Source organism: Paenibacillus suaedae, from assembly GCF_032337355.1.
In the GTDB taxonomy this organism is placed as follows: domain Bacteria; phylum Bacillota; class Bacilli; order Paenibacillales; family Paenibacillaceae; genus Paenibacillus_B; species Paenibacillus_B suaedae.
The window spans coordinates 403,700-586,318 of record NZ_JAVYAA010000004.1; the positions used below are offsets into that span (position 1 = coordinate 403,700).

A 182,619-nucleotide genomic window follows, 5' to 3' on the forward strand; every position below is an offset into this window, starting at 1 on the left:
ATATTTCAGAGGGGAGCGGCAATCGTTCGATTTGACGCTTGATTTCCAAGGAACGCCATTCCAACGTGAGGTGTGGCGCGCTCTAATGGATATTCCGTACGGGGAGACGAGATCCTATAAGCAGATCGCAGAGGCAATTGGACGTCCGCAGGCAGTACGAGCAGTCGGTGGGGCGAACAATCGCAATCCGATTCCGGTTATTGCGCCATGCCATCGTGTCATTGGAGCAGATGGCCGACTGGTCGGGTACGGCGGGGGGATGGACAAGAAAGTTACTCTCCTTAAGCTGGAAGGCATGCAGGCGAATGAAGAACGGATGCTGACTGCTCCTTAATGGAACAGGGGATATTTGTCACGATTGATGGTACGTGCTATCATAGTGGCGGTACGGTATATTCGAAATCGAACGGCACATCGATCTCTTTTCGTTTTCTATGTGAAGTTTTCGGTGGATCATTCACGGAATCTGTACCCTACTTGAATATAGAAGCAATGAGCTAAACTTGACGATGTTGGGGTGACCATGGGAAGATGTGGACAGTAATTACGGCAATCGTAACACTAATTGTAGGCATTATCATCGGCTTCGCTGGCGGCGTGTACTACTTGCGTAACCAAATGACGAAAATGCAATCAGACCCTCAAATGCTGCAGAAGATGGCGAAGCAAATGGGCTACAATCTGAATTCGAAGCAGATGCAGCAAGCACAGCAAATGATGAAGAACAAGAATTTCAAGAAAAACCGCTAAGTTAACGAGATCATGCTCACAAGCGCGGCGGAAGGAGGAACGTTCGTGGCTGGTTTGAAGGATTATGTGAATACACAGGTTGGTACGAATCGCGAGAAGATTGAGCATCATATTAAGGAAATCTTGAAGCTCGTCGGAGAAGATGTTGAGCGCGAAGGATTGCTGGATACGCCAGCACGCGTGACTCGCATGTATGAGGAAATCTTCGCCGGTTATGAGGTAGATCCTCGTGATGCGCTCGGGGTAGCATTTGATGAAAATCACGAAGAGCTTGTCATTGTGAAGGATATTACGTATTATAGCCAATGTGAGCATCATATGGCACCCTTCTTCGGGAAGGTGCATATCGGATACATTCCAAGCGGCAAGATAGCAGGACTTAGCAAGTTCGCCCGCTTGGTGGAAGCAATCTCCCGCCGCTTGCAGGTGCAAGAGCGGATCACTACCGAGATTGCCGACATTATGGATGAGGTGCTCATGCCACACGGCGTGATGGTCGTTGTGGAAGGCGAGCACTTGTGCATGTGCGCCCGTGGTGTGAAGAAGCCGGGAAGCAAGACGGTAACGATGGCAACACGCGGCAGCTTCCGGACGGATGCGGCGCAGCGCGCGGAATTTTTGTCACTGATTAAGTAGTAATGTGATGTATGTGGGTGAACTATGAACTGATGAACCCCGTTCCGGGCATGGGACGGGGTTTTTTTCGGACAGAGCAGGGAATTTGAATAGGAGGAGTTACAAGTCACATGACAGAAGCAAAGAAGAAGTCGGAACAGAAAAGTACGGAACAAGAAGTAGAATTGACAGCGGAACAGAAGCTGTGGGCGAGATTGTATGAAGCAGCTTCTGCGTTCAAGAAGCAGGCGAGCTGGGAGTGGATGCCGGAGAACGTGATCTTTGGCGTGAGCAATCCCGAAGACGGAGAAGTGGGCTATTGCACGATTATGAATGGAACAGACTACTTGTTCGGTCTGGCGTTATTCCGCGGCGGTGAAGGATTAGAGAGCCTGAACAGCATGATGCTGGACAATCATGAGCAGAATGCATGGCTTCATCGCCAAAAATGCATCATGGTAACGTTTGAAGACCGTACAGATCTGGAAAAGCGCGATTTGGCGCAGATCAAGGAGCTCGGGTTACGCTTCCGCGGCCGTAATGCATGGCCAATGTTCCGCGCATACGACCCGGGGTTTGTTCCATGGACGCTTGACGAGAAGCAGGTCAGTTTCTTGGCGATCGCCTTAGAACAAGCGATAGATCTGGCAGCGCGCGTGAAGAAGGACAAAGAGGTAATGACAGCACCGCAATCCGGTCAAGTGTTGGTTCGTACTCCGGACAACAAGAAGTGGGTAGATCGCTGGATGGATCCTGACTTCGTATTGGAGCGTCCTGTGAAGGTTGAAATCGAAAATCGCGATCGTCTGAATGATGTTATGGATCGTTTCCCGAATAAGAAGGGCCAATGGGAGACAGAATTTTTCTATGCGCCTGTTGCTGTGAAGGGTGAAGGCGAGCGTCCGTACTATCCTCGTCTTTGCTTGTGGGTAGACCGTACGACACGTGCAGCTGTAGGCTTCCATGTCGCGTATGATGACGACTTTGAGCAGGAATTCCTGAATCACTTCTTGCAGCTTATTGAAGAGCAGGGGGTACGCCCACAGAAGCTCATCATTCGCACAAATGAATGCGTGGATCTGTTCGAGAAGACAGCACAGCGTCTAAAAATTCGCATCGAGCGCGAGTCGCACCTGGCGTACTTGGAGGAAGCGCGTGGAGACTTGTTCGATTATTTCTCCAAGCAAGAAGGGTAGAAGGAATCTATTTACGTTATAAATGATATATGTCCTTAATAAATAGGGAATGAGGAGAAGGCATGGCTTCGCTGAAAGGCGGGTCGTGTCTTCTTTTTTCTTATACTGCTTACCCGGGAAAGGAGGGTGTCTTAATGAAATCGCTGCATGTATAATGGGAATAAAGATGTTTATGCTATCTATGGAAATAAAGGAGTGCTGCTATGAAGATTTCAATGCATATTACAAAGGAAGACTATTGGAAATTTAATAAATTCGTGATATACAGCATGCCGAAATACCGTAAAGTCATGCTAGCGAACATCATCGGCCTGCCCTTGTTTTTAAGCATCATTCTTAAAGTTATCGGCAAACCATGGGTGTACTCGATTGTCGTTGGGATAGTGCTGGGAGTGCTTTTGAACGTATTCATGTATTTTTCGATTAAGAGAAAGGTTATGCGTTGGTCTGCTTCCACAGAAAATGCAGCCTGGCTCGGAGATCATACGATGGAGATTACGGAGCAGGGAATTGATGAGACGACGCCGGTCGGCAGCGCTCATTACAACTGGGATGCGATACCGGAAATCAGAATGACCAAGGACTACATCTATATCTTCATCAGCTCGATGCAGGCACATATTATCCCACTTGCTTGCTTGTCTAACTCGTCCGAGCAGACACAGCTTATTCAGCTTCTTGAGGAGCATCATAAGAAAAAGATTATCGTACATTCCTAACTGGTGATCACATATTACATCCATGCAAAAAGTCCTCTGTATACAAAAGTTGACAAGGAAAAAGCCTAATCAACATCTTGTAAGCAGAGGACTGTTATGTTAAGATCTAATGTACGATATGAGTATATTTTTAAAATGCATTACTATCCAAATATATAATACCATATCGAATCACAGGCTGTCAACCTTGATTTATAAATTTCTAAAGAAGCGGGTGGTTAGATGAGTACGAAAGAAGAACAATGGCGTCTAGAAGAGGAACGAGCGACTCGGGTGATGGAAGCTATTGAGCAGCATATTGAGCCCCTGCAGCAGGATATTGGCGACATCAAACACGAAGTAGTCGAATTCCGCAAGGCATTCTGGGACGATGTCAAAATCAACATGGACGATATAAATGAGGCGATAGAGACCTTCGCCAGCATGAAGCAGCAGGCAGAGGTGTTAACCGAGCGCGAGCATAGACACCGCCATGCTGCGCGTCAGTTGGATGTATTAACTCGCATGGCGAAGTCTCCCTACTTTGCACGAATCGATTTCAAGGAAGATGGAGAAATGCGCGGTGAGGAGATCTATTTAGGCATTGGCTCTTTCCGCAATGAAGAAGGCGAATTTTTCGTATATGACTGGCGAGCTCCGGTGTCGAGCTTGTATTATGATTTCCCTCCAGGCCCTGCGCGCTACACGACTCCTGTAGGGGAGATAGAAGGTACGATGGAACTGAAGCGTCAGTTTCTTATTTCGGAAGGCCGGTTCCGTGGAATGTTCGATACCGGGGTTACGATTGGAGATGAATTGCTGCGTCAAATGCTTAGTCAGCCGTCAGCCGAGCATATGAAGAGCATTGTAGCGACCATACAACAGGAGCAGAACCGCATCATTCGCAATGAACGGAGCGGCGTGCTGATTGTGACGGGGCCAGCAGGCAGCGGCAAGACGTCGACAGCTTTGCAGCGTATTGCATACCTGCTCTATCGGTATCGGGAAACACTGCAGGCGGAGCAGATCGTATTATTTTCCCCAAATCCTCTGTTCAACCGTTATGTCTCGACAGTGTTGCCGGAGCTGGGAGAACGAAATATGGAGCAGACGACCTTCCAGGATTATTTGGAGCACCGCCTAGGCAGCAGTTTCAAGCTTGAGCATCCGTTCGAGCAAATGGAATATTCACTGACAGCTGCAGAAGAACCGGGCTATAGCGCTCGTATGGAGGCGATCCGCTTCAAGGCAAGCCGTAACTATATTGATATGATCCATGCGTACGTACAGTGGTTAGGGACAGAAGGCCTGCAGCTCCATGATATTTGTTTCCGCGATGAGGTGATCGTAACTGCAGAGCAAATTCACAGCCAGCTCTACCGTTATGATGCATCGCTTCCGCTGCCGAACCGTTTGCGCTTGCTGGCCGAATGGCTGCGTGGGGAACTGCATCGCGCGGCGAAGCAAGAACGCAAGAAGGCGTGGGTGGATGAGGAAGTAGAGATGCTGGATGATGATGCATACCACGAAGCTTATATGAAGCTGCAGCGCAAGAAGCAGTTCTCGGAGGAAACCTTCGATGACTTCCAGCGTGAACGCGACTGGCTTGCTGCATCGATTGTGAATGAGCACTTCAAGTCTCTCTATTCACAGGTGAAGAAGCTTGGGTTTATTGATATGGAGGGGACGTATCGTCAGTTGTTCGCTATGCCGGATGTATCGGAGCGATGTGCGGCAGCCGGAACGCTGCCTGCGGAGTGGAGAACCATATGTGCAGATACGGAAGCACGCCTTCTATCAGGGGAGATGCCGTTTGAGGATGCAACGCCATATCTGTATCTGAATGAATGCATTAAGGGGTTCCGTGTGAATACCTCTATTCGCCAACTGTTCATTGATGAGGCGCAGGATTACTCACCTTTCCAATTCGCATTGTTAAGACGAATGTTCCCGCGCTGCAGCATGACGCTGCTTGGGGACTGGGAGCAGGCAATTTATCCGCATGCTGGGGAACAGGATATTAACAGCAGTTGGCTATCTTCGGATATGCGCGGCAATTCATCTACGGAAACTTTCCACTTGACGCGAAGCTACCGCACAACTCGTCCGATTATGGAGTTCGCCCGCTATCTGGCCATGGACGGCGATCGTATTGAGCCGTTCGATCGGGCTGGGAATCTGCCGACAGTTACCGTTGTGGAGAGCGGAGCGCAGCGAGATCGACTGGTCGCGGATCGCATACGTCAACTGCTGCAGGAAGGGCATCGCAATGTAGCCGTGATTTGTAAGACGGCTCAAGAGAGCAAGGAAGCATATGAGGCGCTGCAAAATGAAATTTCGATTTACCTTGTCGAGCAAGATACGGCCTCATTCCATGAGGGTGCGCTGGTTATTCCTTCGTATTTGGCCAAGGGAGTAGAATTCGATGCAGTTGTCATCTATGATGCATCGGAAGCTGCCTATGGGCGTGCAAATGAACAGAAACTGCTGTATGTATCCTGCACGCGGGCCATGCATGAGCTTCATGTATTCTGTGTCGGCAAGCCGAGTCCATGGCTGGCTGCGGTGCCGGCAGAGACATACCTATCTCTGTTAGATCCCAATAAAGCTGATAGGGAATAGAACAGAAATAGAACAGATCTGTCTTTTTCGATTAGCCGGTTGTAGTAATCTTAGGCAAGGGAGGTATGGACATGAAGGTATACATCGTAGATGCTTTTACAGATGCGCCATTCCGCGGCAATCCGGCTGCGGTCTGTCTCGTTGAACAGGAATGGCATGAGACGATGATGCAGCATATCGCATCCGAAATGAATTTATCCGAGACAGCATTTGTTCATGTAGATGCAGAGTGGGAAGAGGGGGCTCAGCGCCCTCTCGGCCTACGCTGGTTCACGCCTGAGGTTGAGGTTGATCTATGCGGACACGCAACGCTGGCTACGGCTCATGTATTAAGACAATGCGGGATTGTGAGCGGGGACAGAGTCTCCTTCGAGACGAAGAGCGGCATTCTCCATGCTGCATATAAGGAAAGCGGGGGCCAATGCGAGATCACGCTGGATTTCCCAACATCTTCGCTAATGCCCGTAGAGGATGAGTCGCTGCGAGTGCGTCTGGAGGAAGCGCTAGGCTGCTCGGTGCATGAGGTACTTAGAAGCCGAATCGAGTTAATGGCCATCGTGGATTCAGAACAGACTGTACGGTCGCTGGAGCCACACTGGGAACAGCTTAAGGCGTGCGATCAAGAAGCGATTGGTGTGCTCGTTACAGCGAGAGCAGGGGAATCAGCCCATGACGGAATTGACTTCGTGTCTCGCTGTTTCTTCCCCGCGCTCGGTGTGAATGAAGACCCGGTTACGGGATCTGCTCATTGCACGATGGGGCCATATTGGGGAGCCAAGCTCGGCAAGTTGTCTCTAACTGGACGTCAATGTTCTGCAAGAGGAGGCGCTGTGAAGTTGGAGCTGCATCAGGAGCGGGTGTACTTAACCGGCACGGCTGTCACAATTATGGATGGCAAGTTCACTTTTTCGTAGATTAGTGATTTCATTTTAGGAGGGAATAGAATGGGAGTTTGGATGGAGATGACCATTCTCATCTTGCTCGCCTGCAATCTACTGCTCCTTCTGCACATCAACAGTAAGCTTCCGAGGCGGGATCGCGCCCAGGAAGCTTACGATCGTGCGAAGAAGAAGTATGGGATTGACTGATGCCTGCACTGCCTATAGGGTTGTACAACCAATGCCTGAATATCCACGTTTCGTCTTACATGTCAATAATTCATAATAATGACCTCGTTGATCACACCACGGCCATCACCTTTGGAATTAATGCTTCGCCTCGCTTTTACCGTATGGATTCGATATCCCTCATACAATTGATGAATATAGTCTGTCGCATGATTGGACAGCATGACATATACACCACGTTCACTAAGTTCCTTAAATACATTGGCTAGACGCTGTTGTTCCGGTCGGCCGAAGCCCCCCTTGGCATACGAAGTGAAGGCGGCAGTTGGCGTCAAGGTGTCATAGGGAGGATCAAAATAGACGAAGTCGCCGGCGCGTGCCTCCTGCACAGCCTCAGCAAAATCTCCATCCATCATTCGAATATTGGCGCGGTTCAAATAGGAGGACATACTGCGAATAGTTGTTTCTCTTATGATGTTCGGCCGCTTGTATTTCCCGAATGGAACATTGAATTGGCCGCCCGCATTGACTCGGTATAAGCCGTTATAGCATGTCCGATTCAAATAAATAAGTCTGGCGGCGCGGTCGATAGGGGATAAGGCGGCGTAGGCTTCTTGGTTCCGGTCCCATGCCCGGATTTCATAATAGTATCCTTCGTCGTTGCGATGCTGGCGAAGGGTTTCAATAAGTTGGTCTGGCTGCTGCTTTATCATTTGGTACACGTTGATGAGCTCTGGGTTGACGTCGTTAATGGCCCCGTTGTCTGGCGTTAATGCTAACAATAACGCCGCTCCGCCGATGAACGGTTCGAAGTAGGCTGCTCGCGTCCAGTCTGCTGAAGGCAGAAGGGAACGGATGTTGGGAAGTAGTTGGCGTTTGCCGCCAGCCCATTTCACAATAGGTCTGAGCAATTCGCCTCACCCCTTTCGAAGTCGATAACTCATTGTTCTGGTACAAAAGGAAAGCGCGGCACAGAACCGCACGTGATCCAGCTATTTCCATTTATTATTGTATAGAACGAAAAGGGTGCGGCGCAACGGCGAATAAGCTCGAAAAATAGGAAGTAAACACCTCATTCATCGAATGATGTTGTAAGCTTAGAAGGGAGTCCATTTTAATTTGCGAGCTTGCTCGAATCGTTCGGATACAGCGGGCCAATTGATGACATTCCACCAATCGGCAATATATTTCGGCCGTTCATTTTGATGCTTCAAATAATAAGCATGTTCCCATACATCAAGCGGCAGCAGCGGGACGACATCCCATTGGGACAAGTTCTGATGTTTCTCTGCTTGCAAAATCTCCAATCTTCGGCTGCGCGGACTCCAGACGAGTATCGTCCAGCCACCACCCTCAACCTTCTCTGCTGCGTTCGAGAAGTGCTTCCGGAAGGCATCGTAGCTGCCAAAGTCATGCTCAATTTGGCGCAGTAGACTGCCTGTAGGCCTGCCTCCGCCCTGCGGACTCATTACATCCCAGAAGATGGTGTGCAGATAGTGACCAGCCCCATTGAACGCAAGCTCGTTCTCCCAATATTTCACCAGATCGAACTTATTGGTGCGCCGTGCTTCTGCTAGCGCCGACTCGGCTTTGTTCAAGCCGTCCACGTAGCTCTTGTGATGCTTGTCATGATGAATGCGCATCGTCGTCTCATCGATATAAGGCTCAAGCGCATTATAAGGGTATGGAAGCGGAGGAAGCCGGTGTCCGCCAATTGGAACGAAGGATTCCCCATCTGTCTCATCATCCTGTTCCGGCTGCGCGCTGCGCGTATTGCCAATGTGAGCATGAATGCCTTGAATGGATTGTTGTGGATAGGGATACTGATGTTGCTGGGGCTGATACTGATGCTGCGGCCAATGCGAGGAAGGCTCGTTCCCCGCAGCGTGAATGCGAGCTGGTGGGGAGGAGCTGCTGCTAGAACGAGTGTTATGATTGCTTCCCGGGGGCTCTACTGCTGGGTGAAAGACAGGTTTAATGGCTTTCAGAAAGTACTGGGATCGCTCCGTGATATGATCGAATACGACAGGGGCGTGCTCCGTATGCTGCACGGCTTGGCTGTTATGCTTAATGGCATCAAGCTGCTGAACGAACTGCTCGGATTGATATACAGAAGCGCGGAGCAATTCTTGAAGCTGTTGAAGCTGATCTGGCTGAAGGACATCTGGCTGCTGCAGGGCGGTGCGCAGCTGTCCCCTCGCTGCATCTTCCGTCTGTGACAGAACCTGTTCCCATTGGGCAAGCAGCTGCACGTATTCAGGCTCCAGCTGGGGCACAATTGCGCGAATGACCTCTGTATGCTTCTTCTCCTGCTGCTTCCAGTAGGCACTCTCTTCCAGTACACGCACAGGCATAAGTGGCCCGTATATGAGCTGCAATGTTCTCCCTCCTTGTGATTGAAATGGTTCTTTTTATTGTATTAGCTTCATAGGTTGACCTATGTAAAATGGCACAAAAAAACCGCAAGCGGGGGCTTGCGGTTCTACTTCGACTTATTCCATCTCGTATTCTGTGAAACTTCCTTGCCGAATTTATGAACGTCTCAATCGGCGTAGCAGGGGAGTTAGTTCTGTGCAATGAACAAACCGCGATCAGCACGATAGGCTGCATTCAGAAATGCGGATGTCTTCGACAAGTATTCTTTGCGCTGTGTGCGATAGATAAGCTCATGCTGTGTATTAGGGACGATCCATGCCTGCGAGAGCTTGTTGGACTGATGGGCGGCAATGCCTTCTGCAATTCCATATGGCGCCTTGGAGTCCGCTGTTCCATGAACGAAGAGAATCGGCATCTCATAGTTCGTTGATTTCACTTCATTGTATGGAATTTGCTGTAGGCTCGTGCCATTGACAGCAGGGAAGAAGGTACGCAGCAGATCAAGCGATGGATGCTTCGGCAGTGGAGCGTACTGCTGCAAATTATGATATAGCGTATCTGGCTCCAGCAGGAAGGTGCTGTCCAGAATCATGGCATTAATATCATGAGTAAGCAGTGCTGCTTGAAGCGCCGTTCCGGCACCCATGGAGAAGCCCCATACGACGACGTGCTCAGCACCGCGTTCCTTCGCGAGCTTGACTGCGCCTAGCAGCTGTTCCTTCTCCAGACGGCCGCCTGTTGCTTTGGTCGGATGCTGTTCGGAAGCAAATCCATAGTCGAACATGATGACATTGTAGTCGAGTCGATGTGCGAATTTGGCAAGGTCATACATCGGCACCCAATATTCTTCTCGATTGGCCCCGTAGCCATGGCTGAAGATTAAGGTGCGCTTGGAAGGCTTATCAGATGGAATGTACCATCCGTCTACCAGCGTATGCCCATCGCGAGCGGGAAAGGATACCGTCTCGTACTTCATCCCTTTGGCCTCCATTGGATTGGAGAACAGCGGAGGTACTTGCGGATTAGCGAACATCCATGCGATGAATCCGTGCAGGGCAAGGAAGATGACAATTGCAGCGAAGAAGGTCGATAGGGATAGCGCAATGGCTACATGCTTCACTCGTAGTCTCCGCGCTGCCGCAGGGGCTGCTCCAGATGGGCCGAGCCATTCAGGCTGTAGTGCGGGAGATGTAATAACAGGTGTGCTCATGTAGATGACCTCCTTCGATGATGTAATGCAGAATGGTGTCGAGCCCAATAAATTCATATAGAACAAAAGTCCCGATGGGAGCTGATTCGTGTAAACGTTGTCTTCGTATCATTATCGTATGCGGGAATCCGCATAGGGTCAACGGATGTGCGCGATTTGTAAGGTGATTGTAATCGTCCCGTAACATTGCAATCTCCCTGTAAAAACATGTCGAAACAAGGGACGTTCGTAGGATGCGGGAGAATGGTGCTAGTATCTTTACGAAAATAAGGAAGAGAGTTATACTAGTTGTAACGATGTTCCATACTATGGAACCGAAGAGGGAGATATATGGTGGAAGAACGAGGAAAGCTAACCGTACGCGCCGTAGAGCGTGCACTCGATATATTAATGTGTTTTGCCAATGAGCGAGATATCAGCTTGACGGAACTTGCAACCCGCGTTGGGCTGAATAAGAGCACTGTTCATCGTCTGATGACAACATTGGAGGATCGCGGATTCGTACTTAAAAATGGTGATAAGTATCGCCTGGGATATCGGGTATGGGAGTTGGCGGCGAATTTGACGCAGGTCGATGATCCTGCTCAGCTGCTGCAGCCGGAGATGGAGCTCCTGCGCGATCAGTTGGATGAGACGGTGAGTCTATATGTGAAGGATGGCAACGACCGGATACGGATTCAGGCCGTGCAGAGCAATCAGGCGATCCGTAGAGTAGCGCCAGTAGGCGTTCGTTTGCCGTTGTTCGTGGGGGCATCCAGCAAGGTGCTGCTTGCCTTTGCTGAGACGCACGAGCTAGAGGCTGCATTGCGCGATTCACGCTGGCCGTCCTCCATTGACAAGGACAGCTATATGAAGCAGCTTGAGGAAGTGCGTCGACTCGGATATGCTGTGAGCTTGGAAGAACGCGAACTTGGAGCGGCGGCTGTATCTGTGCCGATCATGGATCGGAATCAGCGGCTGGTCGCAGCCTTGTCGGTATCGGGGCCTGTCAGCCGGATGTCGGCAGATACGCTTGTATCCTTTGCCCCGCAGATGATGGAGACTGCCCGCCGAATGGGCACGATGCTGCTGACGATGCAGTAACAGTCAGTCTGCTGTAATCGACGGTTAAGATTGTCTTTTTGCTAGATTCTGTGCATTGTAAATAATAAGTCCTTCGGCCCCTCTACTGCGGTAAGCAGTGGAGGGGCCGAAGTTGTATAGACCTATGAAATGCGCCTGACAGCACCCATCAGAACGGAGATCGGAATGCCAGCCATGATCTGCAGTGATGTATAAGGTTATGCTGAAGTTATTGCTCCAATTGCGGCATCCTGCTATAGGGTTTGTGAGGAATGACGCTGGCGATATTGGCCGGGAGTTATTCCTTCGAGCTTCTTGAACATACGATTGAAGTAGGGGGCCTGGTAACCGGCCGATTCAGCGATTTCATTGATCTTCATATCCGTGGTCAGTAGAAGCTGCTTGCAATAGTTCATTCTTATCGAGGTAATATAATCGACATAGTTCGTTCCTGTCATTTGCTTGAACGCTTTGCTCAGTTGGGAGATGCTGACGCCATTACTTTTCGCATAGGTTTCAAGTGCAATCTCTTGACCGTTGCTTTGTGCAATCTGTTCGAGCAGATTGTCTACAATCTCCTTCATAGATGCATTGAAGCTGCGAGAGAGCGAATGAATGTAAGGGTGGATCACCTTCTCTTGGAACCAGGACAAGGATGCTTGTGGATTGCGCAGCATACGAAGCTCTTCATACAGCTGGGCGCTGTCATAGACGGCATACGGATTATGGCCGGCCTGAAGCATAGCGCGATGGATGCTTCCCATTAGTCGCAACAGCGCTTGATGGACAAGCCATTCTGCCGCGTGGCTTGCTTGCAGTGCCTCTACATACTGCTCCAAGGCTTGCGTCGCTTCCTGGGCCAGACCCATATTGAGAGCGTAAATAAGCTCCTGCTCAAGCACAAGCAGAGGGGCTTCAAGCAGCGTATTCGCTCTATCCAGCACTTGATCGGCCTGAAGCAATTGGCTCGTTGCGTCGAAGGTGCGGCACCGAAGCGCACGCTGAGCCTGCTCCATGGCATGGGGAATATCCATCCACGACGAAGTTGGCCCGTTATAGACGATGGTGGCCTGGATGCGCAGAACCTCATGCAGGACGTTGATATAATGGGAACACAGACTGTGCAGCTCCTGTTGTGCTTCTGCTTGAGCATGATCCTGTGTGGGGAGTATGAGCACAAGTCCGAACGATCCATCTAAGAAATTAATCGTGTGAACATGTTCCGCTGCGGATTGGGATAGCTCTGCCACGATATTGATGGCTGCGTACGTTAATAGAACATCGTCTTTATCGGACAGCGGCTTATATTCTTCATCGGTTGGATGAAGTTGTAGAACGATCGCTGCAAATGACCTGCCTTCAATGGCGACCCCCATCGTATGAAGCTTCTCCATCATCTCCCTCTCTGTCCAGTGCGCTGCCTGCCCTGTAATGAATTGATTCATAATTGCCTCGCGCATGGACGGCACGGCCTGATTCAGCCTCCGTTCCAATGTTTCATTTGTAATTCGATAATGCTGCCACTCCCGTTCAATATAATCAAGCTCATTGTGAACATCCGTATCCGGGGAGCGCCAGCCTGTAAGCAAGTTCATCATCCGGCGTATCGGTCGATACATACGGTGGGAAGCGAACCAGCTTAACGCTAACGCAGCCAGCAGGGCAAATATCCAGCACACAATGAGGATATGTGTATAGGGTCGTGTAGGTGCCGTAATGATGGATTGAGGGGTAGCTGATAAGTAAGTCCATTTGCCGCCCATTTTCTCCAAGGTTACGGTGTTTATGAGCAATGTATCCTGATTCAAGGGAACCTTGCTGCTTCCGCTAGGTTGATTCAATGCCTCTGTATGTTGAGTCTGATGAGATTGAATAGCGGCGAATGCCTCAAGATTCTGTCTGCTTGCTTCGCTTTGCCCAATAATGTGTCCTTCCTCGTCGAGCAGGTAAGCATATCGGTCTGGGTTCGCAAATACGAACAATTTAGACGGATTGATGTAAATCACGATAGCCCCGTAGGATGCGTTTCCATTGAACGGCAGCTTCATTACGACGGCATGGGACGAGCCTCTACTGAAGGGACGCTGCAATTCATGTGTCCAGAAGATGCCCTGCTCGGCCGATATAAGCTCCTTCCAGCGAGATTCTTCTGCCTGCTCCAATGTCCGAAGACCAATCGAGGGCTGAAGTACTTTGTTCTGCTTCGCCACGTACAAATACACCTGATCAATAATCGGATCGGCATTCTCGATAAGCGTGAGCGTATCGAGCAATTGGTTCGTTTCCTCGAACTGCTGTGCGAAATCCATATCGGAAATCGTCGGCTTGAAATGCGGCTTCACGACCATATGTAGAGCGTAATTAATAAGCTGCCCAAGCTGTTTATCGATTTGTTTGGCTGCTTCAATCATCTCGCTGTCGTTCTTCCCTTGAAACTGCTTCACAAGCTGCTGGTTGCCCATATATAAATAAGCCGCACTGATGATCGTGATTGGCAGGCAGGTCAGCAGTACGGCGAGCGCGAGACTTTTCCAATAGAAGATTCCCTTGGAAGAGGGACGTAGTATATCATGCAGCTTTCCCATGAATTCCTCCTGTGTGGCAATGGATGATGAAACGGAATAATGGAGTAATCATTGATATTTGATATTGGAATAGAAATTGTAATTTGCTCGACTGCACGAAGCTGTTCATACAAGAACGGTAGTATGGAATGTTCTGGTATGGTGGCCGATTGTATTTATCATACTGAATGGCACAACGGATGAAAAGGCTTACAGAAAAAAAGTGCAGCCTCAGGAAATCGGAAAAATGCTGCATCGAATCTCGCAGCAGGTGATTCTTTGCGGGGCTTGCTTGTGCGTTCATCGAGCGATGAATAAGCGCGGTTATGCAGGCAGGCAAGATGCTTCAGCAAAAAAGTCAAATTGCATGAAATTTTGATAGCGTTTACATTGATAAAAAATCCTAGCAGAAATTGTGATACTCGCTGTCTCAATTGAACATGCAGAAGAAAGTGAGGTAGTACTGATGAGCATGGAACCATCAACATCTGTATCTGCAGCCCAGTTAGAACGGAGGACATCATCTAAACGAAGAGCGCGCACACGTGTATGGGTAGATGTGAAGAGGGATAGATACTTGTATTTGTTGGCGCTGCCAGGACTTCTCTTCTTCCTTGTCTTCAAGTATGTTCCGATTACGAATCTTGTGATCGCCTTCCAAGACTATTCGCCGTATTTCGGTGTGTTTCAAAGTCCATGGGTAGGATTCGAGCATTTCAGCCGCTTCTTTGCAAATGAAGATTTCTACATTCTGCTGCGCAACACACTCGCTATCAGTTTTCTGAATCTGTTGTTTTTCTTCCCGGCGCCGATCATTCTTTCTATCATGCTGAACGAGGTTCGGCATTCGATTGTGAAGCGAACAGTACAGTCTCTCATTTACATTCCGCACTTCTTATCGTGGGTGCTCATTTCGGGGTTGACGTTCCTCATGTTCTCGCAGTCGGAAGGGTTGTTCAACAAGCTGCTGCTGTCTATGGACAAAGAGGCTTTTGATTTGCTCACGAATCCAAGTTATTTCTGGGGAATGTTGACGGCACAGTCGATCTGGAAGGAGGTCGGTTGGGGGACGATTATCTTCCTCGCTGCTATCGCAGGAATCGATCCTCAGCTGTATGAGGCTGCGGTGATGGATGGAGCAGGGCGGATGCGCCGCATTTGGCATATTACGCTGCCGGGCATGCGCAATGTGATCATCATTCTGTTTATTTTGCGGTTAGGCACTATTATGGATACTGGATTCGAGCAGATTTATCTGATGATGAATGCAGCCGTCTCCAATGTAGCGGAAGTGTTCGATACGTATGTGTACAGGGTTGGGATTAAGCAAGGGGAGTTCAGTTACAGTACAGCCATCGGATTATTCAAATCGGTAGTTGGCGTCATTCTTGTGGTGGCGGCCAATCAAATTGCTAAGCGCTTCGGACAGGACAGTTTGTATTAATTTGGGAGGAAGACAAGTGCTATGAGAGATAACAGTGTGAGAGATCGCTTATTCAATATCGGGAACATAGCCATTCTGCTGCTCATCAGCTTGGCGACCGTCTTTCCCATTTACTATACAATCGTGCTGTCGTTCACGGCTCCAACGGAATATTACACGAAGCCGCTTATTTTGTTCCCGGCCAAATGGTCACTGGATGCCTATGAGTACTTGCTGGCAAACGGCTTGTTTGTCAGCGCACTCGGTGTGAGCACCATTCTGGCTACAGTAGGAACAGCATGCAGCCTCATCGTAACCGGGGGCTTGGCTTATGCGCTCTCTCGGAAGCGACTGCGCTTCCGGAAGGCCATTCTGTTTCTTATTTTGTTAACCTTTCTGTTCCAGCCAGGTCTTGTGCCGCAGTATTTAATTGTGCGCAATGTCGGACTTATCGATAATATCTGGTCGCTTATTATTCCGTCGCTGACCAGTGGGTGGTACGTTCTGCTTATGAAGGGATTCTTCGACAGTATTCCCGATAGTCTGGAGGAAGCGGGACGAATTGATGGGTGTAACGAGATCAGCGTATTTTGGCGCATTATATTGCCCTTGTCACTTCCAGCGCTGGTCGCATTCGGCTTGTTCTTTGCGGTAGGGTATTGGAATACCTATTTCAACGCGCTTATGTACATTAACGATCAGAGCATGTGGCCGCTGCAGGTGCTGCTGCAAAACCTGCTGGTCGATCCGGCGGCAATGGGCGGCGGGGCAGGAGGGAGCGGTGCGGATTTCCGTATGAATCGCCAGATGCCGTCTGAGACGTTGAAAATGGCGGCCGTCGTCATAGCAACTGTGCCGATTATGCTGGTGTATCCATTCTTACAGAAGCATTTCGCCAAAGGTGCGATGGTTGGCTCTGTCAAAGAATGAATGAATATAGGATGCACATGGACAGCCTGTAGCGTGCTCGCATATCAAAAAGGAGGGTTCAGAATGGTTCACAATTCATCACGTAAGTTGTCATCCTTGCTCAAGACAACAATGCTTATCATGCTGGCATGTTCACTGCTGCTGACTGCATGCGGCGGTGGAGGCACAGGCGGTGCCTCTAGGGGAGAAGGTCCGACGAAGATTACACTGCAAACGTTGAATTATGCGCCCGATATGGTGAACAACAGCAATCCAATGTGGAAGGAACTAGAGAAGAACACGAATACACAGCTGGACATCACATGGCTGACACCAACGACGATTGAAGATAAGGTCAATGTGATGCTGGCGTCCGGTGAGATGCCGGATGTTACCTTTGTGGAGTCGCTGAACAACTCGCAGCTCCAGAAGATGATTAAGCAAGGCGTGTTCTGGGATTTGACGCCTTTCATTACGGATTATCCGAATCTAACGGAAGGCGTTAAGGCGGCGATGTGGGAAGAGACGAAGATTGAGGGCAAGAACTATGCCATTCCACGGTACTATCCAAGCTTTGGCGGCGGTGTATTCCCGATGCTGCGTAAGGATTGGCTGGATGAGCTGAATCTGCAAGTGCCAAATTCCATGGATTCGCTCTTCGACGTACTGAAGGCATTTAAGGAGAAGGCGCCCGGCGGGAAGACTGATATCGTTCCGTATGCGGCATCCCCAGACTCGCTCGGTTTTGTATATAACGTCTTCAATGAAACGCAAGGCGCATGGAAGTTGAAGGATGGCAAGCTGGCGCCGAACATCACTGAAGATGCTTCCCGTGATGCGCTGCTGTGGATTAAGAAAGCCTACGATGCAGGACTGTTCCCGAAGGATTTTGCCATCTTAAAGTTCTCGCAAATTATTGATATGGTTCGTGGCGGCAAGGTAGGAGCGGTGGGCTTATCCATGAACCATGTCTGGATCCAAGGGGAAGTGCTTCGCCAGATCGATTCGAAGGCCGACCTCATTCCGACCTCTTACCTGGCGAATCCGCAGGGGGCTAAGTATGTCCCTTCCGGTGAGTCCTATTATGGCGTGTATCTGATTCCCAAGAAGGTGCCAGAGGAGAAGGTGAAGAAGATTCTGGCGCTGTTCGATTATGGAAATAGCCCAGAGGGCAATATTCTGGAGTACTATGGCTTGAAAGATGTGCATTACAAGGAAGAGAACGGCAAGCGGATTGCGACTGAGCAGGCGAAGAAAGATTTGACGGGAGACGGCAACATGTCGAGCTTGTTCCACTTGATTAGCGACGATATGGCTATTGCTGCAGTGGGGATGCCAGATGAATTGTATGAACGCAACGTGAAAATTGTAAATGAGCGCAAGGAGCATGTTGTACCAGATCCAGGACGCGGCATTTATTCGGAAGCCTATAATCGGTTCTACCCGGAAATTAAAAAGAAGGTAGATGATATGCGGACGAAGGTGATCATTGGGAAAGAGACGATTGAAGCCTATGATCAGTTTATTGCGATCTTGAAGCAGGATAAAGAGCTGCAAATGATTACAGATGAAATGAATAAGGCTTACCAAGCAAAATAATGAGAGGCCAAGGAACGCTGCTGCTTGCGGGCGTTCCTTCGCTTCATTAGAGGGGGAGAAGCAACATGAAGCCTATCACTGCGGTTGTGATTGGAGCAGGGGATCGGGGAGCACGTGCATATGCTCCATATGCGCTGGAGAATCCGCATGAATTTCGTATTGTAGGTGTCGCTGAACCGAATACAGAACGACGACGCAAATTTGCCGAGCAATTTGCACTAACCGCTCAGCAGCAATTCGATTCTTGGGAGTCGCTGCTTGGCAACGAGAGGCAGGCAGAAGTTGCAATTATCTGTACATTGGATCGAATGCACCTCCAGCCAACGCTCCGGGCACTTGAGTTAGGGTATCATGTTCTGCTGGAGAAACCGATGTCGCCTGTGCCGGCAGAGTGTGTGGAGATGGAGCTTGCGGCCAAACGGCACAATCGTCTGCTCACGATCTGCCATGTGCTGCGTTATACGGCATTCTGGTCATCTTTGAAGCGGGAAATCGACCGAGGTGCGATTGGTGATATCGCCTCGATACAGTTAAATGAGAACGTGGGCAATATGCATATGTCGCACAGCTTCGTACGCGGCAATTGGCGCAATAGCGACGAGTCGAGCCCGATGATCCTGCAGAAATCATGCCATGATATGGACATTTTGGCGTACTTAATGGGGGAACCGTGCACACGCATTAGTTCGTTTGGCTCGTTAATGCATTTTCATGAAGGGAATCGACCGGAGGGTGCACCGCTGCGCTGTATCGAAGGATGTCCGGCAGAACATGTCTGCCAGTATCATGCGCCTCGTTATTACCTGGGGAAGGGATTGGATGGGCGCGGAAAATTACAGACGATCATACGAAGGAAGGCATCATTAAGGCGCTGTGGGAAGGGCCGTACGGCAAATGTGTCTATCAGACGGATAATAATGTTGTGGATCATCAGGTCGTCAATATGGAATTCGCCAGTGGCGCAACGGCTACCTTCAGCATGTGCGGCTTCACACACGATAATACTCGCATTGTGCAGGTGATGGGCACGAAAGGGGATATTCGCGGCAATATGGAGGATGATGCTTTCACGCTCCATGATTTCGTGACGAAGGAGAAGCGTGTTGTCCATATCCATGCATCTGCTGCGGGGCATGGGGGTGGAGACGCGGATATAGTCCGCTCCTTTATTAAGGAAGTGCGTGATTTCGAGGCGGGAATGGTGACGGAGAGCAAGTCTTCTGCCTCTGTCTCCGTACGCAGCCATCTGATGGCATTCGCAGCAGAGGCATCACGGCTGGATGGGGGCAGATCGATTGATCTGCAGGCCTATTATGATGAACTGGCAGGAGCAGCGGTACAACCGCATGTTCATGAGAAACATTGCTAATCATGTCGTAATGCATGCATACTGATGAACTTAAAAAGCCAGCGATCGCTGGCTTCTACTACGAGAAAAGAAACACTAATTACGAACTAGTGGCTATACGCTGGCATGTATCATAAAAGACGGCTTCCAAGGAACGATGTCCATTTTCTGTACGGCAAAGTCTAGCGACAGAATCGCATGCGACCATGACGCCTTCATTCATGAAGGCGACAGTATCGGCCGTGTCCTCCACGACAGACAAAATATGAGTCGAATAGAGGATTGTTGTTCCTTTCCTGCGTTCAGCATGGATTAGTTCCTTGAACGTATGCACCCAATAGGGATCAAGTCCGTTGGTGGGCTCATCCAGAATGATGATCGGAGCTTCAGGCAGCAACGCTTGTGCGAGCGCGAGCCGCTGCTGCATTCCCTTGGAATAATGGCTTACCTTCTTATGCTTGTCTTGTTCCAACCCAACGAGGCAGAGCAGCTCATCGATGCGACCTCGCGGCACCTGCAGCAGCTTGGAGAAAAAGTGCAGCACCTCGTATCCCGTCAAGGAACGGGGAAATACCATATTGTCAGGCATATAGGCGAATGTGGATTTATAGGCGCTGTCCGTGGACGATACCTTGTGCCCGTTCAAGTAAATGCTGCCTGACGTTGGCTTCACAATGCCGATCATCATCTGAATGATCGTGCTCTTCCCGGCGCCATTGCCTCCACATAAGGCGAAGCATTCACCTTGGCCGATTGAGAAGTGGATATCGCGCACCTGATTCTGCTTGGAATAAATCTTGGATACATTATCGAATCGAATCATCGCATTTGTCGTCATTTGCGGATGCGCCCCCCCTGCTTCACAATGATGATGGATAAGGCAAGCGGAGCAATGATCCATGCCGCAGCCGTCAGACAGAAGGCAATTTGTCCGGTGCTCCCCTCGGCCCATATCGTAAAGTCATAGAGCGTCGGCCCGAATATCATGCCGCTCTTCATTTGAACGATGCTCCACACCCGTATTAGCTCAACTGGGTTGAACAGGATGGATGTGGTTAAGAGTGTAATAATCCAATGAAAAGGGACAACACTGGAGACGCCCATCACGATATATTCGTACAGGAGCACGCTGAGCGCCCATGTCAGAATGCTGATGCCAAGCGCTTGGAATCGTGTGCTGGCATACACGCCGATGACCGAAGCTATCGCCAGGAAGATAGCCGCAAGCAGCAGGGTCAAGGCGATAAAGAGGAAAAACAAGGAGGCGGCGAACATGCCAGTGCGGTTCGTGATCCACAGCACAGTTCCGACAATACCGTAGCCGAGCAGGATAACGGCTGCAATGGCCGCCAGCATGCCTATGTATTTGCCAAGGACAATGGAAGTGGGCGATACCGGGTAGGTGAGCAGCAATTGATAGCCCCCATCCTCTTTATCTCCCGCGAGCATGGTACTGCCCATTAACAGCGTGAGAAGCGGAACGAGGAAGAGGGAGAGATTCAGAAGTCCTGCAGTCATTCTCGTAAACCCTTCGTATCCTGCCTGATAGCCGATGCTGCCGAAGAATACGATGAACAGCGCCAGTAGTGTAAATAATATGGAGAAGCTTGCCAGCCAGCGGCTGCGAATGATCAGCTTCATTTCCTGCTTCGCAATCGAACCTATGTGCTTCATTGATGACCGTCCCATTTATGCTGCTTCAGGTCAGAGAACGACAGAACGTTTCCTTTGCCCTCTTGTGCAACGTATTGCTCTGCTTGTTCCTTGTTCGGAAAGGCCAGCACGCCATTCGCCATTGGTGTCCAGAAGTCTTGGTGGTAGGCGAACCAGGCCTGCTCCAGCTCTACCCAATTGCTTGCGGTGTATACATAGGACTTGGCAATCGGATTGTCTGCATTGTGATACGATTGGATATAATCCATCATGCAGCCGATATCATCGAAGGTCATAATCTTGCCGTCCGTTAATACAACCTCTGTTGCGTAGTCTTCGTTCGCTACGCTCATATTGCATATGATGCATACATCGATATCAGGGTTAATCGGGCGCGGCTCATAGCTTGGCTTGCCGCAGGATGTGGCAAGCAGGAGGCCGACTGCCGCTACGACTGTTCCGAATCTCCATGTCATTTCTGAATCCTCCCTTGTGCAAGAATGAATATGCCGCCAATTAGGAACAAGCATCCTGCGATGCCGACAAGATGGCGATTGTCTGTAGGATGTTCCGCTTCTAGGACTGATTGTGCAGGATCATCTACAAGTGGTTGAAGGGTGGGCTGCTGCGTAAGCGGGAACCGATCTGCTCCGCTCGTTGCGTTAGCGGAAGGCAGCATGCGATTAACTGCATTCCATAGCTGTATGGCAGGGCTCTCGAAGTAGAATTGCAGCTGCGGCTGCTTCGGCAGCAGCTTGTCATAGATGGAGCCTGCGTAGTAAGGTAGTTCCCCGATGCCGTCGCCGGTAATATCGAAGGAAGAGTAGTCGTCCCAATAATTGCCCGATGTGCCGTCATCAATGGCCTGCTTCGCATCCAAGCTACGTGCTTGCACGACATTGCCGATGAACTGGTTCCCCGATATGGTAGTTCCGGTATTGCCCTTCAGCAGACTAAGGCCAAGATGATTGCCCGAGATGACATTGTCTGTAATGATGCTGTCTCTCGCATCCTCCAGTGCGAGACCGTTGCTGTTGTACATCATGCGGTTGCCCCGCATCGTGATGCGATCGGTGTCATAGAGCAACACTCCATAGCCGCGATAATCAAGCTGCTTCTGCATGATGTTCTGCTCAATCCGAAAGGAGGAGGAGCTCATGGCCATCATCCCGTTAATGTTGTACATGAATTGATTGCCCGATACGAGACCTCCTTCACCGAACATGAGATGAATGGCGTAGCGTGAATCGGATATCGTGTTGCTGCTTAGCGTACTGTCGGCTGCGAAGTCGATGTAAATGCCGTCCTGAACATCATAAATGTCATTGCCACGTACAACATTACCACTGCCATAGAAGAGGTGAACGCCGTTGCCTCGCTTAGAGATACGGCTGTTATTGCTCGTTATCGTATTGTTCTCGATCTGATTGCGGCTTCCTTTGTTGACATAGATGCCATTCTGTACGCGGGACAGCGTATTGGACACGATCAAGTTGTCCGAGGAGGCGATATAAATACCAGCGTCCTGCTTTTTGCTGCCGCTCTGGATAATCTGAAATCCGGTTAGGGAAACGCCGGGGGCGGTAATCGTGACGACATGTCCTTGATTATTGCCGTTCAGCGTAACCTTAGCACTGCCTGCAGCTTGGAGCTTCAGTGGCTTATCAATGACAAGCTGTTCATGATAGCTGCCTTCTTGTACGGTAATGGTTGCGCCTACTTCAGCCTCATTAATGGCCTTCTGGATCGAATCTCCGGCACGAACGATGAACGCCTTCCCATTAGCGTTGGCGGCATGCAGCTTGCTTGTACCTGGGAAGCAGGTGAGGAGAGACAATAGCAAAGCTAGAGCGGCCAGCAGCATTTTTCTGTTGACTTGTCTGCAATTGGTCACAATTGGCCACCATCCTGTCCCCATTTTCATTTTCTTTGGCTCCTACATTACGACACAATTGTGTGCAAAGATGAAAGAATGTGTGAACGGAGCATGACAACCCGCAAGTTTTTATGTCTCTCTGTATCGCGGCAGCGCAATCGTCACAGTCGTCCCCTCATTCTCGATGCTGTGAAAGGTCAGCGTTCCGCCATGCATAGCAACAATATTGGACACAATGGCAAGCCCCAACCCTGTTCCACCATCCTTGCGGGTTCGCGCCTTATTGGCTCGATAGAACGGCTCGGTTATATGGGGAAGATGCTCAGGGGCAATGCCGATGCCGGTATCGCTGATGCTCAGCTCACAATGGGTGTCCGAGGTTGCGCGCAATTCGACGCTGATCGTTCCCTGTTCCGGCGTATACCTTATGGCATTGTCCAGCAGGTTATGGAGCACCTGTTCGATTCGATTTTGATCGGCTTCAATAATAAGCTCGGGATCAAGATCGATCGCCAATGCAATTTGCTGCTGGACAAGTATGTGTCTGTATGTCATCAGCACGTCCTCAATAAGCTGAGCATACACCAGATGGGTGATGGCAAGCGGATAGGCATTGTTCTCCAGCTTGGCCAGCTCTAGCAGATCATGAACTAGCCGCTGCATGCGGCCGGCCTCGCGGTGGATCAGGCTGATATAGCTTCGCTGATCTTGTTCAGATTCAACAACCCCATCCAGAATCGCTTCGCTGTATCCCTTCACATAGCTGATAGGGGTCCGCAGCTCATGGGACACGTTCGCGAGAAATTCTTTTTTGCGCTTATCCTCCTCGGCAACGGCACATGCCATCTGATTGAAGGCTTGTCCCACCTTGCCGATTTCATCATGTGTTGTAATCGGAACACGTTCCGCATAATTGCCATGTGCCATCTCATGGGCAGCGGACTCCAAGCGTCGAAGGGGCTGCGTGATGCGGTTGATTAATGTTCTGCCCAGCACAAGGGACAGGAACACGAAGCATAAGGTGATCGGAATGAAAATGCTGGTCAGTTCCTTGTTCATCTCCATAATGGTTGCAAGCGGGATGTACAGAAATAAGATGCCTTGCAAGCGATTGTCGTCCAGCAGCGGGATGCTGACAGATAGAATCGTGCGGCCGAATCGTTCCTCGAACCCGGACTTGGTGACGGGGTTGCCCTGAAGGAGCTGCTGGCGATCCTGCTCGCTGATGAGGGAGTCGTATTCAACTTCGAAGGGAAGGCAGGCGCTTAACTCGCGCGGGTTCGTGACAAGAAACACCTCCGAGTCAGACATCTTGTTGTACCAATCGATCTGATCGCGCAGCTTGGCGGTGACCTCTCCACCGCTATAGTTGCTTGCAAGGCGAAGCCCTTCCAGCCGCAGTCCTTCATCTACCTTTTCGACATAGTATTTTTCATAGAAATAGTGAGTGAGCGCATACGAAAAAGACACAGTTCCGATAATCGCCGCGCACACGATAAGCCGCATTTTCTGTGCTAAGGTTAGCTGCTTCATGCCATTTACACCTCAAGTTTATATCCGATGCCCCACATCGTTTGAATGAATTCACCCACATTGCCGAGCTTAATGCGCAGTGTTTTGATATGTGTATCTACAGTTCTAACACTGCCCTCGTAGTCGATACCCCACACGTGCTCCAGAAGCTGCTCGCGGCTGAGTGCTTGTCCGCGGTGGCGGCATAAGAAGAGGAGAAGCTCGAATTCCTTCAAGGTGAGAGCTAAGGGCTTGCCGCATACCTTGACCGTTCTACCTCGTTCATTGATCTCGATTTGGCCGTATAGCTGAACCGTTTTGTCTGCTGCAGATTCTCGATTAACCCTGCGCAGAACCGCGTCGATGCGGGCGATCAGCTCGCTTGGACTGAACGGCTTCACAATATAATCGTCGGCACCGATTTTCAGGCCATAGACACGATCCCATTCTTCTCCTCTTGCCGTTAAGAAGACGATTGGCACGTTAGAGGACTGGCGTATGTTCAGACAGAGCGTGAAGCCATCCAGAACTGGCATCATGACATCGGCAACAATTAGATCGATGGACATGGCAGACAGAATCTCTAGCGCTTCCTCGCCATTCGCGGCTTGGTACACCTCGAATCCAGAGCTTTTCAAATACATATGCACGAGTGCTCTCATATCTTCTTCATCATCGATAATGAGCAATCGAGACTGGTTCATGCTTGCTCCTCCTTGCGCTTATGAGTTGGACGTAATCTGGAATGGGCCTTGGCCCACAGGGATGATTGAGCTGACGGTGAGTGAGTTGGGATCAATGACATAGATCTCATTGCTATCATAACTAGCGATGTATAGATTTCCGCCAATTTCCTTCATCTCGAATGGGTTGGCGCCAATTTTGATCGTGCCAAGCTCTGCGCCGGTATTCCGCGCGAACTTGCGAAGCGTGCTGGAACCGTGACTCAGTGCGAATATGCCTGTATCCGTCTGTGCAAAGCTTACGGGCATATAAGGAGCTGGGATGCGCCGAATAAGCGAACCGGTATCCATGTTGTACACATGGATGTCCGACTCAACTTCAGCCCCGCTTCCGTGGCCGCCAACCCACAGCTCACGCCGATCATCCAACAGCAGACCGCCAGCCGAAGATTCGTTAATGCCGAATGTTTGTACAACTTTTTGCAATCGAGTATCTATAATGGACATCGTCGTATCGTCGAAATTGATGACGTACAGCTTGCTCCCGTCCTTCGCCTCATACATATGCAACGGCTGCTTGCCTACAGCAACCTCGTACTGAAGCGTGCCGTCCAGCCGGAAAGCGCGAATCGATTTATGATGCTGATCAACAAAATAGACAAATTGCTTCGAATGGGACAGCAGCGCATTGGCCGCTCCTTTGCCTATGTCCCACGTCTCGATCTGCTTTCCTGTAGACAATTGATAAATGAGCGCTTTGTCCGCCTGCTTGCCGTAGACGAGCAATTGGTCCTTCGCAAGGAATAGGGCGCCGCTAAGCGGGAAATCGAGCTGCCATGCCGCCGATACCTTATTGCGGACAGGATCAAGGAAAGAGAGACTATGGTCCTTCACATTGACGCTGACGATAATAGGCTGCTGCTCTATAGGCTGGAAATCATTCTTGCCGCACCCGGTAAGAACAAAAGCAAGAGTGAGCAGAACAAACAAAGGCAAAAGTGTGCGTAAGAAAGGTGCAAGGCGCATAAGGCGCTTCCTCCTGTTATTCAAAAAATGGAATATAGCAACATTATAGCGGCTTTAGACACAAAATCTGATCAAATCTATGAAGTTTTGTACTTCTTTTTGGAAAATTGCAACATAAAGTTCAACAATTCATTTCACTTCCTTCACAATCTCCTCACAATTGCTTGCTAGCATTTGTTCTGTAAATGAATTCCATCGTGGAGGGTGTTATATGAAAAAGGGGTTAGCTATTTTTATTTGTTCGATCATGATGCTGAGTATTCTTGCAGGATGTAGCGGTGCAGATCATGCGGGAGAGAAGGGCGGACAAGCTGTGGCGCCGGTTGAGGAAGCAGCGGCTTCGAATACGGGGAAGGAACAAGTAAGCCAAACGACTCAGAATAAGGCACAATCTAAGCAGGAGCTGGCTGCAGCACATGCGGAGGAGCCAACCCATGAGGACTTATGCGCCTTTTGCCAAATGAAAATCTATTTGAGAGAAGAAGATATGGGGATGTTTACAGCGCAAATGCAGACAGCAGATGGTCAGCATCTCTATTTTGACGATGTCGGCTGCTTATTGAATTATGAGCGAGATATGAAAGAGAAGCCGGCTGCATCCTGGGTGAGAGATTATAGTACATTAGAATGGGTGACAGCAAAGGATTCAACTCCGGTAAAGGCTGATATTAAGACACCGATGAAATATGGCTACGCGTTGTTCGCTACGCAGGATGCAGCGCAGAAGTTCGTGTCGGACAATCAAGCCCTGAAGGGCAAGGAAGCATCGTGGAAGGAAATTGATGAAATCTCCCACCAACGTTATTTGAAGAGAAAAGAGAAAATGAAAAACGGCGGCATGCACAATGGAAGCATGAACAAACCAATGGATCATGGCAATAATGGGGACGACAAGCACAAAAGCGATGATAAGCAAAAAAATGATGGCAAACACTAAAGTGATAACAAATACTAAAATGATGGCTCTGAAGGATAACAAACACTAGTGATGAGGACTAAAAGGAAATCTGTCAGCTGTCAGGCATGTTGATACACGTTGAGAAGGTGTAAGGGTAACAATGATAATGATGGTTTAAACAAAACAAGTCCCACCTGTTGCAAAGAAGCGAGCAGGTGGGACTTGTTGTTACAAAAGAAGCAGCAGCATTGCGACGAGTGTCGTGACGGTTAAGCCGATGATCACCGGAACAAGGTTGCGGCGTGCCAGCTCGAACGGGCTGACGCCACAAATTGCTGCTGCTGGTATGAGCGCCCATGGGATTAGCGTTCCCCCTCCGACCCATATGGCGGCAACTTGACCGAGTGCAGTCAGGGTATCTGTCCCTCCGCCAATGGTGGCCCCGAACAGGGACGCTATGGAGCCGGCAAGCGAGATGCCGGAGAATCCTGACCCATCCAATCCTGTAATAGCTCCTACAATGGTGAGGGTAATTGCACCGATGGCAGGGTGGAGTGGAACGCTGTGTGCAAGCGCCAACCCTAGATCATTCACAATCCCATGCGATGCCGCGGACAGAGTTTTGCCGAAGATTTCGAAGAAGGCAGAATCTCCTAAATAGAAAAATGCGGCGATTGGAATGACAGGGCCGAATACTTTGAACCCAAATAGAAAGCCGTCCACGAGGTAGCTGGTTGTCTGTTCAAGTGCTTGCTTGCGATGGGTGAGCAGAGTAACGACGATGAGTATGATTGCAGCGGTTCCGCCGATAAGCGCCGTTGCTTCTCCACCCTGAAGATTCAACTTGAACAGCATGATGACGTCGATGGCGAAGAGCAGGGGAATGACAATGGCTAGAGTTGTTTTGGCAACGGGAGGTAAGGGAATACGAGTCACATGGAAGCTGCTGCGGTCGTCATTTTTGGCAAGACCGGTACTCATGGTCAGAAGACCACGCCCCATATCGCGGCGCATCATCCAGAACGCTACGACCGTGGTGACGACACCCATGACCAGTACAAGCGGGATGCTGGCTTCCAGCACGCTCTTAACGGGCAATCCGGCTGCATCCGCGGTAAGCTTTGGTGCGCCCTGAATGACGAAGTCGCCTGACAATGCGATACCATGTCCGAATAAATTCATAGCCATCGCAACAGCAAGAGGAGGCAGCCCTACGCGAATTGCTGCTGGCAGCAGCACCGCACCAATAAGAGCGACACCTGGCGACGGCCAGAAGAAGGTGCTGATGACGACCATAACAATCCCAAGTGTCCAATAGGCCATCGTGGGACCGCGCATTAGCTTGGTGAATGGAGATACCATCGTTTCATTAATGCCGGACGCGAGCAGCACACGGCTCATCGCGACAATAATCGAGATGATGAGAATGGTGCCAAGCAACTCCTTAATGGCATAAATAAAGCTGGTAAATATACCGCTGACCGCTGAACTGACCGAGGAAGTTGCCAGCAAGCCGAGCAGGAATATCCCCGCCATACATACAATAGTCGTATCTCTCCGCATGACGAGGAAGCCAATAATTAACCCAATGAACAGCAGATACACCCAGTGTATCCCGACGAGTGTAACGACCAATGGAATCGCCTCCCATAATGTAAGCGTTAACATAGGTTTCGGAAGCGTGGAAGCTCTTCGAATTATGTGCTTCATACTATGCGGATACCTATCATTTGGTCATCATCAGGCGGATGAGAGAGGATGCGAGTCGTTCACATTTGCATGTAACCGGAAGATACAGCCAGCAAACGGCGTGTCCTTGCATAGCCCTGTGCTAATCGCTACATATGGCAGGCACAACTAAATGCCTGCCATATGAAGGACGCGCTTCAGCTTGTCGATGTCGACGATCAGGTTATCAAAGCCAGCAAGTGGCTTTGGCGGCTGCTCGATATTACATAGAACCTCATAGTAATTCATACCTGCATAATTGCTAATTTTCCAAAAGTAACTATCCATAACTGTTAACGGCGTCAGTTCGATCAATGTAGAGCCTGGATTGCAGAACACGGTGTTAATGCTCCCGCTTCCGAACGGCGCAACGATAACTTGCGCTGACGAATAAATTGCAATCTTTTCGGCCGTGGACAGCGGTGTAAGCAAAATGCGGACGAAGCCCTTCTCGGCCAAAACTTGCATGACTTCTTCTTCATTAATGACGTGTCGAACGAACGCATCTTGGCGGCTAACGTAGATTCGCTCATAGCCAGGACGAGGAGCAATGGAAGCATTTTTCAGACGGGTGCGAATGTATTGACTGGCCCAGCTCGGACATCCGCCAATAAGGAATGGTACGGCCGGCACGACCAGCTTGTTGGCGACCAAATGGAAATCGTTACGGTCAACCTGTATTAACTTTTCCATCGGAAAGCCGAGCATTTGCAGCGATTCATATTGGAAAGAATGTGTCAGTTGGCCAACCAAATATTTGTCGATAGCGATTCCGCTCTGCTCCAGCAAATGAATGCGGGTCAAATAATCAAAAAACCAGTGCCCGAAAATAGCTTGGTGATATGCATAGCCGGGAATATTCCAGCCCCACATTAATGTGGCTACAGTTTCTGATGTATATTGCGGCTCAGGAAGCTCATTGAACGGGTAAGGATAAGGGGGGAGTTCTACGTCTTGAAGCCGGCGGTGGTCAGGCGTTACCACATGACCGCTCCCAGTGATGACCCTTCCCCCTGGTATAACGGCCACGAATGCTTCATCAAAGTGACATATAGATCCCCATCGAGGCGTGTCTACTCCTTTGGGAGGAGGAAGAATAATCGTTTCTGCCGGGTAAAGCACACGATACATTTCTTGAAACTGTTGAAGGTTAAGAGCGGCTCCGGCAGCCCAGTCTCGTGTTCGTTGATAAGTAAGATGCGGAAATACGTTCACTCTCGAGCCCTCCTTTTGCAGATTGCTTCAGTTGCAATATGAAACGAATAGTAGACTTTCTGAATAGAGTATGCAACAGAATAAGGGGCAGCAAGGGCAAGTCAGAAGGGGAAGATGCACATTTCACATATACATCCAGCTTGAAAGGAGAAGCACTGGCCGGAAAAGGGGAGTTCCTCGCCGGTACAGCAGCTTTTTTAGCTTTTTTCGATGCTCTATGTTTCTGCTCGGTACGTCTTGCCGAGCTCAGTGCCAAGTCCGAAGTAGTGGCGGAAGTTATAAATAAGCGGACTCCATTTCCGCGGATCAATATGGTTATCCCCGATGAGAATATCCTCATGGGCATGAACGTGAACGGCTTCCGTCTCGACAATCGCCATAAACGAAGTATGCTCGGGGATACGAATATGTCTCACCTGTGCTTCGATTTGAATAGGGCATTCTGCAATGCGGGTAGGCTGTACGGCAACTGACTCAGTCGGTGTCAGATCACCCGCTTCGTACTTGTTCTTATTATAAGAAAAACCTAACGGCAGTTTCCATTCTGGAACCTGCTGCTTTCCTGTGTAAGGCGCCAGCTTTTCGACATTTCCCCACAGCTCAGGGCTTGGCACATTGATGACGCATTCTTGATGACGCTGTAGATTTTCAAACGTTTTGCTTCCTAGTCCGATTCCAAGCACGATGCATTGCCCTAACGCCCAAGAGGAGGATAGGGGACTTATATTGACAGTTCCATCCTCATTTAAGGTGCTCAATAAAATAACGGGCGTTCCATAATAGAGGATTTTCGGTTGAATGTGTTTTGTTGCGATTTTTTGTTTGCTCGTCTCCATAGGTGCTGCCTCCTGTTATGTAGGTATTTATTCCTTCTGCCTCATTGTAATACGTAAATAATTCCATTATCATCGAAGTATGGATTACAAATTGGGGAGGGATATTGGATGTCCAGAAAATCGAATCCAAATGCAGCCGTAATTGCTTCGCTTGTCAGCGATTGTTCTCGTGCCTCTATGCTGACGGCTTTATTGGATGGCCGCTTCCACCCGGCTAGCGAGTTGGCTTCAATGGCGAACATCAAGCCGCAGACAGCTAGCTTTCACCTCTCCAAAATGATCGAGGCGGGCGTCATAATGATGGAGAAGCAGGGGCGCCACCGCTATTATGGCATTCGAGATCAAGAGGTAGCGCGTGTTATGGAAACCTTACTATCTATCGCGCCACCGGTTCCGATTCGCTCGTTGAAGCAGCATGCTGAAGATAAGAAGCTTCGCTTTGCACGCACCTGCTACGATCATTTGGCTGGATACGCTGGAGTTCAGGTGACAGAGTCGCTTATACGGATGGGCATGATGGAGGATGACGGAGAGGCTTTTCGAATTACGGAAAAGGGAGAGGCTTTTTTCGCAGAGTTACAAATTGATCTTACAGGAACGAAGAAAAAGCGTCGTGCCTATATCCTAAAATGTTTGGATTGGAGCGAGCGTCGCCACCATCTGGCAGGAGCACTAGGCAACGCGTTATTGGAAAGAATGCTGGAGCTGGGCTGGATGAAGCGGCTGCCGGATACAAGAGCCATTCATATAACGGAGATGGGTATAGCAGGCTTGAAAGAAACGTTCGAAATCGACCTAATGATCCTTGCGGAGTTGTAATGTGAACTGCTCTCCCTACAGAATGGACTTGATGAGGCAGCCAGTCCTGTGTGAAGAGCGTGTCATTGTCGTGATATGACTTGCTTTTGTTAACGTAGAAGGTAACCTCCATCAGGATACAGCGTGCTTCCTGTTGTATAGCCGTTCGTCATTAAGTAGATAACCGTATGCGCGGCTTCTTCGACGTCTCCTACCCTGCCGAGCAGGTTAAGGCGCGCAGATTGCTCATAGGCCTGCTCTCGTCTGGCCTGTTCTGCACCTTCCCAGTTGAAGGGGGTTCGAACTGTCCCCGGAGAGATGACATTTACGCGAATGGGTGCTAGTTCTACGGCTAAGGCTTTGCCAAGACTTTCGATAGCTCCATTGCAAGCGGCGTATGATGCGCCGTCGGCAAGGGGACGTTGACTGAATGCACCTGACATCAGCACGATGGAGCCGCTGCGGTTCAAGTACGGCAGCGCGTATTTAACCGCATGGTATTGCGGCCAGAACTTGGCGTCGAAGCAGCTGCGAGCTATTTCAAGCGTCGATGTAATCGGGCCGCGAACATACGAAGCCCCAGGCGTGAATAAATGATCAAATGGGCCAACCGTTTCGAAGAAGCGGTCGAGTTGAGCTTCATCGCGATTATCCAACGTATAAATCTCTGTCACATCTGTCCCCAATAGCTGACGGGCTTGCTCCAATTTATCTGCGGAACGGCTGGCAAGCACGATGGAAGCTCCTTGTTCAGTGGCTTGTTTGGCCGTCTCCAAGCCAATTCCTGAGCTCCCTCCAATAATGACAACACGTTGCTTGCGTAATGAAATCGTAGACATAGTTCCTGACTCCTCTCACTGGTGATTCGACGTTATTATGGAACAAGTAGAGAGGGATGCCAAGTAGACACTTTCATCGTACTTAGTACGAAAAATCGTACTTTTTGACAGGCTAAGGAATTGGAAGACAGAACAATTATTTAATAAGATAGGACAACATATCTCTTGCGAGGTGAACGGAGCGATGGATTTGCAGGAGCCGCGATTACTTGGCGTGCTGACGACGCTTGAGCGAATCGGGGGCAAGTGGAAGCCTCTTATTCTGTTTATTCTAGTAATCAAGGGCACCCAGCGATTTGGAGAATTGCGGCGGATCATTCCAGATGTCACCCAAGGCACGCTGGCCAAGCAGCTGCGGGAACTGGAACAAGATCAACTTATTGAGCGGATCGTCTATCCGGAGGTGCCGCCTCGGGTGGAATACCGTCTCTCGGAGCATGGCCAGTCCTTGGTTACGGTTCTCGATAGTATGTGCAGCTGGGGAAGAGAGCATTTGAAGTTCGTCCAAAGTCAACAGCTGGTCGAAGGAAGCGGCGATGGCCTGGGTTAAGATTGAGTGTGGGCAGAGACAGAGGCAGCAACGGTAACACTGACAGAGGAAATAACAGTAGCAGAGTCTGAGGATTCAGCTAGCCTTTTCTCGCCATACATTACGTCTCGTGAATTACAGGTACTTCTTTTTTCATACATGTATAAAAAAGTCCCCCTTATACCTTTATTAGAGGAACACATTAGGTGTCCAGCCAATATCGACGATAAGGGGGCTCTTCATGTTGACCATGTTGGGCCGTGATTAATTATAGTTACGCGTGCGAGCGCTCTTGCGCGATCATTTGGCGAAGAACCGTTTGCAGGATGCCGCCGTTATGGTAGTAGTCGACATCGACCATGCTGTCGAGACGAACTGTTACCGGGAATTCGAATTGCGTACCGTCTTCGCGAGTTGCCACAACTTGCAGAGATTGACCTGGCTCCACGTTGTTGGACAAGCCTACGATGCTGAATGTTTCCGTTCCAGTCAAGGCGAGAGTCTGCCAGCTGTTGCCGTCTTGGAATTGAAGCGGCAGAACGCCCATGCCGACCAGGTTGGAACGGTGGATACGTTCGAAGCTTTCGGCAATAACAGCTTTTGCGCCGAGCAGGTAAGTGCCCTTCGCAGCCCAGTCGCGGGAGCTTCCTGTACCGTATTCTTTACCAGCGATTACGATCAGGTTTGTACCGTCTGCTTGATACTTCATGGAAGCATCATAGATGGACATCACTTCATCCGTAGGCAAGTACTTCGTTACGCCGCCTTCTGTGCCTGGCGCGATTTGGTTGCGGATACGGATGTTTGCGAATGTACCGCGCATCATGACCTCATGGTTGCCGCGGCGGGAACCGTAGGAGTTGAAGTCCTGACGAGTTACGCCATTATCGATCAAGTATTGTCCAGCAGGGCTGTCGACCTTAATATTGCCGGCTGGCGAGATATGGTCAGTCGTTACGGAATCGCCGAGCAGCGCTAATACCTTCGCGTCGCGGATATCTGCAATATCGTTCAAATCAGAACCAAGGTTCGAGAAGAACGGGGGATTCTGAATGTACGTGGACTTCTCATCCCACTCGTACAACTCGCCTTCTGGAACCGGAATGGAGTTCCAGCGCTCGTTTTGAGTAAATACATTTTCGTATTTATCACGGAACATATCCGGTGTAATCGCTTGAGCAACAGCTTCCTTGATTTCTTCGGATGTTGGCCAGATGTCCTTCAAGAATACAGGTTCATTGTTGCTGTCGTAGCCAAGCGGCTCGTTCGCAAGGTCAATGTTGACTGTACCCGCAAGTGCATATGCCACAACCAGTGGAGGAGAAGCAAGATAGTTCGCCTTCACCTGAGCATGGACACGGCCTTCGAAGTTGCGGTTACCGGACAAGACAGCGGCAACGGTCATATCCTCATCTGCGATTGCCTTGCTTACTTCGTCAGGAAGCGGACCGGAGTTGCCGATACATGTTGCGCAGCCGTAGCCGGCAACATGGAAGCCGAGCGCTTCCAGCGGCTCGATCAAGCCGGATTTGTTCAAATATTCGGTAACGACCAGGGAACCAGGCGTCAAGCTGCTCTTCACGTAAGCAGGCTTCTTCAAGCCACGCTCTACCGCTTTCTTTGCAACTAGACCTGCACCGATCATTACGCTAGGATTGGACGTATTCGTACAGCTAGTGATAGCCGCGATTACGACAGCACCTGTCTTCAGCTGTGTTGTCTCACCGTTCGGATGAGTAACCGCAACTTGCTGTTCGATCTTCTCGTCGCTCAGACCATATCCACCCTTATCGATCGGCGTGCGCACGATATCAAGGAAGGATTGCTTCATGTTCGTCAGCTCTACACGGTCTTGCGGACGCTTCGGACCAGCCAAGCTTGGTACGATCGAGCCGAGATCCAATTCAATGACATCTGTGAATGCCGGATCTTCGGTAGCCTCCGTGCGGAATAAGCCTTGGGCTGTATAATAAGCCTTCACGAGCTCGATTTGCTCTTCGGAGCGGCCAGTCAAGCTCATGTAGTTCAATGTCTCTTGGTCAACTGGGAAGAAGCCGATTGTTGCTCCGTATTCTGGAGCCATGTTCGCTACAGTTGCGCGGTCAGCCAAGCTGATGTTCCCAAGGCCTGGACCGAAGAATTCAACGAACTTGCCGACTACGCCCTTCTTGCGCAGCATTTGGGTAACTGTCAGTGCAAGGTCAGTCGCCGTAGCGCCTTCCGCCAAGCTGCCTGTTAGCTTGAAGCCGATAACCTCTGGTGTAACGAAGTAGAGCGGCTGTCCGAGCATGCCTGCCTCTGCTTCAATACCGCCAACGCCCCAGCCTACAACGCCAAGACCATTGATCATCGTCGTATGCGAATCTGTACCAACGAGCGAGTCAGGATATACTTCAGTAACGCCGTCAACCTGCTTCGTAGCCGCTACGGAAGCGAGGTATTCCAAGTTCACTTGGTGAACGATACCTGTTGCAGGTGGTACCGCACGGAAGTTGTCGAACGCCGTTTGCGCCCAGCGAAGGAAGCGGTAGCGCTCTTCGTTGCGCTCAAATTCCACGTTCATGTTATATTCGAGTGCATCCTTAGTGCCGAATGCATCAACCATGACAGAGTGGTCAATAACGAGATCGACCGGAACAAGCGGATTAATTTGCTTCGGATCTCCACCGGCTTTTTTCACCGTATCCCGCATCGCTGCCAGATCGACAACAACGGGTACGCCTGTGAAGTCCTGAAGCACGATACGTGCTGGAATGAATGGAATCTCTTTATTCTCATCACGGCCATTCGCCCAATTGGCGATCTGGTTTACGTGATCCTTCGTAATGGCGCGGCCGTCGAATTGGCGCAGGGCTGCTTCAAGCAGCACCTTGATCGAAAATGGAAGGCGGGAAATATCGTTGCCTTGCGCCTCGAACGCTTCCAAGCTGTAGTAGCGATAGGAATGATTACCGACGGTTAACTCGCGTGCTGTAGAAAAAGCATCTGTTCTTGCCATAGAGAAACCTCCTTCTTGGTTCTGTGTTCATCTCTTGCTTGGTGATGCATCTGATTCACGTGTGCTGGCAGGTATGCAGGTAGTTAATTTTTTTCTATTAGTTCCACTAGATGAAACGTTATTTCATAATTGCTTCACATCTCCAGTATAGCGTGTTCCCGTATGAGCGTAAAGAGGTTTTTCTGCATAAAAATGCCTAAATGTACGTGCTTTTCGCACATATTTGTGATGTCTGGTCGTTTGTTCGATAAAGAGCAGATTCGTAGCCCTAAGCACACAATTGATAACCGTGCTTCCCAAGGCCATTCCACAGGACATGAGCGATGTGGATGACGCATATATATGGTAGCAATATTCCGCGGCTTTCAAGGACGGTTGTCCGCCGGAGGCGCGCCCGTACAAGGAGGCAGTAGCATGCGGCAAGATTGGAAAAATACGCTGTATCTCTATGTAGATCAGCACAATCGCTCAGAAGTGGATGATCGGAATTATGCGGTTCAGGCACCTATCGAGGATATGGAGTATGTTATGAAGGCCAGCGAGCGGGCCAGAAGATTGAAATTGTGGTATCGCGAACGCGGAACAACACCGCTTAAGAGCGAGACAAAGGCTAAAATCGTACGCAAGCATGAAGGCGATGGAGAAGTGGCTGTCGACGTAGAGTTCCACGTCCAGCGCGAGTATGACCAGCAGGGTGTGTCCTTGTTCGATGAGCGAATTGACATCGAGCGATTGACACTGAATCGAGACGGTGACAGCTGGATTATTACACGAGTAGAAACACCAGCCCATGAGCGTCATGGCAGCAAGCTGGATGACGAGAATCATGAGGCGCAGCATTATGCTGAGAGGCAGAACCGCTCGATGCCCCTATTGAATTATGATGTGCTAGGCATGAATATGCGGCCGCAGAAGTCTTCCCCCTATCGGCGGGAGAGAGCGGTACAATATGCAGAACAATGGTGGAACGAGCCTAATCCCCGTTTTCTGTCGTTTGAGGTCGATTGCACCAATTATGTCTCCCAATGTCTCTTTGCAGGGGGGGTGCCTATGAACTATACTGGTAGAAGAGAAACGGGCTGGTGGTATAAAGGAATGGTCAACGGTCAGGAGAGCTGGAGCTACAGCTGGGCGGTCGCGAACAGTCTAGAGCGCTTGCTTGCTAATAGCGCATCTAGCTTGCGAGCAGAGCTGGTTGCACAGCCAACTGATCTGCAGCTTGGCGACGTCATCGCCTATGATTGGGATGGAGATGGCCATTTCCAACACACGACGATCGTAACTGCATTTGATGCAAACGGCATGCCGCTCATTAATGCGCATACGACGAACAGCCGTCACCGTTATTGGGACTATCAGGATTCCTACGCGTGGACTGAGGCTACGCAATATCGCTTCTTCCATATTATTGATGCTCTGTAGAGGAGCAGCATGGACAGCGTAGGAGGGACAACAGGCGCTTGATGCGCTGACGGAGGGAATTATGGGACAACAGGAGAAGATGCGCGTCGGCTTGGTGTACGGCGGCAAATCAGGAGAACACGAAGTATCATTATCGACGGCATTTGCCGTGATGGGAGCAATGGATTACGAGAAGTATGATATTATTCCATTCTATATTACAAAGACAGGGGAATGGCGCGTAGGAGAATTGCGTCATCAACCATTTAGCGATAAATCAGAGCTGACATTAGAAGGCGCTGCCGGTTACACGAAGGACGCAATGGAAATGCTGTTCGCTCGAGTCGACAGCACCGGAAATGCTGGGGACAGCATCGATGTTATGTTCCCACTTATTCATGGAACGAACGGGGAAGACGGAACGATCCAAGGCTTGTTCGAAATGGCGAATGTGCCTTATGTCGGCGCAGGTGTATTGGCATCATCCGTAGGTATGGATAAGGCTGTCATGAAGCAGGTATTTGCGCATGCCGGCTTGCCGCAATGCAAATATGTTCACTTCATTCGCAGCGAATGGGAGCATCATCAAGCCGATGTGATGGCCAATATTGAATCAGAACTTGGCTACCCATGCTTCATTAAGCCAGCTAACTTGGGTTCGTCGGTAGGCATTTCGAAGGCGCGCAATGATGCCGAGTTGAAGCAGGCAATCGAGGTTGCGCTTCGCTATGACCGCAAGGTAATTGTAGAAGAGTTCGTAGACGCTCGCGAAGTAGAAGTCAGCGTGCTTGGCAATGACGAAGCAGAAGCATCCGTGCCAGGCGAAATTGTGTCTTCCGGTGAGTTCTATGATTACAAAGCAAAATATATCGATGGCAAATCGCAGATCGTTATCCCAGCTCCGCTGGACGAAGAGCTTCTGGATCGCCTGCGCGAGATGGCGGTACTTGCATTTCGAGCGATTGACGGCTCAGGCTTGTCTCGCGTCGACTTCTTCGTACGGCGTTCGGATATGCAGGTATTCATCAATGAAGTGAATACGATGCCCGGCTTTACGCCTTTTAGCATGTATCCGCTCATGTGGAAGGAAACAGGGATTGCCTACGGAGCGCTGCTGGATCGTTTGATTCAATTAGCGATGGAACGCTACAAAGTGAAGCAGCAGCTTTATTTTGAAAATGTATAAGCAGAAGGCGCTGCTTGAGTTATTGCAGGTTACGAACACGGAATTAGTGTAACCTAATTAATAAGAAGAAATAGAATGGGCTGTCTTGTGAGTAGAGCAACTACTTGCAGGGCAGGCCTATTTTTTATGTAATAACTAGGATGCATATGGTCTATCCAATTGCAGTCGCTTTTATAAAGAAAGTATGAAATCCAAAGGATGCAGCTTAGGGACAACTATAATTAGACAAGGAGCGAGGGACACCATGAGTACGAACATATTACTTGTCGAAGATGATAGAGAAATCGCGAGAATTATTAGAGATCATTTGCGTCGGGAAGGATACGAGGTCACCTGGTCTTCCACAGGACTGGAGGGGTGGGAGGACTTCCGCATTGGTACCTATGACATGGTTATCGTAGACTTGATGCTGCCGGAGATGGATGGGTTCACCTTGTGTAAAAATATCCGGCTGTCGAGCAACGTTCCGCTTCTTATAGTAAGTGCGCGGCTGGAGGATGAGGTCAAGGTACAGGGCTTGAAGCTCGGGGCGGATGATTACGTGACGAAGCCGTTCAGCTTGTCCGAGCTTACGGCTAGAATCGATTCGCATCTGCGAAGATTCAAGCGTTATACGGATGGGGCAGAAGCCTCAACGGACAGCTTGTCCTTCGAGGGTGGGCTCGCTATTGATGAGAAGCATCAACTTGCAAGCATGGGAGATCAGTCCATCACCCTAACAGCCAAGGAATGGGCACTTCTCGTACTTCTTGCTCATCACCCGCAGCGTGCGTTTACGAAGAAGGAGCTATATGAGCATGTATGGCAGCAGGCCGATGCGGAAGGCAACAACACGGTGTCTGTTCATATTAAGAGTCTGCGCATGAAGCTTGGAGATGACGTACGCAATCCCACTTATATACAGACGGTGTGGGGAACGGGCTATCGGTTCATTGGTGAGCGGCGCAGATGAAGATTACACATTGGCTGATGATCACTTGTCTTGTCGTTATGATCCTGCCGCTCGTGGCATTCGCTGCTTTGTTCGGGCTGCTGCAGTCCTATGATGAACGGGAAGGATTAGCCGAATATATGGATGTGATGGAGCGCCTAAGTGAAGTGGAGCAGGTTATAGCAGCGCCTTTGCTGTATCGCATCCAGCCGCAGGACAAGTTCCAGGCGGTCAGTCGAGTCGCTGACCACTCGCTCAAGATCACACTGTATCGGGCAGATGGCGTTCAAGTATTTACATCGATGGAGAACAAGATGCTTCCATCCATGTATCGTGTCAATCCAGAGCAATTGTACGAGAACCTGTACAAGCTGGAGCAAAGCCATGATACGTATACGTTGAAAAAGCCCGTGTTCGAGAAAGGAACACTTATTGGGTTCTATGAAGTCACGATGGTGCGCGAAAAATGGCTTAACGCCTTCCAATATAGGACGTATATCGTCATTGGTTGTGCCGTGCTGTTTTTTATTGCCCTATATGGCGCGGCGCTCTTTGTTATTCAGCGGAAGTTGAATCTTCCAATGAAGCAGTTGATGCGGCAGATGACTGCATTTGCACGCAATGAGCTTGTTCCTGATATTAGCCGCAGCTCCAAGGACGAGATGGGAACCCTGATTGCCCATTTTTACGACATGAGAGAGCAGGTTGGGCAGGCCAGAGCGCAAATTGCTGCGGAGCAGCAGGAGCGGGATTACATGGTCGCATCGTTGTCCCATGACCTGAAGACGCCGCTTACCTCCATTCGAGCATATGCGGAATCGTTGCAGCAAGATAAGCAAGTAACAGCGGATGAGAAGAAGGAATACTTCGGCATTATGCTTGATAAAATCGGCTACATGCAGCAGATGCTGGACGATCTGGCGACCTACACAGCACTTCGTTCTACGGAGAACGGGGATGGGCAAGAGCAAGTCCTCGTGGACGGGGAAGAACTGTTCGATATGCTGTTCTCGGGATATGATGCGGTTTGTGCGCAGCGAGGCATTCATCTCGACATTCGAAATGAGGTGGCCGGCGTCTATCCATTCCATGCGAAGCAGATGATGAGACTCGTGGATAATTTGATGGGGAATGCAATCCGGTATACGCCGTATGGGAAAACGATTTGGCTGGGGGCTTTTTCAGAGAATCAGCCGCTGCCGGAATGGTTGTTCCCGGCGTTTGTTGACCGTGTTCAGGCTTGGAGAGGGAATGCGCTAGTGCTGCTCGTTCAGAATGAAGGCGAAGAGATAGAGCCACAGCATATCAAGAAGCTGTTCCAACCCTTTTACCAGGCTGACCAGTCGAGGACGAAGTCTCGTACTGGCGGAGCATCAGGACTAGGACTTAGTATCGCAAATATGATCGCGGAGCGGCATGGCGGGAGCATCGGCGTATGGTCGGCTGCGGCGCATGGCACATTATTGGCCTGTCGATTTAGTTACGAACAAGGATCAGACAGAGAGGATGAATGAAGATGATGTTCCGATTTGCAGGCAGTCTATTACTAGCAAGCAGCTTGATCTTTACAGGCTGTACCAGTTCGGTGAAATTGAGCGGGGAACAACTCGTGAGTCAAGCGCTGGAAGCGGGTAAGAAGGAAGTCTCCTACTACGCGGAAGGTGTTACGATTTCTTATGAGGACGGCAAAGAAACTGAGCGTTATATCCTGAAGGAATGGTCGGATGCAGAGACGAAGAAGAAGCGGGAAGAAGTAATAAAGGACAATGAGCGAGCCATATCTGTGAGTGACGGCAAGCTGATTACGGTATGGGATGAGCATAATCGGCAAGCATTCAAAATGGACGTAGGTGACGGGATGCGGCCGATGACGCAGCGGGAGCAGTTGAAAAATATGCTGGAACATTTGAACAAATCGTATCGTATTGAATCGATGGGAGACGAAAAAGTCGGCGAACATCAAACGGTTCATATTAAGGCCTCATCCAAAAAGAAGGATGCCCTGCTGAAGCAAATGGAGTTATGGGTCGATCAATCTACTTGGATGGTGATAAAGAGCAAGATCGATAGCGGTGCGGTCAAATCCACTTTCGAATATACGAGGCTGGATATGGCGCCGAAGTTCACGGCAGATACGTTCCAGTTGGGCATACCGAAGGATATTCCGGTGCGTGACATCAATGAGCTGAACCCGGCGAAGCAGGTATCACTGGAGGAAGCGAAGAAAGCGGCGGGAGCTCCATTTCTACAAATAACGGATAAGGATTTTTCGTTGAAGAAGACAGAGTTGGCGCAGTTAGAGGGAGAGATGAAGCGTACGGAAATCTCTTTGGAGTATGACAAAAACGGTATATCTTATGTAAGTGTCAGTCTGTTCAAGACACCTGCTGACGCACAAAGAGATCTGGGCACGGCAGTAACGGTGCGCGGAAAATCAGGATGGTATTGGGACGAAATACACTCGCTTACTTGGGACGAGGATGGATTCCGTTACACGATGATTCCGTCGAACCCAGATGTTGCGCAAGAAGAACTAATCAAGATTGCAGAGGGCATGAGTAAATAAGTCCCGATGGTTGGAGGGGGATGTAGAATGGAGAGTAAGCTGGGGCAAAAGTTGCATCCTGACTATAGGAAGGCATCTCGCATTGCAGGCGTCATTGCACATGGCATTATGGCTGCAGTCATTATTGCCTATGTTATTATCGCTTCTGTACAAGGCTGGATACAGTACCCCGCTTGGATTGCATCAGGATTATGGGCGGTATCTTTCATTTGGTTCGTATGGATTGAACCGATACTAACTTATCGTTATTTTGCATTCGAAGTGTTTGAGGAAGAGCTGCACATTCAATCAGGAGTTATTTATTTGAAGCATACGATTGTACCTATGAATCGCGTACAGCATGTAGAGACAGAACGCGGGCCGCTGCTGCGCAAGTATGGGCTCTCGCAATTGTCAGTCGTAACTGCGGCGACGACTCATCGGATTCTGGCAGTCCAAGAGGAAGAAGCGGAGCGGCTAAAGGCCAAAATTGCAGAACTGGCGAAGGTGGATGACCATGAAGAATAAGGAGATGCGCCTTCATCCACTGCACATGGGATTTTCGATTCTGCAGGTAGCCAAGGCCATATGGCCTTTCCTTATTCTCTACGCATGGAAGGCTAAGGATCACTCGTGGATGCAGATTCTTTTTGCCGCCATTGTTGTCTATGCAATCGTAGATGCGGTGTTGGATTGGAGAAGGTTCACCTTCCGCTTCGAGGAAGATAAGCTCGTCATCAATAAAGGGATTTGGATTCGGGAAGAAAAAACAATCTTCTATCGGCGCATTCACTCGGTACGCTTGGAGCAGTCCTTCCTGCAGCGTGTAAGCCGGACAGCTCAGTTGAAGATTGAGACGCCTGGCGGAGAGGCGGATGGAGATGGCGTGCTGCCTACATTGTCGCTTGCACATGCGGAGGAATTGCGCACTATTTTAACGCAGCGCAAGCAGAGTACTCCGCAGATCGGCCTAGAGAGCGGCGATATACCTAAGACGGCAGGCGCTAATCATATGCTGCCTAGTAACAACGTCCATGCGACAGCAGGCGCGAATCAGAAGGATCAGGACAAACCGTCAGAGGAGGCGGGCTTGTCCGCACGGGACATAAGGCTGAAGGTAGGAACATTATTCCTATCCTCGGCGACAACGATCCATTTAGGCATGCTGCTTGCCTTCTATTTGGCGATTACGAACTTCGCAGATGACCTGCTGAAGCTGATTCTGCCAGATGGGCTGATGCAAAGACTAATGGATCAGATGATGTCCGCGATTCCAAGCCATCTGACTTATGTCGTGCTCGGAGTCGGCGGTCTCATACTTGCATGGCTCATCTCAACGCTGTTGTTCGTCGCGAAGTACTATCGATTTACAGCGGTGGTGCAGGGGGACGAGATTGTCATTTCCTACGGACTATTCGAGAAGAAGGTGAACGCCTTCAAACCAGGCCGAGTGCAGGAAATCATTGTGAAGGAGGGCATACTTCGTCAGCTGCTCGGGTACGCACAGGTGGAGGTCGGAGTGCTGTCAGCAGATAAGAAAGAATCCTTGCTGCTGCATCCGCTTATTCGGGTTCGGGATCTTCCGCATTTGTTAGCCCATTTTGTACCGCAGGTTGAATTGGCGAACGATGCTGTGCAGCATCGTCCGCCTGGTCGGGCCTGGTGGTACTATGTTCGTATGGAACTGCTGCTCTTCCTTATCGCTTACGGACTGCTCTATTGGTGGCAGGGGAATATGGCCCATTGGCTGTGGCTCCTAATGCCGATATTGCTCGGGATGGGGACACTGCGACTTAAGGACGCGGGAATTGGTATCCAGAATAAGCAGCTAATGATACGAAGCCGCGCGATCGCTAGAAAGTCCTGCTATATGTTGAGACCGCATATTGTCTCGCTTTCAACGAAAGACAGTTACTATCAGCGTCAGCGAAATATTCGCTCCCTACATGTTACGATTATGAGCGGACATTCCTATACTGCGACATGTTTCGACGACCGCGACGTCGCACATGTATGGCAATGGTACAGCCGTCACAAACCTGAATAACCAAACAGGAGGGGGGATCCTCCTGTTTTTTTATGTTCTGTAAAACTATGGTACAAAACGCTCAGGCGAAGGGTGACCATAGTCCGATAAATATACATTTTATTGGTAAAATGGTTACAAAAACGCAACTTTTTCGACGTGTTCGCGTCAAATGATGACAAATGATATCGATTTACAATTTCTCCAACCTAATCGTTCGCGTAATCAGAAAAGGAGTGATCAAATCGCTTTGCAGCAGGCTTTTTCTTTGCTTCAGCGCTGCAATAACCAGCAGAAAATGAGGGTCCTAGTTTTCAAAACGCGACTATCTAACCATGTTATTCCAGAAAAAAACTTGGTTAGATAGTATAAGAGGTTGCGGACAACACTCACAGAAAGGGTGAACAGGTCACATATCTATGAACCGTAGGAAAAAGCGAAATCTCGTTATAGGCATACTGATGCCGGTCATAATTATATTTGCAGGCGGATTGTATTGGATGCCGGAGTTGCTGTCTTCCAAGCCTGTCGCCTACGCTGGTGAGGATGGCATCAAGCTGAAGTTCAAGACGGAGGGCGACCGCATCCTAGAGTACAAAGAAGATGGCTTCGAGCCAATCTTTGTTAAAGGAGTCAATCTGGGCGCTACACTGCCTGGATACTTCCCAGGGGAGTTCCCGATACAAGAAGAAGATTATCTGCGTTGGTTCCAGCAGATACATGATATGGGCGCGAATGTGATCCGGGTGTACACCGTGCACAATCCGGTGTTTTACGAAGCGCTTGTGAAGTTTAACCGCGATAAAGCGGAGCGGCCGCTCTATTTTATTCAAGGCATATGGTCGCCTGAGGAAGAGCTGATCGAGTCGCAAGATGCTTACTTGCCCGAGATCAAAGAGAAGTTCAAGCACGAAATTGAGAAGGTTGTACGAGCGGTATACGGCGATATTACGCTACCAGATCAATCCGGTACAGCGAGAGGGAAGTATAGGACGAACGCCAGTGATTACTTGATGGCTTGGCATATCGGGACGGAATGGGACCCAGTGATGGTTGATAAGACAAACAAGAAGCATAGCAAGGTATCGGCTTACATAGGTTCCTTTTTCAACGCGACTGGGCAAGCAAGCCCATTTGAGAACTGGCTCGCCGAAATGCTTGATCACGCTGCCGCGGTGGAGAACGAATATGGGTGGCATCACCCGATGACGTTCACGAACTGGGTGACCACAGATGTGCTGAAGCACCCGGGAGAGCCACTATTCCAAGAAGATATGGTGAGCGTCGACGCAAGGAATATTCAGCCGAAGGCTTGGAGCGCGGGATATTTCGCTGCTTATCACGTCTATCCGTACTACCCGGACTTCTTCCACTTGGATACTTCGCTGCAGACGATTCGCGACAAGCAAGGGCAGTTCAATACGTACAAGGCGTATCTGCGCAAGCTGAAGGCGGAGTTCAAGGATATGCCGGTCATGATCACGGAATATGGCGTGCCATCTTCGATTGGCATCTCTCATCTGGGTATGGGGGGACGCAATCAAGGCGGTCATAATGAGCGTGAGCAAGGGCGTATCGATGCATCGCTCACACAGGACATTTACGATGAGCATTATGCAGGAGCAATTCTGTTCATGTGGCAGGATGAGTGGTTCAAGAAGACGTGGAATACGATGAAGATTGAAGTTCCTGCTGACCGCAGGCCGTATTGGCTCAATGTGTTAACGAACGAGAAAATGTTCGGGCTACTGGGCATGTACCCGAGCAAGGCGGATGCCATTGTTATCGATGGGGATTCCAAGGATTGGGATGCTATTCCAGACGATGAGAAAATGCTGCTGAAGTCAGATTTGCCGGGGGTTCGTGAGATGTGGATCACCCATGACGAGGGCTATGTCTATACGATGCTTAAGCTGGATAAGCCGTTCGATCCTGACAAGCAGACGCTATACATTGGGGCGAATACGCAAACAGGCGGCAATCGCACCATGAAGGAGCTTCCGGGTATTAAGCTGGACGAAGGGCTGGAGACACTTACGGTCATCGGCAAGGACAGTGAGGTTCGCATCGCTTCGAATTATGACTTCAACAACAGGCTGTATGGCCCATCCGGTTATTGGATGGTTGAACCGAAACCACAGGAGATGAAGGATAATTCGGGACTGTTCAATCCATGGAAGCTGGCAGTTAGTCTGAAGATGGAACCGCCGGATACAAGATCGGCTCATCCATTTCAAGATATTGTTGTAGGCAAGCTGCATCGAGGGACGAGCGACCCGAACAGCAAGTCATACAACTCGCTTGCGGCTTGGGAGGCGAAGGGCGACACCGTCGAAATTCGAATTCCGTGGATGCTGCTCGGTTTCGCAGATCCAAGTACGAAGCAAGTCATTTCATATGGCAGCGTGGAACGAAAGCGAGATCTGCCGACGATTGCAACAGAAGGGATACGATTCTTGCCTTGGGTTGTGGAACGAGGAGGTAATTCATCGACAGGTGCACAAACTCGTGCATATAAGAACTACTCCTTACACAATATCCAAGTATACACATGGAAACAGTGGGATAAAGTTGGCTATACAGAACGCTTGAAGCAAAGCTATTACGACATGAAGGAAGTGTTCCATCGTCTTCCATGACACATGCGGCCACCCATAGGTGGCATGCGACTTCCGAAAGCGGTTCGGCAAGTTCCTTGCTGATTGCAACATTGATAGGTGCTTGAAGAACTGCCACTTCTCATGGAACAAAGGAGGCACACGTTACATGTATACAAAGTTAGACCTTGCTGTGTCTTTCATCTACGTCTGTCTGGGCCTGATTGGCTTCGGCGTATTGATACTGCTCATCATGAAAGCCCGAAATATAAGGCTGATGCAGCAACGGGACGCGATCATGAAGAAATATAAACCTTATTTTATCTATTTGCAGCGTCATATCGGTGACGAGGGTTCCTTTCAGCCGCCGAAGGGGGCAGTTGCACAATTGGAGGCTAGGGTTATCCAAGACAAGCTGATCGAATGGATCGAGAAATTCCGTGGGACTCAGCGTGACAAGCTAACGAAGCTGTGCGAAGATATGGGGCTCGTTCAATTGGATATGAAGAATCTGAACAGCATGTTCTACGCGAAGCAGATGCAAGCGGCTTTCCGCTTGGGAGGAATGAGATCGTCCAGGGCGGTTCCGCAGCTGCTGGAACTGCTTAAGCAGGAGAAGTCGGCAGAGCTGATTCGAGTTATTGCCCGAGCTGTTGCGAAATGCGCGGACGATACGGCATCTCTGGGGGTAATGCTGGATGAGCTGGCGAGCCGTGAGCAGCACAATGAGCTGTTTGCTGCAGAGATATTGGAGGAATCAACGTTAGACGTGACACCACTTCTTGTTGGATGCTTAGCGGATAGCAATAATCGTCTGGTGAAGACAGCTCTGCTGGCGCTGCGCGGGCATGCTGGTGCAGAACTTACGCCTGCGTTGTTCAAGCTTGCTGACAACAAAGACAAGGATATACGCTCCTTAGCAATTAAGTTGCTAGTGCGCACGGGCAATGTGCTGACGAAGGAGACATTGTGCAGTTGGTTCAAGGATCCTGAATGGGAAGTGCGGGCGGCTGTTGCAGAGTCGCTCAGCACGTACAACCATACTGCCAGCATTGTCATCTTGAAGGAAGCATTGACGGATTCTAACTGGTGGGTTCGGTATTACAGCTCGAAGAGCTTGGCTACGATGGGGGATGAGGGCTTCCGCGCGCTGTGTGAAGCAGCACTTGAGAGAGATGATCCTTACAAGTCGGATATGGCCAAAGACCGTATTCAAGAGGAGCTTCTGCGCGAGCATTACAATACGAATCGGCGGAAACACGTGTCCAGCCAAGCAACGAAGCGGCTCTTATATGAGCAGTATTTCGGCAAGGCTGCGACAGCACCGATATTTCGAAGCGTAGGAGGCGATTATTCTGCTTAGAGACCTGCTTCTCATGTACGGCTTATTCGCCATGTACTATGTGATCGTCGTCAATAGTATTTACTTCGGCATCATGCTCTTCTCGTTCAAAAGCATTTTCTCGATTGTTCGCCGAAAACGTTACGCACTAAGCGGGACGATAGCGGGTTCAGAGCATGTCCCGCCGGTCTCGCTGTTGGTACCATCCTACAATGAAGAGCTGACGATTATCGAAAATGTAAAGTCATTAATGACGCTGAATTATCCAACCTATGAGGTTATCGTCATCAATGACGGCTCCAAGGATGAGACTTTGAACGTGTTGATCGACGAGTTCGCCCTATATCGCATGGATAACTTGTCCATTCGGTATGCCGTGAATTGTACCAAGATCAATGCTGTCTATCATAATCCAGAATATCCATTCCTCTATGTCATTGATAAGGCGAACGGGGGGAAGGCGGATTCCTTAAATGCAGGCATCAATTTCTCGCATTACCCGCTTATCTCGTCCATTGATGCGGATTCGCTACTGGAGAAGGATTCCTTAATTCAAATGACAACCATGTATATGTCCGATCCAGAGCGATATGTGGCGATCGGAGGCAATGTACGCATCGCTAACGGTTGTTCGATTGAGAATGGAACGGTGAAGGAAGTGCGCTTGCCGAAGAAATGGTGGCCGATGTTCCAAACGCTGGAGTACTTAAAGGCGTTCCTCGGCGGTCGAATCGGCTGGAGTGCGATTAATGGACTGATTATTGTGTCGGGGGCATTCGGGTTGTTCCGCAAGGACTATGTCATTAAGGTCGGTGGATATCGCGATGGCTATCCAGGCGAGGACATGAACATCATTATTAAACTTCATCGCTATATGCTGGAAAATAAACTGCCTTACAAAATTGCCTTCTGTCCGGAGGCAGTATGCTGGACGCAGGCGCCGGATACGTACCATATTCTGTCCAACCAGCGTAAGCGTTGGGGGCGAGGGAACTTGAAGAATATGATCGAGAACTACGATATGACGTTCCGTCCGAAGTACAAGGTGTTCGGTCTATTGTCACTGCCGTATACGATTATATTCGAAGCACTAAATCCTTATTTCAAAGTAACGGGATTGATGTCCTTAATCGGTTATGCGCTGTATGACATGACACATTGGGAAATTGTGCTGGTATTTATGCTCATTAACTTCTTATCGGGTTTATTGCTAGCTGTAGGCTCGCTTCTGCTGGAGGAGATTGCGTTCAAGCGCTATCCGCGCATTAGCGATCTCGTGCGAATGCTTGCATTCAGTGTGCTGATGTTCTTCGGTTATCGGCAGCTTGGCAGCCTATGGCGCATTCAAGGGCATATTCAATTTTTCCAGAACAACAATTCATGGGGAGCCATGACACGTCAGAGTTGGAGTGAAGAAGGAGAACAAACGAAAACCGCCTAAACGGCGCAGGGAAGGTGGAGACTGCACATGCTTCAAGTAATGGAACGAAATGCAGAGTTCGAATTTGTACCGACTTTCAAGCAAACGGTGAATCATCTGGTGATGAGTTATCCCGGACATAGCGTAGGCATTATCTTTATCCATGCGGAGCCGCTTGGTCGAACGTGGGAGGATGAGCTCAGGTCAACGCTGGAGAGAGAGCAAATTCCATTTGAGCTGATGAATGCCGCAGCTCAGAATGTAATTGCCGTTATGCTGCCGCGAGCAACCCTGGACCAGACGCACTATTACGCACTCATGCTGAAGAGTATGGTGGAAGAGCGATTGGCAGGGATGCCAATCGTATGTGCGGTTGCTGCAGTGGCGGATTCGCAGGAGGCAGAGGATATTATTCTCGGTCGTTGGAACGACTGGCCGGCTGCAGATTCCTCCCATATTCGGGTTCTCCATGATCACCTTCAGCTCGAAGGAGCGAAGCGCATCCTAGTCGTGGATCACGATTCTAGCGTAAGAGAGTTCCTGAGTATTTGGCTAACTTCGCAGGGGTATGAGGTGCACGAAGCGGAAGATGCCTTGACTGCGCTGGACGTCATTCATAAAGGACAATTCGATTTAATCTTAACGGAGCTGAATTTATATGGGATTAATGGTCTGCCGTTCATTTCGCAAATTCAGAAGATGAATTTGGAGAAGCAGCCGAAGATCGTGATTCTGTCCGAGCAACGGGTAGGAAAAACGATAGATTACTGCTTCGAGCAGGGCGTTAGCGACTATATTACGAAGCCATTCTCGCCGGTAGAACTTGATGAACGGCTTAGCCGCTGTTTGTCATAACTATACACAATTAACTAGTGGATGGAAGGGTGAACAACTGTGAACATGTATGCTGCCAATTTAGAACATGCAATCGAACACAAAACTTCTGTAATCGGAGTCATCGGGTTAGGCTATGTCGGTCTGCCGCTTGCCATTGAGATGTGCAAGCAGGGCTTTCAGGTCGTCGGAATTGATGTTGATTCACGCAAGATCGAGAGTATCCATAACGGACATTCCTATATTAAGGATATCAGCGATGAGACGTTGACGCAGTGCATGAACACAGGCCGGTTGTTCGTGACGACTGACTTCAGTCATATTCAATTGCTTAATGCGGTCAGCATTTGCGTGCCGACTCCACTTAGCGAGAATCAAGATCCAGATACATCCTACATTACGCGTGTTGTGGAACAAATTAAGAAATATATGCGGAAGGGCCTGTTGATTACGCTCGAGAGTACAACGTATCCAGGCACGACAGAAGAGCTGATTCAACATGAAATTGAAGCCTCCTTGGGTTACCGAGCAGGAGAGGACTTCTTCCTCTGCTTCTCACCGGAGCGCGTGGATCCGTCCAATCCGAAGTTCAATACATTCAACACACCGAAGGTCATTGGCGGGACGACACCAACTTGCCTCAAGCTGGGAGCAGCACTGTACGACAATATCGTAGAGAGCGTCGTTCCCGTCACTTCGACGAAGGTAGCAGAGATGTCGAAGCTGTTGGAAAATACGTTCCGCAGTGTCAACATCGCCTTCATTAATGAGATGGCGATGATGTGCGACCGGATGTGCATCGATATCTGGGAGGTCATCGATGCTGCAGCGACGAAGCCGTTCGGATTCATGCCTTTCTATCCGGGACCAGGTATCGGCGGCCACTGCATTCCGCTTGACCCCATGTACCTGTCTTGGAAAGCGAAGGGGTATCGTTTCTATAGCAAGTTTATCGATATCGCACAAGCTACCAATGCCAATATGCCATACCATGTCATGGAGAAGACATCACGAATTTTGAATCAAAGCTCTAAGTCGATTAAAAACTCGAAAATATTGATTCTGGGTATGGCCTACAAGCCGAACATCGACGATTTGCGAGAATCCCCGGGTCTTGAAATCTATGAGCTGTTTAAGGCGAGCGGTGCTCAGATCGATTATTATGATCCGCATGCGACACACTTCAAGAACAAGGCTGGCAAGACGGTGCATACGATCGATTATGATTTGCCGGCGTTCCAGACATATGACTGCATGGTGCTGATTACGAACCATCAATCGTTCGATTACGAACAGCTCGCGGATTTGAATATCCCGATATTGGATACGCGCAATGCATTCAAGGGCATTCATCGCCCGAACATTCACAAGCTCGGTTATACCGAACAAGAAAGCATACGAGATGTAGAAGTAGAAGAGGCGGTTCTTGTCTAAATCGGGTACGAATCCCATGCGTCCTCGGGATAGTAGGATAGGGAGATTTCTACGATTCTCTCGAGGTTCACGGGGGGTGTTAATTACGCTACTGCTATGCTGCTGTGTCGCAGTCCTATTCTCGCTTCGATCTGCGGATACGGATCGGACAAAGGCAACATGGTTGTGGGATACGGAATGGATTCGCGATTCGGGGGAGGATATCGTCTCGTTCTGCCGGACGAATGGAGTGAATCTCGTCTATTTGCAGATAAGTGACAGAGTAGAGCAGACTACCTACCGTGAATTTATTCGGAAGGCGCACGAAGCCGGGATTGACGTTCATGCCTTGAACGGTGCGCCGGAATGGGCGAAGGAACGGCACGAGGAGGAAGGAAAGTCATTCATCCGGTGGGTGAGTGATTATAATCAGCAGGCCGCAGAAGGCGAGCGATTTGCCGGTGTTCATCTGGATGTAGAGCCTTATTTATTGCCGGAATGGAAGCAGGATGAAGCGAGCCTCGTCCACAGCTGGCTCGACAACATGGAGAGCTGGCTGGAGGAAGGGAAGGAGGCTGGCCTGTATATGGCTGCGGATGTTCCCTTCTGGCTGCCGCGTCTGGATATGCCGACTGGGAACGGCAAGGTGAGCAGCTGGATGCTGGAGCGATTCGACTCCTTGACGATTATGGCATATCGGGACAACTCGGATTCGATCTATGAATCGTCCAAGAAGCTGCTCTCGCAGGCGGACGAGCTTGGCAAGCCGATTGTCATTGGTCTTGAACTGGGCAAGACCAATGAAGGAGGCTACTTGTCCTTCCACGGCAAGTCGCTGGACTACTTCGAGGATCATCTGCGCGATGTGAAGGAGCTTGGTGCAAGCCATTCCTCCTTCGCAGGAGCAGCGGTTCATCACTTGCGCGTGTGGTATGACCGCATGAATTAAAGGGTCGAGTTCGGGTTCGCATTGCTTCCCGAACTCGGCCCTTTTGTTTTAACGCTGGGGCACATTTTACTCAGGTTGAATCATACTTTCAATCTAGAGAATGGGGCTGAATGTTATGTCATAAGGTAAAATCAAGAGGAGCGAGTGATTAGGAGACAATACTCTTTTTAATTATTATTATACTGATTAATGGAACCACCGCTGGAGATGAAGCCTCTCAAGAAGGCAAAGCATTATTGCTTTCCAAGGTAGACGAACTAATGGAACTGTATAAGTTGAAGTGGTCTGCTATCCTTCAATCATTGAAATCCCCGCTGATACATTAAATTTATAGCATAATATCGATTTGGCTGCTTAAATATCCTAAGTGTACTAAGAGTGTATCTTCGTATCCTCCAATTATGAACAAGCAAGGGCTGTCCTAAAGAAGTCCGCCGATGATGTTATTTTCTCTTTTGCAAGCACAGCATAACGAAACAAATGAAAGTAATCGGGAATACATGGATCAAGTGGACAACAATGAAACGAAAAGGTTGAGTCTGAGGGGGGATGTAACCTTAACTCAACCTTTTTTCCAATCTAACAGTTAACTCATAGGTAGTAAAAACTACGTATGAGACAGTCTCCTATGTGCGAAATATGTAGAAGAGGTTCAGTGAGAACTAGTAAATCGGATATGTTTCCAATAAACTACAATAAAATACATAGACATGCATAAAAACCGATGATATACTTTTGATATTCCAAAAACAGGGTTATAAATTGTTTTAATTTGTATTTAGGATCAATGTCAAATGTATAAAAAATTTGGGTGAGCAGAGGGGGAGATGATTTGGAAAACGTTGAAAGCAAAGGGGATTATCGAAAATTCTTAAAAGAACCGACGTCTTTTCGTTTAGATCTTGGTGACTATATCCCTAACATACAGATTGAGAACGTAAATCGAGTATTTTTGTACGATCTTATTAAATCGAATTACTTAATTGCTGTATTTTTATCAACAACCTGTTCTTCATGTGAACAAGCGTTGGAGGGAATGCAAACGTTTTGTGCTAAAAATCCTGAAATAAATATCGCTGCTTTTATTCACACTGAACCTACTCTATTTGAGATGTTAAAAAAATATGTGAATAACTTGTTTCCATTGTTCTATATGGACAAGGAGGTAATGAAATTTGAACTCCAAGTGAAAAGCTTTCCGTTAGGATTAACAATAAACGGGAAAGGTCAAGTTTTAGAATCAGGACCAGTTGGAGCAGAATTTTCTTTTGAAAGATTAAAAACCCCTTTAAGAAAGTTGTTATAAAAAAATGATCAGAGGGAGCAAAGCGGATGGTTAAATTGAGTGATATTTTCAATAAAGCCAAAAAATATCATGAGGCGTCAGAGGCCCGAAATGTAACTGAGATTCCTAACATTACGAAGTTGTTTAAAATATCTGATATAAGCAAACCTTGTGTTTATTGTGTTATTTCATTAAGCTGCGCACATTGTATTGAATTATTACCCCAGTTATCTATTTTTAATGGCAATATTCATTTTAGTTTGATTACGGATGGTGATGAATTAGAGAATAATGAGATAATAAGAGAACTTAAGTTTGACTTTCCTGTGTTTTCTTATAAAGAGCCACTTGAAAAAGCAAATATTTATGAAACACCTACCAGCATTTTAGTTGATGTGAAGGGTAATATTATTGAAAAAATGTTTACACCGAATGTTTCGGAAATACAAGCATTAATTTATAAGGAATTGTAAAATGATTCATAATTGCATAGATTTTTTGCTAGGGTTTGTGTTCGCCTTGTCAGCATATTCCAAACTCACTAATACATATGATTTTGAACGAGAAATCGAGAAACTTCAATTCATCCCACCCTTACTAAAAAAAACAAGTATTTACGTGTTGATAGGTATAGAACTCGTATTTTCGGTTTGTCACCTCAGCGACTTTTTTACTCCATGGAGACAGTTGTTAACCATTATTTTGCTTGTGTTTTTTATTGCCATAGTAATATATCAAAAGAACATTAATGGTTCTACTGAATGTTCTTGCTTTGGAAAAAACAACCTGCTAAATAAAATGCCGATTGTAAGGAATATAATATTAATTTCAATTTGTGCGATAAGTATTTTTATGGAAGGATATTCGGGTGTTTTCACTAGTACTTTTAATTATCTGATTACTCTATTATTGTTGACCAGTATTAACTTATATCAGGGTGTAAAGATATATAAAACTATGAGGGACATTAATGGAAAATTACAATGAAGTGGCAGTGGTGCTTGCATCTTTATTGCTATGTCTTATGGCAATCCGTGTAATACTCTTGTTTAAGATAAAATTTGAAGAAAAGAAATTTATTCAAAAAATACAAGGAAAAAAACGATTTTCTAAGATATTGTTGATTAGCTATAAATCAGCATATTTCAAAAACATTGATAGACATTTACTTGATCCTGACAATGATTTAATAATAGTATTTATATCAAATTCTTGGTTTTTTAATGCAAAAAAAAAGGTTTGGAGATACAAAAAAATGGTATATCTTGATTTAGCATCATTGAAAGAACAGGATTTCACGAGAATATTTATAAGTACCCCATCCGGAAAAATACACTCCAAAGGAGAGGTCATGAAATATCTATGAAATATAAAGAAATAAAGATGAATACCATAGCAAATATCTTAGTTGCCGAGAAAATTATCTATGATCATAAAACAAAAAGGCATTCACTTAACAGTGTAGTAAATTCAATACAAGTAAACATGTTTCCAAGCGCCATTATTACGGATGTCCACTTGAAATTTTTCCTTCCGAGTCCTGAATTTAATAGTTTATATAAATTAGTTATATACGCTCCAGATCATGTTGTGGTATTCAGTAGCTTAATAATCGAAGTTAAAAACTTTCGATTGAATTGTATGATGCCAGGAATGGATGCAGCGGTAAATGTGAAGTTTGCCGTAACTGAAGAAGGTACTTATCGATATTGCTTGTTAGATGAGAATAATAATATTATTTCTGAATATCCTTTATATGTTTCTTTATCAGAATAATGAATATACTAAACTATTTTCGAAACTACTGGTATATTTTCGAAATTGCTTGTAAAGGACAAAATTATAAAATAATAGGTATTATTCTGATAACTCTAGCAGAATCTTTGATACCAGTCTCTCAAGTGTATTTATTAAAGAAGCTAACGGATAGCATTGCAGAAGTATTGAATCAGGGCAACCAAGTGTATGATTCATTAATTTATATAGTAGGGCAACTTTTATTATTTATCTTAGGACAAATATTTAATAATAAAAAAACACTCCTTAGATCAAGATTGACACAATATGCGAACTATTATGTTGATAAGAAAATTGCAGATAAACTTGTACTTTTACCATTAATCTTTTTTGAGACGCAAGAAAATCATAATTTGATACAAAGAATTAATAGTGGTATTGGTAATCGGATTGTTATCTGTTTCATCTCTATTATGGACATTGTTAAAAATATTATTATATTGTGTGGATATACGTATTTATTATTTCAACTTCATTGGCTCCTAGCATTTCTGCTAATAATTCTTTTAGCCCCTTCACTTCATACAATTGCAATTACATCGCGCAAACAATATTCACAAGAACATTCACAACTACAAATATTAAGAAGGAGTCAATATCTTTTTAGTTTATTTACCAACAAAACAGTTCATAAAGAGTTCAAGTTATTTGGTCACTCCAAGTATATATTAAAGCTCTGGGAAAAGATGATGTGGAAGACTTCGGATGAACAATATGGGCTTGAGAAATATAGGATGAAGAAAGAGTTCAATATTGTTATCTTACATCAAGTGGTGAATGCACTGTTCATTCTGGGAATTATATTGATCGGTAGAAATAATAATATAACTATAGGGGATTTTGTTGCCTATTCTCAATTACTTTCAATGAGTACTGCTACTATAAAAATGTTATCTGGAGGAATTGGTACATTAATAAATCAAGGATTATATATAGTAGATATGAATAAGTTTATCACTATTCCAGAAAAAACAACAAACAAAATGTCGGTATTAGAAGATGTGGATCGTACGCATATAATTTCAGTTGAGAATATTTCATTTAAATATCCTAATAGTGATTCATTTATTTTAAAAAACATTTCTTTTTCAATTTCTCAAGGGGAAACCGTAGCCATTGTAGGGGAGAATGGATCAGGTAAAAGTACATTAATAAAGTGCTTGTTAGGTTTGTATTCTGCACAAGAAGGCAGAATTTTAATAGATGGGGCAGACATCGAAGATATCCCGCAAAAAGAATTGTATAGAAAAATGACAGCTTTATTTCAAGACTTTGTGAAATATGAGCTTAAAATAGAAGAAAATATCACATTAAGTGAGACAGAAAATATTAATCAACTACAGTTTAATAAAGCAATTAATGAAGCTGAAGTCATTCAGTTTTTAGAAATGCTATCCGAAAAGGAAAAAACCAATCTGGGATATACCCTCGATAATGGAAGAGAGCTATCAGGTGGGCAGTGGCAAAGAATTGCGTTGGGAAGAGCGTTATATAAAGAGGCAGAGATAATTTTCCTTGACGAGCCTACAGCCTCCTTAGATCCAATAAGTGAAGTGAAATTAATCAATCGTTTTATCGATATTTGTAAAGGCAAAACAGCAATAATAATATCTCATCGATTAGCAAGTTGCCTTTCTGCAGATAAAATAATTGTTCTCGATGAAGGCAGAATTATAGAAGTAGGGAACCATGAAGAACTACTACTTTTACGTGGACAGTACTATAAAATGTTCCAATCACAAGCGAATAGCTATCAATACCAAGTTGGGTGTTCTTCATGAAAGGAGGTGATATAATTGAGCAGCCCTTATGGTTCCTGCGGTTCTGTGGATGAGTGCACGTCGAATCCTTGCGGAGATAAAAAACAAATTAAGTACAGACATCATTATAAATGTTCTCCGCTTGAATCAACTGTTACATGCGTTACTTTTGGTTACCCATGTGATGGAAAATGTTCTCATTGTAGTGATTTTATGGAGTCTGAATATTTATCTTGTTGCTAAACTAAAAAGGTCACGTAAGTGGCCTTTTTCCTGTTAAATATTATAGCGAACTCAAGAATACAGATGTTGGCTCCATTAAAGGGGAGCAGTCGTCTGTGTTTCCCATAGGTAATTGAATAAAAAGGAGGGTGACGATGAAGAAAATTTATATAGTGATACTATCGTTCTTACTATTAATAGTCGGATGTACTAACTCTAAAGAACAAAATGAGCAAGAAGTAACACTTAAAGTGTTAGCGTTTAATAGAGATGTTTTTAATCAGAAATACGGTAACTTTTTTCTCGCTACACACCCTGCATACAAGCTAGAAGTTATTTCTCTATATGAGCTATTGTCGCATGATCAGAATTATTATCAATCTTTGGAGAGGGCAATTCAGAAGGAACAACCAGATATTATTGTGATTTCTATGGATCATTACTTCAATTTAAGCGAGAATCAGAAGTTACAACCATTAAATAGTTGGATAAAGAGAGATGGTTTTAATCTAGCAACGATAGCGCCTGCTATCGTCAATTCACTCACAAATGAGCAGGGCGATATATACGGACTGACTCCAACATTTAATGCTTCTGCACTTTATATTAATAACACCTTCTTCAATGAAAAGGGAATACCTATTCCAAACGACCTACTCACGTGGGATCAAATTTTCCAACTTGCGCAACAATTCCAACATCAGGATAAAGAGAACAAGCAATATGGGCTTTACACGAAATATTCAGAAAATCCTTATATGATGGCACTTCATATTGGAGAGGGAAGTGGATTGTCCTTCTTTCATGCGAGAAATAAGCAGTTCGCGCTGAACGCGAAGGGCTGGGGGGATGTTTTCGAGAACGTGTTAAACTGTGTGAGAACTGAAGTCTGCTTTGATTTAAAATCTTCGGAAATAAAAACAACTGCGAAAAAAGAAGAGGCAATGAAAACCTCTTATCAAAAAAATTATCCTTTTCTGATAGGAAACATTGCGATGGCGGTAGATGACTCAACACTGTACAGCGCCCTTACAGGAAACAACAGTCTGTTCAAGGATTTGGATTGGACAGTATTGCCGTATCCTACAAGTGCTGACTTCCCGACGACGGGGAATGGAATCAACATGGAAGAAATCTTTGCAATTCCAGTAGGAGCGCAGCATCCAGAAGAGGCATGGGAGCTTGCTAAATACATTAATGGCGAGGACTATGGACGGATTTTTACTCAAATTAACCCAGGTGAGCTGCCAGCAAGAAAGCCTGCGAGCAATGAGGATAGTAGGTTGGAAGTGTTTTATAAATTGGACAAGATTAACAACAATATGATCAATACATTAAGAGGATTTCCAGATCCGGTTCTAGCCAAGATGGATCAACTCTCTCAAACCTACATGGCTGATATGCTCGATGAAAAAACTACGGTTCGTGATGCGCTTGACCAGATGCAGCGCGAATTGCAGGCGACCCTTGATAACAGTAACCATTAAAGAAGATCGCAGGATGAAGCCAGCCTCGTCCACAGCTGGCTCGACAACATGGAGAGCTGGCTGGAGGAAGGGCGAGAGGCAGGCCTGTACATGGCTGTGGATGTTCCCTTCTGGCTGCCGCGCCTGAATATGCCGACTGGGAACGGCAAGGTGAGCAGCTGGATGCTGGAGCAATTCGACTCCTTGACAATTATGGCATATCGGGACAACTCGGATTCGATCTATGAATCGTCCAAGAAGCTGCTCTCGCAGGCGGACGAGCTTGGCAAGCCGATTGTCATTGGTCTTGAACTGGGCAAGACCAATGAAGGAGGCTACTTGTCCTTCCACGGCAAGTCGCTGGACTACTTCGAGGATCATCTGCGCGATGTGAAGGAGCTCGGTGCAAGCCATTCCTCCTTCGCAGGAGCAGCGGTTCATCACTTGCGCGTGTGGTATGACCGAGCGAAGTAAAGAGAGCTGCTTCACGGTTCAACTAACGTCGGCCTTCGGGAAGATATCCTCCGGCGCAATCAACCCCTTCTCTTGCGAGAAGCTCCATGAGGGGGGATAGAACCTTCATACTTATCGAAAACGTATCGAGCCTGAGGATGTGCATCCACAGGCTCGTACTGTCTCGTTACTGTGTAAGGTGGAAAAGCTGTAACGTCTACTTCACTATCGTCTCCCTCGAACCGTGTATCGCGTTTGTTCCACCCACTAGATACACTGCGTTTTTGTCAGCATCCAATGCAGCTCTCAGCTTCGTTGTGACTACCTTTCCGTCCTTTTTGTCCGTGTAGTCATTGTGGAAGCGGTACTCTTTCCGTCCGTTATCCCACTCTACTTCACATCCGCTAATATCGACACCCAGCACCTTTTGAGCCAGCGGAGCAATCACTTCTTTTGCAACTTTGGCCGTAATCTCTTTGTCTGTCGTTACTTTTTCCTTTAGACGCGATTTGTGAATGACTTCTATCGCCTTTCCTGACTTTGTGTCTATTTCAACGTAAATACCGTCACCTTGCAATACCCACATCGGTATGGCCAGCACTTTTTTATAGTCATAATTACCATGTCTGAGTGTTGCCTCCGTCACTTCTTTCAATTCGTGATTGAACGCTGTTTTCACTAATTCTGCTGCTGCTTTTGTCCATTTTGGATCAAGTTCTTTGGCATCAACTTTAATCGAGAACCCATTGAGTTGATCTTTTGCTTTAGACCCAGTGCTTGGTTTATAGAGCGAGATATTAAAGTCTTCCTCTGTGAAAACATAGTCCGTATCTACAAATTTAGCCTGCTTGTCATCATATCGTCGTTGCATTTTTACTTCATTACTCAGCACATAGGTTTTGTTTGGATACAACTCTTTTAATCTTTGAAGGACTTTATTCTGATCCTCTTTACTGACTTCATCGATCGAGATTTTTGCAAAGCCCCACCCTATTCCACCTGTTTTCGGATTAAAGTCAATTGAATATTTGTCATCTACAGATCGGATTGTTGCACTCCCACCCGAACCGGAGTAGCTCTCGCCAACATCCTGCATCTTGACCTCTTTGCCTGCCAATTCCTTCATTGCCTTTTTAAGATTGTCGGCCATCTTCTTGTCGATCTGAACCTTCACCTTCTCCGGCTGCTTCTGCTCTAGTGCAGCCGCAGCTTCGACAAGAATCGGTCCTCCCAATGAGGCTAGCATGCCGGATATGACCAATGTTGCGATGATAGCTTTTTTCATAAACATGATCATCCTCCTATGCATCTGTTTGTGTTTTTAATTCCCTGCGGCCGCTCTGCTCCCGGACTTTATATACACGACGTTTTTCTCGGCATCCAATGCCGCTCTCACCGCCGTAACATCATTTTTTTCGATGAAGCGGTAATCTTTAAATAAGCTGTCCCATTTCACTTCATATCCCGTAATGTCGATATTGAATAATTTCTTTGCGAGCGGGGCGACCGCTTCTTTGGCTTCTTTTTCTGTCATCTCTTTGTTCGTCGTGACCTGATTGCCTTGTTCATTGATCAGGCTGATTGCTTTCCCTTTCTCCATGTAAACCGTCACTTTGTCGTCCTTAAGCACCCACGTATAATGCTCAATCTGCGCCTTCGTCACGTCGAATTGATGATCGAACGCCGTTTTGATCGCTTCCGTTGCCGATTTCAGCAATTTCGGATCAAGTTCTTTTTTGTCAATATCGATTGTCACAACGGACAGGGCATAACCTTCTGAAATATTAGCATTTACTGAAACTTTAAAATCCTTCCCGGAAAACTCATAAAACATATAATCTCCAAATTTACCCTTGCTATTATCGTAGGATCGTGACTGTGTAACGTCTTTGTTAAATACGTATTTCTTCTTTGAATAGGCGTTCTTTAACTCTTTTAAAGCTTCGTCTTGAAATTTTTTGTCGACTTTGTCGATTGTCGTCTTGTTGGAAACAAACCATATTTTTCCGCTTTTGGGATCAAAGCCAACACCGTAATTTCCATCTGCAGATTGAACCGTGACCAAAGTCTCATTGTTATTGATATGTTCACCGGTATCCTTAAGCTTAACCTCTTTCCCCGCATATTGATTTACCGCTTTTTGCAGCTTGGGAGCCAACTTCTTATCGATGGGAACCTTCTTATTATCGGATTGCTGCTCTTGCTGATTCTCTTGCGCTGCCTCCGCTCCGGCAGGAATTGGGCCGGCCAATGTGGCCAACATACTAGATACGATCAGGGATGCTAAAATTGCTTTTTTGACACTCATTTTACTTCCTCCTATGTATAAATATATGAGCTCCATTTCCATGCTAACATTGAATAAATAAGATTCTACTTAAAAGATTCTGAATATAATTTAAGGAAAAAATCAGAAATGAAGGTGTATAAATATAACAATATCAATCCGCTTATTTGTGACATCATCTCTATTATTTTTTCATAGAAGGGTGTTGAGCTGCGGACTGTTCCGATATTTTTCAGCTTGATCTCTATCCCCGTGATAATACGAATGATCTTGCTAGTTTAAAAAGGAGGATGACGATGAAGAAAATTTATATCGTGATACTATCGTTCTTACTATTAATAGTAGGATGTACCAATAATAAAAAGGAAAATGAGCAAGAAGTAACACTTAAAGTGTTAGTGTAATTATTACCAATCTTTGGAGAAGGCAATTCAGAAGGAGCAGCCAGATATAATTGCGGTTTCTATGGATCATTACATTTATTTAAGTGAGAACCAGAGGTAGCAATCATTGAATAGTTGGATAAAGAGAGATGGAAACAATTCTAACATGAGAACAAGCAATATGGGCTCTACACGAAATATTCAGAAAATCCTTATATGATGGCACTTCACATTGGAGAGGGAAGCGGATTGTCCTTCTATCATGCGAGAAATAAGCAGTTCGCGCTGAACGCGCATGGCTGGGAGCATGTTTTCGAGAACGTATTAACCACAAATTAACCCGGGCGAGCTGCCAGCAAGAAAGCCTGCGAGCAATGAGGATAGTAGGGTGGAAGTGTTTTATAAATTGGACAAGATTAACAACAATATGATCAATACATTAAGAGGACTTCCAGATCCGGTTCTAATCAAGATGGATCAGTTTTCTCAAACCTATATGGCTGATATGCTTGATGAAAAAACTACGGTTCGTGATGCGCTTGACCAGATGCAGCGCGAATTGCAGGCGACTCTTGTAATACCGTAAACGAACGAGGCTGTGGATGTGCATCCACAGCCTCGTACCGTCTCGTACGGTGTAAGGTAAAAAGGTTGTAACGTCTACTTCTCCATCGTCTCATTCGAACCGTGTATCGCGCTTGTTCCACCCACCAGATACACTGCGTTTTTGTCAGCATCCAATGCAGCTCTCAGCTTCGTTGCGACTACCTTTCTGTCCTTTTTATCCATATAATCATTGTGGAAGCGGTACTCTTTCAGTCTGTTATCCCATTCCACTTCACATCCGCTAATATCGACACCCAGCACCTTTTGGGCCAGTGGAGCAATCACTTCTTTTGCATCTTTTGCCGTAATCTCCTTGTCGGCCGTTACCTTTTCCTTTAGACGCGATTTGTGAATGACTTCTATCGCCTTTCCCGACTTTGTATCAATTTGAATGTAAACACCGTCTCCTTGCAATACCCACATCGGTATGGCCAGCACCTTTTCATAGTCAAAATTACCATCACGGAGTGTTGCTTCCGTCACTTCTTTCAATTCATGATTGAACGCTGTTTTCACTAATTCTGCTGCTGCTTTTGTCCATTTTTGATCAAGTTCTTTGGCATCAACTTTAATCGAGAACCCATTCAGTTGATCTTTTGCATCAGACCCGGCACCTGGTTTATAGAGCGAGATATAGAAGTCTTCCTCTGTGAAAAAATAGTTCGTATCTACAAATTTACCCTGTTTGTCGTCATATCGTCGACGCATTTCCACTTCATTACTCAGCACATAGGTTTTGTTTGGATACAACTCTTTTAATCTTTTAAGGACTTTATTCCGATCCTCTTTACTGACTTCATCGATCGAGATATTGGCAAATCCATTCCCTATAACCCCTGTTTTCGGATTGAAGCTAATCGAGTATTTCCCATCCACTGATTGAACGATTACACTTCCAACAAAACCCTTGTATGTCTCGGCAGCATCCTGCAGCTTGATTTCTTTTCCGGCCAATTCCTTTATTGCTTTTTTCAGCTTGTCGGCCATCTTCTTGTCGATCTGAACCTTCACCTTCTCCGGCTTCTTCTGCTCTTGTGCAGCCGCGGCTTCGACAGGAACCGGGCCGACTGTGACCAGCATACTAGATACGATCAGGGATGCTAGAATTGCTTTTTTGATATTCATTTCACTTCCTCCAATTTATGAATATATGAGATATATTTCCATGCTAACATTGAATAATTAAGATTCAACTTAATAGATTCTGAATATAATTTAAGGGGAAAATCAGAAATGAAGGTGTATAAATATAACAATATCAACTCGCTCATTTGTGACATCATCTCTTCCGAGAGCGTGATTGCCTATCATGTTGAGAGTCAGAAGGCGGTTGCCAGTCTCCACCTTGCCGTGATTCAATATAGTTACACTTTTTACAGGCAAAGGAGCGGAGATCATGGGATTTCAGACAGAGTTTAATTCAGTATGCAAATTTAAGACGGAGCAGGAGCTGTATGAGCTGCTGGAATATGGACGGGGCAAAATGACCAAGCAGGGCTTTCGAGTGTTTCCGACAGGGCAGAAGGTGATTGCCTATACACCAGATAATGTGGCCGTAGCTATCGTAAAGATTGTTGCTTCGATCGCGGAAATCAATTTCCAAGGGGATGAAGTAACCGAGGTGGAGATGGAGTTAATACGCAAGCTGAATGAGGATGAATCACGTATTCAGACTGCATTAGCGCATGAAATGTTTTTCGGAGATCCAAATCGCAAATAATTGTTCAGTAGAAGCCCTACATGCCGAGAGGTATGGGGGCTTCTTTGTATTTGGCTGCGTCTTCGCATACAGTGATGGACGTTTGTAGACGGTTCCTATAGGCAGTTAATGTTGAAATAACTGAACAATCCTACGAAACTGGGAGCCCGGGGGTGAATTGGGCATTTTGCAAAAAAAAGAGCACCCCGATCGTCTTAAGCAACCGGAATGCCCTGCCTTACCGTTTTTATGCTATGCTTGCAGCGCCTGCTTGAACTGCTCAGTCAGGAGCGGCACGATTTCGAACAGGTCGCCCACGATGCCGTAATCGGCAATCTGGAAGATTGGCGCTTCCGGATCTTTGTTGATCGCGATAATGACGCGCGATTGGCTCATTCCCGCCAGATGCTGAATGGCGCCGCTAATGCCGCAGGCAATATACAGCTCCGGCGTGACGACCTTGCCCGTCTGTCCGATTTGCAGGGCGTAGTCGCAATAACCCGCATCGCAGGCACCGCGGGAAGCGCCAACAGCACCGCCAAGTAGAGAGGCGAGCTCCTCAAGCGGTTTGAATCCCTCGGCGCTGCGGACGCCTCGTCCTCCAGATATAATGATTTTCGCTTCACTCAAATCCATTTTGCCAACCGTATTTTGCACGACCTCGCGAATAACAGCGGATAGCGGCGGTTCAGGGTAAGCAATAGCCGTTACAGGCACTGTTCGGCCAGCTTCTGCTGCCGGAGGCTGAATGTTGTTCGGGCGTATGGTTACGATCCATGGTGCAGCAAGGAACTTCTTCTTCTCCATGGCCTTGCCTGCATAGATCGGGCGCGTGAATAATACCTCGCCGCTGCTGTCCACTTCAATTGCGATGATATCGGAAATTTGGCCGCTATGCAGGGAAGCAGCCAACTGCGGTGCCAAGTCTTTGCCCCAAGCAGTATGGCCGAAAAATACGCCATCCGGGTTGGCTGCTTGCACAACGGCTTGCAGCGCGGCAAAATAAGCCTCCGGATGATAATGAATGAGTGCAGTATGCTCCACAGTATAAATATGATCGACGCCGTAGGCCGCCAAGTCGCTGGAATAGCGGGTTGCATCCGCACCGATGATCACAGCGGCTACAGTGCCTCCATTGCCTGCGGCTGTGCGGGCTGCCCCAATCGCTTCATAGGACACTTGGCGAAGACTTCCACCCTTCGCTTCGGCTACGACAAGAATCGTTCTGGACATATCAATACGCCTCCTTGGAATATGAACTTACCGGATTCGTTGCATTCGATGCAGAACTATACGACCTTAGCTTCCGTCCGCAGCAGTCGGAACAACTCTTGGACTTGAGCGGCTGGTTCCCCGGCGAGCAGCTTGCCGGCTTGGCGCTGCGGAGGCAGGAATAGCTCCGCTTGAGCTGTACGTGCGTCAACCGTTACACCGAAGTCGTCGAGCGTAAGCTCACGGAAAGGCTTCTTCTTCGCCTTCATAATTCCTTGCAGCGAAGGATAGCGCGGATCATTCAAACCTTGCTGGGCGGTGAATAGGGCTGGAAGAGGCACCTCTACTACTTCTGTGTCTCCTTCGGCATCCCGGGAGCAGAGGGCACGGCCATCCGCGATTTCAAGCTTCGTAATCGACGATACATGCGGAATGCCAAGCAGCTTCGCAAGTCTAACGGCCACTTGGCCGGAACCGTTGTCGACCGAGAAGTTGCCGCCAAGAATAAGATCGTAAGATTCTGTTCCGACAAATGCGTGCAGGGCATGCGCAACGGCATGCTCATCGCTGCCGATTCGCTCATCGTTGAGCAGCACGGCTTCGTCAGCGCCCATGGCAAGTGCTGTTCGCAGCGCCTCAGATGTACGCTCGGGTCCTGCGGAGACGACGATAACCTTGCCGCCTTGGTCGTCGCGAATGCGAATCGCTTGCTCAACTGCATACTCATCATAAGGATTAAGGACGAATTTGACTCCGTCTTCTGCAATTTTGCCTCCTTCGGTGATGATCTTTTCCTCCGTATCGAATGTCTGCTTGACTAATACGATGATATTCATCGTTCATTGCCCCTTTCGCTTTATTTAGTTTCAAAATATCTAAAGCGGACTTGCAGAACAAGTGGACTGCCATGCAGGAGATTGGGTAGGAATACAGCTCTGAGAAGGGGTATTACAACGTCGGTATCCATTTCCTATATGGCGATAACGTGATAGTGAATCCAAGATGAGACATGATCATATATCCAAGATGGGTCTTGGTAGAACAAGAATAAATAAGGACCTGACCTTAAGAACAGGGTGTAATCGGGAAATTAGAAGGGGAGAGCTAAGGCTCGAGTCCCTTTAGGAAAAAAGTGATCGTGCCATCCAGCTGTCCGACCAGAGAATACTTCTGCCCGGAAATGAGCCACGACGTCACGACTTCATCCATAGAACCGAATATGAGTAGACGGGTAAGCTTGACGTCAATATCGTCACGGAATACCTTTTCTTCAATGCCCTGCAATAAGATTCGTTCAATCAGTACAATATAGGGTTTTATAATTTTTCCGATTTCCTTGCGAAGCTCAAGGGAGCTTTGTCTCAGCTCGATTTGCGTGACGAACGCCAAATCCGGATTGCTCTCAAACTCGGAAAAATGGATTTTGCATACATTACGCAATGCTTCCTTGGCCCCGGTCGTTTCTTCGAGGCTTGCATGAAACTTAGCGATAAGCTCCCCAAGCTTCTCTTGAAACAAGGAAATCAGGATATCCTCCTTTCGTTTGAAGTATAGATAGATCGTGCCGTCAGCAACTCCGGCTGCTTTTGCAATTTTGGAAACTTGCGAGCGGTGAAACCCGTGTTCTGCAAAGACTTTGACCGCTGCTTCGAGAATTTGGGAATATTTTTCTTTTTTCTGACTTGTCATGGAATCACCTCGGTGCTAGAATATGGAATACAAATGAATGAATGCTCATTCAGTTTCTGCTGCTATCATAAATTAGAACTGAGATCATTGTCAATCATTGGATATAGATCTGGGTTAAGGCAGTAGAAAGGCACATGGTGACAAGGGGATGAAAACGCTTCCTGTAGGTAATTCATTCATTTGCAATATTGAGAAAGGGGATGGTTCCGATGCCGGGAGCGATTGTGCAGCTTGTCCTATTTTTGGCCGTTACGGGACTCGGCGTTTATTGGTTTGCCAAAGCGGTCTATCACCGGTTCTTGTATGTCAAACTCGGACAGCCGGTAAATTGGAGCGGACGGGTGAAGCACAATTTGCATGCATTTGCCGCCCAAGTGTTCGGGCAGACGAAACTGCTGAAGGATAAGAAAAGCGGCCTGATGCATATTGTCATCTTCTATGGTTTCATCATTTTACAAGTTGGCGCACTGGATATTATTTATAAAGGATTGTCGGGCAAACCGCTGCCCATTCCCGGGTACGAGGCATTCGAGCTGCTGCAGGAAGCAACCGTGACGTTGATACTCATTGCCATGGGGTATGCTGCCTATCGCAGATACGGGGAGAAACTAGGAAGGCTGAAGCGGGGCTGGAAGCCATCGATTGTCGTCTTCTTTATTTACGCTTTGATGTTGTCTGTCTTATTGACGATGGGATTCCATCGGTTAGCTGAAGGAGAAGGGGCATCGGGATACGCGCCGATATCTTCCCTTATAGCAGGTATTTTTACCGGCTTATCTCACGGGGTGGCTGAGGCGCTCTATATCGCATTCTGGTGGGCGCACTTGTTGATTTTGCTTGCGTTTCTTGTCTATGTGCCGCAGAGCAAGCATTTCCATCTACTGTCGGCTCCCGTCAACCTGCTGCTTCGGCGCACAGAGCCTGTCGGGCGGTTGAGCAAGCTTGACTTGGAAGATGAGGAAGCCGAATCGTTCGGTGTGGGTAAAGTGGAGGATTTTACACAGAAGCAGCTAGTGGATCTGTACGCATGCGTCGAATGCGGGCGCTGTACGAATGTATGTCCGGCTGCCAGTACAGGGAAATGGCTGTCGCCCATGCATATGATCGTCAAGTTGCGCGATCACCTGACAGAGAAAGGAGCGGCTATTACGTCTCGTTCACCATGGACTCCTGCCTTTGCATTCAAATCAACGGGTACTCACAGCATGAATCCAGAGGGGGCCGAGCTTGGAAAGTGGCACGGACAGGGGATAACCGATATTGCTTCGACGATGCAGGCGCAGGCAGCCACTTGGCAAATTGCACAACACCCCCCAGAGCAACTTGAGCTTATCGGCGATGTGATGTCCGAGGCTGAAATATGGGCATGCACGACCTGCCGCAACTGTGAGGATCAATGTCCGGTCGGCAATGAACATGTCGACAAAATCGTCGATATGCGCCGTTATCTGGTGCTAACGCAAGGGAGCATGCCGCATGATGGGCAGCGGGCGCTGCAGAACATTGAGCGTCAGAGCAATCCGTGGGGCATTAGCCGCAGTGATCGTGTGAAATGGGTGAAGGAAGTTGATCCTGAAGGTGTGCTTCATGTACCAACCGTGAAGGAGAATCCGGAGTTTGATATCCTGCTGTTCGTCGGCTCCATGGGCTCTTATGATAATCGCAGCCGGAAGGTTACGCGGGCGCTTGTGCGCCTGATGAATGAAGCCGGCGTGAACTTTGCCATACTCGGCAATGAAGAGAAGAATTCGGGCGATACTCCGCGGCGCATGGGCAATGAATTTTTGTTCCAGCAGCTATGCGAGGAGAACATCGTCACTTTCCAAAAATATAATGTACGCAAAATTGTTACGGCTTGTCCCCATACGTACAACACGTTAAAGAATGAGTATCCCGAGTTTGGGCTGGAAGCCGAAGTACTCCATCACAGCGAGCTGCTTGATGAACTGATTCGCGCGGGAAGTCTTGTTCCGCAGTATGAGGTGGAGGAACGAATTACGTACCACGACTCCTGTTATCTTGGACGCTACAATGGCGTTTATGAACAACCGCGCAATATCCTGCGCGCGATACGCGGCGTAACCCTGCTTGAAATAGAGCGAAGCCGTGAGAATGGCATGTGCTGCGGAGCTGGCGGCGGCATGATGTGGATGGAAGAGACTGCAGGCAAGCGTGTCAATCTGGCGCGCACTGAGCAAGCACTGGCCACAAAGCCGACCGTAATTTCATCGGCATGCCCGTACTGCCTCACGATGATGGAGGACGGCACGAAACTGCTTGAAGCCGAGGAATCCGTTCAGACGCGCGACATCGCTGAAATTTTGGAACTAGCTGTGTTCGGGGCGGTTAAATTGGATGACAAGCAGCCGATGACGGTTTCATAAGACAGCCTTCAGTATAACCACAAGAAATGATTGTATTTTTTGAACAATGGTCAATAACCTCATTCTCTCACCATCAAAGAACTACTCCATATATCAATCTTCTATAGAATCTGCAACCACAGCAACAAGCAAAGTTCAGATATGTACCCTCAAGAGCAGCTTAACATCAAGCAGCGATCTGAACCGCAGCGGAGCATTGCACATCTCAGAAGTACACATTTCAAGCAATACACACCTCACGAAGTACAGACACACTTACAAGTCCTGAAGCAGGAACATCTTACGAAGTGCACCCAGCACTTCTGAAGCAGGGAACATCTCAGAGTATCGTCATCAGCCAACAATTTCATATCTATTTAAAGTCTTGAAGTCGTTCTTGTTGTTCTCATCATGTGACACAGACCATTACAAATTGGGAGGGAACTCGCATATGGTTCAACCGATTCAATGCGCCGCCGTTATCGGCTCTGGCGTAATGGGTGCGGCTATTGCCGCCCACTTGGCGGGTGCTGGCATTCGCTGCCTGCTGCTCGACCTCGTGCCGAACCAGCTTACAGAAGCTGAATCCAAGAAAGGACTCACACTGGAGCATCCAACAGTACGCAATCGTTTAGCTTCGGATGCGATCGCGCGCCTGAAGAAGACGAAGCCGGCACCGCTTTATAGTGAAGAGTTCGCGGGCAGAATTACACCGGGCAATCTCGAAGATGATCTGTCGAAGCTTGCAGACGTGGATTGGATTATTGAGGTCGTCGTCGAGAGACTGGATGTGAAGCGCGACCTGCTGAAGCGAATCGAAGGGGTATGGAAGCCGGGAACGATCGTAACATCGAATACGTCGGGCATATCCATCAACGACATGGTTGCTTCGTGCGGAGAGTCATTTAAAAAGCACTTCTTAGGCACTCATTTTTTCAATCCTCCACGTTATATGAAGCTGCTTGAAATTATTCCGGGAGAGACGACAGATCTGGAAATTGTGTCCTACATGCATGAGTTCTGTGAGCGTCGCCTCGGCAAAGGCGTCGTTGTAGCCAAGGACACGCCGAACTTTATCGCCAACCGAATCGGTACATTCGGACTGCTTATTACATTGCGAAATATGATGGAGCTTGGGTACACAGTCGAGGAAGTAGATGCCGTCACTGGGCCTGCGCTTGGCCGCCCGAAGAGCGCAACGTTCCGTACACTCGATCTGGTTGGACTCGACACGTTCGTGCATGTAGCAGCGAATGTGCATGACCAGACGGCAGCGACAGTAGAGAAAGATGTATTCAGTGCGCCGGATGTTCTTAACCGGATGGTTGATCTGGGCTGGATCGGCGAAAAGCAGGGTCAAGGCTTCTATAAGAAAGTGAAGACCGATTCTGGGAAGGTCATACAGGCACTGCGCTTTGACACGATGGACTACGAGCCGGTACGCAAAATCTCTTCCGCCTCCTTGGAAGCGTCAAAGTCTGCCAAGGGCGCAGCGAATAAAATCAAGGCGCTGCTCGGTACAAAGGATCGTTATTCCGAACTGGCATGGAACACGCTGAAGCCGGTGCTGCTCTATTCGGCGCACAAGCTGGGCGAAATCGCCGATTCGATTGTCGATATCGACAATGCGATGAAATGGGGCTTCAATTGGGAACTCGGGCCGTTCGAAGTATGGGACGCGATCGGCTTGGTGTCGGCTGCCAAACGCATGGAGGCAGAGGGCGACGTGCTGCCAGATTGGGTACGCGCGTGGATTGCTGAAGGACATACTCACTTCTATGAGAAGCGGGAGGCACAACAATTTTACGTTCATGGCGGGGAGTGGACTGAGCTGGAGTCGGCAGCGGAGCATATTTCGCTCAAGCAGCTCAAGCAGCAGAACAAGGTCGTGCTATCTAACCCGGGTGCTAGCTTGATTGACATCGGGGACGGCGTAGCTTGTCTGGAATTCCATTCGCCGAACAATGCCATCGGTGCGGATATTTTGACCATGATTCAGAAAAGCGTGGAGGAAGTTCGCCGTAATTACCGCGGACTCGTTGTGGCAAATGAAGGGCGTCATTTCTGCGTGGGCGCCAATGTCATGCTGCTTCTAATGGAGGCTCAGGAAGAGGAATGGGATGAAATTGATCTTATCATCCGCCAGTTCCAGACTACGATGCTGACGCTGAAGAGACTGGAGAAGCCTGTTGTAGCTGCGCCACATCAAATGACGCTTGGTGGAGGGGTAGAAGCGTGCCTGCCGGCAGACAAAATCATTTTCTCTGCGGAAACGTACTTCGGATTGGTCGAAACGGGCGTTGGCTTGATTCCAGCGGGCGGCGGCTGTAAAGAGATGGCCTTGCGCTCAAGCCAAATCGTCGGCCAAACGAATCCAGACCTGCAATCGTACATCAACAGCTATTTCGAAACAATTGCTATGGCGAAGGTATCGACAAGTGGACATGACACGAAGCGGCTCGGCTATATGGGGCCTAACGACTCCGTCGTTATCAACCCGGATCGCCGTATACATGAGGCGAAGATGGCCGTGCTGGAAATGGATCGGGTCGGATATGCGCCGAGAGAAGAGGAGCGCATCCGCGTCGTTGGTGAACCTGGCAAATCCGTACTGCAGCTGGCAGCCTATACGATGCACCTCGGCGGCTATATTTCAGATCATGACCGGTTGATCGCCAATAAGCTGGCGCATGTGCTTGCGGGCGGCAACGTACCGGCGAACAGCTTGGTGAGCGAGCAATACATGCTCGATCTGGAACGTGAAGCTTTCTTAAGCCTGTGCGGCGAACCGAAGACGCAGGCGCGCATGCAGCACATGCTCTCCAAGGGCAAGCCGCTGCGCAATTAATATCCTTCCAAATTAGGAATGAGGGGAGATCGCAATGAAAGAAGCTGTCATTGTATCTATAGCGCGTACGCCGGTTGGCCGGGCGAAGAAGGGGAGTCTCGCGCAGACGAGAGCTGAGGATCTGGGGAGAACGGTACTGGAGGAAGTTGTTCGACGCGCACCAGGCTTGAACAAATCGGATATTGAGGACGTCATACTCGGCTGCGCAATGCCGGAAGGCGAGCAAGGCTTGAACATGGCACGAATCTTGTCGTTGTATGCAGGTTATCCGCAGGAGGTGCCTGCGGTTACGGTTAACCGGTTTTGTGCTTCTGGCCTGCAATCGATCGCATTTGCTGCAGAACGGATTATGGCCGGCTCTGCGGACACGATTGTTGCCGGCGGAGTAGAGAGCATGAGCGCGGTGCCAATGACCGGTTTCAAGCTTGCACCGCATCCGAAGCTGATCTCAGAAATGCCGGAAGTATACATGGGCATGGGATACACTGCGGAAAATGTTGCGAAGCGATTCGGCATTAGCCGTGAGGATCAGGATCAATTCGCTGCTAACAGTCATCGCAAGGCTGCGGCAGCCATCGCCGAAGGCAAATTCCGTGACGAGATTGTACCTGTCTCAACGGTACAGAGAGGGGTCGACAGCAATGGACGGCCTTGGGAAAAAGAACTGACATTCGATATGGATGAATGCGTTCGGCCGGACACGACAGAAGAAGTGCTTGCTAAGCTGAAGCCTTCGTTCTCCGTGGGCGGCAGCGTCACGGCAGGCAATAGCTCGCCGATGAATGACGGCGCGGCAGCCTGTGTACTGATGAGCGCCGATAGAGCGAAGGAGCTTGGATTGAAGCCGCTTGCGGCCTTCCGCAGCTTCGCGTTGGCTGGCGTCGCGCCTGACATTATGGGCGTCGGACCTGTAGAAGCGATTCCGAAGGCGCTGCGCAAGGCCGGTATTACGCAGGATCAGGTCGATCTGTTTGAGCTGAATGAAGCATTCGCCTCGCAATGCCTGCATATCATTCGCCACTTAGGGCTGGATGAGAGCAAGGTGAATGTGAATGGCGGCGCGATTGCGCTCGGCCATCCGCTTGGCTGCACCGGTTCGAAGCTGACGGCAACACTCTTGCATGAGCTTCGCCGACGTGGTGGCGGCTATGGTGTCGTATCCATGTGCATCGGTGGTGGAATGGGAGCTGCCGGAGTGTTCGAAGTGTTTGCTTAAACGCTGTGCGTAGACTTATTGCCTTGCATTGTTGCTCAAATTGATCAAAAGATTCAAAGTCATTTATCCATTCTTAATCCACTTCGAAAGGAAGAAGATTACCATGACCATGTTGGAACTGAAAATCAAAGGTGGAAGCTTTGTCATTGATGACATCACTCCCGATGCGATTGTTACTCCAGAGGACTTCACCGAAGAACAGCGCATGATGGTGGATACAACTCGTGATTTCGTAGAAGGAGAAGTGCTGCCGCACGACGAAGAATTGGAAAAATTGAATTACGATTTGACGGTTAAGCTGATGCGCAAGGCCGGGGAAATCGGGCTGCTTGGCGCAGATATTCCAGAGGAATACGGCGGTCTTGAGCTCGACAAGGTCAGCTCTACGCTGATCGGCGAAACGCTGACCAAAGCATCTGGCTTTGCGCTCTCGGTTGGCGCGCATGTGGGTATCGGAACACTGCCGATCGTGTTCTTCGGCTCACCGGAGCAGAAGGCCAAGTACTTGCCTGACCTTGCAACAGGCGCTAAAATCGCTGCTTATTGCCTGACGGAGCCGTCATCGGGATCTGACGCGCTTAGTGCGAAGTCGACAGCGAAGCTGTCTGAGGATGGCAGTCATTACGTGCTGAATGGCTCTAAAATTTTTATTACAAATGCAGGCTTCGCAGATATTTTTATCGTATATGCGAAGGTAGATGGCAAAGACTTCACGGCATTCATTGTTGAGAAGGGAATGGAAGGCTTCACGGTTGGGCCGGAAGAGAAGAAGATGGGCATCAAGAGTTCTTCCACTTGTCCGCTCTTCTTCGAGGACGTCAAGGTTCCAGTGGAGAATGTGCTTGGAGAGGTAGGACGCGGACATGTCATTGCGTTCAATATTTTGAACATCGGCCGCTTCAAGCTGGGCGCGGGATGTCTCGGAGCAGCGAAGGAAGCGATCGAACTGAGCGTGAAATATGCTGGCGAGCGCAAACAGTTCGGCAAGGCGCTTACAGAATTCTCTCTGATCGGCAATAAGCTGGCGGATATGAACATCCGTACTTATGTAACGGAATCGATGGTGTATCGGACTTCTGGCTTGGTGGACAATGTGCTGAAGGACATCGATTACAAGCAGCCGGATTCGGGGCAGTTAATGGCCAAGGCAATTGCTGAATATGCGCTTGAATGTTCCATTAATAAAGTGTTCGCTTCAGAGGTGCTTGATTTCGTAGCCGATGAAGGCGTACAAATTCACGGCGGCTACGGCTTTACGCAGGAGTATAAAATCGAGCGCATCTACCGCGACTCCCGCATTAACCGCATTTTCGAAGGAACGAATGAAATCAATAGATTGCTTATCCCAGGCACGCTGCTTAAGAGGGCCGCCAAGGGAGAATTGCCGCTCATGCAGAAGGCGAAGGCGCTCCAAGCCGATCTGATGTCTATCGTATCCATGCCGGAATCAGGTGGAGCGATGGAGCAGGAGGAACATCTCGTTCAGATGGCCAAGAAGATATTCCTTATGCTTGGTGGATTGGCGGCTCAGAAATACGGTACATCGCTTGAGCAGCATCAGGAAATCTTGAGCAACCTTGCTGATTTAATGATTGCTGTATATGCAATGGAAAGCACGCTGCTGCGCACTCGCAAGCTGATGGCGAAGTCCGGCGAAGCGAAAGCAAAACTTGCGATGCAGATGACAACCGTATACGTGCATGAGGCATTCGCAGATATTGAACGAACAGCCAAGGAAACGCTGGCGGCAATGGAGTCAGGAGATGTCTTGCGCACGCAGCTGTCCATTCTGAAGAAGCTGGCGAAGAGCACGCCGATTGACGGCGTTGGCATCAAGCGTGAGATAGCGGAACGCGTGATTCAAGCGGAAAAATACGTGGTCTCGTAATACGCGGGAGCTCCCCGCGAGGAAGGGATGGTTAGGCATGCCATTGGAGAAGCCATGGCTCCGTCATTACCCGCAGGAAATTGACCCGACGTATGATTACCCGCGACAAAATGTCGCCCAATTCCTCATTGATGCAGCCCAGGAATATCCGACACGGCCTGCGCTCGAATTCATGGGGAAGCAGCTGAGTTATGAGCGGCTGCTTGAAGAATGCTGCCGATTCGCAAACGCGCTTGTGCGGCTTGGGATCGGCAGGCAAGAACGAGTGGCAATTATGCTGCCCAACTGTCCACAGACCGTTATTGCGTATTACGGTACGTTAATGGCTGGTTGCATAGCTGTACTGACGAATCCGCTTTATAAGGAGCGGGAGCTGGCGATCCAGCTAGCCGATTCCGGTGCGGCTGCGATCATCACTCTTGATGTATTATATCCGCGTGTGCGTGCCGCTCAGGCACGCACAACGCTTCGGCACGCGATCATAACCTCAATTAAGGATTACTTGCCTTTTCCGAAAAACGTGCTGTTTGCCTTTAAAATGAAGAAAAATGTTCAGGCGGCAGGGATCACTTATGACGATCATGTTCATGCCTTCGTACCGCTGCTCAAAAGCGTACCGCCAAGATTTATGTGCGCCGAGGTGGATGGAGAACATGATCTGGCATTGCTGCAGTATACGGGAGGGACGACAAGTACCCCAAAAGGGGTGATGCTGACTCATCAGAACTTGGTTGCCAATACGATGCAATCGGCTGCATGGTTCTATAAGGTAAAGCGCGGAGAAGAAATCTTCTTGGGAGCGCTTCCATTTTTCCATGTGTTTGGAATGACCATTTTGATGAATCTGTGTACGTTATGCCGGGGGATGAACGTGCTTGTGCCGAAATTCGAACCCTCTGAGATGCTGCGCATTATTCATAAGCTGCGCCCGACCGTGTTCCCAGGGGCACCGACGATGTACATTTCGCTCATTAATCATCCTGACACGGATCGTTATGACCTATCTTCCATCCACACGTGCATTAGCGGTGCTGCTTCGCTGCCGCTTGAGGTGCAGGAGAAGTTCGAGGCGATAACAGGCTGCGTGCTTATCGAAGGGTACGGCTTGACGGAAGCATCGCCGATTACGCATGCGAACCTGCTCTGGGGCAAGCGCAAAAACGGCTCTATTGGCATTCCATTCCCCGATACGGAGGCGAAGATTGTTGATTCCTACACGGGAGAAGAGCTGCCACAGGGTGAGGTAGGGGAACTAGTTGTCCGCGGACCACAAGTAATGAAGGGGTATTGGAACAAGCCGGAGGAGACCGTAACGGCGCTTCGGGATGGCTGGCTGTATACAGGGGATCTGGGCAGGCAGGATGAGGATGGCTTTTTCTCCATCATAGATCGAAAAAAAGATTTGATCATTGCCGGCGGGTTCAATATTTATCCGCGGGAAGTGGAGGAAGTGCTGTACGAGCATCCTTGCGTGAAGGAAGCCGTCGTCGTCGGTGTGCCCGACTCCTACCGAGGAGAGACAGTCAAGGCATATATTGTGACTCGCACAGGTACCCATGTGACCCAAGAGGAGTTAAATGTCTGGTGCCGCGAGCGGATGGCCTCCTTCAAGGTACCGCGCCAATACGAATTTCGCAGTGAGCTGCCGAAGACGATTGCAGGCAAGGTGCTGCGCCGCATGCTTCTGGAAGAGGAAGAATTACTGGTGAAAAAGTAAAAAGGCGAATAAGCAACTAAGCAATTAAGCGAAAAGCAGTAGAACCACTAGCAGACATAAGGTTGAATACGAGAGTGATCGGAGGCGGAGATTTTTATGGCAGAACAGGCCGCATCCCCAGTAGCTATTGCCAGTGAGCGACTTGATCAATTGTATGCGCAAGCGAAGGGAACCTTCTGGGATTACCTTGGCTGCGAGACGATTACGGCAGAGCCGGGGCATGTCGTTCTGAAACTTGATGCTGAACCCCATCATTTGAACGTCATTGGCATCGTTCATGGAGGGGTACTGTCCTCCCTATTGGATAACGCTATGGGATTGGCTACGATGCTGGCTCGTCCTGATGAACATACCGTTACGTCCAACTTGAACGTCAACTTCGTTGCGCCGCTGCATACCGGAGAAATTCGAGTTACGGCGGAAATCGTGCATGAAACGCGCCGTTCAATTACGTGCACAGGACGAGTAACGGATGCAGATGGCAAGCTCGGTTCCCTTGCGCTGGCGACATTCCGGGTGATATAACACCATGTAATAGGTAACGGTAACTTCATAAAGCAAGCCCCTGTACCAATCGGTCAGGGGTTTTTGCATTGGTAAGAAGGTTAGGAGTGTTGGCGCAAATTTAGTGATGAGGAGAGACGGCACTCGGTACATCCGTAACTACGAATATCTCTTAGCCTAGTTCGATTAAGTGCAGGCTAGTAAGGTTATGCTAGAAGGAGAGAATGCCTATCAGGCAGGGTAGAAGTAGGGCCTATACGGCGATAGAAGTGGAGAGGAGTCCGAAGTATGCTGGTTCGTTTCGGATACGTGGCGATGTCCGTCACGGTGGCGAATGCTTCGCCGTCGCGCACGATGACATTCACATCATTTTGCAAACTGGAAGATCGTGCCGCGGCGTTGCGCAAGGCGGAACGCATAGCGGAAGAAAATTTGCATAATACATTGCGGCTCTTGAAGCATAATCGAGCGCATGACATTCAACTGTACCGCTTCTCTTCGAAGCTAATCCCGCTGGCTACACATCCCGAACTAAGCGACTGGGATCCATTCCCGGCCTTGCAGGAGGCATTTCAGGCAATTGGACAATATGTTAACGAGCATCATATGCGTGTGTCATTCCATCCCGATCACTTTACCGTCCTGAGTACGCCGCGCGAAGATGTGCTCATCAAGTCTGTAAAGGATCTGGAGCATCATGTTCGGATGTTCAAGGCCATGGGAGTGGATGCTCGTGCGAAGAACAACATTCATGTCGGCGGGGCATATGGAAATAAGAAGATCGCGGGAGAGCGATTCATAGAGAACTTCAAGACAATGTCTGAAGAGGTACAGAAGCGCATGACACTGGAGAACGACGACAAAACCTTCAATGCGGTAGAGACACTTCATATAAGCGAGCAGCTTGGTGTTCCGATGGTACTGGATATTCACCATCAGTGGGTGAATCATGAAGAGGAATCGTTGGATGAGCTGTGGCCGCGCATATTGAAGACATGGCAGACGCCATTTGGGCAGGCGGACGCAGCGCCGGACGATCCCCTCCCACCTAAAATCCATGTATCCAGTCCGAAGAGCGCTTCCGATATACGTGGCCATGCCGATTATGTGGAAGTGAAGCCCCTACTCGCCTTCCTCAGGGCGATTGCTCCCTATACGGAGCGCATCGATGTCATGCTGGAAGCGAAGCAGAAGGACGGGGCATTATTTCAATTGATGCGGGATCTTGTCCCTTATACGGCGGAAGGGGTTACGATTCTCGACCAAGCGAGCGTGCGAATTGATCCGTAGCTCTTAGCGATGAGATCCACTTGCTACTTGAAAATCAAGCAAAAATAGGATACGTTGAAAAAAGAGCTTTTCCGCAACAGTCAAAAGGGACATGCATATTTCATGAAACCAAATTTGATGATGCGAAATGGCGAGAGGAGGAAATTTAGCAATGTCTCAATTATTAGCAGGTAAAAATATCGTGGTTATGGGTGTCGCGAACGATCGCAGCATCGCATGGGCCATCGCGCAATCACTCGCCGCACAAGGCGCAAGATTGGCATTTACATACGAGAGCGAACGTGTAGAAGCGCGTGTACGCAAGTTGGCAGAGACGATTCCGAACGCCATCATTCTTCCGTGCAACGTTACAGTAGATGAAGAGATCGATCAATTGGCAGATAGACTTCGTGAAGAATTCGGTACACTGCATGGTCTTGTGCACAGTATCGCATTTGCGAAAACAGAAGAATTGACAGGACTGTATGCAGATACGTCCCGTGCAGGCTTTGCGCTTGCGCAAGACATTAGCGCATACTCTCTCGTAGCTGTAGCACAGCGCTTGCATCCGCTCATGACAGAAGGCGGAAGCATTATGACGATGACATACCTCGGCGCAGAACGCGCGATGAAGAACTACAATGTCATGGGTGTAGCGAAAGCTGCGCTTGAGGCTTCTGTTCGCTACTTGGCGGCAGATTTGGGACAGTTCAACATTCGCGTCAATGCGATCTCCGCAGGTCCGATCCGTACGCTTGCTGCGAAGGGCATCAGCGACTTCAACTCGATCTTGAAGCAGGTTGAAGAGAAGGCTCCACTGCGCCGCACGACAGACACGGCGGAAGTTGGCGATACTGCAATGTTCCTCATGAGCCACTTCTCACGCGGCATTACAGGTGAAGTGATCTACGTGGACAGCGGCTTCCACATTGTCGGCGTGTAACACTCGACTTCCATATCCGCCTTGCCTGGCAGCCGCCTGAATTGGTAGCTGCCTGCGGGCGGATTTTTATTTATCCGGGTGGCGGGCAATCTCATACCGCTCAGTAATAGGGCTTACTATGTGAGGAGAAAGTAGGAGCATCCAAATGGCAGCAACCATTATATTTCTTGTTCTTATTGGCCTAATTGCAGCAACGTTCGGCAGTCTTGTCGGACTGGGCGGCGGTATTATCATCGTACCGGGGCTGATTTTTTTCGGGCCGCATTTGCTAGGAGAAGCGATATCCTCCCAGACAGCGGTGGGAACTTCATTAGCGGTGCTTATTTTTACAGCGCTTTCCTCCACACTTGCCTATATGAAGGTGAAGCGGGTGGATTGGCGAAGCGGTGCGATTTATTTTATAACGAGCGGACCTGCTTCTATGCTGGGTGCGGCGTTAACGGAGTATTTCAAGGACAATGTATTTAACTTGGTGTTCGGGTTCTTCATGCTCGGGATGGCAATTCTGATGATCGTGAAGGAACGGCTGAAGCCGGTGAATATCACATGGCGAGGCACACGTATGTATGTAGATCCCTCTGGTCAAGCGACCGAATATGGATACAGTGTTGTGCCGATGCTGTTTATTGGATTTGCAGTCGGCTTCATCTCAGGGCTGTTCGGGATTGGGGGAGGCTCGTTGTTCGTTCCGCTTATGGTGCTGTTATTTCGTTATCCGCCGCATGTCGCTTCTGCCACATCCATGTTTGTCATTTTTCTATCCTCCATTCTCGGAACTACGGTGCATGCCTGGAATGGATCGGTCGATTGGATGCTGGTAGCGGTATTGGCTCCAAGCGCTTGGATCGGCGGAAGATTAGGGGCTGCAATTGCGAATCGAATGTCTGGCAAAGGGCTGTTGCTTGTCCTCCGAATTACCCTGTTCGTACTGGCAATTCGCATGATTGTGAGTGGATTTGCAGGCTCATGAACATTTTACATAGGCTAGGATATTCGAACGAAACTTATAACTGATTACTACGTATATTGGAAGAAAAGGAAGCAATTTTTAATAGAAAGTAGCGTGAAGCCTTGAATACTTCAGATAAAACTCCACACGTGGTCACCAGTAAAAGTTATACAGCGGTAGCGGTCAACTGTGCGGCTAAGACAGGTGAATGGATCAAGAGTAAATTAGGGCAGTACATATCGCTCAATATAAAATCATCTATGCACGATCTCGTTACCGAAATTGACAAAGGAGCCGAGCAGATGATCCGTCGTCTGCTGTTGACTCATTTTCCGCAGCATGCCGTTCTCGGTGAAGAATCAGTAGATCCTGGCAAGGATGCAGCCAAGCGGGCGTTGGAGAACGCACTGCAGGAGGAATATGTTTGGATCATCGATCCGCTTGATGGTACCACGAACTATGTTCACGGGTTCCCATTCTACTCCGTTTCAATTGCTTTGGCGCATAAGGGAGAAGTCATTGTTGGGATTGTGTACGATCCGATGAGAGACGAACTATTCGTCGCAGAGAAGGGCAAGGGGGCCTATGTGCACGGAAGCCGAATGCAGGTGGCGCCTGAACAGCAGCTTGGAGCCAGCTTGATTGCAAGCGGATTCCCCACGGAGCGCGAGCGTGCGCTGCCTGCGAATCTGGCGGGAATTACTGCACTTGCGCCGCAGGTTCGCAACATCCGTACCGCAGGTTCAGCTGCTCTCCATATGGCCTATGTGGCGGCAGGCCGCTTGACAGGGTTCTGGGAACTCAACCTGAATGCTTGGGATTTGGCGGCAGGAAGCTTGCTGATCACGGAATCTGGTGGCAAGGTGACAGATACGTATGGCAAGCCCTATCATTTGGGCGTGCGTGATGTCGTTGCTTCGAACGGACATATCCATGGCTCCTTCATTGAAGCGCTAAGAGATGCGAAAGCTCAAGGGTAGAGAATAGCATTCAAGCTCATACTAGTGGAAGCATATGTTTGAGGGAGGTGTTCCTGTGGCTGAACGGGACAAGGATTCACAAGAACGACTGGAAGCGGAGCTGCATGAGCGTCTGACGGCTGGGGAGATGGAGTCCGAAGAGCCAAGTGAGGCTGTGCGACGGCGGATAGCGCCGCGGACCGAAATCCGTATTCAGACGACGCTGGATCCAATCGTGGAAGAGACGAATCGGTATCGCTCTATCGCTGAGGAAGTAGACGACCGTTATGACCAATATATGAAGCGCGCTAAGCGCGATGGAGAGTCCCGGACATAGTCCGGGATTTTTTTGTGTACCAAAACCATTGCCCGAAGTGAGTCATCTTACTATCGAAATTCATTTTGATGGAGGTTGTTGTTGAAGTGACTTGCTTTTCGCAAATGTATTTATTATCTATTTTTTTCATTTCTGTATAAAAAAACTATTTTAATGGGTTGTGCATCTTATTATCGAAATTGACTTCAAATGAAGGAGGAACGATAATCATGAGATCAAATAAAAAGCTGCTTGCAGCAATAACTGCATTCAGCATGCTCTTCGCTCCGCTCAGTACAGCGTGGACAGCTTTAGCTAAAGAGAGCACGAATAAGGGCATCAAAAGTAATGGGCAAGTGGAAATAGCGATAGCCGATCTGGACGCGCAAAAGGCCCAGAGGGCAATGAAACAACTAACAGGCAAGGAAGTCGAATTGGAAGCAGTCTCGGAATCCAAAGGAACGACGTAATATCATATTTTCCGTTTCCAAAACTATTTAGGGCCTCCATGCATCATAGTGGTGACCGAAGGGGGAGGAACTATGGATCAGAAGATGCTGATTGTCCGCGCGCAGCAGGGCGATACACACAGCTTTGCACTAGCGGTACAGCAAATTCAAGACCGATCGTACCGAATCGCATATAGTTATCTACACGATGAGGCCGCCAGTATGGACGCAGTATGCGATGCTGTGGAGAAGGCCCTTATTCATATACAGAAATTGAAAGACCCCGAAAAATTCAACACTTGGTTCACTCGGATTGTCATCAATCAGTGCAAAACCTATTTGCGTAAAAATAAATCGATAGTCTACATAGAGGACGAAGAGGTTATGGGAGTCGCAAAGCGTCCGCCGACGGACGAAATGCTGGATTTTCAGGCTCTTATGGAGCAGCAGCCGCCAATGACGCGGATGCTCATCCAATTGAAGTATGTACAAGGATACACGCTAGAAGAAATTGCAGAGATGACGGATATGCCGCTGGGCACGGTTAAAACGAAAATATATAACACAATTAAGTTGTTTAAAAAGCAAATGATGCCAGAAATGAAGGAGGCTAGATGCTGATGGAATTTAGGGATGAGGAGATCGAAGCAATGTTCGCAAAATTGCCCGAAGTGCCTATTCCACCTAATCTGTCTCAACGGATTGCGGAGCGGATCGAAAATATGGATCGCCGCCGCCATCGGACGAAGATTGTACAGCGCAGCATAGGAACGGTTGCGGCCGGCGTTTTGCTGTTCTCTGGCTCGATCATGTTTGTGCCTTCCTTTGCCGCGTATGCGAAGCAAATCCCCGGACTGGAGGCCGCAGTCAAGTGGCTGGAGGGGGCGGGCAGCTTTATGGGTATCCGCAATGCCAAGGAGCATGGTTACATTCCGGTGCAGACCTATCGTACGAAGTGGGGAGAGCGGGAGGTTAGCGTCGACAATTTGTATTTGGAAGATGATCGTCTGTTCGTTACGGTTACAATTAAGGGCGAGGATATTGCCGAAGCGCAGCGTTCCGATCGATTGTATAACGATTTCGAGGATTATACGGCTACGCTCCCTGAATTTGATGAACACCGATTCTCAGATGGAAGTAATCATACGACTTCTTATCTTATTGAATCCGTGGATGAGGCGCGTAAACAGGCTAAGGCAAAAGTGGATGGTATTGTTACTTGGACACATAACATTCCTTTGCTTCCAGAATACGTCGAGCAGTTGAAACGAGAAGATAAGGATCGGAAAATAACGATCCGGCTAACAAAAATTAAACGCAATGACGAATACAAAAGCATTTACTCCGAATCAGAGGATATTCAGGTTCCGCTCGGAATCAACAATATAAAGCCAACTCGCGTGGTTAATCTGGAGCGGACGGCAGAACCAGCAAACTCAATTGTGCAGCAGTTTGCTCTTAAGGATATTATGATCTCTCCAACCCGCATGCTGCTTGAGGCTCGAACTCGAATTCAAGATGAAGGAAAGGCAGATCTGCATCCGGGTGACGATTGGAATGAGATTGTCCGAGAGAATCTTATTCTGAAAGATGAAACCGGTAAAGTGTATCCGATTCGACAATCTTCAGGATTCAATGATTTGGTGAATGGGGTTAGCCGCAACCAGTGGGAGTTTGTCCCGTCTGTCTATTTCGAGAACAAGCCGAAGCACATGACTCTGGAATTGAAGAGATTGTATGTGACTCAAGCACGACCCAATCATACGTTCCGTCTTCGCACGGATGATAAATATCCGAAGAAGATCCAATATCAGGGCAGGGATATAACGATACTAGGCACGGAGTATGATAATAAGGGAGTCCTCCATCTCAAGGTTCAGCCAGATCAAGCGGGAAATAACCCGTTTCAGAGCGCATTCTTGACGTATGAGCCCTATTACTTGAAGCTTCAGGAATCAAGCTCGAATGAGCTTTGGAAGCAATATGACTTGAAGCTGGATACACCGGAGACGAGAGCTATTCCATTGGTAGGCAAGCAATTATACGAAAAATATGAAAGAAATATTACGTTCAATTGGGTATTGGGAACGATTTTTGAGGATAAGGATAAATGGGGGCAGGAGAATATCAAGCAAGATGTTTATGATATTGCGATTATGGCTCCGAAATTGGATGAATATGAGATATCGATACGAAGATACAATGAGCCGGTAGAGGTCAATCAGAAGATTGAGTTTACGATCCCGCCGCTCGCAGAAGAACACGATCAGGTAGGGAGCTTGACGGAGCCGAAGCATGGCAAGACGGTGAACGACCTCGATTCTCCCTTGTTAGAGCGCATCAAGCAGGCAGTACGAGAAGTTGCCGGCCGTGACATTGAGTTGAATGGTGTCGAGGAATACCGTGGATCGTCTTATCATGATGTTACCGTCTATAGTAAGGATAACAAGAGCTATGCCGCTCTTGATGTGAAGCGGGGAACTTTCGATGTGAACATCTCTATGAACTACGGTGAGCTGCCAGATAAGATGAAGCGGATTGTTGAAGCACAAACAGGACTGGACGAAAATCAGCTGGCTGCCCGTATTCAGGAAATTACTCGTGCAAAGACAAGGGTAGATCGGGATGTGCATACCTGGATGAGAGGAAAAGATATCGACATCGAGATGGAGGGAGAACGAGTCCTCAGCATGTCTTATGACATTCCGATGGATCAAGTAAGTGCCAAGTCACGTGAGTCGGCGAAGCAAGCTTCCCTCACCGTTAGAGGGAACGAAACCTCGATGGCGCGTGCAAGCCGTACTTATCGCTATGACAGCCGCATCGGAATTGCAAAGGATTATTACAATTTTGAGGATCAGAAGCGTGAGTTGTCCATTCAGGTTGGCTATAACTCTGGACGCATACTGTCCGTTTATGATTCCGACATTTTAGAAACGGGAACGGATGCAACCGAGGCCCTCTTCGACAAATTCTCGAATAAGCAAGTACTCGACGCAGCGGCGCCTGACGTGAAGAGGCTATTCGGCATTGATCTAAACGGGTATTCGGTTGAACGATATAACGGACAGAACTGGTATATCTTCAAAAGAGAAGGCAGCCTGACGATTGAAGGAGAAATGAACCGTCATTCGAAGTTCTACCGCCTGGATATTGATAATAATAACGATATAAATTTAAATTAGACAAGAGAAAAAAAGGTTAGAAAAGCTGACCCGCGAAGCAGAATTCGCTTTGTGGGTCAGCTTTCTGTGTTCATAGGGGTAGTCAGGCATGTTGAAAAAGAAATCCTAATTGCAGTGCTGCCTGCGTAGATATCAACAAGGTGGTGTAGTTGAGTTGGATAGCCAACATGAGCTATTACGGCCAGGTTTCTTAGTTGGAGCGGAGGGATGCGGTTGATTGGCTTTCTGATATGGGTGTTAAGCTGGGTGTGCCTGTTCTGGATATGGGGCGAGGCATCAGCGCGCAAGGGGAAGCAGATTGGTTGTTTATGGGCGCTCGTTGTCTTCCTGCTTGGTCCAGTAGGGATTATTCTCTACCTCATTTTGCGCAACTATGATTAGGGAGAGTTTATCTAAGAATCATTGGGGCAAAGTTTGAATACGGCCAGAAAAAAAGGAACTGACTCTCTGCATAAATGGATGCAGGGAGGACAGTTCCTTTTGTGTTGCCGGTGCGCCTATGTTGCTTGTGCAGTTGGCGCTGTCTTCGTATAGGTGATCGCTTGGCTGCCCATTTGCTCCCATCCGCGCTTGAAGGCGGCGCGCGTGATACGATCGCGGCGGCCAAGTGGATCATGCACGTATACATATTGCTCGTCATAGCCGATCACGAGCAAGGAATGCTCATAGTAGGTAACTTGGATTGGCCCATCTGCAGTATTCCACGTTACCCAAGCGTTAGCGGGAACAGAATCATACAGCGTCGTATGGATAACCCATACGGGTGTCCCTTGTCCAACTGTCCATAACAGATGATCCAGGGAGGTACCAGTCATATCAATGATTCGTCCCGGTAAATACTTCTCCGCGACCTCTGCTATCGGCTCGTGGTATACCCCGAGCCCAGGATTGGCGAACGTGTACATATCGCCGACGAATCCGCGATGCGGATTGCCGAAATAAATGCCGCCATTCTTCTTCTCATAAGGCGTTGTATCTTTACGGATATTTTTCGCAAGCTCCATCTTGTCTACCTTCTGACCTGCGGATTGCAAGAGCATGGCAAGCGCAGTCACTTCACAGCCGCGCGGCAGCTCGGGGAGCTGCAAAATAAGCGGTGCTCCATTCAAGCGGATCGACTTCGGCGCAGGCTTCTTCGGATCCCACATCACATGCTGACCGCGGTAGGTGACTCTGCGTCCGGGAACCTGCTTCGCGTAGTTAACGGCATCTTCCCAGCGGTGGAACAGTGCGGTATAGCTTGTTCCCATCTTGACCGCATACGAGCCGAAGGCATCGTAGGCTAGATAGGAGGACAATTCCTCTCTCCACTCGTTCCACTTCTCTTGTTTAGGCGCCTTAGGTGTCGTTGTCAGCGCGATAACGCCGTCGCTGCTGTAAATATGCCGACCAAACGCTTTACTAGCCGGTCGAAGTGGGACGTAGGTAACTCCGTCCTTCTGGACAGGCAATGTGTTGACCGAGACTGCGGATTTGCTGCCGGATGGGGTCGCGATACTAACCTTGCCTGCCTCGAGCGAATACGTAATCTTCGCGTCGTCTCTTGATAACGTAAGGGTGCGGCCACTCTTATCGACAGCCAGCTCTGCGTCAAGCTTGTCCGCCAAGAAGCGGGCAGGTACAAGTGTCTCTCCCTTCTCTTGATAAGGAGCAGCCTTCGGCTCGGACTCTGCAAGCGGCACCAGATAGCGGCCTACCCTTGCAGTGTTGCTGTACAGCAACAGAACAATGTCATCCGAAGGCGGCCCGAAGGAGAAGGATAGGGAACCTTCCTTGAGCTTAGAGAGAATAAAATTTTGAAAGGGAAATGCACATAAAGCTAGCAATATAAGAAACAGCAGCCATCGATTCAGCTGCCTGACGATTCGCGGCAAAGTTTATACCCTCCTCAGACATACTCCCTTCTTATATCGGCAATGTACCGAGGTTTCATTAGGTACTAAATTTTTTACCCCATTTATCCAATAAATGAACCTTTTATAGAAGATAGTTGTTAATCTAGTAGTGCATGTTCAAGGGGAGCAGCAACTAGCGATGTGTAGGAAAGGTGGAGAACCTGTTGACGGACAGGGAATTTTTCGAACGATACAACAGAGATGTATACAGGACCTGCTACTATATGCTGCGCAATGCCTCGGATGCGGAAGACGTCTGCCAAGAGGTGTTTATGAAGGCGCTCACGTCGGGATGGGAGCAGGTGGAGTTTCTCAAGACGTGGCTCATGCGAATTACGGTCAATCATTGCTTGAATCACTTACGTAAGAAAAAGTCGAGATGGATGAAGGAGAAAGTGCTGTTCTTGTTCCAACGAGAGCAGGTAGAGCCTTCTATTCTAACTGTAGTCGAACAGAAGGAGTCAGAGGACGAGTGGAAGCGGCGGCTTGCGAAGCTGCCTGACAAAATCCGCATCGTCATCACCCTGCGATATACGAACGATCTGCCGCTTGCTGACATCGCGGATATTCTGGATATTCCGCTGGGAACCGTAAAATCCCGGCTGAACCGGGGATTGAAGATGATGAGGGTCATATTGGACGAGCTGGAAGACGACTTGAAGCTGCCGGATGAGCAATCACCCAAGCGAAAAAGTAGCTTGGAAAAAAAGGAAGGTGAGGAACTTGGAGAAAAGAACAAACGAAATAACAAATCTTTCTCAGCAGCTGGGCGATGAAGGCAGCCATTCCTACCCGGACTTCGAGGCGATGTGGATGCGGATCGAGGCGACCAGAAATGAGCAGGACGAACAAGGAACTTCTGCGGTTCCGTTACAGACGAAACCGGTATTCCGCGGGCGCAGGTTGGCTGTGCTGTCAGTGGCTGTGTTTGTGCTATTGGCTACTCCAGTGCTCGCTTATATTACCGGGAAGTGGGATTTTAAAAATCTTAAAGGTGTGGAATCAGCGATCCAACACGGATTCGGGCAACCGATCAATAAGAAGGTTACGAATAGCGGCGTCACATTCGCCATCGATACAGCGGTGTCCGACGATAATGGAACCACGCTGTTATACAGCTTGAATACAGGGGATAAGCAGGAGCGCAAATGGATGTTCGACCAATTTGAATTCAAAGACGATAAAGGAAATTCCATTGCGCGCATGGATCTGGTGCAGATGATGAAGATGAAATGGGATAATGGCCTCTATTGGCATAATTGGAATGAAGAAAGCCGAACCTACAACGGCTTCTTCGATACGTCCTGGACGGTTCCCGGCAAGGAAGCGAATGTGCAATTGTCTGCGCGCGGGCTGCAGGCGTTCGACTATGTTCGTGTACCAATCGATTTGGATCCGCGCAAGGCAGAGGTGCAGACTTTCCCGATTCATGATGGTGGAATTGAGGAATTGAAGGTACAGTTCGTGAAAGACGGACAAGGGCAAGCACTCCTCAAATATTCTGTTTCTTACACGGATGATTCGAATTTCAACATCGTTGGCCCTCAAATTGTGGTGATAAAGGAAGGGGGAATGGTAATTCGATCAGGTGATAAGGCGAATAGAATGATCCCGATTGAGGGGCATCTAGAATGGGGTGTACAAGAAGGCTATAGCTCGGACGAACTGCTTCAGGGCGGCAATTCATTCGAATTTGTGTATGGCGTGAAGGGAAGCCATATCGAGGGAGAATGGGATATCGACATGTTCACCTTGAACAAGGAGAAGGCGCTGCAGGCATCAGTGACCCGGGAATTAAATATTCCGCTCCACACGTCGCAAGGAGATTCGATCCTCCGCAAGCTGATTATCAGACCGACAGCGATAAAATTGGAAGTAGAGAATAAGAAAGTATTCGAGTACATTCCATACCGAGAAGTTTCGTTGCTCGTGAACGGACGTAAGCTTGAAGGCTGGGAGATGATACTGGAATATGCCAATACTTCGCTCTATGGATATCGGCAAGCCTTCACGTTTCCGGCAAGGCCCGACTTACGTTTGACCGCGGACACGCCGGTAGAATTGTTGTTGGAACGTGAGATCGAGAAGATAAAGGACTATAAGAAGCCAATCAAGCTGACAGCTATTACAGATGAAAAGAAAGAAACGCTTGTGAACGTAGAGGGTTATCCGGTCAAAGTAACCTACTATACCAAAAACGGTGACCTGTATGTCGAGAACGAGAGCGAGGATCTAAAGTTCAGCGGCGTTTCTCAGACGTATATGAAACAGGGAGACGAGCGAAAATTCGGGGAAGCCCTGTTTTTCAAATGGGAGGAGAACTGGCTCGATTGGGAGAAATCCAACAAGTACGTAAACGTCTATCGCGGATTTAAGGGACATGAAACAGAGATTTACTTTTTCGAGTTCTTCATTCGACATTGGGATCGGAGTATGAAAATAAAGCTGCAATAGGATGAACGATGCTGTCCTCGTCAGGATATGACGTGAGGGCAGCATTTTTTTGCATTCCTTCCAAATTAGTGAACCTAAATGAGGGCGGCTGTGTTAATTAGCATAGAGGCTTGCGCCTAGGGGATCCCATAAAACGCTATCGTGCGGCCTGAATAACAACCAATATCGCTTGAATAAGAGGGGAGAATAACCTATGAAAAATAAGATGAAAGTAACAATCGCTACACTTTGCAGCATTCTGCTGCTAGGTTCCATGAGCGCTGCTGTACAGGCAGCATCGTCGCAATCATTCAACGGTATCACGCTCAAAACGGCAGCAGCCAAAGCGCCGACTGATGCAGAAAAAAAGAAAATGTTCGAAGCGGAGAAGAAAAAGATATTTCAAATCAAAAAAAATCCTGGGGATTTCTATGTTCTATATGTCAGTGATAAAAAACTGAATGGCGGAAGTGAGTTTTTATATTCTTCGGAGTTCCCCAAATTCACAAAATATGAAGACTACAAGAACTGGACAGCTAAATTGAAGGGAGCAGTTATTCAGGAGCCAGAAGGGATGCCAGAAGGATATAAATTCGTAAATGGAGTAATCCAAAATCCGTATAAACAGTTCAATGAGCAAGTGAAGGCTGAAGCCAAAGGCAAAGTGGTGTACTCCAAAAAGATAGAATGGGATGAAGCCGGAATGATCAGGCTGGAATATGCCAGTGGCAAAAACAAATTGGTGCTGAGTCTGTTTAAGTTAGAAGCTGGAGTGGAAAAGAAAGCTAAAGAAGGATTCCAGTATGAGTCCGCTGACGAGAAGGCCAAGGAAAATGCTAAACAGCCAAAGAATGAAATCCTTCCAGACATCAATAATTCACTGTCATGGACAGAAAAAGGAGTAAGCTGCACGATTTCCACAAATCCCGAGAATCCTTTGACGAAGGAAGAGATGATCAAGCTTGCGAAAACGATGATTAAAAAATAGTTCTGGAGAGGAGCATTACCCATGAAAAACACAAAGAAAGTAACAATCGCTACCCTTTGCAGCATTCTGCTGCTAGTTTCCATGAGCGCTGCTGTACAAGCAGCGTCATCGCAATCAAGCAATAGCATTGCGCTCAAAACGGCGGCTGGCAAAGCGCCGACTGATGCAGAGAAAAAGAAACTGATCGAAGCGGAGAAGGCAAGGATAGTACAGATCAAAAAAAATCCTGGTGATGTTTATCTCGTGTATGTCAGCGATAAGAAGCTGAATGGCGATAGTGAGTTTTTATACTATGTGGAATTCCCAACATTTCAGAAATACGAAGACTACGAGAAATGGACTTCTAAATTGAAGGGAGCAATCGTGCAGGAGCCAGAAGGGATGCCAGAAGGATATACCTTTGTTAAAGGAGTAATCCAAAGTCCGTTCAGCAAAAAATTCGAGGCACAAGTGAAGGCTGAAGCCAAAGGCAAAGTAGTATATTCCAAAAAGATGGAATGGACGGAAGCGGGAGAGATCAAACTGGAGTACAAAAAAGGAAAAGATAATATCATTCTCCAAATGCAAACGGTTCATACCGAAGAAAAGGAAGCTAAAGGATACACATACGAATCCGCAGATAGCTTACATACTGATCGAAATCAAGTTACCTGGTCGGAGAACGGAAAGGTATTTTTCCTCTCCGTAAATTCTGAAAATCCATTGACGGAGGAAGATTTAATGGAGCTTGCGAAAACGATGATTAAAAAATGATACTATGCTGAATCCGGCAAAGCATTATACGGACGAGCAGTGAAGAAGGCGCAAGTGAAGCTCCGCAAAGACAAGTAAAACAGAAACAGCCATAGTCGTTTCCCCCCCGGCTATGGCTGTTTGTTTGCATAGGTTAGATATCTTAATCTTGTTTATTCAGCATATGGAATACTTGCTCGAGGTTCTTGTCTCCGCTGGACGACGACTTGAAGGGGCCAGAAGAGCATTTAAATCAGAAGAACTTGGGAGGAAAGGAAGGTGGGGGATCTGGAGAAAAGAATAAACGGAATAACAAAACTTTTTCAGCAGTTGGGCGATGAAGGCAACCATTCCTACCCGGACTTCGAGGCGATGTGGATGTGGATCGAGGCGGCTAGGAACGAGCAGGACGATCGAAGGATCTCTGCCGCTTCGTTACAGATGAGGCCGTTGTTCCACGGACGCCGGTTGGCCGTGTTGTCAGTGGCTGTGTTTGTGTTGTTGGCTACTCCGGTGCTCGCCTATATTACCGAGAAGTGGGATTTTAATAATCATCAAGGTGTGGAATCAGCGATCCAACATGGATTCGGGCAGCCGATAAATAAGAAGGTTACGAATAGCAGCGTCACATTCGCCATTGATACGGCGGTATCCGACGATAATGGTACCACGCTGTTATACAGCCTGAATACAGGGGATAGGCAGGAACGAAAGTGGATATTCGATCAATTCGATTTCAAAGACAGTAAAGGAAACTTCATTGCACACCTGGATGATGTGCAGAAGATGCAAATGCACTGGGGAAAAGGCTACTATTCGCATGCATGGGATGAAGAAACCCAAACCTACAACGGCTTTTTCGAAACGCCTTGGACGGTGCCCGGCAATGAGACGGATATGCAATTGTCTGTGCGCGGGCTGCAGGCATATGACTACGTTCACGTTCCGATCGCTCTGGATCCGAGCAAGACAGAAGTGCAGACCTTTCCGATTCATGGCGGCGGGATCAAGGAATTGAAAGTGCAGTTCGTAGAGGGCAGGAAAGAGCAAGTACTGCTCAAATACACCGTGTCGTACACGGATGATTCGAATTTTAACATCGTTGGCCCTCAAATCGTGGTGAAAAAAGGTGGGAAAAAGGTAGATCGAACGGGCTATAAGATGACTGATTATATTGAGATTGAAGGGCATACAGAATGGGGCGCGCAAGAAGGCTACAACCTGGGTGAACTACTGCAGGGCAGCAACTCATTCGAATTTGTGTATGGCGTAAAGGGAAGCTATATTGAGGGAGAATGGAATATCGGCATGTTCACCTTGAACAAGGAGAAGGCGCTGCAGGCATCAGTGACCCATGATATGAACATTCCGATCCGCTCGGCACAAGGGGGATCGATCCTCCGCAAGCTGATCATCAGACCGACAGCCATGAAAGTAGAAGTGGATAATAAGAACGGATTTAGCGGACTTCCGTACCAGTCGGTTTCGTTGCTGGTGAACGGTCATAAGCTGGAAGGAGAAGAAACATGGGATTATGCTAATTCTCCGTTAGGTGCTTACAGGTCAGTGTATGCATTCTCGACATCCCCTGACCTGCGGCTGACCGCAGACGCGCCGGTAGAATTGCTGCTGGAACATAAATTCGAGGAGATAAGAGACTACAACAAGCTGATCAAGTTAACTCACATTACAGAGCAAAAGAAAGAAACGCTTGTGAACGTAGAGGGTTATCCGGTAAAAGTGACCTACTATATGAAAGACGGTGACCTGTATGTTGAGAACGAGAGCGAGAATCTAGAGTACAGCGGCGCTTCTCAGACATACATAAAACAGGAAAATGAGAGGATATACGGGGAAGTCCTATTTTACCAATGGGAGAAGAACTGGGTCGATTGGAGGAACTCCAACAAATTCATGAACGTCTATCGCGGATTTAAAGGAACCGAAACGGAGCTTTGCTTGTTTAGTTTCGACATTCGACATTGGGATCAGAATTTGAAAATTAAACTGCAATAGGATAAACGATGCTGTCCACGTCAGGATATGACGCGAGGCAGCATTTTTTTTGCATTCTTTCCAAATTAGTGAACCTAAATGAGGGCGGTGGTGTTAATTAGGATAGAGGCTTGCGCCTAAGGGATCCCATAACATTGCAGTGCGGCCTGAATAACAACCAATATCGCTTGAATATGAGGGGAGAATAACCTATGAAAAACACAATGAAAGTAACAATCGCTACACTTTGCAGCATCCTGCTGCTAGGTTCCATGAGCGCTGCTGTACATGCAGCATCGTCGCATTCATTCAATAGCATAACGCTCAAGACGGCGGCTGCCAAGGCTCCGACTGATGCAGAGAAAAAGAAAATGATCGAAGAGGAGAAGGCAAGGATCGTAAAGCTCAAAAAAAATCCTGGGGATGTTTATCTCGTGTATGTCAGCGATAAGAAGCTGAATGGCGGAAGTGAGTTTCTATACTATACAAATTTCCCGACATTCACCAAATATGAAGACTACGAAAAATATAGTTCTACATTAAAAGGGCCTATCATACAGGAGCCAGAGGGCATGCCGGAGGGATATACCTTTGTCAAAGGAGAGATCCAGAATTCAATTGATTATAAGAAATTGGAGGCACAAGTAAAGGCTGAGGCCAAAGGCAAAGTGGTGTATTCAAAAAAGATAGAATCGCCAGAGGTGGGAGAGATCAAGCTGGGGTACGCCAAAGGAAATGATAAGTTGTTCATGGAACTCTTCACGCTAGAGACAGATAAGAATGCTAAAGACGAAGGGTTCAAGTACAAATCTGCTGACGAATATGATGCAGAAACAAAGAAGAAGAATCCTCAATTCGTTAGAAATTCGGTGTCATGGTCGGAGAAAGGGATAAGATTCACCATTGCCACGAATCCTGGTAATCCATTGACTGAGGAAGAGATGATCGAGCTCGCGAAAACGATGATTAAAAAATAGAACACAAAAGTAAAGGAGAATGGTAGACGAGATGCGATGGGGTTCGTGGTTGAAGCAAGGCACGATTCTAGTAAGCATTATGGCTCTGGTGAGCGGATGCTTCGGATCGAAGCCTGTGCTGGAGGAGCTTGGTAAGGATGGCCGCGGCAAATTAAAGGTGCTTTACTCTAATGAGGGCGATTTCTTTCGAGACTACGGAAATGTATTTACGCTCAAATTTCCGAATATCGACATCGAAGTGGTCGAGACCAATGGATTATACCAGCAGATGCAAATCCAAAAAGGTGTTGATTATGGGACGCTATTAACGAAGCTGATCGATGAACAGCAGCCAGATGTGTTGACTCTATCAGCTCCAGATTATGAAGAATACGCATTGGGCGGCAAATTATATAATCTAGATTCGATCATCAAGCAGGAGCAATTCGATCTGGAAGGGTTCATGCCAGGCTTGATCGATATGGTGAGAGAGCAGGGAGGAGGCGCACTATTTGGCCTGCCGCCGTTTTTCTATACGGAAGTGATCTACTATAATGCCGATTTATTCAAAGCGAATGCGATAGATCTGCCCAAAGGCGGCATGACCTGGAAGGATCTGTTCGATCTGGCTGCGCGCTTCGAAGATGCGGGAATGCCAGGGCTATATGCTGGCTATGAGACCGAGGTTTGGATGCTGAAACGCATAGCGGACACATGGGGCCTGCAGGAATTCGATGCCAAGGGGGAGCATATTCTGCTTGAATCCGAGAGTTGGAAGCAGGCCTATCAAATGATGACGGATGCAATACGTACCCGCGCACTGCAGGTTCAGAAATCGGATGCGATGTTTCTTCCCTCGTCCAACAATCTCTTCCTGCAAGGCAACGCGGCCATGACCTTCGGCAGCTCAGGCTTTATTAGCGAGTTTAGTGATCCGCAGAACAAGAAGGCAAGCAAGATGGATTGGGGCATGGTTCCTGTCCCTATTGATCCCTCCCACCCAAATGAAACGCCAAGCGCACATGCTGTTGAGTATTTTGCCATAAACGAGCATTCGAGCAATAAGCGGGCCGCCTGGGAATTTGTAAAGTACGTCAACGGACCGGAGATGGCGAAGGCAAGCTCTGCCATCTACTATAAGCTGCCGACGCGAACCGGGTTCGTCAAGTCGATTCAGGGCAAGAGTACAGAAGCTTTCTATGCCTTGCAAATAAAAAATATGAAATACGAGTCGGCGATAAAGCGGGTTCCTAATGAATTCTACAGTGCATATGCTCCTTTGCGGGAGGAAGCATTGAAGGCCATCATTGACAAAGAGAAAACCGTGGATGAGGCCTTGACAGAACTACAGCAGAAGGCGCAGGCAGCGCTTCAGAAGGTGCGCCAAGACAAAGTGAAATAAAAGAGATCGTTGAATAGACGTGTAAAGGAGAAGTGAAGTGGAGAAATGAGGCGAACCGGAAAACGAAAGGCGGCTGTACTGATTCTGCTCAGCATCGTCCTGGTCATAAGCGGATGCTTCGGGAGTAAGTCCGTACCAGATGGGCTTGGCGGTGAAGGCAACGGGAAGCTGAAGGTGTATTATCCCTATGTGGAGGACTTCCATAACAAGTACGGCCAGTTATTTACGAGTCAGTACCCGGACATTGAAATCGAGATCATCAAGTCGGGGAATGAAGGAGAAGACGCATCAGACAAATTAAGCGGGCAGGAAAAGCTGCAGCGTATGATGGAGCGTCAGAAGCCGGATGTCCTTGTTCTCAATCTGGATGAGTACGAGCATTTATCCAGTATGGGCAAGCTGTATGATTTGGAATCGGTTATCAAGCAGGAACAATTCGATTTGGACGGTTATATGCCCGGTTTGATCGACATGCTGCGCGAGAAGGGTAACGGTTCCCTATTTGGGCTTGCTCCTACGCTCAGGGCTGGGTACTTATACTACAATGCGGATATGTTTCAGGAGAAACGTATTGATCTGCCGGTGAACAAAATGCAGTGGAAGGATCTCTTTGAATTGTCTGCAAGATTCCATAACGGAAGGACGGATGAAGATGCTTCCTATGGATTGATCAATAATCAAGCTTCTGATGTATTGCGGGAAGTCGCGGATACGATGGATTTGCAGCTGTTCGATACGGAAGGCAAGAAGGTGCTGCTGCAGTCCGAAGGCTGGAAGCAAGCATTTCAGTTAACGGTCGATGCGCTCAAGAAAAAGGCGGTATCCGTTCGCCCGCCAGAGCAGAGCGGCGATCCGGGATCGCGTTATATATTGGCCATGAACAAATTCGTTAACGGGGAATCCCCGATGATTCTCAATGATTCGTCCTTTGCCGCACACATTGGCGGGTCTTCTTCCAAGATAAATTGGGGCATGGTAACCGTCCCTATCAATCCGGCGCACGCAGATGAGACTGACAGAATCTCTGCCACGCAAATATTCGCCATTGCTGCCGATTCGGCAAATAAACATGATGCTTGGGAGCTCGTCAAGTTCATGAACGGCACAGGGATGGCGAAGATCATATCCCGTTCTGGAAGAAGTGATTTACCAGCGCGGACGGGATATATCCCGAGAAGCTTGGAAAGAGGCGCTGAGACCATTTATATGCTGAAGCCAGGGAAGCATCATACGAACGAGCAGTGGAAGAAGAACATTCCAGACAGCTTCTATCAGGTGTATGAGCCGCTGCTGAATGAAGCGCTGCATGCGGTGGCCGGAGATAAGATGACATTGGAACAGGCGATTGCGGATCTGGAGCAGCAGGCGCAAGCGAAGCTGGATCTTGCCCGCAAGGACAAATAAAGCAATAAACAGCCATAGCCGTAGCGAACGGACTATGGCTGTTTGTTTGCAGGATAGGTGTCTTACCTTATTTTTATTTATTCAGCATCTGGAATACTTGCTCGACGTCCTTATCCCCACGACCGGAGATGTTGACGATGATGATCTGCTCTTCTCCAAGCATTGGAGCGAGCTTCAAGGTATGAGCAATCGCGTGTGCGCTCTCAAGTGCAGGAATAATGCCTTCTGTCTTCGACAGCACTTGGAAGGCTTCAAGCACTTCTTCATTCGTTACCGTCACATATTCCGCGCGGCCGGACTCTTTCAAGTGGCTGTGCTCCGGTCCGATACCCGGGTAGTCCAAGCCTGCTGCGATGGAGTAAGTTGGAGCAGGATTTCCTTCCTCGTCTAACAAGACAAGACATTTGAAGCCATGCAGTACACCAGGCACACCCTTTGTTAAGGTTGGCGCTTGATCCGGCTCGACGCCGATAAGACGTACAGAACGCTCCTCAATATAATGGGCGAAAGCGCCGATTGCATTACTGCCGCCACCAACACAGGCGATAACGGCATCAGGGAGACGGCCTTCTTTCTCCACAATTTGACGCTTCGATTCTTCGCTAATAATTGATTGGAAATGCTTCACGATAGTCGGGAATGGGTGCGGCCCGACAGCAGAACCTAACAGATAGAACGTAGACGCATAGTTTTCCACCAGATCATCCAGTGCAACGTCCACCGCATCCTTCAGACGTCCTTGCCCCTTCGAGACCGACACGACCTTGGCCCCAAGCAGTTCCATACGGAATACATTCAATGCCTGGCGGCGAATATCTTCTGCCCCCATATAGATGATGCATTCCATGCCGAACATGGCACATACTGTTGCTGTTGCAACACCGTGCTGGCCTGCGCCTGTTTCCGCGATGATACGGTGTGCGCCCATGCGCTTCGCGAGCAGAATCTGCCCAAGCACGTTGTTAATTTTATGGGAACCGGTGTGATTCAAATCCTCGCGCTTCAAATAAATCTTGGCGCCGCCGAGCTTCTCTGTCAGATGCTTCGCGTAGGTGAGCGGATTGTCACGACCTACGTATTCGCGTGCGTACATATTGTATTCTTGGATAAATTCCGGGTCGTCCTTGTACTTGTAGAAAGCTTCTGCGAGACGCTCCAATACCCCTTGCAATTGGGGCGGAACATAGCTTCCTCCGAACTGCCCGAATCTGCCTTGCTCTGTTGATACGGTCATGTGAATTACCTCCTCGGTTCCAATGATTAGCAATAATTTGTCCATATTTTAGCGCACTATCGGGTTAAAGTCTAACATTATTTCTGGTGCATCAGCTCCTTATAGAGATGAAAAAGGGTATAAAGTTCAGGAGGTGTGTCCGAATCTTAGATGATGTGCGTCATATTATTGGAACATGAATGACCTAATGATATAATCAATATGATGAAAACGTTGTCTTTCGATTTGCGTTTTCGATTTTCGTAAGCGCGATCATAAGTTGGCATATGGGGGATCTCCTCTGAACGAGACAGATAAAGTCAGGCTTGAGAAGGTGAGGGAGAAACATGAAATTGTTAGGCGCTATTGAAGGCGGAGGCACGAAGTTTGTCGTTGCTGTCGGTACCGAAGATGGACAAATTCAGCAAATTGAATCGTTCCCGACGACGACACCGGAAGAAACAATGGATCGTACGGTTGCGTTCTTTAAAGATAAAGGGATTAGTAGTATTGGCTTCGGTTCTTTTGGACCGGTTGATTTGAATCCGAACAGTCCCACATACGGACATATTGCAAAGACACCTAAGCCGCATTGGAGCGGATATGATGTAGTCGGACATTTGAAGCGTCATCTTAATGTCCCTGTCGGCTTCGACACGGATGTAAATGGAGCGGCACTCGGTGAAGCGACATTCGGCGCGGCTAAAGGATTGAACAGCTGCTTGTACATCACGGTAGGTACAGGCATTGGTGCAGGTGCTGTCGTGGAAGGCAAGCTGGTTCACGGTCTGCTTCATCCAGAGATGGGACATATTATGGTGAAGCGCCATCCAGAAGATACGTATGAGGGCAAGTGCCCATACCACAAGGATTGCCTTGAGGGTCTTGCTGCAGGTCCGGCAATCGAAGCACGCTGGGGTGTGAAGGCGTACGAGTTAGGCGAAGACCATAAGGCTTGGGAGCTTCAGACCTTCTATTTGGCACAAGCGCTCATGAACTACATTTTGACGATTTCTCCGGAAAAAATCATTCTTGGCGGCGGCGTTTCCAAGCAATTGCACCTGTTCCCACGCATTCGCGAGCAAGTGAAGACATTGTTGAACGGATATGTTCAGCATCCTGCCATTTTGGAAGTGAACGAGGATTACATCGTGCCTCCAGCATTGCAGGATCGTGCGGGTATTACAGGTGCGCTTGCACTTGCGGTACAAGCATTGAAATAGAGAACCTAGGGAGCGTTCCCTTGGACATAAAAAGAAACCGTTCTTTGCTACATGGATGCATGATCAGCCATTGGGTGAAGGAACGGTTTCTTTGTGTTTGCGAGGTGGAAGGTTCATGTTGATATAGTCCAAGAGAAGATGTTTCCGTTTATTCAAAGTCAGCTCCATGATCGTCTCCACATTGATCGAGTCACTGTTCTCCATGCACGAAATCATCGCATCTATGAATGCCCGGTCTGAGCGGAATTCCATTTCTTTTGTGAACAGAAGGTCGCTTTGGCGCCGCAGTATACGTTTCAGATCTCCTTTATTTTCATACGTAAGGCATTGTTCTTGAATTTCTTTTAGGTTAAAGCCTAAGTCTTTATAAAAAAGAATCCAAATCTTCCACCTCCTGCAATTACTTTCCCATATGACGTGGCGTCACGCGCAAGCCTTATTTTTGCTTTCATGCATCTTGGCTGCTTAATCTACGACATCCCTACACTGTCTGATCTAGCATATTTCATCGGATTGCATACTTTTTCCTGCACTAGGGAAAGGTAAGGCGTACTTAGCGTACTTACATACCTTGATGCGATGAGGGGTTGAATCACATGTTCAAATCAGCGTTCGGCGTGTTGCAGAAAGTAGGCAAGGCGCTTATGCTGCCTGTCGCCATCCTGCCTGCGGCAGGTATTTTGCTTGGCATCGGCAATGCGCTGCGCAATCCGGATATGATTGCGAGACTGCCTTGGCTTGGAAATAGTGCAGTCAGTGTCATCACGAACGTCATGGAGCAAGCGGGAGGCATCGTATTCGATAACTTGTCTCTCTTGTTCGCGGTTGGCGTTGCCATCGGTCTTGCTGGCGGAGACGGGGTAGCGGGCTTGGCGGCTATCGTTGGCTACTTCGTTATGAACGTAACGATGAAGGTCATGATGAACGTTACACCTGATGTTGTGGCTGGCAATTCGGCATATGCTACGATTCAAGGTATTCCGACTCTGCAAACGGGAGTGTTCGGCGGGATTATAATCGGGATTGTCGCAGCTGTTCTGTACCAGCGATTTTTCACGATTGAGCTGCCCTCTTATTTGGGCTTCTTTGCGGGCAAACGCTTCGTGCCGATTATTACGGCTGTAACCTCGCTTATTATCGGTATCATCATGGTGTTTGTCTGGCCATCTGTTCAACATGGCTTGAATGCCTTCTCGCATTCTTTGCTTGATTCGAATCGAGCGCTGGCCGCGTTCATATTTGGTATTTGTGAGCGGGCACTGATCCCGTTTGGGCTGCATCATATTTTCTATTCTCCATTTTGGTTCGAATTTGGGGAATACATGGACAAGGCAGGGCAGCTCATTCGCGGCGACCAGAAAATATTTTTTGCCCAGTTAAAGGATGGGGTGCCTCTAACAGCCGGAACCTTCATGACTGGTAAATTTCCATTCATGATGTTCGGACTCCCGGCGGCTGCACTGGCAATCTATCATGAAGCGCGCAAGGAGAACAAAGCCGTAGTAGCAGGCTTGATGGGTTCGGCTGCACTAACTTCTTTTTTGACAGGGATTACGGAGCCGCTTGAGTTCTCTTTCCTGTTCGTTGCTCCTTTACTATTTGCTGTGCATGTGGTGTTTGCAGGGCTGTCGTTCTTAACCATGCATTTGCTTGGCGTCAAGATCGGCATGACGTTTTCGGGCGGCGTTATTGACTATTTGTTGTTCGGCGTCTTGCAGAATCGAACGCCTTACTGGCTCGTTATTCCGGTTGGGCTTGTGCTCGCCGTCATCTATTATTTTGGCTTCCGCTTTGCAATTCGCAAGTTCAATTTGCGAACACCGGGGCGTGAAGACACAGCTCCAGCAGCTGCCGCAGCTACGGGGTCAGCCGCCTCCAATGAACTGCCGCGCGGCATTTTGAATGCGCTTGGCGGCAAGGAGAACATTGCTTCCCTCGATGCATGTATTACGCGGCTTCGTGTACAGGTGAAGGATTCCGGTGATGTGAATAAGGATCGTCTGAAGGAGCTCGGAGCCTCTGGGGTTCTTGAGGTCGGCAACAGCGTACAGGCGATATTCGGTACGCGCTCTGAAACTATTAAGCATCAGATTAATGAGCTCATCACGCAGGAATCGATGGAGCTGAGGCCTGACGATGGAGATGCAGAAGTTCATCGTGATGCAGATACAGAGCCAAAGGATCGAGACAGTCGTCAGACATCGGATCGCGATACGGGTGATAATCGATAGCGCTTAGAAGAAAGCTATAGAAATAAGGCGTAGAAGTAAGACGTACAACCTGTTTTATATACCTGATTGCTGGCAACCGACTGAGGCAACTGAGAAATACAAGCAGCTTCGAACTAAATGTCAGTGATTGATGATGACTGTCCCCTCACAACTTGAGTTGTGGGGGGATTTTTGATTGTAAGGTTTGTTATCTGGGTTCACAACAACATCTCCAAAAAACTTCTCCTGCTTGATAGGCTCATGATCACAGTAAAGTGTGATGTGTAGGTATTGATTAGAAATTTTCCGTTACTACAACATAATTGTTAACCAATTAACATAATATTTGGTTAACAAACTCTTGTCCTTTGAGAAATCATTAGGTAAAATATATTTCTGAAATGTTAACTATATATTTATTTCTATGGTTAACGTTGAGGAGGTGCTGCATATGGTTCCATATATACATACAGACGAGAAACACCATTTCTCAAGAGGGCTATTTATATCCTCCACAGGAACTGGGATAGGGAAAACGATTGTGACCGCAGGAATAGGGGCGTACTGCCGCGAGATATGGCAGCGTCGAATTCGAATATGGAAGCCGGTACAGAGCGGGGTAACCTTGGGTGATCCTGAGGCAGACAGCTATCGTCTGCGAATGGGAAGCGGACTGTTAGAGACACCGGAAGAAGAGATCGCGACATGGACGCTGCCAGATCCGTTGGCGCCATGGATGGCGTTTGAACGGGCGGGGGTTCCATTTGCATTCGAGCGCTTGTTGGAGGAAGGACGGAGACGGCAGGAGGATGGTTCCTTTTTGCTGGTTGAAGGAGCGGGAGGGATCGCAGTACCGTTCAGCGCAGAGTACACGATGGCTGACGCTGCTCGCGAACTGGGTACACCTGTGCTGCTCGTAGCTCCCCCCGGTTTAGGGACAGTAAGCCATACGGTGACAGCAGTGCAGTATGCGAGGGAGCGAGGCATCACGGATATAGCAGTCGTATTCAGCGGACCGCGGTCATTGGCAGATGAGCGAGAGATTGCGGAAAATGCTCGGATGATTGAGGCCATGGCTGGTGTGCCCGTATGCGGGATTGTTCCCTGGCTAATGCAGCCTGCCAATGCTCAAGCAGTGGAAATGGAAGCTTGGGTGGCTTGGCGAGAGCAGTGGCTTGAATCCTTTGTCCGAATGGAGAAAATGATGGATTGGCTGCGGAAGCGGATATAAACGGTACTGGGAACATAACGAAGGATAGACACAGAGATGAATAGACACAAAGATGTAGCACAGTGATGTAGACGCAAAGATATAGAGATGTAGACGCATAGATATGGAAAAAAGATATAAGCACATAGATATAGACGCAGAGATGCAGGCACAAAAATGCAGACACAAAAATGCAGACACAAAAATGCAGACACAAAAATGGAAAGACACAGATAGATGCAATGTTCTACAGATGGAACGAAGATGAAATGAGGATGTCACAACCTTTAAGGGAGAGATGAGGATGAAGGAACAGTTGGTAAAGGCGGGTATGGATTGGCGCGGTCTTGCAGCAGAGATCATTGAGGGGAAGGTATTATCGCGTGAGGAGGCGCTATCCATTCTGCAGGCTAAGGATAGTGAGCTGCTTGCCATTATGGATGGGGCGTACCAGGTGCGGCGGCATTATTACGGTAATAAGGTGAAACTGAACTTGATTATTAATGCAAAGAGCGGTTATTGTCCGGAAGATTGCGGGTATTGCTCACAGTCGACTCAATCCGATGCCCCAATCGAGAAGTATACAATGCTGGAGAAGGATACACTTGTGGACGGTGCGCGCAAAGCGATGGAAATGAAGGTGGGGACGTATTGCATTGTCGCCAGTGGGCGGGGGCCTACAAAGCGGGAGTTGGATCAGGTCGTTGCAGCTGTAGAAGAAATCAAGACGACGATGCCAATGAAAATATGCGCGTGCCTAGGGATACTCTCGCAAGAACAGGCGGATCGGCTGAAGCAGGCTGGCGTTGATCGTTACAACCACAATTTGAATACGAGTGCCGATCATTATTCGCATATCACTTCAACGCACACGTATGAGGATCGAGTACATACGGTGAGTACAGCCAAGGCAGCAGGTATGTCTCCGTGTTCAGGTGTCATTATGGGGATGGGGGAGACTGACGAGCAGTTGGTGGATGTGGCCTTTTCCTTGCGCGAGCTGGATGCAGATTCGATTCCAATCAATTTCTTAAATTCAATACCCGGTACGCCACTGGCTCATCTGAATGAATTGGATCCGCGCCGCTGCTTGAAGGCATTGGCGATGTTCCGCTTCGTCTGCCCATCGAAGGAGATTCGGGCATCCGGAGGTCGTGAAGTGAATCTGCGTTCCTTGCAGCCGTTAGCGCTCTATGCGGCTAATTCCATTTTTGTCGGCGACTACTTGACGACAGAAGGGCAGGAAGCAACAGAAGATCATCGGATGATCGAAGATCTCGGATTTGAGATTGAACGATGTGCGTTATAAGTTCTGGGTCTGACCGTTGGGCATGGATGCGCGAGCAATTGGCGGAACGCGAGCAGGTCGGACGTCTGCGTCAATTGACGCAGACAACTTGGCTGCCAGATGGCTGGGTGAATCGCGATGGGAAGAGGGTACTTAATCTTGCCTCCAACTATTACTTGGGGCTGTACCCTTGGATATCTGAGACAATGTGGCGATCGTTGAATGAGGAAGCTGTGGAACTGGGGGAGCCGGGACTGCGGATCGGGTCTGGGGCTTCGCGCCTCATTACAGGGCATGATCCTCACCATGAGGCATTAGAGCGGGAGATGTCGGATTTCAAGCAGACGGAGGCATGTCTCATTTTCTCAAGTGGATATATGGCTAATGCGGGAATCATCCCTGCGCTTGTTGGTCGTCACGACGTAGTATTTAGTGATCGACTTAATCATGCGAGCATTGTGGATGGGATTGTGCTAAGTCGTGCAGCACATGTTCGCTACCCGCATCGCGATCTCAATCGACTGGAAGACCAATTGAAGAAGTGGACGGTTGGTGCATCAGGGGCGGGGAGGGCGTCACGCAAGCTGATTGTGACCGATGCGGTGTTCAGCATGGATGGAACAAGGGCATCGCTGGAAGAGCTAGTTATGTTGAAGGAGCGGTACGGTGCAATCCTGATGGTGGATGAGGCGCATAGTGGCGGTGTGTACGGTGCCGAGGGGGAAGGACTCTGCCATGCGCTTGGCATTCATGGGCATGTGGATATCATTATGGGCACGTTCGGCAAGGCTTTCGGGGCAGTCGGTGCCTATGTCGCTGCGGAGGATATTGTGATTAGGTATCTTGTGAACCATGCTCGAACTTTTATCTATAATACGGGTTTGCCGCCGTTCGTGGCAGCGCTTGTGCGCTCACGGCTTAGGGAAGTGCGCGCTGCAGGCCAGGCTCGTTCGGAGTTGATGCATAAGGCGGCGCTCTTTCGTACGCGATTGCAGGCTGGCGGCCTCGACACGGGAGAAGGGGACAGTCATATCGTTCCCGTCATGCTCGGCTCTGATCAGAGAGCAGTTGCGGTAAGCGCGGCTCTGACTGAAGCTGGCGTAGCGGGTCTTGCGATTCGCCCCCCAACTGTGCCGGAGGGTACAGCGCGCATCCGGTTCGCACCGTCTCCGCTGCATCAGGATGAGGAGCTGCTGCGGGCAGCAGATAGGGTTGTGGACGCTGCGAATCAATGGCAGGAAGCGTAACACGCTGATCGGCGACAGTAAAGGATATAACTTAGAAATATAGAGGATAAAGATAAAGTTTGAGAGATAGAGAATGAGATAAATATAAAGTCAAAGACAAAAACAGTAGGACTGATAGTTACACGGGCAAAGCAGAGAAGCAGAGATAAGGATGAGAAGAATGATAAATATGAGAGTGATGCAAAACTAGAAATTAAAAATTGATGCGGGATAGAGCATGAAGATAGAGGTTGATATATGGATGAAGAAAGCGATGGATGAAATATGTATGCTATCACACCGTCCATGCTGAAGGGGATATGGGGAGGATGGAGATTCAATCGACAAGATTTGAAAAAGGCTGCTTGCAAGTTGCGGCATCATTGAAGCTTCCATCTAAACCGAAGCTGTTATGGGTACATGGCTGGGGAATGTCCTCTTCGGTGTGGAGGCATCTTGCAGCGATGCTGCCTGAGTTCGAGCATCGTTATGTGTCGTATGCTGATGCGAGTACAGTTGCAGAGCTGCTGGCTGCGGTTCGACGGCCGTTTGAAGATGAGCCGGAAGGGGAATGGCATGCGATTGGGTGGTCGATGGGCGGTATGCTGCTGCTAGAGCTGCTGACTGAATGGCGCGAGGCATCGGACATCGGGCTGAATAAAGCGTGGGAGCAAGATCAAGGGCAAGAGCAGGTGCTAGAGCCAATGGAAGAACAAGTGCAAAACCAAGTGCATGAGCAGGAGCGAAAGCAAGAGCAAGTGCGAGTGCGAGTGCAAGAACAAAAGCAAGAGCATGAGCATGAGCGGGGGATTGGGCGAACAGGTTGCATGGGCGACTATGTCGCAGCTGTTCGCCCGCCTGTTGTGCGCAGCGTCATTCTGACGGGAACCACGCTGCGCTTCATTGACGACACAGGTCAGGCCGGCTGGCCAGACCGGGTCGTCCGGCGCATGCGCCGCCGCTTGGCGCAAGCTGCGCCGGCGGATACACTCCGCGCGTTCGCGGAGTGTATTCCGGCTGCGGCGGAGCGCGCGAGCGCCGAGAGCTGCCGCTGGCTGCTGGAGCACACGGCAGCTCTCGGCAAGGACATCACGCCCGCGGGGCTTGATGCGGGTCTGGCCTACTTGCAGGAGGCCGACCTGGAGCGGGCGTGGGCGCGTCTTACCGACGCGCCGGATGGTCCGCGCCTGTACTGGCTTCATGGCGCGGACGACAGCGTATGCCCGCTTGCTGCGCAGCAGCGGGCACAAGCGGCGTGCGGCCACCGGAACGCTGCGCGGTTCGTGGTGCTCCCGCACGCCGGGCATGCGCCGTTCGCTACGCAGACGGCGCAATGGCTGCACCATATACGCATGTGGTGCAGCGCATCATCGAAGCAGACGCTATTCGATGATTTTCAGATGGAACAGGGAGGGGAAGCGTGATGTTTGCGGGGGCGAATGTGGACAAACGAATCGTGCGGCAGCGCTTTGATCGGCACGCTAAAGAGTATGACCGTTATGCCGAAGTGCAGCGGGTAATGGCGGATGAGCTGGTCGAGCGTATGTGCCAGACTATAAGACCGCCCTTATCTGAAGGAACACCACAAGGGAATCCTCCTAATACGGAGTCACTAATTTACGACATAGACCTTAATAAAATGACTGCATCGATCGATGAAGTAAGCTGTGCAGTGCGCATTCTTGATATCGGATGCGGGACGGGGATGCTGTCGGAACGATTAGCGCGTGCCTTTCCGGGAGCGGAGCTCACGCTGGTGGACTTGTCTTCGCGCATGCTGGAGCGGGCTAGTACGAAGCTGACACATGCGGGAGTCTCACCTGCCAACATACATCTTATCACTGCCGATGCGGAAGCCTGGCTGGAGAGTGCTTGCGGGCGGGAGGAGACGGAGAGGCCAATCTACAACATTATTGCGTCTAGCGCAGCTTTCCAGTGGTTCAATTTCCCGGCTGATACAACTCATCGCTTGCTGCAATTGCTGGCTCCTGGCGGGCTATTGGCGTTTGCTACCTTCTTGCCAGGAACGGTGAGAGAGCTGCATGACGCTTTCCGCCAAGCGGAAGCGCTGCTTGGTTTTCCTACCCAACCTCACGGCCAGAGCTATCCGAATAAGGAAGATTGGATGACATGGCTGCTCGAACATGGAGGAGATGGCCCTGCAATTCGTTGGGAGACAAGCAGCTATCGCTATACATTTCCTGATGTTCGAACTGCGCTTGCGCAGGTGAGACGAGTCGGTGCGGGCAATGCAGTTCTCGTACACAACGATGCTAGAACAATGGGTGATGGACAGCGTAAAAGTGCAAGCAGCAGGAAGCTCATTCATACGATGCTGCAAGCCTATCAAGCAACATTCCAGCAGGACGATGGGCGAGTCCCGCTTACTTACGAAGTAGCATATTGCCTTACCCAGAGGGGGCTGCATACCAAGTGATTCGAGGATTGAAGGAAGGCATCCGTTGTAGGCCATACAAAAAACGGTCGTGCTGCGACTGTCTCAGTTGACAGTGCCCACGACCGCTCTAACGTTTTGCGATAGGATAAATTAAGCAATTAAGAAAGACATGTAACTAAGAAAAGCAGGTAACCTGTATGTCACGTAGAAGGGATTCCACGTCAGACAGCTTCACCATACCGGCTGAAGGCATAAGCGCATTCGCTGTACCGCAAGCGGCGCCAAGCTTCAGCCTCTCTTCAGAAGAGCAGCCGCGACAATCTGCGACGACGAGTCCTGCAACCATAGAGTCTCCGCTTCCTACAGCATTAATGGCCTCTACGCGCGGGATGGATACGCCATACAATCTCCCATCACAGCCTGCCAGAGCACCTCGCTCGCCAAGGGAGACGATCACATTGGAAATACCATCCTGCATGAGCTGCTGAACGGCTCGTACGATCTCGTCCTCATTGTCTGCAGAACCACCCGTGAGCTTCGTAACTTCATGCTCGTTTGGTTTAATCAAGTAAGGCTTGCTCTGGATGCCTGCGATCAGTGCATCGCCACTCGTATCCAAGATCGGAATCGCGCCTTGGCTTCGCGCGATCTGAATCAAGTTGGCATATAGATCTGTGTCGCATCCCTTCGGCATACTGCCAGAGAAGACCACATGAGAAGAACGAGAAGCAAGCTCTTCGATCTTAGCCTTCATGGCCTCAATCGCTTCCGGTATGATCACAGGCCCAGCTTCCAGCAGCTCCGTCTGCGAGCCTCCTACGGGATCAATAATGTTCAGACAGAGTCGGGATTCTCCGGCCACGGAGAGGAAATCTGCCTGAATACCTTCCTGACGAAGCATATCCACGATAGCCATGCCATTGTAGCCGGCCACGAATCCAGTCGCCGTCACTTCTTCTCCTAATGCATGGATGACGCGAGCGACATTGATCCCTTTGCCTCCTGCCGTAGCAAGTGTCTCATCAGCCCGATACAGCGCATTACTGCCGAATCCGGGAATGTAATAGGTCTTATCAATAGCCGCATTAAGGGTAACAGTTGTAATCATCTTCAATCCTCCAGCCGCGATTAGCGAACGGCGCTAGCCTTCCCGATGCAGCCCGCCATTTCCATCTTGCGGATTGCCAGTTCCTTCACCGCTTGCTTCGCAGGCACCATATATTTGCGTGGGTCATTCTCATCTGGGTTCGCTGTGAACACATCTTTGATCGCGTTCGAGAAGGCGATGCGCAGCTCTGTTGCGACGTTCATCTTACCCATGCCCAGCTTCACGCAGCGCTTCACCTGCTCCTCAGGAATACCGGAGCCGCCGTGCAGTACGAGTGGTACGCTAACTTGCTTATAAATTTGCTCTAGGCGATCGAAGGCGATTTTCGGTTCGCCTTTATAAATGCCGTGGGCAGTTCCGATAGCAGGAGCCAACGTTGGAACAGCTGTCGCTTCTACGAATGCCACGCATTCTTCAGGTACAGCCAGACGCGCATCCTCCTCCTCGACGACAATGTCATCCTCCACGCCGCCGACCTTGCCCAGCTCCGCCTCGATATTGACGCCAGCAGCAAGTGCTACCTTCACGACCTCTTGTGTGCGGCGAACGTTCTCTTCATAAGGATGCATGGAAGCATCAATCATAACAGATGTATAGCCTGCACGGATACATTGAACGAGCAGTTCATAGTCTGTGCAGTGATCCAGATGCAATGCGATGGGTATAGAAGCTTGCTTCGCTGCTGTCTGAGCGGCAGCTACAATATATTCTGGTCCTAGATGCTTTACGGTTCCGACTGTTGTCTGCAAGATAAGCGGTGTATTCGTCTCTTCTGCTGCTTCCACAACCGCTTGCAGCATTTCCAGTGTATGTACATTAAATGCAGTAATTCCGAATCCTTGTTCACGTGCAGCTTGGAGCATGGATGTAGAGCTGATAAGATGTCCCATTTCCGTAACCTCCTGCATATAAATGATTGAAACAATCAAAATAATGATTTATAATTTCATTAAGTTGATTATAAGGGAGGAATTTGTGATATGTCAAACCATCTTGATACACATACGTACCGGGAAATCAGCGATCAAGCGGCGGCGCTGCAAGCGGCTTGGGATCAGCTGCACAATCAGAAGGATTGGGTAGATCAATATATAGGAAACGATCAATTTGAAGAGGTTGTATTCATTGGTTCTGGGTCTTCTTGGTACCAAGCAATGACAATGGCGGCAACATACCGCAAGTGGACAGGAAGAAGTGCAGCTGCACATCCGTCCTCTGATCTGTTCTTGTTCCGCGAGCAGACGGTGACGCCATCGAAGAAGGTGCTGCTTGTGGGTGTATCTCGTTCCGGCGAATCCCATGAAGTGATTCTGGCGCTGGATTCCGTCAAGGACTTGACGCATTGGACAACATGTGGCATTACTTGTCATCCGAACAGCAAGATGGCGCAAATGACGCCATGCCTTGTATCTCCGCTAGGTGCTGAGAAGAGCACAGTTATGACGAAATCGCTCAGCAGCATGACGTTCATGATGCAGGCGGCAATTGCACTGGGTGCAGGACGGACGAAGGAATTGTCCGAGCTTGAGGGAGTATTGCAATCCAGCAGTGCCTTCGTTACAATGGCGGATGACACGACATCTGCGTGGGTGAAGAGCAATCAATTTGATAAGACGATTTACTTGGGTATGGGCGCATTGTATGGATTGGCATTGGAAGCTTGCCTGAAGCTGAAGGAAATGACCTACACGTGGACAGAAGCATACGGCACATTGGAATTCCGCCACGGGCCGAAGTCGATTGTTGAGCCAGGAACGCAGATTGTGCTCCTCTTATCGGAGAGTGCACGTGCTTACGAACTCAAGGTAGCCCAAGAAATGAAGGCATACGGGGCGAAAGTTGTCATTGTAACAACGCAAGCGGGTGCGGACACCGTATTTGCAGACAAGGTCATTGAGCTTGGCCATGTGGACGCAAGCGACGAAGCGCGTGCAGTGCTGTACCTGCCTTTTGTTCAATATAACGGATATTACACAGCGCTCAAGCGGGGCTTGAATCCGGATGATCCACGGAACTTGACGCAGTTCGTATCCATTTAAAGTAGAACGAGCCGTTCAGGCTAAGCATCAAGGTTGCAGGAACAGATAGCAGCTCGCACCTTTGCTTTAGGATCGCGTTTCTTCATAAAGAGAAGCAAGCCCCGACACAGGTATGATTATGGAACGGATGGAGTGTAAGTTATGAGTGAATCGTTATCCAAGGGTGAATTGCGACGCCAGCAAATCCTGCAAGTCATGAAGCAGAATGGACGCATCACGATATCAGAAATCATAGATCGGTTCGAATGTTCGGAAGCTACGGCCCGCCGTGATTTGGATCTCATGGAGCGCAAGGGGGAACTGATCCGCACAATTGGTGGAGCGCTGCTTGAAGGGCCAGGCACGGTAAGAGAAATTTCCTTCGACGAGAAGCGTCAATTGCTGTGGCTGGAGAAGGAAGCGATCGCAAGACGAGCCTTGGAATTCATTGAAGAAGGCGACAGCATCTGCTTGACTGGGGGAACGACAACATTCCTGCTGGCTCGGCTATTGAAGCAGCGCCAAGGGATTACCGTTGTAACCAATGCAGTCAATATTGCGATGGAGCTGTCCGATTGTGAGGGAATTCAAGTTGTTGTCATCGGAGGCGTAATGCGCAGCAACAGCTTCGAGCTGTGCGGGCCATTAGCAGAACGGACGATTGAACATTTGAATATTGAGAAGCTGTTCATGGGAATAGACGGGTTCTCAACAACGAAAGGAATCACCACATACTCCGAGCTGGAAGCACAGACGGCCCGCATGCTAATGCGCCAAGCGCAGCAGACTTTCGCGGTATTCGATCATACGAAGGTGGGCAAAGCATCGTTATTTACAGTGACTACTGTAGATGGGCTTACGGGATGCATAACGGACAGCCTATTGCCGGACGATATGGTCAGCACCTTGCAGCAGATGGGGGTATCTTGCTATTATGCGGGGGACGAACAGTAATCGGCTAAACCCAAGTATGTTAAGGGTGGAGTAAGAATGGAAAACTTGTGTCATATGCGGTTTGAAACGTTTTTTCCAGTGCTGCGTATGATATGCAATATGATGTAATCATCAAATAAACACCCAATTATGTGGTGCAAATGTGGATATAGTGGGTATATTTGTATTGTAACCATGGCGAATCGCAGACGGTATGATTTGTATCCAGAACGCACATCTTATGGATACCGCATAACTCAGCAGCCACTTGAGGATGGACGAATCGACTAGATTTCACCAACAGTCCGCTCGCTTGCATCCCGCGCAACCACCATGATACAATGGGTGTGAATCTTTACACATGAAATTAGCGTGTTACTAGTGCGACTAGGCATGAGCTAAGCGGCCGTTCACGGGGTGAACTGCATGCTTTAGCGCATGCCTTTTTATTTTCTCATAAGAGAAATTGGATTTTTTTGTCGGTTATCACAACAACCACAATGACGGACGAAAGTTCACATGGTTAAATACAAGGAGGAACTCAATATGTTTGGTTTTGGTAAAAAGAAAAAGAAAATTTCCATTACAGCACCGATTACAGGTCAAGCAGTACCTTTGGAGCAAGTTCCAGATCCAGCATTTGCACAAAAAATTATTGGTGACGGAATTGCTATAGAGCCAACAGAAGGTGTATTTATCGCTCCATTCGACGGTCACGTCGTGCATTTGATCGATTCTCATCATTCCTTGGTGCTTGCGCATGAATCCGGCTTGGAACTACTCGTTCACATCGGTGTGAATACCGTATCCTTGCAAGGAAAACCGTTCAAGCCACATGTGAAATCCGGCGACAAAGTGAAAAAAGGCCAAACGCTTATCGAGTTCGATATTGCACAAATTAAAGAAGCTGGCCTTCCTGTTGTAACACCAATTATCGTAGCAAACGGCGACATCGTTGCTGAGCTGAAAGCGAACACAGGCAATGTAAAAGCAGATTCCGATGAATTGATGGAAGTTGTATTGAAATAGATGGTTTAGAACTAAGTTCTAAACTAAGTTCTAAACTAAGTTCTGAATGAGAGAAGCAACACATTCTACTACTACCGAAAAGAGGGCATAACAATGGAAAAACAATTTACAATTAAAAATCCACAAGGTATCCACGCTCGTCCAGCGGGTGCAATCATGAAGAAAGCTGCTGAATTCGCAGGAGAGCAAATTACAATCGAATTCAACGGCCGCAAAGTAAGCGCAAAAAGCATCACTGGCGTATTGACGCTCGGTATGAAAGCTGGCGACACAGTAACAGTATCTGCTGAAGGCGATAAGGCTGCTGAAGCAGTTGAGGCAGTAGGCGCAGTAATCGAATCCGTATTGGACTAATAGAACGTAATCATTAACGCGGAAAAAGGAGTGGAGGAACCGATGCTACTTCAAGGTATTCCAGCTGCATCCGGTTATGCCATCGGCCAAGCATTCATCCTGGAGCATGATACATCTGAGGTTGAGCGCAAGCAGGTCGATGATGTACAGGCAGAAGCAACTCGCTTGCAGACAGCTGTACAGCAGGCTATGAACGAACTGGAGCAGATTAAAGAAGACACAGCGAAAAAATTAGGCGAGCATCAAGCTGAAATCTTCGCTACACATATCCTTGTATTGCAAGATGAAGAGTTTGTTGGGCAAGCGATTGAGAAGGTTCGCAGTGAGAAGGTAAATGCAGAGTTCGCTCTTTCGGAAGTGACTCAGCAGCTGGTCGACATCTTCAGCAGCATGGACAGTGAATATATGCGTGAGCGTGCAGCGGACTTCCGCGATGTGAGCAAGCGTGTACTCGGTCTATTGTCCGGCAAGAAATCTGTTTCTCTGAATGACTTCGAAGAGGCAGTTGTGCTCTTCGCGCATGACTTGACTCCTTCCGATACAGCCCAGCTGGATCGCAGCAAGGTAGCAGGCTTTGCGACGAACATTGGCGGTCGTACTTCCCACTCGGCTATTATGGCACGCTCGATGGAGATCCCTGCGGTTGTTGGCTTGCAGGACGCTACATCTACAGTGAAGAACGGCGACATGATCATTCTCGATGGTTCAAGCGGCATTATCCTGATCAATCCAGATTCGGATACGATTGCAACTTACCAAGAGAAGAAGGTGAAGTTCGAGAAGCGTCAGGAAGAGATGAAGCTGTACAAAGACAAACCTTCGATCACAGCTGATGGCCATGAGGTTGAACTCGTGTCAAACATCGGCAACCCGCAAGATGCGCTTGGCGCACGCAACAACGGTGCTGAGGGTGTAGGATTGTACCGTACAGAATTCCTGTACATGGGTCGTGACAACTTCCCATCTGAAGAGGAACAATACAACTCTTATGTTGCCGTATGTGAAACACTTGGAACGGAGAAGCCAGTCGTGATCCGTACATTGGATATTGGCGGGGACAAGGAGCTGCCTTACTTGCCGCTTCCGAAGGAAATGAACCCATTCCTTGGATACCGTGCGATTCGCTTATGCTTGGATCGTAAAGATCTGTTCAAGACACAGCTTCGTGCGATCCTTCGTGCAAGCGCCAAAGGCAACATCAAGCTGATGTACCCAATGATCTCTACGCTGAGCGAGCTTCGCGAAGCAAATGCGATTCTGGCAGAGACGCAAGCAGAGCTGGATGCAGAAGGCATTGCGTACAATAAAGAGATGGAAGTCGGCATGATGATCGAGGTACCTGCTGCTGCGATTATTGCAGATCAATTGGCGAAGGAAGTTGACTTCTTCTCTATCGGTACGAACGATTTGGTACAATACACGATGGCTGCTGACCGGATGAATGAGCAAGTATCCCACTTGACTCAGCCATTCAACCCAGCAGTACTGCGCTTGATCAAGATGGTTATCGATGCTGCGCACAAAGAAGGCAAGTGGGCTGGCATGTGCGGTGAAATGGCTGGCAACCTGAAGGCTGTTCCGATCCTGCTCGGTCTTGGTCTTGATGAATTCAGCATGAGTGCAAGCTCTGTACTTCCAGTACGTGTACTGCTGAGCCGCTTGAACCGTGAAGAGATGCGCAAGCTAGCGGAAGAAGCGTTGATGCTGGAGACGGCTGAAGAGATTCAAGTTATGGTCGTTGACCGTGTATCGGCAGTTCAAGAAATGTCTATCTAATAGTAACGAATGTGTTGCAGTCGGGTGAGGATAAGCTCCTTTCCCGGCTACCTCATCGTTTACATATGTGTCAATAAAATTACAAATAAATAATATTCTGCAATAATTCTACATATTCGACAAAATTAGATTTATTCGTTGACATTGAATGTAGATTCACCTAGAATGAATGTTGTAGTTGACGCACGAATCGAAAACGTTTCCAAAACGTAATCTTCCATGTGTACGCTCAGGGGAAAGGAGCCTTACTTTGTCAGAACAACGTCGCTTTGAAATCGTACGGTCATTAAGCAACAATGTCGTATTGGCAAACGATGTGTTGGCTAACAAAGAAACCATCCTTATGGGGAAAGGGCTCGGCTTTGGGGCAAAACCCGGAGGTTCTTTGGAGACGAGTGATACACGAATCGAGAAGACCTTTGTGATCGAGGACAAACAGCATTTATCGCAGTATCAGATGCTGCTTGGTCAAATTGATCCTGAAGTCATTGTCATTTCGGAGAAGATTATTTCGATCGTATCGGAGCAGTTGACGCCGGATTTGAACGAGCATATTCATCTCGCTTTGCCGAGCCATATCGAATATGCGCTTTATCGTCTCCGCAACAATATAGCGATTGAGAATCCGTTTCTATGGGAGATTCGCACATTGAACCCGAAGGAATTCGAACTCGCGTCTCAAGCAGCTGAGCTGATTAATAAGACGTTTGATGTAGAGGTGCCGGAGGATGAGATTGGTTTCTTGACGATCCATATTCAGTCTGCGGTTGCCCATGTCCCTGTCGGGAACTTTGTTCAATACAATCATCTTCTGAAGGATTTGGTCGCTCTCATCGAACGCGAGCGGGGCAGGGTCATTCCGAAGGATAGCATTGATTATTTACGATTAATTACGCATTTGCGCTTTGCGATGGAACGAATTCGCCAGGGTGATGCCACGAAGAATCCATTCCGAGACAACTTGAAGGAAATGGCGCCTTACGAATTTAGTGTCGCACAGAAATGTGCGGACTTGATGTCGAAGAAGCTGGAGATCGAAATACCCGAAGATGAAACGGCGTACATCGCAATGCATTTATATCGTTTATTTCATAAAGACTCAGAATAACGCTGGACAAGCGTGTTACTAGTTCGACTAGGCATGAGCTTGCTGGGGGATAACATCTAATTTTTTGGATGTCGTCCCGTCGCAAGCTCATGCCTTTTTTATATTCTCTAATGCGCTTACATTTTGGCGGAGGAGATGACAGATCATAGCATAAATTTTTGACCTTTTATCCATACTTTACTTATTCACCACAAGGAGGAACGACATATGCTAGCCTTTTTGCAAAAAATTGGTCGTGCATTGATGCTTCCGGTTGCAACTCTGCCGGCGGCGGCGATTCTGCTTCGCTTCGGTCAAATTGACTATGTGAAAGATTTTCACTTGGGGGATACGGTCGGCGGGTTCTTGAACCAATACATCGCCCCATTCCTTGATGCAGGCGGATCTGCAATTTTTGATAACCTAGCACTATTGTTCGCAATCGGGGTTGCGATAGGCTTTGCCGCAGACGCGGTTGCTGTTCTGGCAGCAGTTATCGCACATATGATTTTGCTGAAAGTGCTGACAAAGATTCCGGCAGCTTTTACATTCATTCCAGCTGATATGAAGCTGGACATGGGGGTTATCGGAGGTATCTTGGCTGGTTCCATTGCAGCCTTCATGTACAACAAATATCATAATATCAAGGTTCCAGATTGGCTCGGCTTCTTCGGCGGCAAACGCTTCGTGCCGATTGTCACTTCAGCTACGATGATCTTGATTGCGATTCCATTCGGTATCGTCTGGGGTCCAGTCCAAACAGCGCTTGATTCCTTCGGCAACTGGATCGTATCGCTTGGTGCGGTTGGTTCCGGGGTGTACCTGACAGCGAACCGACTTCTCATTCCGTTTGGTTTGCACCATGTATTGAATGCAATTCCTTGGTTCCAGCTTGGAACATTCACGGACGCAGCTGGCGAAGTATGGCGCGGCGATATCGCTCGCTTCTTCCATGGCGACATGACAGCTGGCGGATTTATGACAGGTTACTTCCCGATCATGATGTTCGCGCTTCCGGGTGCTGCGCTCGCTATTATTCATACAGCGAAGCCAGAGAAGCGCAAGGCGGTTGCATCGCTCTTCGTCGGAACCGCGATTGCATCCTTCTTGACAGGTATTACAGAACCGATTGAATTCGCGTTCATGTTCGTAGCGCCTGTATTGTTCGTCGTTCACGCAATCTTGGCTGGTATTTCCGGCTTCGTCATGGCAACGCTCGGCGTACGCCTTGGATTCGGCTTCTCGGCAGGATTTATCGACTATGTGTTGAACTTCCCGCTTGCGACTAAGCCACTGATGCTTATCCCTGTAGGTCTTGTATACTTCGTTGTTTACTACGTCTTGTTCCGCGTCCTCATCAAGGTATTGAACCTGAAGACGCCTGGACGGGAAGATGACGTTGAAGGCGAAGGCGCCAAGACTGAAGCTGGCGGCGGCAATGCAACACTGCAAGAGAAGGCTGTGAAAGTGCTGGGGATGATTGGCGGCAAAGACAACATCATTGTAAATGAAGCCTGCATCACGCGTCTTCGCTTGACGCTGAAGGATGATAGTGTAGTGGATGAAGCTGGTCTGAAATCCCTCGGTGCAGCAGGCGTCATGAAGCTTGGCAAGGGTAACGTTCAAGTTGTATTCGGAACGCAGTCCGAGCTCTTGAAGGAAGAAATTAAAAAGCTGTAAGCAGCAGTGTTTAATAGACACTGTCACATAGGCATGATGGCAAGGCAGAAAGCCAGCGGATTTGTTCCGCTGGCTTTTTTCGTATGTCGAAAAAAGAGGGCGTTAAAGGAGAAGGTATAATTGTTTACGGAAACAAAGTTGATCCAAGGCAAAATGTTTTCTATACTATACGTGCATCCATAGGAACTCCAACCGCTGTTCCAGACCGAAGGATAAGGAGATGGTGGAATTGGGACAAAGGAAAATGATAGACCAGCAGCACCTTCGAGTTAGGGAGGCTGGACGATGACGATTACGCAGCAAGCCAATATGATTAATCATCCAGCCCGTCGGAATATTTTATTGTTTTTGAAGCAGCAAGGAACAGTCGGGGTGCCAGCTATCGCGGGACATCTTCAACTGACGGCTATAGCCGTTCGCAGGCATTTATATGCGCTGCAAAAGGGCGGGTATGTACATGCTCATCTGATTCGTCAGCAGCTAGGAAGACCTACCTATGAGTATAGTCTGGCTGACAAGGCAAGCATGTTGTTCGTCAGTGCATATGATGCGCTGATCATCGATATTCTTGAGCAATTGCAGGAGCGATCCGGTGAAGATACGGTGGAGCAGCTATTCCATTATCGCAGGCAGAAGTTGGAGAAGCGATATGCTCCGTTATTGAATCAAGCAAGCTTAGAGGAGAGAATCTGTGCATTAGCAGCATTACAGGACAAGGAAGGCTACATGGTTAGATGGGGAAGATGTGAGGATGGCAGCTATTGGCTGGAAGAGGCCAACTGCCCGATCTCCCAAGTTGCGGTTCAATTCGGTTCTCCTTGCAGATGCGAGCAGTCGATGTTTGCCGCGGTGCTTCAAGCGGATGTTGACCGGACAGAAAGTATTGTGGAAGGTGGCACGAGATGTATGTTCCGTATCGCTGAGCCGGATCCAGGGGAACTGTGTGAATTGTCTGAACCGGAATGTAAGGATACAGGCATCTGAGCATGAATGGATTTAGCGTGGTTGCAGCTTGCTGGGGAAAGGAGAATGATGATGAAGCGGAAGGTTGATCAAAAGGATGTCGGGGCTGAGACATCAGTCGGGATCGAATGTAATGAAAGTAATGAAGCTATTGAAGTTACTGATCCTTATTTGATTTCCATCGTGAATGCATTAGAGCAGTTGACAGAGTCTTGGTCTGCTAAGCTGAAGAACGGCGGCATTAAGCTTCAGTTTGCCGTTCAGATCGGCTCCAGCCTGAGTGTAATCCAACAGGAATGGCTAATGGAGTTCCTTCAGGACTTTCATGTTCGTGATCAGGAAATGTCTAAGGTGCTGCATGCCTTTGCCACCGAGATACCGGAATGGGCGACCCGGCAAATTCTTCAGCTCTTTCGCAAAGCGGAGCGTGTGAAGGCTGTACTAATTGCTCGGAATGATGTTATGGACCAGCTTGAACAGCGAATGAGGCAAATGGAGTACGACTTCTGGCAGGGCATGCTTCCTACAGATGAAAATGAGCTGGAGCATGTGCTTTCATCATGGCAGCGGGAGCTGGCCGCATGGGAGGAAGAGGCATCTCGCGAGAGGAATACATACAACCGCACTTATGGAGACAGCTCGCGTTCATCGGTGAACGCACCCTCTGCCGGTAAGGATTTGACCTTTCATACGATAATTGGTGTCCCTGAAGAAGCGGATGCGAAGCAAGTGAGGAAGCAGTCCCGCAAGCTGCTGCGGGTGCTGCACCCTGATCACGGTGGAAGCGCGTATTTGTTTACATGGGTAAAGGAAGCGTACGATGCGTATCAAGCGAGCCGGATTCGCCGTGAAAGTCCAACTGCAAGATGGTAAATATAAACGCCCCGCCCTGTGCTTATCACATAGGGAGGGGCTCTGTACTGTATATAACGTTTCTATTTTAGAAAATAGGGTCAGCTACTCGTCTCTTCGTACAACTAGCCTCTCATGCGGCGGAACGCTTCATGCGCAGCTTCAATCGTACGCTCGATGTCTTCCGCGGTATGCTCGGTAGTCAGGAACCATGCTTCGTACTTCGAAGGCGCAAGACAGATGCCTTGATCGAGCATATGACGGAAGAATGCGCCGAACGCTTCGGTATCCGTCTCTTGTGCTTCTGCATAATTCGTGACTGGATGATCGCAGAAGTGCGTCGAGAAGGAGCCGCGAATGCGGTTGATCGTAAGCGGCACGCCATAACGGTCAGCGCCTTCTTGAATGCCGTTCGTCAAGCGGATTGCCAGCTCCTCCATTTGCTCGTATACGCCCTCTGCTTGCAGAACCTCCAAGCACGCAATGCCGGCTGAGATTGAAGCAGGGTTGCCTGCCATTGTGCCTGCTTGGTATGCAGGGCCGAGCGGAGCAACTTGTTCCATGATGTGCTTGCGTCCGCCATAGGCACCGATCGGCAGGCCGCCGCCAATGATTTTGCCCATCGCTGTCAAGTCTGGCTCAATGGCTGCAAAGTCAGGGAAGGCGCGGTAAGTCTGCGCCGAACCATAATGGAATCGGAATGCGCTGATGACCTCATCATAGATAACGAGCGCCCCGTATTCGCGAGCGAGCTTGCACAAGCCTTCAAGGAAGCCTTCTGCAGGCATAACCATGCCGAAGTTGCCGACGATTGGCTCAACCATAACGGCTGCCACATCGTCTCCCCAATGCTCCAGTGCTTCCTTCAAGCTGTCCAGATCGTTGAATGGAACGGTGATTACTTCGTTAGCAATGCTGGATGGAATCCCTGCGCTGTCTGGAATACCAAGCGTAGAAGGGCCAGAACCAGCTGCAACGAGCACGAGATCCGAATGCCCATGGTAGCAGCCAGCGAATTTGATGATTTTCGTGCGCTTCGTATAAGCGCGGGCTACGCGAATTGTCGTCATAACAGCTTCGGTACCCGAGTTGACGAAGCGTACTTTATCCATAGACGGAACAGCTTCCTTCAACATGCGAGCCAGCTTGATTTCCAGCTCGGTCGGCGTTCCGTACAAGGTACCGTTCTGCGCAGCGCGAACGATTGCCTTCGTAACATGGGGGTGGGCATGACCTGTAATGATAGGGCCATAAGCAGCCAAGTAGTCAACATAGCGGTTGCCGTCTACGTCCCAGAAGTAAGCGCCTTGTGCGCGTTCCATGAAGACGGGGGCGCCGCCGCCGACCGCTTTGAATGAGCGGGAAGGGCTGTTGACCCCACCGACGATATGTTGAAGCGCTTCTTCGTACAGTTGTGCAGAACGGTTGCGATTCGTAGTCATGTAGATGAATCCCCTTTATTGTGAATTAGTTTCAGATACGGATTGCGTGACATTCACTTCCAAAGCTTTTTGAATGTATTGCTTCAGCTTATCGTCGTCAATGACCCGGAGCACGGCAGCGTTGTTCACTCGTGCATCGGTGACATTGTCCATCGGCGGGAGCTGATGACTCTGCCCAATCGAGCTGTCGTAGCCAAGCGCGGCCAGCTTCACGATGTCATCGGCTGATAAGTTTGTCTCGACATAGGGCGACACTTCCCTGATAAGAGAGGGGAGCTGCAGCAGGTTCCAGGTTGATTTGAGCTTGTTGGCTAATGCCCCGAGCAGATCGCGCTGCCGCTGGGTGCGAGCATAATCGGACATCGCATCATAGCGGAAGCGGGCGTACATAAGCGCCGTTTCGCCATTTAGCAGCTGCTTTCCTTTTTTTAAATCAATATCGTATTGATGCTTATCTGCCTTGCTCGTATATTTCATATCCTTCTCCACTTCAAATTCCACGCCGCCCAGCGCGTCAATCAACTTGATAAATCCGACGAAGTCTGTATACACATAATATTGAATGTCCAGTCCTGTCAAGTCGCTTGCAGTCTTCATAGCCAGCTCCGGTCCGCCATAGGCGAGCGCCGCATTGAGGCGATCCTTGCCAAAGCCAGGGATGTCAACGTATGTATCCCGCAAGAGGGAGAATAAGTTGGCGCGCTTCGTCTTCGGATCGAAGGAGGCGAGCAGAATAGAGTCTGACCGTGGGACTTCGTTAGCCTCCAGTCCGCGAGAGTCTCCGCCCAGCAGTAATATGTTGACTCTCTCTTCTCCCTGCCATTTGGGAGGCTCTATGTCGACCTTCTCTGGCACGCGATGTACGACGGGGGTGAAGCGAGAGGCTTCGGGCGGCTTCTGCAGACTGTCCAAGCTGCTGTACATGGACCACATATAATAACCGGCACCAGCCAGAAGGAATACACAAACAGAAATAAGGGCATGCTTCCAATACTTTTTCAACATATGGATCGTCCTTTCCGCATCCGGCGGCAAAGCGGCGAGAGTCATGATGTCGAATCCGGTGCATTCAGCATTCTTTCAAGTCGACCTACGTGCTATAGTAAAGGTTATGGGCAAATGCTCCGCATCTTGTCTAATCAATTATAGAATTTTTACAGAATCGAATCAATTGAATGACTTGTACCCGCGTAACGGGTCGGTGACCAGGGAAAGGGTGACAGAAGTATATATGAACGCTATTGACGTGCGGGATTTGCGCAAAACGTTCCAGGTACAGAAAAATCGCGATGGACTTAAGGGAGCGCTCCTTGATTTATTCAAGCGGGAATATAACGAAGTAATGGCAGTGAAGGATATCTCCTTCACGATCCCACAAGGGGAAATATGCGGATATATTGGGGAGAATGGTGCAGGCAAGTCGACGACAATCAAGATGCTGACTGGCATTCTTGTGCCAACCTCCGGTGATATTCGTGTGAACGGATTTATCCCGCATAAGGAAAGAGAGAAGTTCGTGCAGGGCATCGGCGTCGTCTTCGGGCAGCGGAGCCAGCTGTGGTGGGATATTGGGGTCATTGAATCCTTCCGGCTGCTGCGCAAAGTGTATCGCGTCTCTGAACATGATTTCAAGCAGCGGCTGGATGAACTGGTTGAGCGTCTTGCCTTGCAGGAGCTGTTGAACCGCCCGGTACGGAAGCTGAGTCTCGGACAGCGCATGCGCTGTGAATTGGTGGCATCCCTGCTGCACCGTCCTTCTGTGCTATTTCTGGATGAACCAACGATTGGACTCGACATTGTCGTGAAGACGGAAATTCGCGAGTTCCTGAAGCAGCTGAATGCAGAGCATGGAACAACGATTTTGCTGACTACTCACGATTTGCAGGATATCGAAGCTCTATGTACGCGTGTCATTATGCTCGATGATGGACGCATTATTTATGACGGCGGATTGGACACGCTCAAGTCGACGTGGGGCAAGGGACGAGAGGTCCGTTTCCAATTTGCGAAGCCTATGCGAGCAGGTGATGTTGAGGCGCTTACGTCCGGCCTTGATGTGGAATGGACAGTTGAATCTCCTTATGAAGCCGGAGTTCTTGTGCCATTTGCCACGAATGTATCGGATGTAATAGGGCGAGTGGTAGGCGGTGCATCGATATCGGATTTGAGCATAATTGAGACGAATACCGACGATATCGTTCGTGAGATTTACAAGGCGGGCACGGCGGAGAAGCCGGAAGGACTGAGCCCTCTCTTGGCTATGCAGGCGCAAGAGTCGAAGACAGAAGACCTTGAATACAAGGAAGAGAACGACAAGGAGAAGGAAGAGAAGGAAGCGGTGACTCATGGCTAGCGCATATCTTGAATTTATCCGCATTCGCTTCCTGTTGATGCTGGCTTACCGTGTTAATTACTATTCCGGCATTCTCATCTATACGCTCAACATTGGCGTGTATTATTTCACCTGGCAAGCGATCTACGGCGGACAAGGAACACTTGCAGGCTTTACGGCTGACCAGATGACGACCTACATCGCGGTATCTTGGATGGCGCGCGCCTTTTACTTCAACAACATGGATCGTGATATTGCCATGGAAATTCGAGATGGCAGCGTAGCGATCCAATTTATTCGGCCTTACAACTACCTATTCGTCAAGCTGATGCAGGCGTTCGGCGAAGGCTTGTTCCGGCTGCTGCTCTTCATGGGGCCGGGTATGGTTATCGCATGTGTTCTTTTCCCGGTGAAACTTCCGCAAGATCCGAAGCAGTGGGCGGTATTCGGCGTCATGCTGTTCATGAGCTTCCTGATCAATTCGCAGTTGAATATGCTGACAGGATTGACGGCCTTTTTCATTGAAAATAATGAGGGCATGATTCGTATGAAGCGGGTTGTCGTCGATTTGTTCTCTGGTGTTATTGTACCGATCAGCTTCTTCCCAGGCTGGCTGCTCGTGTTGAATGAATGGCTGCCATTCCAAGCGATCACATATTTGCCGAGCTCTGTATTTACAGGCAGAGTGGCGGGCGATCAAGTGTGGGCGGCGCTCGGCATCCAATTGCTGTGGGCGGTAGTGCTTGTTATTCCAATTGTGCTGCTGTGGCGTTCCGCGCGCAGACGCTTGTTCGTGCAGGGAGGTTGATCACGATGTATTACTTCGGACTTGTTAGTGAGTATTTGAAAAACTATATTAAAACACGCCTTACCTATCGTGCAGACTTCTGGATAGAGATCGCATCGGATCTACTTTTTCAGGTCACGAATTTAATCTTCATCTTCATCGTCTTCATGCATACGCCAACATTGGCTGGCTGGACGCGTGATGAGATGGTGTTCGTCTATGGCTATTTCATGATTCCATATGGCATATTCAGCTGCTTCTTCAATCTGTGGGGGTTCAGTGAGCGATATATCGTAAAAGGGGAAATGGACCGGATATTGACACGTCCAGCGTATAATCTATTTCAGATTCTCCTTGAAAATGTAGATCCCCCCTCCATTATCGGATCTATCGTCGGTGCAATCATGATGGGCATTTGCTGGAACAGGCTTGGTCTCGACTTCGGCATCATGGAGCTGCTCATGCTGTTCGTGATGCTGATCGGATCGGTGATGCTGTACTTCGGCATTTATTCTGCACTAACATCGATTTCATTCTATTCGGATGCGCCGACAGGCATTTTGCCGCTCGTGTGGAACATTCAGAGCTACGGTCGTTATCCGCTAACGATCTACAATCGGTTCATTCAAGTGCTGCTCACATGGATTCTGCCGTTCGCATTTGTGGGCATCATACCTGCCTCTTACTTCATGGAGGGCAAAGGATTGCAGCAGATGGCGCTCCTGACTCCGGTTGTGGGAGTTATCTTCTTCGCCCTTGGGTTAACGCTGTGGAACATCGGTGTTAAGCGATACCGCGGGGCAGGATCATAATCGAAAAGGTTGTCGCTTTCCAAGCCAGCAATGGGTTTGGAAGGCGATTTTTTTATACAAAGGGGAGAAAATTAGAATCTAAGCCTCGTCGTTTTTGAAAAAAAGAGTGGGGGATGATAAGCTTAATGCAATAGAACGGCAGTCTTGGCTGCCGGGAAGGAGCCTCAAACAATGACACAATCCACTCAAGTTGAACTTGGACAAGTTATCCCTGACTTTACGCTGCCGGCATCTACCGGACAGGACGTGAAGCTGAGCAACTACCGGGGCAAGAAAGTCGTGATTTATTTCTATCCGAAGGATATGACGCCAGGCTGCACACAGGAGTCATGTGATTTCCGTGATTATCATGGAGACTTTGAGAAACATGGCGTTGTTGTGCTTGGCATTAGCCCAGATCCGATCAAGTCGCATACCAAATTTATTGAGAAGCACAGCCTGCCATTCACGCTGCTGTCTGACACGGAGCATGAAGTAGCGGATCTGTTCGGAGTATGGCAGCTTAAGAAGATGTACGGCCGCGAATATTACGGCATTGTTCGCTCGACCTTCCTCATTGATGAAGAAGGCAAGCTCATCAAGGAATGGCGGAGCGTCAAGGTGAAGGGACATACGAATGAAGTGCTGGAAGCGGTACGCGAGCTCGTATAACGTCATCTATATAGGAAGGGCTGTCCCCATCAGGGGATCACAAATGAATAAGTCCCGCAAGTAAGGCAAAGACGCCTCCAAAACCACTGGGTTAGTGGAACGGAAGCGTCTTTTTTCATGCAAGTTCAAAGTAATACGGTGCACCAAATTCAACATTGACTGCTGGGGCTGCCCTTTTTTGAATCGTGAGCTGCCCTAGTACACACGGTGGATAACATCCTCGAAATCCGGTTCTTCCATATGGACGTCTTCCACTTCACCGAATTGACCCAGGATACGGAGTGCCTCCATGGCACTCAGCTCCTCGCGATTGCATTCCACGGTCAGAGTTTGATTGTTTAACTCACGGATACGAAGCGAGCTTGGCACGCTATTAGAGTGGTCAGGTATTTGGCATTCACTTCGATAGGTAACCGAGATGACGGTCGGCAAGCCGATGCGCTTGCGCAGGTCGTCGATTGTGCCGTCGAAGCCGAGCTTGCCATGATTAATGACGATAACGCGATTGCATAGCTGTTCGATATCGTCCATGTCATGCGTTGTCAGTAGGATCGTCTTGCCAAGCTCCTGATTAATCGTCTTCAGGAAATGGCGAATATTCTTCTTGGCGATGACGTCGAGGCCAATTGTTGGCTCATCGAGAAACAGAATGTCCGGATCATGCAGCAGCGCGGCCGCAATATCGGCGCGCATTCGCTGCCCGAGCGAGAGCTGACGGACGGGCGTATTCATGAATTCGTCCATCTCCAGCAGTTCGGTCAGCTGCTTGATGCGCTTCTGCTTCTCTGCAGGATCGAGCCCATACATAGCGGACAGAATATCATAGGAATCTCGCGTTGGGAGATCCCACCATAGTTGAGTGCGCTGTCCGAAGAGGACACCAAGCCGGCGGGTTACCTGCCGACGCGCCTTATAAGGACTTAGTCCAAATATCCGCACGTCGCCAGATGTCGGATGCAGAATACCGGACAGCATCTTAATTGTCGTAGACTTGCCTGCGCCATTCGGCCCGATATATCCGACAAATTCACCGCTATTGATCGTGAAGCTGATGCCCTGAACAGCTTCCTTCACAATCTTGTCGCGAGAGATCAGGGAGCGTAAGCCCTTGAAGGCACCTTCCTTCGGGGCGGGCCGGACGAAACGTTTATGTAAATCGGTTACGGTAATCACGAGTATCCCCCTTTAATTCCGTTCGTTACGTGTGTTGCCTGTTGCTTTTTCAGGTTAATTGTGCCGTTATTACAGTCGGCTCTATACCTAGTTTCATATCAAGCTGCTGATCGAACTTCATACCGAACTACATATCGAGTTCCATATCGGGCTCTGCATTGAGCTCAATATGGACATCAGCTTAGCTTCCTGTGCTCTGATAACGGGAAATCCCAATCTTCCACACGCGCAGGGCAATCAGGAACACGACGGCCGTAATCGCGGTGGATAGACCAATTAGCCATATGCCGGATTGATGACGCAAGATGTAGAGCGAAGGAATATAGTTCGCGAACCCGACGGGAATGATGCTAAGCAGCACTCCTTGCATCCATTTCGGATAAATGGTCATTGGGTATTGCGCTGCCGTACGAGCAGCATCCTCCGTAATGTTCTGCAATTCCTCGATACGGGTTACCCAGAAGCCGGCCGATGCGGTTAACAATCCAATGGCAAACAGCAGGACGGCACCTGATAAGATGACAAATATCGTGAGCGGTATGGCAGTCCATCCAATCTGTCCGCTGCGCATCATAATACTCATGCAGATGGTCAATATCGCCGTCCCTTGGATGAACTCTCCGAGCCTAATGGAGAAATTCTGTGACATCAGTGCCAGCAGTACAGGGACAGGACGCAGGAGCAGACTATCAAGAGCTCCGTTAACCAGATAGTTCTCCAAGTGGTGCACGTCCGAAGCAATCATTCGGTATATTGCCTTGGACAAGGATAAGATAGCATACAAATATCCAGCCTCCGCCAAGCTCCAGCCTTGAATATGGCCGAACTTCAGCAAAATGACTGCAAGCATAAGAAATTCGACGACACTGATAACGGCCGCCATTAGCGTAGAGAACCAGAAATTAAACTTGTACTGCATGCGGCTGCGAATACTTGCGCGAACAAGCAGCACATACATACGAATCCACTTCATCCGCCCTGCACCTCCACCTTGCGTCGCATAATCCCGGTAACGGCGAGACATGCGGCGGTGAATACGATGCACCACATCAGCGAACCTAACAGCGCGGACGGGGATTCCATGCCGAGATAGATTCGAGTTGGGACATAATGCAAGAACGGATAGAATGAGGCACGGCTAATGTCGGCAAGCCAAGATGGCAGCCATTCGATTGGAATGAGAAAGCCCGACAGCAGCATGCTGAACGCATAATTGACCCAGTACAGCCAGACTGATTCTGTTGTCCAGAGCGCAGCGGCTCCGATCAGATAGTTCAGGCATATTGAAATGTACGCGGCCAGCGTCAAAGCTACAGCGGTCCACACGTAAGTGATAATCGTAGAGGGGACGTGAAGCGGCATTACGAAGAAATATAAAATGTAGATCGGTAAAAACTTGTACACGAACTGGTAGGCAATTTGCCCCCATTCCTTGCTCATCAGCTGATAGAACAGATGAACGGGACGAACGAGATCAAGGGCGATCTGTCCGGTTCGGACGGACTGCTGGATGCCAAGTCCATTCGTTAGAAAGGCAGCAACCCACAAGCTGGCTTGGTTGAAAGCGACGTAGCTTACGATGCCATTCAAGCCATACTCGCCAAGCGGCCTTCCTTCGCCAATCCCTGTCCAGATCGAAATGTAGATAAATCCGAACATGAAGCTGGCGATGTTGTGCACCATATGGGCACTGCGGTATTGCAAATTACTGAGATACTTTTTGCGAGCCAAAGTAAAAAAGAGCATTCTCCACCTCCGTCATCTTCTCGTATTGCGGCGTGCCATACTAGTGATGCTAGGTGAAATGAATAAAAAGAGAGCGAGGAATATAGTACCAGATACGTTGTTGAGATGGCAAGTATTATTTTGGATGCAGCACGGAACGGCTGAAAGTTAATACTCATATTCCTGTCCTTGTTCCTATACTTGCCAATACCTAGATTTACGATATATAGTATATCTAGGTATTAAATAGATGTGGGAGGGATAATCGATATCATGCAGCCTAAGGTTAGCAAGGAACTATTAAAAGGCAGTACGGCTATGCTTATCTTGTCCATGCTGGAGAAGGAAGAAATGTATGGCTACGAGTTGTCCAAGCGATTGGAAGCCGCGTCTTCGGGATTGTTCGCTCTGAAGGAAGGGACGCTGTATCCAATTCTTCATGCACTCGAAAGTAAAGGCGAGGTGGAAGCTTATTGGAATGAGGCAAACGGCAGAGCCCGCAAATACTACCGAATTACGGATCAGGGGCGCAAGCTTCTGCAAGAGAAGACGCAAGAATGGCGCTTATTCCGTCGTTCGCTCGATCAGGTGCTGGGGGAGGTATAAGGATGCGAAGTGATCAGGAATCAAGAGTCACGCAGCATGACTCGATCCTTGAAAAATTTGTGGGTGAGGTTCTAGCTCACGTGAAGGCCAAGCACATGCACAACGAAATTCGGGCAGAACTGCAGGATCATCTATTGAACGAGATCGAGTATGGGATGGATCAAGGCATGGATGAATCATCGGCTGCGCAGCAGGCGGTTCGCAATATGGGAGAGCCTTCGGTTGTGGCGGCGCAGTTCAATCAGGTGCATCGTCCTAAGGCGCCTTGGAAGCTATGGATTTCCGTGTTGGTGTGGATTGCCATTTGTGTACTTGGATTGTTCGCTGTGCAAGCTGGGAATCCTCAAGATATTTATCGCTTATCTGCCGAGGGCTATGCATGGCGTCTAGTACCAGGGGTGGTGGCTTTCTTGTTTGCATTTTGGGTAGGTTATCTGAAATTGCAACAAGAAGCAGCATGGATATATGGCATTACGTTGTGTTTAAATGTGTATACTGTGTTTTTTCCCGTGTACATCATAAATGGGTACCCTCAATTTGGGCTTAAGGGAATTCCTATCCTTGATGGCATTCCTATCGATATCATTTATATGAGTCCGTATCTATACCTCTTATCTTTGTATTCGATGTGGAACAGAAAACCGGAGAATCCGTATCGCTCTATTCTCCAGAAAATGGTTCTTTTTATACTGCCGATCATTGTATTTCTTGTAAATGGGAATCTGCTTCAAGTGTCCACTTATCTTGTCGGAGGAATAATCGTGCTCAAGCTGGCAGGAGTGGAGAGGAAGAACATGGCGATTGCGGCCGGTGTGACACTCCTAACAGGCGGAATCTGCTATTGGTTCATAGAGAGTCTGCGCTTTATGGCCAATCGCAGATTTGGAGATTGGTTTGAAGGCTTCTGGGGTAATGGGGACGGGGCTTACACGCAAAAAATAGCACAGCAGTTATTTCGCGAAGCAGGATGGTTCGGGAACGGAGTTGAAGATATTAGCAGACTCCTTCCTTACGCCTATAGCGAAAATTTGACTGTGACCATGGTGCATATGTTTGGATGGGCAGGAGGTCTTGTATTGATAATCTGCCTTGGTGTTATCATCGTTACGATGTACAATTCAGCGCTGCTATTCCGTGATCCGTTTGCAAGAGGAATTGGTATGTGGGTGAGCGGAATGATGGGGGTTCAGAGCTTGTTGTATATCGGGGGGATTATTGGGATCATTCCCATTAATGGTGGGGGACTTCCTTTGCTCGGAGCAGGCGGGAGCGAGATTATGCTGTGGATGCTGATGCTGGGATTGTATTCCAGTGCACATTGGAAGAAAGACATGGTACCTGTTCTAAATCGATGATCTGAGTTGTGAGAGTAAGTGGATTATTGCGTTTAAGAGAGTTTGCGTTGAAGACTTACATATGCTCGTATTAGCAGCAACGAGGAAAAGGTGAGATCCAATCGATGTCGCCTTTTTTTGAATAGGAAAATGTTGTTATTCAACGGATGAAATCGTATGATCAAGGAGTAGCCGCAATGAAATGAAGGTGGCACCCATTCGGTGTCATCTTTTTTTATTTCCGCCATATAATCTAGCAATAGGGTAATAGAAACAAGGACAAGTCCACGATTGACTGCACTACGAGAGGGAAGAAGGAGACGATGATAATGATGAATGACAAGTTGAAATCGGTAATGATTACGGCGCTATGCGCCTTGCTTGTTCTGATTGGAACGTTGACGTTCGTAGATGGACAGACGCCAACGGAGCATATCGCTTATGCTTCGTCAGGGCATGAGGTGGATAGGCATGAATCTAGTTCACATACACTGGTGGGGGTCGGAGATCAGACTTCTGTGTTGTCAGCGGCTGTTTCTTCACAGATTGCAGGGCAACAGGTTGGTGTCGAGCCTGCGGCTGCACCGGTTCTAGTAAGCAGCAAGAGCAAGTCTGAAGTCCCTGCCAATAAGCCGGATAAGGTCGTGTATCTGACATTCGACGACGGACCAAGTGTACATACGAAAGAAGTACTCGATATTTTGCAGCAGGAGAAAGTGAAGGGGACGTTCTTCGTATTAGGTCAGCAAGCAGAACGGAACCCCAAGCTAGTGGAGCGAATTGTAAATGAAGGCCATGCTTTAGGCAATCATAGTTATAATCATGATTATTCAGAGCTGTACAGTGATTTTCGTAAATTCTGGAGTCAAATCAAGCGTACAGGCGAGGTTATTAAGAAGATCGTAGGCTATGAGCCAGAACTTGTTCGTGCTCCAGGCGGTACATTTTTGAACTTCGACAAGCAGTATTTCGATTTGATGAATCAAGCAGGCTATCTCGTCTATGACTGGCATGTAGACAGCAACGACTCGAAGCGGCGCGGTGTTCCTGCGAAGGAGATTGTTCAAGGCGTCAAAGACGGTGCTCTGCTTCCTTCAACCGTCGTGCTCATGCATGATGGGGTGGGACATGGCGAGACGGTGAAGGCACTGCCGGAAATTATTCGCTACTACAAAACGAAGGGGTATACCTTTGATGTGCTCTCTTCTTATGTGAAACCTGTGCAGTTCAAGCTGGCTGCCAAGCAGCGCTGGTCGAGAACCTCCGTAAGTAAAGCATGGATAGAGGCCAACGTGAAGCCGATTCAGACAGTGAGCAATGATAAGGCTCAGAAGCCGGGTCAAAAGCCAGACACTACCGCAGGCGGCACACCGGATCCGAAGACGAATCAGAAGCCTACTGAACCAGTGAAGCTGGACAGACAACTGACGATTGCGACGGAGCAAGGCGAACTTGAATTTGCGCCGGATCAGTTCATGAGTTATCAAGATCTTACCTATGTTCCGCTTCGTATGCTGGTGGAGCGATTGAACGGTACCGTGAAATGGAATACAGAATTGGAACGGGTAGATATTGAGTGGAACAATAGTTCGGTTGGCATTGATGTACGAGCGGGCAAGATGGAGTTGATTGGTCAATCAGGAGAGGACGGTGAGGTCAAGGTGCAGCCTCTTCGTATTGTGACCGAGAAGTATGTAACATGGGTACCATTAAGGCAAGTGTTGGATGCATTCGGTGTAAAGATGACTAGTTATATGCTGTCCCCGCTTAAACCAATAGAGAAGCAAGAGTAGATGGAATAAAGAGTAGATGTATGATGAAAATGTACCTGCTATGGATAAGAGAATGCAAAATTGATAGGTTTGAAAACAAATAGCTTGGGCGACACTGGGATATAGAACGGCCCGGGACGATTACAGGACGTGCAGAGGCACGCGGGAATCGTTCCGGGCTTTTTTTGTCATGTTGTTGTCTATGAATTGCACAGAAAAGAAAGTTAAAAATGATATACACCGTTCAGAGTTGATAGGGAGGGAATCGCATGACGAATGAATGGAGTGTTAGTGGTGGACAGCGTCCCCAGCGGGATACAGATGTGTGGCTAGCCGAGTTCGCGCAGCGGGGCTGGATTGCTTATCTGGAACGTATGGAGCAGGTCATTGTGGGCAAGAGAGAAGTGATTACGATGGCGGGGCTTGCGATGATAAGCGGGGGACATATTCTACTTGAGGATGTGCCTGGGGTTGGGAAGACGGTACTGGCACGTGCCATGGCGCGTGTGACAGGGGGGGCCTTCCGTCGTATTCAGATGACCCCGGATATGATGCCTGCTGATATTACGGGCAGTATGGTTTGGGAGCCAAGCAGCGGTGAGCTGCGCTACAGCGAAGGAGCACTCCAGGCGAATGTAGTGCTCGCTGATGAGTTGAACCGAGCCCCTGCTAGGACGCAGTCAGCTCTGCTTGAAGCGATGGAGGAGCGGATGGTGACCGTGGACGGCATGACGCGTCCACTTCCAGATCCATTTATGCTGATCGGTACTCAGAATCCGCAGTATTTCGAAGGTACGTATCGGATGCCGGAGGCGGAAGCAGATCGTTTCATGATGCGATTATCTATTGGATATCCGCATGCTGAACATGAGGCAGATATGCTGCTCCGCCAGCGAGAAGAGCATCCATTGTTGCGTGTTAAGCCATTATGGACTCCAGAGGAATGGCGCTTACTCGTGCGGCGCGTGCATATGGTGCATGTAGATGAAGCACTGTGCCGCTATATGGCGGATCTGGCGCTGGCGACTCGTACTCATGAATCGGTAGCGCTCGGGGTCAGTCCCCGGGGAACGCTTGCGTTGATGCGCGCAGCACAGGCACATGCTTGGGTAGAGGGACGAACTTATGCCGTGCCGGACGATGTGAAGGCTGTTGCAGTCTATGTACTGGCGCATCGGCTGCAGCTCCACAACCATGCCATACGAGCAGGCATTGTGGCTGAGGAAATTGTGTTGGAGGTGCTGGGTCACACAGCTGTACCCGGATTCCCATCAGGTTCTGCAGGCAAGAAGGGGACGAGCGGAGGTGGTTCGTCAGCCTCTACGAGTCTGGCTGGAAGGACTAGACAAGCTTCCACTTATCGTACACATGCAAGGGATGTGCAGTTCCCATCTGTTCAAGGAGAGCAGACGAACTCACGCCAAGCAGGGAAGCGCATATGGTTCGGAGGAGATTATCAATGAAGCAAGCGCTAAGACATCTATTCACAGCTATCGGCTGCTTGGCGCTGGCGTGGATCGGGTTTCAACGGGAAAGTGCTGCAGTCTGCTTCCTGGCAGCCATATTGGGTGTCATGTTGGTTAGCAGCGCCCGTTCTTATTGGATAGGAAGCAGGCTACGCTCGGTGCAGACTGTACACCAACCGATTATTCCGCAGCGCAATGAGAACAGGAACATGGTATTTCTCGTCACCATGACAATGAAGCGTCCGTTTCCCGTATTGTGGCTGCGAGTGACAGAGTTCTGGACTCGTACAGGAGGGGAAGGAGGGGCGTGGATGTGTCGACGACTTCTATTTCCTCGCCGCCGCCAATCTCTTACTTTTACCTCATCCTTTGCAGGGGCTCCGCGAGGTGTATATGAGCTTACCCGCATTGAGCTTCAGTATGGGGATGTATTCGGTTGGTTCAAGCACAATGTAATCATCCGTCCGAGTGAAGAGAATGCGCCTGTATGTATTATGGCGCCTGATCTCAGCACAGGAAATGGGTCGGCTAACGAGCAATATGCAATGGAAATTACGGAAAGCTTGGGAGGCCCTGAGGACACAAGCATCTTTGGGACGACTGAGCGACAACTAGACTCAGAGCTGTTCTCCCCATCCTTATATGGAGAAGGGGGCGAGCCGTGCACAGCAGTGACGAGTGGGATGCGAAGTGCTGAGCTTCGAACGTACCGTGCCGGAGATCAATGGAGATCTATTGACTGGAGAATGTATGCGAAGCGCCGATTGCTTGCAGTTCGTGTTCCTGAAGCGGGACAACTCGAACAATGGGATATTGCAGTGGATGATACAGGGTGGCGGAATGAGCTGACTCAGCATACGACGAACATGAACTCAAAAACAAATACGAACATAAATAAAAACACAAACAAAAGTACAAATACCAAAACAACTGCGAATAAGAAATCGAGCGCGAAGGCAAGTATGGGTGACTTGCAAAAGAAAACGAAGCTCTTGCAACAGATGGAAGCAACGGTTTCTGCGGCAGCAGCCCTTGTAAGACAGAAGATGGAAGCGGGACATACCGTTCGCTTATTCTGGATCAGTGATGGAGCTAGTGTGCATGGTGCTCGGAATGCTATTATCGCACTCGCTGCCGAGCAGCTGGGCAAGCGTGTAGAACACCGTTGGAACTATGAAGAGGGAGCTCCTTCGATGGTGCATGCAAATGCAGCAGTCTCTAGAAGGCTTGCCGTTGTAAGTTGGGACAGACACTCCCAGAAGTGGGGGGCTGCACAGCATTTTACAGGGCTTCACCAAGTGGATCAATGGCTGAATGCTGACGAGATCCAACGATTCGAGCCATCAGCGACTAGAATTGTGGGCAGCCAGAACACAGCGAATGCGAGTGTCTCGGCGGCAGCAAGTGAGCGAGTCGGAGTGAGAGGCAGTGACCGAATGAACGATAGTGAGAACCGAGGTGAGTATCGTGTATCTACCGACAGTTGGACGACAGCACAAGGGTAAATCGCAACCGCTGCATACGTCTGCGGATCCAAGCAGCAAGCTTACCTGGCTGATGCGCTGGAAGGCAGCTGGATTTACTGTACTGCTTTTCGCCTTGTTCGCGGAGTGGTTCTATCCCCTGCAAGAGGTGGGACGCAATATTGACTTGAGCGATGTTCGCCCATTTCTCGCTGCGGTGGCGATATATTTGCTTCTTGGCTTGATTGTTCACCATACTGCACTGTCTGTGGTTCTGTATGGGGTGGTGGCGATTGGAACGACCGCTTGGATGTTCGGCTCCGTTCGAGTACTTCCCCATGCGTCAGATTCCTGGCTAATGGGTGAAGGGTTTATCCGTTCTTTGTTGACAGGCTTAGGCAGAATCGGTACCGCACTGCGCGCAGATATCAATGGCTGGATGGATGGCCATTGGATGAACACAAGTGGTGAATTGCGGACACTGCTGCTTCTCATCGGTTGGGCGATGCTGGCGTCATCGATTCAATCGCTTATGTTAAGCCGCAGGACGGTGCTCTTTTTTACGGTGTCAACAATTGTTTATTTATTCGGATTCGAATTGGGATTCGGTATCGAAATAACGGGATCGATCGCGCGATCGGTTGGCTGGGGGTTGCTCTTGTCAGCGTGGCTGTATTTGGATGAACAGTTGGAATCTGATACAGAACGCTCACGCATTGGACATTGGCCATTTAGCTGGTTGTTGTGCGCCTTGCTGCTGTCCTTAGCCGTGGTTGGGATTGCTGAAGGAATCAGGCAGGTGTATGCATGGCCGAAGCCAATGCCGCTGGCATCGTTCGAAGCATTGACGCAGTCATTACAACCAAATGATTTGGCGGAACGAGGCAGGGTAAGCAAGGGCGGGAATAACGGATCGGCTGTAGAGGGGCAGGATCAAGTCCGTACATCGATGATGGTAACAGGCTATAGCACAGACGACTCTGAGCTGGGGCGTCCATTGCGTGACAATAATGAGGAATGGTTCACCGCGATATCTCCTGAGCCTACGTATTGGAGGGGAGAGAGCAAATCCATCTATACGGGGAGGGGCTGGACGAGCCCACAAAAGGGAGAAGAGAAAATTGAACTGTCAAGCTCTTTGAAATTAGACCAAACGGGTGGGCATGAAGGGTGGTCGGAACCTTTTCAACAGACGATTATATGGAAGGGGTTCAAGCCGAAGTATCCCTTGCTGTTCGGAGGGGTTCCTGAGCGGATAATCTCTTGGGTTCCTAATGCTAATGCAGAAGAGGCTGGGAATGAAGTTCCTTCACAGTATTTCGTCCGTTATAATCCTCTATCTGAACGGTATGGAGCTGACATCGGCATATCGGATACGACGGGGATTCCTTTAACCTATCAGTATGAGACAAGGGTGTTTCGTTTTCAGACAGAACTGCTTCAATCAGCACCGGAGAAGACTTGGCCGGATGATATACGTGCGGCGGGATTGCAGCTGCCAGAGGCGCTTCCGAATCGCGTTCGTGAGCTAGGTAAACGCATTACAGCGGGGGCGGACAGTCAATATGACAAGGTTCGGAGGGTGCAGCAGTTTTTGCAGCAGGAATACATGTATACCAAGTCGGATACAACCGTCCCGCCAGCCGGAAGGGATTTTGTTGATTATTTTCTGTTCGACTCGAGGCAGGGGTATTGCAATCATTTCTCGACATCAATGGCCGTGCTGCTTCGCACTCAGGGCATTCCAGCCCGCTGGGTGAAGGGGTTCGCTCCGGGAGAAGCTGATTCGCCTGGACATTACACAATTCGAGGGACGGATGCTCATTCCTGGGTTGAGGTGTATTTCGCCTCCATAGGATGGGTGCCGTTTGAAGCGACTCCGCCTATAGGCGTACCAGGAGGCTCTGTGGCTGCTTCGAATCCTGACGTCATTACGGCTTCTACTCCCATAAGCGAAGGTACGGGCGGATTATCTACCGCTGCATCAGAACAAGCCGGGTACCGTACGCCACCAGAGGTTGTTGCGATGTTGAACGATGCAGCAGCCGAGAAGACTGGAGAGGGTTGGGGCGCGGTTCGTCAGTTCGGCAACAAGATCGCACAATGGTGGGACGCTAGAGTACAGGCCACTCGTACCCATATTGAGCAGGAATGGCATGCGCTTCAGCGTATTCCCGAGGAATGGACAAGCGAGGCTTCCCACAGTGGGATTGGTACAGCGTTGCTATCCCTTGTCCGCAAGGCGGTTACACAAATGCCAGCTCTCCTATTTGGCGGCGTGATCTTTATCGTGTTTCTATTGCTCACTATGAAATGGGCGTGGCAGCGCAATGCGATGCAGCGCAAACTTCGCCGACTGGTGCATGAGCAGCAGCACAGCTTCCGTATGAGTCGCGTACAGGAAATGGGGCGTATCGCTTGGTCGCTTGTCGAGCGCAAATACGGTGCTAAGCCATGTGGAATGACATGGAATGAGTATGCTGGGCAAGCTGCCAGAACTCGTATTCCATCTGCAAGCAATCCGACACGCCATACAGAACATCAAGAATTGGAGCGTGATAAGGAACCGCTAGATCAATTTATAACTGCATGCAATTTGCTTTTCTTCGGGGGGCAGCAAGGGAATGCAGCTGTACAGCAGCAGTTTGTTGATGGCTGTGCACGAGTGCTTCGCGACTGTAATCGAGATAAGCGATGAATCCTCCAATTAGGGAGGATTCATTTTTTTATTTCCGCCGATTATCATAGTGACTTATGCCTGATAGGAATTACGCAGATTTCTTTCTCTTGGAGATTCGACGATTTTGCCAAGATGTTTTGCTTCGTACACGCTTCTTGGCAAGCACGCCTCCTCTAAGCAGACGTTTGCGGAGACGTCTATTGATGCGCTTATTGATACGTCTACTGCTGCGTCGAGTAAGTCTGGCACCGGAACGCGCGGTTCTACGTTTTCTTTTTTTACCGTATTTGCGAGTCCGTATGGAAGTGGAGGAAGCGGTTCTGCGTTTACGTGGGTAGTGAACTGGAGCAGCGCTCTCCTTAGCAGCAGGGATAGACATAGATGCATCAGTCCAATATCGAAGATCGCCATGGGTGCGAATGGTTGGCAGCTGTCCATAATGGACCAAGTGAAGAGCACCACGCTTGTGCAGGCTCGCAAGGTGGGCGGCAATTTGGGGATCGAGGAAGACCTGCAATTCCTCTTCTCTCGCTGTCGTCCACGTCGATAAGCGCCTAACATCGTCATCCACATACCCAGGGTGGCATAGAATCTCCGTGATTCCTTGCGGGACATTGTTCACCAGCTTCAAGAGCAGGGATACACCTGTGTCTTTGCTAAATGTGTGCATCATCAGCGTGTCCGCAACCCATGGAAGTTCGTGATCTGGCCTACTAGGGTGCACACGCACAGGAAGCTGCTCCTGTTGAGCCAGGCGTTTGACCCATGCGTATACGCCTTGACTATAGAAATGGATATGGTGGTGCGAATCAATATGGGTAGGATGAAGACCATGCTGCACCATGCGCTGATACTGATTGTCGAGTTCAAGTGAGATATCTTGCTCAGTCCAATCATCCAGCATGCCGTGGAAGGAGCCGTCCTCTCGTACGAGAGAAGGGATAAGAGCTGGATCGGTAACAGGCGAGCCATAGGTTAAATTGCAGTGCAGTCCCACTCCGAGTGAGGGGGTAGATCGAGCAATGGACACAGCATCGGGGAAGCCAGGGGTGTTGATCATTAAGGACGCACTGCTGACTGTTCCAAGCCGGTGAGCTTCCAAGATACCGCGATTCACGCTGTTCGATAGACCGAGGTCGTCAGCATTAATGATTACATATCGAGACAATGACAATCCCACCTTCTATTGTTTTAGTACTAATAGATGATGAGGCGGGTGCAAAGGAAAGTGCAATTGTCCACATATCCATAAAATAGCTGACAATTAAAAAGGAGACCAAGCCCTATGCCCGGTCTCGATTATTTGCTCACGGTAGGGTAATGAAGCAGTGTGATATAGCGGATTACTTCATCCGTATTATTGGTGTATGTATGACTTTCGTTCGCGGTGAAACGGAGCGCCATATTCGGTTCGAGGATATACGTGTTCCCGCCAATGCCGACTTGAAGCTGTCCATTCATGACCATGATGAATTCATCGACACCCTCGTAATGCGGTTCGGAAGTATAGCTGCAGCCCGGCTCGATGACGACGCTGTATACTTCAAATCCTTTATCCTGCTCGAACGGGAAAATTGGATATGCGCGGTAATCCCCATCCTCCTCCACAAGGGGCGTCGTTTCGTCCATGTGCACAACAGTGACATTCGGTGTTGACTCTTCCATTAAAGTTGCAAATGAAATACGGAGTCCATTCACAATTTTCCATAATACAGATATGGTCGGATTGGATTCTCCGCGCTCGATTTGCCCCAGCATGCCCTTGCTGACTCCACTCATTTCGGATACTTGATCAAGGCTAAGGCCCCGTGATTTGCGTATTTCTTGTAGATTCTTGCCGATTTTCTTATGTATCGGTTCTGACATGGGATACTCCTCTCTGGTTGTCCATCCAATCCGTTCCAAAATCATACAAATCACCATGTACAATATAACGCACAAACGTATAATATATTATACAGGAAAATGTTAGAAATATTTACTGCTTCTATTGTAAGAAAAAATCGAGGAAGGGGCAATCAGTTTATGACCCAAACGATGATCGGATTAGTAAAGGCGGAGCGCAAGCCTGGGGCAGTTCTAAAAGAGGTGCCTATACCTACTTATGGCCCCCATGATGTGCTTGTTCGAGTGAAGGCCTCATCGATATGCGGAACGGACGTCCATATCTACAAGTGGGATGATTGGGCAGCTCGCACGGTCGTTACACCTAATGTATTTGGACATGAATTTGCGGGAATCGTCACTGCTGTCGGCAGTGAAGTGACGAATGTGAAGCCAGGGGATTACGTGTCTGGCGAGGGGCATGTGGTCTGTGGAATGTGCAAGGCATGTCGAACAGGCAATGCGCACGTATGCGCGAATACGCGCAGCTTCGGCATTACGATCCCGGGCTGCTTCGCAGAATATGCGGTCGTACGGGACAGTAATGTCATCCATAATGATCCAAACCTACCTCCGCATATCGCTTGCCTGCAAGATCCGCTTGGCAATGCGGTACAGGCAGCGTTATCCGGGGACATTGTCGGCAAGAGTGTTGCAGTTATCGGCGTTGGTCCGATTGGAATGATGGCGATTGCGGTGGCGAAGGCGTGCGGCAGTGGAACGGTATTTGCCGTTGACATTAATTCGTATCGCTTGGAAATGGCAAAGGCAATGGGAGCCGATGTTGTCATTAATAGTGCGGAAGAGCCGATGGTGGAGAGCTTGATGCAGCATACAGGCGGAGAAGGCGTCGAGGTTGTGCTTGAAATGTCAGGTCATCCTGGAGCGATTCGCGATGCTTTGAAAGCGGCTGCACAGGCAGCGCGCGTATCGCTGCTAGGCATACCTACGGAGGAAGTGCCATTCGACCTGGCACGGGATATCATTTTCAAAGGTCTGCATATTGAAGGCATTACAGGACGGCGCATGTTCGATACCTGGTATCAAATTAAGGGACTGTTGAGTCGTGGCCGTTTGAATTTGGAGCCGCTCGTTACACATCATTTCCGGCTTGATCAATATGAAGAGGCGTTTGAGTTGATGGCTTCCGGCAAATGCGGAAAAATTGTGTTTTCCCACGACGTGGATCAAGCGCTATAACTGGCGTAAATGAAATGTACTGTAATATCAAATTTAGGAGGTTGGCAAAATGGCAGGGTTTGAAGTGATTGAAGGACAATTGAACAGCCTGAAGGAGGAAGGTCGCTATCGCCCGCTCTCTATATGGGAGGGAGGCTCCGATTCCTGGATGACCTTGCAGAATGGACGGCGCGTTCTGCAAATGTCCTCGAACAATTATTTGGGATTGACGAAGCACCCAGCGCTCAAGCAAGCCGCTATTGAAGCTATTGAAGCTTATGGGGTTGGGGCAGGCTCTGTTCGCACCATTACAGGAACACTCGACATTCACGACAGGCTGGAGCGGCGCTTAGCAGAATTCAAGGGGACAGAAGCGACGCTTGTATTCCAATCCGGATTCACGACAAACCAAGGAGTGCTTTCTTCTATTCTTGGTCCAGATGATGTGGTTATTAGTGATGAGCTGAATCATGCAAGTATTATCGATGGCATCCGACTGACAAAAACAAATAAGAAAATATATGCCCATAAAGATATGAATCAGCTTGAAGAGGTGTTGAAGGCATCAGGCTCATTCCGCCAGCGAATTGTTGTGACGGACGGCGTATTCAGTATGGATGGCGATATAGCTCCGCTGCCTAGCATTGTAGAACTTGCAGAACGTTATGATGCGCTCGTCTATGTCGATGATGCACATGCAAGCGGCGTGCTTGGCAAATGCGGCAAAGGCTCCACGGATCACTTTGGATTGCACGGACGGGTGCATATTCAGGTAGGAACCTTATCGAAGGCAATCGGCGCAGTTGGAGGCTATGTAGCAAGCTCTCAAGTGCTAAAGGATTACTTGACTCACACGGCGCGTTCGTTCTTGTTCAGCACGTCGTTGCCTCCATCTGTCGCTGCAACTTGTCTTGCCGCGATTGATGTTCTGCAGCATGAACCGGAGCTGACAGAGCGGTTGTGGAGCAATGCGAATTCATTCCGTACGTCTTTGCAGCAGGCGGGGTTCGATACGGGTGAGAGCCAGACACCGATTATTCCAATCATCGTTGGCGACCCAGCTCGTACAATGGCATTTTCACAGCGATTATTGGAAGAGGGGATATGTGCTCAAGGCATTGTATACCCGACAGTCGCACTGGAGCGAGGGCGTGTTCGTTTGATTGTGACGGCTCAGCATACAGCGGAGGACTTGGCATTTGCGCTTGAAGCGCTGAAGAGAGTGGGCAGTGAATTTGGCATGATCTAATTTCAAAACACCATTTGTGAAGCCAGTCGTCGAAATTCAATTGGCGACTGGTTATTTAATTTTGTTTGAATGTGATGAAAGCAATTTCGAAAGGTCTGCTCAGCGATTAGCTCACTCTTGTTGTAAATGCAAAAACACCTCCAAGGCTGTCTCTATATCTTCCGATATTGAGCATTTTCTTGAAGGTGCTTTGATTCATTCCACTCTATGGGGTCAGTCCAATGTTATTTTTTCACCACTGCTTTCAAAATATCAGTCATCTGCTCTTTTGTCATATCCGAATGGGTAGTAATACTGTAATAGTATTTGCCGGTACCATACCAAAAAACATATCTGTTAACAGGTTGACCAGTAGTAGGCGGCGTTTCGTAACTGAAGCCTTTCAGTTTGGCAAATTCCTCGTCGGCCGTATACTGATTGAAGATTAGCGTGTCTTTGCCATTCGTATACTCAAGACGGATGCCTCCCGGCTCTTTCCAATCAAGCTTTTTCGTGTAAACGGGTTTACCGCTCTTTTTACCTTCGACTCTCAGATCATCAAAGAATTTTTTCTCGATTTCACTTTTTCCATCCGGCCTTGGACTGTCAATGACCGCTTTAGAAAACGTATATCCCTCCGGCAAGTTGGAAGGTTGCTGCAAGATGGGACTGTTCAAAGTAGAAGCCTTTTTAACGTAATCCTCATAGGTTGAGAATGCAAGTTTCTTGCCAAAAGGTTCAAATTCCAGTCCGTTGTTCAGGTTCTTGTATTTGTAATACATGATGTAAAGATCACCCGGCTCCTTGGGCAGTTCTCCCACTCTCTTTCTCTCACTTGCGATAAACTCTCTTTCATCCGCAGATATAGCTTTGGCTGCATCTTCCGCTTTTTTTATAGCTTTCTCCATTTCTTTCTTGTAAAGCTCGCGATCCTCGCGATCGATAACACCTGCGGGATAGATAATATCTGGCTCATGATTCACTGTGGCGTTTGAACCCAGTTCCGATTGTACGGAAGTCGCTTGTGGTACGCTCTCTGCCTTGCTTTCCTTTGCATTTACCAACGTCACGCTACCAAGCGTGAGAATCGTCGCCAACCCTAGAATGGACAGGTGATATGATTTTTTGTTAAATTGTTTGATCATTGTAAGTCTCCTTTTCATTTGTTTATGTGTGGCTGACAAGCCGGCAAGTCCTGGTTGAGGACGGTTTCCTGAAAAATGCTCTAGCACATGGATAATCGTCTGCCCGTATGCATTGTTTTGCTGCGGACTCATCCGATCCAGCACGCATGCATCACAGGCCATCTCCTGATCCTGTCTTGCTTTATGTACGGCTAGCCATAATAATGGATTAAACCAATGGAAGATCAAGATGATGAACATGACCCAGTTCACCGCCACGTCCCGCCGCCGGATATGGGCGAATTCATGCGCCAGAATATACTGAAGTTGATCCTTTTTTAACGTGATGAGCAGACTTGGAGAAATGACGATCGCAGGCTTAATAAAACCGACCACGGCAGGTCCTGGAATCCTTTCAGAAGCCACGAACTGCACTTTGCGCTTCACACCGAACAACTGCTTCGTCTCGTGAAACGATGCCGATAGATAAGGTGTTTTGATAGGGTGCCCTGCTCGTAGTGCTTGTTTCAATCGAAGCTGATCGAATACCGTTTTGGCGGCAAGAAGCAGAACACCTGCAAGCCAGATGAGCATCAAGACATCGGCAAAGTTCATTTGCTTGATCCTATTCCACCCAAAGCGGCTCTCTTGTACGGTTCCAGATTCATGAGGTGGATCTGATACGATAGTCTTCCGAATAGGGTCGCTTTTCTCCGAGTTGAAAGATCGCCCTCCATGAACTGCTGATTCGTTTTTCCTCCCAGCATCTATCCAATATTCGCGCCAAGATGATGGATCTTGAGTCTGCTTATGAATACCGGGTACTATGGCCTCCAAAGATAAAATATTGTACAAGCTAAGTGAAGATTCCGGCGCCCAAGGGAGCAGTAAACGAATCGCCACAGGAACCCAAAGTAAATATTTCCACCTGGCTTCAAGCTTGTTTTTCAATAGAACTTGCAGGATGAGTACAAGTACGACCAGAATGCTGGCCATGAATGATCCGCGAATCACCCAGCCAAAAACCGACAATAAAGTTGGATGTATTGAAGGACTCATCAGGTATCTCTCTTTTCTTCACCGTCGCTGTAGTTTTCGTCAAATAAAGCCTTTAGATCCTCGATTTCCTGCGCATTCAGCTTTTTATCCTCCAAAAAATTAGCAAGCATCGGCTTTAATGCTCCGCCATACAGTTTTTTCATAAAGGATTTGGTTTCGGATTGCAGGTATTCCTGTTCGCTGACGGCAGGAAAAAATAGTTGGGTACGCTTTGCCACCTTTTCAAGCTTGGCACCTGCCGCTCCCTTCTGCACCAGCCGACTGAGAAGCGTCCGGGTCGTATTCGGGCTCCACCCCATGTGAATCGTCATTTGTTTTACGACCTCACTGGAAGGGCAATCTGGAATCGTCCACAACACGCGCATAATTTCCAGCTCTGCATCCGTAATGGGTGGGATTTGGTTCATGCATGAAACCTCCAAAGTCAATTCAATCAGACTACAAATGTTATTTTTTCACCACTGCTTTCAAAATTTCAATCATCTGCTCTTTGGTCATATCCGACTGAGTAGCAATACTGTAATAGTATTTGCCGGTACCATACCAAAAAACGTATCTATTAACATGTTTACCAGTAGTAGGGGGCGTTTCGTAACTGAAACCTTTCAGCTTAGAAAATTCCTCGTCGGCCGTATACTGATTGAAGGTTAGTGTGTCTTTGCCATTCGTATACTCAAGACGGATGGCTCCCGGCTCTTTCCAATCTAACTTTTTCGTGTAAACGGGTTTTCCGCTCCTTCTACCTTCGGCCCTCAGATCATCAAAGAATTTTTTCTCGACTTCACTTTTTATGTTCGCAATTGGATTTTCAATGGCCGCTTTAGAAAACGTATATCCCTCCGGCAAGTTGGAAGGTTGCTGCAAGATGGTACCGTTCAAAGTAGAAGCCTTTTTAACGTAATCCTCATAGGTTGAGAATACAAAACCCTTGCCAAAAGGTGCAAATTCCAGTCCGTAGTTCAGGTTCTTGTATTTGAAGTACATGATGTAAAGATCGCCCGGCTCCTTGGGCAGTTCTCTCACTCTCTTCACCTCACTTTCAACAAACTTTTTTTCTTCGGCATTTGGAGCCTTACTATTAGCTTCTTTTGCTGTAGTTTTTTGGGCCGGCTGGGAGGATGCCGCCTCCGCAGCGAGGTTTACCGAAGAACCCAGTAATAAAACACTGCCTAGTGCTGCGATTGCTACCTTTGATGATGTCTTCACATTGTCACTCCTCTCTAAGTGTTTGTTCATGAAACTACAAGAGTAGTTAACCTATATACTACAACTGTAGTTAAATGATGTCAACATGCTTTATTGCAAAGTTCTTTCTCACTATTGTTTAAGCTGCCAGTTGGAGAAAACATGGAGCATAACTTCCTTACAGCCTGTTATGTAAGCGTTGTATATTCAAGCATGCTTCTAAGTAGCGAATTCAAAATAATTATAGACCAATGTATAGAAATAACTATTATTCAATGAAATCATGCAGTATAATACGTAGAAATACATACATATACATCGCAAAAGGACTTCATTATGGAGAAAATTTAGAAACGAAAAATGTGCGCGAACCGTGGAATAACAGTGATTAATGACTTCTGGTTGTGTACAGAAACGCACGGAGTTATCGATAGCTCATAAATGTATAATTATGAATCTCCCTACGGGAATGCGAATGAACCATTTCAACGTAGAATCGACCCTCACCCAATGACCAATCGTAAACTATTCTAACATCATCGACCCAGCATAAACGATTTTGACAGCAAGCCCTTTTCTTCACAAAAGGAAGACAGTAAGCAAAAAAAAGAGATAATCGAGTGTGTGGTGAAGTTTCCCTTGGCTTTTATAGTCAATTCCCGGGAAATCAGATCTTTTAATTGAAAATCGACGCATTTTTATTGTGTACATAAATTTACCACTGGCTTATAATAAGGCCTATAAAATTCCTACTGAGCTTATAGGAATAGTTGAAAATAAACTTGTTCATTTCAGGAGGGTCAACATGAAGAAAACATTGCTTCTTCTCTTATCTTTAACGATGGCTAGCAGCTTGTTATTGACAGCTTGCTCGAATGACAGTGCGGCACCTGCAGACAAAGGACAAAGTCAGGTGTCATCCAACAATTCTAGCTCAGGAGAGACACAGACACCTCCTGTGGAAGTGTTGACAGAGCTTGTCAGCGCTTCAGATATGTCGAAGCTTCCAGAACAAGCAAAGAAACGCACAGATACGATTATTGTTGGTCTGACAGACCCGAGCGGCGCATTTACTCCTTACTTCCAGCAAAGTGGCTATGACGGCAACGTTTCCTCCATTTTGTACACACCTCTCGTGACGAATGATGAGAAAGGCTTGCCGATTCCGGGCTTGGCTGAGAAGTGGGAAATTACAGAGGACGGAAAAATCTTTACGTTCCATCTGCGCAAAGGCTTGAAGTTCAGTGACGGCTCACCGATTACGGCAGATGATGTTGCTTTCACGTGGACGCTTGTAAATGACAAGGGTTACACAGGTGAAGAAGATTTGTCCCTTATCGGCATCGTTGGGGCAAAAGAATATAAAGAAGGCAAGGCGACTTTGATTTCGGGCATCAAGGTGATTGATCCAAATACGATCTCTGTCACTTTGGAAAAAGGAAACTCTCAGGCGCTGTCGATCCTTGGGGGTGACGTGCTGTCCAAGGCTTATTACGGCAAGGATTACAAGCAGGGACAGTCTCTGGACTATATTAAGAACCTGCACGCGAATCCGGTTGGAACAGGCCCATACAAGCTGGAGAAGTTTATCCCAGGCCAAGAGGTACGCTTTGTTGCTAACGAAAACTATTTCAAAGGCAAGCCAAAGACCGAACACTTTATCTACAAAACAACAGAAGGCGACACGTGGCAGTTTATTGAAACAGGCGAGCAGGACTATGGGGCCTTTACTGCAACGCAAGAAAATATTGATAAGCTGAAGTCATTGGGCTTCTTGAATCTCGTGCCAGCGACAGCTAGCAACTATGGCTTCTTGGCATTTAACCATGAGCATGCGACATTCAAAGACAAACGTGTTCGTCAGGCATTGACTTACGGACTTGATCGTCAATCCATCTTTGTAGATGCGAACCAAGGCGCAGGGCAAGTGGCGAACATCCCAAGCCCGCCAACATCTTGGGCATATACTGAAGAGGGCATTAACCCATATAACTATGATCCGGAAAAAGCAAAAACATTGCTTGACGAAGCTGGCTGGAAACCTGGTAGCGACGGCATTCGCGAGAAGGACGGACAAAAGCTGAAGCTTCATTTCATCGGTTCTAAGAGCAAGGGGAATGACTTGTTCGTAACGATTGCGAAGGAAAACTATGCGGCAATCGGCGTTCAATTCGAGCCTGAGTTGTTCGCAGACTTCAACGCACTTGGTGCGAAATCAGACAGTGGCGATTACGACATTGCTTCCTTCTCAACGCCAGTTCTGGTGGATCCTGCAGATGGCGTTCGCCGCTTCGTGAACGGTGAAGTGAAGGGCTATGATAATCCAAAAGTAAAAGAATTGTACGACAAAGGCTTGGCAACTTCAGACATTGAAGAGCGCAAGAAAATCTACAAAGAGTTGTTCCAAGTTCTGAATGACGACATGCCTTATATCTTCACAAGCTATCGCAAATCGGTATATGCCTACAACGGGCGGATTCAAGGATTGAAGATTACTCCATTGACTGGCGTAGCTGGAAGCGTGTTCGACTGGGAATTGAAATAATGATCATAGGAGCCCCTGGCCTGCATTTCCATTCGCAGTCAGGGGCGAATGACTTCCAAAAGGAGTGCGAACATGAGTAATTTTTTGCTGCGAAGAATGTTGTACATGGTTCTTATTTTGTCTGCGGCATCCATATTTATCTTTGTGCTATTCGCGATGATGCCAGGTGATTTTCTGGCGGGCAATACGAAGCTGTCGCCTGAACGGAAAGAAGAGCTCAGGGCCATATATGGTCTTAACCAACCCGTGCTGGAGCGGTATTGGAATTGGTTGACCAATGCATTTCAGGGCAACTTCGGATACTCCCTTGCACAGCAGAAGCCTGTAGTGACGCTATTCAATGATTATGTGTGGAATTCATTCTTGCTAGCCATTGTTTCTACCTTTTTCACATGGCTGTTGGCAGTCATCATCGGCGTTGTTTCGGCGTACAAGCAGTATTCCTTCTTTGATACAGCAGTAATGGTCTTCTTATTTGCTGCGATGTCTATTCCATCATTCTTCATCGGTTTGTATCTGATCAAGTTGCTGGCCGTTGATCTGAAGATATTGCCTCCTGGCGGAATGATTACAACAGGAAGCAATGCTACAGGGATGGCCCATGTATGGGAAGTCATCGATCATATGATTATGCCTGTAGCAGTTATGGTATTGCTCGGGGTGGGATCGCTAACGCGATATTTCCGCAGCAATATGATTGATGTAATTCGGCAGGACTATGTCCGTACAGCTAGAGCGAAGGGCATGAAGGAGCGAGTGGTGCTGTATCGGCATGCGCTTCGCAATGCGATGCTGCCTGCGATCACCTTGATCGGTTTTGAACTTCCGGGCTTGTTCAGTGGTTCGATGATTATTGAGAAGATATTTAATTGGCCGGGAATTGGGCAATTGTATTTGCAATCTTTCGGGACGAGGGATTATCCACTGCTCATGGGCTTTACGATGTTCATTGCCATCTTGACGATAATCGGCACGCTCATTTCGGATATTTTGTACAATGTCGCCGATCCGCGCGTCAGATTGCATTAAGGGGGTACCAACATGTCATCCATTTCCGGCGGAATAACAGAGGTTCAGCGGACGGCGCCGGCAGCGGCTCGCACGTCGCTATGGCGTCAGGCTTTTCATAAGCTGTTGAAAAACAAACTAGCCATATCCGGCTTACTCTTTTTCATTATTATGTTTCTGGCATGCTTCATCGGCCCTTTATTCTCCCCCTATGCGGACGGCAAGAGTAATCTGGCGATGATGAACAAAGCACCTTCGATGAAGCATTGGCTCGGTACCGACGGGCTCGGGCGAGATGTGCTGACGCGCTTGCTGCAGGCCGGCCGCATATCCTTGACGGTAGGCTTCGCATCTATGGTGATTTCGGTATGTATCGGCTCGATTCTTGGAGCGGTTGCAGCTTATTATCGAGGGATTGTCGATCAGATTATTATGCGGCTTGCCGATCTGCTGTTAACGATTCCGGGCATGCCGATCTTGTTCATCTTAGGGGCAATGATGTCCGAATGGAAAGTACCTACGGAATATCGCATGTATCTTGTCATGTTCATGCTCAGCTTTATTGGCTGGCCAGGATTGGCTCGGCTCGTACGCAGTCAGATGCTTAGTATTCGTGAACGAGAATTTATGCAGGCGGCGATTGTACTTGGATTGGATGATAAGCGGAAGCTGTTTAATCATATGATTCCGAACATAGCACCACTTCTTATTGTCGTCGCTACATTGAGTACGGGTGGAGCGATATTGAGTGAATCTGCGCTCAGCTTCTTCGGTCTTGGTGTTATGCCGCCTACTCCGACGTGGGGGAACATGATAGAGGCGGCGAACAGCTTGATGGATTTCGAGAAGCGTCCTTGGCTGTGGATTCCGCCAGGTCTTGCTATATTTTCTACAGTAATTGCAATTAACGTGTTCGGCGATGGTTTGCGAGATGTTCTCGATCCTAAACAGAAGAAGTAAGGGAATGACAGTTGATGAAAAATGTAATCGAAATTGATCATCTCAGTACTTATTTTTATACCGAAGCAGGGGCAGTTAAGGCAGTCAATGATATTAGCCTGCGCATTCGCGAAGGGGAAACCGTATGCATCGTCGGCGAATCCGGCTGCGGCAAAAGTGTAACCGCAATGTCTATAATGGGGCTCGTCGAAGAACCCGCAGGTAAAGTGGTGAACGGCAATATTCAGTTCGGCGGCAAGGATTTGCTCCACATTCCGAAGGAAGAGCTGCGCCAAATCCGTGGTAACGATATTGCGATGATATTCCAGGAGCCAATGTCCTCTCTGAACCCGGTGCTTACGATCGGCAAGCAGATTATGGAGCCTCTCATGGTGCATATGAAGCTATCGAAGAAGGATGCGCGGGCTCGGGCTCGCGAGCTGGTAGAGCTGGTTGGAATCTCTCGTGCAGAGCAGATCTTGGACAGTTACCCGCATCAGTTGAGCGGGGGCATGCTGCAGCGGATTATGATTGCGATCGCGATGTCCTGTAATCCGAAACTGCTCATTGCGGATGAACCGACCACAGCACTTGATGTAACGATTCAAGCGCAAATTCTGGATATGCTGCGTCAAATCAAAGAAGATTCAAACATGTCTATTTTGCTCATCACCCATGACCTTGGTGTCGTTGCAGAAATCGCTGATTACGTGATCGTGATGTACTCCGGCAAGATCGTGGAAGAAGGCGAAGTTGTCGAGCTGTTCGAGAATCCGAAGCATCCTTATACACAAGGTCTGCTTCGTTCGAAGCCTGTCATCGGCCAGCGTCAGGATGATTTGTACTCGATTCCGGGGCAGGTGCCTAACCCATTGTCTTTGACTGAGTCCTGCTATTTCCATGATCGCTGTGACCGCTGCATGTCGGTGTGTACAACGAAGCAGCCACTGCTGAAGGATACAGCCGAACGGCATCGGGTTGCTTGCTGGCTGTATGAGGAGGGAATTCAACATGGCTGAGACATTGCTCGAAGTGAAACATTTGAAAAAGTACTTTCCGATTACCTCAGGCATATTCAATCGAACTGTCGGCCATGTGAAGGCGGTGGATGATATCAGCTTCACCATCAAGCGGGGGGAGACGTTCGGCTTGGTTGGAGAATCTGGAAGCGGGAAGAGTACAGTAGGGCGTACTATCATTCGGTTGCTGGAGAAGACGGAAGGCGAAGTGAAGTTTCAGGGGATTGATATCTATGGCATGCAGGAAAAGGAACTGCGCAAGCTGAGACCGAAGATGCAGCTCATCTTCCAAGATCCGTATAGTTCTTTGAATCCGCGTGTTCGCGTCGGCGATGCCATTGGCGAGGCGCTGCTTAACCATGGAATGACCACGAAGGAAGAAGTTCGGGATCGAGTGCTTGAGGTTATGGAAGCATGCGGTCTATCGGCCTATCAGTATGATCGCTTTCCACATGAGTTCTCGGGTGGCCAACGTCAGCGCATCGGAATTGCCAGAGCGCTTATCCTTGACCCGGATCTCATTATTGCGGACGAGCCAGTCTCGGCGCTCGATGTATCGATTCAGGCGCAAATTATTAACTTATTCCGCAAGCTGCAGAAGACACGCGGCTTAACGTATTTGTTTATCTCCCATGACCTAAGCGTCGTAGAGCATCTGTGTGATCGGATCGGCGTTATGTACTTGGGCACCATGATGGAGACGGCGTCGCGAGACGAATTGTTCCGCAATCCGCTGCATCCGTATACGAAGGCACTGTTATCAGCTGTGCCGATTCCGATACCGAAGCTGAAGCGTGAACGAATCGTCCTGCAGGGGGATATTCCGAATCCAGCCAATCCTCCATCCGGCTGTAAGTTCCACACACGCTGTCCGTTTGCGACCGATATTTGTCGTGAGCAGGTTCCGGTATTCAGGGATGTAGGTAACGACCATCAAGTGGCCTGTCACCTCGTATAAGCCGATTTTGATCACTTAAACCAATAGAATGCCCCGACAGTCGGATTGCGACTTCGAGGCATTTTTCATTTTCATGAACAATATCAGTCTCTGTCCGTGACTTCCAATTCAAGCAATTTGGCTGTTTCTTTGTGTTTGTACACGATGAAATACGCTTTTTTGTCGACAGGGGCGTATGTAATAAAGCGTACAACCCCCTCTGGGAATACAGTTGTTTGTTCCTCAATTAACGCTTTCCCAAATGTATCTGTAATGATCCACTTGCTATCTGATAAATCATGCATCCATATCTTCCCGGCTTGGTAGGAAGCATTCCAACCGAAGGTATCATTGTCTGTGAAGGTAGATACTTGCTGATGAATTTGCTTTCTTGTGTTCAAATCGTACACAGCATACACCAAATTACCTTTATTATGATCTGGGCCGAACGGGCTTCCGATACTGTTATGCTCCGTTGTTATAATGAGTTTCCCATCTTGTACACCGAAATCGGTTTGTATATTCCCCTCGATTAGAATTGTCGACTCCTGCGAATTACGAATATTGATGATCTTATAGAAAAATTGGGATTGCATAATGCCAGACCCTTCGTACTGGACGACCAGATTGGGAGCTCGGAAGGCGATATCTATAATAGTTAGATGCTCATAACTTCCAGGTTCGATTCGTATATCTTTACGGAGGAGAGGCTTGATCCAAGGAGATGAGTAAAGGGATGCAATCGACTTCTTTTTATAATAATTCTGCTCAAGTACGACAATTTGCTCTTCGATGTTCTGCTGTGGCGGCGACCATCTCACCTTGATGCTAATGCTGTTTAATTCCAGATTAAGCTTAATATTACGGTATAATTGTTGGGATAATGTATTCCCGTGTTGATCGAGAACGATTTTCTTTAGGTTGTCGTTATCGCGAGTCATGACTACGATTTTGGTAGGGTTGGCCAAGACATATACGTCATAAATTTCGGGGAATTTCTTGCTCCACAGTATTTTGGCTTGTGGCAGATTGATCGCATTCAATGTTGAATAATTCTTCTCGTAATTGGGTTCAACGAGCAGTGTTGTGTCGTCTGGCAGATGATAAAGCTGAGAGTAAAGGCTTGTATTGGGAAGGGGAGACAGCAATGGAGCATTTTCGGCACTGACAGTTCTTATAGATGGAATGAAGAGGGAAATAAACAACAATAGTGCACAATAAACATGAACAGATTTTCGCATATACACACCTCGATTTTTAGGGGGGGATCAGCTGTTACCGCTATGGGAAGGGGCTGATGTTCCATGATTTTACTGTTTCGATCCTATAATAACTTGAATACTTTTCAAATTGAAGAAAAATAATAACACTTTACCAGTAATTTTATATAGTTATCCAAACTTGATCACATAACACATTGACTGACGTTTTTCAATTTCGTTATAATAGTGGACAATATGTATTAGGGAGGCACGGCAATGACAAAGCAACATCATGAAATGATCGTTGTCCTCGATTTTGGCGGACAATATAACCAGCTCATCGCACGTCGTATTCGCGATATGGGCGTGTACAGTGAACTGGTTCCATACAACACTTCAATCGAACGCATTCAAGAACTGAATCCAAAGGGGATCGTATTCTCTGGCGGTCCAGCGAGCGTATACGAAGAAAATTCACCAATGGTAGATCCGCGTATTTATGAATTGGGTCTTCCAATCATGGGGATTTGCTACGGTATGCAAATGATGTCGCATCAGCTGAAGGGTAAAGTTGAGCGTGCAGGCAAGCGCGAGTACGGGAAAGCTGATGTTGTATTCCAGCCAGGCAGTGAATTGGCACATGGCTTGGAAGCAAACCAAACGGTATGGATGAGCCATACGGACTTGGTTGTTGAGCTTCCAGAAGGCTTCCGCGTTGACGCAGGTACGGAGCATGCTCCAATTGCGGCAATGAGCCATCCGGAAAAACGTTTCCATGCGGTACAATTCCACCCTGAAGTACGTCATTCTGTATACGGAAATGAAATGATTCGCAACTTCTTGTTCCGTGTATGCGAATGCAAGGGCGACTGGTCGATGGAAACATTCATCGAGGACAAGGTGCAAGAAATTCGCGAGACAGTCGGCGATCGCAAAGTATTGTGCGCGCTTAGCGGCGGTGTAGATTCCTCCGTTGTAGCGGCACTTATTCATAAGGCAATTGGTGATCAACTGACATGTATGTTCATCGATCACAACTTGCTGCGCAAAGGCGAAGCTGAAGGCGTAATGGAGACATTCGTCGGCAAGTTCGATATGCATGTGGTCAAAATTGATGCACGCGAGCGCTTCATGAGCAAGCTTGCAGGCGTATCTGATCCGGAGAAAAAACGTAAAATCATCGGCAACGAGTTCATTTACTGCTTCGATGAAGAGTCCGCGAAGCTGGGCGACTTCGACTTCTTGGCACAAGGCACATTGTATACGGACATCGTAGAGAGTGGAACAGCAACTGCTCAGACGATCAAGTCCCACCACAACGTTGGCGGCTTGCCTGAGGACATGAAGTTCAAGCTTATCGAACCTTTGAACACGTTGTTCAAGGACGAAGTTCGCAAAGTCGGCGAAGAGCTCGGCTTGCCGCGAGAAATCGTATGGCGTCAGCCATTCCCAGGACCGGGTCTTGCAATCCGCGTACTGGGTGAAGTAACAGAGGACAAGCTGACAATTGTTCGTGAATCCGACGCGATCTTGCGCGAGGAAATTGCGAAGGCTGGCTTGGATAATGAAATTTGGCAGTACTTCACAGCATTGCCGGACATGAAGAGTGTCGGCGTTATGGGTGACGCTCGTACGTATTCCTACACAGTAGGTATCCGTGCAGTAACATCCATCGACGGCATGACGGCTGACTGGGCACGTATTCCGTGGGATATTCTTGAGAAGATCTCCGTACGTATCGTCAACGAAGTCGAGAACGTTAACCGTATCGTCTATGACGTAACATCGAAGCCACCAGCAACAATTGAGTGGGAGTAATTCCATTCGAATCTTAACAATTTAAAGGCTATACCGCGTTTAACCGCGGTATAGCCTTTTTGCGTTACGGCATTGAAATTAGGTGACTTCCTTCATTAGCGGCGAACGAAATTCTCTTTTTATTTGAGTTGTTTAGCAAATGGAAGGGAGTATTTATTATGCTTGTTACCAAAACCATCAGAGGAGAAATAAAGTGTTTGAGTGCGTTCATTGTATCTTTCAATAATTCACACGTTTTCCATGCTATAGTAAAATATAGGAAGTGAATTAGGGCGGTTTGGAGGGATAACTTTGGATGTAGTGATCACCAGAACAATCGGAGAACTTATCATAGGCACTAGATGTTCAAGAAACAAATTAGAGAAATGATGAAGAAAATAATCCCTATTTCTCTTGTGAGCCTATTGTTGTTATTTGCAGTGATCACATCAATAATAGTGTTATTTTTTTTCAATGTCGGCATTTTTGAAATCTTAGGGATCGAATATGATTCATGGAAGTCAATACTATTGTTTTATGGATTGTCACTGATTTCAGATGCCGTTGTTACAATTGTTCTCATGTTTATTAAGATTAATTGCTCTATAGTAGGGCGCAATTTTCGAAGACTGCATGAATTTATACTGCGAGTTGTACTTAACTTTACTGCTGTTCACACGATAGATGAATATATGTCTTCGATTCGTATCTCTTTTGTTGCCGAGGTTGTTTTTGCAATCATTATTTCTACTATTGATATCTTAATGGGTGCAAGCAAGCGAGATTCCGTCAATCCTAGAAGTGAATAAAAAGTTCTAAGGGCACCCTTAACATCTACTAGTTTCCGATTATTTATTACGAGTTCACATATGGATTTACAATTTAGCTTTTAATTTCTGAGGAAATAGTAAAGGTTATACCGCGTTTAACCGCGGTATAACCTTTTTGCGTTACGGTATTGATATAGGGTTCACTTTCCTTCGTTAGTGATGAGGCGGCTACCTATTTCTGTACAGGAGACCAGAGTGCTGGTACATTCGAAGGCTCCCAGCCAGTCAGAGATGTATGTGGTTGCACACACTTATAAATCACACCATTATAGGAGACAAGATCGCCTGCCTTGTATGCCTTACCTGCCTGCCATGGATCTGTATTCCCCTCCGGATTTGGGAGATTAGCCGTTACGGATTGACTATGAGGGGAGACATTGCCTTGTCCGTCAATGATCCTGACCGTAAAGGTATACGTATTGCCTGGACTCAGACCGGTTGCAGCATAATTGGTTTGACTGCTGGTTCCGATTTTTTGCTGTTGTTGATAGATTTCGTACGTAAGGCCTTGAATTCCTGTGTTCGGATCGCTCCAACTCAGGTTTACTGAATTATACGTGACTGCCGTTACAGCCAGCTGCTCAGGTGCCTTCAGCACAACCGGTTCTGGTTGTTCAGGGCCTTGGCCAAGAATAGAAGAATGATTGCCCGATACAACTAATGCAAATGGCTGAGGACCTTGTGGCACATTGTATCCTTTGATGGTCACCGTATATTCGCCCGTAGTTGGAGTTGAAAGATATGCATTTTCCACGTTGTTGATGTGGTCATAATTGGCACAGCTTGTGCTAGCTGTATTTTGTACGAAGCAGTTGCCTTTGTAGAGTTCGCCGGTTGGGGTTTTTACTTCAAGATCGAGGTCATTGACCAATTGCTTGCCAGCTTGAACGGCACCTTGGTAATCGCTCCAGACAAGAGATATCTTGAGAGGTTTGCCGGCTTCGGCCTTGACGCGGTAGGAGATAGAATCGTTTGTTTTGATACCTGTGGTGTTGTCGATAAAGCTATTGGTTCTTCCGTCAGTAGGGGTGAGTGAATTCACGAGGTTAACGCGTCCCCATCCTGTTTCTCTGCTCATCCATCCATATCCTACATCTTCAGCTCCATTAATGAGCGTCGCTTTGATGAGTGCTGAGGAAGGTGTTACGTGCTTGTTCTCGGTATAAAATTGGCGAACGATGGCTGCCGATCCTGCGACAGCTGGAGTAGCCATGGAGGTACCGGTCATGTTGGTGTAGTACTGATTTGGATTTGCAGGTCTAGTTGAGGCTGAGGAACGAACGGAAATAATTGAGGTACCAGTAACGACGAGGTCAGGCTTAACTCTTCCATCTGGTGCATATCCTCTGCTGGAGGTTGGGGCAATTTGATTCGAATTTGTTTTTTGAAGATTACCGACCGTAATGGTGTTTTTAGCATTGCCGGGTGAATTGATGGTGTTGTTCCCACTGCCATCGTTCCCTGCGGCGAACAGTACGGTGAAGTCTTTGTTGTTGAACGTATATTCATCAGCGCGAGCAGAGTTGGAATTGTAGGTGTAGCTGCTGGCGCCCCAAGAGTTAGTATGGATGAACGATCCTTGCTGCTTCGCAGAGCCGAACAAGTCGCGCAGGTCGCCTGGGCAGATAGAAGTACCACCACAGCCGATTGTTTGGGCGAACAGTTTGGCGCCATAGGCAACGCCTTTATATTGCCCATTGGACATTGCTCCTGTGCCGAGCACGGTACCGGCTACATGTGTGCCATGACCGATCGTATCCTTCCATGTTCCTTCGGGGTTAGGAACAGGAGTCGTATGCAGCTGACCTTCGAAATCTTTATGGAGTGTGCTTAGATTACCGGAATCCAAGCCGCTGTCGGCTACGGTAACCACTTGACCTTTTCCGGTCAATCCCTTGCTCCATACGCCATTCGACGTAGCAGCCCCAACTTGATTCGTGACGAAGTCGTTGAGGATCTCTTCTTTAGGCTTAGATTCGACGAAGGTGACATCTGGTTGATTAAGAACGAGCGGGAGTGATTCGTTGCTTAATACAGCTTCGATGTAGCCTTCTTGCACATCGGTAACGGGGATGGCTTGCTGCTTAAGTGATTGGGCAACTTCTGCCTCACTGCCCCTGAATACTGAGATGACATAGTTGCTTGGTGAAGTGTTTTCGGATGTGGAGAGGTTGCCGTTCTTCCATTCTGGCTGAAAGAGGGTGACTCTGTAAATCTGATCGTTGGTGGCGAGGTTGCCGGCTTGTTGCGGGTTCATGCGTACGAGATAAGCATAGTCAGGGAGATAATCTCCGAGTTCCGCTCCAGCCTGTTGCAAGAGCTGTTTGGAGGAATCTGTGATGACGTCGTTGAATTGAACAACGTACAAATGGCGTTGCGTGCTTTCTTCATCATGCTGCAGTCCGTAGTGTTCATTTTCATTCTGGAGATCGACGGTGCCTGTTCGCAAATAGAGCAGCTTCTCGGTTGAATTGTTCGCGGGGCCTTCATAGGCTGACACCGCTGGTGACATCAGGCTGATTGCCATGGCAATCGACATGATCATTGAAAGCACTTTTTTGTTGTTTTTGTTCGCCAAATGCTATTCCTCCTTGGTATAAAAGAGTATAGTCTAGTCTGACAAAGCTGGCATTTTTAACGTATAAACTCACCTCCAAAATACTAGATTTACATGTTTACCCGAATACCATTTGTAAAAAGCAATCATAATAGTTTCAGAACTGGGTAAAAATGTATGAACCCATTTTATAAAAAATAATGAATTAATTCAATAGTTTTACTGTGATTTTCCAGAAAAATTTTTTTGTAATTCTAGCATGCTGGGACATCATAGAATGTTGATTTCAGTAATGGAGAAATTGATTTGTTTTCGCCACAAAACACGAACGAGTTATAAGATATTTTGTTTATTGTTCGGAAATAGCGTTGACAACCCTGCCGGATGCCTATACAATGTGAGTAGATAACCTAATAACGCAACTTTTTCGTATAATCTTGGGAATTGGCCTGAGAGTTTCTACGAGATCACCGTAAATGATCTGGCTACGAAGAGGAACGGCTTTCCGGATGAATCTAGTTAGAAGATTCGTCTTATACGCTCTGCCTGCCCATAATCTGTGTGCAATATCAGGATGGGAACTTGCTATTCATTCATATAGCGGGCAGTGCGAGTAGGGAATGCCTCACTTCTTTCACGCCAGAGCTCGGGAGATCAACCTGAGTTCTTTTTTTGTGCTTAGACAGGTTACTGGGGGAAACAGAAGCAGCAGTAAACACACATTCATGAGATGTCATGGGGAGGATGTTATACACATGGAGCGCTTCTTCAAAATCAAGGAGAACGGTTCGACGATTAGTACGGAGATTATGGCGGGTATTACGACCTTTATGGCGATGGCGTACATCTTGGCCGTTAATCCGAACATTCTAACGGCCTTCGGTAAGACCGGCATGGAATGGTATCCCGTATTTCTTGCAACAGCTATTGCAGGCGGTATTTTCACCATTGCGATGGGGATCTTCGTTAATTTCCCGGTTGCCTTGGCACCAGGGATGGGGCTGAATGCTTACTTTGCAACAGTCGTCGTATCGACTGCTGGCTCGGATCATCCGATCACATGGCAAATGGCACTGACGGCAGTATTTATTTCTGGGATTATCTTCTTCCTGCTTACGATTACACATGTTCGTCAAATGCTGCTTGAAGCAGTTCCTGATGCACTGAAGCATGCGATTACAGTCGGTATCGGCTTGTTCATTACGATTGTCGGCTTGAAAAATAGCGGAATGTTGTCCGTGTCCGTTGAGACCGTGAATGATATTCCTAAGGGTACATTCACACCGCTTCAAGGTTTTGAAACAGTATTCGGCTTAGGCAGCTTCTCCAATCCTGATGTACTGCTTACAATCATCGGCTTGGCACTTATTTCGATTCTTATGATTTTGAACGTACGCGGCGCGATTTTGTTCGGTATTTTGGGAACGACGGTCGCTGCGATTTTGATGGGGCGCGTCGATTTCAGTTCGTTGAACGGTGCAAACTGGGTTCCAGATTTGACAAAATTGAGCTTCTTCGAGTTCGATTTTGCTGGCATCATGGGTGTGGGTATCGTATCTATCATCCTAACGTTCACATTCGTTGAATTGTTCGATACATTCGGAACATTGGTTGGTACAGCCAACCGTGCTGGATTCATGAAAAATCGTGAAGAAGGCAACAAGCGTGTAGGGAAAGCGATGTTCGTTGACTCTGTTGCGGTAGCGGGTGGTGCGGCACTTGGTACAAGTACCGTGACTGCATTCGTAGAAAGCTCCGCGGGTGTAGCAGAAGGCGGACGCACAGGACTTACGTCTGTAACGACAGGAATCTGCTTCTTGTTGTCCCTGTTCTTGGCTCCTGCAGTTGCATTGATTCCAGGCCCAGCTACAGCAGCAGCGCTTATCGTCGTTGGCGTATTGATGATGCAAGCCGTTACGGAAATCAACTTCAAAGACTTGGTTATTGGGATTCCGGCATTTATGACGATTGCATTCATGCCGTTCACGTACAGCATTGCAAACGGTATTTCCTTCGGTATTCTTGGTTACGTCCTGCTGGCGTTCGTAGCGAACGTATTCGGCAAGGGTGAGAAATATAAGATTCACTGGCTTATGTGGGTTCTGTTTGTACTGGTTATTGTCCGCTATGTAGCAATGGGCGGTCACTAGGGTTTACTTTTGAACACTTACTACACGAGATACACAACTTAGAATGGCTTCAGGGGGATGGGACTTCATGAAAAAATTAGCGTTAACACTTGCATTCGTACTTTCGATGGGCACACTGCTGGCAGCTTGCGGCGGGGACAAGGCAGCTGAAGGCGGCAAGGAAGCACCGACAGAATTGGTCATCTCGACTTGGGGCTTTGCCGAGGATGCGATGAAGAAGAACGTGTACGAGCCGTTCGAGAAAGAGTATAACGTTAAGATCGTGACAGAGATCGGCAACAACACAGATCGCTTGAACAAAGTCCGTCAAGGCAGCTCGAAGGTAGACCTGATCTACTTGTCCGACTATTATGCACTGCAAGGTGCTGAAGAAGGCTTGTTCGAGAAGATTGATCGCAAGAATATTCCGAACATCGAGCAGCTGTATGATATCGCTAAGGCGCCGATCGGCGAAGACTATGGCCCAGCGCACACGGTAGCGCAGCTTGGACTTGCGGTGAACAGCGATGAGGCAAAAACGCCGATTGAATCATGGAGCGACCTGTGGAAGCCTGAATTGAAAAATAAAATTGCCCTGCCTAACATTACGATTACAACAGGGCCAATGATGATGGATTTTGCGGCGAAGGTAGCGGGCAGCAAGGATATGGATACGGAAGCGGCCTTCAAAGCGATGAAAGAAATCAATCCTGGCGTCGTGAAGTATTACTCCAAATCCGCTGACTTGGTTAATATGTTCGCGCAAGGTGAGGTTGTGGCTGCGCCGATGCAGGACACCTTCTTGGGCAGCTTGACGGAAGCTCTGCCATCCGCTAAGTTCGTAACGCCGAAGGAAGGCGCATATGCGCTCTTGAACACGGTCAACATTGTAAAAGGCTCGAAACATAAAGAGCTGGCAGAAAAGTTCATTAACTGGCACTTGAGTCAGCAAGTACAAGAAGCGAACGCGAAGGCTCGCGTCGATTCGCCAACGAACAAAGAAGTGAAGCTGACCGCTGACGAGGCGAAAGGCTTGACGTATGGCCCAGATGTTGTTGAAAACCTGAAGACGCTTGACCTTCGTAAAGTGAACAAAGAAATGAGCGGTTGGATTGACCGCTGGAACCGTGAAATCGAGTAAAGTCCAAATAGTGAATGTTCAAAAACGTATACGTTGCAACGGCTAAGAGCGACTTCGCGACGACAAGGTACCTTTTTGAACTTCCTCGATCAAGAGGAGGGCTGCCGTATATCGCACCCTCCTTTTTTATTCCCATCAATAGTCAGGAGGCTGGTATCATGGTTGCGGATACGGCTACTTCGAAGCAAATGCCCGTCATTATGGATGTCGATACGGGCGTAGATGATGCACTTGCATTAGCGTTAGTTTGGAAAAGCAAACAAATAGAGCTTGTCGGCGTGACGACAGTGAATGGCAATGTCTCACTCTCACAAGCGACGTTAAATACACGAAAAGTGATACACATGCTGCAGCAGTTGGATGAGGACAAGCAACGCGCGGATGTTGAGGCGAACAAGGTTCCGATCATTCCGGGAGCGAACGAGCCATTGATGCGTCCGACGTTCTTCGAGCACGCTGTGCACGGAAATGATGGCTTGGGCGGAGCTCTATCCGATATGAGTCCGCCGGAGCTGGAGGAAGGGCTGCCGCATGCAGCACAGTTCATCATTGAAGAAGCGAAGAAGCGCCCAGGTGAGCTGACACTTCTTATGACAGCGCCGCTCACCAATCTGGCAATTGCCTTGCGGGCCTGTCCCGAATTGCCGCAGCTCGTTAAGCGGGTCGTTATGATGGGAGGCGCGCTGCAGACGTTCGGCAACGTTACGCCAGTGGCGGAATACAACATCTACGTTGACCCAGAAGCGGCCAAAATGGTGCTGCATGCAGGATTTGACCTGACCATCGTCGGTCTGGACGTAACACGTCAGGCACTGCTGCGTCCCGAGCATTTGGAGAAGCTCGATTCCACACCGCTTGGAGGCTTTGTCCGTACATGTACGGCACAGTACATGGAGCGGTATCGAATGCGCAACGGTGTAGCAGCGTGTGCGATGCACGATCCGCTCGCTGCCTATATCGTGATCGATGCCAGTATCGTCAAGACGCATCGCTATTATGTGGATGTTGAGACACGAAGCGACCTGTGCGACGGTCAAACCGTATGCGACGTTCAGAATCGCCTCGGCCGGGAGGCAAACGCAAATGTATGTGTAGAGGTAGATGGAGAGGCGTTCATGGATCGTTTTATCTCCGTATTGCAAGCTTAGACATCAAGAGAAACAGGAGACGAACTGATGAAAAAACCATTTATATGGCTGCTGCTTCCGGGACTCGTATTCTTGACCTTGTTCATGATCATCCCGATCTTCATGACGATTGGCTCAACTTTCTTCCGTGAAGGGCAATTTACAATCGACGGTTATGTGAAGCTGCTCGGCGATCCGTACATGCTGAAAATATTAGGTACTACACTGCAGGTCAGCTTCGTTACAACACTTGCCTGCATAATGATCGGATTCCCTGCTGCTTACTATATTTCACGGCAGAAGGCGCGTATCAAAGGAATCCTGCTGGCGCTCGCAATCTTCCCACTCATGACGAGTGCGATTGTGCGCTCCTTCAGTTGGATGGTCATTCTCGGCAAGAACGGTTTGGTGAATCAGCTGTTGACCAGCATTGGATTAATTGATGAGCCGTTAAAAATCATGTATACGCCGACCGCGATGATGATCGGTCTTATTCATCTGTTTTTGCCGCTTATGATCATTTCGCTCGTCGGTGTTATGGAGAACATTGACGGCGACCTGTTAAATGCTTCATCAAGTCTTGGCGCATCGCGCATGAAGGGCTTTATGACCGTCATCGTACCGCTGTGTGTGCCTGGTCTTATCGTTGGCAGCATCCTTGTATTCGTCGGCAGTCTAACGGCGTATACGACGCCGCAGCTGCTTGGCGGCAAACAGCGAGTCGTCGCTACGTTCCTGTATCAGAATGCGATGACGCTCAACGACTGGGATATGGCTTCGATTATTGCGACCGTCATGATTGTCGTCACCTTCATCATTATCGGTCTTATGAACCAGCTCGCTCGCAAATTGAATCCGAAGGGATAACGGGGGTTAACTTCTTATGAAAGAACAACATCGCGGACTCGCCGTATTTACGGGATTGGTGTTTCTCTTTTTGCTCGGGCCGCTCATCATTATTATGGCAACGTCTTTTGGAGAGGGTTCGGTACTGAAGTTCCCGCCAGAAGGTTTCTCACTGAAATGGTATCGCAATATTTTTGATGTCGAAATGTTTTTGTCTACGTTCAAAGTTACGATCATCGTCGCGCTTGCCGGCAACCTGATTGCACTTCTGCTCGGCGTTCCTGCTGCATATGCGCTGAGCCGCTATCAGTTTAAGGGCAAGGGGCTGCTCAATGCCATCTTTATCTCGCCGATTTTGATCCCTGGGGTCGTGCTCGGCTTCACGATGCTCAAGTATTTAGTCGTGAAATTCGAACTGCCCGTATATACAAGCTTGCTGATCGGACACATCGTGCTGATGCTGCCATTTATCATTCGGGTCATTGCATCGAGCTTGGCGAACTTCGACTATTCCGTTGAAGAAGCGTCCATGAGCTTAGGTGCGAGCCGACTGCAGACATTCTTCACGGTCGTGCTGCCTAACATTCGTTCCGGTCTTATCGCGGGGGTTCTGCTCGCGTTCCTGGAATCGTTCAACAACGTAGATATTTCCGTGTTCATGACGGGACCTGGGGTGAGCACACTGCCGATTCAAATGCTGACCTATGTCGAGAATTACTTCGACCCGACGATTGCCGCGATTTCGGTGCTGCTGATGGTCATTACAGCATTGCTTATGTTCTCAATTGAACGCTTAATGGGACTCTCCTACTTCACGAAAAATAACTAGCATACATCGGAGGCCAACGATCATGGAATTGCTATCCCTTCAAAATATATCTGTTGCATACGAGAAAAACCTGATCTTGAAAGACTTCAACCTAAGCCTGAACGAAGGCGAGCTGATCTCTCTGCTCGGACCATCAGGCTGCGGCAAGACGACAACGCTGCGCCTGATTGCTGGCTTCCTGGAAGCGAAGGACGGCAAGTTCCTATTCCAAGGGAAAGATTATACACGGGTGCCGGTGAACAAGCGCAACTTCGGCTTCGTATTCCAGAGCTATGCGCTGTTCCCGCACATGAGCGTGTTCGACAATGTCGCGTACGGCTTGAAGCTGCGCAAGGTGGACAAGTCGTCCATCGCGAAGCGTGTACATGAGATGCTGGAGGTTGTAGACCTGAAAGGCTTCGAAAAGCGATTCCCCGGAGAATTGTCCGGTGGACAGCGTCAACGCGTTGCAATCGCTCGTGCGCTCGTCATTCAGCCGGATCTGCTCCTGTTCGACGAACCGCTCAGTAACCTGGACGCGAACCTGCGCGTCAATATGCGTGTAGAAATTCGCCGTATTCAGAAGCAGCTTGGAATTACAAGCGTGTATGTATCTCACGACCAAGAGGAGTGCTTCTCCATTTCAGATAAGGTTGCCATCATGAACAAAGGCGTCATTGAGCAATTGGATGCGCCTGCGAACATTTATAAATACCCGGCTACTGAATTCGTTGCCCGGTTCATCGGCTTCAACAACTTTATCGACATTGGCGAAATGCATGATGACGGAGGAGCGATTACGATACACGGCGCAGAAGGAGTGAAGATGCAGGTCATCCATCGCTCAGGCCATCCATTGTCCAGCTCGATGAAGGGGGCCATTCGTCCGGACGATCTTCTGGTAGCTACAGACAGCGAATATACGGCTGGGATTGGCGGCTTAACGGCTGAGGATGTGGAAGCGGGATGGAACCAGATTGACGGTCAAGTGAAAATCAGTACCTTCCTCGGTCGCAGCTATCAATACATCGTCGAAACGCCGCTTGGCGAATTCACGGTAAATCGCGAAATGGAGACGCCGTTCGAACGCGGTACAGCCGTGAAGCTCGTACTGCCGAAAGAAAAAGTCGTATTGGTGAGAACGTCGAATTAATATTACATGTATACCTCTATACCAACGAACGAAGGACAGCGAGGAGTGGAGACATGAAAATAGATTTGTTGGTAACGAACGTCAGCGTATATAACGTGTATTTGAAACGATTCATACAAGGGAATGCCGCTATTCAGGATGGACGTTTCCTCTACATTGGGAATCGCGGAACGGATGCATTCGAGGCGGTCAAAGTCGTGGACGGTACGGGAAAGTACATGATTCCAGGCCTCGTCGATATCCATCTTCATATTGAGAGCACGATGGTTACGCCGCAGACGTTCTCGCACGGCCTAATTCAAAACGGGGTCACGACGATTGTATCCGAGCCGCATGAGATGGCGAACGTGTTCGGCGTTGAAGGCGTGAAGGAAATGATCAATGCAAGCAAGGGCTGCACAGCGGACATCTTATATGCAATTCCGAGCTCGGTGCCTGCAACGCCACTGGAGACCACGGGCGGGGAAATCGACATTGCAGATATCGATGAGCTGCTGAAAGATGAGCGTGTCGTGTGCCTGGGCGAGATTATGAACTCGGTCGATGTTCTACGCGATCCGGACTGCAAGACGAACCGCATCCTGCACCATATCCGCACCAATTATCCGAATCTCGTTATCGAGGGACATACGCCGAAGAAGCTGGTTGATCTAGAACTGGCACGCTTCATGTTCGCAGGAGTAGACTCCGATCATACCGAGCAGGCCGTGGACAGCATGCGCGATCGGATGGCGAACGGGATGTTCCTTGAGATTCAGGAGAAGTCGATGACACCGGACATTATGGATGTACTCATTCATGAGGACGTAGCAGAGCTGTTCTGCTTCGTAACGGATGACGTCATGGCGGATACCTTCGTTCAAGACGGCCATTTGAATCACTTAGTTAAAAAGGCGATGGCCATGGGCATGAAGCCGGAACGCGCGATTTATGCGGCTACGTATACGCCAGCCAGACGGATGCACTTGTACGATCGCGGAGCAATTGCACCGAATAAAGTGGCGGACTTCGTACTGCTCAGCGACGTTGAGCAGTTCGACATCGCTTCGGTATACAAGCATGGACGCTTGGCTTATGAGGCTGGAACAGCCTATGAGCAAGAGCGCGGTGAACGCCAATTCCCGTCTCATTTCTATGAGAGTGTGAAGTTGCAGAAGCTAACGGCAGAAGATTTCCAGGTAGCTGCAGAGGCTGTTGATGGCGAGTATCTCTGCCGCGTCATGCAGGTGTTGAACGGAACGACGAACACGAAGGAACTGCATGAATCGGTACGTGTGGCAGATGGAGAATTGAAGTGGCAGGAGAGTCCATATGGGTTGATTGCTACCTTCGAACGTTATGGCAAGAACGGCAACCGTGCTTACGGACTCATTACGGGCAACACGATTAAGCGCGGAGCGATTGCGACGACGTATTCACATGACAATCACAACCTGCTTGTCGTAGGTCATTCACAGGCAGATATGGTGCTTGCGGCCAATACAGTCATTGCGGATCAAGGCGGCTTCTGTGTCGTTGATGACGGCAAGGTGATTGCACATATTCCGCTGCCTGTCGGCGGCATTTTGTCAGAGGAGCCGTTCGAGGAGTTCGGACAAGCCGTGAAGAAGCTGCGCGAGGCGATGGAATCAATCGGCTACGAGCATTACAACCCGATTATGTCGCTGTGTACGCATTCCTTGCCAGTAAGTCCGGCGCTGAAGATAACGGATCTGGGATTGATCGATGTTCATGCTGGACAGGTCGTTCCGCTTCTGGTGGAAAAGGTTTGAACAACCGTATCGACTGCGAACCGTTGAGGTATATTCCAGCATGTGGTATGATAACAATAAGGAAGGAGCAGCGGCGAACTGCTCCTAAGCACAAACATCTTGAGTGGGTTTCCCCTCCAGATTAAGAGTTAAAGTAAAGAAGTAACCCATTTCTGGCGCCAACCTTGATGGGTTACTTCTTTTTTCTATCCATGTAAGTCAGCAGCGCGACGATAAACGTGGCGAACATGATCATATCAGAAAAGGAGAAGTTCATAGGACTCACCTCCTTTCAGGAGGGAGTCTTTCCACTCAAGGTGTGTTGTGTCTGATTATTATACCACATATTAACATTGTCTTTTCTCTGGTTGTTTTACTTGAAACCAAGATTATAGGCGAAGAGTCGTAGGGATTGTTGCATCCTTACGGCTCTTCTCGTATTAGATCAGCCAAAGGGCTAAATTAACTACGACTATAAATTTTCAAGTAGGATCATTTGCCGTCGGTTTCTCGTACCTGCGTAGAATCCCCCGAAATCAATTGTGGCTGGAACACGATCTTTTGCTTCGGCATGTCTGGATTGTCTGCTTGGCGGAGCAGCAATTGAATCGTTTCCTTGGCCATATCGGGAATTGGCTGTGCGATCGTCGTGAGACGCGGCACAACGATTTGAGACAGGATCGTATCGTCGAATCCAATGATGGACAACTCGTTAGGAACTTGCAAGCCGATCTGGTGTGCAGACTGCATAGCGCCGACGGCTAGCAAATCATTGCAGGAGAATATCGCAGTCGGACGGGAATACTGCTGCAGTATTTGATTTGCGCCGGAACACCCTTCTGCGACAGACGAGTGAACGACTGTGATCCATTGATCGTTCGGCTCGATTCCTGCATCCTTCATCGCTTGCTTGGCGCCTCGAACCCGGTGCTCACCGCTTGGGCTGTCCTCTGTAATGATGCCGATATCGGTATGCCCAAGCTGGAGCAGGTGACGAATCGCCTCGTAGCCGCCTTTATAGTCATCCACGGTCACGGTGTGCATGGTCAGGGATGTGATGTCTTTGGAGAATAGCACGATGGGGAGACTGTCGGTAATGTAGTCTTCTAGCTGCGACCATTTTGTAAATTGGCAGGCAATGATAAGCCCGTCAATTTGCTTGCGCTGCAATAGGGAAATGTAATTTAGCCCTTTATCATCCTTATTGTCTGTGCTGCACATAACAATACTGTATCCGGACGCTTGCGCTTGATCCTCCAGATTGCGGGCCACCTCAGCGAAAAAGGGGTTGGCCAGATCGGAGATGAGCAGGCCGAAGGTGGACGTTTTCTTTCCGGTTAACGCGGAAGCAACTACACTCGGCTGGTATTGCAGCTCTTTCATAATATGGAGGACACGCTCACGTGTTTTGGCGCTAATATTGCCTGTTTGATTGACGACCTTCGATACGGTGGCAATGGATACGCCAGCCGCCTTGGCTACGTCGTAAATAGTTGATTTCATAGGGAACTCCTCATCGTTCTTCGCACTTCTTGCGTACGTCTTCTCTTTATTTCTCATTATACAACAAAAGGAGAATGGACTACGCCATTCTCCTGTAAGGGACTGCTCGAAATAAGCGGCATCACTTTTTTTCAAAAAGCCACTTGTGTTCGGGATCATTGTGGAACTTCCATGTACGCACAGGTCCCGCCATCACGTTCAAATAATAGGAATCGTATCCTGGAGGCGCGGATACCGGGTGGTACCCCTCTGGAACTAGGACGACATGGCGGTGCGGCACGGCCATCGTCTCATCCAACGAACGGTCGTCATTGTATACGCGCTGCATAATGAACCCTTGCTCAGGATTGACTTCATGATAATAGGTTTCTTCCAAATAAGATTCATGCGGCAAATTTTCCTGATCGTGCTTATGCGGCGGATAGCTGGACCAATGCCCGCCAGGCGTGAACACCTCTACGACGAGCAGGCTGTCCGCCTCTTTTTGTTCCGGCAAAATATTATGGATATGCCGCTCGATGCTTCCAGAACCGCGTGTTTCTACACCGACATCTTCAGGAGCAATGACGCGAGCTGGGTATGTCCCCTTGCCAGGGGCCGCACAGACAGCTAGTTCTAAGGCCGTTTCGGCCTGAACGGTATATCGATCATGGTTCGGCACGTAAACCGAATACGGAGGAATGCGCTCAAATACACTCATGCGCTGTCCAAGCACACCGAACGATTTTTTCGAAGTGCTGACCTCAGCCTTCCCACTCAGCAGGACAAGGCATACCTCCTGCTCATTTGTATCGTTTTGCAGCTTTTCACCTGGCTGCAGCGAATACAGTTCGAACCCTACAAACTCCCAGCCTGCGCTTTGCGGCGTAACGGAAATGACCTTGCCTTGCTCATCTCTTGGTTGTGGCGATACGAGTAATTTAGACATAAAGGCGGCCTCCTTGCCTCAGTAGAGAATAGTTTTTTATAAATACAAATCTATATGTTAATGGGCTATCTTAACAGGCAGCCCGGTACGCAGCGACTCTTTGGCCGCCAGTGCGATGCGTTCCGCCTGCAATCCGTCGTTGGCATCGCAGACGACTGGGCCATCGTGCATAATGGCCCGAACGAAGTCTTGAACCTCCTGAATATAGGCCTGCGTATAGCGCTCGATGAAGAAATGCAGCGGCTTGTCCATATGAACTCCATTAGCCGTCGCAACAACCGCTGTAGAAGGACGGTCGTTCTGTGTTGAGACACAGCCGTCGGAGCCGAATGCTTCCAGACGCTGATCATAACCGTACACGGCCTTGCGGCTGTTCTCGATAATGCCGAGCGCACCGTTGGCAAAGCGAAGACTAACAATGGCTGTGTCAATATCGTTCAATTCCCCAATTTTCGGATCGACCAGATTCGCTCCTTGTGCATATACCTCAACGACCTCGCTTTGCATGACATAGCGGGCCATATCGAAGTCGTGAATGGTCATATCAATGAACAGTCCGCCGGATTTGGCGATATACTCTGCTGATGGCGGTTCTGGATCGCGCGACGTAATGCGCAGCAAGTGTGGGGCTCCAATGCTTCCGGATTGTACGACGTCATGCGCTTTTTTGTAATTATGGTCAAAGCGGCGGTTAAAGCCGACCTGCATTTTCACGCCGGACTTCTTAACCGCAGCTAGTGCTTGCTCTGTCGTTTCGATTGAGAAGCTGACAGGCTTCTCACAGAAAATATGCTTGCCGGCTTCGGCAGCCTCACGAATGATGTCCGCATGTGTACTGGTCGGTGAACAGATAAACACCGCTTGAATATCCGGATCATGAAGAATGTCTTGATAGTCGTTCGTGACAACTGGGATTCCATGCGCGGAAGCCCATTCGTTCAACCCTTCCGTATATACGTCTGATATTGCGCGAACGCGGATATTGCTCATTTGTTGAATATGGCTGGCATGCAGCTTTCCAATTCGTCCGGCTCCGATGATTCCTACTTGCAGCATAATAATCCCTGCTTTCTCTGAGTGTGATCGAAAAATTGTTCTGTATATGGAACAGTAAACGACTTACTAGGCAAAGTAGGGAAAGCGCTTAACTCATATTTTAACTATAGGCTATGTTCCAGAGGTTGGCAAGGTGAAAAATCAATAATCGAGTGGGATTCCGCTGTGTGGCAGGGAAAATGGCAAGTTATTTTAAATAGGAAAAGAAGATGTGTAAGTGAAAAAAAGAACTTATCAAATCATTAAAAAAGCGTTTACATTACCAAATTGGTGTGCATATAATTAGCTATAAGGTAAGCGCTTAACTCAACTCGCAACAGAAAGAGACTGCATCATAGTGGCCTCAGTCCTGCAGAAAGAGGGCATGAGGCAGAGAACATGGAGGTGCTGACTGGATATGAGTACACTATCATTCCCTAAGGATCGGCCATTCGACTTGATTGCCATCGGAAGACTGTGCATCGATCTAAATGCGAACGAAATTAATCGGCCAATGGAGGAGACGAGAACGTTCACGAAGTACGTGGGCGGATCTCCAGCGAACATTGCAATTGGGGCGGCACGCCTCGGCATGAAAAGCGGATTCATCGGCAAGCTGTCCGATGATCAGATGGGCCGTTACATACGACAATATTTGAACGATCAATCGATAGATACGTCGCAGCTTGCTGTTGATGATACGGGAGCAATGACAGGATTAGCCTTTACTGAAATTAAAAGTCCTACAGATTGCAGCATTCTGATGTACCGTGACCATGTAGCGGATCTCCTCCTTAAGCCGGAAGAGGTATCTGAGGAGTATATCAAGCAGACGAAGGCGCTGCTCATATCAGGAACGGCGCTCGCTGCGAGCCCGTCACGCGAGGCAGTATTCATTGCCTTGGAATATGCACGCAAGCATGGGGTATTCGTATTTTTCGATCTTGACTATCGCCCGTACACCTGGAAAAATGTTGCGGAAACCTCGATTTATTATCAGCTTGCGGCGGAAAAATGCGACTTTATCATTGGAACGCGCGAAGAGTTCGACATGATGGAGAAGTTCTCCGGTCAGCAAGCGGACGATCGACTGACGGCAGCGAAATGGTTCGGGCATCATGCGCAGGTTGTTCTCATTAAGCATGGCTCGGAAGGATCGATTGCCTATACGAAAGACGGAGAAGCGCATAGAGGGGGCATTTTCAAGACGAAGGTGCTCAAGACATTCGGAGCGGGCGATTCCTATGCGTCTGCCATGATTTATGCGTTGATGCAGGGCTGGGATTTGCCGCGTGCGATGGAATACGGCAGCGCTTCGGCTGCCATCGTTATCTCGCGCCATAGCTGCTCAGACGCGATGCCAACGACCGCGGAACTGGATGAATTCATCAGAGGCGCGGAGCGTGGGGAATAGACCTGAATGCCGCTGACACACGACCAAATCTTCGATTGGAATGAAACTGCATTCGATTGAATGCAGCCACTACGGATCGATGGGGAATTTGCGGCGGATGAGATATTTATTGAGCAAGTTATAAGTCATTCAACATGGAGGGACGGTTCATGCTCGTTACATTAACGGAAATGATGCGGGGCTTGCCGGAGCTCAATGCGGCTGTGCCGGCATTTAACGTATTTGGCTATGAGGATGCTTCGGCGGTCATTGCCGCAGCCGAGGAAGTCGGAGCGCCGGTCATATTGGCGACAAACAAGGTGGCGCTTCGCTACATGCCTCTTCAAGTATCAGGAGCGTTGTACAGAAGCTTGGCTGAGCGTGCGAAGGTGCCAGTATGCATCCATTTGGATCACGGCGATGGATTCGAGTCGGCAGCCGAAGCGATTATGAGTGGATACACATCCATTATGTATGACGGCTCGCAGCTGCCGCTAGCAGACAATATCCGCAACACGCGGGAAATTGTAAAGCTGGCGCATGCCTGCGGCATTCCTGTCGAAGCGGAAATTGGCGCTGTCGGATATACGGATCCGTCCATGAATGTAGAGGCAAGGCTGACAGCACCAGGCGAAGCGAAGGTGTTTGCTGAAGAGACTGGCGTCGATGCACTGGCAGTGGCGATCGGTACGCTGCATCGGATGGAAGAGCAGTCCGCGCCGATCGATTACGAACGGCTCGCGGAGATTGAGCGTGTCGTATCGCTGCCGCTCGTGCTGCATGGATCGACTGGAGTGAAGGACGATGATTTGCACAGGCTTGCGGCTACACGCATCAGCAAGGTCAATATCGGTACGGCACTCCGCATGGCGTTTGGCAAGACACTGCGCAGCGAAATACTGAACAAACCAAATGAGTTCGACCGCGTTGCCTTATTCGCCCGTCCGATGGAGGCGGTGAAAGAAGCGGCCAAGCAGAAGATGCTGCTGCTGAATGCCCATCAAGCTTTGAATGTGTAACTTTTGAACGTATAAAAGGAACGGTTTGTTAGGTTCACATCCGGATTTCAGATGTTCTTACTATATATGAAATGACGAGAGGAGAATGGAACATGACAGAAGCAATCGCCATTCGCAACTATGTCGGGGGACAATGGAAGGAATCAACATCAGGCAAAACGGAACCGGTATACAATCCGGCTACGGGCGACATTATCGGACATGTCCCGTTGTCCAGCATGGAAGAATTGAATGAAGCGGTAACTGTAGCTGCGGAAGCGTTCCGCACATGGTCGCGTACTGCCGTACCGCGCCGGGCGCGCATCATGTTCAAGTATCAGCAGCTTCTCGTTGAGCATTGGGATGAGCTGGCCAAGCTGATTACGCTTGAGAACGGCAAAAATTTCAAAGAAGCATACGGTGAAGTGCAGCGAGGCATCGAATGCGTGGAATTCGCAGCCGGTGCACCAACGCTCATGATGGGCAAGCAGCTGCCGGACATTGCTACCAACATTGAATCCGGTATGTACCGTTATCCAATCGGTGTCGTTGGCGGCATTACCCCGTTCAACTTCCCAATGATGGTGCCGTGCTGGATGTTCCCGCTGGCGATCGCTTGCGGCAACACGTTCGTATTGAAGCCTTCCGAGCGTACTCCTCTTCTGGCTTGCCGTTTGGCGGAGCTCATGGAAGAAGCGGGCTTGCCGAAGGGCGTTCTGAATATTGTCCATGGGGCGCATGATGTCGTGAATGGATTGCTTGATCATAAGCAGGTGAAGGCGATCTCCTTCGTTGGCTCCCAGCCAGTCGGCGAATATGTGTACAAGCGCGGCACTGCCAACTTGAAGCGCGTGCAAGCCTTGACCGGAGCCAAGAACCACTCGATCGTAATGGAAGACGCGAATTTGGAGAACGCTACGACGCAAATTATCAATGCAGCATTCGGTTCGGCCGGAGAACGCTGCATGGCCTGCTCAGTTGTGCTCGTGCAGGAATCGGTTGCGGACGAGTTTGTTGCACAGCTTGTGAAGGCTTCTGATGAGCTTATTATCGGCAATGGCGAACGCGATGACGTGTTCCTTGGGCCAGTCATTCGCGAAGGTCATAAGGAGAGAGCGATCGGTTACATTGATGCTGGCGTGCAGGAGGGGGCCAAGCTTGTGCGCGATGGCCGCCAGGACGCAGAAACCAATGGCGATGGCTTCTTCATGGGGCCGACGATTTTCGATGAAGTGACACAGCAAATGAAGATTTGGCAGGATGAGATTTTTGCGCCGGTATTGTCAATTGTGCGTGTAAAGGATATCGATGAGGCAATCGCTTGGGCGAATGAATCGCGGTTTGCGAACGGTGCCTGCATCTTCACGTCGAGCGGCGCTTATATGAGACAATTCCGTGAGCATATCGATGCAGGGATGCTCGGTGTAAACGTTGGCGTCCCAGCACCGATGGCCTTCTTCCCGTTCTCTGGCTACAAGGATTCCTTCTATGGGGATTTGCATGCGAACGGCACGGACGGAGTAGAGTTCTATACCCGCAAAAAGATGGTCACTACGCGCTGGTAAGGATGGTGTTCGGGATGGAAACGATCCGTTTAACAATGGCGCAGGCACTCGTCAAGTTCCTGGATCAGCAATATGTGGAGTTTGACGGTGTGGAGCAGCGCTTCATTAAAGGCGTATTTACGATATTTGGTCATGGCAATGTGCTTGGATTGGGCCAAGCGCTCGAAGAGAACTGCGGCGGCTTGGAAGTATACCAAGGGCGCAATGAGCAGGGGATGGCTCAGGCTGCCGTCGCATTTGCCAAGCAGATGCGGCGCAAGCAAATATGCGCCTGCACCTCTTCTGTCGGGCCGGGCGCAGCCAATATGATAACCGCTGCGGCAACGGCGACGGCGAATCAAATTCCGGTGCTGCTGCTTCCGGGAGACACGTTCGCCTCTCGCCAGCCCGATCCGGTGCTTCAGCAAATTGAGCAGCCACATGATCTTACCATATCGACGAATGATGCTTTTCGTCCGGTAAGCAAGTATTGGGATCGAATCGTACGTCCGGAGCAGCTAATGACGGCACTGATTCAAGCAATGCGGGTGCTGACTAATCCGGCCGACACCGGTGCCGTTACACTGGCATTGCCGCAGGATGTACAGGGGGAAGCGTATGATTATCCCGCCTCCTTCTTCGAGAAGCGGGTGCATCGAATCGATCGGCGGCCTGCCTCAGCGGCGCAGCTTGAAGATGCGGTTCGCCTCATCGCTCGCAAACGCAGGCCGCTGCTTATCTGCGGCGGAGGCGTTCGCTACTCCGAAGCGGGAGATGCACTAACGGCATTCGCGGAAGCCTTCCATATTCCGTTGGCTGAGACGCAAGCGGGCAAGAGCGCGATCGCAAGCTCTCATCCGCTTAATCTGGGCGGCATCGGAGTTACAGGCAATTCGGCTGCGAATGCAATAGCCAAGGATGCGGATCTCATTATTGGGGTTGGAACCCGCTTTACTGATTTTACGACAGGTTCTAAGGAACTGTTCGGCAATCCTGATATAGATGTTGTGACGGTGAATGTATCCGAATTCCAAGCGATTAAGCTGGATGCAACTCCGATAGTGGCTGACGCAAAAGTGGGATTGGAGGAGCTTCATCAGCGGCTTCAATCCCTGGATTACCGTTCAGCCTATACAGGGGAGATTCAAGAAGCGCGCGACGCTTGGGATAAGGAATGGCAGCGCTTGGCTGGCATTCAGTACGTACAAGGCGCAGGTTCATTTACTCCAGAAATTGAGGGCCATTTGGATGAGGCACTGCCAGAATACGCGGCGGCGCTTGGCAGCAGCCTGACACAGACACAGGTTGTGGCCGCCTTGAACCAACTGCTCGGCGACAATGCGATTGTTGTGGGCGCAGCCGGCAGCCTTCCAGGGGATTTGCAGCGGATGTGGCGGGCTGAGACACCGCATTCGTACCATATGGAATATGGCTACTCATGTATGGGATACGAAATTGCAGGCGCGCTTGGCGTGAAGATGGCGGAGCCGGAGCGAGAGGTATACGCTTTTACCGGTGATGGAAGTTACTTAATGCTTCACTCTGAGCTGCTGACGAGCATTCAAGAGGGACGGAAAATTAACGTCCTGCTATTCGACAATAATGGTTTCGGATGTATTAACAATTTACAGATGGGTAACGGTATGGGCAGCTTCGGCACGGAGTTCCGTTCGCGTAACCCGTATACGGGCAATCTGGACGGGCCTCTTGTCGGCATCGATTTTGCGCTTAGTGCCTCGGGGTACGGAGCCGTTACGTATTCGGTACGCACCATGAAGGAGCTCGAACAGGCTGTGATGGCAGCTAAGCGCCAGAAGGAATCGACGTTGATCGATATTAAGGTGCTCCCGAAGACGATGACCCATGGCTATGATGCATGGTGGAATGTCGGCGTAGCAGAGGTGTCGGACAAGAAGGCAATTGCCCAAGCCTATGATGATCGGCGCCAATCCCTGAGCCAGGCACGACCATATTAGCCAATCCTCTCGTATATTCGATGGCAAGTTCGACGGCAATAACCTTTATTAACATGTCACAGAGCAGGAAACAGCAGTAATGGAGCAGGCGGTGGACAATCGGGCGCTGTATTTCGTAGGTGGAAGTTGCATGGAATGTTCGATATTCAGAGCGCTTGATGGGCAGCGGAGGTAGAAATTGGAAGGTTTTTTTAGAACCTAGCTTTGCGAGGTGTTCCAGCTGCCCTTCGAAGCTGATCCGCCTGCCTCCATGAATCTTAATTATGACTTCTGGGGAGGAATGGGCATGTTTGCAGCAGAGAGTGTGAAGATTGGGATTGCTCCTATTGGTTGGACGAACGATGATATGCCTGAATTAGGCGGAGGAAATACATTCGAGCAATGCGTGAGCGAAATGGCGCTCGCTGGATTTGCCGGCACGGAAATCGGCAATAAGTATCCTCGTGAAGTTGAGGTGCTGCGGAAGGCGCTGCATCTGAGGAATCTGGAGGTAGCGAGTGCCTGGTTTAGCGCTTACCTGACTGTGAAGCCACTTGAAGAAACGGTAGAGGCATTTATTCAACACCGTGACTTTTTGCATGCGATGGGCTCGAAGGTCATCGTTGTATCCGAGCAGGGACACAGCATTCAGGGAGAAATGGATACTCCGCTTTTCGATAATAAGCCGGTATTCAACAACGAAGATTGGAAGCGCTTAACTGAGGGGGTTCATCGATTGGGAGAGCTTGCTCGGGCTAAGGATATGCACCTTGTGTACCATCATCATATGGGAACTGGCGTTCAGACAACGGTGGAAATCGAGCGACTGATGGCTAGCACAGATCCGGAGATGGTGTCCTTGCTGTATGATACAGGCCACCTTGTGTTTTCCGGAGAGGATCCCCTATACATATTGAATCGTTATATGGATCGCATTAAGCATGTTCACTTGAAGGATGTGCGCAAGGATGTGGCGCGCCGCGTAATTGAAGAAAAGCTCAGCTTCCTGCAGGCGGTAAAGGAAGGGGTATTCACGGTTCCCGGAGATGGATGCATTCCCTTCGAACCGGTGTTCCAATCGCTTGCAACGGCTGGATACCGCGGTTGGATGCTGGTGGAAGCGGAGCAGGATCCTGCTCGGGCGAATCCGCTCGAATACGCAATGAAGGCTAGACAGTATATTTTGCAGCAAGCGGGCGTATAAACGGAGGGACGAACAGATGAAACAGGGCAAACAGATATCGGTAGGTCTTGTAGGCTTAGGAAGACTCGGGCGGCAGCACGCGGATAATTTGGCGCATCGCATTCCGAATTGCAAATTGATGGCCGTATGCAGTGTGATACCAGAAGAGGTGGAGGAAGCTCAACAAGAGCTGAATGTCCCTTACGGGTATACGAATTATGAGGATATGCTGCGCAATCAAGAACTGGACGCCATTTTTATTGCTTCTCCATCTTCTTATCATTGCGAACAGATTGAGCAGGCGCTGGAAGCCGGGTTTCACGTATTCAGTGAGAAGCCGCTTGGGCTGTACATGGAGGAAGCGCTGCGCGTGCAGAAGGCTGTTCGCAAGCATCCGAATCAGGTGTTCATGCTTGGTTTTATGCGCAGATATGACCGCTCTTATGCGTATGCGAAGAAACAAATTGAAGCGGGTGCGATTGGCGAACCCGTGCTGATTCGCTGTTATGGAATCGATCCGGCGCAAGCGATGCCTGGCTTCATGCAATTTGCCAAGAGCAACTATAGCGGGGGCTTGTTCCTCGATATGGCAATTCATGATTTGGATTTGGCTCGGTGGTATTTGGGCGTGGAAGCGGAACGCGTGTGGGCAATCGGCGGTTCTCATCGATATACCGAGCTTGCGGAGCTGAACGATGCAGAAACCGGAGCAGCACTTGTACAATTTGCAGACAATAAGATGGGGATATTTGTAGCGGGTCGCAATTGTGCGCACGGCTATCATATCGAGACTGAAATTATAGGTACGCAAGGATCACTGCGCATCGGGACTGTACCAGAGAAAAATCAAGTCATGATTCTCGATGATCGGGGTGTCGTGAGAGAGTGCGCAAATGGATTCCTTGAACGGTTTGAACAGGCTTATATGGATGAAGCAGTTGAATTTGTACAGGCAATCCTCGAGGGAAGACAACCGAAAGTAACAGTAGAGGATGGGGTGCTGTCGACCGCGCTTGGGTATGCATGCAAGGAGTCATTTGAAAGCGGCCAACTGGTTGACGTTCGAATGCCTGCTGCTGTGACTGCCATCAAGTAAAAATGGGATTTCGTAATCCTTCTCGGTGCCATCAGTCCCATTTACTAGAACTAGCAATGATAAGCACAAGATTTCTCTATGCATAGAGGAGGGCTTTCATGACTTACATCACGGTCATCACCTTTTTACTGTATACTGGAATTGTTGCCTGGTACTCTTGGTACAAGACGCGCAGTGTGGATTTGAACAGCTCGGATGGATACTTTCTGGGCGGGCGCAGCTTGACAGGTATTGTAATCGCTTTCTCGCTGCTGTTGACGAACTTATCGACGGAGCAAATGGTTGGATTGAATGGGCAAAGCTATGCAACTTCCATGGTTGTCATGGCTTGGGAGGTAACATCGCCGATCGCGCTCATCTTTATGGCATTTATCTTCTTGCCGCGTTATTTGAAGTCAGGGATTACGACGATCCCGGATTTTCTGGAACAGCGCTATGATTTGCGTACGCGTCAGATTATCTCGATTTTGTTTTTGCTTGGATATGCTGTTGCTTATTTGCCTACCGTGCTCTATTCTGGTGCACTTGTGCTTGATACGATTTTTAATATTTCGGCTCGATTTGATCTGAGTGATTTCAATATTATATTGGTTGTATCTCTTGCGATTGGGGTTACAGGGATTGCTTACGTGGTACTAGGCGGTCTGCGCGCATGTGCACTCTCGGATACGCTGAATGGAGTCGGCCTTATTGTCGGTGGTCTGCTCATTACCGTGCTTGGTCTGGTTGCACTCGGAGGAGGCAATTTGTTCGATGGGGTCAGCACACTGCTGCACAAAGAACCCGAGAAGTTGAACTCCATTGGTGACAGTTCTTCGCCAGTTCCTTGGGTGACGATCTGCGCAGGGCTTCTCTTCAACAATTTATTCTATTGGTGTACGAATCAGGCGATCGTTCAGCGGACGCTGGGCGCCAAAAACTTGAAGGAAGGCCAAAAGGGCGTGCTGTATGCCGGCATGTTCAAAATTTTCGGAGCGTTCTATCTCGTTCTTCCGGGCATTATTGCCTATCATCTCTTTAACAATTCGCTTAGCAATGCGGATATGGCCTATCCATCACTTGTTATTGAGGTTCTTCCGACGTTACTGTCTGGATTTTTCGCGGCCGTGTTGTTCGGTGCGATATTAAGCTCATTTAATGGAGCGCTCAACAGTTCGTTAACCTTATTCACCTTGGATATTTACAAGCCGATATTCAAGCCGAACGCGACGGATCAGCAGCTCGTGAAGGCAGGCAGAATCTTTGCCGTCGTGCTTGGTCTTATTGCAGTAGCTGTTGCACCCTTTATTCTGTATGCGCCTTCAGGATTGTATTACTACTTGCAGGAGATGTTCGGATTTTATAACATCCCGATCATTGCCGCTGTCGTTGTCGGCTTCTTTAGCAAGAAGGTACCGGCAATTGCGCCTAAAATCGCATTGGTTGTCCATATTGTGCTCTATACCCTGTCCAAATTCTTTTTGGGTACGCTCAACTTCCTGTACATTTTAAGTGTATTGTTCCCAGTCTGCGTGTTAGTCATGCTGCTCGTCGGGAAATGGAAACCGCGCGAACAGGATTTCGAGCTGTTTGAATCAGGCAAGGTGGATTTGACGCCATGGAAGCATGCGAAGGCATTTACTGTCGTCATGATCGTGCTTATGATCGCTGTTTACATTCTATTCTCTCCATTAGGAATAGCTGCTTAATAGGGAGAGAGGAGTCTATCTTCTAGTACTATGAATAAGGGGTTAGCCTGAAAAAAGGAGCTTGGGAGTTTGGGATTCCATGCTAAGTGGGCTGCCCCTTCTCTAGTAAGTGTGTCATCATTATCCTAAGTATCCCTATTATTAATAGAAGGAGTTAGAGGAGAAACATGGCTGGGATAAACAAATTCAAAAAAAGAGGTTGCATTCTTTTAAGTAGCTATGGTATATTCTAATTCCTGCTTCGCTAAGAGGCGGGCAACAACAAAATGAAAACAACTTAAAAAATAAGTTGAAAAAAAGTTGTTGACTTCGGATGAACGAAGTGATAAGATATAAAAGTCGCCGCTGATGAGGCGGTGAGAAAAATAAAGTAACTGAGAGATTGGTTACTGACTAAGATTGTTCTTTGAAAACTGAACAACGAGCAACGTTTGTGAATGAGGTAGTAATACCTCGTCAAAAGATATGAGCAGTTCAAACTTAACTTTAACGGAGAGTTTGATCCTGGCTCAGGACGAACGCTGGCGGCGTGCCTAATACATGCAAGTCGAGCGGACTTGAAGGAGTGCTTGCACTCCTGAAGGTTAGCGGCGGACGGGTGAGTAACACGTAGGTAACCTGCCCATAAGACTGGGATAACCCACGGAAACGTGAGCTAATACCAGATAGGCATTTTCCTCGCATGAGGGAGATGAGAAAGGCGGAGCAATCTGCCACTTATGGATGGACCTGCGGCGCATTAGCTAGTTGGTAAGGTAACGGCTTACCAAGGCGACGATGCGTAGCCGACCTGAGAGGGTGATCGGCCACACTGGGACTGAGACACGGCCCAGACTCCTACGGGAGGCAGCAGTAGGGAATCTTCCGCAATGGACGAAAGTCTGACGGAGCAACGCCGCGTGAGTGATGAAGGTTTTCGGATCGTAAAGCTCTGTTGCCAGGGAAGAACGCCTAGGAGAGTAACTGCTCTTAGGGTGACGGTACCTGAGAAGAAAGCCCCGGCTAACTACGTGCCAGCAGCCGCGGTAATACGTAGGGGGCGAGCGTTGTCCGGAATTATTGGGCGTAAAGCGCGCGCAGGCGGCAATGTAAG

Annotated in this window: 152 protein-coding genes, 1 rRNA gene, 1 pseudogene and 1 riboswitch (1 of these 155 running past the window's edge); of the genes and pseudogenes, 112 read left to right on the top strand and 42 right to left on the bottom strand. The window is 48.6% G+C overall.

Going from position 1 to position 182,619, the window contains the following annotated elements; translation table 11 throughout:
- The 8 genes from queG to RQP50_RS18825 form a co-directional block, all read left to right on the top strand.
- A protein-coding gene (gene queG / locus RQP50_RS18790; protein WP_275936818.1) for a tRNA epoxyqueuosine(34) reductase QueG crosses the window boundary here: on the top strand, positions 1-334 show its end. Its footprint begins 1,421 nt before the window's first position; 334 of the gene's 1,755 nt are visible here — the last part of the coding sequence; its start codon lies beyond the left edge, outside the window; it ends in the stop codon at positions 332-334.
- A gap of 197 nt (positions 335-531) precedes the next feature.
- Positions 532-750 carry a YneF family protein gene (locus RQP50_RS18795; protein WP_021256135.1) on the top strand — a complete coding sequence of 73 codons (219 nt, stop codon included), beginning with the start codon at positions 532-534 and terminating at the stop codon, positions 748-750.
- A gap of 45 nt (positions 751-795) precedes the next feature.
- The gene (folE, locus tag RQP50_RS18800) at positions 796-1,386 is read left to right on the top strand and encodes a GTP cyclohydrolase I FolE (RefSeq protein WP_021256134.1); all 591 of its coding nucleotides are present in this window, start codon (positions 796-798) and stop codon (positions 1,384-1,386) included.
- Positions 1,387-1,496: 110 nt separating this feature from the next.
- Positions 1,497-2,561, top strand: a complete 1,065-nt coding sequence (locus RQP50_RS18805; protein WP_315746346.1) for a DUF7309 domain-containing protein — start codon at positions 1,497-1,499, stop codon at positions 2,559-2,561.
- Positions 2,562-2,764: 203 nt separating this feature from the next.
- Positions 2,765-3,280 carry a YcxB family protein gene (locus RQP50_RS18810; protein ID WP_315746347.1) on the top strand — a complete coding sequence of 172 codons (516 nt, stop codon included), beginning with the start codon at positions 2,765-2,767 and terminating at the stop codon, positions 3,278-3,280.
- A gap of 222 nt (positions 3,281-3,502) precedes the next feature.
- Positions 3,503-5,881 carry an RNA polymerase recycling motor HelD gene (gene helD / locus RQP50_RS18815; RefSeq protein WP_315746348.1) on the top strand — a complete coding sequence of 793 codons (2,379 nt, stop codon included), beginning with the start codon at positions 3,503-3,505 and terminating at the stop codon, positions 5,879-5,881.
- Between the two features lie 71 nt (positions 5,882-5,952).
- Entirely contained in the window at positions 5,953-6,795 is an 843-nt protein-coding gene (locus tag RQP50_RS18820; protein ID WP_315746349.1) for a PhzF family phenazine biosynthesis protein, read from the top strand.
- Between the two features lie 30 nt (positions 6,796-6,825).
- Positions 6,826-6,969, top strand: coding sequence for a hypothetical protein (locus tag RQP50_RS18825; RefSeq protein WP_174807698.1), 144 nt, complete (start codon positions 6,826-6,828; stop codon positions 6,967-6,969).
- A 62-nt stretch (positions 6,970-7,031) separates the two neighbouring features.
- On the opposite strand, the gene RQP50_RS18830 is transcribed toward RQP50_RS18825, so the two are convergent.
- From RQP50_RS18830 to RQP50_RS18840, 3 genes are all read right to left on the bottom strand, one after another.
- Positions 7,032-7,859, bottom strand: coding sequence for a DNA adenine methylase (locus RQP50_RS18830; RefSeq protein WP_315746350.1), 828 nt, complete (start codon positions 7,857-7,859; stop codon positions 7,032-7,034).
- A 186-nt stretch (positions 7,860-8,045) separates the two neighbouring features.
- Positions 8,046-9,326, bottom strand: coding sequence for a Fe-Mn family superoxide dismutase (locus RQP50_RS18835; protein ID WP_315746351.1), 1,281 nt, complete (start codon positions 9,324-9,326; stop codon positions 8,046-8,048).
- A gap of 185 nt (positions 9,327-9,511) precedes the next feature.
- The gene (locus RQP50_RS18840; protein WP_021256127.1) at positions 9,512-10,534 is read right to left on the bottom strand and encodes an alpha/beta hydrolase; all 1,023 of its coding nucleotides are present in this window, start codon (positions 10,532-10,534) and stop codon (positions 9,512-9,514) included.
- A gap of 333 nt (positions 10,535-10,867) precedes the next feature.
- Between RQP50_RS18840 and RQP50_RS18845 the strand changes: the two genes are divergently transcribed.
- Complete coding sequence (locus tag RQP50_RS18845; protein WP_028533615.1) at positions 10,868-11,617, top strand: IclR family transcriptional regulator; 750 nt, start codon at positions 10,868-10,870, stop codon at positions 11,615-11,617.
- Between the two features lie 233 nt (positions 11,618-11,850).
- Here the strand turns inward: RQP50_RS18845 and RQP50_RS18850 are convergent, their stop codons facing one another.
- Positions 11,851-14,181, bottom strand: coding sequence for a helix-turn-helix domain-containing protein (locus RQP50_RS18850; RefSeq protein ID WP_315746352.1), 2,331 nt, complete (start codon positions 14,179-14,181; stop codon positions 11,851-11,853).
- A gap of 445 nt (positions 14,182-14,626) precedes the next feature.
- Between RQP50_RS18850 and RQP50_RS18855 the strand changes: the two genes are divergently transcribed.
- The 4 genes and pseudogenes from RQP50_RS18855 (at position 14,627) to RQP50_RS18870 (ending at position 19,460) form a co-directional block, all read left to right on the top strand.
- Complete coding sequence (locus RQP50_RS18855; protein ID WP_394358411.1) at positions 14,627-15,604, top strand: ABC transporter permease; 978 nt, start codon at positions 14,627-14,629, stop codon at positions 15,602-15,604.
- A gap of 21 nt (positions 15,605-15,625) precedes the next feature.
- Positions 15,626-16,513 carry a carbohydrate ABC transporter permease gene (locus tag RQP50_RS18860; protein ID WP_315746353.1) on the top strand — a complete coding sequence of 296 codons (888 nt, stop codon included), beginning with the start codon at positions 15,626-15,628 and terminating at the stop codon, positions 16,511-16,513.
- A gap of 63 nt (positions 16,514-16,576) precedes the next feature.
- A complete protein-coding gene (locus RQP50_RS18865; protein ID WP_315746354.1) occupies positions 16,577-18,091 on the top strand; it encodes an extracellular solute-binding protein in 1,515 nt (504 codons plus the stop codon).
- Between the two features lie 65 nt (positions 18,092-18,156).
- Positions 18,157-19,460, top strand: a pseudogene (locus RQP50_RS18870) (Gfo/Idh/MocA family protein).
- A 79-nt stretch (positions 19,461-19,539) separates the two neighbouring features.
- Here the strand turns inward: RQP50_RS18870 and RQP50_RS18875 are convergent.
- From RQP50_RS18875 to RQP50_RS18905, 7 genes are all read right to left on the bottom strand, one after another.
- Positions 19,540-20,277 carry an ABC transporter ATP-binding protein gene (locus RQP50_RS18875; RefSeq protein ID WP_139295392.1) on the bottom strand — a complete coding sequence of 246 codons (738 nt, stop codon included), beginning with the start codon at positions 20,275-20,277 and terminating at the stop codon, positions 19,540-19,542.
- A complete protein-coding gene (locus RQP50_RS18880) occupies positions 20,274-21,113 on the bottom strand; it encodes an ABC transporter permease (protein WP_315746356.1) in 840 nt (279 codons plus the stop codon). Before RQP50_RS18880 ends, RQP50_RS18875 begins: the two co-directional genes overlap by 4 nt.
- Positions 21,110-21,568, bottom strand: a complete 459-nt coding sequence (locus RQP50_RS18885) for a nitrous oxide reductase accessory protein NosL (RefSeq protein ID WP_072730590.1) — start codon at positions 21,566-21,568, stop codon at positions 21,110-21,112. Before RQP50_RS18885 ends, RQP50_RS18880 begins: the two co-directional genes overlap by 4 nt.
- The gene (gene nosD / locus RQP50_RS18890) at positions 21,565-23,016 is read right to left on the bottom strand and encodes a nitrous oxide reductase family maturation protein NosD (RefSeq protein WP_315746357.1); all 1,452 of its coding nucleotides are present in this window, start codon (positions 23,014-23,016) and stop codon (positions 21,565-21,567) included. Before nosD ends, RQP50_RS18885 begins: the two co-directional genes overlap by 4 nt.
- A gap of 81 nt (positions 23,017-23,097) precedes the next feature.
- A complete protein-coding gene (locus RQP50_RS18895; RefSeq protein ID WP_315746358.1) occupies positions 23,098-24,501 on the bottom strand; it encodes a sensor histidine kinase in 1,404 nt (467 codons plus the stop codon).
- Between the two features lie 5 nt (positions 24,502-24,506).
- Entirely contained in the window at positions 24,507-25,184 is a 678-nt protein-coding gene (locus RQP50_RS18900) for a response regulator transcription factor (protein ID WP_072730588.1), read from the bottom strand.
- An 18-nt stretch (positions 25,185-25,202) separates the two neighbouring features.
- Positions 25,203-26,189: a YncE family protein gene (locus RQP50_RS18905; protein WP_315746359.1), complete on the bottom strand. Its 987-nt coding sequence runs from the start codon at positions 26,187-26,189 to the stop codon at positions 25,203-25,205.
- Positions 26,190-26,400: 211 nt separating this feature from the next.
- Between RQP50_RS18905 and RQP50_RS18910 the strand changes: the two genes are divergently transcribed.
- Positions 26,401-27,126, top strand: a complete 726-nt coding sequence (locus tag RQP50_RS18910) for a nitrous oxide reductase accessory protein NosL (protein WP_072730586.1) — start codon at positions 26,401-26,403, stop codon at positions 27,124-27,126.
- Positions 27,127-27,315: 189 nt separating this feature from the next.
- Here RQP50_RS18910 and RQP50_RS18915 read toward each other — a convergent pair whose 3' ends face one another.
- The 3 genes from RQP50_RS18915 to RQP50_RS18925 all read right to left on the bottom strand — a co-directional run bounded on the left by RQP50_RS18915 (position 27,316) and on the right by RQP50_RS18925 (position 30,866).
- Positions 27,316-28,722, bottom strand: a complete 1,407-nt coding sequence (locus RQP50_RS18915) for a hypothetical protein (protein WP_315746360.1) — start codon at positions 28,720-28,722, stop codon at positions 27,316-27,318.
- Between the two features lie 222 nt (positions 28,723-28,944).
- Positions 28,945-30,030: a glycosyltransferase family 61 protein gene (locus RQP50_RS18920; protein ID WP_315746362.1), complete on the bottom strand. Its 1,086-nt coding sequence runs from the start codon at positions 30,028-30,030 to the stop codon at positions 28,945-28,947.
- Between the two features lie 215 nt (positions 30,031-30,245).
- Entirely contained in the window at positions 30,246-30,866 is a 621-nt protein-coding gene (locus tag RQP50_RS18925) for a flavin reductase family protein (RefSeq protein ID WP_315746363.1), read from the bottom strand.
- Positions 30,867-30,974: 108 nt separating this feature from the next.
- On the opposite strand from RQP50_RS18925, the gene RQP50_RS18930 reads away from it, so the two are divergent.
- Positions 30,975-31,685, top strand: a complete 711-nt coding sequence (locus tag RQP50_RS18930; RefSeq protein WP_072730582.1) for an ArsR/SmtB family transcription factor — start codon at positions 30,975-30,977, stop codon at positions 31,683-31,685.
- Positions 31,686-31,774: 89 nt separating this feature from the next.
- Here the strand turns inward: RQP50_RS18930 and RQP50_RS18935 are convergent, their stop codons facing one another.
- Complete coding sequence (locus RQP50_RS18935; protein ID WP_268626381.1) at positions 31,775-32,503, bottom strand: SDR family oxidoreductase; 729 nt, start codon at positions 32,501-32,503, stop codon at positions 31,775-31,777.
- A 184-nt stretch (positions 32,504-32,687) separates the two neighbouring features.
- Between RQP50_RS18935 and RQP50_RS18940 the strand changes: the two genes are divergently transcribed.
- Positions 32,688-33,053 (top strand): winged helix-turn-helix transcriptional regulator, encoded by a 366-nt coding sequence (locus RQP50_RS18940; protein WP_315746364.1) that lies wholly within the window; start codon positions 32,688-32,690, stop codon positions 33,051-33,053.
- A gap of 253 nt (positions 33,054-33,306) precedes the next feature.
- On the opposite strand, the gene acnA is transcribed toward RQP50_RS18940, so the two are convergent.
- A complete protein-coding gene (acnA, locus tag RQP50_RS18945; protein ID WP_021256108.1) occupies positions 33,307-36,030 on the bottom strand; it encodes an aconitate hydratase AcnA in 2,724 nt (907 codons plus the stop codon).
- A gap of 414 nt (positions 36,031-36,444) precedes the next feature.
- On the opposite strand from acnA, the gene RQP50_RS18950 reads away from it, so the two are divergent.
- The 21 genes from RQP50_RS18950 to RQP50_RS19045 all read left to right on the top strand — a co-directional run bounded on the left by RQP50_RS18950 (position 36,445) and on the right by RQP50_RS19045 (position 59,678).
- A complete protein-coding gene (locus RQP50_RS18950) occupies positions 36,445-37,452 on the top strand; it encodes an amidase domain-containing protein (protein WP_072730579.1) in 1,008 nt (335 codons plus the stop codon).
- 61 nt (positions 37,453-37,513) lie between these two features.
- Positions 37,514-38,617, top strand: a complete 1,104-nt coding sequence (locus RQP50_RS18955; RefSeq protein WP_072730578.1) for a D-alanine--D-alanine ligase — start codon at positions 37,514-37,516, stop codon at positions 38,615-38,617.
- A 244-nt stretch (positions 38,618-38,861) separates the two neighbouring features.
- On the top strand, positions 38,862-39,569 hold the full coding sequence (locus tag RQP50_RS18960) for a response regulator transcription factor (protein ID WP_315746365.1): 708 nt from the start codon (positions 38,862-38,864) through the stop codon (positions 39,567-39,569).
- On the top strand, positions 39,566-41,062 hold the full coding sequence (locus RQP50_RS18965) for a sensor histidine kinase (RefSeq protein WP_315746366.1): 1,497 nt from the start codon (positions 39,566-39,568) through the stop codon (positions 41,060-41,062). Before RQP50_RS18960 ends, RQP50_RS18965 begins: the two co-directional genes overlap by 4 nt.
- A 2-nt stretch (positions 41,063-41,064) precedes the next feature.
- Entirely contained in the window at positions 41,065-42,114 is a 1,050-nt protein-coding gene (locus tag RQP50_RS18970) for a LolA family protein (RefSeq protein WP_315746367.1), read from the top strand.
- Between the two features lie 27 nt (positions 42,115-42,141).
- The gene (locus RQP50_RS18975) at positions 42,142-42,621 is read left to right on the top strand and encodes a PH domain-containing protein (protein WP_072730574.1); all 480 of its coding nucleotides are present in this window, start codon (positions 42,142-42,144) and stop codon (positions 42,619-42,621) included.
- Positions 42,611-44,140, top strand: a complete 1,530-nt coding sequence (locus RQP50_RS18980; protein ID WP_315746368.1) for a PH domain-containing protein — start codon at positions 42,611-42,613, stop codon at positions 44,138-44,140. Before RQP50_RS18975 ends, RQP50_RS18980 begins: the two co-directional genes overlap by 11 nt.
- 398 nt (positions 44,141-44,538) lie before the next feature.
- Positions 44,539-46,758: a hypothetical protein gene (locus RQP50_RS18985; protein ID WP_315746369.1), complete on the top strand. Its 2,220-nt coding sequence runs from the start codon at positions 44,539-44,541 to the stop codon at positions 46,756-46,758.
- A 127-nt stretch (positions 46,759-46,885) separates the two neighbouring features.
- On the top strand, positions 46,886-48,079 hold the full coding sequence (locus RQP50_RS18990; RefSeq protein WP_021256099.1) for a HEAT repeat domain-containing protein: 1,194 nt from the start codon (positions 46,886-46,888) through the stop codon (positions 48,077-48,079).
- Positions 48,080-48,110: 31 nt separating this feature from the next.
- Positions 48,111-49,499: a glycosyltransferase family 2 protein gene (locus RQP50_RS18995; RefSeq protein ID WP_315746439.1), complete on the top strand. Its 1,389-nt coding sequence runs from the start codon at positions 48,111-48,113 to the stop codon at positions 49,497-49,499.
- Between the two features lie 27 nt (positions 49,500-49,526).
- On the top strand, positions 49,527-50,333 hold the full coding sequence (locus tag RQP50_RS19000; protein WP_315746370.1) for a response regulator: 807 nt from the start codon (positions 49,527-49,529) through the stop codon (positions 50,331-50,333).
- Positions 50,334-50,378: 45 nt separating this feature from the next.
- Positions 50,379-51,746, top strand: a complete 1,368-nt coding sequence (locus RQP50_RS19005; protein WP_315746441.1) for a nucleotide sugar dehydrogenase — start codon at positions 50,379-50,381, stop codon at positions 51,744-51,746.
- Positions 51,747-51,822: 76 nt separating this feature from the next.
- Positions 51,823-52,674 (top strand): SGNH/GDSL hydrolase family protein, encoded by an 852-nt coding sequence (locus tag RQP50_RS19010; RefSeq protein ID WP_315746371.1) that lies wholly within the window; start codon positions 51,823-51,825, stop codon positions 52,672-52,674.
- A gap of 832 nt (positions 52,675-53,506) precedes the next feature.
- Positions 53,507-53,980, top strand: coding sequence for a hypothetical protein (locus RQP50_RS19015; protein ID WP_072730570.1), 474 nt, complete (start codon positions 53,507-53,509; stop codon positions 53,978-53,980).
- Positions 53,981-54,006: 26 nt separating this feature from the next.
- Positions 54,007-54,432 (top strand): TlpA family protein disulfide reductase, encoded by a 426-nt coding sequence (locus RQP50_RS19020; protein ID WP_072730569.1) that lies wholly within the window; start codon positions 54,007-54,009, stop codon positions 54,430-54,432.
- 1 nt (position 54,433) lies between these two features.
- Positions 54,434-54,946 carry a MauE/DoxX family redox-associated membrane protein gene (locus tag RQP50_RS29370; protein WP_072730568.1) on the top strand — a complete coding sequence of 171 codons (513 nt, stop codon included), beginning with the start codon at positions 54,434-54,436 and terminating at the stop codon, positions 54,944-54,946.
- Positions 54,930-55,325: a hypothetical protein gene (locus tag RQP50_RS19025; RefSeq protein ID WP_315746372.1), complete on the top strand. Its 396-nt coding sequence runs from the start codon at positions 54,930-54,932 to the stop codon at positions 55,323-55,325. Before RQP50_RS29370 ends, RQP50_RS19025 begins: the two co-directional genes overlap by 17 nt.
- Positions 55,322-55,735: a hypothetical protein gene (locus RQP50_RS19030; protein WP_072730566.1), complete on the top strand. Its 414-nt coding sequence runs from the start codon at positions 55,322-55,324 to the stop codon at positions 55,733-55,735. Before RQP50_RS19025 ends, RQP50_RS19030 begins: the two co-directional genes overlap by 4 nt.
- 107 nt (positions 55,736-55,842) lie before the next feature.
- Positions 55,843-57,537 (top strand): ABC transporter ATP-binding protein, encoded by a 1,695-nt coding sequence (locus RQP50_RS19035; RefSeq protein WP_315746373.1) that lies wholly within the window; start codon positions 55,843-55,845, stop codon positions 57,535-57,537.
- A 356-nt stretch (positions 57,538-57,893) separates the two neighbouring features.
- Positions 57,894-59,225, top strand: coding sequence for an ABC transporter substrate-binding protein (locus RQP50_RS19040; RefSeq protein ID WP_315746374.1), 1,332 nt, complete (start codon positions 57,894-57,896; stop codon positions 59,223-59,225).
- Between the two features lie 48 nt (positions 59,226-59,273).
- The gene (locus RQP50_RS19045) at positions 59,274-59,678 is read left to right on the top strand and encodes a hypothetical protein (protein WP_315746376.1); all 405 of its coding nucleotides are present in this window, start codon (positions 59,274-59,276) and stop codon (positions 59,676-59,678) included.
- A 196-nt stretch (positions 59,679-59,874) separates the two neighbouring features.
- Here the strand turns inward: RQP50_RS19045 and RQP50_RS19050 are convergent, their stop codons facing one another.
- Positions 59,875-60,948, bottom strand: a complete 1,074-nt coding sequence (locus RQP50_RS19050; RefSeq protein WP_315746378.1) for a hypothetical protein — start codon at positions 60,946-60,948, stop codon at positions 59,875-59,877.
- Positions 60,949-60,978: 30 nt separating this feature from the next.
- Positions 60,979-61,965 carry a hypothetical protein gene (locus RQP50_RS19055; protein WP_072730562.1) on the bottom strand — a complete coding sequence of 329 codons (987 nt, stop codon included), beginning with the start codon at positions 61,963-61,965 and terminating at the stop codon, positions 60,979-60,981.
- A 750-nt stretch (positions 61,966-62,715) separates the two neighbouring features.
- Between RQP50_RS19055 and RQP50_RS19060 the strand changes: the two genes are divergently transcribed.
- Positions 62,716-62,913, top strand: a complete 198-nt coding sequence (locus RQP50_RS19060) for a hypothetical protein (protein ID WP_315746379.1) — start codon at positions 62,716-62,718, stop codon at positions 62,911-62,913.
- A gap of 74 nt (positions 62,914-62,987) precedes the next feature.
- Here the strand turns inward: RQP50_RS19060 and RQP50_RS19065 are convergent, their stop codons facing one another.
- Positions 62,988-64,058: a hypothetical protein gene (locus RQP50_RS19065; RefSeq protein ID WP_315746380.1), complete on the bottom strand. Its 1,071-nt coding sequence runs from the start codon at positions 64,056-64,058 to the stop codon at positions 62,988-62,990.
- A gap of 271 nt (positions 64,059-64,329) precedes the next feature.
- Between RQP50_RS19065 and RQP50_RS19070 the strand changes: the two genes are divergently transcribed.
- Positions 64,330-64,653 carry a hypothetical protein gene (locus RQP50_RS19070; RefSeq protein ID WP_021256091.1) on the top strand — a complete coding sequence of 108 codons (324 nt, stop codon included), beginning with the start codon at positions 64,330-64,332 and terminating at the stop codon, positions 64,651-64,653.
- A 231-nt stretch (positions 64,654-64,884) separates the two neighbouring features.
- Here the strand turns inward: RQP50_RS19070 and RQP50_RS19075 are convergent, their stop codons facing one another.
- The 3 genes from RQP50_RS19075 to RQP50_RS19085 all read right to left on the bottom strand — a co-directional run bounded on the left by RQP50_RS19075 (position 64,885) and on the right by RQP50_RS19085 (position 67,533).
- The gene (locus tag RQP50_RS19075; RefSeq protein WP_065293670.1) at positions 64,885-65,865 is read right to left on the bottom strand and encodes an electron transfer flavoprotein subunit alpha/FixB family protein; all 981 of its coding nucleotides are present in this window, start codon (positions 65,863-65,865) and stop codon (positions 64,885-64,887) included.
- A gap of 56 nt (positions 65,866-65,921) precedes the next feature.
- Entirely contained in the window at positions 65,922-66,680 is a 759-nt protein-coding gene (locus tag RQP50_RS19080; RefSeq protein ID WP_315746381.1) for an electron transfer flavoprotein subunit beta/FixA family protein, read from the bottom strand.
- Between the two features lie 268 nt (positions 66,681-66,948).
- Positions 66,949-67,533 carry a TetR/AcrR family transcriptional regulator gene (locus RQP50_RS19085; protein WP_065293672.1) on the bottom strand — a complete coding sequence of 195 codons (585 nt, stop codon included), beginning with the start codon at positions 67,531-67,533 and terminating at the stop codon, positions 66,949-66,951.
- 209 nt (positions 67,534-67,742) lie between these two features.
- Here RQP50_RS19085 and RQP50_RS19090 point away from each other — a divergent pair, with 209 nt between their 5' ends.
- The 15 genes from RQP50_RS19090 (at position 67,743) to RQP50_RS19160 (ending at position 86,520) form a co-directional block, all read left to right on the top strand.
- Complete coding sequence (locus RQP50_RS19090) at positions 67,743-69,917, top strand: heterodisulfide reductase-related iron-sulfur binding cluster (RefSeq protein ID WP_021252286.1); 2,175 nt, start codon at positions 67,743-67,745, stop codon at positions 69,915-69,917.
- Positions 69,918-70,347: 430 nt separating this feature from the next.
- Positions 70,348-72,744 carry a 3-hydroxyacyl-CoA dehydrogenase/enoyl-CoA hydratase family protein gene (locus RQP50_RS19095; RefSeq protein WP_315746382.1) on the top strand — a complete coding sequence of 799 codons (2,397 nt, stop codon included), beginning with the start codon at positions 70,348-70,350 and terminating at the stop codon, positions 72,742-72,744.
- A 34-nt stretch (positions 72,745-72,778) separates the two neighbouring features.
- Positions 72,779-73,960, top strand: a complete 1,182-nt coding sequence (locus RQP50_RS19100) for an acetyl-CoA C-acyltransferase (protein WP_072730556.1) — start codon at positions 72,779-72,781, stop codon at positions 73,958-73,960.
- A gap of 103 nt (positions 73,961-74,063) precedes the next feature.
- On the top strand, positions 74,064-75,848 hold the full coding sequence (locus RQP50_RS19105; RefSeq protein ID WP_394358412.1) for an acyl-CoA dehydrogenase family protein: 1,785 nt from the start codon (positions 74,064-74,066) through the stop codon (positions 75,846-75,848).
- A 37-nt stretch (positions 75,849-75,885) separates the two neighbouring features.
- Positions 75,886-77,565 carry a long-chain-fatty-acid--CoA ligase gene (locus RQP50_RS19110; RefSeq protein ID WP_315746384.1) on the top strand — a complete coding sequence of 560 codons (1,680 nt, stop codon included), beginning with the start codon at positions 75,886-75,888 and terminating at the stop codon, positions 77,563-77,565.
- Positions 77,566-77,661: 96 nt separating this feature from the next.
- The gene (locus RQP50_RS19115; RefSeq protein ID WP_021252281.1) at positions 77,662-78,090 is read left to right on the top strand and encodes a PaaI family thioesterase; all 429 of its coding nucleotides are present in this window, start codon (positions 77,662-77,664) and stop codon (positions 78,088-78,090) included.
- Positions 78,091-78,357: 267 nt separating this feature from the next.
- Positions 78,358-79,359 carry a UV DNA damage repair endonuclease UvsE gene (gene uvsE / locus RQP50_RS19120; protein WP_315746386.1) on the top strand — a complete coding sequence of 334 codons (1,002 nt, stop codon included), beginning with the start codon at positions 78,358-78,360 and terminating at the stop codon, positions 79,357-79,359.
- Between the two features lie 151 nt (positions 79,360-79,510).
- Positions 79,511-80,281, top strand: coding sequence for an enoyl-ACP reductase FabI (gene fabI, locus RQP50_RS19125; RefSeq protein WP_021252279.1), 771 nt, complete (start codon positions 79,511-79,513; stop codon positions 80,279-80,281).
- A gap of 145 nt (positions 80,282-80,426) precedes the next feature.
- Positions 80,427-81,251 (top strand): sulfite exporter TauE/SafE family protein, encoded by an 825-nt coding sequence (locus RQP50_RS19130; RefSeq protein WP_315746388.1) that lies wholly within the window; start codon positions 80,427-80,429, stop codon positions 81,249-81,251.
- 101 nt (positions 81,252-81,352) lie between these two features.
- Positions 81,353-82,210 (top strand): inositol monophosphatase family protein, encoded by an 858-nt coding sequence (locus RQP50_RS19135; protein WP_072730553.1) that lies wholly within the window; start codon positions 81,353-81,355, stop codon positions 82,208-82,210.
- Between the two features lie 34 nt (positions 82,211-82,244).
- Entirely contained in the window at positions 82,245-82,526 is a 282-nt protein-coding gene (locus RQP50_RS19140; RefSeq protein ID WP_142545389.1) for a hypothetical protein, read from the top strand.
- Positions 82,527-82,735: 209 nt separating this feature from the next.
- Entirely contained in the window at positions 82,736-82,975 is a 240-nt protein-coding gene (locus RQP50_RS19145; RefSeq protein WP_268626401.1) for a hypothetical protein, read from the top strand.
- A gap of 72 nt (positions 82,976-83,047) precedes the next feature.
- A complete protein-coding gene (locus tag RQP50_RS19150) occupies positions 83,048-83,575 on the top strand; it encodes an RNA polymerase sigma factor (RefSeq protein ID WP_005543265.1) in 528 nt (175 codons plus the stop codon).
- Positions 83,575-86,139, top strand: coding sequence for a DUF4179 domain-containing protein (locus tag RQP50_RS19155; protein ID WP_315746389.1), 2,565 nt, complete (start codon positions 83,575-83,577; stop codon positions 86,137-86,139). The genes RQP50_RS19150 and RQP50_RS19155 overlap by 1 nt, the downstream gene beginning before the upstream one ends.
- Positions 86,140-86,352: 213 nt before the next feature.
- Positions 86,353-86,520: a hypothetical protein gene (locus RQP50_RS19160; RefSeq protein WP_163974314.1), complete on the top strand. Its 168-nt coding sequence runs from the start codon at positions 86,353-86,355 to the stop codon at positions 86,518-86,520.
- 116 nt (positions 86,521-86,636) lie between these two features.
- Here RQP50_RS19160 and RQP50_RS19165 read toward each other — a convergent pair whose 3' ends face one another.
- Positions 86,637-88,013 carry a C39 family peptidase gene (locus RQP50_RS19165; RefSeq protein ID WP_315746390.1) on the bottom strand — a complete coding sequence of 459 codons (1,377 nt, stop codon included), beginning with the start codon at positions 88,011-88,013 and terminating at the stop codon, positions 86,637-86,639.
- Between the two features lie 185 nt (positions 88,014-88,198).
- Here RQP50_RS19165 and RQP50_RS19170 point away from each other — a divergent pair, with 185 nt between their 5' ends.
- The 8 genes from RQP50_RS19170 to RQP50_RS19205 all read left to right on the top strand — a co-directional run bounded on the left by RQP50_RS19170 (position 88,199) and on the right by RQP50_RS19205 (position 97,944).
- Complete coding sequence (locus RQP50_RS19170; protein WP_315746392.1) at positions 88,199-88,810, top strand: RNA polymerase sigma factor; 612 nt, start codon at positions 88,199-88,201, stop codon at positions 88,808-88,810.
- On the top strand, positions 88,749-90,488 hold the full coding sequence (locus tag RQP50_RS19175; protein ID WP_315746393.1) for a DUF4179 domain-containing protein: 1,740 nt from the start codon (positions 88,749-88,751) through the stop codon (positions 90,486-90,488). The genes RQP50_RS19170 and RQP50_RS19175 overlap by 62 nt, the downstream gene beginning before the upstream one ends.
- 193 nt (positions 90,489-90,681) lie before the next feature.
- Positions 90,682-91,455, top strand: a complete 774-nt coding sequence (locus tag RQP50_RS19180; protein WP_315746395.1) for a hypothetical protein — start codon at positions 90,682-90,684, stop codon at positions 91,453-91,455.
- Positions 91,456-91,476: 21 nt separating this feature from the next.
- Positions 91,477-92,208, top strand: coding sequence for a hypothetical protein (locus RQP50_RS19185; protein ID WP_072730546.1), 732 nt, complete (start codon positions 91,477-91,479; stop codon positions 92,206-92,208).
- Positions 92,209-92,466: 258 nt separating this feature from the next.
- The gene (locus tag RQP50_RS19190; RefSeq protein WP_227774907.1) at positions 92,467-94,203 is read left to right on the top strand and encodes a DUF4179 domain-containing protein; all 1,737 of its coding nucleotides are present in this window, start codon (positions 92,467-92,469) and stop codon (positions 94,201-94,203) included.
- Between the two features lie 191 nt (positions 94,204-94,394).
- Complete coding sequence (locus tag RQP50_RS19195) at positions 94,395-95,159, top strand: hypothetical protein (RefSeq protein ID WP_072730545.1); 765 nt, start codon at positions 94,395-94,397, stop codon at positions 95,157-95,159.
- Positions 95,160-95,190: 31 nt separating this feature from the next.
- On the top strand, positions 95,191-96,540 hold the full coding sequence (locus RQP50_RS19200; RefSeq protein WP_315746397.1) for an ABC transporter substrate-binding protein: 1,350 nt from the start codon (positions 95,191-95,193) through the stop codon (positions 96,538-96,540).
- A gap of 45 nt (positions 96,541-96,585) precedes the next feature.
- Positions 96,586-97,944 (top strand): ABC transporter substrate-binding protein, encoded by a 1,359-nt coding sequence (locus RQP50_RS19205; protein WP_315746398.1) that lies wholly within the window; start codon positions 96,586-96,588, stop codon positions 97,942-97,944.
- Between the two features lie 73 nt (positions 97,945-98,017).
- Here the strand turns inward: RQP50_RS19205 and trpB are convergent, their stop codons facing one another.
- Positions 98,018-99,178, bottom strand: a complete 1,161-nt coding sequence (trpB, locus tag RQP50_RS19210; RefSeq protein WP_315746399.1) for a tryptophan synthase subunit beta — start codon at positions 99,176-99,178, stop codon at positions 98,018-98,020.
- 326 nt (positions 99,179-99,504) lie between these two features.
- Between trpB and RQP50_RS19215 the strand changes: the two genes are divergently transcribed.
- The 7 genes from RQP50_RS19215 (at position 99,505) to RQP50_RS19245 (ending at position 108,751) form a co-directional block, all read left to right on the top strand.
- Positions 99,505-100,380: an ROK family protein gene (locus RQP50_RS19215; RefSeq protein ID WP_021252261.1), complete on the top strand. Its 876-nt coding sequence runs from the start codon at positions 99,505-99,507 to the stop codon at positions 100,378-100,380.
- A gap of 596 nt (positions 100,381-100,976) precedes the next feature.
- Complete coding sequence (ptsG, locus tag RQP50_RS19220; protein WP_142545401.1) at positions 100,977-102,611, top strand: glucose-specific PTS transporter subunit IIBC; 1,635 nt, start codon at positions 100,977-100,979, stop codon at positions 102,609-102,611.
- 430 nt (positions 102,612-103,041) lie between these two features.
- Positions 103,042-103,821: a dethiobiotin synthase gene (bioD, locus tag RQP50_RS19225; RefSeq protein ID WP_315746400.1), complete on the top strand. Its 780-nt coding sequence runs from the start codon at positions 103,042-103,044 to the stop codon at positions 103,819-103,821.
- A gap of 283 nt (positions 103,822-104,104) precedes the next feature.
- Entirely contained in the window at positions 104,105-105,109 is a 1,005-nt protein-coding gene (bioB, locus tag RQP50_RS19230) for a biotin synthase BioB (protein WP_072730539.1), read from the top strand.
- Positions 105,097-106,335 (top strand): aminotransferase class I/II-fold pyridoxal phosphate-dependent enzyme, encoded by a 1,239-nt coding sequence (locus RQP50_RS19235; protein ID WP_315746401.1) that lies wholly within the window; start codon positions 105,097-105,099, stop codon positions 106,333-106,335. Before bioB ends, RQP50_RS19235 begins: the two co-directional genes overlap by 13 nt.
- Positions 106,336-106,643: 308 nt before the next feature.
- Positions 106,644-107,738 carry an alpha/beta hydrolase gene (locus RQP50_RS19240; RefSeq protein WP_315746402.1) on the top strand — a complete coding sequence of 365 codons (1,095 nt, stop codon included), beginning with the start codon at positions 106,644-106,646 and terminating at the stop codon, positions 107,736-107,738.
- Positions 107,738-108,751 carry a methyltransferase domain-containing protein gene (locus tag RQP50_RS19245; RefSeq protein WP_315746443.1) on the top strand — a complete coding sequence of 338 codons (1,014 nt, stop codon included), beginning with the start codon at positions 107,738-107,740 and terminating at the stop codon, positions 108,749-108,751. Before RQP50_RS19240 ends, RQP50_RS19245 begins: the two co-directional genes overlap by 1 nt.
- A gap of 136 nt (positions 108,752-108,887) precedes the next feature.
- On the opposite strand, the gene pfkB is transcribed toward RQP50_RS19245, so the two are convergent.
- Together pfkB and RQP50_RS19255 are read right to left on the bottom strand one after the other, a co-directional pair.
- The gene (gene pfkB / locus RQP50_RS19250) at positions 108,888-109,820 is read right to left on the bottom strand and encodes a 1-phosphofructokinase (protein ID WP_315746403.1); all 933 of its coding nucleotides are present in this window, start codon (positions 109,818-109,820) and stop codon (positions 108,888-108,890) included.
- Between the two features lie 20 nt (positions 109,821-109,840).
- Positions 109,841-110,710: a class II fructose-bisphosphate aldolase gene (locus tag RQP50_RS19255; protein ID WP_315746404.1), complete on the bottom strand. Its 870-nt coding sequence runs from the start codon at positions 110,708-110,710 to the stop codon at positions 109,841-109,843.
- A 90-nt stretch (positions 110,711-110,800) separates the two neighbouring features.
- Between RQP50_RS19255 and RQP50_RS19260 the strand changes: the two genes are divergently transcribed.
- The 9 genes from RQP50_RS19260 (at position 110,801) to RQP50_RS19300 (ending at position 120,533) form a co-directional block, all read left to right on the top strand.
- The gene (locus RQP50_RS19260) at positions 110,801-111,859 is read left to right on the top strand and encodes an SIS domain-containing protein (RefSeq protein ID WP_315746405.1); all 1,059 of its coding nucleotides are present in this window, start codon (positions 110,801-110,803) and stop codon (positions 111,857-111,859) included.
- 141 nt (positions 111,860-112,000) lie between these two features.
- Positions 112,001-112,792 carry a DeoR/GlpR family DNA-binding transcription regulator gene (locus RQP50_RS19265; RefSeq protein WP_142545407.1) on the top strand — a complete coding sequence of 264 codons (792 nt, stop codon included), beginning with the start codon at positions 112,001-112,003 and terminating at the stop codon, positions 112,790-112,792.
- Between the two features lie 525 nt (positions 112,793-113,317).
- A complete protein-coding gene (locus RQP50_RS19270) occupies positions 113,318-113,800 on the top strand; it encodes a PTS sugar transporter subunit IIA (protein WP_072730533.1) in 483 nt (160 codons plus the stop codon).
- A gap of 93 nt (positions 113,801-113,893) precedes the next feature.
- Positions 113,894-114,154, top strand: coding sequence for an HPr family phosphocarrier protein (locus tag RQP50_RS19275; protein ID WP_021252247.1), 261 nt, complete (start codon positions 113,894-113,896; stop codon positions 114,152-114,154).
- Positions 114,155-114,196: 42 nt separating this feature from the next.
- Positions 114,197-115,930, top strand: coding sequence for a phosphoenolpyruvate--protein phosphotransferase (ptsP, locus tag RQP50_RS19280; RefSeq protein WP_072730532.1), 1,734 nt, complete (start codon positions 114,197-114,199; stop codon positions 115,928-115,930).
- A gap of 250 nt (positions 115,931-116,180) precedes the next feature.
- Positions 116,181-117,038, top strand: coding sequence for a glucose PTS transporter transcription antiterminator GlcT (glcT, locus tag RQP50_RS19285; RefSeq protein WP_072730531.1), 858 nt, complete (start codon positions 116,181-116,183; stop codon positions 117,036-117,038).
- Between the two features lie 207 nt (positions 117,039-117,245).
- The gene (locus RQP50_RS19290) at positions 117,246-118,697 is read left to right on the top strand and encodes a PTS transporter subunit EIIC (RefSeq protein ID WP_072730530.1); all 1,452 of its coding nucleotides are present in this window, start codon (positions 117,246-117,248) and stop codon (positions 118,695-118,697) included.
- A 285-nt stretch (positions 118,698-118,982) separates the two neighbouring features.
- On the top strand, positions 118,983-119,681 hold the full coding sequence (locus tag RQP50_RS19295; protein WP_315746406.1) for a helix-turn-helix transcriptional regulator: 699 nt from the start codon (positions 118,983-118,985) through the stop codon (positions 119,679-119,681).
- Positions 119,682-119,726: 45 nt separating this feature from the next.
- Complete coding sequence (locus tag RQP50_RS19300) at positions 119,727-120,533, top strand: J domain-containing protein (RefSeq protein WP_315746407.1); 807 nt, start codon at positions 119,727-119,729, stop codon at positions 120,531-120,533.
- Between the two features lie 104 nt (positions 120,534-120,637).
- Here the strand turns inward: RQP50_RS19300 and RQP50_RS19305 are convergent, their stop codons facing one another.
- Both RQP50_RS19305 and RQP50_RS19310 read right to left on the bottom strand, forming a co-directional pair.
- A complete protein-coding gene (locus RQP50_RS19305; protein WP_021259938.1) occupies positions 120,638-121,954 on the bottom strand; it encodes a glutamate-1-semialdehyde 2,1-aminomutase in 1,317 nt (438 codons plus the stop codon).
- Positions 121,955-121,969: 15 nt separating this feature from the next.
- Positions 121,970-123,004, bottom strand: coding sequence for an LCP family protein (locus RQP50_RS19310; RefSeq protein WP_072730527.1), 1,035 nt, complete (start codon positions 123,002-123,004; stop codon positions 121,970-121,972).
- Between the two features lie 181 nt (positions 123,005-123,185).
- Between RQP50_RS19310 and RQP50_RS19315 the strand changes: the two genes are divergently transcribed.
- The 4 genes from RQP50_RS19315 to bcp all read left to right on the top strand — a co-directional run bounded on the left by RQP50_RS19315 (position 123,186) and on the right by bcp (position 126,536).
- Positions 123,186-124,307 (top strand): ABC transporter ATP-binding protein, encoded by a 1,122-nt coding sequence (locus RQP50_RS19315; RefSeq protein ID WP_142545413.1) that lies wholly within the window; start codon positions 123,186-123,188, stop codon positions 124,305-124,307.
- Positions 124,300-125,094: an ABC transporter permease gene (locus tag RQP50_RS19320; protein ID WP_315746408.1), complete on the top strand. Its 795-nt coding sequence runs from the start codon at positions 124,300-124,302 to the stop codon at positions 125,092-125,094. Before RQP50_RS19315 ends, RQP50_RS19320 begins: the two co-directional genes overlap by 8 nt.
- A 5-nt stretch (positions 125,095-125,099) precedes the next feature.
- Positions 125,100-125,885, top strand: coding sequence for an ABC transporter permease (locus tag RQP50_RS19325; protein ID WP_315746409.1), 786 nt, complete (start codon positions 125,100-125,102; stop codon positions 125,883-125,885).
- 171 nt (positions 125,886-126,056) lie between these two features.
- Complete coding sequence (gene bcp, locus RQP50_RS19330) at positions 126,057-126,536, top strand: thioredoxin-dependent thiol peroxidase (RefSeq protein ID WP_315746410.1); 480 nt, start codon at positions 126,057-126,059, stop codon at positions 126,534-126,536.
- 195 nt (positions 126,537-126,731) lie between these two features.
- Here the strand turns inward: bcp and RQP50_RS19335 are convergent, their stop codons facing one another.
- From RQP50_RS19335 to RQP50_RS19345, 3 genes are all read right to left on the bottom strand, one after another.
- Positions 126,732-127,709, bottom strand: coding sequence for an ABC transporter ATP-binding protein (locus RQP50_RS19335; RefSeq protein ID WP_315746411.1), 978 nt, complete (start codon positions 127,707-127,709; stop codon positions 126,732-126,734).
- A 181-nt stretch (positions 127,710-127,890) separates the two neighbouring features.
- Entirely contained in the window at positions 127,891-128,682 is a 792-nt protein-coding gene (locus RQP50_RS19340) for an ABC transporter permease (protein WP_021252234.1), read from the bottom strand.
- Positions 128,679-129,455: an ABC transporter permease gene (locus RQP50_RS19345; protein WP_021252233.1), complete on the bottom strand. Its 777-nt coding sequence runs from the start codon at positions 129,453-129,455 to the stop codon at positions 128,679-128,681. The genes RQP50_RS19340 and RQP50_RS19345 overlap by 4 nt, the downstream gene beginning before the upstream one ends.
- Positions 129,456-129,707: 252 nt before the next feature.
- Between RQP50_RS19345 and RQP50_RS19350 the strand changes: the two genes are divergently transcribed.
- The 6 genes from RQP50_RS19350 to RQP50_RS19375 all read left to right on the top strand — a co-directional run bounded on the left by RQP50_RS19350 (position 129,708) and on the right by RQP50_RS19375 (position 138,773).
- Complete coding sequence (locus tag RQP50_RS19350; RefSeq protein WP_021252232.1) at positions 129,708-130,040, top strand: PadR family transcriptional regulator; 333 nt, start codon at positions 129,708-129,710, stop codon at positions 130,038-130,040.
- Positions 130,041-130,042: 2 nt separating this feature from the next.
- On the top strand, positions 130,043-131,395 hold the full coding sequence (locus RQP50_RS19355) for an FtsW/RodA/SpoVE family cell cycle protein (RefSeq protein WP_072730522.1): 1,353 nt from the start codon (positions 130,043-130,045) through the stop codon (positions 131,393-131,395).
- A 308-nt stretch (positions 131,396-131,703) separates the two neighbouring features.
- Entirely contained in the window at positions 131,704-133,167 is a 1,464-nt protein-coding gene (locus RQP50_RS19360; RefSeq protein ID WP_315746412.1) for a polysaccharide deacetylase, read from the top strand.
- 248 nt (positions 133,168-133,415) lie between these two features.
- Positions 133,416-134,609, top strand: coding sequence for an AAA family ATPase (locus RQP50_RS19365; RefSeq protein ID WP_315746413.1), 1,194 nt, complete (start codon positions 133,416-133,418; stop codon positions 134,607-134,609).
- Entirely contained in the window at positions 134,606-136,117 is a 1,512-nt protein-coding gene (locus RQP50_RS19370; protein WP_315746414.1) for a DUF58 domain-containing protein, read from the top strand. Before RQP50_RS19365 ends, RQP50_RS19370 begins: the two co-directional genes overlap by 4 nt.
- Entirely contained in the window at positions 136,080-138,773 is a 2,694-nt protein-coding gene (locus RQP50_RS19375; protein ID WP_315746415.1) for a transglutaminase-like domain-containing protein, read from the top strand. Before RQP50_RS19370 ends, RQP50_RS19375 begins: the two co-directional genes overlap by 38 nt.
- A 70-nt stretch (positions 138,774-138,843) precedes the next feature.
- Here the strand turns inward: RQP50_RS19375 and RQP50_RS19380 are convergent, their stop codons facing one another.
- Both RQP50_RS19380 and RQP50_RS19385 read right to left on the bottom strand, forming a co-directional pair.
- Complete coding sequence (locus RQP50_RS19380; protein WP_315746416.1) at positions 138,844-139,923, bottom strand: ChbG/HpnK family deacetylase; 1,080 nt, start codon at positions 139,921-139,923, stop codon at positions 138,844-138,846.
- A 131-nt stretch (positions 139,924-140,054) separates the two neighbouring features.
- Positions 140,055-140,621 (bottom strand): helix-turn-helix domain-containing protein, encoded by a 567-nt coding sequence (locus RQP50_RS19385; RefSeq protein ID WP_072730516.1) that lies wholly within the window; start codon positions 140,619-140,621, stop codon positions 140,055-140,057.
- 159 nt (positions 140,622-140,780) lie between these two features.
- On the opposite strand from RQP50_RS19385, the gene tdh reads away from it, so the two are divergent.
- Together tdh and RQP50_RS19395 are read left to right on the top strand one after the other, a co-directional pair.
- Positions 140,781-141,839, top strand: coding sequence for an L-threonine 3-dehydrogenase (tdh, locus tag RQP50_RS19390; RefSeq protein WP_072730515.1), 1,059 nt, complete (start codon positions 140,781-140,783; stop codon positions 141,837-141,839).
- A 49-nt stretch (positions 141,840-141,888) separates the two neighbouring features.
- Complete coding sequence (locus RQP50_RS19395; protein WP_072730514.1) at positions 141,889-143,067, top strand: glycine C-acetyltransferase; 1,179 nt, start codon at positions 141,889-141,891, stop codon at positions 143,065-143,067.
- 224 nt (positions 143,068-143,291) lie between these two features.
- Here RQP50_RS19395 and RQP50_RS19400 read toward each other — a convergent pair whose 3' ends face one another.
- The 3 genes from RQP50_RS19400 to RQP50_RS19410 are packed head-to-tail and all read right to left on the bottom strand — an operon-like array spanning position 143,292 to position 146,435.
- Complete coding sequence (locus tag RQP50_RS19400) at positions 143,292-145,229, bottom strand: M56 family metallopeptidase (RefSeq protein ID WP_072730513.1); 1,938 nt, start codon at positions 145,227-145,229, stop codon at positions 143,292-143,294.
- A complete protein-coding gene (locus tag RQP50_RS19405; protein ID WP_072730512.1) occupies positions 145,229-145,636 on the bottom strand; it encodes a BlaI/MecI/CopY family transcriptional regulator in 408 nt (135 codons plus the stop codon). The genes RQP50_RS19400 and RQP50_RS19405 overlap by 1 nt, the downstream gene beginning before the upstream one ends.
- 40 nt (positions 145,637-145,676) lie before the next feature.
- Positions 145,677-146,435: a hypothetical protein gene (locus RQP50_RS19410; protein ID WP_072730511.1), complete on the bottom strand. Its 759-nt coding sequence runs from the start codon at positions 146,433-146,435 to the stop codon at positions 145,677-145,679.
- A 784-nt stretch (positions 146,436-147,219) separates the two neighbouring features.
- On the opposite strand from RQP50_RS19410, the gene RQP50_RS19415 reads away from it, so the two are divergent.
- The 5 genes from RQP50_RS19415 (at position 147,220) to RQP50_RS19435 (ending at position 152,883) form a co-directional block, all read left to right on the top strand.
- The gene (locus RQP50_RS19415) at positions 147,220-148,959 is read left to right on the top strand and encodes an ABC transporter substrate-binding protein (RefSeq protein ID WP_315746417.1); all 1,740 of its coding nucleotides are present in this window, start codon (positions 147,220-147,222) and stop codon (positions 148,957-148,959) included.
- 72 nt (positions 148,960-149,031) lie between these two features.
- Positions 149,032-149,988, top strand: coding sequence for an ABC transporter permease (locus tag RQP50_RS19420; protein WP_142545428.1), 957 nt, complete (start codon positions 149,032-149,034; stop codon positions 149,986-149,988).
- 12 nt (positions 149,989-150,000) lie between these two features.
- The gene (opp4C, locus tag RQP50_RS19425; RefSeq protein ID WP_139295391.1) at positions 150,001-150,927 is read left to right on the top strand and encodes an oligopeptide ABC transporter permease; all 927 of its coding nucleotides are present in this window, start codon (positions 150,001-150,003) and stop codon (positions 150,925-150,927) included.
- 14 nt (positions 150,928-150,941) lie between these two features.
- A complete protein-coding gene (locus RQP50_RS19430; RefSeq protein ID WP_072730508.1) occupies positions 150,942-151,925 on the top strand; it encodes an ABC transporter ATP-binding protein in 984 nt (327 codons plus the stop codon).
- Positions 151,918-152,883 carry an ABC transporter ATP-binding protein gene (locus RQP50_RS19435; protein WP_021259916.1) on the top strand — a complete coding sequence of 322 codons (966 nt, stop codon included), beginning with the start codon at positions 151,918-151,920 and terminating at the stop codon, positions 152,881-152,883. Before RQP50_RS19430 ends, RQP50_RS19435 begins: the two co-directional genes overlap by 8 nt.
- Before the next feature lie 83 nt (positions 152,884-152,966).
- Here the strand turns inward: RQP50_RS19435 and RQP50_RS19440 are convergent, their stop codons facing one another.
- Entirely contained in the window at positions 152,967-153,905 is a 939-nt protein-coding gene (locus tag RQP50_RS19440) for a hypothetical protein (RefSeq protein ID WP_139295390.1), read from the bottom strand.
- Positions 153,906-154,340: 435 nt separating this feature from the next.
- Between RQP50_RS19440 and guaA the strand changes: the two genes are divergently transcribed.
- Positions 154,341-155,882 (top strand): glutamine-hydrolyzing GMP synthase, encoded by a 1,542-nt coding sequence (gene guaA / locus RQP50_RS19445; RefSeq protein WP_028533672.1) that lies wholly within the window; start codon positions 154,341-154,343, stop codon positions 155,880-155,882.
- 368 nt (positions 155,883-156,250) lie between these two features.
- Positions 156,251-156,670: a YrvL family regulatory protein gene (locus tag RQP50_RS29375; protein ID WP_394358416.1), complete on the top strand. Its 420-nt coding sequence runs from the start codon at positions 156,251-156,253 to the stop codon at positions 156,668-156,670.
- A 193-nt stretch (positions 156,671-156,863) separates the two neighbouring features.
- On the opposite strand, the gene RQP50_RS19450 is transcribed toward RQP50_RS29375, so the two are convergent.
- Positions 156,864-159,269, bottom strand: coding sequence for a S8 family serine peptidase (locus RQP50_RS19450; protein ID WP_315746418.1), 2,406 nt, complete (start codon positions 159,267-159,269; stop codon positions 156,864-156,866).
- Between the two features lie 386 nt (positions 159,270-159,655).
- Positions 159,656-159,756: riboswitch (purine riboswitch) on the top strand.
- 247 nt (positions 159,757-160,003) lie between these two features.
- Between RQP50_RS19450 and RQP50_RS19455 the strand changes: the two genes are divergently transcribed.
- The 7 genes from RQP50_RS19455 (at position 160,004) to RQP50_RS19485 (ending at position 168,224) form a co-directional block, all read left to right on the top strand.
- On the top strand, positions 160,004-161,398 hold the full coding sequence (locus RQP50_RS19455; protein ID WP_315746419.1) for an NCS2 family permease: 1,395 nt from the start codon (positions 160,004-160,006) through the stop codon (positions 161,396-161,398).
- A gap of 67 nt (positions 161,399-161,465) precedes the next feature.
- Positions 161,466-162,518 carry an ABC transporter substrate-binding protein gene (locus RQP50_RS19460; RefSeq protein WP_065293632.1) on the top strand — a complete coding sequence of 351 codons (1,053 nt, stop codon included), beginning with the start codon at positions 161,466-161,468 and terminating at the stop codon, positions 162,516-162,518.
- 158 nt (positions 162,519-162,676) lie between these two features.
- Positions 162,677-163,666, top strand: a complete 990-nt coding sequence (locus RQP50_RS19465; protein ID WP_315746420.1) for a nucleoside hydrolase — start codon at positions 162,677-162,679, stop codon at positions 163,664-163,666.
- 27 nt (positions 163,667-163,693) lie between these two features.
- Positions 163,694-164,512, top strand: a complete 819-nt coding sequence (locus RQP50_RS19470) for an ABC transporter permease (protein WP_028533676.1) — start codon at positions 163,694-163,696, stop codon at positions 164,510-164,512.
- Positions 164,513-164,528: 16 nt separating this feature from the next.
- A complete protein-coding gene (locus tag RQP50_RS19475; RefSeq protein ID WP_021252207.1) occupies positions 164,529-165,320 on the top strand; it encodes an ABC transporter permease in 792 nt (263 codons plus the stop codon).
- A gap of 22 nt (positions 165,321-165,342) precedes the next feature.
- Entirely contained in the window at positions 165,343-166,452 is a 1,110-nt protein-coding gene (locus RQP50_RS19480) for an ABC transporter ATP-binding protein (RefSeq protein ID WP_072730503.1), read from the top strand.
- Between the two features lie 53 nt (positions 166,453-166,505).
- Positions 166,506-168,224, top strand: a complete 1,719-nt coding sequence (locus tag RQP50_RS19485) for an adenine deaminase (RefSeq protein ID WP_072730502.1) — start codon at positions 166,506-166,508, stop codon at positions 168,222-168,224.
- A 172-nt stretch (positions 168,225-168,396) separates the two neighbouring features.
- Here the strand turns inward: RQP50_RS19485 and RQP50_RS29380 are convergent, their stop codons facing one another.
- The 4 genes from RQP50_RS29380 to iolG form a co-directional block, all read right to left on the bottom strand.
- Positions 168,397-168,480, bottom strand: coding sequence for a putative holin-like toxin (locus RQP50_RS29380; RefSeq protein WP_368072462.1), 84 nt, complete (start codon positions 168,478-168,480; stop codon positions 168,397-168,399).
- A gap of 215 nt (positions 168,481-168,695) precedes the next feature.
- Positions 168,696-169,706: a LacI family DNA-binding transcriptional regulator gene (locus tag RQP50_RS19490; protein WP_315746421.1), complete on the bottom strand. Its 1,011-nt coding sequence runs from the start codon at positions 169,704-169,706 to the stop codon at positions 168,696-168,698.
- Positions 169,707-169,827: 121 nt separating this feature from the next.
- Positions 169,828-170,634 (bottom strand): 5-deoxy-glucuronate isomerase, encoded by an 807-nt coding sequence (iolB, locus tag RQP50_RS19495; RefSeq protein WP_315746422.1) that lies wholly within the window; start codon positions 170,632-170,634, stop codon positions 169,828-169,830.
- 57 nt (positions 170,635-170,691) lie between these two features.
- Positions 170,692-171,696: an inositol 2-dehydrogenase gene (iolG, locus tag RQP50_RS19500; protein ID WP_315746445.1), complete on the bottom strand. Its 1,005-nt coding sequence runs from the start codon at positions 171,694-171,696 to the stop codon at positions 170,692-170,694.
- A 391-nt stretch (positions 171,697-172,087) separates the two neighbouring features.
- Between iolG and iolC the strand changes: the two genes are divergently transcribed.
- From iolC to RQP50_RS19540, 8 genes are all read left to right on the top strand, one after another.
- Positions 172,088-173,083, top strand: a complete 996-nt coding sequence (gene iolC / locus RQP50_RS19505; RefSeq protein WP_315746423.1) for a 5-dehydro-2-deoxygluconokinase — start codon at positions 172,088-172,090, stop codon at positions 173,081-173,083.
- 149 nt (positions 173,084-173,232) lie between these two features.
- Positions 173,233-174,081, top strand: a complete 849-nt coding sequence (locus RQP50_RS19510) for a class II fructose-bisphosphate aldolase (protein WP_315746424.1) — start codon at positions 173,233-173,235, stop codon at positions 174,079-174,081.
- A gap of 92 nt (positions 174,082-174,173) precedes the next feature.
- Positions 174,174-175,625 (top strand): CoA-acylating methylmalonate-semialdehyde dehydrogenase, encoded by a 1,452-nt coding sequence (locus RQP50_RS19515; RefSeq protein WP_315746425.1) that lies wholly within the window; start codon positions 174,174-174,176, stop codon positions 175,623-175,625.
- 14 nt (positions 175,626-175,639) lie between these two features.
- Positions 175,640-177,580, top strand: coding sequence for a 3D-(3,5/4)-trihydroxycyclohexane-1,2-dione acylhydrolase (decyclizing) (gene iolD, locus RQP50_RS19520; RefSeq protein WP_315746426.1), 1,941 nt, complete (start codon positions 175,640-175,642; stop codon positions 177,578-177,580).
- Between the two features lie 286 nt (positions 177,581-177,866).
- A complete protein-coding gene (gene iolE, locus RQP50_RS19525; RefSeq protein ID WP_315746427.1) occupies positions 177,867-178,763 on the top strand; it encodes a myo-inosose-2 dehydratase in 897 nt (298 codons plus the stop codon).
- Positions 178,764-178,779: 16 nt separating this feature from the next.
- A complete protein-coding gene (locus RQP50_RS19530; RefSeq protein WP_072730495.1) occupies positions 178,780-179,838 on the top strand; it encodes a Gfo/Idh/MocA family oxidoreductase in 1,059 nt (352 codons plus the stop codon).
- 98 nt (positions 179,839-179,936) lie between these two features.
- Positions 179,937-181,526: a solute:sodium symporter family transporter gene (locus tag RQP50_RS19535; protein WP_072730494.1), complete on the top strand. Its 1,590-nt coding sequence runs from the start codon at positions 179,937-179,939 to the stop codon at positions 181,524-181,526.
- 486 nt (positions 181,527-182,012) lie between these two features.
- Positions 182,013-182,619, top strand: a 16S ribosomal RNA gene (locus tag RQP50_RS19540); the annotation flags it as partial.

Bases quoted from the DNA above. Each gene is read 5' to 3' on its own strand.
- RQP50_RS19400 (WP_072730513.1), bottom strand. From the start codon at position 145,229: ATGAGTCCTTCAATACATCCAACTTTATTGTCGGTTTTTGGCTGGGTG.
- RQP50_RS19205 (WP_315746398.1), top strand. From the start codon at position 96,586: ATGAGGCGAACCGGAAAACGAAAGGCGGCTGTACTGATTCTGCTCAGC.
- RQP50_RS19105 (WP_394358412.1), top strand. From the start codon at position 74,064: ATGACCATGTTGGAACTGAAAATCAAAGGTGGAAGCTTTGTCATTGAT.
- RQP50_RS19215 (WP_021252261.1), top strand. From the start codon at position 99,505: ATGAAATTGTTAGGCGCTATTGAAGGCGGAGGCACGAAGTTTGTCGTT.
- RQP50_RS29370 (WP_072730568.1), top strand. From the start codon at position 54,434: ATGATTCATAATTGCATAGATTTTTTGCTAGGGTTTGTGTTCGCCTTG.
- RQP50_RS18985 (WP_315746369.1), top strand. From the start codon at position 44,539: ATGAACCGTAGGAAAAAGCGAAATCTCGTTATAGGCATACTGATGCCG.
- RQP50_RS19430 (WP_072730508.1), top strand. From the start codon at position 150,942: ATGAAAAATGTAATCGAAATTGATCATCTCAGTACTTATTTTTATACC.
- RQP50_RS19365 (WP_315746413.1), top strand. From the start codon at position 133,416: ATGACGAATGAATGGAGTGTTAGTGGTGGACAGCGTCCCCAGCGGGAT.
- RQP50_RS18805 (WP_315746346.1), top strand. From the start codon at position 1,497: ATGACAGAAGCAAAGAAGAAGTCGGAACAGAAAAGTACGGAACAAGAA.
- RQP50_RS18960 (WP_315746365.1), top strand. From the start codon at position 38,862: ATGAGTACGAACATATTACTTGTCGAAGATGATAGAGAAATCGCGAGA.
- RQP50_RS18840 (WP_021256127.1), bottom strand. From the start codon at position 10,534: ATGAGCACACCTGTTATTACATCTCCCGCACTACAGCCTGAATGGCTC.
- RQP50_RS19530 (WP_072730495.1), top strand. From the start codon at position 178,780: ATGAAACAGGGCAAACAGATATCGGTAGGTCTTGTAGGCTTAGGAAGA.
- RQP50_RS18990 (WP_021256099.1), top strand. From the start codon at position 46,886: ATGTATACAAAGTTAGACCTTGCTGTGTCTTTCATCTACGTCTGTCTG.
- RQP50_RS19255 (WP_315746404.1), bottom strand. From the start codon at position 110,710: ATGGGACATCTTATCAGCTCTACATCCATGCTCCAAGCTGCACGTGAA.
- bcp (WP_315746410.1), top strand. From the start codon at position 126,057: ATGACACAATCCACTCAAGTTGAACTTGGACAAGTTATCCCTGACTTT.
- RQP50_RS19310 (WP_072730527.1), bottom strand. From the start codon at position 123,004: ATGACTCTCGCCGCTTTGCCGCCGGATGCGGAAAGGACGATCCATATG.
- RQP50_RS19070 (WP_021256091.1), top strand. From the start codon at position 64,330: ATGGGATTTCAGACAGAGTTTAATTCAGTATGCAAATTTAAGACGGAG.
- RQP50_RS18795 (WP_021256135.1), top strand. From the start codon at position 532: ATGTGGACAGTAATTACGGCAATCGTAACACTAATTGTAGGCATTATC.
- RQP50_RS19345 (WP_021252233.1), bottom strand. From the start codon at position 129,455: ATGCTCTTTTTTACTTTGGCTCGCAAAAAGTATCTCAGTAATTTGCAA.
- RQP50_RS19435 (WP_021259916.1), top strand. From the start codon at position 151,918: ATGGCTGAGACATTGCTCGAAGTGAAACATTTGAAAAAGTACTTTCCG.
- RQP50_RS19115 (WP_021252281.1), top strand. From the start codon at position 77,662: ATGGCAGAACAGGCCGCATCCCCAGTAGCTATTGCCAGTGAGCGACTT.
- RQP50_RS19325 (WP_315746409.1), top strand. From the start codon at position 125,100: ATGTATTACTTCGGACTTGTTAGTGAGTATTTGAAAAACTATATTAAA.
- ptsG (WP_142545401.1), top strand. From the start codon at position 100,977: ATGTTCAAATCAGCGTTCGGCGTGTTGCAGAAAGTAGGCAAGGCGCTT.
- RQP50_RS19085 (WP_065293672.1), bottom strand. From the start codon at position 67,533: ATGACAAGTCAGAAAAAAGAAAAATATTCCCAAATTCTCGAAGCAGCG.
- RQP50_RS19370 (WP_315746414.1), top strand. From the start codon at position 134,606: ATGAAGCAAGCGCTAAGACATCTATTCACAGCTATCGGCTGCTTGGCG.
- iolB (WP_315746422.1), bottom strand. From the start codon at position 170,634: ATGTCTAAATTACTCGTATCGCCACAACCAAGAGATGAGCAAGGCAAG.
- RQP50_RS18900 (WP_072730588.1), bottom strand. From the start codon at position 25,184: ATGAACCAGTCTCGATTGCTCATTATCGATGATGAAGAAGATATGAGA.
- RQP50_RS19470 (WP_028533676.1), top strand. From the start codon at position 163,694: ATGAAAAAACCATTTATATGGCTGCTGCTTCCGGGACTCGTATTCTTG.
- bioB (WP_072730539.1), top strand. From the start codon at position 104,105: ATGAAGGAACAGTTGGTAAAGGCGGGTATGGATTGGCGCGGTCTTGCA.
- RQP50_RS18965 (WP_315746366.1), top strand. From the start codon at position 39,566: ATGAAGATTACACATTGGCTGATGATCACTTGTCTTGTCGTTATGATC.
- RQP50_RS18930 (WP_072730582.1), top strand. From the start codon at position 30,975: ATGTCCAGAAAATCGAATCCAAATGCAGCCGTAATTGCTTCGCTTGTC.
- RQP50_RS18940 (WP_315746364.1), top strand. From the start codon at position 32,688: ATGGATTTGCAGGAGCCGCGATTACTTGGCGTGCTGACGACGCTTGAG.
- RQP50_RS19145 (WP_268626401.1), top strand. From the start codon at position 82,736: ATGAGATCAAATAAAAAGCTGCTTGCAGCAATAACTGCATTCAGCATG.
- RQP50_RS19275 (WP_021252247.1), top strand. From the start codon at position 113,894: ATGGAAAAACAATTTACAATTAAAAATCCACAAGGTATCCACGCTCGT.
- RQP50_RS19260 (WP_315746405.1), top strand. From the start codon at position 110,801: ATGTCAAACCATCTTGATACACATACGTACCGGGAAATCAGCGATCAA.
- RQP50_RS18905 (WP_315746359.1), bottom strand. From the start codon at position 26,189: ATGCGCCTTGCACCTTTCTTACGCACACTTTTGCCTTTGTTTGTTCTG.
- RQP50_RS19000 (WP_315746370.1), top strand. From the start codon at position 49,527: ATGCTTCAAGTAATGGAACGAAATGCAGAGTTCGAATTTGTACCGACT.
- opp4C (WP_139295391.1), top strand. From the start codon at position 150,001: ATGTCATCCATTTCCGGCGGAATAACAGAGGTTCAGCGGACGGCGCCG.
- iolE (WP_315746427.1), top strand. From the start codon at position 177,867: ATGTTTGCAGCAGAGAGTGTGAAGATTGGGATTGCTCCTATTGGTTGG.
- RQP50_RS19050 (WP_315746378.1), bottom strand. From the start codon at position 60,948: ATGTTTATGAAAAAAGCTATCATCGCAACATTGGTCATATCCGGCATG.
- RQP50_RS18875 (WP_139295392.1), bottom strand. From the start codon at position 20,277: ATGACGACAAATGCGATGATTCGATTCGATAATGTATCCAAGATTTAT.
- RQP50_RS19040 (WP_315746374.1), top strand. From the start codon at position 57,894: ATGAAGAAAATTTATATAGTGATACTATCGTTCTTACTATTAATAGTC.
- RQP50_RS18980 (WP_315746368.1), top strand. From the start codon at position 42,611: ATGAAGAATAAGGAGATGCGCCTTCATCCACTGCACATGGGATTTTCG.
- RQP50_RS19465 (WP_315746420.1), top strand. From the start codon at position 162,677: ATGGTTGCGGATACGGCTACTTCGAAGCAAATGCCCGTCATTATGGAT.
- RQP50_RS19185 (WP_072730546.1), top strand. From the start codon at position 91,477: ATGAAAAACACAAAGAAAGTAACAATCGCTACCCTTTGCAGCATTCTG.
- RQP50_RS18895 (WP_315746358.1), bottom strand. From the start codon at position 24,501: ATGAAGCAGCTAACCTTAGCACAGAAAATGCGGCTTATCGTGTGCGCG.
- RQP50_RS18975 (WP_072730574.1), top strand. From the start codon at position 42,142: ATGGAGAGTAAGCTGGGGCAAAAGTTGCATCCTGACTATAGGAAGGCA.
- RQP50_RS18950 (WP_072730579.1), top strand. From the start codon at position 36,445: ATGCGGCAAGATTGGAAAAATACGCTGTATCTCTATGTAGATCAGCAC.
- RQP50_RS19315 (WP_142545413.1), top strand. From the start codon at position 123,186: ATGAACGCTATTGACGTGCGGGATTTGCGCAAAACGTTCCAGGTACAG.
- RQP50_RS19180 (WP_315746395.1), top strand. From the start codon at position 90,682: ATGAAAAATAAGATGAAAGTAACAATCGCTACACTTTGCAGCATTCTG.
- RQP50_RS19415 (WP_315746417.1), top strand. From the start codon at position 147,220: ATGAAGAAAACATTGCTTCTTCTCTTATCTTTAACGATGGCTAGCAGC.
- RQP50_RS19480 (WP_072730503.1), top strand. From the start codon at position 165,343: ATGGAATTGCTATCCCTTCAAAATATATCTGTTGCATACGAGAAAAAC.
- RQP50_RS19245 (WP_315746443.1), top strand. From the start codon at position 107,738: ATGTTTGCGGGGGCGAATGTGGACAAACGAATCGTGCGGCAGCGCTTT.
- RQP50_RS18865 (WP_315746354.1), top strand. From the start codon at position 16,577: ATGGTTCACAATTCATCACGTAAGTTGTCATCCTTGCTCAAGACAACA.
- RQP50_RS18820 (WP_315746349.1), top strand. From the start codon at position 5,953: ATGAAGGTATACATCGTAGATGCTTTTACAGATGCGCCATTCCGCGGC.
- RQP50_RS19385 (WP_072730516.1), bottom strand. From the start codon at position 140,621: ATGTCAGAACCGATACATAAGAAAATCGGCAAGAATCTACAAGAAATA.
- RQP50_RS19395 (WP_072730514.1), top strand. From the start codon at position 141,889: ATGGCAGGGTTTGAAGTGATTGAAGGACAATTGAACAGCCTGAAGGAG.
- RQP50_RS19045 (WP_315746376.1), top strand. From the start codon at position 59,274: ATGGAGAGCTGGCTGGAGGAAGGGCGAGAGGCAGGCCTGTACATGGCT.
- uvsE (WP_315746386.1), top strand. From the start codon at position 78,358: ATGCTGGTTCGTTTCGGATACGTGGCGATGTCCGTCACGGTGGCGAAT.
- RQP50_RS19095 (WP_315746382.1), top strand. From the start codon at position 70,348: ATGGTTCAACCGATTCAATGCGCCGCCGTTATCGGCTCTGGCGTAATG.
- iolD (WP_315746426.1), top strand. From the start codon at position 175,640: ATGGAAACGATCCGTTTAACAATGGCGCAGGCACTCGTCAAGTTCCTG.
- RQP50_RS19240 (WP_315746402.1), top strand. From the start codon at position 106,644: ATGGAGATTCAATCGACAAGATTTGAAAAAGGCTGCTTGCAAGTTGCG.
- pfkB (WP_315746403.1), bottom strand. From the start codon at position 109,820: ATGATTACAACTGTTACCCTTAATGCGGCTATTGATAAGACCTATTAC.
- RQP50_RS19405 (WP_072730512.1), bottom strand. From the start codon at position 145,636: ATGAACCAAATCCCACCCATTACGGATGCAGAGCTGGAAATTATGCGC.
- RQP50_RS18970 (WP_315746367.1), top strand. From the start codon at position 41,065: ATGATGTTCCGATTTGCAGGCAGTCTATTACTAGCAAGCAGCTTGATC.
- RQP50_RS19455 (WP_315746419.1), top strand. From the start codon at position 160,004: ATGGAGCGCTTCTTCAAAATCAAGGAGAACGGTTCGACGATTAGTACG.
- RQP50_RS19090 (WP_021252286.1), top strand. From the start codon at position 67,743: ATGCCGGGAGCGATTGTGCAGCTTGTCCTATTTTTGGCCGTTACGGGA.
- RQP50_RS18885 (WP_072730590.1), bottom strand. From the start codon at position 21,568: ATGACATGGAGATTCGGAACAGTCGTAGCGGCAGTCGGCCTCCTGCTT.
- RQP50_RS19340 (WP_021252234.1), bottom strand. From the start codon at position 128,682: ATGAAGTGGATTCGTATGTATGTGCTGCTTGTTCGCGCAAGTATTCGC.
- RQP50_RS18850 (WP_315746352.1), bottom strand. From the start codon at position 14,181: ATGGGAAAGCTGCATGATATACTACGTCCCTCTTCCAAGGGAATCTTC.
- RQP50_RS18855 (WP_394358411.1), top strand. From the start codon at position 14,627: ATGAGCATGGAACCATCAACATCTGTATCTGCAGCCCAGTTAGAACGG.
- RQP50_RS19295 (WP_315746406.1), top strand. From the start codon at position 118,983: ATGACGATTACGCAGCAAGCCAATATGATTAATCATCCAGCCCGTCGG.
- RQP50_RS19020 (WP_072730569.1), top strand. From the start codon at position 54,007: ATGGTTAAATTGAGTGATATTTTCAATAAAGCCAAAAAATATCATGAG.
- helD (WP_315746348.1), top strand. From the start codon at position 3,503: ATGAGTACGAAAGAAGAACAATGGCGTCTAGAAGAGGAACGAGCGACT.
- RQP50_RS19100 (WP_072730556.1), top strand. From the start codon at position 72,779: ATGAAAGAAGCTGTCATTGTATCTATAGCGCGTACGCCGGTTGGCCGG.
- RQP50_RS19235 (WP_315746401.1), top strand. From the start codon at position 105,097: ATGTGCGTTATAAGTTCTGGGTCTGACCGTTGGGCATGGATGCGCGAG.
- RQP50_RS19065 (WP_315746380.1), bottom strand. From the start codon at position 64,058: ATGAATATCAAAAAAGCAATTCTAGCATCCCTGATCGTATCTAGTATG.
- RQP50_RS19195 (WP_072730545.1), top strand. From the start codon at position 94,395: ATGAAAAACACAATGAAAGTAACAATCGCTACACTTTGCAGCATCCTG.
- RQP50_RS19055 (WP_072730562.1), bottom strand. From the start codon at position 61,965: ATGAGTGTCAAAAAAGCAATTTTAGCATCCCTGATCGTATCTAGTATG.
- RQP50_RS19475 (WP_021252207.1), top strand. From the start codon at position 164,529: ATGAAAGAACAACATCGCGGACTCGCCGTATTTACGGGATTGGTGTTT.
- RQP50_RS19270 (WP_072730533.1), top strand. From the start codon at position 113,318: ATGTTTGGTTTTGGTAAAAAGAAAAAGAAAATTTCCATTACAGCACCG.
- RQP50_RS19140 (WP_142545389.1), top strand. From the start codon at position 82,245: ATGTTTGAGGGAGGTGTTCCTGTGGCTGAACGGGACAAGGATTCACAA.
- RQP50_RS19025 (WP_315746372.1), top strand. From the start codon at position 54,930: ATGGAAAATTACAATGAAGTGGCAGTGGTGCTTGCATCTTTATTGCTA.
- RQP50_RS18910 (WP_072730586.1), top strand. From the start codon at position 26,401: ATGAAAAAGGGGTTAGCTATTTTTATTTGTTCGATCATGATGCTGAGT.
- RQP50_RS19155 (WP_315746389.1), top strand. From the start codon at position 83,575: ATGGAATTTAGGGATGAGGAGATCGAAGCAATGTTCGCAAAATTGCCC.
- acnA (WP_021256108.1), bottom strand. From the start codon at position 36,030: ATGGCAAGAACAGATGCTTTTTCTACAGCACGCGAGTTAACCGTCGGT.
- RQP50_RS19300 (WP_315746407.1), top strand. From the start codon at position 119,727: ATGATGATGAAGCGGAAGGTTGATCAAAAGGATGTCGGGGCTGAGACA.
- RQP50_RS18810 (WP_315746347.1), top strand. From the start codon at position 2,765: ATGAAGATTTCAATGCATATTACAAAGGAAGACTATTGGAAATTTAAT.
- RQP50_RS19265 (WP_142545407.1), top strand. From the start codon at position 112,001: ATGAGTGAATCGTTATCCAAGGGTGAATTGCGACGCCAGCAAATCCTG.
- RQP50_RS19420 (WP_142545428.1), top strand. From the start codon at position 149,032: ATGAGTAATTTTTTGCTGCGAAGAATGTTGTACATGGTTCTTATTTTG.
- RQP50_RS18860 (WP_315746353.1), top strand. From the start codon at position 15,626: ATGAGAGATAACAGTGTGAGAGATCGCTTATTCAATATCGGGAACATA.
- bioD (WP_315746400.1), top strand. From the start codon at position 103,042: ATGGTTCCATATATACATACAGACGAGAAACACCATTTCTCAAGAGGG.
- RQP50_RS29375 (WP_394358416.1), top strand. From the start codon at position 156,251: ATGAAGAAAATAATCCCTATTTCTCTTGTGAGCCTATTGTTGTTATTT.
- RQP50_RS18825 (WP_174807698.1), top strand. From the start codon at position 6,826: ATGGGAGTTTGGATGGAGATGACCATTCTCATCTTGCTCGCCTGCAAT.
- RQP50_RS19200 (WP_315746397.1), top strand. From the start codon at position 95,191: ATGCGATGGGGTTCGTGGTTGAAGCAAGGCACGATTCTAGTAAGCATT.
- iolC (WP_315746423.1), top strand. From the start codon at position 172,088: ATGAGTACACTATCATTCCCTAAGGATCGGCCATTCGACTTGATTGCC.
- RQP50_RS19150 (WP_005543265.1), top strand. From the start codon at position 83,048: ATGGATCAGAAGATGCTGATTGTCCGCGCGCAGCAGGGCGATACACAC.
- RQP50_RS19130 (WP_315746388.1), top strand. From the start codon at position 80,427: ATGGCAGCAACCATTATATTTCTTGTTCTTATTGGCCTAATTGCAGCA.
- guaA (WP_028533672.1), top strand. From the start codon at position 154,341: ATGACAAAGCAACATCATGAAATGATCGTTGTCCTCGATTTTGGCGGA.
- RQP50_RS29380 (WP_368072462.1), bottom strand. From the start codon at position 168,480: ATGAACTTCTCCTTTTCTGATATGATCATGTTCGCCACGTTTATCGTC.
- RQP50_RS19485 (WP_072730502.1), top strand. From the start codon at position 166,506: ATGAAAATAGATTTGTTGGTAACGAACGTCAGCGTATATAACGTGTAT.
- RQP50_RS19290 (WP_072730530.1), top strand. From the start codon at position 117,246: ATGCTAGCCTTTTTGCAAAAAATTGGTCGTGCATTGATGCTTCCGGTT.
- RQP50_RS19080 (WP_315746381.1), bottom strand. From the start codon at position 66,680: ATGAATATCATCGTATTAGTCAAGCAGACATTCGATACGGAGGAAAAG.
- trpB (WP_315746399.1), bottom strand. From the start codon at position 99,178: ATGACCGTATCAACAGAGCAAGGCAGATTCGGGCAGTTCGGAGGAAGC.
- RQP50_RS18995 (WP_315746439.1), top strand. From the start codon at position 48,111: ATGTACTATGTGATCGTCGTCAATAGTATTTACTTCGGCATCATGCTC.
- RQP50_RS18935 (WP_268626381.1), bottom strand. From the start codon at position 32,503: ATGTCTACGATTTCATTACGCAAGCAACGTGTTGTCATTATTGGAGGG.
- RQP50_RS19535 (WP_072730494.1), top strand. From the start codon at position 179,937: ATGACTTACATCACGGTCATCACCTTTTTACTGTATACTGGAATTGTT.
- RQP50_RS19460 (WP_065293632.1), top strand. From the start codon at position 161,466: ATGAAAAAATTAGCGTTAACACTTGCATTCGTACTTTCGATGGGCACA.
- RQP50_RS18925 (WP_315746363.1), bottom strand. From the start codon at position 30,866: ATGGAGACGAGCAAACAAAAAATCGCAACAAAACACATTCAACCGAAA.
- RQP50_RS18880 (WP_315746356.1), bottom strand. From the start codon at position 21,113: ATGAAGCACATAGGTTCGATTGCGAAGCAGGAAATGAAGCTGATCATT.
- RQP50_RS18955 (WP_072730578.1), top strand. From the start codon at position 37,514: ATGGGACAACAGGAGAAGATGCGCGTCGGCTTGGTGTACGGCGGCAAA.
- RQP50_RS19320 (WP_315746408.1), top strand. From the start codon at position 124,300: ATGGCTAGCGCATATCTTGAATTTATCCGCATTCGCTTCCTGTTGATG.
- RQP50_RS19355 (WP_072730522.1), top strand. From the start codon at position 130,043: ATGCGAAGTGATCAGGAATCAAGAGTCACGCAGCATGACTCGATCCTT.
- RQP50_RS19350 (WP_021252232.1), top strand. From the start codon at position 129,708: ATGCAGCCTAAGGTTAGCAAGGAACTATTAAAAGGCAGTACGGCTATG.
- RQP50_RS19110 (WP_315746384.1), top strand. From the start codon at position 75,886: ATGCCATTGGAGAAGCCATGGCTCCGTCATTACCCGCAGGAAATTGAC.
- RQP50_RS19305 (WP_021259938.1), bottom strand. From the start codon at position 121,954: ATGACTACGAATCGCAACCGTTCTGCACAACTGTACGAAGAAGCGCTT.
- ptsP (WP_072730532.1), top strand. From the start codon at position 114,197: ATGCTACTTCAAGGTATTCCAGCTGCATCCGGTTATGCCATCGGCCAA.
- RQP50_RS19515 (WP_315746425.1), top strand. From the start codon at position 174,174: ATGACAGAAGCAATCGCCATTCGCAACTATGTCGGGGGACAATGGAAG.
- tdh (WP_072730515.1), top strand. From the start codon at position 140,781: ATGACCCAAACGATGATCGGATTAGTAAAGGCGGAGCGCAAGCCTGGG.
- RQP50_RS19005 (WP_315746441.1), top strand. From the start codon at position 50,379: ATGTATGCTGCCAATTTAGAACATGCAATCGAACACAAAACTTCTGTA.
- RQP50_RS19030 (WP_072730566.1), top strand. From the start codon at position 55,322: ATGAAATATAAAGAAATAAAGATGAATACCATAGCAAATATCTTAGTT.
- RQP50_RS19075 (WP_065293670.1), bottom strand. From the start codon at position 65,865: ATGTCCAGAACGATTCTTGTCGTAGCCGAAGCGAAGGGTGGAAGTCTT.
- fabI (WP_021252279.1), top strand. From the start codon at position 79,511: ATGTCTCAATTATTAGCAGGTAAAAATATCGTGGTTATGGGTGTCGCG.
- RQP50_RS19510 (WP_315746424.1), top strand. From the start codon at position 173,233: ATGCTCGTTACATTAACGGAAATGATGCGGGGCTTGCCGGAGCTCAAT.
- RQP50_RS19490 (WP_315746421.1), bottom strand. From the start codon at position 169,706: ATGAAATCAACTATTTACGACGTAGCCAAGGCGGCTGGCGTATCCATT.
- RQP50_RS19360 (WP_315746412.1), top strand. From the start codon at position 131,704: ATGATGAATGACAAGTTGAAATCGGTAATGATTACGGCGCTATGCGCC.
- nosD (WP_315746357.1), bottom strand. From the start codon at position 23,016: ATGAAAATGGGGACAGGATGGTGGCCAATTGTGACCAATTGCAGACAA.